The following is a 216,009-nucleotide window of genomic DNA, read 5'->3' on the forward strand; positions in this document are numbered from 1 at the left end:
CTACGCCACGGCTGCGTTTGATGACCGCGGGGAAATCGGGTGTACCGGAGGCGTCAAAGCCGAAGTCTTTGGCGTGCTTGATATATTCATATACCTGGGCGCTCTTCAGGAGGGCCTTGGTGGGGATGCAACCCCAGTTGAGGCAGACGCCTCCCAGGCTTTCCTTTTCAACGATCGCTGTCTTAAAGCCTAGCTGAGAAGCACGGATTGCGGCTACATAACCGCCGGGACCACTTGCCGAGAACGACTACATCGTATGCCATTTTCTAACCTTTTTTTATTATAAAATTATAAAAATGCGACCGGCGAAGGTACTTTACCCGGGGCAAATTGCCAAAAATGGGGGGGAGGCATTACCTTTGCGCCCATGAATCAAGTCCTGAAATTAGACCTACTGGCTATCGCCGTACATCCTGACGATGTGGAGCTGGGATGTGCCGGTACTTTGCTGATGGAAAAGCGCAACGGGAAGAAGACGGGTGTCGTCGACCTGACCCGCGGGGAGCTGGGCACGAGGGGGACGCCCTGAGCTGCGGGCGGAGGAGGCGGCGCGTGCCGCGGCGATCCTTCAGCTGGATGTCCGGGAGAATCTGGGGATGGCGGACGGGTTTTTCCGAAATGACGAGGAGCATCAGCGGCGGCTGATAAGGGCCATCCGGAAATACCGGCCGGAGATCGTGCTTTCCAATTCTCTGGAGGACCGGCACCCGGATCACGGCCGGGCGGGGCACCTGATCTCGGATTCCTGCTTTCTCAGCGGGTTGCGGAAGGTGGAGACGGAGGACGAAGAGGGCCGCCCGCAGGAGCACTGGAGGCCGAAATACGTATTCCATTATATTCAGGACCGGTATGCCAATCCGAATTTCGTATACGATATTTCGCCGGTTTTCGAGACTAAACTGGAATCTATCAAAGCGTATACTTCACAGTTCTTTTCCACCGTTTATAGTGCGGAGGAGCCTCAAACCTATATTTCGACGCCGGAATTTCTGAATGCCGTCATAGGGAGGCACCAAATGTTCGGCAAGATGATCGGAGTGCCTTATGCTGAGGGGTTTATCACGGAAAAGATGATCGGAATAAGGGATTTTGACTCGTTGGTACAGAGGGATACGTAATTATGTTGATTTTAACACGGATTGGTCCGTAAAAGGGCTAATTTTACACCCGCATCTATTTTTAACTTTTTATAAAGGCTCATCATGTCACTTCCAAAGTTTTCGGCCAGTACCCAATCTTTTCATATCGAACTGAAAAAGAGGATCAGCAATTATTTTGAGGAGGTGGGTCAGTCCCAGACGGGAAATTACAATCTCTTCATCAAGGCAGTGATCCTGATGGTGAGCTTTGCTTTTATCTATATCCACCTGGTCTTCTTCACTCCGTCTGCTTTCTGGGCAATTCTCGAGAGTGTGCTGCTTGGTGGTGTTGTAGCCGCGATCGGATTCAACGTGATGCATGACGGTGCGCACGGCAGTTTTTCCAAATACAAATGGGTGAACAGCCTGGCTGCTTTTTCGCTGAATATACTGGGCGGCAACAGCTTCATGTGGAATATGAAGCACAACGTAGTCCACCATGCCTATACGAATGTGGACGGTATCGATGACGATATCGATATCCAGCCCTGGATGCGGATGAGCGAGACGCAGAAGAAATACAAACTCCACCGGTATCAGCACCTGTACTTCTGGGTACTGTACAGCGTCCTTTATATCTTCTGGATCTTCCTGCTGGACTACCAGAAATATTTCAAGAGCAAGGTCGGCACCGTGCCGCTAAAGAAAATGAGCTTATCCGATCATTTCGTATTCTGGGGTTTCAAGGTTTTTCATGCGTTCCTGTTCGTAGGTCTTCCGATCTACCGCCTGGGCTGGTTCGACTGGATGATCAGCTTTACCATCTTCACGCTGGTAGCAGGGTTTGTGCTGAGCATGGTCTTTCAGCTGGCGCACACGGTGGAGCATACGGCTTTCCCGGTTGCAGATGAGAAGACGGGCAGGCTGGAAGACGAGTGGGCTGTTCATCAGATAAAAACGACAGCGAATTTTGCGACCAACAACCCCGTTGTTTCCTGGCTGGTTGGCGGGTTGAATTTCCAGATCGAGCATCATCTTTTCCCTAAAATATCTCACGTACACTATCCGGCGATCAGCAAAATCATCCGGCAGGCCTGTCAGGATTATGGTCTGGTCTATATCGAGTATCCCCGGGTGCGCTATGCCGTGGCCTCGCATGTTGCGTTCCTGAAGCAGATGGGAAGGAAGTAGGGACGCAGGCTGGGGCCCGCTCTGTAGTTGGGCTTTTTGGTCCCGAAATTACCTTCGAATTATTGTACCTTTGCGCCCATGAGCAAAGTAAAAATAGGTCTGGTGCAGATGAGTTGTACGGCTGACAAGGCTGCCAATCTGCGCAAGGCGATGGACAAGATCAGAGAGGCTGCCGCTGAAGGGGCGCAGATCGTCTGTCTCCAGGAGCTGTTTACATCCCTGTATTTCTGTGACGTAGAAGACTATGAGAATTTCAAGCTGGCCGAGGCGATCCCCGGTCCTTCTACCGAGGCGCTTGGTAAATTAGCGGCGGAGCTGAACGTCGTGGTCATCGCCAGTCTTTTCGAAAAGCGGGCGCAGGGGCTTTATCACAATACAACGGCGGTGCTGGATGCGGACGGCTCCTATCTGGGCAAGTACCGGAAGATGCATATCCCCGACGATCCGGCCTACTACGAGAAATTCTATTTTACTCCAGGCGACCTGGGGTATAAGATATTCAGGACGAAATACGCCAATATCGGGGTGCTGATCTGCTGGGATCAGTGGTATCCCGAAGCGGCGAGGATCACGGCGCTGATGGGAGCGGAGATCCTTTTTTATCCGACGGCTATCGGCTGGGCCACCAGCCAGGACGAGGCCACCAATACCGAACAGTACAATGCCTGGCAGACCATTCAGCGCAGCCATGCCGTAGCCAACGGGGTTCATGTGGTCAGCGTGAACAGGGTGGGTCTCGAGCAGGATGGGGCGATGAAATTCTGGGGCGGCAGTTTTGTGGCAAACCCGTTTGGGTCGCTGCTATACAAGGCTACTCACGATGCCGAAGAGACGAAGGTAGTGGAGATCGATACGACGGCGACGGACCGGTATCGTACGCACTGGCCTTTTATGAGGGACAGGCGGATCGATTCTTATCAACCAATTACGAAACGTTATATCGACGAAGGATGATTGATCTTATGAGACCGCCCAAAGAGTCCGGCTATTATTTTCCCGCAGAATTCGGCAGACACGACGCCACCTGGCTTAGCTGGCCTCACAAGGAGGCTTCATGGCCGGGGAAGATAGAGAGCATTTATCCCGCTTATGCGCGGTTCGTAAAGGAGCTGGCAAAGGGGGAGGAGGTCCGCATCAATGTCGTGGATGAAGCGATGAAGGCATTTGCCGTTGCCCGGCTGGAAGCGGCGGGTGTGGACATGGATATGGTGCGGTTCTTTTTGCATCCGACCAATGACGCGTGGTGTCGGGACCATGGTCCGGCTTTTCTGATCAACCCCGCGGCCGCTCAGAAGAAGGTGATCGTGGACTGGAGCTATAATGCGTGGGGGGACAAGTATCCTCCCTATGATCAGGACGATGTGATCCCTACACTGGTCGGGAAGGCGCTGAATCTGCCGGTATATCATCCGGGTATCATCATGGAAGGCGGTTCCGTGGAGTTCAACGGGAAGGGCACCGTGCTTACGTCCACCTGCTGTCTGCTGAATCCCAACCGCAACCCCGGGCTGAATCAGGAGCAGATAGAGGGTTATCTCCGCGACTTTTACGGCGTGGAGCAGATACTGTGGGTAAAGGAAGGGATCGTCGGGGATGATACGGACGGACATATCGACGACACGGTCCGGTTTGTAGACGAGGACACGGTGGTAACGGTGGTCGAGACTGACAAGGGGGATGAAAATTATGAGCTGTTGCAGGACAATCTTACAGCGCTGAAGAAGATGCGGCTGCTGAATGGTAAACAGTTGAATATTGTAGAGCTGCCGATGCCGGGCGCGGTTATCCATGAGGATATGCGTCTGCCGGCGTCATATGCCAATTTTTATATCGCCAATGAATCTGTGATCGTGCCGACCTACCGGAGCGAGCATGATGAGAAGGCGCTGCAGCTGATACAGGAGTGTTTTCCAGCCCGGAGGGTAGTGGGTATCGACTCAACCGATATTATTTGGGGGCTGGGGAGTTTTCACTGTTTGAGCCAGCAGGAACCTTTTGTTTAGCGAAGGGTCGTCGGGGGTGACTGCAGTGGAGGCGAGTGGGTGGCATGTCGGGTGCAGGCCGCGGGTGTTTCAAGGCTTCTTCGCGATCAGGAAGAGTTCGGTTCCGGCGCGGGGTTTTATCGAATTGTAGCAGGGCGCCAGGGTTTTTATTTCAAATTTTTTTCAAGAAGGGTTTGGTATTCGTCTTTGTGGCCGCCGAAGGGTGGGCCGCCGACGAAGTTCCTGTCGAAGAGTAAGCCTATGAGCTTGCCGCCGGGGCGCAGGAGTGTGTGGGTATGTTCCACGTATTTTTCGCGGAGGGCGGGATCGAGCGAGCAGAAGAAGGTCTGTTCGAGGATGAGGTCGTACTGGCCGGAGTGTTCGAAGAAGTCGCCGGTAATGACCGGAATGCCGGGGAATTTTTCGCGGAGGCGGCCGGTGAGGGTTGGCGAGATATCTATCAGGGTGACGGAGGTGAAGCCGTTATCGAGCAGCCAGCCTGCTTCGTATGCGTTGCCGCAGCCGGGGATGAGAATCGATATGGTCTTGTCGGTGAGTTGGGACAGGTAGGCTTGCAGGGGCGGGGAGACCTGGTGCATGTCCCATGAGGTGTTGTCGTTGAGCCAGCGATCGTCCCAATAATTGGCAGGCATAAAAAAAGGGCGGATGATCGTGTCATCCGCCCGGGAATTTATTTGGTGATGGCTACGATCGGAACGTGGCTGTGGTAGGCCAGTTTCGACGTGCTGGTCGTTTTGAACATATTCGAAAGGAAGGAGTGTTTCCTGGGGAAGGTAAGGATCAGGTCGATGTGGTTGTCGGCGACGAACTGGTTGGTCGCTTCGATGAAGTCGAAGAGCCGGATAAAATAGAATTCGGGGCTGTAGGCCTTCAGCTGGGTTTCGAGTTTGGTCCTTTCCGCCTTGTATTCGTCAGTCACCTGTACATAGTGTTCGTGGTCGACGTTGACGATGTGCAGGCGGGGTTTGAAGAGGTCGAGGACAGACTTGACTGTTTCGAAGGGAATGGTGTCTTCGACTTCCTTGAAGTCAGTGAGCAGCATGACATTTTTTGCGGACTGGGAATGGGCGTCCGGGGGCACGATGATGACAGGGGCGATGGCTCTCTGGACGATGTTCAGGGTATTGCTGCCCATGAAGATCTGGCCCAGGCGCGTTGCGCCGGTAATGCCCATGATGATCAGCTGGATATTATTTTGTACTACGTATTCTTCGAGGGTGTCGAGGAAGCGGTTGGCTTCTTCAGCGATGGTCGAGATCTTGGCGTTTGTGATAGTGGCGAGCTCGGTCTTTACGCTGCCGAGGGCAAGTTCGACGATAGCTTTTCTGCTGGCGTCCTCTTCTTCGTCTGTGCCGAGGGGGCTGCTGTCGGAACCGTATTCGAGGGCGTCAAACACATTATAAAGAATAATATGGGCATCGGGTACGCCATTGGCGATGTGGGCTGCATAGCGGGCAGCGTTCTTGGAAGCATCGGAAAAGTCGATCGGAACAATAAAATTATTCATATATGTGAAGGTTGGAGGTAAATATATCGATTTTTGCCCCTGAAAGGCAAAATAATTCTTATTAACGAGTTTTCAACAAGGGTTTTTATGGGGGCATCATTTTGGGGAAGATTCTCTATTTTGATGTAGGTTTGTCGCCCGGCTAAAGATGGGGCTGGGGTTTGTTCATCATTAAATATTGTACAGTGCGATTAAAGAGCCTTGAAATAAAGGGATTTAAGAGTTTTGCTGATAAAACCCATATCAGCTTTGACGAGGGCATTACGGGCATTATCGGCCCGAATGGCTGCGGGAAGAGCAATATTATTGATAGCATCCGCTGGGTCATCGGCGAACAGAAGATCAGCCATCTGCGTTCGGAGAACCTGGAAAGCCTGGTATTCAACGGTAGCAGGACGCGCAGTGCATCCGGTCTTGCGGAAGTAAGCCTGACCTTCGAGAATACCAAGAATCTGCTGCCGACCGAGTTCAGCACGGTGACGGTCACCCGCAAATTCTACAAGAGCGGGGAAAGCGAATACCGGCTCAATGACGTCAGCTGCCGGCTGAAGGATATTCAGAATCTCTTCATGGATACGGGTGTGAGCACGGACAGCTATGCCATTATCGAGCTGGGGATGGTGGACGATATCATCAAGGACAAGGAGAACAGCCGTCGCCGAATGCTGGAGCAGGCGGCCGGCGTCACCATCTATAAAACGAGAAAGAAAGAGGCCCGTCAGAAACTGGACGCCACCGAGCAGGATCTTGCGCGGATCGAGGACCTGCTGTTCGAGATCAACAACCAGTTGAAGAGTCTGGAGAATCAGGCCAAGAAGGCAGAGAAATACTACGAGATCAAGAAGGAATACCGCGAGCTGAGCATCGAGCTGGCGAAGGCCGCTCTGGAAGGGTTCAACCTGACCTATCGAGATCTGCATGAGCAGTCGGACACCGAGACGGACAAGAAGATCCGGCTGGAGGCGATCATCGCGCAGGAGGAGGCCGACGTCGAGCAGCAGAAGGTAGGGTTTATCGAAAAGGAGAGGGCGTTGCAGTCGATGCAGCACGAGTTCAACGACCTGCTGCAGTCCCTGCGTACAAAAGAGAATGAAAAGAACCCGGCTTCGCAGCGGCTGAATTTTCTGAAGGAGAAGGCGGGGAGTCTTGAGGAGTTCCTGCTGAAAGGAGAAGGTCAGCTGAAGGGACTGGAAGAAAGTATTGTTTTCACCCGTCAGCAGGTGGGTGAAGAGGAAAATAAATTATCGGGGCTGCAGGAGCAGCTGGAATCCCTGAAGGATTCCGTCGATGAGACCCGTCAGGTGTTTGACTCGAGGAGGGTAACGGTAGACGCGCTTCGTAAGGAGAATGCGCAGATACAGCGTGACCAGTTCGAGGCGGAGAAGAAGGTGGCGGTAGCCGACACGTCGATCCAGAACCTGCAGCGCAGCATCCGTCAGCTGGAGGAAGAGAGGACGGTCCGTGACAGCCAGCTCAAGCAGCTGGAGGAGGAGCGTCTGCTGAAGGAACAGGAACTGGAGTCCGGGCAGTCCAGCCTGCGTCAGCTGCAGGATCACCAGGAGCGTATGAAGGAAGCGATCCTTCAGGCGCAGGGGCAGCTGGAAGTGCTTCGTCAGCAACTGGCGGACGAGAGCCGTAAACTGGATGCGCGAAAGAATGAGCACGATCTGCTGAAGAGTCTGATCGATTCCATGGAGGGCTATCCGGAGAGCATCAAATTCCTTCATAAGAACCCGGCGTGGAATTATAATGCGCCGATCCTTTCGGATATCATCTATGTAAAGAGGGGTTCCGCGCCGCGGTGGAAAACGTGCTCGAGCCGTACCTGAACTATTATGTGGTCTCGAATCTGCAGGAAGGCATGCAGGCCGTACATCTGCTGGACGAGAATAAAAAAGGGAAGGCCAATTTCTTTTTGCTGGATAAGGTAGCGGGAAGCGAAGCGATGGTGACTGCGCAGGAAGGGCTGGTGCCCGCGATGAGCGTCATCGAAGTCGACGAGAAATACCGCAAGCTGGCGGAGCATCTGCTGGGAAACGTTTTTATCGCGGAGAACGAGGCTGCGATGGAGAACAGCAACGGGGCGGTCGTACTGGAGAAGACCGGAAAATATGTAAAAGGAAAGTATTCGCTGACCGGCGGCAGTGTCGGCCTGTTCGAGGGCAAGAAGATCGGCCGCGCCAAGAACCTCGAGAAGCTGCAGGAGGAGGTGGGCAGCCTCCAGACGACGGTCAACGACCTGAAGACGGCGATACAGGAGAAACACAACGAAGTAGTTGGGTACAACGAGCAATTGAAAGAGCAGGCTATCCGTCAGACCCAGGACGATATCAACCGGCTGACGAATTTTGTCTTCTCCCTTCAAAATAAGATCGAGAACCTGCATTCGCAGCAGGATTCTTCCCTGGGACGGCTCGAAGAGCTGCAGCTCAATCTGGAAGAGACGATCGCGGGCATCGAGGATACGCGCAATGCCTGGGCCGAACTGGTGAGAGTGGTGAGCGAACTGAAGGAAAAGAGCCAGGTTGCGGAAGAAGAATACCGGTCGGCCGAGCTAGCCTATAACAGCAGCTCAGCGAGCTATAACGAGTTCAATCTGCAGGTGACGCGGCAGCATAGCCGGATCAACGCGCTGAAGCAGGAGATGGATTTCAAGAGCAAACAGCTGACCGATCTGCGCACCCAGATAGAGGCGAATGTGTCGCAGCTGAAGCAGACGCATGAGAGTATTACGGAGAGCGAGGAACTGTTAGGTGGTTCGGAGGGAGCCCTGCTCACCCTGCTGCGGAAGAAGGAAGAGGAGGAGAAGAAGCTGAACGAGGCCGACCAGGCGTACTATAATTTACGGAATGCGCTGGGCGAGCGGGAAAGCGAGCTGCGTCATAAGGTGAAGGAGAAAGAGCAGCTGGAACACCTGCTGGGTGGTATCAAGGACAGGCTGAACGAGCTGAAGCTGCAGCTGGCGGGGATGAAAGAGCGGCTGAACGTGGAGTTCAGGATCAATCTGGACGATATCATCGATCAGCCCCGTACGGGAGAGGTGCCCGTTGAGGAGCTGCAGGAGAAGGCCGATAAAATGAAGAAGAGGCTGGAGAATCTCGGCGAGGTGAACCCTACGGCTATCGAGGCTTTTCAGGAGATGAAGAAGCGGTATGAGTTCATTCTCGAGCAGAAGAACGATCTGGTGAGTGCGAAGGACAGTCTGTTACAGACGATACAGGAGGTAGAGGCCACGGCGAACCAGCAGTTTCTGGATACGTTCAACAAGGTGCGGGAGAATTTCCAGCGCGTCTTCAAGTCTTTGTTCACGGAAGAAGATACGGCGGATATGATCCTGGTGAACCCGGAGAATCTGGCGGAAACGGGGATCGATATCGTGGCGAAGCCCAAGGGCAAACGTCCGTCTTCGATCAGCCAGCTGAGCGGCGGGGAAAAAGACGCTGACGGCGACGGCGCTGCTCTTCTCGATCTATCTGATCAAGCCTGCGCCGTTCTGTATCCTCGATGAGGTGGATGCGCCGCTCGACGACGCCAATGTCGGTAAGTTTACCAATATGATCCGCCAGTTCAGCGAGAATTCGCAGTTCATCATCGTAACGCACAATAAGATGACGATGAGTACCGTGGATGTGATCTATGGGGTGACCATGCAGGAGCCGGGAGTGAGCAAGCTGGTGCCGGTGGATTTCAGGGGATTGAATTAGGACTATATGACGAGTATTTGCTGGCGTTCGGTCTTTTGCTGACGGCGGTGTATGTAGTGGTTAAAAAATGAGTTTTGCGATGCGGCCGTTTGATCCGGCGAGGAAGACGGTTTTCCCTTTTTTGGCGCGGTGGCAGACATGGAAGCCGGCGGAGGAGATGAGGTTCCAGTTCATGCCGTTGTCGGTGGAGATGTCGACGCCGGAGGTGCCGCAGCAGAGGACGGTGGAGTCGTTGATGTATTCGACGCAGCCGCGGTAGCCGTGGGGCGGGGTGGTGGGTCGGATCCAGGTGGCGCCGCCGTCGAGGGTGAGGAAGCAATTTTTATCCTGTACGGTGTCTTTGGCGAAGTCGCCGCCGGTAACGATAAAGGTGTGCGGGTTTTTTACGGCGATGGAATTCGCGCCGGTGCTGGTGGCGCCGTTGAGGAGAGGGAGGTCGATGGCTTTGTCGCGGATGAAGAGGCGGGAGCGCTGCGGGCCTCCGCTGACGAAGCAGGCACTGGCCGGGGAGAGGGCGCGGATATTGGTACCGCTGGTCGCGAAGCAGCCTTCGGTGGAGTCGGCTTTGGGTAGCTCGGCGTAGGGGATATCGTGCCAGCTGTCGCCGCCGTCGAAGGTTCTCGTGACAAAGAACCTGCCGTTGATGGGATCGCCGACGATGATGCCGCTGTCGTGGTTCCAGAATTCCATGGCGTCCATAAACATTCCCACCGTTTTATTCTCATAGACAAGTTTCCAGGTCTTTCCGCCGTCGGTGGTTTTTAGTATGTCGGCGGGTTCGGCGATGGCCATGATGATGGCGGTCTTTTGGTCGAACGCTTCGACGTCGCGGAAATCCCTTTTCTCAAAGCCTGGGACGGTGGTCCAGGTCCATGTGGCGCCGCCGTCGACGGAGCGGCCGACGGTGCCGTTGCTGCCGCTGACCCAGACTATTTTGTCGGAGACGGCGCTGAGTCCGCGGATCGATGTCGGCCTGGCGCCGGGGGCAGATGCCTGAGGGCTCGTGGTGAGGAGCTGGATGGATGCGTGGGGTGTGCCTGCCGGTTGGGTCTCCTGTGCGAGCAAGCCAATTGGGGTGAAAAAGCAACAAAACAGCGCGATCCAAACCAAAAAAAGGATATAGTAAAGGGGATTTTTCATATCTGTAAAATAGCACAATATTGGCATCCGAGGAAGTATGCATGGACGTTTAATTGTGATAACGCTGTTGTTAGCGGGGCCTTTGTCCCTGTTCGGGCAGACGCCCAAGGATATGCTGATCAAGCCGGCCGATTCGTTACAGCGGGGAGATACCACGGGGCAGCGGGACCTGATCGGGATATTTCTCGATGTTACGAAGATCCAAATACACCACCCGCGCAGCGAGGCGGGGAGGCGGGTTTATTTCACCGCGCTTCCGCTGAGTACTTCGGTTCCCGGCGGGGGGAATGCGCTGATCACTTCGACGCAGGCGGGTTTTTATCTCGGCGACCGCAAGCAGACCTATCTGTCGACGGTGACGTTCAGTCCGAGCTTCAATTTCAGGGGACAGTTCAATTTCCCTTTCCGTGCGAATATCTGGTCCGCCGACAACAAATGGGACTATCAGGGGGATATGCGCTTTTCCATCTATCCGCAGTATGTATGGGGACTTGGCGGCGATCATCCGGAGGACCGGAAGGTACTGGTGCGGTATAGCTATTACAGGTTGTACGGCAGCGTGCTCAAGCGGATCACGCCGTATCTGTTGTTTGGTCCCGGTTATGATCTGGACTACAATATCCATATCCGGCCTGCCGACGATTCGGTCGATATACAGAAATTTACGGAATATCCTTACGGAACGGTCAATCATTCCAATTCGTTCTCGCACGGCTTTACGGCGAATTTGCTACTGGACACCCGATACAATCTTTTCAATCCGGTGCCGGGGATGTATTTCAACGCCGTGTATCGCATCAATCCGAGATTTCTGGGCAGCAATACCACCTGGCACTCGCTGTATCTGGACTGGCGGAAATATATTGCGTTCAGCAACAGGGGACAGAATATGCTGGGGGTTTGGAGTTATTACTGGACGACGCTGGGGAGCAATGCGCCCTATTTTATGTTGCCGGCCATTGGGACGGAGCCATATCAGCGAAGCGGAAGGGGGATCTACCCGCTGCGTTATGTGGGGAAGTCATTGTTTTACGTGGAAACGGAATACAGGCGGGATATTACGCGTGACGGGCTTTTTGGGTTTGTCGTGTTTGCGAATATGAATACTGTTTCCGAGCCGACGTCGCATCAGTATGCTTATTTGCATCCCGCCGGCGGAGCGGGGCTGAGGATAAAATTCAATAAGCATTCAGGCTCGAATCTGGGGATCGATTATGGAGTGAGCAAGCATTATAATGCGGTTTATTTTAGTTTGGGAGAAACGTTTTGAGGATTATTTGTGGTGGTGGTGTTGGGTTTGGGTTCGTGGACTTCTTCCAGTTGGACGTCCTGGACGACGAGGGGGGCTGGGGGTTGGCGGGTGGTGTCGGAAGGGTCGTGGTGGGATTTTTTTTGTAGTGTACGTGTAAGGGGTGTGTAAATTTTTATATTGCTTGTCGTGCAGGTCCTGATAATACTTCACGTCATATAGCTCAGGATATGTCCTGAATCAGTCTTTCGCCTGACCTTCGTTGGCGCAATGCTTCACACTTTCATAATTGTCAATAGAAAATGTATTCATATATTCCACGGAAGGAGTCCCTTCGTGAGACTAGCTTTCTTAGTGGATAGCTGTAATAATTGGTATCCCTGCCGGTAATGGCCTCCGGGTAGTCGTAGCCACCCGGAGGTATTTTACCGAAGTATTGCAGGAGAGAAGTATAACGGTTATGCAGACAAGGTATTTGGGCATGTAGGTGGTATCGCGTTTTGAGCAAGGCCTCGCGGTTGGCGGGGCGCAGCTCGCGGTTATGCGATAGTGATGTCTTTGTCGAGGTAGACGTCCTGGATCGTCTTTATCATTTCCACGCCGTCTTTGAAGGGGCGCTGGAAGGCTTTGCGGCCGAGGATGAGGCCCATGCCGCCGGCGCGTTTGTTGACGACGGCGGTGAAGACTGCGTCGTGCATGTCGGATTCGCCTTTGGATTCGCCGCCGCTATTGATGAGGCCTACGCGACCATTGTAGCAGTTGATCAGCTGGTAGCGGGTGAGGTCGATGGGGTGGTTGTCGGGATGGGTCAGTTTGGAATAGACGAGGGGCGAGGTTTTGCCGTGTTTGGTCGCCAGGTAGCCGCCGTTGTTGGTGGGTAGCTTTTGTTTGATGATGTCGGCGCGGAGTGTGACGCCGAGGTGGTTGGCCTGGCCGGTAAGGTCGGCGGAGGTATGATAGTCGACGCCGTCTACTTTAAAGCCGGCATTGCGTGTGTAGCACCAGAGGACGGTAGCCATTCCGAGTTCGTGGGCGACCTCGAAGGCTTCTGCGACTTCTTTCAGCTGACGATCGCTCTCGGGGCTGCCCCAGTATACGGTGGCTCCGATGGCGACGGCGCCCATGTTCCAGGCGGTTTTAACGGTGCCGAACAGGGTCTGGTCGTAGCGGTTGGGGAGGCTGAGGAATTCGTTGCCGTTGATCTTGACGAGGAAGGGAATACGGTGGGCGTACTTGCGGCTCATGATATCGAGGACGCCGAAGGTCGAGGCTACGGAGTTGCAGCCTGCTTCGATGGCGAGCCTGACAATATTTTCGGGGTCAAAGTACATGGGGTTGGCGGCGAAGGATGCGCCGGCGCTGTGTTCCACGCCCTGATCGACGGGAAAAATAGAGAGGTAGCCGGTGTTGGCCAGTCGTCCGTGGCCGATAAGGGTCTGAATGCTCCGCAGCACCTGATTGGAACGGCCGGAGTTGGTCCAGATCTCCTCCACGTGATTGGGAGAGGGGAAGGCGCTGATGGTCGATTTGTCAATGACGGGCTTATGATCTAATAAAAACTGGGCTTTGTCGCCGAGAATGTCGAGAATTTTCTTAGACGCCATGATTGTTGACTTTTTGTTGTAACGCAATTTACCCCGTCCGGGGCAAAAAGAAAAAAATGGTGGGGAAGCTGGAAAGTTGAACCATGAAAAGTACAACAATTGGATGGGATTGATGGTTAAACAATGAATATGGAAATAGGAATAGACAGTTTTGCCGCAAGGTTTAGTAAAAAGGGCGCGGCTGCGCTGAGCGATATCGATGCGATGGAGCAGTTGCTGGAGAGGATGGTACAGGCGGAGCGGGCTGGTCTGGACGTTTTTGGAATCGGGGAGCACCACCGGAAGGGGTTTCTGGATTCGGCGCCATCGATGATACTGGCTGCTGCTGCGGCACGTACGGAGCGGATCCGGTTGACCAGCGCGGTTACGGTGCTGAGCGCTGCCGATCCCGTGCGGATATTTCAGCAGTTTGCGACGCTGGACCTGATCTCCAGGGGTCGGGCTGAGATGGTGGTTGGGCGGGGATCTTTTACCGATGCGTTCCCGCTGTTCGGCTATCAGCTGAGGGACTATGACGAGTTGTTCGGGGAGAAGTTGGGTCTGCTGCTGGAGCTGCGGAAGAATGAGGTCGTGAACTGGTCGGGGAAATTTCGTCCCGCGCTGATCAACCAGCCCGTGTATCCGCGTCCTGTACAGGAGCAAATACCCGTCTGGGTCGGAGTGGGTGGGACGCCGGAGTCGTTTGTTCGTGCGGGAAGTCTGGGGTTGCCGCTGATGGTGGCGATCATCGGGGGTGAGACCCACCGTTTTCGGCCACTGGTCGATCTTTACCGGGAAGCGGGCAGGCGGGCGGGGTTTGCGCCGGAGCAGCTGAAAGTTGGTTTGCATTCGCTGGCTTATGTGGCGGAGACGACGGAAAGGGCGGTGGAGGAGTTCTATCCCGGTTATGCGGCGAGTATGACGGAAGTGGGTCGTGAGCGGGGCTGGCCGCCGATGACGAGGGGCCGGTTCGAGGCTCAGAATGGGCCGACGGGGGCTTTGCTGGTCGGTGGGCCGGAGGAAGTGGCCGGGAAGATACTCCGGCATGCGGAGGCGCTAGGGGGATCTCGCGGGTGACGCTGCAGATGGACAGCGCGGAGCTGACGCATGAAAAATTAATGGAAGCTATAGAATTGATCGGCCAGCGGGTTAAGCCTCTGCTTAAATAAGAAGACCGCCTCGCGGCGGTCTTTTTTCTATGCGTTTCTGTTGATACAGTTGAGGTCCTGGAAGGCGATCTCGAGGCGTTTAGCGAAGGTCTCTTCTCCTTTTCGAAGCCAGACGCGGGGATCGTAGTGTTTTTTGTTGGGCTTGTCCGGACCTTCGGGGTTGCCGAGCTGGCCCCGGAGATAGCCTTCATTCTTCTTATAATAATTGAGGATCCCTTCCCAGAAGGCCCACTGCAGGTCGGTATCGATGTTCATCTTGATGGCGCCGTAGCCGATGGCTTCGCGGATCTGGTGCTGGGGGCTGCCGCTGCCGCCGTGGAAAACAAAGTAGACGGGCTTGGGGCCGGTCTTCAGGGTCTTTTCGATATGGTCCTGGCTGTTCTTCAGGATGACGGGACGGAGTTCGACGTTGCCCGGGCTGTATACGCCGTGTACGTTGCCGAATGCGGCGGCGACGCTGAACAGGCGGCCCACCTTGCTGAGTTCCGTATATGCGTAGGCGACGTCTTCGGGCTGGGTGTAGAGCTTGTGGTTCTCGACACCGCTGTTGTCGACGCCGTCCTCTTCACCGCCGGTGACGCCGAGTTCGATCTCGATGGCCATGCCAAGGGGTTGCATACGTTTGAAGAACTCTACCGAGGTATGGATATTCTCTGCGATCGGTTCCTCGGAAAGGTCCAGCATGTGCGAGCTGAAGAGGGGCTGTTTCTTTTCCTTATAGAATTGTTCGCCGGCGTCGAGCAGTCCGCTGACCCAGGGGAGCCATTTCTTTGCTGCGTGGTCGGTGTGCAATACGACGGGAACGCCGTAGTATTTGGCGACGTTGTGAATATGAAGAGCGCCGGAGACGCCACCGGAGATATTGCCCTGGAGCTGGTCGTTGGGCATGCCCTTACCGGCGATGAACTGAGCGCCACCGTTGGAGAACTGGATGATGACCGGGGAGTTGACCTTAGCGGCTGTTTCGAGTACGGCGTTGATGGTGTTCGTTCCGATGGTGTTGACAGCGGGCAGGGCGAACTGGTTGTCTTTTGCGTCTTTATAGAGGGCTTCCAGTTCTTCACCAAACAGTACTCCGGCTTTGTATTTTTTCATGTTTTATGAACTTTGAAGCCGCGAATATACGGTAAGAGCACCTAATCCTCGAATTTGCTCAAATTTTTCTGCAAAAGCGCTAGATTTTTTGAAGCGTCTGTTTTAGTTGTCTTTTGACGAGCTGGCCCATGGAGCGGCATTTGTGGAAGGCGGGGCTTTTGAAGTAGTCGCCGAGTTCGGATCGAAGCTGAAGTAGTTTGTCGGGCGTAGAAATGGCGTCCCGGGACATGATATTGAGCAGTTCCATCAGCCGAAAACGGGAGGATGCCACGCGGAAGGCCATCATGGTCCTTTCTTCGGTCTGGTATTGTTCGATCGATTCTTTGTTGAGGTGTTTGAGGCTGAGGTCGACGAGGGCTCTGTTCTCCTTGAAGAACTGGGGGATGTAGAGGTTCTTTCTGCCTTCGTAGGACTGCTGGTCGAAGTCGATAGCTCTGATGCGGTATTGGTAGTCTTCGATGTCGGGTGTGATGTCGACGACAAAGTTATAGCTGCGCATGTCTCCGAGCAGCCGGACAAAACAGCGTTCGTTGAACTTTACAAATTCCTTGGAGAGCCGGATCTTGTTGGTCTGGGGATCGTCGAGGAAGTTTTTGATGAACAGGTCGCCAGGGATGCCGGGGATATGTTCTTCCACCAGGGTATTGTGCCAGGTGAAATAGGTGATGCGGTTGGGGGAAAGGAGGTGTTCGAGTTCGAGTCCGTAGATGCGGGAGGCGTCGGCCTGTTTGATATAGTAGTGGTCGTAGTTGTCGTTGAATTTATTGACGATGCGGATGCGGAAGGGGCAGGAATTGGCGAAGCTGCAGAAGTCGATGCGTGCGACGTCGAGGTGTTTGGTAAAGGTGAGGTCGCCTTCTGTCTTGAGGATCGCGTACATTTGGACGAGACCTTCGCGGATATAGTCCCAGTGGCGCATGTCGTAGAGGGCGGTTTCCCAGAGGGTGTCCCGGTCGTGTTTGTCTTTCAGGGGGACGGAGTAGGTGATATGCTGCAGGAGGTCGCGGTAGGAGACGGGGAGTTTTACTTCCCGGCCGTGAGTTTTCAGGTAGTTGCGGAGGGGTTCGGTGACGGGGAAGATGGGTTTTTCCGGGAGGGTTTGTTGGATTCTCCGGAGGGGTCCATGGAAGAAAGCTGATCGCTGAAGTGCATGGATCAAAGGTCGTGAATTTGGGTGAGTTTCCCGAAGAGCTGGCTGAAGTAGGCGGGTGCTTCGAGGAGGCGGCTTCCGTACCAGCTGAAGATCTGGCCGTCGACGAGGGCGATATCGGCAGAGGGAGGCAGGAGTTTTTTAGTTCGTCGATGTGTTTTTCGCGGAAGGGGTAAGGTTCGGAGGAAAGGAGGATGAGGTTGCAGCGGGAGAGGGTTTCGATATCTATGATCGGGTAGCGGTCGACTGCGGCCAGGGCGTTGGTGAGGCCGCAGCGGCGGAGCATGTCGTGGATGAAGGTGTCACCGCCGGCGGCCATATAGGGGTCGCGCCAAATAAGATACGCGGTGGTAGGGGAACCGGAAATCGGGATAAGGGTATCGAAGCGGCGCCGGATCTCGTCGGCGAGGGATTGGGCCTGGGTGTTGCGGTGGGTGAGGCTGCCGACGGTGCGGATCATGTCGAGTGCGTCGGGGAGCGATTTTACGTCGCTGACCCATGTGGTGTAGCGGCTGGCGAGGGCTTCGACCTGCTGTCTGTCGTTCTCTTCCCTGTTGGCGATGATGAGGTCGGGTTTGAGTTCGTCGATCGTTTCGGGATGGAGGTTTTTTGTGCCGCCAACGCGGGTTTTTGTGCGAAACCAGGAAGAAGGATGGATACAAAATTTGGTAATGCCGACGACTTCGTCATCGAGGCCGAGGGAGTGGAGGAGTTCTGTCTGGGAAGGAACCAGAGATACGATTCGCATGTTACGGCAATGAAGACCTCCTGCTAAACTGGTGATGCTCTAATCAGAATAAATTTAGCAGGAGGGTTAGCAAAAGCAGGGTTTGGTTCGATAGGATTGGACTGCTTTTCGTGGTTTGTTCGGACGTTGGATTTTGAGAAGAATACGTTTTAGTCTTTAAGGGCCAAATGTCGTTCTATTGTTAGTACAGATAGTTCGGAAAAAAGAAGTTGACTGATATTGGATTGAATTTCTTAGGTATTGGGTTCTCGGTTTTCTATTGGATATTAGGACTCGGTTTTGGTTTTTCGGATATTGGTGATTGATAACTCAATTACCAATCAACTTCTAGATCAAAAATAAAATGTTAAAGTTGATCCATCAATAGAGATTTTGCTTTATTTATGCGTCGCAGCTTTTACTAACCCTTTCGTAATCATTGCATAATGTACCAGAAAAAACACGCGTCGGAGGACTAGTAAATCTACGATCCCTGTTGCGTATTAACTCCCAAGTGCTTGAATTACATCGTATTTGGTGACAATATGGTAATTGCCGCTCTCGTCTTTGCCGAGTACGGCGCCGTTCTCCCGCGTTATCAGCGTGCTCAGTCGTTCGAGCGGCGTATCGAATGCTACTATGGGATAGGCCTTTTCGAGTACATCCCCGATGGTCTTTCCCTTGATATCCGAGCCGTTGCTCATCATGCGGGAGAAGAGGCCGCTTTCGCTGATGGCTCCGATGACCTCGCCTTTGTCCAGAACGGGGAGGTTTTCGATGTTGTATTTCTGCATGAGGTCGAAGGCTTCTGCGACGGTCTGGCCGGGGGCGGCGGTGATCAGGCGTTTTGTGCCGCGGCCGGCGATGATATCCCTGAAGGTTTTTACGTCGAGGAAGCCGCGTTCGAGCATCCATTGGTCGTTATATATTTTACCCACATAGCGGCTGCCATGGTCGTGCAGGATGACGACGACGAGGTCGTCTTTTTTGAGCAGGTCTTTCAGCTGTAGCAGGCCCTGGATGGCGGTGCCGGCGCTGTAGCCGCAGAAAAGTCCTTCTTCGCGGGCGATGCGGCGGGCCATGATGGCGGCGTCCTTGTCGGTCACCTGCTGGAAGACGTCTACGTATTTCATGTCGTAGTTTTGCGGCACAAAGTCTTCTCCGATGCCTTCGGTGACATAGGGGTGGACTTCCTTCATATCGACCTCGCCGGTGCGGAAGTATTTGGTCAGCAGTGAGCCGTAGGGGTCCATTGCCCAGACCTGGATGTTGGGGTTTTTCTCTTTCAGGAACATGGCTGTGCCGGTGACCGTGCCGCCGGTGCCCGTAGCTACTACGAGGTGGGTTATTTTCCCGTCCGTCTGCTCCCAGATCTCAGGGCCGGTGGTCTCGTAGTGGGCCTGGCGGTTGGCCAGGTTGTCGTATTGATTGGCGTAAAAAGAGTTGGGGATCTCTTTGGCGAGCCGTTTTGAAACGGAATAGTAGCTTTTGGGGTCGTCCGGTTCGACGTTGGTGGGGCAGACGATGACCTCGGCGCCGAGGGCTTTGAGGATATCGACTTTTTCTTTCGACTGTTTGTCGGTGGTCGCGAAGATGCATTTGTATCCTTTTACGACGGCGGCGAGGGCGAGGCCCATGCCGGTATTGCCGGAGGTACCTTCGATTATGGTTCCCCCGGCTTTAGGCGGCCGTCCTTTTCGGCCAGCTTCGACCATTTTCAGTGCCATTCTGTCCTTTGCGGAGTTTCCGGGGTTGAAGTATTCGACTTTCGCAAGGACGGAGCAGGGAAGGTCTTTTGTCAATTTGTTGAGGCGAATCAGCGGCGTATGTCCAATCGTTTCGAGAATATTGTTTTTGATATCCATGGTGGAAATTTTGTGCTGCGTAAAGGTAGGATTTTGTCTACATTTGCCGCCCCTACAAAACGTACCGGGGGCAGAACTATGGAACCTATCTATATTCAAAAGATTGCTGAGAAATTAAGCTTTAGTGTAAAGCAGGTAAACAATATTTTCGGTCTTCAGGCCGAAGGGGCGACGATTCCCTTTATGGCCCGATACCGCAAGGAGGCCACGGGAAATATGGATGAAGTGCAGATCAACGATGTGGTGGAGCAGATAAAGTATTTTACCGAGCTTGACAAGCGGAAGGATACGGTCATCAAGACTATCGACGGCCTGGGCAAACTAACTCCCGAACTAAAGTCCCGTATCGAGGGCTGTTACGATGCGACGGTGCTGGAGGATATTTATCTACCCTATAAGCCCAAACGAAAGACGAGGGCTACTGTTGCCATCGAGAAGGGGCTGGAGCCGCTGGCAAAGCTGCTTTTCGAGCAGGGGAACGGCGACGTGGGCGAGGAAGCCGCAAAGTATATCAATGAGCAGGTAAAGGATCAGAAAGACGCGCTGCAGGGGGCCCGGGATATTATTGCCGAGTGGATATCGGAGAACGAGCAGGCGAGGAATAAGGTGAGGCAGCTTTATACGGAGACCGCGACGGTGAGCGCGAAGGTGATCACCAGCAAGAAAGACGAAGAAGAGGCGCAGAAATACAGGGATTATTTCGAGTTCAGCGGGTCGCTCGCGGACAGTCCTTCGCATCGGATACTGGCGATCCGCAGAGGGGAGAAGGAAGGATATCTTACGATGGACCTTTCGATCGACCGGCAGGGGGCTGTGGATGACCTGGACAGGATATTTGTGAAGGGGGCCGGTGCGGCGTCGGTGGAGGTGAAGAAGGCGGTCGAAGATTCATATGACCGGCTGTTGAAGTCTTCCATAGAGAATGAGTTCCGGCTGATCAGTAAAAATAAGGCGGACGAAGAGGCGATCCGGGTGTTTGCGGAGAATCTCCGGCAGTTGCTGCTGGCGTCGCCGTTGGGTTCGAAGCGGGTGCTGGCGCTGGACCCGGGTTTCAGGACGGGCTGTAAGGTGGTCTGTCTGGATGCGCAGGGGAATTTCCTGCATAACAGCACGATCTATCCGCATCCGCCGCAGCACGACACGCAGGGAAGCATAGCCGAACTGAAACATCTGGTGTCGAAATATGATATCGAGGCGATTGGTGTCGGCAATGGTACGGCCGGCCGGGAGACTGAGCAGCTGGTGCGGGGGATCGATTTTGGCAGGCATTTGGCGGTGTTCATGGTCAATGAGAGCGGGGCTTCGATCTATTCGGCTTCCGAAGTGGCGAGGGAGGAATTCCCGAACGAGGACGTTACGGTACGCGGCTCGATAAGCATCGGACGCAGGTTGCTGGACCCGTTGAGCGAGCTGGTGAAGATCGATCCCAAATCCATCGGGGTAGGGCAATATCAGCACGACGTCAACCAGAACAAGCTGAAAGAAGAGCTGGACCGGGTTGTGGAGAGCTGCGTAAACCACGTCGGGGTGGACTTAAATACGGCCAGCAAGCATTTGCTGACCTATGTTTCGGGCCTGAGCGGAACGTTGGCGAAGAATATAGTGGAATACAGGGCGAAGAACGGTGCGTTCACGAGCCGGGATGAATTGAAGAAGGTGAGTCTGATGGGGCCGAAGACCTTCGAACAGTGTGCGGGATTTTTGCGGATACGGGAGGGGGCCAATCCCCTCGACAATAGCGCGGTGCATCCGGAGAGCTATCATGTGGTGGAGTCGATGGCGGCTGACCTTAGCTGTTCGGTGGCCGATCTGATCAGCCAGGCGGAGTTGAGGAAAAAGGTTGTAAAGAAGAAATATGTTTCAGAGTCAGTTGGTGAGTTCACCATTGAAGATATATTGAAGGAACTGGAGAAACCAGGACGGGACCCCGCAATCAAATCGAAGAGTTTCGGTTTGAAGAGACGATCAAGACGATGGAAGATCTCAAGCAGGGAATGACGGTGCCGGGTATCGTCACGAATATTACGGCGTTCGGGGTGTTCGTGGATATCGGGGTCAAGCAGGACGGGCTGGTGCATATATCCCAGCTTTCGAATACTTATGTATCTGACCCGAACTCGGTGGTCAAGCTGCAGCAGAAGGTGATGGTGACTGTGCTGGAGGTGGATGGGGCGAGAAAGAGGATCTCGCTGTCGATGAAGGGGAATACTCCGGCGAAGGGTCAGGGTGGCGGTGGTCAGAGGCCCGGTAGTCAGGGAGGAGTGCAGAAGGGCAAGCCGGGTGGAGCGCCGGGGAAAGGAAGTCGTCCTGCCGAGACGCCGGATGCATTCCAGTGCCAAGCTGATGGAGCTAAAGAAAAAGTTTAAGGATTAGTGGTGCTGCGTTTTTTTGCTGAAGGTACATATCGAGCAGCATCCAGCTCATGACGACGAGGACCAGCATGAATCCGATGACCCAGGTGCTGTTGAATGTTTTGGAATAGTCGATCCTGTTCAGCTGGTCGAGGCCGAGGTCGTTGGCGGATGGCAGTTTGATGGAATTGGAAGACTGGCTTCCCGAAGACCATTTGAACTGGCTGAAGACGAAGGCCAGCAGGCCGGCGATCATGGTCAGGAAGAAGGCGCCGATGCCGCGGATGACGTTCTTATTGATATACGATTTTGTTGCCGGAGCTATCTGGTAGCGGGCGATCTCTTCCATGACGTTTTTGGTGAAGCGCATGGAAGGGGCTTCCAGTTCGGATGCGTTGAGCAGCTGGTGGATGTTGAGCAGCTCGCGGTATTTCTCCTGCCATTCCCTGTTGGTGGCGATGAGGGTTTCGATAGCCGACTTCTCGGCGGGGCTGCAGCCTCCGTCGATATAGTTCCAGAGGCGATCTTCCATGGGTTGCTGTGTATTCATGGTAGTTGTGTAATGAAAATTAAGATAAATCTTTGAGCTCATGACTGAAATGTTTTTCCAGTTTTTCCCTCAGGCGGTTGCGTGCACGGTGTAGTTTGACTTTTACGGTATTGGGTTCGAGTCCCATGATCTTTCCTATTTCTTCCAGCGACTGTTCTCCTTTATAAAATAGTGTGATCAACTGGCTGTCGTCGGGGCTTAGCAGGCGGATGGCCTCGTTGATCATGGCGTGTCTGGACTTTTGCTCGATCGTGTTGGCGTTGAAACCGGATTCTTTGTTCTCCAGTTGGACCGCGGTCCTTTCGTTGTCGATCGAAATGGTGTCGAGCCGTTTCTTTCTCAGGAACGTGATGCAACTGGTCCGGACTACGGTATAGAGCCAGGTACTGAATTTGGCATCACCGCGGAAGTCTGCGAGTGAGCGGTAGGCTTTTACGAACACGTCCTGGCTGATCTCTTCGGCGTCTTCCCTGCTGTCCGTAAAACGGAGTACGAGGGTGAATACGTATTGCTGATAGCGCTGGACCAGTGTTGCAAATATAGCCTGATCCCCTTGCAGAATCCTTCGAATGATCTCTGTATCAGTGAGTTCAGTGTGCATTACTATGGTATAGGACGCGAGGTGTTTAGGTCAGGTTACAAGATACCGATAAAAAAAGAATATGGGGTTGGTTGTAACCTCCCGTTTCCGGCCGTAGTCTGAGGTAGTGTAGTTCATTTTTTACAATTAAAGGAAATTATATGGGACCAGAACAATTGGTTTTTTTGTGGCTCATTTTGATGAGCTTAGGGATTTGCGCAGTAATATTTGGCTGGAGGTATATGCGCAGCAGGGAGAACTTGTCGATGATCGAAAAGGGGTTGGATCCGAGTATCAAGCCGGAGCGTCCGAGGCCTGCGCCTTTCAGGAGTCTGAAGTGGGGGTTGTTGCTGGTGGGAGTGGGTCTGGGATTGTTCGTGGCCTATTTGCTGGATAATACGTTATTATACAGGATCGGGCATGATCACGACGACACGAACGGCGCGAATGTGAGCATTTATTTTGCGCTGATCGCGATTGGCGGGGGCTGGGGCTGATCACCTCCTATAAGATCGAGAAGAAGGAATTGCTGGATAAGGAGAACTAGGTATATTTTATATTTTTAGTAGAATGTAAAGGCCGGTCTTAGGGACCGGCCTTTGTCGTTATTTGACGGTTTCGAGGGCTTTGGCGACTGCGGGGTCGTAGGCGTTGGATACTTCGTAGTATCCTTCCGTCCGCCATATCTGTCTGGCCATCAATGCTTTGATCCGGTGCTGGAGGACCGTCTTGTCTTTTGTTGGGACGTTGCGGAGGTTGACGGTATCTTTTTCCGCGAAACTCACGAGTGCGTTCCAGAGGCGGTCTTCGTCGTGGTAGCCGCTGATGAAGTCCGCGGGTGATTTGAAGTTCTGGAAAGAGGGAATATGCTGGGTATACCAGGTATATACAAATCTGCTGAGGGTACCGTCGATATAGAGGGTGGTGACCTCTTTTGAGAGGGTGCTGGTATCGAATCCGACGAAGATATCGGGGGTGATGCCGCCGCCTCCGAATACTGTCCTTTTTTGGGGGCCAAGGGTTTTGAAGGCGGGTCCTGCGTGCTGGCTGGAGGTATCCCCGTGGAGGACTTCCCCGTCATGAAACCGTTTCATCACTTCTTCGTTGTAGTCTTCGTGTCCTTTGTCATAGGGTTTCTGGATACTGCGTCCGGTGGGAGTATAGTAGCGGGCGATGGTGAGGCGGAGCGCAGCGCCATTGCTCAACTGGTACTGTTCTTGCACGAGACCCTTTCCAAAAGTCCTTCTGCCGATGATGGATGCGCGGTCCCAGTCCTGGAGGGCGCCGGCGAGGACTTCGCTGGCGGAGGCGGTGCCTTCGTCGGTGAGAAGGGCCAGCTTGCCTTTTTCGAAGAGGCCTTCGCGGCGGCAGCGGTATTCGACTTTGGGGGAGCGGGCTCCGACGGTATAGACGATGAGTTTGTCGCCGTCGAGGAAGTCGTCGGCGATCTCGATGGATTCCTGCAGGATGCCGCCGCCGTTGCCCCGCAGGTCGAGGATGAGGCGCTGGAGGCCTGCGCTCTGGAGTTTCATCAGTGCCTGGGCAAATTCGGCGTGGGTTGTTTCCGAGAATTTACTGATCCGGATATAGCCGATGTCCTTGTTGATCATGTAGGCGACGTCGACGGAGGGCAGGGGGATGGTTCCCCGGATGATGCTGAATGGCCGGGCGGGGCCGGATTCGCCCGCCCGAAGGAGGGTTACCGTTACTTTACTGGCGCCCGGTCCCCGAAGGAGTTTGCGGATGCGGTCGTTGGTGATGCCGTTGCCGGCAACGACGGAGTCGTCGACCTTTACGAATTTGTCGCCCACTTTCAGGCCTGCCTTATCGCTGGGGCCGCCGGCGAGGACGTTCATTACGTTGACGGTATCGTCGAAGATCTGAAATTCGACGCCGATGCCTTCGAAGTTGCCCTGGAGGTCTTCGTTGACTTCCGAGAGGTCGGCGGGCGGGATATAGAGGGAGTGCGGGTCGAGGTGGGCCAGCATGCCGTCGATGGCGTTCTCTCCGAGGGTGTCAGTTGCTATGGGGTCGACGTATTTTGTGGTTACCAGGTCCATGACTTCCTGTACGGGGGTCTGTTTGCGGGTCTTGAAGAACCCTGTTGGGCGAATATTGCCGCGAAGGCGGAAGCCGATGAGCATCCCGACCATCATGACGATTGCGAATAGCAGGGGAAGCCAGACCTGTAATTTTTTCATTCGAACGAGCGTTTTTAAGTAGTTGTGGCGCGAAGGCTGCAAATTAAGGAATCATATTTTAAATTGCAGCCGGAAACTGGCCAGACGGTCCGGTGGCTAAACCCGAGGGTTACGGGATAATTTAACAAAAGACGAGCCAATGAATATATTGATCGCGGATAGTGGATCCACCAAATGCGAGTGGTGTCTGCTATATGACGGAAAGAAAAAGAAAGTGGATACGCAGGGGATCAGCCCTTATTTTCTGGATGCGGCCGGTATCGGGCGGGTCATAAACCAGGAGCTGGTGCCGGCGTTGAAGAAGTGGGAGGTCGATGTGGTTTATTATTATGGTACCGGTTGTAAGGATCCGGATAACCAGAAAATTGTGAAGAAGGCGATACGCGGGATCTTCCGGAGCGCCAAAGTAAACGTGACGCATGACCTGATGGGGGCGGCGGTGGCGTTGTGCGGCCATGAGAAGGGGGTTGCCTGTATTTTGGGGACGGGGAGCAACTCGTGTTATTTCGACGGAAAAAAGATCGTTAAAAACAGTCCAGGACTTGGCTACGTGCTGGGGGATGAGGGGAGTGGAGCTTATCTGGGTAAAAAAGTTTTACAATACTATCTTTACAACACGTTTGACGAGGAACTGCGGTATAAGTTCGATGCTAAATATACTACGAACAGCAAGGAGATCCTGGCCGCTGTGTACAAGCAGCCGTTGCCCAACCGGTATCTGGCTTCGTTCACGCTGTTCCTTGTAGAGAACCGGGGGCACTATATGGTGGAGAACATCATCGAGGACGGATTGAACGATTTTTTCTTTAATCATTTGTGTAAGTACCGGGAAAGCTGGAAATTGCCAATTCATTTTGTAGGAGGGGTGGCGTATGGGTTCAGGGATGTAGTAAAGGATTTATGCAGCACCTATGAATTTGAGCTGGGGTCCATTTTGCAAAAGCCGATGGACGGGTTGATCAGGTTTCACCAAAATCAAAAATAACTAATAGCGCATGGCAATCGAGAAGTTCACTGAGGAAGAAAGTCCGTATCATGGCCTGGACCACATGAGTGTAAAGGATATATTGACCAATATCAACAGGGAGGACAGGACGGTCCCTGAGGCTGTAGAGAAGGTTATTCCTCAAATCGAGGCGCTGGTTGTGGCGGTGACTGACAAGATGCTGGCGGGCGGGAGGCTTTTTATATCGGGGCGGGAACGAGCGGGAGACTTGGGATACTGGATGCGAGTGAGATCCCGCCGACCTACGGTATGCCTTTTGACCTGATCATCGGAATCATAGCCGGGGGCGAGACAGCGATCCGTAAGCCGGTGGAGAATGCGGAGGACGATGCCCGGCAGGGGTGGCTGGACCTGGAGCAGTACGAGGTGTCGGACAAGGATGTGGTGGTAGGAGTGGCGGCCAGCGGGACTACGCCCTATGTGATCGGGGCGCTTTCGGAGTGCCGCAAGCGGGGGATCATCACGGGCTGTATCGTTTGCAATCCGGGTTCGCCGGTGGCTGCCGAGGCCGATTTTCCGATCGAAGTGGTGGTCGGGGCCGAGTTCGTGACCGGCAGTACGAGGATGAAGAGCGGGACGGCGCAGAAACTGGTATTGAATATGCTGTCGACCACCGTAATGATCCGTATCGGAAGGGTGGAGGATAACAAGATGGTAAATATGCAGCTGACGAACAGCAAGCTGATCGACCGGGGTACGAAGATGGTGATGGAGGGGACCGGTTTGACGGACTATGAGCAGGCGAAAGAGTTGTTGTTACGCTCGGGGAGCGTCAAGAAGGCCGTGGATTCTGTAAGTACAAATTGAATTGGCGTATATGCACGAGATAGAACCTTTTTATAACTGGCGGCATATGTATACGAGCGAAGAGGACGAGCGATCGCCTTTTTACGGGAGGGTCTATTCGGAATTTGAATTTTCACAGACTATCTATAACTATTATATCCATCCGCAGTGGGATGATTTCGGGTCGAGGACGCTGTATATGAAGGTGCTGATGGCCGATTATGACGAGCACTATGTGGTGATCGAGTTGTTTGGGGAGTGGAATGACGCGATAGAGAACGATATCATGAATCTCAAGCGGGAGGTGACAGATAAGTTTTTTGAGTTTGGGATCACTAAGTTTATTCTCATTGCGGAGAATGTGCTGAATTTCCATAGCGGGGACAAGGACTACTATGAGGAGTGGTATGAGGAGGTGAGTGATGCCGGTGGATGGGTGGTCATTTTGAATATGCCGGAGCAGACGCAGCATGATTTCAAGAAGGCCAAGCTGAACCGGTATCTGGAATTGATGGAGATCGATAACTGGCGGACGTACAAGCCATTCCATCTGTTTGGACTGATTGATCAGAAAATATCCAGCAGATTGGACTAGAGGAAAAAAATTTGGATTGTTTCGATAAGTCCCTATCTTTGGTATACTAATATGATTACTGCAAAGACATACCGGTTTTTTTACTTTTATTTTTACTTCTACTTTACGAGTAGGCCGGGATTGCTTTTGTTAAATAAATAAAGAAAAATAACAACAAAGAGGTCCCGGTCAAAAGCCGGGACTTTTTGTTTTTGGACCATGAACAAGCCGCAGAAAAATATGAAAGTTTCTATTCAGGGTTATGAGGGCAGTTTCCACCAGGTGGCGGCCCAGCAATTCTTTGGCAAGGACGTGGAAGTCGTGACCTGTGCCACCTTCAGGGAAGTGATACGGGTGGCGTCGAGCAGGAAGGAGAGCGACGGGGGGTAATGGCGATCGAGAATTCCATTGCGGGCAGCATTTTGCCGAACTACAATCTTTTGCAGAAGAGCAATCTCCGGGTGGTGGGGGAGATCTATCTCCAGATACGGCAGCACCTACTGGTGAATCCGGGGGTAACGCTGGAGGATATCCGGGAGGTACATTCGCATCATATGGCTTTGCTGCAGTGTATCGACTATCTGGAAAAGCATCCCAACTGGAAGCTGGTGGAGACGGAGGATACGGCGTTAAGCGCGAAGCATCTGCAGCAGCATCGCAGCAAGCATACTGCCGCGATAGCGAGCAAGTTGGCCGCTGATCTGTTCGGGCTGGAGATCATCGCGCCGAACATTCATACGATGAAGAACAACTACACGCGGTTCCTCATCCTGCAGCGGGAAGACAATGCGATGGAGCCGCAGGAGCCGAACAAGGCGTCTGTCAACTTTCATACGGATCACTCGAGGGGCAGCCTTGCGAGGGTGCTGACCAGGATAGCGGAAGGGGGATCAATCTGAGCAAGCTGCAGTCTTTCCCGATACCGGGCAGCGAGTGGGAATATTCGTTTCATGCGGATATGGAATTTGACGATATCGGACAGTTCCACCGGGTGATCGAGGCGATACACCCGATAACCGCGGAGCTGAAAATATATGGGGTGTACAGAAAGGGAAGAACAGTATAAAATAACATACATGAAAACGGCCAGAAGACTGGATGGTATCGGGGAATATTATTTCTCGCAAAAATTGAGGGAGATCGACGAGTTGAACAAGCAGGGAAAGAACGTGATCAATTTGGGTATCGGCAGCCCCGACCTGCCGCCGCATCCGGACGTGATCCGGGTGTTGCAGGAGGAAAGCGCGAAGCCTAACGTACATGGGTATCAGTCCTACAAGGGATCTCCATTGCTGCGCGGCGCGATCGCCGCCTGGTACCGCCAGTGGTATGGTGTGGAGCTGAACCCCGACACGGAGATATTGCCGCTGATCGGTTCGAAGGAAGGGATCATGCATATCTGTATGACCTATCTGAATGAGGGGGACGGCGCGCTGGTGCCGAATCCCGGTTACCCGACGTACCGGAGTGCCGTGAAGCTGGCCGGGGGGAATGCGTGGAGTATAGCCTGACAGAGGCCGGTGGCTGGTATCCTGATTTTGACGAGCTGGAGAATGTGGTGGCGGCGCACGGCAGTATAAAACTGATGTGGGTGAACTATCCGCATATGCCTACTGGTCAGCTGCCTGACAAGGGGCTTTTTGAAAGGCTGGTGGCTTTTGGTAAGAAGCATAGTATACTGATCTGTCACGATAATCCGTACAGCTTTATTCTGAACGAACATCCGATGAGTCTGCTTTCCGTGCCTGGGGCGAAGGAGGTGGTGATCGAGCTGAATTCGCTGAGCAAGTCGCAGAATATGGCGGGCTGGCGGGTGGGTTCCCTGTCGGGGGCGAAAGAAAGGATCGACGAGGTCTTGCGGTTTAAGAGCAATATGGACAGCGGAATGTTCCTTCCGGTGCAGCTGGCGGCGGCGAAGGCGCTGTCGTTGGGGCAGGACTGGTACGACGGCGTAAATGCGGTCTACCGGGAGCGCAGGACGAAGGTATTCGAGCTGCTGGAACTGCTGAACTGCGAGTTCAGCCGTGAGCAGGTGGGGTTGTTCGTCTGGGCAAAGATCCCGGGCAAATACAAGGATGGGTATGCGCTGAGCGATGCTGCGCTGTACGGCACCGGGGTGTTTATAACGCCGGGGGGATATTCGGGCCTGCGGGAGACGGGTATGTAAGAGTGAGTTTGTGCAGTACTAAGGAGAAATTACAGGAAAGTATTGACAGGATAAAAACAGCGGGAAATGTTTGATTCAATTACGATCGTTGGGGTGGGTCTGATAAGCGGCAGTTTTAGTCTGGCGCTGAAGGACAAGGGGTTGGTAAGGAATGTTATCGGGGTAAGCCGGACAAAGGCGAGCCTTGACAGGGCATTGGAGCTGGGGCTGATCGACGAAGCTCTTCCGCTGGAAGAAGCGGTAAGGAAGAGTGATCTGATCTATGTCGCTATCCCTGTGGATGTCACGGTGCCGATGATGCGGACCATCATGGATCTGGTCACGGACCGGCAGGTGGTCACGGATGCGGGGTCGACGAAGCAGGCGCTTTGCGAGAGCCCGGCGGATCACCCGATGCGAGATCGATTCGTAGCGGCGCACCCGATGTGGGGTACGGAGTACAGCGGGCCTGAAGCTGCGGTACACAATGCGTTCGTTGGTCGCAGCTGCGTGATCTGTGAGAAGGAGAAGAGCGCCGCCGATGCGCTGGATATGGTCGAGGGATTGTACAGGGATATGGGAATGCATATGGTGTATATGGATGCCGGCAGCCATGATATGCACGCGGCATATATTAGTCATATTTCGCATATTACTTCTTTTGCGCTGGCGAATACGGTGTTGGAGAAGGAGAAAGAGGAGAGCGCGATCTTCGAACTGGCAGGCGGTGGTTTTGAGAGTACGGTGAGGCTGGCGAAGAGCAGTCCGGCCATGTGGCTGCCCATTTTTATGCAGAACAGGGAGAATGTGCTGGACGTGCTGAACGAGCATATCAGCCAGCTGCGGAAGTTCAAGGCCTGCCTGGAAAAGGAAAATGCGGATTATTTGAGGGAATTAATGGAAAATGCAAATAGGATCAGACGGATTATCAAATAGTTGTATGTTAACAAAAATGGGTAGCTGAGGCAGAAATAGCGTACCTTTGCGGCAAATTTCAACACTATATGACGACATTTGAAGGGTTAGGACTAGACCCCAGATTAGTACAGGCTACGGATGCGCTGGGGTTTAAGCAACCGACACCCATACAGGAGCAGGCAATTCCTGTATTATTAAGCGGAACGAAGGACCTCGTAGGACTGGCACAGACCGGAACGGGGAAGACTGCGGCTTTTGGCCTGCCGCTGCTGCAACTCGTGGATGCGGCTCAAAAGCATCCCCAGGCGTTGGTGGTATGCCCCACGCGGGAACTGTGTATGCAGATCGTCAACGAGGTAGAGCTGTTCAAGAAATTCATACCCGGGATGCAGGTTCTGGCTGTTTATGGCGGAACGTCCATCGGGTTGCAGATAAGGGATCTGAGGAGGGGGGTACAGATCGTCGTGGCTACGCCGGGTCGGCTGATCGACCTGATCGAGCGAAAGGCGATCAACCTGGACCAGATCAGCTATGTGGTGCTGGACGAGGCGGACGAGATGCTGAACATGGGCTTTCAGGACGATATAGAGTTCATTTTGCAGAATACGCCCAAGCGGGATGCGACCTGGCTGTTCAGCGCGACGATGCCGCCGGAGATACGCCGGGTGAGCAAGAAGTATATGCAGAGTCCGATGGAGATCACGGTCGGAAAGGTGAACACGGCGAACAAGAACATCGATCATCAGTACTATGTGACGTCTGCGCATCAGCGTTACGAAACGCTGAAACGCATCATAGACTTCAATCCGGGTATCTACGGGATCATCTTTACCCGTACCAAGCTGGATGCGCAGAACATCGCCGAGAAGCTGACCCGTGAAGGATACGATATCGACGCGCTGCACGGCGACCTGACGCAGCAGCAGCGGGACAAGGTGATGGGGGAGTTCAGGGAGAAGACCCTGCAGCTGCTGATCGCTACGGATGTGGCGGCCCGCGGTATCGACGTGAAGGAGATAACACACGTAATCAACTACGAGCTTCCTGATGACGTGGAAGTGTATACGCACCGCAGCGGTCGTACGGGAAGGGCGGGCAGCACGGGGATCGCGCTTTCCATCGTGCACAGCCGGGAGATCGGCAAGTTGAGACAGATAGAACGCATCGTGCAGTCCCAGTTCCATAAGATGGAGATCCCGAGCGGGAAGGACGTATGCAGAAAGCAGTTCTTTAGCTTTATGGACAAGCTGCTGCAGACCGATATCAGCCATGGGGATTATGAGACCTATGTTCCGATGCTGGCGGAGAAGTTTGCGGAGGTGACCAAGGAAGAAGTTCTAAAGCGGGTGGCGGCGATGGAATTCGACCGTTTCCTGAAGTACTACGAGAATGCGGAAGACCTGAACGTGCGGGAGCGCAGCAGGGATACCGGACGTGACAAGGGGGCGCCAAGGGAGCGGAATTTCAATCGTGTGGACGAGGGTGGCCGTGGTCGTGGAGCGAGGGAGTTCAACGGCAACGGGGAGATGACCAAGCTGTTTGTGAACCTGGGTACGAAGGATGGATTTTATAAGGCCAGTTTCCTGCAGTTCATACTCGATATGAGCGATCTGCGGAAGGAGGTGCTGGGCCGGATAGATATGAAGGAGATGAACAGCTGGATCGAGATCGACCGGAAGTCGGCGCCTCAGATGATCAGGGCGATCGACGGAAAGAATTACAAGGGGCGGAGGATCCGGATGAACGACGCTAATTCGAGATAATAAAATATATAAATTTTCACTTGTTATGGAAGCAACAGCAGCAAAAAGTGCGAAGGAAGTTGTCCAGGCTGCCTGGAACAAACGCCCCTTAATTATTTCCGGTCCCTGTAGTGCAGAGACTGAGGAACAGACCGTGGAGACTGTGGTCCGTCTGGCAAAGACCGGTAAAGTAGACGTCGTCCGTGCCGGGATCTGGAAGCCTCGTACCCGTCCCGGCAGTTTTGAGGGCATTGGAACGAAGGGGTTGCCCTGGCTGCAGCAGGCAAAGAAGCTGACGGGGCTGCCGGTGGCGATCGAGGTTGCTACTGCCAAACAAGTGGAAGACGCGCTGCATTTTGACGTGGACGTGCTCTGGATCGGGGCCCGTACGACGGTAAACCCATTCAGCGTGCAGGAAGTGGCCGACGCGCTGCGCGGCGCCGATGTGCCGGTGCTGATCAAGAACCCGATCAACCCTGATATCGAGCTGTGGACGGGCGCCGTGGAAAGGGTGGCCAAGGCCGGCATCAGCCAGATAGGCCTGATCCACCGCGGTTTCAGCAGCTATGGCAATACGGAATACCGGAATGCGCCGATGTGGCATCTGGCGATCGAAATGAAGCGCCGCACGCCGGGGCTGATGATGATCAACGACCCTTCGCATATCAGCGGTCGCCGCGATATCCTGCTGGACGTTGCGCAGAAGGCGATCGATCTGGACATGGACGGTCTGATCATCGAGACGCATATCGATCCCGACAAGGCGTGGAGCGACGCAAAACAACAGATAACTCCCGAGCGTCTGGCCGAGCTGCTGGACAGCATCAAGTGGCGTCATGAAACGACGACGGAGAAGGCGTTTATCGATGCGCTCGACAAGCTGCGTGAGCAGATCAACCATATCGATGACGAACTGATCCAGCTGCTTGGACAGCGGATGAAGATCGCCGACCAGATCGGGAAGTACAAGAAAGACAACAATATCACGATTCTTCAGACCAACCGCTGGAATGCGATCCTCGAGAAGGCTTTTGCGAAGGGCGACAAGCTCAACCTTTCCAAAGAATTTATCACCAAGTATTATGACGCGGTGCATATGGAGTCCATCAATCACCAGAACAAGATCATGAATAGCTAGCACGTGGTGTATCTCTTTGTCCATGTGATCTGGTCTGTTCGCCGGCGGGAATCTCTGTTGAGCAAGCCGGTGAGGAGGGTATTGTTTCCACATTTACAGAAGGAGTGGGAGGAGAAGGGGAATCCGTATCGTAGCGATGAATGGGGTGGAAGATCATGTGCACTGTCTCGTGCAGCTGCTGGCATCCCAAAACCTGCTCCAGGTGATGAAAAGCATCCGGGGTTCGGCTGCGGCATGGATCAATGAAAGCAAACTGCTGACGCTGACGGGTGAACTGGAATGGGAGGATGATTTCTGGGCCGCGTCGGTGAGCCCCAGTGGGGTAAAGCAGGTGGTGGAGTATATAGGGAAACAGGAAGAGTACCACAGGACGAAGACGCTGGAGAATGAGTTGGAGATTTTTGAAAAGTTCCTCGGCCCCCAGGGTTCCGGTAAAATTTAACCCCGGGGCCGAGAATATTTAATAACGGGCCTTCGGCCTAACCGAGTGGAACGAAGGTTACGAACGAGGACCTCAACAGTGTTGAGGTACGAAGTTCTATCTGTGGTCCATTTTTGTCAAAGAATCCTTAGTATGAATAAGCTGCAGTACAAATTTTCCGGTAAGACGACTACCTGGTATCTCGATGCCGAATTTTTCTCATCTGGAGAAGCTGGTCGGCAAGTCCAATGCGGTAGTCATAACCGACGAGCATATATTCAGCAGTCATCAAAAAAGGTTTGGGGGATGGAATACGATCGTCATCAGCGCCGGCGAGTCCTTCAAGGTGCAGGCGACGGTGGATTCAATCGTCGAGCAGCTGATCGAGTTCGGGGCCGACCGCAGGACGGCCCTGGTGGGTGTGGAGTGGCGGAGTCGTGACGGATATCACGGGTTATGTGGCGGCGATCTATATGCGCGGTGTTTCTTTCGGGTTTGTCCCGACTTCGATACTCGCGATGGTGGATGCGTCGATCGGCGGAAAGAACGGGATCGACGTTGGCGTGTATAAGAATCTGGTAGGGACGATCCGTCAGCCGGAGTTCCTGCTTTATGACTATAGTTTGCTGAAGACCCTCCCGAAAGAGGAGTGGGTGAATGGGTTTGCGGAGATCATCAAGCATGCGGCGATCAAGGATGCCGCTTTGTTCAGGGAACTGGAGAAAAACAAACTGACGACCTATCAGAAGGACAAGGCTGCGCTGGCGAAGCTGATCCGTCGCAATGTGGCGATCAAGTCGGCGGTGGTCGAGAAGGATGAGTTCGAGCACGGCGAACGGCGGCTGCTGAATTTCGGGCATACGCTGGGGCATGCGATCGAGAACCTCTATGAGCTGTCGCACGGGCAGGCCATTTCCATCGGAATGGTTGCGGCCTGTATGATCTCGGAAGAGTTTACGCCTTTCAGGGAGACAGACCGGGTGATGAGTCTGCTGAAGAAGTATGGGTTGCCGACGCTGGCGGAGTTCGATCCGAAGGAAGTGATGGCAGTGCTGCGGATGGACAAGAAAAAGGTGAAGGACTCGATGAACTATATTTTGCTGAATAAGGTGGGGCAGGGTATCGTGAAGCTGATACCGATAAATGAGCTGGATAAATTGTTGCAATCAATAATAACTGCGCGGTAATATGCGGGTAACTATAGAACCATCGAAATTAAAAGGGGAGATTTTGGCGCCGGCTTCGAAGAGTAGTATGCAGAGGGCATGTGCGGCGGCGCTGCTGCGTGTTGGGGATACGGTGATCCGGCATCCCGGGCATAGTAATGATGATAAGGCGGCGTTGGGGGTGATAAAAGATTTGGGGGCGGAGGTGACCGAGGGGAATGACGGGGAATTGAGGGTTAAGAGTCAGGGAGTGAAGGCAGGGAAAGGATTGGAGGTCAATTGCGGAGAGAGTGGGCTGGGGTTGAGAATGTTTGCGCCAATTATGGGTTTGAGCGGGGAGACGATAAAGGTCAGGGGTGAAGGCAGTCTGGTGACCCGGCCGATGGATTTTTTTGACGAGGTATTTCCGGAGCTGGGGATCAGGGTTGTTTCCAATGGAGGTAAGCTGCCGCTGGAAATTCAGGGACCGCTGAAGCCTGCAACGATTTCGATCGACGGATCGCTCAGTTCTCAATTTTTAACCGGGCTGTTGTTCGGATATGCGGCTGCGGGAGCGAGCGGGGTTGGGATCAAAGTAAATAATCTGAAGAGTAAACCATATATCGATCTTACGCTGAACGTAATGTCTGCGTTCGGTTGGGAAGTGGAGAACAGGAATTATGAAGAGTTCTTTTTTGCCGGAGGCGGCACGGCTCGCGGTGTTGTGGACTATACGGTGGAAGGGGACTGGAGCGGCGGGGCGTTCCTGCTGGTAGCCGGAGCCGTTGCCGGTCCTATACTGGTGAAAGGATTGGATATTAAGAGCACGCAGGCCGATAAGGAGATCATGCGTGCTCTCAGAGATAGTGGTGCGAAGATTGACATGGGCGACGGTATTTTGATCGGTCCCGGGGCGCTGAAGGCTTTTGAATTCGACGCAACGGATTGTCCCGATCTTTTCCCGCCGCTGGTCGCTCTGGCGGCGTATTGCGAGGGGTAACGGTGATCCGGGGTGTGAGCAGGCTGGCGCATAAGGAGAGCAACCGGGGGCTGACCCTGCAGGACGAGTTTGGGAAGATGGGGTTGTCTATCGAACTGGATGGGGACAGGATGCTCGTACACGGAGGGTCTCTGCGCGGGGCGACTGTCCATAGCCGTCATGATCATCGGATCGCGATGGCATGTGCGGTCGGTGCGCTGGGGGCGGAAGGGCCGGTGACGATAGAGGAGGCAGAGGCGATAAATAAGTCGTATCCTGATTTTTATGACGATCTGAAATTATTGGGAGGACAGCTATGAACAGTATGGGTCGATTTTTCCGCGTGAATATTTTCGGGGAATCCCACGGCGAGAGCGTGGGGGTGAATATCGACGGGTGTCCCGCGGGTCTTCCGCTGGTCCTGGAAGATTTTCTGCCTGATCTGGAACGCCGTAAGGGAGGAATGCAGAAGGGTACGACGCCGCGAAAGGAGGACGACCTGCCGATCTTTAAGAGTGGGTTGTTCAACAATTTTTCGACGGGTGCGCCGATCACGATCCTGTTCGAAAACAACAATACCCGGAGCGGGGACTATGAAAAGCAGCGGGCGGTGCCGAGGCCTAGTCACGCGGATTTCGTGGCACACAAAAAATTTGGGGGCTTTGAAGACTTCCGTGGAGGAGGCTCATTTTCTGCCCGGCTGACGGTGGGGCTGGTGGCCGCGGGCGTTATCGCGAAGAAAATATTAGGAGACGTCGTTATAAGCTCGTCTATTCTGGAAATAGGCGGAGAAGCGGATCTGGACAAGGGGCTGCAGAAGGCCATCGAGGCAAAGGATTCAATCGGTGGTATCGTGGAATGCCGTGTCAGCGGGTTGCCGGTGGGACTGGGTGAGCCTTTTGGGACTCCGTAGAGTCGTTGCTCGCTCATGCGGCGTTTGCCATTCCGGCGGTCCGGGGTGTGGAATTCGGGACTGGTTTTGCGGCGGCGAGGATGTTTGGCAGTCAGCATAATGATGCCATCGAGAATATGGAGGGACATACGAGGACCAATCATGCAGGCGGGGTAGTAGGCGGTATCACCAATGGCAACGAGCTGGTGTACCGGATTGCGATAAAGCCTACTTCATCCACGCCGAAAGAGCAGAAGACGCTGAACTGGGAAACGGGGGAGCAGGAGAGCTTTTTCTGTCAAAGGGCGTCATGATCTTTGTGTGGCATTGCGTGCGCCGGTGATCCTGGAGGCGATGACGGCCATTGTGCTGGCCGATCTTTTGCTTTTAGAACAGGGTGTAAGGCGGGTTTGGGCCTGACAATTGGAAATCTAAGGTTGTTATATTATATTGAGACATATATGAATCTCCCTAAGCGTTTCGTCCTGTTATTTTTCCCTGTCGCGTTATCGGTGTTCTTATTTTCCTGTCATGATCATACCCGCAACGAGGTGAAGGATCAGGGAAAAGCTGTGCCTGCGACGGCGGGTGAGCATGTAGGGACCGACCTGAAGAGCATACTCGAATACGCGGCCGGCAATGGGGACAAACTCGTGGATTCGACGACCCTGCTGTACCGTAAGCTGGTCAACAGCGTGTACGACAGCAATGGCTATACAGCCATATGGAGCAGCAAGCGAAGCTGGAAGCCGGTAGCGGATAGTCTTTTTGCTTTTATCGACAGCTGTAAATACTATGGGCTGTTCCCTTCCGACTATCATTTTGCGCCGCTGGCTTTTATACACCGTGTGGTGCGGGAGGATACGCTGGCCAGGAAGAACGAGGCGCTCTGGACGCGGGCTGATCTGATGCTGACGGACGCCCTTTTTATGCTGGTGAAGCATTTGAAACAGGGGCGGCTGGATTACGATAGTGTGACGCTCAGAAAGGACTCGGTGCTTTCCGATTCCGTCTATACGCAGACGCTTGCAAAGGTCCTGGGGACGAGAGAAGTGGCTGGTGCTTTGCAGGAGCTGGAGCCAAAGCATTTCAAGTATGATTCGCTGAAGACTTATCTGAAGGAGTGGCTGCGCACGGTCCATTTCAGGCCACTGACCTGGCTGGAATATCCGTACAAGGATACGGCAGCATTCAACAATTCGCTGGTGATGCGGCTCCGGGAATCGGGCTATGTGGACTCGGCCATGGAGGCGTCGGATACGGCAAAGCTGGCGCAGGCGATAAGGAATTATCAGACGAACAACAAGATCAAGGTTACGGGCAGGGCCAACTCCGAGACGGTGACGATGATGAACAACTCGGATTGGGAGAAGTTCAAGCGGATTGCGATAACGATGGACCGGTTCAAGCTGTTGCCTGATAGTCTGCCCAGGACCTATGTATGGGTGAATCTGCCTTCTTTCAACATGCAGGTGATCGACTCCGATACCGTAGTCCTGGAATCGAAGGTTATCGTAGGTGCACCCAAGACGAGGACGCCGCAGCTGACCAGCGAGATCTCTAATTTTGTGACCTATCCGCAGTGGACGGTGCCGATGAGCATTATCATGAAGGAGATGCTGCCGGCCATCAAGAACAATGTCGATTATATCCGCAAGCAGAATCTGATGGTCGTGGATTCGAGGGATAGTGTCAGAGATCCGCTGACGATCAACTGGAAGCGGCTGAATAAGAACAATTTCCCTTATCAACTAAAGCAGCGCCAGGGGGACGATAATTCCCTCGGGGTGATGAAGTTCAACTTTAGGAATAAATATGATGTATACCTGCATGATACTAATGGCCGATGGATGTTCGACAACAAATTCAGGGCGTTGAGCCATGGCTGTGTGCGGGTGCAGCAGTGGAGGAAGCTGTCGGATTTTCTGGTCCGGAACGATACGCTGAAATATCATCCGGATACGCTGAAGGCCTGGATCAAGCGGCAGGAAAAGCATACGGTCTGGGGTTTTGCCAAAGTGCCGATATATCTGCGCTACTTTACCGTTGATGCGAAAAAGGGACATATTGTTTTTTATGATGATATATATGGCGAGGACAAGCTGCTGAGGAATAGATACTTTGCCAATAAGCCGATAATTTAGTTATTTTGTGATGCGGGCCCTGCCCGCACCACAAATCCAAATCCATGTCCAAAAAAATTAGAACGGGAGTTCTTGCCTATCTGTTACTGCCTGTTGCGGTGTTTGGCCGCGGGCAGAAGCCTTCCCGTAATTCCTCCTCTCATAACAAGGGTCATCACAAGACAGCAGCCACGAAAGTTCAGTATGGGGTTGCGAGTTATTACGCCAACAAGTTCGAGGGCCGAAAGACGTACACCGACGAGATCTTTACTCAGTCGAAGCTAACGGGTGCGAGCAATACGCTGCCGATGCACACCTGGGTGCGGGTGACGAATCTGCATAACGGGAAGTCGGTGATCGTGCGGATCAATGATAAGATGCATCCGAAAAACAAGAGGCTGATCGATCTTAGCCGCGGTGCGGCTGAAAGGCTGGGTTATGCGGGCCGGGGATTGACGAAAGTGAGGATCGATGTGTTGGGGAAGAAGAAGCCGGCTGAGGCGGAGGAAGAAGATGCTTTGACAAAAGATAACCAAACGAAGTGAAAGTTACGAACGTTCCCGGGGGAACCGAAGGTCTGAGCGAGGGAAGTTCTCCGCCGAAGTTAAACCGGCGCGGGGACCCGCGCCGGTTGGGGTACGTTTACTGTTTCATTTTCTTAAACACACTGATTGTGCCGCTTGTAGAAACATGCAGCAGGTAAGTATTTTTAGGACCTCTCACGGTGATATAATAGCATAGCCCGTCTTCTATTCCGTCAAATTCGACTGCTTCGGTCACTACGTATGAGGAGTAGTCTTTTTTAAGATTCATAAGCGCCGGGACGGGGAGGTTTTCGACGCTGATGAAGCGGCTGGTTGCGACGGGATCTCCGGCCGCGTTGTAGAAGGCCTGAAGTCTGAGGCCGTTCCAGACAAAATTCACTTCTGTAAATTGTCCCTTTGTCTTGCAATTCACGTCTGTTGCCTGGGGAAATTTTTCCAGGAAATGTTCCATACCTTTGAAGCGCGGTATCGAGGGGACGTCGGTTGTGATGAAGTGAGGTGCCGAGGGATTGCCGGTCGTGATGAAGCCGGGTTTCGGTGAACCGCCGGTTGCGTTTGCACTGTTGGCCGATAAAGTTAATGCCAATATAGCGGCAAAGATTGTATATCTCATAGTTCCATTTTTTAGAGTTGCCAAAATGTTTTAAAATAGCTAGCTGCATGGTATTAGACCAACGGAATGCCAAACAAGTTACAGGCTGTAATGTGTTGATTTTGAAGAGGAGGCCAGGTATGGGACTTACAGCGGGTGTCCGGAACCGGACGTTTGGTTGTCCGTTAATGGACAGGAACCGGACTGTGTCCGGTTCGCACCGTTAGGTGCAGACATATATTATTTTGAACTTTAAAATTATAACACACATGAAAGCGAGCATTGGTATCAGCCCGGCGAATCTTCAGGCAGTTGCAACGGAAATGAGTAAGTTATTGGCGGACGAGTTTTTGCTTTACACCAAGACGCGGAATGCGCACTGGAACGTCGAAGGTCCGGATTTCCACACGAAGCATGTATTTTTGAAGAGCAGTATGAGAAGCTGGACGAGATCATGGACAGCGTTGCTGAGCGGATCCGTCAGCTGGGCCATTTTGCTCCTGCCACGCTGAAGAGTTTTTTGAATCTGACGCATCTTACGGAGGTGCTGGATCAGCGGAATGACAGTCTTTCGTTTATAAAGGAGTTGCTGACGGACCATGAGAATATCATTATTTTCCTCAGGGGGAATATCAACAAGTTTGCAAATGACTATGGTGACGCGGGGACCAGCGATTTTATCACGGGGTTGATGGAGACGCACGAGCAGATGGCGTGGTTTCTACGCGCGCATCTGGCATAGTTCGCGGCCCGCGGCCATTCGTTGCGGCCGAATAGTATTATGAAAAAGCCGGCTTAGCGCCGGCTTTTTTATTGATCTTTATTTTTCTTTCCGCCGAAGAGGCGTTTGAAGAATCCTTCCTTTTTCTTTGGGGCCTCCTGTGGTTTAGTGTCTGTTACCGTGATCTTTACCGCCCCTTCTTTACTTTCCTTTTGGTGGGTCGCTTCTTTCAGGATCTTCTGTTCTTCGGGAGACAGTTTGGAATCGACGGGTACGGTGGGTGCGCTGGTGTCGAGGTACTGGTTGGCGCGGCCGTTGCCCTGGTTGGCACCTTCGGCGCCGGGAGGCGGTGTCTTTTCGATGAGGTTCATGTAGTCATACATCATTTCGCGGCGCATATTCTCCGGCTGGATGAATTTGGCGTTGCGTTCGATGCCGAGGGTCTTGTCGGCAAGGACTTTGGTGAAGAAGTATTCCCAGATGGGGCGCGCGGCCTGTGCTCCGTAGCCGAGGCCGCCTTCGAGGTGGATGAAGCGGTCGTCGCAGCCTATCCATGCGCCGCCCATCAGCTGGGGGATATAGCCCATGAACCAGGCGTCGGAGTTATCGTTGGTGGTACCTGTTTTTCCGCCCATTTCGGCTACGCCGAGGCGGTTGCGGAGGCCGGCGGCGGTACCGAAGTCGACGGGGCCCTGCATCATGCGGGCCATCGTATAGGCGGTAGCCTGGCTGATGACCTCTTTGCGTTTGGTATCGAAGCGGTCGAGCACGTTACCGTTCTTGTCCTCGATGCGGGAAATATAATAGGGCATCGTGCTGAAACCTCCGGAGGGGAACATGGTATATCCCCACATCACCTCAAAAAGGGAGAGATCGCAGGCGCCAAGGGCCATGGACGGGTAGGGGTCGATCTTTGTGGGGATGCCGATCTGTTTGATATAGTCGGCGAAGCGTTTGGGGCCCACCTGTTTCATGATATAGGCGGCGACGCCGTTGACCGACCATGCGAGGCCGTTAGCCATGGTCATGGAGCCACCCTCGTACTTGTCCATACGGGCGGGGACGTTGCCGAAGCCGGGAAAATACTGCTGGCTGGTCGTACACATCGTCTCCGGGGTCATATTATAGTCTTCGATGCCGAGGCTATAGAGGAAGGGTTTGATGGCGCTGCCGACCTGGCGTTTGGTATTGATGTTGACGTGGTCGTATTTGTAGGTCTTGAAGTCGATCCCGCCTACCCAGGCCTTTACCGCACCCGTCACCGGATCCATCACCATGAATGCGGTCTGGAGCATCGCCTGGCTGTATTTGATGGAGTCCAGGGGGGTCATCACGGTGTCCTTTTCCCTTTTTGTATTCCATGCGAAGACCTTCATGGCCACGGGGTGGCTGAAGGTCTTGCGGATCTCGGCGTCGGTGAGGCCGTCGTCTTCGAGGTTGTGCCAGCGGTCGCTGTTGCGCATGGCGGATTCGAGGACGTTCATATGGTCTTTCCAGATGGTGCCTTTGCGGATGCTGTACTGGGAGACGAGGGCGCGCTGCAGGATGGGAAGCTGTTTGGCGACTGCCTCGTCGGCATACAGCTGCATGCGCGGGTTGATGGTCGTATAGATCTTGAGGCCGTCCTGGTAGAGGTTATAGGGTTCGCCGGTGGCGGGGTTCTTGTGTTCTTTGCACCATGTCTGCAGGTAGTTGCGGAGGACGTCCCGGAAATAGGGGGCGAGACCGTTGTTCTCGTCGACTTTTTTATAGCTGCTAAGGTCGATTGGGCGGACTTTCAGTTTCGCATAGTCGGGCGCGGAGAGGTAGTTGTTCTTGACCATCTGGCCCATGACGGTGTTGCGTCTTTCGATGGCCATCTTGGGGTTTCTGCGTGGGTTGTAGATGGTGTTGCCTTTAAGCATACCGATGAGGACGGCGGCTTCGTCGACGTTGAGGCGGTCGGGTTCCTTTTGAAAGAACGTGCGGGAGGCGTTGCGGATGCCGTAGACGTTATCGCCGAAGGGAACCTCGTTGAGGTAGAGCGCGAGGATCTCCTGTTTGGTGAAGTTGCGTTCTAATTTTATGGCGATGATCCATTCTTTCAGCTTTTCGATGCCGCGCCGGGCGAAGTTTTTCGAGCCCTGGTCGAGCAGGTTTTTGGCGAGCTGCTGGGTGATGGTGCTGCCGCCGCCATCGCGGCCGAGCTTGACGACGGCGCGCATGACGGAGAAGCCGTCGATGCCGGAGTGGTCATAGAACCGTTCGTCTTCGGTAGCCACGAGTGCGTTGATGACGTTGGGAGAGATGTCTTTGAATTCGACGTTGCTTCTGTTGCCCTTGTCTTTATAGAATTTGCCCATTGGCGTGCCGTCTTCGGCGAAGACTTCGGTGGCCAGGGTGATGGAGGGATTTTCGAGCTCTTTGAGGGAGGGTAGCGAGCCGAATACGCCCAGGTTGATGAGGATAAGAAAGAGGACGAAGGCCCCAGGGCATAGAAAAATATTTTCCAGAAAATACGGACGAACCTGTTCGATTTAGTAGCCGACGACATATGTTTTACGATAGTTAATACTTTGTTTATGCGACCCGGGGCAATTCTTGCCCCGTTCGGGGCTAAATGTCTGGCCTTCGGCCTGTGCGGGCCACCGGCCCCATTCCCGGGCGGGTTGTTAGAATTTTCCCGGATAAGCGGCTGACAGGAATTTCCTGTAGGCGGGCATATCCTTGTTGTTCAACAACAGATCAAGGTTGGGAGCGGATATAATCAGGAAACTGTATTTGCCTGCCGGCAGCCAGGGGACGATCTGTCTGGGCGCCAGGGCTTTGGCTTTTTGCAGGTAGTCGAGGGCGTCACCGGCGTTCCCGAAGTTTCCGATGACAACCATTTTGACGCTGTCCGTGAGGTCGGCGTTGTTTGTCGTCAGCTGCTGGCTGTAGTATTCTTCTGCATTATAGCGGCTGAAGGCATTTTTCGTCTCATTCACGTAGACAGGGTCGACCTTGTTCAGCACAATGAGTACCGAATGGGGCTTATCCGGGTTAAGGGAGAAGACCGAATTAAGAGAACGCAAATTTGCGGCCAATCGGTCCGTGGAGTCTTTTATTCTCGCCATGACAGTGTTCAGAGAGTCGGTTTTGCGCCGGATGGCGGCGGCCTGGGCCGAGTCGTTGCTTGCCTTGACGGCGGCCGCCTTCAGGGAGTCCTGGAGCTGGCGCAGCTGGGTCATGCGGCTGGAGTCCATGACGATCTTGTTCATGCCGGCCGAATCGGTCTTCAGCTTGTCTATTCCGGCGCCCGGTTTGGCGGCGTCCGGCTTGTTCTTCACGAGCATGTTGGAGTCGTTGCGAACCAGCCGGGGCCTGTTGTCGGCTGCGGGTGTGGGTTTGGTATTGTCAACCACGATGGAATCGTCGTCTTTGGCGCGGGTCACCTGCAGCCGGGTGAGGTAGTCCTCGATCTCTTTGCGGCGGTTGAGGACGTCGAGGAGATTGGCTGCTTTGGCGGCCATCGGTGTTTTGGGCCATTTCGTCTGGATGGTGGTTAGGATCGATTTGGCCCGGGGGTCCTGCCGGCTGCGGATGAGGTAGACGGATTCGATGTAGAGCAGCTGGGGTGTCCAGTATTTGTCGCCATAGAGACTGTCGGCGACGTGTTTTTGGGCTTCGGCTTCTTCGAACCGGCCTTCGATATAGGAAAGGTAGATCTTCTCGTACTGGTGGGTGGCGTTGACCTCGGGCCTTTTGGCGGCTTCGACGGTAGAATCCGGGTTTGAGGCACGGGAGGTAAGGGAGGCTCCGGGATATTTTTGTTTGAGGCGTTCGAGTATGCGGGCTGCGTTGGCTTCGTCGCCGAGTTTCTTATAGCAGTAGTACATGTTGAAAAGTGCTTCCTGTTCGCGTTTGGTCTCAGGGAATTTCACCAGCAGGCTGTCGTAGGTGTTGACGGCGGAGAGGTAGTCCGGTACGCCATCCTGAAGGGTTTTGGCCATCGTAAACAGGGCGCTTTCGATAGAGTCCATCGAGTGCTGCATTTTCTCCGGTGTCAGCGGGAGGTTGGCCAGCAGCGTTTTGAAGTCGATGGCGTTGGAAGCTCCCGGTGTCAGGGTGTTGGGTACGAGGGGGCCCTGCTGTCCTTGTCTTGCTGCGCCGCCCCCGAGGCGTATGGCGGACGAGATCTGCCAGTTATCGGAGTTGGGGCGGTTGCCCCATTTGGTCTTGAATTCGGTATAGCCTTTGGCTTTGAGCGAGGGGTTGTTAAAGTACCAGTCGGCGGAGCCGCCGGATTTGAACATGTCGGGGGCGGCGGAGTTGTTTGCGGCGAGAATGTTATTATTGAAGGTGCTGTCGGTTTCGTCGCGCAGGCCCTGCTGGCGGCGGAGAGCCCGGACCAATTTTTTTATATAGGCGTCGCGTTGTGGTGGGGGCATGGCGGCGATGCGCTGGAGGCTGTCCTGGCGGTCGATCACCTGCAGTTGGGTGACGATGGTGGCGAGGGCGGCTTTGCGGTCGGGGAGCCAGCTGATGTCGCCGAGGGCGGCGGCGTCGATGGGGCCGATTGTCAGGCTATCATAATAGTTCTTTGCAGCGCGGTATTTTTTCTCTTCGAAGGAGATATTGGCCAGCTGGAGAAAGGATCGGTTGCGCTGCAGGCTGTTGGCGGGCGAGGTATAACGGGTGCTTTGCAGGAGGAAGCTTTCGGCGCCGGCCTTATTATTTCGTTCGAGCTCCATCTGGGCGGCCGTATAATAGATAATATCGCGGTAGGACTCGTAGCGGTCGCGGTGGGCCATGTGTACGAGGGCCTGGATGTTACGGGCGATGAAGTCTTCGCCGCCTTCCTTGTTCTGCCGGATGGCGTTGAGGCGGGCGTAGATCTCGAGGACGGGATTGTAGGTGTGGGTGATGGTCCGTTCGTAAAAGGTTCTGGCGTCGAATGAACGGCCGACGCGTTCGTAGAGCTGGGCGATGAGGTATTCCCAGCGGGCGACCTCTTCGTGGTTCGCTGCCGCGGGTAGGGCTTTTTCGAGGTAGATGGCGGCGCTGTCGTAGATGGATTTCCGGTAGAACCAAAGCGCTCTGACCTCGTTGAGGCTGGGTTTGAGGCGCACGGGGAATTCCGGGTCATTGCCGAGGACCTCGATGAGGGCAGAGGCTTCGCCGTATTTTTCCTGTGCGATATAGTTGCGAACCTTCCAGACCAGGGCGTCGTTGCGGCTGGGCGGGAGGGAGAGAGCCTTTTGAACGAGGTTTCTTTTCTCGACGGTGGAGACGATATTGGCGTTGCCGCCCTCGTCGGCGTTGGCGTTGCTGCCGATGGGTTTGTCATAGCCGTCGCTTTCCTTGGGGGCGAAGGCGTAGTTGAGGAACTGGAGGGTGATATAGGCCGAGTCGAAGTCTTTTTTGAAATAGTAGGTTTGGCCGATCAGCAGGTAGAGGTTGTCGATCCAGTCGTTGCGGGTATCGTGGATCAGGATACCGGCGGTACATTTATAGATGATGGAGTCGAGTTCTCTTTTCTGCGAAAGGGTGGCGTCGAGGGTATAGTTATAGAAGGGGAGGAGGAGGGTATAGTCGTCCCGGAACTGGGATTTGGCCCGTTCGAGGATCATCCGGAGCTTCTCTTTGGAGTTCCACCAGTAGTTGTAGTGGGTGATGGTGTTCTGGATGAACCGGCGGCTTTTTTTGAGTTTTTTGCCGTCATTGGATTTTTCGGAGGCCAGGGTGCGGTTTTCGAATTTTTTGGGTTTTGTCAGGGTATAGTCAACGCCTATCTGGCCCGAGGAGGTCAGGTAAAAAAATGAAAATACCATTAAAAGTACTGTCCTGATGTAGGTCACCGATGTCCCTTTATTCGATTGCCCGCAAACTTAGTTTTCCTTCGGGAATTTGCCCAAAATATATTCCCTCAGGGGAAACTGTCTATTGATTGGCCTTCGGCCGAAGGGGCTGCGCCCCTTTGTTCCCTTCGGGAATTTGCCCAAAATATATTCCCTCAGGGGAAACTGTCCATTGATTGGCCTTCGGCCGAAGGGGCTGCGCCCCTTTGTTCCCTTCGGGAATTTGCCCAAAATATATTCCCTCAGGGGAAACTGTCAATTGATTGGCCGTCCGCAATATAAACTCAAAAATCAGCCAAATATTTTATTATCTTTATGGCAATCAAGTCCAATTCCGATAATATGGCCAAATTCGATGCCAATTCTACCTTGAAACGTCTCCAAAACCGCTACAGACTGGTGGTAATGAATGATGATACATATGAGGAGGTAGTGACTTTCAAGCTTTCCCGCCTTAGCGTTTACACTGTTCTCTGCACGATATTTGTATTGTTGACCGGACTGACGGTGGCGTTGATCGTTTTCACGCCGCTGAAGCTGTATATTCCGGGGTATGGGGATGTGAATAACACGAAGGACCTGCGTGAACTAAAAATACGTACCGATTCGTTAGAGCAGGAGGTGAGGTATAAGGATCAGTATCTGCAGGGGATCCGGAGTGTGCTGCAGGGGAATACGACCGTGAAGCTGGATACGAGTTCGCTGAGTATTCCGAAGCCGGAGAGGATCAATGAGTAGGGGTGATAGAATCTAATACCGGGAAAACTTATTAAAATCCATATTTATGTTTAACGGCAAGACCAAATCTGACAATTTTTCTATAGGCGGAGATGCGCCTGTTAGCGCGAGCGCGAGCCTGATCGGGGCTGGCACGACAATGAAAGGAGATATCACCAGCAACGGTGATCTTCGTATCGACGGCGCCCTGGTAGGTAATATCCACTGTTCTGCCAAGGTCGTCATTGGCGCCAATGGCTCGGTTCAGGGGGATATCAACGGTCAGCAGGCTGATATCATGGGCAAGGTAACGGGGACTATCAAGGTAAAGGACCTGTTGCAGCTGAAGGGTGGAAGTCTGGTAAACGGAAATATCCAGGCGACCAAGCTGCAGATCGAACCTACGGCCAACTTCAACGGGGAGTGCCATATGACCCCTGCGGCTGTAAGCAGCGCTCCTTCGGGCAACGGCAAACCCGCCGACGTAAAGAAGGAAGTTAAACACGCAGAAATTGCCGCGGCGGGATAGCTCAAATGAAAATAAGGATGATGGCGCGGGTGGCGCGCGCGGAGGCGGTGATAAGAATGACCGGCGGCGCGAGCTGATGCGATATGCGGGGCTGTCTTCGCAGGTAGCGGCCTCGATAGGTTTTGCCGTGTTTATTGGGGTAAAGGCCGATAAATGGCTGAAGGTTTCTTTTCCAATCCTTTCCTGGTGCTTACCTTTGCTGGTAATAGTGGTTTTAATTATACAACTGATAAAAGAAGGATCCAGGAAAAACAATGGGAAATAAGGTAACCGGCAAGTCTTTTCTGCCTATTGTGGTTGTTTTTGTATTGACAAGTCTCTTTATCTGGCTGGCGGGTCCGCTGCTGGAAGCATGGAAGGCGGATCGCATGGTACTTGCAGGTGGGAATATTCTCCTTTTTTTGGTGACCGGTATTAGTTTTATTCTGTATTTCAAGGCTTTACACAGCAGTAATGTGCATGCCTTCGTACGGGTCATGTATGGCAGTCTCCTTATCAAAATGCTGGTTTGTCTGATCGCGACGTTTATTTATGCGTCGGTGGCCGGTCGGGCCGTGAACCGAAATGGGGTCATCGGTTGTTTCGTATTTTACATTCTTTATACTTTTTTCGAAGTGAAGATCCTGATGGAACTGACCAGAAAGCAGGGGAAGCCAGACAATGCCTAAGCAAGAAGCTCCACTGGACTATCTCAAGCGCTGGATCCCCGGCGCCGCGGCGCCGTTGGTGCTGGAATATCTCAACCATTACCAGGTACATCTGACTATCACGCGCGAGCGGAAGAGCGTGCTCGGGGACTACCGGCACGCGACGCGGGAGCAGAACCACCGGATCAGTGTGAACGGGAATCTGAACTCCTGGTCTTTTTCTGATCACGCTGATCCATGAGCTGGCTCATCTGGTGACCTTTATGGAATATGGCAACCGGGTCCAGTCGCACGGAAAGGAGTGGAAGTCGGTTTACCGGAAGATGCTGGAGGAATTCCTGCGGCTTTCGATTTTCCCTTCCGATATTCTGGATGCGTTGAAAAAGAACCTGCACGATCTGCCGGCGAGCAGCTGTGCGGACGAGGGGTTGATGCGGGTGCTTCGCCGGTACGACGAGAATACGGGCGAACTGCTGCTGGTGGAGCAGATCCCGGAAGGGGCTGTTTCAGTCTGGAGGATAACCGGGTGTTCCGGAAAGGAAAAAATTGAGAAAAAGATACCAATGTATGGAAGTAGCCACGGGAAAATTGTATCTTTTCAGTCCAATCTACGAAGTGAGACCTGCCTCGTAGGAATTCTCCCCTTAATTAGCCCTCGCTGTCTGACCTGATCTATGGAATGTTCGTTATCTGAAGGATACGCAAACGTGTTGATCACCGCCCGTTTTTAATTCGACCTAAATTTTCTTTAGCATCCACTTTGAGCATCCGTGGTGGCCGGTGTTGCCCATTGGGGCGTCGAGATAGTGGAAACCGAATTTTTCATAGATGGCCATGGCTTTCTGTAGTTCGGGCATTGTCTCGATGTACACCTGTTCATACCCATAGTCGCGGGCAAATGACAGTGATCGCCCGATCAGCTGTTTGCCCAGCCCCATGCCTCTCGCTATCGGCGTGAGGTACATTTTCACCAGTTCGCATGTGCCTTCGGGCAGGCCGTCCGAAGGAAAAATCCCGCCTCCGCCTGCAATTTGCCCGTTGATGAGGCCGACGTAATACCGGCTGCCAGGCAGCTGAAAGGTGGAGTACATTTCGTCGGTGGCTTTGTCGTAGTAGGCGGTGCCGGGCTTGTTGGCGCCGAATTCTGTGAGTGTATCGCGGATGATTGATGCTATGGCTGGATTGTCGGCAGGGAGGATCGTTCTTATCGAGATCATACGGCAAAGATAGGAAGCCCCGGACAAACGATGGCCTGTGGAACTATCTAGCTGAGGATGGCGATGACGGTGTAGAGGATGGCGATGGAGGCAACCATGATGCCGAGGAAGGGTTTGTCTGCGTTTTTCATACTGTCGTTTTTATGTAAGTAGGGATATTACCTGGTTAACGACAGGGGAAGGGCAAATAGTATGTGTGCGCGATGAGTTTTTAGGCGTGTACAGGGGAATGCTGATCCTGTATGGCGTCGATGAGTCCGGCGCGGTGGTAACTGTCGCGGCTGCAGGAAAAGACGGCGTTGCGGTCGGTAGTTGCGGAGAGTTTTCCGAAGCCCGATTTTTCGAGCAGAATGGTCCTTGGGTCGCCGGCGCCGATATGGTTTAGCGTAGTCAGGATGCAGCCGATCGACGGGTCGTTGAACAGGGATGCGATGCAGGTGCGGAATGCCGGGAGGTTGAGTTTCTCCTGGAGAGAATGATAGAAACAATAGATGCCAATGGTCCCGGACGCCGAGAGGTATTCGCCGCGAAGGTCCATCTGGACGGCGGGATGGACCTCCAGCAGGAAGAGGATATGGTTATACTGCGAGACGAGGTAGGCGCCGAATGCGCCGCTGGTATCCATGCGGTCGTAGATCTCCCATAGTCCTTCGTCGGGATATCGTGTTTTGCTGTTTCCGTAGAACTCGCGCCGGAATATTTCGCGGACGACGGACCGGTCTGTGTGTTTGTTAACAGGCCTTACGGAAAGCGTTCCGTTTGCTGGGTGTTTGGCTAAAGAAAACATAGAGGCTTGGTTTGGTTGGCAGAGTGGAACCATTAGTACTAATCCAGCCTTAAGTTGGTAGTGAGTGCTTAACCAGAAATAGTGAGTGCTTAACCTGTGAAAATTGAGAGATGTTGCAAAAATGTGTAAAAAAGAGAAAGGATAGCTAAATCAGGCGGGATTTAAACCAATTCTGTTTACAATTTTGTAATAAAATGTAAGGGTAAGCACCTAGGGAAGGCCACTGGAAGGGCCTCAGAGGTCGGAATAGGCCGCGGGATGGAGGAAAACGATGTCGACGTGGGAGACGTTGTGCTGATATTCCGGGGCCGCGACCAGTTGTTTCCACACGGGATCGCCGGAGAAGGCTTTCCAGTGTGCTTCGCGGGAGGCCATATCGTCGAAGCTGGTCATATACATGAGGTTGGGCATATGGGCGCCATTGAGAACGGAAGCGTAGAAGACAGCGTTGAAGCCGAGGCGGCGGAAGAGGGGGATCTCTCCGCCCTGATTGAACATCCGGACCTTGCTGGCAAAGTATTTTTCGGTGGGTCCTTCGTAGCTGCGCAGTTCATAGATGCGCTGGTCGCGGGGCCCGTGGAGGGAGTCTGGGGCGGCATGGCGGGGCATGTCCGGGAAGGCCTGCAGGAGAATGGACTCCATGCGAAGATAGGGAGGGTTGTCCCAGACGGCGTCGAGGTATTCCTTGCCGTCGGTCTGGTATTGAGCGTCTTTTTCGAGGCTTTGCGGCAGGGTGGCCAGCTGTTCCATTGTTTTTGCGGGTATGAAGACGTAGATCTTACGAATAGCGGCGGTGTCGTTGCCTATGGGTTTGAAGACTCCTATGCCGGAGAATCCGAGGCGGTGCATAGCAGGGACGAATGCCGTCTGGAGGAATTTTTCCACTCTGGTCTCCTGGTCCGAATTTTTCAGCTGATAGATACGAATGGAATAGTATTCCTGTTTTGGCGGACGTGCGAACGTGCCTGTGACTAGGGAGAGGAAGAGGGTAACGGCAAGGAATTTTTTCATGATCGGAACAATTTGGATACGATAAATGTAGGCAGTTAAAGTCTTTTAACAAAAACTTGAAAGATTTTAATACTGAATACCAATCAATAAGCCGATTTTTACAACCTCCTGATCGATCTATGAGATATCTAATTTTTTCCTTAGTGGCATTTTTGCTGCTGTTTTCGTTGCACAGCAACGCACAGCAGTTTCTGACCGGTAAAGTTTTCAAGAAGAACAGTGCGGAGGCGCTGGTTTCCGTCAGTATACACAATATCAGCGCCCAGCGATACGACCTGTCGGAAGAGAATGGCAGCTATCGTATCCAGGTCGTCCCGGGGGACCATGTCTCCTTTTCTTCGGTGGGTTATATGGCTGATACCGTAACGGTGACGGCGGCTATGCTGACCGGGGATTTTCCTGTGTACCTGGATGTAAGGGCGCAGACGCTGAAGGCTGTGCGGGTAGGGGAGTTCTCCAATTATCAGCTGGACTCCATGGACCGGCGTAAGGAGTATGCGTGGGTATACGACCACGGCAATACGCCGCGGATGGAGCATGAGCGGAAAGGGGATGGGGTTGGCGTCACGCTGAATATCTTCCGGAATGCCTCTGCGAAGGAGAAGCAGCGGGAAAGGCTGGAGAAGCGGCTGGCGAAGGAAGAGGAAGAATATTATATCGACTCGCGCTATAATAAGGACCTGGTTACCAAGATCACGCGGCTGAAGGGTGACAGTCTGCAGCAGTTCATGACAAAGTACCGGCCTTCATTCGACTATTGCCGCAGGGCGGCGAACGTAGACATCCTCGTCTACATCAACGACAGTTACAAGCAATATGTGAAGGGGGATTAGTGTATATTTGATACACTATGGGCAAAGAGCTAAGAAGTCGTAACTGGTTTGGCAAGACCGACAAGATGGGTTTTATTTATCGCAGCTGGATGAAGAACCAGGGGTTTCCGGAAGACATGTTCGATGGCCGGCCGGTCATCGGTATTTGCAATACCTGGTCGGAGCTCACTCCCTGTAATGCACACCTTAGAGATATAGCCGAGGCGGTAAAGCGCGGCGTTTATGAAGCCGGGGATTTCCGCTGGAGTTCCCGGTGATGTCCCTTGGCGAGACCCTGCTGAAGCCGACTGCCATGTTGTTCCGCAATCTGGCGAGTATGGATGCCGAGGAATCGATGCGTGGTAATCCGCTGGATGGGGTGGTATTGCTGACGGGCTGTGACAAGACTACGCCTTCCACGGTGATGGGAGCGGCAAGCGTCGATCTGCCTACCATTGTTGTACCGGGTGGGCCGATGCTGAACGGGAAATTCCAGGGGCATGATATCGGATCGGGGACGCATGTCTGGAAATTCGACGAAGACCGTAAGAAGGGGATAATGAGTGATGCGGACTATCTGCTGGCGGAGAGCTGTATGTCGCGCAGTCCCGGGCACTGCATGACGATGGGGACGGCTTCCACCATGGCCTGCATGGTCGAATCGCTTGGGCTGACGCTGCCGGGGGCTGCGGCGATACCGGCGGTGGATTCGCGCAAGAAGGTACTGGCGCAGCTGTCGGGAAGGAGGATCGTAGAGATGGTGAAGGAGGACTTGCGGCTGTCGCGTGTGCTGACGCGCCCCGCCTTTGAAAATGCGATCAAAGTGAATGCGGCGGTCGGAGGCAGCACTAATCTGATCATACACCTCACTGCAATAGCGGGGAGGATCGGGGTGCCGCTGGCGCTGGAAGATTTTGACAGGCTGGGAAGCCAGATCCCGCTGCTGCTGAATCTCATGCCATCCGGAAAATTTTTGATGGAAGACTTTTATTATGCCGGCGGTCTTCCGGTGATCCTAAGCGAACTGCAGAAGCAGCTGGATATGGACGTGGTGACGGTGAACGGGAAGACGCACAGGGAGAATATAAAGGGCAGGGAGACCTGCTATAACCGGGAGGTCATTGCGTCTATCGAAGAGCCGTTGATACCCCATGCTGGAATTGCGGTTGTCAAAGGAAATCTTTCGCTGAATGGCGCCGTTATAAAGCCTTCTGCTGCGACTCCCGCGCTAATGCAGCACCGGGGGAGGGCAGTGGTGTTCGAAAGTATCGAAGACTACCATGCCCGTGTGGACGACCCGGCTCTCGATATCGACGAGACCAGTGTCATGGTATTGAAGTATGTCGGGCCTGTGGGCTATCCCGGCATGCCCGAGGTAGGGAATATGGCCCTGCCGAAGAAATTATTGGAAAAGGGGGTGACCGATATGGTGCGTATCTCCGACGGAAGGATGAGCGGGACGGCGTATGGTACGGTGGTCCTGCACGTATCTCCCGAATCGGCGGTTGGCGGGGCGCTGGCGCTGGTAAAAAATGGCGACTGGATCGAGCTGGACGTCGCCGGGCGCAGGCTTCATCTGGACGTGCCGGAGGCTGAGCTGGAGCGGAGGAGGAAGGAGTGGTCGAGGCCCGCGGTGCCTGGGACCGACAGGGGATATGTGCATTTGTATGTGCAGCATGTACAGCAGGCCGACAAGGGGGCCGATCTGGATTTTCTGGTGGGGGGATCGGGGTCGCAGGTGAGCAGGGATTCGCATTAATATACTTCTTTGTTAACTGACTACTGCTTATGAATCTTTTGATCGTTCTGTTCGGCATTCTTTTGCTTGTGGTGATGATCTCCTGGGGCAAGGTGAATGCGTTTCTTACATTTCTCGTCGTATCTATTCTTGTTGGTCTTTTGCTCGGTATTCCGTTCGGCAGCATTACAAAGAGCGTATATAAGGGCATCGGGGACACGCTGGGGGAGTTGTCCATCGTGATCGTGCTCGGCGCGATGCTGGGGAAAATAGTGGCGGAGAGCGGCGCCGCGCAGCGGATCGCCACGACCATGATGAATGCCTTCGGGACGAAGTATATTCAGTGGGCGCTGATGGTGACGGGGTTTGTCATCGGTATACCGTTGTTCTACAATGTCGGATTCGTCCTGATGGTGCCGCTGATCTTTTCTGTGGTGTACAAGTACAAGTTGCCGGCGGTGTATATCGGGCTGCCGATGCTGGCCTCTCTTTCCGTTACGCATGGTTTTTGCCGCCGCATCCGGCTCCGGCCGCGCTGGTAGGGCAGTTTCACGCGACGATGGGGAAAACGCTGCTGTACGGCATATGCATAGCGATCCCGGCGATCATCCTTGCGGGGCCTGTCTATAGCAGGACGCTGAAGAAGGTCGTCGCCACTCCGCTGGAGGGGCTGGTGGCTGCTGAGCGTCCCGAGTCCGAATTGCCGGGCATCGGGAACAGTCTTTTGTCTTCCCTGCTGCCAGTGATACTGCTGATGCTGACTACGATAATACCCCTGGTGTTCAATCTGCCGCCGAAGGTGAAACAGATCGTCGAGTTTTTTGGGAACCCCTCCATTATTCTGCTGCTGGCTATTGCGACGGCCACCTATAGCCTGGGTATACGCTGCGGCATGAAGATGAAGAAGATCATGAAGACTTACGAAGAGGCGGTAAAGGACGTGGCCATCATTCTGCTGATCGTAGCCGGCGCGGGCGCGCTGAAGGAGGTATTCATCGACAGCGGCGTGAGCCTGGAGATTGCCGGCGTATTGCAGGGATGGCCGATCCACCCGTTGGTGCTGGGCTGGCTGATGGCGGCCATTATCAGGGTTTGTCTGGGTTCGGCGACGGTGGCGGGGCTGACGGCGGCTGGGATCATCCTGCCTCTGATGACGAAGATGCACGTAGACCCGAACCTGATGGTACTTTCCGTAGGGGCAGGCAGTCTGATGTTCTCGCATGTCAATGACAGCGGGTTCTGGCTATTCAAGGAATATTTCAATCTCTCGATAAAGGATACGATCCGGTCCTGGTCGCTGATGGAGACGATCGTATCGCTGGTGGGACTGGCAGGGGTTTTGTTGCTTAACCTCTTGGTGAATTAAGGAATTGGGGTGCCCCCGGGGGAGGTGGTCCGGCGGTTGGGGCCGGGAAGTCCCGCCGGTATTGGGGTGTGGCGGGGAAGGTGTCCGGGGGTCGACCGGCGGCTGTCCCAATAATTTTTTATCTTAGAGGCAGTGAATATAGAGTTGTATATACAAAGCGGAATCGTGGAAAGTTATGCGCTGGGTCTGGCGACTCCCTTTGAAGTTGCTGAATTTGAGCAGCTGTTGCCTCATTTCCCTGAACTGCAGGAGGCGCTGTCTGAATTTGAATACCATCTGGAATTGTTTTCCATCGATAACGAGGTGCCGCCGCCGCCGGAGGTGAAGGAGAGAATAAAGGCCCGTATTCGGGAGGTGCCGGCGGTGCCGGAGAAAGGACAGGGCGGATCGGGTCGGCGGGCCGGAGGAAATGGCGGCAGGGAAAAGAAGGGGGTGGAATATATACCTGTCGAGGTCACCACTCCGTATATCCGGGTACACAAGCGCTGGAGGACCTTTTTATCATAGTGTTCATCCTGTCCAAGATATCTGCTGGCGCTGGCGATCTATTATTTTCTGGAGTACCGGCATACACAAAATCAGGTGTTGCAGCTGGAGGAGCAACTGGGGAAGAGGGAGGCCGGAGTCGGAGGGGAGGGGAAATAGGGCCCGCGGCGGCCGGTGAGCCGGAAGAAAATAAAATTTTGATCGTTTGGGTTTGGGGATTAATTTTGGCGGGCAAAGGACCAAAGGTCCGGTCGAATAACATGACATATAACAGGCAACATCATCACCACCATTTTTTCTTACCCGTCGGGTAGGCCGGTGATGTTTTGTCTAAAAAATAAAACTTATTAGGGGCTTACCGGGTGGTAAGCCCTCTTTTTTACCGTCCTTTTCCGCGCCGGTGGCGTGGGGAACAAAAACAGCATCGTGAACAAATTAAAGATCGCAATTCAGAAGTCCGGGCGCCTGTATGACGACTCGGTCAAACTGCTGAAAGACTGCGGAATCGACCTTAAGAACGGCGTCAACAAGCTAAAAACGGAGTGCGACAATTTTCCCATGGAGATCTATTTTCTTCGGGACGACGATATTCCCCAGTACGTGGAGGATGCGGTTGCTGACATCGGCATCGTAGGGGAGAACGTGCTTTACGAGAAGAACAAGAAGGCCGAGATCGTCGAGCAGCTCGGTTTTGGAAAGTGCCGGTTGTCGGTGGCGGTGGGCAGGAGTGAAGTGTATGAAGGGGTGGAGTTCCTTAACGGAAAGAAAATTGCGACCACCTATCCCACCCTGGTGCGGCAGTTCCTGGAGAAGAACGGTGTCCGCGCCGAGATCCACGAGATCAGCGGTTCGGTGGAGATCGCTCCCGGCATCGGGCTTGCGGACGCCATTGTCGACCTGGTCAGCAGCGGAAGCACGTTGTTCATGAACGGGCTGAAAGAGGTAGAGACCGTGCTGAGGTCGCAGGCCGTACTGATCCGGAATGAGCGGCTTGGGGCGGACCAGCAGGCGCTGCTGGAGAAATTCCTTTTCCGGATAAGGGCGGTTAAGAAGGCACGGAACACGAAGTATATTCTGCTGAATGCGCCGAACGAGCGACTGAAGGAGATCATCGGCCTATTACCGGGGATGAAGTCCCCGACGGTGCTGCCGCTGGCGGAGGAGGGATGGAGCAGCGTACACAGCGTGCTGAATGAAAATGATTTTTGGGATATTATCGAGCGATTGAAGGCTGCCGGGGCGCAGGGGATCCTGGTTGTACCTATTGAAAAGATGGTGATCTAAAACATAGTTATGGAAGTCATTGATATCAGGGATTCATTGGATGTGCCGGCCGGCGGCTGGCTTTCCAGACCGGTGATCGATACGAAATCGCTGGAGCGTACCGTCGCCGAAATCTTACAGAAGGTCAGGCTGGAAGGCGATGCCGCCGTTCGGGAGTATTCGCTGCGGTTCGACAAGGCAGAGCCTGGGGCGCTCGGGCTGAGTGCCGCCGAGATCGGGGCCGGCGCCGCGGCAGTCGGAGAAGAGCTGGGCGCCGCTATTCGTGCGGCGCACGCAAATATCGTGGCTTTTCACAGCCGGCAGCGACAGTCCGAACAGGTGGTGGCCGTACAGCCGGGTATCGACTGCTGGCGAAAGTCTGTGGCCATCGAGAAGTGGGGCTATATATCCCTGGAGGGACGGCGCCTTTGTTCTCGACGCTGCTGATGCTTGCGATACCGGCAACCATCGCGGGATGCAGGGAGATCGTGCTGTGTTCGCCGCCGGATCATCAGGGGCGGCTGCATCCGGCCATTCTCTTTGCGGCGCAGCTGGTAGGTGTGACGCGGATCTTCCGCGTGGGCGGGGTACAGGCGGTTGCGGCGATGGCGTATGGAACGGAGTCCATTCCGAAAGTATATAAGATATTCGGCCCGGGTAATCAGTATGTCACCTGCGCTAAGCAGCTGGTACAGCGCGACGGCGTCGCCATCGATATGCCGGCGGGGCCCAGCGAGGTGGCGGTATATGCCGACGACAGCTGCGATCCGGATTTTGTGGCGGCCGATCTGCTGTCGCAGGCCGAGCATGGGGCGGACAGTCAGGTCGTGCTGGTGAGTCCTTCGGCGACGGTCGTGACGGCGGTGCTGGCGGAAGTGGACCGGCAGCTGGTGCTGCTGCCGAGGTCGGATATGGCGCAAAAAGCGCTGGCTCACAGCCGCGCCTTTGTCGTGAGGGATAGCGATCAGGCGATGCGGCTCCTGAACGACTATGCGCCCGAGCACCTGATCCTGGCCTGTGACGATCCCGGGCGGCTGGCCGGGCAGGTAGTGAACGCGGGGTCGGTCTTTATGGGGCACTATTCCCCCGAAAGCGTCGGCGACTATGCCAGCGGCACCAACCACGTGCTGCCGACCAATGGCTTTGCCCGGGCATACAGCGGGGTGAGTCTCGACAGCTTTGTCAAAAAATAACGTTTCAGCAGCTGACGAAGGAAGGTCTTTCGGCCATCGGGATGACCGTGCGGAGAATGGCGGAGGCGGAGGGTCTGGAGGCGCACGCAAGAGCGGTAACCATAAGAATGGAAAAAATTAAAAATCATGTTCAATTTAGATAGTCTTCTTCGCGATAATATACGCAACCTTGTACCCTATTCCTCGGCGCGGGATGAGTTCAAGGGCGAGGCGCGGATCTTTTTAGACGCCAACGAAAACAGTCTGGGCTCTCCGCTAACGAAGTGGTATAACCGCTACCCGGACCCGCACCAGTGGAAGGTGAAGGAGGCCATCAGCAGGATAAAGGGAATTCCGCCGCAGCATATCTTTCTGGGGAACGGAAGTGACGAGTGTATCGACCTGTTGTACCGTGCATTTTGCGTCCCGGGCAAAGACAATGTCATCATCAACCCTCCGACCTATGGGATGTACGAAGTGAGCGCCAATATCAACGACGTCGGGGTGAGACGGGCGACGCTGCTGGACGATTTTCAGCTGGATCTGGTACATCTGGAGAATCTTGTGGACAGCAATACCAAGATCATCTGGATCTGTTCGCCGAACAATCCTACGGCCAATTCCATGAACAGGCAGGATATCGAGGTGGTCCTGAATAATTTCCCTGGACTGGTGGTCATCGACGAGGCGTATATAAATTTTTCGCGTCACAAGTCTTTTATCCAGGAGCTGAGCGACTATCCGAATCTCGTAGTTCTGCAGACGATGAGCAAGGCCTGGGGCTGGCGGGACTGCGTATGGGTATGGCTTTTGCAAGCGAGGCAATTATCGATGTCTACAATAAGGTCAAGCCTCCCTACAATATCAGCCAGGTCAATCAGGAACTGAGCGCTGAAGGCTCTGGAGGAGGTGGGGCAGGTAAACGATATGATCCGTCGAGCTGGTGGCTATGCGCGGGGAGCTCGCGAAGGACCTGGCTGCGCTGCCGCTGGTGGAGAAGGTCTACCCCAGCGATGCCAATTTCCTGCTGGTAAAGATGGAGAATGCCCGTGGGGTTTATGAGCGGCTGCTGGAAGATGGGATAGTTCTCCGGGACCGCAGCAAGGTGGAACTTTGTCAGGGTTGTCTTCGTATAACGGTGGGTACGGAAAAAGAGAATCAGGAGTTGCTGAAGGCGCTTGCCAAAATGGGATAGTCAATTGCCAAGATAAGATAAAAATTAGTGAGGCTGTACGTGGATGAGCGGTCCGGCAAATAAGATTTTTTCAACTAAATTACATCCTGTTAATTCAGTTAATTCATCATCCATGCAACAATTCATCAAGAAAGAAATTTTCCGGAAAGCCGCTGGTATTACGGCTGGTTTATTCTGACGGGCCTGGTCGGCCTGGCCAATGGTGACGGCGGCGGTGCTAAAAGGCAGCCTGCTAAAACCGCGGATGCCGCCAGCCAGCTGAAGCTGCCAAAGGGTTTTTCGGCTGTAGCTGTGTCAGAGCATTTTGGGCGGACGCGGCATATCGTTGTGGCGCCGAACGGGGTCGTTTTTGTCAAGCTGAGCAAGTTGAAGGACGGAAAGGGCATCTGGCGTCTGGTCGATAAGAATGGCGACGGCAAGGCGGATGACAGCACGGGCTTCGGCGGCTATACGGGTACGGGGATCGCTATCAGCAGGGGATATCTGTACGCGAGCTCCAATGAGGAGATCTACCGCTATAAATTAGACGACAAGTTCAATGTCGTCAATCCCAATCAGCCCGAGAAGATCGTCACCGGTCTGCTGGATCGCGGGGAGCACAATACCAAATCGATCGCGCTGGACGGGAAAGGCAATATCTATGTCAATATCGGCGCTTATTCCAACGCCTGCCAGATGAAGGACAGGACGAAGGGGTCTCCGGGTATGAAGCCCTGCCCGATACTGGACTCTGCGGGAGGGATATGGAAATTCAAAGAAGACAAGGCGAACCAGACCTACGGTGATGGTGAACGTTATGCTACCGGTCTCCGGAATGTGGTAGGCCTGGACTGGAATACGGCAACCAATTCACTGTTCGTCATGCAGCACGGCCGTGACCAGCTGCACGATCTTTTCCCTGATATATGGGATACGAAGCAGAGTGCGGAAGCTGCCGGCGGAGTGTATGTATGAACTGCACCAGGGCTCCAATTGCGGATGGCCGTATATTTTCTACGACGAGTTCCAGCATAAGAAGATACTGGCGCCCGAATTTGGCGGCGACGGGAAGAAGACGGCGGGTGAAGATGCGCAGGACCCCGTAGCGGCTTATCCGGGTCATATGGCTCCCAATGGGCTGCTGTTCTATACCGGCAGTCAGTTTCCCGAGAAATACAAGAACGGCGCGTTTATCGCCTTTCACGGCAGTTGGAACAGGGCTCCGGAGCCGCAGAAAGGTTATTTTGTAGTTTTCCAGCCTTTCAAGGACGGCAAGCCCAGCGGCGACTGGGAGGTGTTTGCGGACAATTTCTCGGGCGGGCCGGAAAAAGCGGCTTCCGGACGGGTGGACTATCGTCCCTGCGGACTGGCGCAAGGCCCCGATGGAGCGCTCTATGTTACGGACGATACCAAAGGCGGGATCTGGAAGATATCGTATAAAAAATAATCTCTTACATGCAAAAGAATCTATTTATCGCATTGACCGGCGGCCTGTTCGTGCTGGCCACGGTATTGATGTCGCAAACGAAGAAGCCGGCGGCAAAGCCGGGCGGTTCGGGTGGTCTTCAGGCCTCCGTTACCCGGGGAAAACAGGTGTATCTCGAGCAGTGTCTGGCCTGTCATCAGGTGGACGGACTGGGGGTGCAGGGGATGAATCCGCCGCTGGCGAAGACAAAATTTGTGATGGGAGATAAGAAGGCGCTGGTGAAGATCGTGCTGACGGGTATGCAGGGCGTGGAAGCTGGAGGGGAGGAATACCATGGCGTGATGGCGCCGCATCCAGATCTTACGGATCAGCAGATCGCGGATGTGCTGACCTATGTGAGGAATAGTTTTGGCAATAAGGCCACGGCTGTGACGCCCGGGGAAGTAAAGGCGGTGAGAGCGGCGAATCCACCTCCGGCGCAATAGTAGGGAAGGCGAAAAATTATCGGGGGTATTGCAGATTTTCTGCGATACCCTTTTTGTTTTGCCGTAGTTTTGGACCCAAATGAAGCGTATTTTATTTATCGACAGGGATGGTACCCTGATCAAAGAGGCTCCGCCGACCTACCAGATCGATTCTTTCGAGAAGCTGGAATTTTACTCCGGATATGTTTGAGTATATGAGCCGGATCGCCAGGGAGTTCGACTATGAGTTGCTGATGGTGACCAATCAGGACGGGCTGGGGACGGCTTCGTTTCCGGAGGACAGTTTTTGGCCGGTGCAGAATTTTGTGCTGAAGACCCTGGAAGGAGAGGGGGTAAAGTTTAGCGGGGTCTTTATCGACAAGAGTTTCCCGGAGGAAGGGAAGGCGACTCGCAAGCCGGGGACGGAGATGCTGACGAAGTATCTCAATAATCCCGACTATGACCTGGCGAATTCCTTTGTGATCGGGGACCGGATCACCGACGTGCAGCTGGCGAAGAATTTGGGGTGCAAGGCGATATGGCTGAAGATCGATGAGACTCTTGGAGGGTCGGAGATCAGCGACTCGCGGAGTGCACTGGAGGGGTCCATCGCGCTGGAGACGCCGCACTGGAGCAAGATATATGAATTCCTCCGGCTGGGGCTTCGCAGGGTGGTACACGAGCGGAATACGAGCGAGACGCAGATAAAGATCGACCTGAATGTCGACGGCGGCGGCAAGTCGACGATCATCACCGGGCTGGGGTTTTTCGATCATATGCTGGAGCAGATCGCGAAGCACGGGAAGATGGACCTCGCAATCCGGGTCAATGGCGACCTGCATATCGACGAGCACCATACCATCGAGGATACGGGTATTGCGCTGGGCGAGGCGTTTGCGAAAGCGCTGGCGGACAAGCGCGGGATGGAGCGGTATGGGTTTGCGCTGCCGATGGATGAGGCGGATGCGAAGGTGCTGATCGATTTCGGAGGCCGCAACTGGATCGTGTGGGATGCGGAGTTCAGGAGGGAGTTGATCGGCGAGGTGCCGACGGAGATGTTCTTTCATTTTTCAAGTCGTTCACGGACGGGGCGAGGTGCAATCTGAATGTTGAGTGCAAGGGGGAGAACGAGCACCACAAGATAGAGGCGATCTTCAAGGCCTTTGCCAAGGCCATACGAATGGCGGTTAAGCGGGATCCGCTGAGTAATTATCTGCCGAGTACGAAGGGCGTATTATAGTCGGAAGAAGATCTTTTTCCGGTAGAGGAAATAGCACAATCCCCACTCGCAGGCGAAGATGGTGAGTGAGGTGATGACGGCACTGAGGACGGAGGGAGTGTTTATTAGTTGGAGGAGGCCGCCTGTGATGGCCGCGGCATAGCCGTTAAACCAGCGGTGTCCTACGATCTCGAAGAAAAGATAGATGAAGATCGAGTTCATGCCGATGATGGTGAAAAATTTCAGGTGGCGGCGGTGGTCTTTTATGTCGATATACCAGTAACAGAATGCCAGAACCAGCAGGCTATAGCCGAGCGAGGCGATAGTGAAGGAAGACGTAGCGATGCGTTTAATGATGGGCGTGACATTGCACCAGTCGAGGATATAGCCGAAGAGCAGGGTGGAGACTCCCCATAGAATGAGGGATCGGGTCTTGTGGGGTTTTTGACCGAGGAGAAGTTTTCCAGCCATGGCGCCGCCGATGGTGTGTACGGAGGTGGGGATGCAGTTGATGGCGACCCAGCCGCCGTGGTTGATCTTGTTCATCAGCAGGAGGTCCATATAGTTGCCGAAGTTGTGCTGGTCGGTGAAGGGTTGGTCGAAACCGGGGACATGGGTCAGGCGATAGAGGGCTTCGGTCAGGAGGAGCAGGGCTATGCAGGCGATGATCTGCGCCGTCATAGTCCAGCGGTAGATGACGAAGGCGATCAATGTTGTGAAGGACAGTTGCGTCAGCACGTCCCAGAGCTCGAAGGACAGGCCCGATTTTCTAACAGCGTAGTCGAGCACTCCCCAGAAGAATAACCAGCCGCATCTTTTCAACGTTTTTTTAAAGGACTGGCCCCAGGTCATTCCATTCTGACCTTGTTTTTCGAGGGAAAAAGCCATGGCTGCGCCTGCCATAAACATGAAGGCGGGCTGTACGAGGTCCCATGCGCGGAGGCCGTGCCAGGGGTGGTGGGAGAGTTGTTGAACGATGGGGAAGAAGGGGGTGTTTTCGGTGGTCTGTGAAAGGGATTCGTAGAGGCCGGCGGCTTCGAGGGCGAGCAGCACCATGATGAGGCCGCGCATGAAATCGAGGGATAGCAGGCGTTGCGGGGTTGTTGGGATTGGCATCATTAAAAATAAAAAAATTTGGCGATTTGGGTTTTGACCATGATATTTGCCTTGCAATGAAAAATAATTTTATTCAACAAGTGGTGGTGGCATACTAGTCTCAAGCGGGGCAAGTAATGCTATTACTATAGGATTACCATATTTCGGGCCCCGAGTTTCGGGGCCTTTTTGTTTTTATCGCCGAACGGGGAAGCCGGACGGTTAAAAATCCGCCGGAGCAATCGGCGGGGCCAAATGACTGAGAATGAAAAAGATAGCCATCAAGACCCAATGTAAGAAGCTGCTCTCGGATATCTATACGCCGGTAGGCATTTACCTGCGGCTGAGGGACCGGTTCCGCGACACCATCCTGCTGGAAAGCACGGACTATCATGCGGCGGAGAACAGCTATTCCTTTATCTGTATCAACGCCATCGCGGGTATGGAGATCACGGACACCAGGAGCATCGAGTTCAAGCTGCCGGGGCAGAAGCCGGAGCGGACGCCATTGCAGCAGCTTTCCGATACGCCCCGGCTGCTGTGGGAGTTCATGCAGCGCTTCGAGGTGGAGGCCGCGGGAGAGAGACCGGTGAGGGTAGCGCAGGGGTTGTTCGGGTATACGACTTTTGACGCGGTGCAGTTCTTCGATACGATAAAATTTAGTGAGAAGAATGGGACTGCCGGGGCTATCCCGCTGATGCGCTACCGGTTGTATCAGTATGTTCTGGCCATCAACCATTTTAAGGACGAAATATACATTTGCGAGAACAAGATCGCCGGCGTCGAGTCGGAGCTTCAGGTGGTGGAGTCGCTGATCAGAAGCAAGGATGTCCCTGTCTATCCTTTCCAGCCGAAAGGAGAGGAGAGCTCGAATATGACGGATGAACAGTACCGGGAGATGGTGAGAAAGGGTATCGCCAGTTGCCTGCGGGGGGATGTGTTCCAGATCGTGCTCAGCCGGAGGTTTCAACAATCGTTCAGCGGCGATGAGTTCAATGTATATCGCGCACTGAGGAATATCAATCCTTCGCCCTATCTCTTCTTTTTCGACTATGGTGACTACAAGCTGATGGGGTCTTCTCCCGAGTCGCAGCTGATCCTGCAGAACGGGGAGGCGGTCGTTCACCCGATCGCGGGGACGTTCAAGCGCAGCGGAGACGATGCCACCGACCGGCTGACGGCGGACAGGCTGCTGACGGACGCCAAGGAGAATGCCGAGCACGTGATGCTGGTGGATCTGGCACGGAATGACCTGAGCCGCAACTGCGACGACGTAAAGGTGGCGCACTACAGACAGGTGCAGTACTACTCTCACGTCATCCATCTGGTAAGCGAGGTGCGGGGGATGCTGAGGCAGGGGTATAATCCTTTTGAGCTGCTGGCTACTACTTTTCCCGCGGGGACGCTGAGCGGGGCTCCTAAGTTCAAGGCGATGGAACTGATCGACTCCTATGAACCGACTGCCCGCAGCTATTATGGCGGTTGTATCGGGTACATCGGGTTCGACGGCAGTTGCAATCATGCGATCATGATCCGCAGTCTGCTAAGCCGGAATAATACGCTGATCTATCAGGCCGGTGCTGGTGTTGTGGCGGCCAGCCAGCCGGAAAGCGAATTACAGGAAGTAAACAATAAGTTGGGTGCGTTAAAGTCTGCCATTCTTTACGCGGCTCAAATCACCGAATATAAATAAACGTGATGCGCATACTCGTGTTCGACAACTACGACTCTTTTACGTATAACCTGGTACATCTGGTGGAGAAGCTGCTGCAGCAGAAGGTCGAAGTCCATCGCAATGATCGGATTCCCCTCGAGAAAGTAAAGGAATACGACAAGATCATCCTCTCTCCGGGGCCCGGCGTCCCTTCCGAAGCGGGATTGCTGCTGCCGCTGATCAGGGAATATGCCGCGTCGAAGTCCATTCTCGGCGTTTGTCTGGGGCATCAGGCGATCGGAGAGGCCTTTGGGGGAAAGCTTGTAAACCTGAGCACCGTCTATCATGGGGTGGCGACGCCGGTGAAGGTGCTGAAGCCGGGGGCGCTGTTCGAAGGGCTGCCGGAAACTTTGGAAGTGGGTCGTTATCACAGCTGGGTGGTAAGTGACGAAGGTTGGCCGGAGGAACTGGAAGTAACGGCGCGGGACGAGAAAGGAATGGTGATGGGCCTGCGTCATAAGCAACTGGACGTGCAGGGTGTTCAGTTCCATCCGGAGAGCGTCCTGACGCCGCTGGGAGAAAAGATATTGGCTAACTGGTTAAAGAATTAAGAGCGATGAAAAAGATACTACAATTTTTATTCGAACATAAGACGCTGGATCGCGGGCAGGCGAAGGATGTGCTGGCGCGCATAGCAAGGGGCGAGTTCAACGAAAGCGAGCTGGCGGCCTTTATTACCGTCTACCTGATGCGGAGCGTTACGATCGAGGAGCTGCAGGGCTTCAGGGATGCGCTGCTCGAACTGTGTGTGCGCGTAGACCTGGACGGACATGAGACCGTCGATATCGTCGGCACGGGTGGCGACGGGAAGAATACGTTCAATATTTCTACGCTGGCCTGTTTTATCGTTGCGGGTGCGGGGCATAAGGTCGCCAAACACGGCAACTACGGGGCGACCTCCATCAGCGGCGCCTCCAATGTGATGGAGCAGCTGGGTTATAAGCATAAGAACGATGCCGGCAGGCTTCGGCGGGAGGTGGAGGAGGCGGGCATCTGCTTCCTGCACGCACCGCTGTTTCATCCGGCGCTGAAGACGGTGGGACCGATCCGCAAGAACCTCGGGATCCGGACTTTTTCAACGTGCTGGGGCCGATGGTCAATCCGGCCTTTCCCGCGACACAGCTGATCGGGGTCTATAACCTGGAAATGGCGAGGATCTATAATTATTTGCTGCAGCAGACGGAGGGAAGGTTTACGATCATCCATTCGCTGGACGGGTATGACGAGATATCGCTGACGGGGGATACGAAGGTTATTACCAACAAGGGAGAAAAGATCATGACGCCGGAAGAATTAGGAAAGAGAATGGTAAATGCTACCGATATTTATGGAGGCAATACGGTGGAAGAGGCGGCGAAGCTGTTTGTGAAGATCCTCAGCGGAGAAGGCAGCTGGGCGCAGAATGCGGTAGTGATCGCTAATGCGGCGATGGCTCTTTTTCGGGTGGAGGGTTCGATAGTTATGCTGCGGCATACGCCGCGGCGGTGGAGAGTCTGGAGAGCAGGAAGGCTTATGGGGCTTTGGAAAAATTAATCGCATTACAATGAACATATTAGAGAAGATAATAGCATTTAAGAAGAGGGAAGTGGAGGAAAGGAGGGCGAGGGTGACGGTGAAAGAACTGGAGGGTATGGATGGATTTTCGCGGGAAGTGCTGTCTTTGAAAAAGTTTCTGACGGACCCGTCGAAGACAGGGATCATTGCGGAGTTCAAGCGGCGCAGCCTTCAAAGGGCGTGATCAATGACCGGGTGAGTGTGGAAGAGGTGACGGGAGGGTATGCGGCGGCGGGGGCCAGTTGTCTTTCGGTGCTGACGGATGAGGAGTTCTTTGGCGGGACGAGCGACGATCTGCGGGCTGCGAGGGTGAATGGTCTGCCTATTCTGCGAAAGGATTTTATGATCGATGAATACCAGATCGTCGAGGCGAGGGCGATAGGGGCGGATGTGATACTGCTGATCGCGGCCTGTCTTTCGCCGGAAGAAGTTAAGAGGCTGGCGCGATTTGCGGCGTCGCTGGGGCTGGAGGTGCTGCTGGAGATACATAACGAGGAGGAGCTGGGGCATATTTGTAACGAGACGCCGCTGGTCGGCGTCAACAACAGAGACCTGAAGACGTTCACGGTGGATATAGAGCGCTCGATACGATTGAGTAAGCAGATCCCGGCGGGGAAGCTGCTGATCGCGGAGAGCGGCATTAACGATACTGCTACGATACTACATATGAAAAAGGCCGGATTTCAAGGCTTCCTGGTGGGTGAGCATTTTATGAAGGAGAAGGATCCGGGGGCCGCATTTGCGGCATTTGTCGGAGAATTAACCAAAAACATATGAGAGTAAAAGTATGCGGAATGACCGAGCTCGATCAGGTCAAACAGCTGGACGCCCTGGGCGTGGATTTTGCCGGGTTCATCTTCTATCCGAAGTCGCCGAGGTATGTTGTCAGGCATCTGGCGGGCGAGCAGCTGAGGAAGGCGAAGCTGCGGATCGGCAAGGTCGGCGTATTTGTCAACGCCAGCTATGACGAGGTCATGAAACAGGTAGACGCATACGGGTTGGACATGGTGCAGCTGCACGGCGATGAGACGCCGCGTTTCTGCGAGCAGCTGGCCAATTATATTACGGTCGTCAAGGTATTCCGGCTGGGAGAGAACGATCCGATAGACTGGCTGGTCCGTCCTTATCAGGACTCCTGCGATATGTTTCTCTTCGACACGGAGGGGGTAGGGTATGGCGGTACGGGGAAGAAGTTCAACTGGGATACGCTGAAGCCGGCGCATATCGACAAGTTGTTCTTTCTGAGCGGGGGCATCGAGGCGGCGGACGTGGAGAAGCTGAAGGAGTTTGCCCGCGAACCTGTAGCACGGAAATTATTCGCGATAGACGTCAACAGTAAGTTCGAAACGAGTCCAGGAGTAAAGGATATGAAAAAGGTGAGGGCCCTGCTGGACAATATTAAAAATCCAAAAGTATAAATAACTTTTTATTATTATGAAGACGTATCAGTCTCCGGATGAACGGGGGTATTATGGAAAATTTGGAGGTGCATTCATTCCTGAAATGTTGTACCCGAATGTGGAAGAAGCTGCGGACCAGGTATCTGGAGATCATGCACGAGCCCGCGTTTCAAAATGAGTTTCAGTCGCTGCTGCGGGACTATGTGGGGAGGCCTTCTCCGCTGTATCTGGCGAAGCGGCTGAGTGCGATGTACAATACCCCAATATATCTGAAGCGGGAAGACCTGAACCATACGGGCGCGCACAAGATCAACAATACTATCGGTCAGATCCTGCTGGCGCAGCGGCTGGGCAAGCACCGGATCATTGCAGAGACGGGTGCCGGTCAGCACGGCGTGGCTACGGCTACGGTTTGTGCGCTGAAAGGGATCGAGTGTATCGTCTATATGGGAGAAAAGGATATCGAGCGGCAGGCGCCCAATGTTGCGCGGATGAAGATGCTGGGGGCAAAGGTGGTGCCGGCGACCAGTGGCAGCAAGACGCTGAAGGACGCTACCAATGAGGCGATCCGCGACTGGATCAACAATCCGGTGGACACCCACTATATCATCGGCAGCGTGGTGGGACCGCATCCCTATCCGGATATGGTGGCGCGTTTTCAGAGCGTGATCAGCGAAGAGATCAGGTGGCAGCTGAAGGAGAAGACGGGCAGCGAGCTGCCGACCCACGTGATCGCCTGTGTCGGCGGCGGCAGCAATGCTGCGGGAACCTTTTATCATTTTCTGGACGAGGGCAGCGTGGAGCTGATCGCCGTCGAGGCGGCCGGTCATGGCGTGAACAGCGGGATGAGCGCCGCGACGACGCAGCTGGGCAAGCCGGGGGTTTTGCATGGCAGCCGCAGCTATGTGATGCAGACGGAAGACGGGCAGGTCGTAGAGCCGCACAGCATTTCGGCGGGGCTCGATTATCCGGGTATCGGACCGCTGCACGCGCATTTGTTCGACAGCGGCAGGGGCACTTTTCTGAGCGCGACGGATGAGGAGGCGGTGAAGGCGGCATTCCTGCTGACGCGGCTGGAGGGTATTATCCCTGCGCTGGAGTCGGCGCATGCGCTGGCGGCCCTGGAGCAGCTGCAGCTGAATGAGAAGGATACGGTTGTGCTTTGTCTCAGCGGAAGAGGAGATAAGGATATGGGAACCTATATGAAAGTAATGGAGGAACAAACTATATGAGCAGGATATCAAAACTTTTTGCTGAAGCGGATCGCCCGGTATTGAATGTGTACTGTACGGCGGGTTTTCCGCATTTGGACAGCACGATGGAAGTGATCAGGGCGCTGGAGGACAACGGGGCCGACCTGATCGAGCTGGGGATGCCCTATAGTGATCCGCTGGCGGACGGTCCGGTGATACAGGCGAGCAGCACACAGGCTTTGGCCAATGGGATGACGATGGCGAAGCTGTTCGATCAGCTGAAAGGATTGAGGCCGGCTGTTGACGTGCCGGTATTGCTGATGGGATATATGAACCCGGTTCTGCAGTATGGCTTCGAGCGTTTTTGTGCCTCCTCGGCGGAGGTGGGTGTAGATGGACTGATCCTGCCTGATCTTCCGATCTACGAATTTGAAACGGAGTATGGGCCGGTGATGAAAAAATATGGTCTGGATTTTATTTTCCTGGTGACGCCCGAGACTTCGCCCGCGCGTATCCGGAAGGTGGACTCTCTGAGTACGGGCTTTCTCTATGCCGTCTCGTCTTCCTCCACTACGGGGAAGAATAAAGATATCAACGACCAGCAGGCCTATTTTCGGCGGCTGCAGGAAATGAATCTGCGGAATCCGGTGCTTGTCGGTTTTGGCATCCGGGATAAGGAAAGCTTTGCCGCGGCGACCCGGCATACCAGTGGCGCGATCATCGGGACGGCCTATATCCGGGCGCTGGAAGCCGGGCTTCCGGTGCAGGATGCGACGCGTAAATTTTTGAATGGCATATTAAAATAAGCTATGAATCTTGCTATCGTAAAGTATAATGCAGGTAATATCCGGTCGGTTCTTTATGCGCTGGAGCGTATCGGGAAAGAGGCCGTGGTGACGGATGACCCCGCGGAGATAAAGGCGGCGGATAAGGTCATATTCCCGGGAGTAGGCGAAGCGAGTACGGCGATGGGCTATCTGAAGGAAAGGGGGCTTGACGAGCTGATCAGGGGACTGCAACAACCGGTGCTGGGTATCTGTCTGGGGATGCAGCTGATGTGCAGCTATAGTGAAGAGAACGACACGGAGTGTCTGGGTATATTCCAGAATCAGGTACGCCGGTTCAACGGGGATGGGCTGAAGGTGCCGCAGATCGGCTGGAACAATATTTTCGGGCTTCGTTCGCCGTTGTTCGAAGGCGTGCCCGAGCAGAGCTTTTGCTATTTCGTGCACGGTTACTATGCCTCCAGCGGCGAGGATACCATTGCGTCTTCCGACTATGGACTGGTGTATAGTTCGGGGCTGCAGAAAGGGAATTTTTACGGAGTGCAGTTCCATCCGGAGAAGTCGGCGCAGGTGGGAGAGACGATACTTACCAATTTTATCGATAAAATTTAATTTTCAGATGGAGATCATTCCGGCAATTGATATAATAGATGGGAAATGCGTTCGTCTCACGCAGGGTGACTATGCGCAGAAAAAGATCTACAACGAGAACCCGCTGGAAGTGGCGATGGAATTCGAGGACGCGGGTTTGAAGCGTCTGCATCTGGTGGATCTGGACGGGGCTAAGGCGGGTGCGGTGAAGAACTGGAAGGTGCTGGAGAGACTGGCGGGGAAGACGGGACTGGTGATCGACTTTGGCGGCGGGATCAAGACGGAGGGGGATGTCAATATTGTGTTTAGCTCCGGGGCCGCGCTGGCCACTATCGGGAGCATTGCCGTGAAGAACGGGCCGCTCTTCGTGAGCTGGCTGGAGGAGTATGGGGCGGAGAAGTTCCTGCTGGGGGCGGATGTCCGCGACGAGAAGATAGCGGTGGGCGGATGGCTGGAGACGACGGACAGATGGGTCTATGATTTTATACAGGAGTTTCTGGAGAAGGGGGTGTCGCAGGTCTTTTGTACGGATGTGAGCAAGGATGGACTTTTGCAGGGGCCGTCGCTGGAGCTGTATAAAAATATAGTCGGGAAATTCCCGTCCCTTCATTTTATTGCGAGCGGGGGTGTGAGCTCCTTTGATGATGTGCTTCAACTGGAGGAGGTCGGGTGCAGCGGTGTAATTATCGGGAAGGCTATTTACGAAGGGCGTATTTCATTGAATCAATTAAAGAGTTATGCTGACTAAACGTATCATACCTTGTCTGGATATCAAAGACGGCCGAACGGTGAAGGGCGTCAATTTCGGAGAATATCCGGGATGCGGGCGATCCGGTGGAACTGGGGGCGTTGTATGCGCAGGAGGGGGCGGATGAGCTTGTCTTTCTGGATATCGCGGCGACGAATGAGCAGCGGAAGACGCTGCGGAAGCTGGTGAACAGGATCGCCCATCATATCAATATACCGTTTACGGTCGGTGGGGGTATCACGAGTGTCGACGACGTGAGCCTGCTGCTGCAGAACGGTGCAGACAAGATCTCGGTGAATACGTCTGCTTTCAAGCGGCCTGAGCTGGTGTCCGAAGCTGGCAAAGGAGTTCGGGAGTCAGTGCGTAGTGCTGGCCATCGATACGAAGCAGGAGGAGGACGGGCAGTGGTATGTCTATCTCAATGGCGGAAGGGTGAAGACGGAAATGCTCTGTACGGACTGGGCGAGGGAGGGAGTGAACAGGGGCGCTGGTGAGATCCTGCTGACTTCCATGAATAATGACGGCACAAAAAAAGGGTTCGCGCTGGATATAACGAGGGAACTGGCAGGTTCTTTGACGGTACCGGTAATAGCCTCGGGCGGCGGCGGGACGAAGGAGCATTTTGTCGACGTGCTGGGCGAGGGAAAGGCTGATGCCGCACTGGCCGCCAGCATTTTTCACTTTAAGGAAATTGGGATTCCGGAATTAAAAGGATATTTGCAGGAGCATAACATAACGGTTCGAATATGAATAGTTTGCAGATCGATTTTAAGAAATCGCCCGACGGGCTGGTACCGGCAGTGGTCCAGGATGTGGACACGGGCAAGGTATTGATGCTGGGGTATATGAATGTGGAAGCGCTCGAGCAGACGCAGAGGGAGGGGAAGGTGACATTCTTCAGCCGCAGCAAGCAGCGGTTGTGGACGAAGGGGGAGGAGAGCGGTAATTATCTGCTGGTTAAGCAAATTGCGGTGGATTGTGATCAGGACAGTTTGCTGATCAAGGCCGAGCCGCTGGGGCCAGTATGTCATACAGGAGCGGACACGTGCTGGGACGAAAAGAACCACCGGGAGGATTTTCTGGCCTGTCTGGAGGAGACTATCGCCGAACGGCGGCTGCACGGGGACCCGGAAAACTCTTATGTGGCACGTCTTTTTGGCAAGGGAATCAATAAGATAGCGCAGAAGGTAGGGGAAGAGGCCGTCGAGCTGGTGATCGAGTCGAAAGATCATGACGACGGTCTTTTTCTGAATGAGGCGGCGGACCTGCTTTTCCACTATTTGATCCTTCTTAACGCAAAAGGGTATAACTTACAGGACGTAACAAATGTGTTGCGGGAGAGACATAAAAATTAGAGTTAATATGAAATTATTTCTTAGTGTGCTGGTGGCGCTGCCGGTGTTGGCGATGGCGCAGGCGGGCGGTTCGGGCGGTAACGGATTTACAATCAGCGGGAGCGTAAAAGGTGCGGCGGAGAACACAAAAGTGTCGTTGACCGATGGCTCCAATCCTACGGATACGGTTGCATCGACGGTGGTAAAGGACGGCAAGTTCACGCTGAAGGGACATGTATCGGAGCCCAACCTTTACGAACTGAATTTTGTTGGGCAGGGGAAGAAGGCCCCGCTGTTCATGGGTAATGATAAGATGTCGGTCTCGGGTTCGACGGAGGATATGAAGGAACTGAAGGTGAGTGGTTCTGCGTCGAATGACGATTTTATGGAATTTCAGAAGATGTTCAATCCTTATTTCGTGCGGCTGAATTCCGTCATGGCACAGGCGAATTCCCCGGCAGGAGTGACGAAGAAAGACTCGCTTTTCAGTGAGTACAAGAAGCTCACCGATAGCATTTTCAAGCAGATCGACGGGTTTGTGGACAGGAAGAAATCGTCCTATGTTACTCCCTTTGTGCTGGTGGTCGTGAATCAGCTGACGGAAGACGCGGCGGCGCAGGACAGGCGTCTGCATTCGCTGTCTCCGGAGATTCAGAAAGGATATTACGCACAATATCTGCAGAAGATGGTAGACGACGCGAAGATCGGTGCGGTTGGGACCGAGGCGCTTGATTTCACGCAGAACGATACGTCCGGTCATGCGGTCACGCTTTCCTCTTTCAGGGGGAAATATGTGCTGGTCGATTTCTGGGCCAGTTGGTGCGGTCCTTGCCGGATGGAGAATCCGAATGTGGTGAATATGTATCAGAAGTTCAAGGGTAAGAATTTTACAGTACTCGGCGTTTCGCTGGATAAGTCGAAGGAACCGTGGGTCAAGGCGATCAAGGATGACGGGTTGGCGTGGACGCAGGTCAGTGACCTGAAATACTGGTATAATGAGGCCGCGGCCAAATATCATATTCAGAGTATCCCGCAGAATCTGCTGGTGGATCCGAATGGAAAGATAGTGGGACGTAATTTGAGGGGGCCGGATTTGCAGGCGAGGTTGTGTGAATTGCTGGGATGTAATTAAAGAGATGGAGGGGCCGGGTGACCGGCCCCTTTTTATTAGTTGATGTGTTTTAGTTAATGTCTTTTCCCTGCTGCAGCATCGGCAGCAATTTTTCAATATTGGTTTTATTGAGACCGTCGGGCGCCTGTGCCTGTGCTTTTTTGAGGTAATCGAGGGCTTTTTTGTAGTCTCCGGTTGCGGAGTAGGCGCGGGCCATGCCCATATTTGTCGTGAATTCGTTGGGGTGTTTGTCGTAGTTGAGCTTGAAGGCGTCGAAGGCTTCCTTTGGCATTTTTCGGGTGATCAGCTGTCGGGCGTATTGGTGGACTTCGATGACTTTGCCGATGGGGAGCGCTTCTTTCATTACGGCGTCAGCTTCTTCTTTCCGGTTGAGGAGGGTCAGCACCTGGGCTTTGGTGGAAAGGCTGGTGAAATTTCTGTCGCCGACGACGTTGGGGTTGGTGGCGGAGTCGGCCCAGGCGAGTCCTTCTTCGAGGTCGGTGTTGTGTTGTACGCAGAAGAGGGCGGCCTGGTTCCATGCGTTCCAGTTGAAGCCTTTGTCTGTGCGCAGTTCGCGGCGGAAGGATTCCAGTTGCGTTTTGACGTAGTCGACCTCGACTTTGAAGGGTATGCTCAACTTTTCCCATTCGAGGGCGACGGTAGCGGAATTTTCTTTCTGGTCCAGGAATTCATAGCGGAGCCATTCCACTTCTTTATCCATTGGTACGGGTTTGACGGTGACGCGGAGGGCGTCTTCTTTCTGATCGTAGAAGAAGCTGCCCCATGAGCTGCTGTTATGGGAGAAGATCAGCGTACATTCCATGGGGCTGTAGGCGATGAAGAAGCCGTATTTGCCGGCGGGCAGGGGTTTGCCTTCGACTGTGACGTCGGTGGAGAACTCGATGGTAGTGTTCTCGTTGGCGCCCGCGCGCCATGGTGCGGCTTTGCTGGTGCCGTAGCCCTGATACGTATATCCTTCGGGGACAAGTTTGCCCCATATTTGTCCTTCGCGGCCTTTGACGCCAGGGCGGTCGTAGTGCAGCGTTATGTCGGTGATGCCTATGCGCTCTGTGACGGCTGCTTTTTTATTTCCTCCGCTGGGGAGGGATGTGAGCTGGGCTTTCGCTACTGTAAGGAATAGCGTCAGCGCGAGGCTGATGGCGAGGTTTTTCTCATAGTGAAGCGATTTTGGTTGGGATAAATGTAGGGTTTACCCGCCCGGGGAGAGGGGAATTTACACCGAAGGCGGAAAAAGCACTATTGTAGCTGTCGTTTGTAGAGTTGAATGGTATTCTCGTAGCCAAGGTAGAGGGCATCGCAGATGAGGGCGTGGCCGATGGAGACTTCGTCGAGGCCTGGATATTGCGGGCGAAGAAGTTGAGGTTGTGGAGGTCGAGGTCGTGGCCGGCGTTGAGGCCGAGGCCTGATTTGACGGCGCATTCGGCGGCGCTGCGGTAGGGGGCGATGGCTTTTTCCCGGTCTTCGTGGTACTGGTGCGCGTAGGCTTCGGTGTAGAGTTCGACGCGGTCGGCGCCGGTGGCGGCGGCGCCTTCGACCATGGCGATCACGGGGTCGACGAAGAGAGAAACGCGGATCCCTGCTTTTTGGAAAGTAGAGACGATGTCGGTGAGGTAGATCCTGTGGCGGATGGTATCCCAGCCGTGGTTGGAGGTTATCTGTCCGAGTGCGTCGGGGACGAGGGTGACCTGGGTGGGGCGGACGTCGAGGACGAGGTCGACGAATTTTTGTTCCTGGGAGTTGCCTTCGATATTGAACTCGGTGGTAATGATCTTTTTGATGGCGTAGACGTCGGCATAGCGGATATGGCGTTCATCGGGCCGGGGGTGGACGGTGACGCCGTCGGCGCCGAATAGCTGCGCGTCCACTGCTGCTTTGACTACGTCGGGGTTGTTGCCGCCGCGGCTGTTGCGGAGGGTGGCAAATTTGTTGATATTGACCGAGAGTTTTGTCATGGGGCAAAGGTAAGGGCGGGGCGTCTTCTCCGGGTTAGAAAAAATAATGTACCGGTATATACCAGTTCGGAAAGAAGGTGATATATTTATACCATGAAAGGGAAATCTGTAACGGACCTGATCCGGATCGATCCGGCGCTGACGACGCCTGTCTACAGACAGATAGTCCAGTCGATCGCGCGGAATATCGATAGCGGCGTGCTGAACAAGGACGATATGCTGCCGTCTGTGAATCAGATAGCCGCCGAGTTCTCGCTGGCCCGGGGTCTGTGTTCACGGCTTACAATGAGTTGAGGAGTTCGGGGATCATCGATAGTATTCCCGGGAAGGGGTATTTTGTTTTGAGTACCGAGACGCGGCAGAAGAAGAAGATATTTTTACTGTTCAGTACGTTTACTCCATACAAAGAGATTCTGTACAATGCCTTGCGCGGCCATTTGCCAGAGGGTTGCGCGCTGGATATCTATTTCCATCACCACAATTTTCAGATGTTTGGGACGCTGATCAGGGAGCAGTCGGCGTACTACAACAGTTTTGTCATCATGCCGGAGGTGCATGACGGTACACTGGGGGTGTTGTCGAAGCTGGATCTTAAATATACGTTTTTGCTGGATGTTGGGTTAAGGGAATATCAGGAACACTATCCCGGCGTCTATCAGAACTTTGAAAAGGATATCTATTCGATCCTGATGGATTCCGTGGAGCTGGTGAGGAAGTACGAACGGTTATTCCCGGTCTTTCCGGAGGGGTTTCGGACGAGGGATATCATTACCGGTTTTCAAAAGTTTGGGAGGAAGAAGGTGGTGCCTTGCGAGGTGAAGGGGGCTGTGACAGCGGGTGATGTCCGGAAGGGGGATGCATTTATCGTGATCGACGACAATAGTCTGGTGGATGTGATGCAGGTGGCGACGCAGAAGGGCTGGCAGTTGGGTAAGGATATCGGCGTTATTTCGTATAACGAGACTCCATTGAAGAGTGTGATCGGCAATGGGATCACGACGATCACGACCGATTTTGCGGCGATGGGGAGGACGATGGCGGAGATGGTTGTGTCGGGGAAGCGGGAGGTAGTGGAGAATCCTTTTGTGATGATCGATAGAAAATCTTTCTGATATGAATGGTATTGAAGGGGCGAGTCTATTTTTTGGTGGTGGGCGGTTGTCTGGCGGCCCGGTTGAGCGGTTGACGAGGCGGATCGGGGACCTGGGGGATATCTTCAGTGACAGCGAAGCCTATGCGCGGCTGCCGGTAGATCGGGTTGTTTATGAGGTAGAGTCGCATTTTCCTGTTGCGGGTGGAACGGAGGGAGGGTTGTTTGTTGGGATCACGTATATCCATCCGGGTAAGGTCGGGCAGGAATATTTTATGACTAAAGGGCATTTTCATGCCGTCAGGAACAGGGCGGAAGTGTATATCTGTATCGAAGGCGAGGGTATGCTGATCCTGATGAATGAGGATCATTCGCGGGTATGGGCGGAGAAGATGGAGCCGGGCAGCATCCATTATATCAACGGGCATGTGGCGCACCGAACGGCGAATACGGGCAGCGGCGTCCTGTCTTTTGGCGCTGTATGGCCTTCTGATGCGGGGCATGACTATCAGACCATCAGTGAAAAGGGGTTTTCGAAAATATTGGTTGAAAAGGATGGGGTGGCTACCCTGGTGAACAGACCATGAACAAACACTATATAGGTATCGATCTTGGGGGCACGCGTGTAAAACTGGGCCTGGTGACGGAGGGAAGGGTCGTGGCGCGAAGGATCATCCCGGCGTCCGACGGGCTGGAGTCGGGTTTACCGGTGATCCAGAGAGAGTGGATGGGCTTTTGCACGCGAATCAGGTGTCCCGGGCTTCGCTTGGAGGGATAGGACTTGCTTTTGCCGGTCTCGTGGATCCGTCTGAGCAGCGAATACTTTCGACCAACAAAAAATATGACGACGCGCTGGGAGCGGATCTACCGGGATGGGTGCGGCAGCACTGGGATGTTCCTTTTTATATGGACAATGACGCCCGGATGGCTGCCGTGGGAGAGTGGAAATACGGGGCCGGAAGGGATACCGACGACCTGGTGGTGATGACCATCGGCACGGGTATCGGGACGTCGGCGATCATCGGGGGACGGCTGCTCCGTGGGCGTCATTTTCAGGCGGGTGTTCTGGGCGGGCATATCTCCGTGCAGTATGAAGGACGGGACTGTACCTGCGGCAATAAAGGCTGCCTGGAAGCCTACGGTTCGACGTGGAGTCTGGCCGGGAGACTGGAAGGGATCGATGATTTCGAGGCGCTGTTTGCAGCGGCGGAAAAGCGGCAGGGCCGACGCGTTGCAGGTGAGGCAGGATTGTTATGATATTTGGTCTGCTGGGATCGTAAATCTGATACATGCCTATGATCCCGAAGTGGTGGTGCTGGGAGGGGGAGTGATGGCGAATGCCGAGCAGATATTGCCCTATCTGACGGAGAAGGTTCACCGGCGTGCCTGGTGTCCGTGGGGTAAGGTGAGCATAAGAATTACCCAATTACATAATGATGCGGGTGTATTGGGAATTACACATTGTTTGAGGGAAATTATATGAAATCAAATTACGATAAGAAGCCTTTTATACAGATGGAGGGTGGCCGATGCTGGCAAGGGTGGGAGGAAGTTGGAAAAGTTATTCGGATGCATGAGGAGAAAGTGATCGTCCCGGAAACCTATCCTGGAGTCCAGGATGAGGAGGTCGTTTCGAGGTTGCAGGAGGAATTGCCGGGGAGGTGGTATTTTACCGGGGATGCATTTTTGCCGGAAGAAGCAGTATCGAAGCTGGTGTATCCGGATGTGACGGATGACGAAGTCTTCGGCTATATAACAAGGCTATCCATGAAGGATTTCTTTGACCCTGTGCGGCTGCGCGCGATGCAGGAGGAGATTGCCCGGGATGCGGGGGCGTCTATGTCTATGGGCCGGGCGCATCGCTGGTTGCGGGGCGATGGGACTTACTGGTATATTTCGACATGCCCCGCTGGGAGGCGCAGCTGAGGTTTCGAAGGAATGAGATCGCGAATCTTGGGCTAACGGATAAGAATGTGAAGGCTTCGCTTCAGTACAAGCAGGCGTTCTTTGTGGACTGGCGGGTAGCGGATAAACATAAGAAGGAGTTGATGTATCGGTGGGACTTTGTGGTCGATACTACTGTTGCTGGTCAGCCTCGTATTGCAGCGGGGAATGCGTTGAACGACGCGTATGCGCTGGCTGTGCGGAGGCCTTTCAGGCTGGTGCCATTTTTTGATCCGGGGCCTTGGGGCGGGCAAGTGGATGAAGGGTGTTTGCGGCCTGGACGAGTCGCAGCCGAATTATGCCTGGTGTTTTGACTGTGTGCCGGAGGAGAACAGTCTGCTGATAAGATTTGGGGATATTTTTTTCGAGACGCCGGCGATCAATCTGGTGTTTGCGCAGGCGAGGGCGTTGCTGGGTGATGCGGTGCAGGCCCGGTTCGGAGACGAGTTTCCTATCCGGTTCGATTTTCTGGATACGATGGGAGGGGGAATCTGAGTCTTCAGGTACATCCGACGACTGAATATATCCGGGAGCATTTTGGAATGGACTACACGCAGGATGAAAGCTATTATATTTTGGATGCGCAGGAGGATGCGGTTGTTTATCTGGGATTGAAGGAGGAAGAGAGGTCCGGTGTGAAGGTGACTTTGCCCGGGGAGATGGTGGAAGCGCTGACGGCTGCGCAGGATGGGGGAAACCATTCGATGCCGAAAAGTTTGTGGGGAAGTGGCCGATAAAGAAGCATGACCATGTGCTGATACCGGCGGGGACCATACACTGTTCGGGGAAGAACAGCATGGTACTGGAGATCAGTGCGACGCCGTATATCTTCACCTTCAAGCTGTGGGACTGGGGCCGGATGGGGCTCGACGGTAAGCCGAGGCCGATCAATATCGGGCATGGGCAGAAGGTGATCAACTGGAGTCTTGGGCCAGAGCGGACGAAGAGGGAGCTGATCAATACGGTCTCGGTGGTAGACGAGGGACCGGGGTGGCGGGAGGAGCGTACGGGGCTGCACGAGCGGGAATTTATCGAGACGCGGAGGCACTGGTTTACCGGGAAGGTTGCGCATCATCCGGGAGGCAGCGTGAACGTGCTGAATCTGGTCGAGGGAAGAGAAGCGATAGTGGAAAGTCCTTCGGGCGCGTTTGAGGCATTTGTCGTTCACTATGCGGAAACCTTTGTCATACCGTCTGCGGTCGGAGAGTATACCATCCGTCCCTATGGGGAGGGCGAGGGGCAGCTATGTGCGACGATGAAGGCGTTTGTACGAAAGAATGCATAAATTATTTCTATGTCTAAATATGCCAGCAAACCTATCCCGCCGGAAAAGCCGGCTGTAGCGGTTGTCGAGAGGCCCTGGGGTTCTTTCAGGCAGTTTGCGAACAATGAGGACTGTACGGTGAGTCTGATGACGGTGCTGCCTGGACAGCGGCTCAGTCTTCAGTCGCATACCGGGCGTGCGGAGCTGTGGATCGTGATCGATGACGGCGCGGTGGTGCAGGTGGGAGACGTCGTTCGGGAGTGCCGGGCCGGGGAAGAGATATGGATACCTGTGAATGAGCGGCACCGCCTGAGCTGCGGCGGTGACAGTCCTGTCCGTGTACTGGAGGTGGCATTTGGCGACTGGCAACAAAACGATATCTGCCGATATGACGACGACTACCAACGCTGATAAGCGTACCAATTTTATCTGTCTGACGGTGGCCCTTGGCGGCCTGCTGTTTGGATTCGACACTGCTGTCATCTCCGGCGCTGTCGGGTTGATCAAGGCGCAGTATGTTCTTGATACGACCCGGGAAGGTTGGTTTGTGAGCAAGTGGTCTCGTAGGTTGTATTGCGGGTGTGCTGGTTACGGGGATGCTGAGCGACCGCATTGGGAGGAAGCGGACGATATTGCTTTCGGCGCTTGCATTTTTTGTTTCCGGTATCGGGTGTGGTGTCGCCGGCGGGTTTGGGGGGCTGGTGGCGGCCCGAATCGTTGGGGGTGTGGGGGTGGGTATGGCGTCGGTCATCTCTCCGATGCTGATCGCGGAGTTTGCGCCGGCGGACCGGAGGGGGAGGATGATCGCCTATTATCAGCTGGCCATTACCGTTGGGATCCTGCTGGCATACTGCTCGGATGCTTATTTTGTGGCGACGGTCGTGAAGGAGGCATGGCGGCCGATGTTCCTCGGCGATGGCGGGGCCGTCGGTGGTGTTTGTGCTGTTATTGCTGAGGGTCCCCGAGAGTCCGCGGTGGCTGGTAGCCAAGGGACAGAAGGAGAAGGCGCGGGAGGTGCTGAATCGTTTGCGTCCGGCGGCGGTTGCGGCGACGGAGTTCTCGCAGATCGTGGGGGCGGCTGCGAGGGACGGGGACAGGCGGGTCTCTTTGGCGATGGTGCGGTTGCCGCTGGTGATCGGGATCCTGCTGGCGGTCTTCCAGCAGTTCTCAGGGATCAACGCGATCATCTATTATGGGCCTAGTATTTTCGCGGCGGCGGGCATCGGGGGAGCAATGCGCTGATCTTTCAGGTGATCATCGGGGTTATCAATATGCTGTTTACGATAGTGGCGATCCGGTGGTGCGACAAATACGGCCGGAAATTTCTGCTGACGACGGGGTTGAGCGGGATCGTTCTTTCGCTGGTTCTGTGCGGTTTTCTGTTCTATACGGGACATACCCAGTGGTATTTTTTGCTCGTGTTGCTGCTCTTGTATATTGCCTGTTTTGCGTTCTCGCTGGGTCCTGTGACCTGGATCATCATCAACGAGATCTTTCCGACTCCGGTGCGGGTGCGGGCGGTTGCCGTCTGTACGATGGCGCTCTGGATCGCGGTTTGGGTGGTGGGGCAGTTCTTTCCGTGGATGCTGGCGAAGGCGGGTGCGGCGGTGACCTTTTGGCTGTTCGCGGGTTTTAGCCTGGCCAATTTTTTCTTCAGTTGGAGAGTGGTGAAGGAGACGAGTGGAAAGACTCTCGAGGAGATGGAGGAAATATTTGTATCGCCCCACTAGGGGGCGATACAATGGTATAGTTAGTTCAGATGAATCGTCGGGTTGCCATCGGACTGTTTGAAAACTTTTGTCTGATAGATCGATTCGCCTTCCGAGGTTTTAATATTGAGCTGATAGGTTCCGGGGATGAGGAGCTGGAGGTCGTTGAGGGGAATTCTGTTGATCCCGTTCCTGAGTCCTGCGCCGAGCATCCGGACTATCCTTCCTTCCGTTATGTCCGCGAGCAGGATGATGCAGTCAATTTCTTCGTCGCAAGTAATTTCAAGAATAATGTAATAGTCGAACGGATTCGGATAAACCGAAATTTCTTTTGCCATAACCATAATCCTGTAGTTTATCTGTGGTGATTGGAAACCCTGGTCACGACCCTTATGGGGATCAGTGCAGGCATTTTTTCTTTTGAAAACGCGGGAGTAAGGAGGATGGTAATTTGGTTGATGAGAGTCTTCATACTGTGCGGTTTACAGATATAAAGTCCAATTTGCTGCCAAAAAATAATGGGTTGGTTATGTGCGGGTTGCGGATCGAAGGAGTGGGAGTGTAGTCCCGTGATGGGAAGATTTGCGGTTTTTTGGGAAAGTCCTCGTAATACTACTAATGGGCATTGTGGAAAATACTAAGTGGAAGGCATTAGAATCGGCCGACGAGTTTGAGGTTGAGGAGTCTGGGGGTGAGGCGGTTGGGGATCGCGTAGGTGGTATTGGAAAAGTCTTTTATGAGCATGTAGGAGATGGTGTTGGCGCGGTCGATGAGGTTGAATACCTCGAGGGTGGCCCAGATGTTCTCGAAGTTGCGGAATGGGCTGTGGCTGCGCCGGTTGCTTTTTTCGCTGTCGAGGAGGAGGGCGCTAAAGCCGACGTCGATACGGATATAGGGGTCGATGGTGAGGGCGTTGCGGTAGCGCAGATTGCCGGGGATATTGAAGGGGAGGTCGCTGCCGTAAAGAAAATTCAGGTAGGCTTTGAGGTTCTTGTTGGTAGCGAGGTAGTCCTGGAGGAAGAGTCCGAGGGTAAAGAGCCGGTCGGTGGGGCGGCGAACCCAGCCGGCCTCGGTCTTAACGCTGTCGGCGGGTCGGCCCTGTGTGTCGAGGGTATAGTTGTAGTAAGACGTGTCGATCTTTTCCCTCGACCGCATAAAGCCGAGGCTCAGCCAGCTCTCCGCGTCTTTTACCAGTTCGCCGAAGAGGCGGAACTCCACGCCTGTCGTATAGGCTCTGGCGTCATTCTGTCCAAAATACTGGATGTGTACGTTGTTGATGTCGTAGGGGTCGACCCTTGTCATTTGTTTGTAGTAGGCTTCGGTGGTGAAGCGGAAAGGGCGGTCGCCCAGTTTGAAATTCCGGTCGAAGCCGGCCACTACCTGCCGCTGCCGCTGTGCTTTGAGGGCGGTGTTGAGCGTTCCGTCGGGGCGGAGCATCTCCCGGAAGAAGGGGGCTGGTCGTAGATGCCTAGCGAGGCCTTGTATACGATATCTCTTTTTGCGTTTCGGGGCCGCCATGAGGCGCCGACCCGGGGAGAGAGAAGGAGCTCTTTGTTGAGCGTATTGTAGTTGTATCGAACCCCGCCCTGAAGGGTAAAGTCGCCGTTCTTTTGAAGGAGGAGGTTGTCCTGTATGAAGCCGGTCAGGCGGGTGATGCCGGGATTATCCGTGGAGTGGATCACGCCTGTAATGCTGGGCACGCCGGGGTTATTGGGAAGCGAATAGCCGGCGGAGTCCTGGTACTGCCACTCGTTGAGATGCGAATTGACGAGCTGCCGTTCAGCGCTGACTCCCCACTGGAGGAAGTGTTGGTTGACGGCGAGATACCCTTTATGGGTGGCGTTATAGACCTGGATATTCAGCTGGTCGCGGGCAAAGTTCTGGTAGGTGCCTGCGCCGAGGGGACTGGTGATCTGCCCGAAGGTGGCGCTGGTTTTGTCGAAGTCGCGGTCGCCGAAGAGGTATGCGCCGGTGATATCGTAGTCCTGCTGTTCCTTGTCTTCGAAGCGGGAGGCCATCCATTTGAGCCGCAGGTTGCGGTTGATCTGCTGGGTGAGGGAGAGGCCGGCCATATTGGTCTGGTACCGGTCTTTCTCCTGGCCGTCGAAGAAGATGTCGAGACCGAGGTTGGCAGTATAATAGGGAGAGAAGATGGAGGAGGTCAGCTGGCTGGATTCGGGGATCAGGTGGAATCTCGTCTGGGAGAAATTGCCGAGAAATTCCAGCTGGTTGGTTTTGTTCAGCTGCCATGTTAGAAGTGCCTGTATGTCGGAGGAGGAGGGGGCGTATGTGCCTTTGGTCTCCTGGCTGCCGAGCAGGGTATTGTTGGTGCGGTTGCGGGCGCCGACGAGCCAGGTAAATCTTTGGGTTGCTCCTTCCAGGTGAATCCCCTGTTCGAGGAGGCCTGCGTAGACGGACCCGCCGAAGCTGGTTGGTTTGCGGTACTGGATGTCCAGGGCGGAGGACATCTTATCTCCGTAGCGGGCCTGGAAGCCTCCTGTATAAAAGTTGACGCTGCGGGTGAGTTCGGGGTTGATGAAGCTCAGTCCTTCCTGTTGTGCGTTGTTGACGAGGTATGGGCGAAATACTTCGAAGTCGTTCACGTAGACGAGGTTTTCGTCGTAGTTACCGCCGCGTACAGAATATTGGGAGGTCAGTTCGTTGTTGGAGCCTACGATTATTTTGAGCAGGCTTTCGATGCCGCCGACGGGAGCGGGTATATTGATCGCATTTTTTGGGTTGATGCGGACGAGTCCGGTCTCGCGGCTTTCGCGCTGATCGGAGACGACTACCTCCTGTAGGGTTTTCTGGCCTTTTTCCATGCGGACGACGACGTGCTCTTCTTCCTGTTCGTTCAGCAGGAAGTTGCGTTGTTCCGTCTTATAACCGGTAAAAGGAGAAGACGAGGGCGAAGGCGTGTTCGGCGGGTACTTTGAGGCGGAAGGTGCCGGAGTCGGTGGTCATGAGACCGGACTGTCTGCCCAGTACGGTGACAGATACGCCGGAGAGGGGTTTTTCATTCTCGTCGAGGACTTTGCCCGATACAACGGCCAGCTTTTTCTGCGCGCTCGCAGGGAGGAAGACGAGGAGGAGTATGGTGACGGCAATGAGGGATCTCAAGCAGTTTACAGTTTAACGATCAATTACAGTTTTTAAGTGTATGGATGGTCGCTTTGGGGTCGCTGGAATGGAAGACGGTGGTTCCTGCCACGAGGACGTCCGCTCCGGCTTTGGAGAGGCTGGTTGAGTTTTCTACGGTGACGCCGCCGTCGATCTCGATCAGGGTGTCGAGGCCGCGATCGTGGATCATGCGACGGAGGTTGCGTATTTTCTGAAATGTGTGTGGAATGAATTGCTGGCCACCGAAGCCAGGGTTGACGCTCATGATCAGTACCAGGTCGATATCCTGCAGGAGATCGGAGAGGAGGTCGACTGGGGTTGCGGGGTTGAGGGCAACGCCGGCTTTCATGCCCAGGGCTTTTATCTGCTGGACGTTTCGGTGGAGGTGGCGGCATGCTTCGTAGTGGACGGTGAGGCGGTCGGCTCCGGCCTTTTTGAAGTCTTCGGCATAGCGTTCGGGTTGTTCGATCATCAGATGCACGTCAAACACCTTCGTTGTCGCTTTGCGGAGCTGCGCGATAACGGGGAGGCCAAAGCTGATATTGGGGACGAACATCCCGTCCATGACGTCCAGGTGGAACCAGTCTGCGTTGCTTTCGTTGAGCATTTTGCATTCGTCTTCCAGGCGGAGGAAATTCGATGCCAGTAAGGAGGGGGCTATAATGGGCATGCGTATTTAGCTTTTGGCCTTAAAGATAGTGATTACTGCAGTCTTTTGATCCTTTCGGCGGCCTCGGTAAAATCCTTGTCGAGGGCGATGGCCTGACGATAATAACGCACGGCCTCGTCTTTTTGTCCTTTTATCTCGTAGCAGCGGCCAGCCCAGTAGTAGCCGTCGGGGTAGGTATTGGATACCTGGATGGTCATGCGGAATGTGCTGAGGGCCGTATCGTAGGCTTTTTGCTGGTAGAGGGCGATGCCCTTTTCGAGGTAGGCGTCGGTGAATTTCCAGTCTCTGCGGATGCAGGAGTCGAACTGTACTATGGCTTTTTTGTACTGCATCATGTTGGCGTAGTAAATGCCTTTTATAAAGAAGGGGTCGAGCAGTTCGTGGGTGCTGTCCTTGCCGAGGATCCTGTCGCAGATGGAAAGGGCGGCGGCGTTGCGATGTTCGGCGTAGAGGTGGGCGAGTTCCAGCGCATAGGTATTGACGGGCTGGAAGCTGGTAGGCCTTTTCGAGCGCCCGAATGGCGGCGGCGGTATCTTTTTTGTTTTTCCAGCAGCAGGCCTTTTTCGTACCAGGCTTCGAAGTCCGACGTGTCTCTTTTCAGGAGGCCGTCGTATATGCCGAGGGCTTCGGATACCCGTCCCGTCTGCTGGTAGATATCGCCGAGCATATCGGGAAAGGAAGGATTGCCGGGAAAGCGTTGCTGGCAGTCGGTGAGGAGGCGGATGGCCTGGCTAGTTTGTCCGAGGATGGCGAGTGTCGAGGCATAGCGGGTGGCGGTGTATTCGTCGGGCGTTATTTCCCATGATCTCTGATAGTCTTTGAGGGCCAGTTCGTGGAGGTTGTTGCGGGACAGTAGTTCGCCTCTTCTGAAATAGATGGCGGCTTTGTCTGCGGCCTTGTCGGCCGAGAGGCTGTCGGTCAGCGCTGAGTAAGGGGAGTGCGAGAGAATTGCCGCCTGTTGATTGTCTTCACCGGTCTTGTTGTTGTGACAACCCGCTATTCCGCATCCGATAAGGCCCAACAGCAGGCAAAGGGTCCGCAATGGTAACTTCATCCTGCAAAGCTAAGAAAAACCGGCTGATGGCCCTTTTGTCGTAGCTTTGGGCCCTAAAATTTTTTGGCATGTATACGGGATTGTTGCATTTACATAGTTTTTTGCGATGGGTTATCATTGTCCTGGCGGTAGTAGCCATTTACAGGAGTTATAATGGAATGAAGTCCGGCAGGGCTTTTGGAGCCGGGGATAAGAAGACGGGGCTTTTTCTGATGGTCTCGGCGCATACGACGCTGCTGATCGGTCTTTATTTGTGGCTGGCGGGTCCGTGGGGGCTGGCTAATATCTCCAATCTGGGTTTTGGGGCGGTGATGAAGGATCCGGTATACCGTTTTTTTGCCGTTGAGCATATTTTCGGGATGCTTGTTGCGATCGTGCTGATCACGATCGGGAGGGGTGCGGCGAAGAAGGCGATACCGGATGCTGCGAAGTTTAAGCGCTCGTTCTGGCTGTTTCTGGTGGCGCTGGTTATTATTTTGGTTACGGTGCCCTGGCCGTGGCGTTTAGTGGGTGCCGGGAGGCACTGGATATAGTTGATGAATTAAGGGTATGAATAAAAGGCCGCCACGGATTCTACTCCGTGGCGGCTAATTTTTTGTCAGGGTCAAACGATCGATTTTCAGGCTCGTCGTGGGTCTTGGATTAGGGGATAACAACCCTGGCACTTCTAAGTTTTTCAGGTTTGGATTTTCGTCTGTTTTCGGGTTCAGATTGAAGTATTGCACTACAGTCAGTCGGATACCAGTCAACAGGTCTTCATTCGGATGTTAGGATCTAAGTGGGTTTTCAGGGAGATTTGGACTACGGTTTCTTAGGTTTTTTGGATTGCGCTACAGTTGGTCTTTTTAGGATTTCGGGACTTAGCCTTTCTTAAGATGTTGGATCGTAATGGTTTTTGGATTTGGATCGTTGCGGGTTTTTCAGGGATTTGGTTTGTTTCGTTTGCTGATACAAAGATGCAAAGGAAATGTTAGAATGGGAAGTTTATTCGACTAAGGTGGGGTTTTGCCCGACGAAAGTACCCGAGCCCCCGGCGAAGGGTACGACACGCGCGTGGCGAAGCAGCGCGGACGAAGGTCTAGTGCACGACGAAAGGATTGGGGGTCGGACCGGAGGTCGATGGTTGAACGGTGATTGCCGGGGGATGGAGGACCGGAGGCTTACAGGATATTGAGGCGGGCGGCTACTTCGTCCTTATGGCCCTTGCCGATAGGGACTTGATTCCCAAGTAAGTAAATGGTGTTGCCCCGAATGTCGTCGATTTTATTGATGTTTACGATATAGGACCGGTGTACTTTGATGAAGATGGGGCCGATGAGTTTTTCTTCCATGTTCTTCAGTGTGCTATAGGTAATATAGCTTTTACCCTGGGTGACGAATTTGACGTAGTCTCGCATGCTTTCGAGGAAGAGGATATCGTCCTTTTTAAGTTTGATGAGCTTGTCTTCCGACTTGATAAAGAGGAAGTCGGTATCGGGGGTGGTGGTGGTTGTCTGTTGCGGGGCCGGGATGGATGTGGGTTCCGGGGACTGAGCCTGGACCTGCTGTTGCTGGGTTAGTTTTTGAATGGCTTCCAGAAAGCGTTTATAGGTGAAGGGTTTTTTTAGATAGTCGTTGACGTGGTACTGGAAGGCGTCGAAGGCGTATTCGGTCTTGGAGGTGGTGAGGATGATCTTGGGGGAGTAGGTGAGGCTATCCAGCAGGTCGAAACCTGTGGCACCCGGCATTTCCACGTCGAGAAAGAGCAGGTCGACTTTTTCCCGGTCGAGGAATTCCAGGGCATCCGCTACGTTGAGGAAATGCCCTTTCACTTCGACCAGGTCGCTCTTCTCACAGAACTTGCGCAAGAAATCCGCAGCGATCTGAATGTCTTCTACTATGATACAAGAGATCTTCATCCAAAAACAATGAGTGAAACGGCTGGTCCGGAACTTCGATCCTCGACACTCTTGAGAATCTCGATCGTGACCTTCGCTACGCTCGGTCATCCGGTGCCGCAACCTATTGGGGTTACGGCAGGTCAGGCTTTCGGCCTGTTGGCAAACGATGTTGGGCTGCCCCGATCCGGGGGCCGTCCCTTATTCTCTCCCTTCGTTGTAAAGCCTTAGTCTATCGTATTCTTTTTCAATTATATGCTGAGCTCTTTCCTTGCGTTGTATGAGGAGAATGTATTCAACCCGCAGTTCTTCCGCACTATTAACGGAACATTTGTTCTCGAATTGTTGGCAGAGTTCCTGAAGATCGGTAAAACCGACGTAGCCGAACAGGGTTTTGCAGGTATGTACTGCGGTTCCCATAGCGGGAAGATTTTTGCTGTCGTAGGCGTGTTCGACGCGTTGCCAGTAGATTGGAAGGTCTTTCAGAAAATCTTCAAAAACGGTTTCCGCGTATATGGTATCGCCTTCGAACAGTTCGGCTAAGAATGTGGCATTCAAGCTTTCATCAAAAACAAAGGTTGTACGGATTTTTTGCATATTAGCTGCAATTTTTTTTCCTTTATACGTTAAGAGTATATATGTATAATGAACATGTAGTCCTTAACGGGATACGGGAACATTATCCAGACGGGAAAAGTTCCTAATTATTGTCCAAAATCCAAATTTATGAAAAAAATTAGACCCTTACTCCTTCTGCTGATCACCGTAGGAATTGTTGCATCAACATCCACTCCCAGTTATTCTCAGTCTCAGTGTAATCTTTTGCAGGTGAACAACGCGGCCGCCGATGCGCATTCTTACAATGCGGGTTATTGGTTTGGCGTCATGGAGCTGCCTTTTCTTTTCATATCGGTATTCTTTGCATTTCTCACCGCCTATTCGCTGAGGGGTGGAAAGTTTGGGAAGGGTATGAAGTTCATGGCCTGGGGCTTTCTGGTGATGGCTGTAGGGCATCTGCATATGCAGATAGAGCACTACTACGGGTTCAACCTTTTCAGAACAGTATTGGGTTCGCTGAGTGGAAGTATCGCCTGGTTTATCGCGCTGATCCTCACGTGGGGGTTATCCGGTCTCGGCTTTTATTCCATCTATAAAGCCAGCAAAGGGGCTTAGGATCTTTCATGCTGAAAAAATTATTGTGGAACAGGGACAGGTCCCGCTCTATGAGGGGGCGTAACGACCAGTCTGCGTTGTACCGCGCTTTATTCGACTTTCTTATCACCTGCATATCGGTGCCCGGGAATGCGGAGCATGCTGATACAGCTGGGTCATAAGGCTGCCGGGAAGGACGCGGAGGAGGTCTTTCATACCTATCTTCTTTTCGAAAAATATCTGACCTCGTTCGAGCTGATCGAACAGCATACGAGAAAGTCGCTGCGTGAAAGGGTCCGCCAGCGATTTCCTGCGTTACTGCACGACGGTTCTATCTTCAATATACTTTTTGTTTCCGAGGCCGAGCAGAAGAACACGCTGGCCATTCAATTCCTCCAGTCATTCCTCACAAATGTCCACGAGAAAGCTGGGCAGGGCGGGGGATGGCTATATCGACAAGAAGTTGAAAGAGCTTTCTGTCCTTGAGGTCGATATACAGGAACCCGAAATATTCAGGAAGCTGCAGTTTCTGAGTTTCGAAGCGTTTAAGTTCGTAAGCAACAACTACGGTGATTCGATGGCGGGGAAGATCTTCGAGAAGAATTATGAAGCGTACTCCGCCAGATATAAAGAGCTGGAAGTTTTTCCCTATATGGTCTCTCTTATTCCGAAAGAGATCGTGGACCGGGAGCATTTGGGCATTTTTACGCAGTCGCAGATAGAGCAGATCTTTTTGGATAAGCTGGCCGAGTCGGAGCAGCTGAATATTGCGCTGGACCAGAAGATCAGGGAGAATGAGCGGACGCAGCGCCTGCTGCGGAAGAACGAGATCATGCTCAGCGGCGTGATCTCTTCGGCGCTGGATGCGATCGTCATTGTCGGCGATGCGGGGCATATCTTGCACTGGAACCAGGCGGCGACTGAGATCTTCGGTTATACGGAGAGTGAGGTGCGGGGACGCACGCTGATGGAGACGATCATTCCTTTTTCCTATCAGTATTCTTCCTGGAACGGTTTCAAGGGTTTCTTGGGGAGACGAACGATACGTTCGTCAACCAGCGGGTCGAGATGACGGCAATCCGGAAGAACAGGGAGGTGTTTCCCATCGAGCTGACCATTACGGGGATCAGGGACGAAAAATGAATTTTATTACAGTGCATTTATCCGCGATATCTCGAGCCGCCGTCAGCGGGAGGAAGAGCTGATGCAGATGAAGGAAAAGGCAGAGCAGGCGGCCAAGGCCAAGTCGCAGTTCCTTAGCGTCATGAGCCACGAGCTTCGTACGCCACTGAACGCGGTCATCGGGATCACGCATCTGCTGCTGCAGAGCGATCCGAGGGAAGATCAGCAGGAAGACCTGCGGACCCTCCAGTTCTCGGGAGAGAGTCTGCTGAATATCATCAATGATATCCTCGACTTTACAAAGCTGGACTCGGGCAAGATCGAGCTTTCGGCTGTCGACTTCAATCTGCGCGATCTGACGCAGAGTCTGTACCAGTCGTTCAGCTTTAAGGCGAAGGAGAAAAATATCGTCTTCGACGTCGAGTACGACGAACGGATGCCTTTCTATGTGAAAGGGGATAGTTTCCGCCTCTCCCAGGTGCTGAACAATCTGATCAGCAATGCTATTAAGTTTACGCAGGAAGGATCGGTGAAACTGAAGGTGGAGATGACCGAAAGTAACGAGAGTTCGTTCGTGACGCATTTTGCGGTTGTCGACTCGGGTATCGGTATTGCAAAGGATAAACAGGAAAAGATATTCGAACAGTTCACCCAGGCTGACAGCGATACGACCCGGCTCTATGGGGGTACGGGTCTGGGGCTTTCCATCTCCGGCCGGCTGGTCGAGCTTATGGGAGGCAGGCTGCTGGTCGAGAGTATTCAGGGCCAGGGGTCTACTTTTATTTCAGGATCGTGCTGCAGCGGGGGAGATGCCATCTATGGCTGCTGCTGCCCCGAAGGTGATAACGAAGAGCAATGACCAGTTCAGGAACAAACAGATCCTGCTGGCGGAAGACAATGCATTCAATGCGAATATCGCCCGCCGATTCATAACGGGGTGGGGCGGCCAGCTGGATATCGTCGTGGATGGGCGGCAGGCGCTGGAGTTCGTAGCCCGCAAGAAATATGACCTGATACTGATGGATGTGCAGATGCCCGTGCTGGACGGGTTTGCCTGTACCCGGAAGATACGCAAGCATTTCAAGGATATTCCGATCATCGCTATTACGGCCTCGCCGAAGAACGAGATCATCAGTGAGATCATCGAGTGCGGGATGGATGATTTCGTCAGTAAGCCTTTTAAGCCGAACGAATTAAGGAGTAAATTGCTGGAATGGTTGTAGGTGGACGGTGATTGTGGCGTCGCGCCGGTAATTTGTTTACTTACAGTTGGGGTGCTGGCGATACGGGCGGCGTTGGCCAATCCGGTGAAGAGTTTGAGGACTGAATAGTTATTTATGAAGCCCGGGGGCCGAGTTCGATGACCTCGCAGTCTTTCATGTTGGTGCCGTCGATAGTGAGGCGGACGAGGGTGCGGATGGTGTGCCAGCCCTGGCGGCCGGCGGCGCCTGGGTTGATATGCAGGCATTTTATCTTGTCGTCGTACATGACCTTCAGAATATGGGAGTGTCCGCAGATGAAGAGCCGGGGCGGGTCAGCGACTAGTTTTGGTTTGACTGCAGGGTTATATTTCGGGGGATAACCGCCGATATGGGTCATGAACACCTTTATTCCTTCGGACTGCCATCGGAGGGTCTCGGGAGTAGATGGAGCGGACGTCCTGTCCGTCGATGTTGCCGTATACGCCTTTCAGGGGACGAAATTCCTTTAATTTATTGGCTATTTCTATGGTGCCGAAGTCGCCGGCGTGCCAGATCTCGTCGCAGGCTTCGAAGTGGCGGAAGACGGCGGGGTCAAGGTAGTGGTGGGTGTCGGATATGAGGCCGATTTTCAGCATGGGGGTGTTGGTGGGTGATTGGTTGATGGTGGGCCATGAGAATGAAAATTACTGTAAATTTACGGGAACGATTAGCCTTATAAATTATGCCGCATTATTATTCCCTGGGAAAGATACCACACAAACGTCACACACAGTTTCGCCGCGAGGACGGAAATCTTTATTCGGAACAGTTGTTCTCGACGGAAGGGTTCTCAAACGACTATAGTTTGCTTTACCATATTCATCCGCCGACGGAGATCATTTCGACGGATGACCCTTACGAAGTACAGCCCCGGATAGCCGAAGAGAAGATGTTAAAACACCGGAGTTTCGAGGGGTTCAGTGTGAAGCCGGAAGCAGACTATCTGAAGAGCCGGAAGCCGGTACTGGTCAATAGCGACTGTCATATCGTGCTTGCTGCGCCGCAGCAAAGCATGAAGGATTATTTTTATAAGAACGCCGACGCCGACGAGATGATCTTTATTCATAGAGGCAGCGGGGTATTGAAGACGCAGTATGGAGAGCTCGCCTTCGGCTATGGGGACTACCTGGTCATTCCGAGGGGCACGATCTATCAGATACAGTTCGAAGACGCAGATAACCGGCTGTTTATCGTCGAATCCTTTAGTCCCATCCGCTATCCCAAAAAATATCTCAGTCCATACGGGCAACTGCTGGAACATTCGCCCTATTGCGAGCGGGATATCAGGGGGCCACAGCGGCTGACGAGTATCGACGAGAAAGGCGATTTCCTGATCCGCATGAAGAAGAAAGGAAGGATGTACGGCATCCATTACGGTCATCACCCGCTGGATGTCGTGGGCTGGGACGGGTGCTGTTATCCGTATGCCTTCAGCATTCATGATTTCGAGCCCATCACGGGCAGGGTGCATCAGCCGCCGCCGGTGCACCAGACGTTCGAGGGACATAATTTCGTCGTCTGTTCGTTCTGCCCCCGTCTGTTCGACTACCATCCGTTAGCGATACCTGCGCCGTATAACCACAGTAATATCGACAGTGATGAGGTGCTGTATTATGTCGACGGGGATTTTATGAGTCGAAAGAACGTGACGAAGGGAATGATCACGCTGCATCCGGGTGGGATCCCGCACGGGCCGCATCCCGGCGCCGTGCAGCGGAGTATAGGGGCGAAGGAGACGAAGGAACTGGCGGTGATGGTGGATACGTTCCATCCGCTGATGCTGACCGTGGATGCGTTGGAGATAGAGAATCCAGGCTATACGATGAGTTGGGCGGAATAGTGTATATTAGATGGCAAATCGCCGTCCATGAGAGTTGTCCAACTACTGCTGACCCTGACCGGGCTTTTGTTTTTTTCCTGCCGCCCGAAGGAGAAGGCGGATCTCCTCATTTATAACGCTAAGGTATATACGGTAGACAGCGCTTTTTCGGTTGTCTCCGCTATTGCCGTCAGGGACGGGAAGGTGCTGGCGACGGGTACGGACGCCGGGATCCGGGCGAAGTATGACGCGCCGGAGGGGGTCGATGTGGGCGGCAAGGCTGTCTATCCCGGGTTTATCGATGCGCATACGCATTTTGTGCGGTATGGTCAGTCGTTGTTCACGGCGCCTTTGTATGGGAGCGAATCTTTTGAGGAGGTGGTAAGGCGGGTCAAGGAGTTTGCGGCCAGTCATCCCGGTCAGGCCTGGATACAGGGGCGGGGATGGGATCAGAATAAATTTCCCGGAAAGAGTTTTCCCGAAAATAGTTTGTTGAACGAGGCTTTTCCATCGACGCCGGTGATATTGGGCCGGGTGGACGGGCATGCGCTGATCGCAAATGCGAAGGCGCTGGAACTGGCGGGAGTGAAACCGGGTCGGACGATCGAAGGCGGGGTTGTGGAGACAAAGAACGGGCGTCTGACCGGGGTGCTGATCGATAATGCGGAGCGGCTTGTCCAGCGCGTGACGCCGGGGCCGACGGCGGCTGAGTGGGCGGAGATGCTGAACGCGGGGCAGAACAACTGTTTTGCGGACGGTCTTACGACGGTGACTGAGTGCGGTCTGGACAGGGGCAATATAGAAATGCTTGACTCGCTGCAAAAGGCCGGGCGGGTGAGGATGCGGGTTTATGTCATGCTAAGCGACAACCCCGCCAATCTGAGCTACTATATTCCCCGCGGACCCTATAAGACGGACCTGCTCTACGTGAAGGGGGTGAAGGCTTATGCCGATGGCGCTTTGGGTAGCAGGGGGGCCTGTCTCCTGAGCCCCTATGACGACAAGCCGGGCTGGCGGGGCTTTTTGCTGAGCAGTCAGGCGCATTTTGATTCGCTGGCCGCCATGCTGGCGCGTACCGATTTTCAGCTGTGTACGCATGCGATCGGGGATTCGGCGAACCGGGTCATTTTGCAGATCTGCAATAAATACCTGAAGGGCGCCAACGACAAGCGCTGGAGGATAGAGCATGCGCAGGTGATCGACTCTGCGGATTTCGACCTGTTTGGAAAGGCGTCGGTCATTCCTTCGGTGCAGCCGACGCATGGGACGAGCGATATGTACTGGGCGGGTGAGCGGCTGGGGGCGCGCCGTCTCCGGGGCGCTTACGCGAATAAGCAGCTGCTTCGTCAGAATGGGTGGCTGCCGCTTGGTACGGATTTTCCGGTGGAAGATATTAGTCCTTTCAGGACATTCCTGGCGGCTGTATTCCGGGTGGATGCCAAAGGGTACCCGTCGGGAGGGTTTCAGATGGAGAATGCACTGAGCAGGGAGGAGGCGATAAGGGGGATGACCATCTGGGCGGCGAAGGCGGATTGTCTGGAGAAGGAGGTGGGGAGTCTGGAGGTTGGGAAGAGTGCGGACTTTATAATTCTGGACAGGGACCTGATGAGTGTGGGGCAGGGGGAGGTGTTGCAGACAAAGGTGGAGGGGACCTGGGTAAGGGGGAAGAAGGTGTTTGGACGGTGAGGGGCGGCCGCGGGCCGGGGGTTGCGTAAGTGATAATCACTCATAATTTAGTTATAAGGCTCCGGCTTCGGCCGGGGCTTTATTTTTGTAGCTAAAGAATTTATTATGGAATACAGAGAACTGGGAGAAACGGGCATCAAGGCGTCGGCGATCACGTTTGGGGCCTGGGCCATTGGCGGATGGATGTGGGGAGGGACCGAGCGGAAGGACGCCGTGGAAGCAATACGCGCGTCTTATGAACAGGGGGTTACTTCGATCGATACTGCGGCGGTTTACGGGCAGGGGTTGAGTGAGGAGATCGTCGGGGAGGCGCTGCAGGGTATTCCGAGGGACAGGGTGCAGGTCATGACGAAGTTTGGAATGCGGTGGGACCTGAAGAAGGGGATTTTGCCTTTAAGAGCCAGGACAATGACGGAAAGCCGCTGGACATTTATAAATATGGGGGGAAAGAAAGCATTATAAAGGAGTGTGAGGACAGTCTCAGGAGGCTGAAGACGGATTATATCGACCTTTACCAGCAGCACTGGCCGGACGTCACCACGCCTATCCCGGAGACTATGGAGGCGCTGGCTCAGCTGATCAAGTCGGGAAAGGTGCGGGCTGCGGGTGTTTCCAACTACGACCGGGCGCAGATGACCGAGGCGGAGAAGACGTTGAAGCTGGCGAGCGACCAGGTGCCGTATAGTATGGTGCGGAGGGATATCGAGCAGGAGCTGGTGCCTTATTGTATAGAGAATAAGAAGTCGATCTTAGCTTATAGTCCTTTGCAGCGGGGAGTATTGACGGGGAAGATCAGGCCGGGGTATACCTTTAATGAAGGGGACAACCGGGGGGACAGCAAGTATTTTACCGGAGGGAATCTCACCCGGATAAATGCCTTTTTGGAGGAGTTGCGGCCTTTGGCGGCGGACAGGGGGCCAGTCTGGCGCAGCTGGTGATCCGGTGGACCCTGGACCGGCCGGGTATAACCATTGCGTTGGTAGGGGCCCGGAATGCTCAGCAGGCGGTACAGAATGCGGGGGCGATCCGGGTAAGGCTCAGTGCGGAGGAGGTAGCGATGATCGATGCGAAGCTGGCGGGGCTGAGGATAGAGTAGGGGATGACATCGTGGATGGTTTGGGGGTTTGGGGATTTGGCCGGAAGCGGGGGAGGGCCCGACGGGAAGTTTGATTATCGGAAGTGGCTGAAATCCCTTAAATTTAAAAATAACAAACTAAAACGATGTCATATGATCCAGTTTCATGAATTAAGAAATGGGGATATTGTGCTGGTTGAGTTTGATGGCCAGCGGAACGAGGGGGAAGTGATCGGCCTGGACGGCGCCGAACGTAAGATAAACGTCCGGGTAGGGGAGCAGGATGAGTTCTGGTATGATCCTAAAGACCTGTTTCCCATACCATTAGACGAGGGGCAGCTCATGAAGCTGGGTTTTGACAAAATGGCGTTGGAGAATGGTCAGGTAAAGTATATGCGGGGTCCTTTCAGGATATTGCTGAGTAAGGACGGGGATTTCTCTCATTTTGAGATGTGGTACAGGGAAGACCGGCGGCATATGACCCAGCCGCTGAGTGTACACCAGCTGCAGAATCATTATCATCAGATGACCAAGATCGACCTGAGCCGGGCGGGGCAGCCGCATTAGGCGGGTGGCCCTGGGGGTGGACCGGTGAGATTTCCCGAGGGTTGAACGGTCGGGGGTGGGCCGGTGGGTTGCCCGAAAAGGGGGACGGCGATGGGTTTTGCCCTGGAAAGGGATAAACCGGGGAAGATTTGACCGGTAAAGTGGTAATTTTGGCCTAATTTTGCCGCAATTCAATCAGTGGCAAAAAATTATATTTTCACTATTTTTTGACGTAAAGGGAATTATTCCTATCTTTGCGCTCCCAAAAACTGTATGGCGAAACAAGCACTCATTAAGCAAGATGGTATCATTTTAGAAGCTCTGTCCAATGCTATGTTCAAGGTCAAACTGGAAAACGGGCATGAAATACTGGCTACTATCTCGGGGAAGATGAGGATGAATTACATCAGGATTTTGCCTGGTGATAAGGTGGGAGTAGAGATGAGTCCATATGATTTGACGAGGGGAAGAATAATATTTAGGTATAAATAAATACGTTTTATGAAAGTTCGTGCATCCATTAAGAAGCGCAGCGCTGATTGTAAGATCGTGCGGAGGAAGGGGAAGCTGTTTGTAATCAACAAAAAGAATCCCCGCTTCAAGCAACGTCAAGGTTAATTAAAAAGCTTAAATTAAAATAAGAATATGGCTCGTATTGCCGGTGTAGACTTACCAAAAAATAAAAGAGGGGAGATCGGACTTACCTATATCTTCGGTATTGGCCGTGCTACCGCTCAGTACATCCTGACTCAGGCAGGTATTGATTTCGATAAGAAGGTGAATCAGTGGAATGACGATGAGCTGAATGCTATTCGTAATATCATTACCAATGAGTTCAAGGTTGAAGGTGCGCTCCGTTCCGAAGTTCAGATGAATATCAAGCGTCTGCTGGATATCGCCTGCTACCGTGGACTGCGTCATCGTAAGGGTCTGCCGGTTCGTGGTCAGCGTACCCGTACCAACAGCCGTACGCGTAAAGGTAAGCGTAAGACGGTTGCCGGTAAGAAGAAGGTAGCCAAGAAATAGTTGGATATCATGAGCTGGTGCCTGCCTCGGCAGGTCACTGGCTTATGTGTTTATATGGAGCCGGCCGATTGGCCGCCCAAAATTTGGAAGTTGCACCATTTTTTCGGATCAATCACGGATACCCGGTGCAGGAGGAGGGTTGGTCCGGTCCCGGATCGTTTGAGATGGGATCAGCAAACAAAAAAATTAAAGACTACCTAAGTTCAGAACATGGCAAAAGCACAAGCAAACAGCGCAAAAGCCGCTGCAAAGAAAAGGATCGTAAAGGTGGATGTATATGGGGATGCTCATATCGTCGCCAGCTTCAACAACATCATTATCAGCCTTACCAACAAGAATGGCCAGGTTATTTCCTGGAGCAGCGCCGGCAAGATGGGTTTTAAGGGCAGCAAGAAGAATACGCCCTATGCAGCCCAGATGGCTTCGCAGGATGCCGCGAAGACTGCTGTTGACGCAGGTCTGAAGAAGGTCGATGTTTACGTGAAGGGTCCTGGTTCGGGTCGTGAGAGTGCGATCCGCGCGCTGGCCAACAACGGCATCGAGGTGGTAATGATCAAGGATGTGACTCCGCTGCCCCACAACGGCTGCCGTCCTCCCAAGAAACGTCGCGTATAGTTTTTTTAAGCGTGTACCTCCTAACCGGGGGTACATGTTCGCATATTGCAAGCTGGATAAGATCGAATTTTAAGATTTTTAATGATCTTATCCGGGAACTCAAAAATCTAACCAATCAATTATGGCACGTTACACAGGTCCAAAGACCAGAATTTCCCGCATTTTTGGAGAGCCTATCTTAGGCAATGGCAAGTATTTAACGAAGAACAGCAACCCTCCCGGACAACACGGCGGCACGAAGAAGCGTAAGGCTCCGGGTGAGTATGCGCTGCAGCTGAAGGAAAAGCAGAAGGCTAAGTACACCTATGGTGTGCTGGAGCGTCAGTTCCGCAAGACCTTCGACGAGGCTAACCGACGCAAGGGTGTAACCGGTGAGAACCTGATCCGCCTGCTGGAATCCCGTCTGGACAACACGGTATACCGTCTCGGTATCGCTCCTTCGCGTCCTGCTGCCCGTCAGCTGGTTGCGCACAAGCACGTTACCGTCAATGGTGAAGCTGGTGAACGTTCCTTCTTTCGAGCTGCGTCCCGGTGACGTGATCAGCCTGAAGGAGTCTACTCAGGGCAACACGGGCCTCACCAGCCAGATCCGCGGCAAGAATGCCAAGATCAACTGGCTTGACTGGTCCGAGGCCGAGTTCAAGGGTACTTTTATCGCTTATCCTGAGCGGGAGAGCGTGCCTGAGAACATTAAGGAGCAGCTGATTGTTGAATTGTATTCCAAGTAATCGCTGAGGATGGCCCTTGCCGGAAGGTGAGGGTATCCGAGGTCAAAAAGTTAAATCGTAAATTTAAATATGGCCATTTTAAATTTCCAGAAACCAGACAAGATCATTCTTCAAAAGGCGACTGATTTTGAAGCTCAGTTCGAATTTCGCCCTTTAGAGCCGGGTTATGGTGTCACCATAGGCAACGCTTTGCGCAGGGTGTTGCTGAGCTCGCTCGAAGGATACGCGATCATTGGGGTCAAGATCGAGGGCGCTGATCATGAGTTCGCTACCCTGAAAGGTGTGACGGAAGACGTGGTGGAAATCATCCTGAATCTGAAGCAGGTGCGTTTCAAGAAGAAGGTGGAGCATGAGGTGACTCAGGAAAAGATCACGCTGAGCCTGAAGAACAGGACTGAATTCACGGCCGGAATGCTTGGCGAGGCAACTCCCAGCTTCGAGGTTATGAATCCCGGTCTGCTTATCTGTACCCTGGATTCTTCTGCGAAGTTCGATATCGAACTGACCATCGGTAAGGGCCGTGGTTATGTTCCCGCAGAAGACAACAAGCCTAAGGATGCACCATTCGGTTATATCCCGACCGACGCTATATTCACGCCGATCAAGAACGTAAAATACGCTATCGAGAACACGCGTGTTGAACAGCGTACGGACTTTGAAAAGCTGATCATGGAAGTGTCTACGGACGGTACCATCCATCCGGAAGAAGCCGTTAAGCAGGCTTCGCGCATCCTGATCCAGCACCTGATGATCATCACAGACGAAAACATTACTTTCGACAATAAAGAGGAGAAGAAAGAAGACCTGGTGGACGAACAGACTTTGCAGCTGCGCAAGATCCTGAAGACCCCGCTGGAAGATCTCGACCTTTCCGTTCGCGCCTTTAACTGCCTGAAGGCTGCGAAGATCAACAGTCTCTCCGAGCTGGTGACCTACGAGCAGGAAGACCTGATGAAGTTCCGCAATTTCGGTCAGAAGTCCCTGGCTGAGATCGAGCAGGTACTCGGCGAAAGGGGTCTCCATTTCGGAATGGACCTCGGCAAGCTGAAAGTAGATGATGAATAAATTTTTTTAACGGACGGACCGCTTTTGGGCGGCCCGTCTTTTTTTAATACAGCCTTACAATTCCTGACACGGTGTAAGGTTTAAAATCAACAGTCATGCGTCACGGAGACAAAATCAACAATTTAGGCCGTACAGCTTCTCATCGCAAAGCGTTGCTTAGCAATCTGGCCATTCAGCTGATCACGCACAAGCGGATCGTTACTACCCTTGCAAAAGCCAAGGCCCTGCGTACTTATATCGAGCCCCTGATCACGAAGGGTAAGGACAATACCACGCACCAGCGTCGTGTAGTGTTCAGCTACCTGCAGGATAAAGAGGCTGTTACGGAGCTGTTTGGGACTATCGCTACCAAGATAGCCGGCCGTCCCGGCGGTTACACCCGTATCATCAAGCTCGGAGCCCGTGTCGGTGACAACGCCGAAACGGCGATGATCGAGCTGGTAGACTTCAACGAAGTATACGGCAAAGGTAAAGGTGAGGCTAAGGAAGCTGCTGCCGGTAAGAGGACGCGTCGCGCTGGCGGTGCCAGGAAGAAGGCTGCCGGTGAATCCGGTGAGGCCCCTGCCGCTCCAGAAGCCAAGTCTGAAGAGAAAGCTGGCGAATAAGATCGCGCCGACTGAAATAATAGGGACCCGACGTTCGCCGGGTCTTCCCCTGAACGCAAAAGCGTTCAGGACATCGAAGAAAAAATTGACCCGGACTTTTATGTGTCGGGTCAATTTTTTTTGGTAATTTCGCAAAATTTTTCGTTGCAAATGTCTAACACTTCTTCCCCCATTCCGGCTATCCTCTTACTGGAAGACGGCACCGTTCACCATGGTCAGGCTTTTGGTAAAAAGGGCACTACATCCGGCGAGATTTGTTTTAATACCGGTATGACCGGCTATCAGGAAGTATTTACGGATCCCAGCTACTACGGTCAGATACTGATCATGAACAGCGTGCATATCGGGAACTACGGAGTGAAGGACAGCGATATCGAGTCGGGCAGTGTCAAGATCCGCGGCCTGATCGCCCGCAATCTGGAGGAACAGTTTTCGAGGATGCAGGCCAAGGGGTCTCTTGATGACTATCTCAAGGCTAACAATATCGTCTGTATCGAAGGGGTAGACACGCGCGCGCTGGTCGCTCACGTGCGGATAAAGGGCGCCATGAACTGCGTCATTTCCTCCGAAACGACGGACGTGGAGAAGCTGAGAACGGTATTGAACAATACGCCTTCCATGGACGGCCTCGAGCTGGCTTCCACGGTCAGCACGGATAAGGAATACGAGCTGGGTGATCCCAACTCTACGGTCAGGGTGGCTGTGCTGGACTATGGCGTAAAAAAGCATATCCTTCAGTGTATGGTCGACCGGGGGGCTTTTGTGAAGGTATTCCCGGCGAAGACGCCGCTGGCCAAGCTGAAGGAGTTTCAGCCGAACGGCTATTTTCTTTCCAACGGTCCCGGCGACCCGGCTCCGATGGAATATGCCATCCCCATGGTAAAGGAGATCCTGAAGGAAAAGAAGCCGCTTTTCGGCATCTGTCTGGGGCACCAGCTGCTGGCGCTGGCCAACGATATACCCACCTTCAAAATGCACCACGGCCACAGGGGGCTGAACCATCCGGTAAAGAACCTGATAACGGGACGGTGCGAGATCACAACGCAGAACCACGGATTTGGCGTCGACCCCGAAGCTGTGAAGAAGGCCAGCAATGTGGAGATTACCCATGTCAACCTAAACGACAACTCCATCGAAGGGATCCGGCTGAAAGACCGTCCGGCCTTTTCTGTCCAGTACCACCCCGAGTCGACTCCCGGCCCTCACGACAGCCGGTATCTTTTTGACGATTTTATCGCGCTGATCAAGAAACATAACTAAGCCATCATGCGTATAGCGATCATCAACGGCCCAAACCTTAACCTGCTGGGTACGCGGGAGCCGGAAGTATACGGAAACCAGACCTTCGAACAGTATTTTACCGGGCTGAAGACGCTGTTTCCCGGTGTCGAGTTCAGCTATTTCCAGAGCAATGTGGAGGGCGAGCTGATCAATGAATTGCAGCGGGTAGGGTTTTCGGTTGACGGGATCATTATGAATCCGGGTGGTTATACGCATACCTCTGTCGCTATCGGAGACGCCGTTGCGGCGATCAGGAGTCCCGTAATCGAGGTTCATATCAGCAATGTGCACGCGCGGGAGGAGTTCCGCCGGTTGTCGCATGTATCGGCGAAGGCGAAGGGGACTATTGCCGGCCTCGGGCTGAAAGGATATGAGCTGGCGGTGAGGTCGTTTTTGCCGGGGTGAGGCCCGTGTTGCGGGAGGTTTTTGGGGCCTGCGGCCCGGGTTAGAGAAAGACCTGCATCATCAGTGCAAAGCCGGTATCATTCTTTGGATCGTCTGTTTTTCGGAGGATGTGGAGGCCGTTGGCGCTCCAGACCTTGAATACTTCTCCTTTTTTGTGCGTGAGTACTTCGTGCTCCATTTGCGGGAGCAATACGCCTCGCGCGATCCATCCGAGGTCGCCCTGGGTCTTTGCTTCTCCTCCCATTGAATAGGTGATGGCCATTTGTTCGAAGGTGGCCGATCCGCTCTTAATTTTTGCTATGATCATATTGCCCAGAGAGTCCGCTACGCGGCGGCTGAAGACCGAGGTGTCTATGAAGATCTGGCCGACGTGGAAGAATTGGTTGGGGGCTTTGGTAAGCAACTGTACGAGGAACTTTCCACCTTTCGGGCCGTAGGGGCCATAGACCTTTTTTCCTTGCCGTGATAAGCCAGGCTGTCCGCCAGGCTGTTGAAGACCCGGGTGCGGGTTACGACGATGGTGTCGATCTTGAAGCGGCGCTTCAGGATCTGCTTGGTGTAGAGGATAGGGTTGGGGGATTGTTCGAGTGCGGTTTTCATGCCGGCGATCGTGGTGGGGACAGTAATGGGTTGCGTTTGGCCGGCAGGGACGGCCTGCCGGGTTTGCGGCTGGGATGAGGGTTTGCCGGCGGCTGCGGGTTGTTGGGCCAGGGTAGGGAGGGCGACGATCAGAAAGATAAGTCCTATGTATAGTTTCATGTATGTCAGTTAGGTATACAAATATAGCGGGGGGCATCATAATCTGGAACGATTTTCGTTAATTTTAGTAATATGAGACCATTGATAATTCTTGTGTGTATGGCGGTGCTGCAGCTGGCGGCTTTGAAGGGGTATTCCCAGTGGAAATCGTTTATGATCGGCGCCAAAGGCGATACGCTGAACTGCGTAGACAAGCAGGACAAGAAGCAGGGGCGGTGGGTTAACCATTTCGACGAGGTGCGGGGCGAACCCGGATTTGAAGAAGAGGGTGTATATAAAGACGACCGCAAGGAGGGAACCTGGCGCCTGTATAATCTCGGCGGGGATCTGACTGGCGTCGAGTTCTATAAATGGGGTAACAAGGACGGAACCTGCCAGTATTTCGGCATGAATGGTACGTTGCTGCGGGAGGAGAGCTGGAGGGCGCTGAATCCGAATAAACAGTTTGACACGCTGACGGTGGAGGACGTGGACCACCTCGATAAATACAAGACGGTGATCGTCAAAAATGAAGGTGTGGCGCTAAAGGACGGAGAATGGAAGTTCTACGATCCCATGACGGGTATGATCGACCGCACGGAAGTGTATACCCTTGGGAAGCTGGAGAAGCGTGGAGGCGTCCAGCGTAAGGCCGGCCCGGCGGATTCTGCAAGAGCCGTGGCCAAGCCCGAGGAGGTCCTTGAATTCGAGAAGAAGACAGGGAAGAAGAAGGTCAAGGTGCAGAATGGGAGCACCTATTGAGTTCAGCCGTTATTTCACTCCAATTACATGATGATTCTGTTCGCCAGGCGACGAAACCGTCGGGGCGGACGAGTAGGGCTCCTTTGATCCCGTCCAGCGGATAGGTTGAAGGGTGATGGGGGAATTGAGGAAATAGTTAGTGGCCCAGCAAAAAGTATTTCCAGAAGAAAAGTACCTGAAAGTCGATGCTGTTTCGCCAGTAGCCGCCGTTGTGGCCGCCGGGGCGTTCGGTATAGTCGTGGTCGATCTTTTTATCCAATAATTTTTGATGGAGGTTGCGGTTGACGGTGATGAAAAAGTCGCTGGTGCCGCAGTCGAAGATGATCTTCAGGTCGCCGTTGCGGAGGTTGTCTGCGAGGGTGTAGACCGTGTTGTTGTCCCAGTTGTCTTTATGGTCGGTGATGGTACCGAGGTCTTTTTTGATGCCCCAATTGTCGGGGAAGGGACGGAAGTCTACGCCGCCGCTGGTGGCGCCGGCCGCGCCGAAGAGTTCGGTATGGCGGAAGGCGAGGTAGAGGGCGCCGTGGCCGCCCATGCTGAGGCCGGTGATGGCGCGGTGCGCGCGGTCGGGGACTGTGGGATAGTGGGTGTCGATATAGGAGATGAGCTCTTTGGTGACAAAGGTCTCATAGCGGACGGAAGGGTCGATAGGGCTGTCGAAGTACCAGCTGTCTACGCCGCCGTCGGGAGCGACGAACAGGATGCCGAGGTCGTCGGCTTCTTTCTTCAGCTGCGGCGCTGTGGCCGGCCATTGGGCGTAGTTGGCGCCGTGTCCGTGGAGGAGATAGATGACGGGGAAATGGGTGGGTTCAGCGGTAGCGCCTTTTATGGTTGGGGCGTGTTCCGGCTGTATGACGACGCATTTGATGTCTTTGTTCATGGCGTCGCTGTGGACGAGGATGGTGTCGACGCGGGCCGCGAAGGTATTTGTGGTCAGGAAGAGGAGAGGGAGAAGGAGGTACTTCATAACAGGTATGTTTGTTTCCAAATATAAAGTAAAAGCCCCGGTACTTCCGGGGCTTTTTGTGCTAAACAACATTAGCAATATAGTTAGAACGCTTTTTTATCCTTACCGGTCAGCTGCATGGGGTTGTTGCTCTGCGGGATTGCGCGGGGCCCGAGCTGTTTGGCTTTGAAGACCTCGAATTTACTTTCGGTCTGAACGACGGGCCAGCTGTTGTTGGTCTCGTCGATGTCGGCCGTTTCGCGGTTGGGGTCGAGTTTGATGCTTTGGACCTCCTTGTCTTTTACGAAGAGTTTGGTGAGGTGGCTTTCGTTCTTGCGCCATACCTGGGCGGGTATGCGTTCGACCTCTTTGGTGCCGTCCTTGTAGGTCCATTCGATTATGATGGGCATTACGAGGCCGCCTTTATTGCTGAACTGAAGCTCATAGTATTGTTTCGACTGGACCCGTTGTTTTGTAGCCTCATCCATGGGTTCGTCGAACTGGGTGACGTGGAGGGCATATTTTGCCGTATCGTAGGGTATCTGGCCGCGGGTATATTTCCAGTAGAAATCGTGGAGGGCGGTGTCGGCATCGGTTGCGAAGACGATGTTCTTGTCGTCGCGGTTGCGGTCCTTCGAGATATCCGTCGGGAACTTGCCGGTAGGGAAGGGTTTGTCGATGTTCTTCATGGCCATGGAATCGACTTTCGCCGGGGCGTGATCGAAGTCTGCGACCAGGTGCTTGACGCTGTCCAGGGAAAGGTCGACGGGCTCGATTCCATAGAACCATCCGCGCCAGTACCAGTCGAGGTTTTCGGCGCTGGCGTCGTTCATCGTGCGGAAGAGGTCGGCGGGTGTGGGGTGTTTGAAGGCCCAGCGGCGTGCATATTCCTTAAAGGCATAGTCGAAGAGTTCGCGGCCCATGACGGTCTCGCGGAGGATGTTGAGGGCCGTAGCAGGCTTGGAGTAGGCGTTGGGGCCGAAGTTGACGATGTTCTCCGAATTTGTCATGATGGGCTCCAGCTGATCTTTGGGCAGCTTCATATAGTCTACGATCGCCCAGCCCGGTCCTTTGCCGCGAACGGGGAATTTGTTGTCCCAGAGTTCTTCGGTCAGGTATTCCACGAAGGAATTGAGGCCTTCGTCCATCCATGTCCACTGGCGCTCGTCGCTGTTGATGATCATGGGGAAGAAGTTGTGACCGACCTCGTGGATGACGACGCCGAGCATGCCGTATTTGGTGGCTTCGCTATAGGTGCCGTCCTTTTCGCAGCGGCCGTAGTTGAAGCAGATCATCGGGTACTCCATCCCATTGGCTGCCTCGACGCTCTGTGCGACGGGGTAGGGGAAGGGAATGGTAAAATGGGAATAGGTCTTTATCGTGTGGGCGACGGCTTTGGTGGAGAACCGGCGGTAGAGGGGATAGGCCTCTTTGCCGTAGTAGCTCATACACATTACCTTCTTTCCTTCCACATAGGCGGGCATGGCGTCCATCACGAATTTGCGGGAAGACCCCCAGGCGAAGTCGCGGACGTTGTCTGCCTTGAAGATCCAGGTCTTTTTGGCCTTGTTCTTTTTTACCTCGGAGGCTTTCGCTTCGGCGAGGTTGACGATCTCGATGGGTTCTTTGACGCTCTGGGCCTGCTGCCAGCGGCCGAACTGGGTGGGAGAGAGCACGGCCTGGTAGTTCTGGCATTCGCCGGTGGCGCCGATGATATGGTCTGCGGGAACCGTCATTGCCACCTTGAAATTTCCGAAGGTGAGTGCAAATTCTCCGCGGCTGGTGAACTGATTGTTCTGCCAGCCCTGAAAATCGCTATAAACGCAAAGACGGGGATACCACTGGGTCATGGTAAAGATGTAGTTGCCGTCTTCGGGGAAATACTCGTAGCCGCCGCGGCCGCCGAGCTTCATACGGTCCGATATATGGTAGTTCCAGTCGATCTTAAAGATGAATTTCTGACCTGGTTTCAGGATCGCGGGCAGCTCAACGCGCATCATCGTCTTGTTGACGGTATAGTGAAGCGATTTGCCGAGGGCGTCGGTGATCTTAGTGATATTGTCGCCGTAGTCGTTGGCTTCGTGGGCGCGACCGACCCTATCCAGCATCTGGTCGCTGACGATCTTTTGCATGGATCCGCCGTCTTGGTAGTTGGCGTTGTTCTTCGAGCTGTGTTCGTTCTCGTCGAGCTGCAGCCAGAGATAGGTGAGCTCGTTGGGAGAGTTATTGGAGTAGGTAATGGTCTCCGAACCGGTGAGCCATTGTTTGTCTTCGTCGAGGCTGCAGGTGATGTCGTAGTCGCATCGCTGCTGCCAGTACTTTGGTCCGGGGGCGCCACTCGCCGTACGGTACTCGTTGGGCGTGGGCAGGATGGTGCCCAGGGCCTCGAACTTATTCCCGTGGTTGGAGGTGGGGTTGTTTTGAATATTCTGAGCCAGCAGGGTTCCCGCGGAACAGAAACTCAATAAAATAAGCAGTTGTCTTTTCATGTGTGTGTTTTATGTTAGTAGTATACCAGAGATCTATTAAGGCCAGCGATCGAATGCCATTTTGAGGGAGGCCAGCAGCACGAGCGCCGAGACGCCCCTGATCCACCAGACCCTCCGGACTTTCATCAGATGGACGAAGATAAAAGAAATCACCAGGATAATGGCTACGACGAGCAGCTGAGCGGCTTCAATACCCAGATTGAAAGCGAGCAGCGGGACTACCAGATTGTCTCCTCCCACCAGGCTGAGCAGGCTGTTCGCGAATGCAAGCCCGTGGATCAGGCCGAAGAAAAGCGCAAAGAAATAGATGACCGGCAGTCTGGAGGGGTGTTCGACCTGCCCCGTCCGCTGCAGAAGGTTGTTGATGGCCGTTGCGACGATTGTCAGGGGAATCAGGAACTCGATCCAGCGGGTGGCAAAATGTACGAGGCCAAGGGCGCTGAGTGCGAGGGTGACGGAGTGCCCGATCGTAAAGGCGGTGACCAGAATCACCACCTTCCGCCAGTCTTTCACGAGGTAGCGCAGGCAGAGAGCAGCCACGAAGAGGATGTGATCCATGGCTTCCCATGTGAGGATATGACCGATGCCGATACCGAAGTAGAGCTTAAAATCGAGCATAAGTTCAAAATTATTCAGACTTTTGTACTACAAAAATTTATCTTTTAAATGGCTGCATCCCTATTTAAACGGACCAAGGGTCCGTTGGCCGAAGGCCAGACATTAGCGTTTTGCGGAAAAGACGCTATTTTTTGGACAGCGGCTTTTCCGCACATATTTAAACGGACCAAGGGTCCGTTGGCCGCAGGAAAGGGGCCGTTGGCCGCCTGGTTTGCCGCGGTGGGTTTGGCTTTGATCCTGGCATCCGCCGCCCCGGCTGCGCACCCCCTGTATATCACCGTGACGGAGATCAAACACAACCCGAAGGACAAGATCCTCGAGATAAGCTGTAAGGTATTTACGAACGACCTCGAGACAGTGCTGGAAAAGCTGGCGAAGGCCAAGGTGGACCTGTCCAGTGAAAAGGACAAGGCGGCGAACGACAGGCTGATCGACGAATATATCGAAAAGCACCTGAGGCTAAAGGTGGACGGGAAGCCCGTAGGACTTCACTATGTCGGGAGCGAAAAGGAAGCTGACGGCACCTGGTGCTATTTTCAGGTGAACGACGTTCCGGCGGTCAAACGGATAGACGCGGTCAATGATCTGCTGTACGAGAGCTTTAGCCAGCAGATCAATATCATGCACGTGACCGTCGGCGGTGAACGGAAGAGTACGCGGCTGGATTGTCCGGAGGCGAATGCGTCGTTTCAGTTCTAGCACGGGATCAGTCTTCCCTGTTCTCCTCTTCTTCGTCCTTGAGTTCTTTCTTCACCTCTTCGGGCGGGATGACCAGCACCTTGTCGATACGCTGGGCGTCCATGTCGATGATCTCGAAGTTAAAGCCTCTCCATTCCAGCTTCTCGCCGCTGTTGGGAATATGTTCCAGGTGGTTGAGGAGGAATCCCGCCAGGGTATCGAATTCGTGGTCCCCTTCGTCGCGCCATTCGGTCTTGTGAAAGTGTGCGAGGAAGTCGTAGAAGGGGATCTGGGCGTCTACGAGCCAGCTGCCGTCTTCGCGGGGTTTGATCTCGTAGTCCGAGATGTCCTGCTCGGCAATCTCACCGATGATCGCTTCGAGAATATCGTTGAGGGTGATGAGGCCCAGGAGGCTGCCGTATTCGTCGACGATGAAGCAGCAGTGGATCTTGGACTGTTTGAATTTTTCCAGCACCATATAGGCTGTATTGTTCTCGGGAACAAACAGCGGCGTGGACATGATGTCTTTGAAGGGGACGTTATCGTCCGTGACGTAGAGGGTCTTTATCGAAACGACGCCCTTGATATTGTCGATCTCGCCGTCGCAGATGGGGTAGACCGAGTGGGGTTCCCTGATTATCTTTTCTTTTATCGTTTCTTCGTTGTCGTCGAGGTCGAACCAGATGATGTCGCTGCGGTGGGTCATCAGCGAAGTAATATTCCGGTCGCCGAGGTGGAAGACGCGTTCGATGATCTCCTGTTCGGCCTCTTCGATGGCGCCCTGTTCGGTGCCTTCGTTGATGATGGCTTTGATCTCGTCTTCCGTGACGGCGCTATCGGCGGAGGGGTTGATGCTGAAGATTCTGAAGAAGAGGTTGCTGGTCTTGTTGAGCAGCCAGACGATGGGGTAGGTGACCAGGGACAGGATCCGAACGGGATTGGCGACGAGACGGGCTATCTGTTCGGCTCTTACCAAGCCGATGCGCTTCGGGATGAGCTCGCCGAAGATGATGGATAGAAGGGTCACCGCCACCAGGATCAGGGCCGTGGAAAGATTGGCGGCGTAGAGGCGCAGAAAAGGTATTTTTTCGAGGTAGGGCTGGAGCTCTGCGCTAAATTTTTCGCCGGAATAGAAACCGGTGAGGATAGCGATCAGGGTAATGCCTATCTGGGCGGTGGAAAGGAATAGTTCGGGACTCTCTGCCAGCCGGAGGGCTTGACGGGCCTTTTCATCACCATTTTCCGATAAGTTCTCGAGACGGCTTTTGCGTGCCGACACGAGGGCGATCTCGGCCATGACGAACAACCCATTAAGAAAGATCAGAAACAGTAAAATTATCACATCAAGCATGGTGTGGTATATGGGGTTGTATATGTAGTGTACCGAACTGGAAACGGAACAGGCGGCTCAGCTGCCAGCCGATGATCGAACCGATGATGCCTCCGCAGGCGACGTCCAGGGGAAGTGCACCCCTACATAGACCTGTGCGTAGGAAATCAGGAAGGCCCAGACGAATACGAGCGACCACCAGCGGCTGGTATGTCGCAGGGTACGGTATATAAAGAATGCAAGGGCAAAATGGTTACAGGCGTGGGATGAGGTAAAGCTCGAGCTCGACGGACAATAGGCCGCAATAAATCTCACCGAATCCGCCAGCAGCGGGTCGCCGCAGGGACGGGTGCGCACGACGAGGGTATCCTTTATGAGTTTGCTGCTGATCAGGTCGCCGATGATGGCGGTCATGATCAGATAGGCGGACCACCACCAGCCTTTTTCTGCCAAAATTGATCGTAATAAATACGAGCAAAAAAGGTAGAAGGGAACCCACAATTCAGACTCCCTCATAAAGAGGAAAAGCCCGTCCAGAAAGGGGGACGTCCAGGCCTGATTGATCCGGGAAAAGAGCCAATAGTCACCCTGTAAGATACCGTGTAAAAGGCCCGGTTGCGCCCCGGAGTCGAGTAAAATCATGGTTTCATTAATAATTGACCTACTTTTACGCCCGTTTTATCAATTTATGGGCATGTCAAACAGATCGGCAACAAATTTACCAAATATACCAAAAACGGTGCGTTTGGTTTTTTCAACGGGGATTATTTTTTTGTTGATCATGAGCTTATTACGCCTTGCTTTGTTTTTGTCGTTCAGCAGGCAGGGGCATAGTTTCGGGGCCATCATTCCGTCCTTTGTGCTGGGTATTAGGTATGATCTGCGTTATGTGGGTATTTTGGACATTCTTTTGTTGCTGCTGGGGATGATCCGTGTATCGGACCCTTTTCGCAGCGGGTGGGGCAGGCGGCTAGCCATGGGACTGACCGGTATCGCGGCATTTCTCGTATTATTCCTGTATTCGGTGGATTTTGCCCACTACAGCTATTTATCGCAGCGGTTGAACGCGAGCGTTTTGAATTATCTGACGGATGCCGGCATATCGGTGAATATGGTCTGGCAGACCTATCCCGTGATCCGGATCGTATTATTACTAATCTTTGGCACCTGGCTTTTTCGCAGGGGTTTCAGGGCTCTTTACGGGCGCATTCATCGCGGGCCGGCGGTCGGGCTATCCCGAAAGGCCGTTGTTGCCTGGTATCTGGTGTCTTTCCTGCTGCTTGCGCTGGCGATATTCGGCCGGATCGGCCAGTATCCGTTGCGGTGGAGCGATGCGTTTACGCTGGGCAGCGACTACGAGGCCGCAATTGCACTGAATCCTTTCCAGTCTTTCTTCAGCAGCCTGAAATTCCGGCATAGCTCATACGACGAAGCAAAAGTAAAGGAGGCGGTGCCGGAACTGGCGCAGTATTTCGGTTGGGACAGCGCCATCGGCAAGCGCCTTTCTGGTAGTTCCGGTCTGCCCGACGGGCTTTGTGAAAGGGTCGTTGCGCCTCGTCCGGGGACGCTAATGTCCCGTCCCAATGTGGTGGTCGTCATCTGCGAATCTTTCAGCGCCTATAAAAGCAGTATGTGGGGAAACCCCTTGAATACTACCCCATTTTTCAGCGGACTATGCCGGCAGGGAATCTTTTTCGACCACTGTTTTACCCCGAGCTATGGAACGGCCCGGGGTGTCTGGGCCACGGTCACGGGTATCCCCGATGTTGCGGCTGCAACGACCACGTCCAGCCGGAATCCCGCTGCTGTCGACGAACATACGATCATCAACGATTTCACCGGCTATGACAAGTTCTATTTTCTTGGCGGAAGTACCAGCTGGGCCAATATTCGCGGCTTGCTGACCAATAATATCAGGGGGCTGCATGTGTACGAGCAGGAGAACTTTTCGGCGCCGAAGGTCGACGTCTGGGGCATCAGCGACAAGAACCTGTTCCTCGAGGCGAATAAGGTATTGAAACAGCAGCATCAGCCCTTTTTTGCTATCATCCAGACGGCGGATAACCACCGCCCCTATACGATCCCGCAGGAAGATCGCGCCGCTTTCCAGCTACGAACGATGCCGCAGGACTCGTTACGCAAGTATGGGTTCGAGAGCAACGAGGAGATGAATGCCTTCCGATATACAGATTTTGGCTATCAGACCTTTGTAGAGGCGGCGTCGAAGGAAAAATATTTCGACAATACCGTTTTTCTTTTTGTCGGAGACCATGGCATTGACGGAGATGCGGGAGATATGTTCCCAAGGGCCTGGACCGACCAGCGTCTGACGTCCGAGCATGTGCCGCTGCTCATCTATGCGCCAGGACTGCTGCAGCCCCGGCGTCTCGGAGGGGACTGTTCGCAGCTGGACGTTCTGCCTACGCTGGCGGGACTTTGTCATATCCCTTACGACAACACGACGCTTGGCCGCGATCTGCTGGATACGGCGACAAACCGGGGGAAAGAACTGGCTTTTATCTATGACCCGGATGCGGCCAATATCGGTGTCGTGAAGGGGGGATATTTTTACCGTCGCGGGCTGAGGACGGGGAAGGAGGAGATGGTGTCTACGGATAATAACGTGCCGGTATCTTCGGATGTACTGAAGGGCCAGGTGGGACAGGAGATGAAACGGTTGTCGCAGGGGATGTATGAGCTGTCGAGGTATATGTTACTGAAGAATAAGAAAAAAGATCGAAAATTGGCTGCGGGGAAAGGTGGGCTTTAGCCGGGTTGCGCCTAAAAGCTTATTTTTGCAGACATTAAAACAACTATCTGTGGCATTGATCAAAAGCATTTCCGGTATCAGGGGAACGATCGGCGGTAAGCCCGGAGATAATCTGACTCCGGTGGATATAGTTAAGTTCGCTGCGGCTTACGGCAGTATGATCCTGCAAAAGAATGGAAAGAAGGTGGTGGTTGGACGGGACGGCCGTATCAGCGGTGAGATGGTGAGTGCGTTGGTCGTGTCGACGCTGAGGGGGCTGGGTCTGGACGTCATCGATCTGGGAATGTCCACGACTCCTACGGTGGAGCTGGCTGTACCGGGGGAAAAGGCGGCTGGCGGCATCATCCTTACGGCCAGTCACAATCCCAAGGAATGGAATGCGCTGAAGCTGCTGAACAGCGAAGGAGAGTTCATCAGCGCCGAAGAGGGGGCTGTTATCCTCGAAAAGGTACAGAAAGAAGATTTCATTTTTGCCCAGGTGGACAAGCTGGGTGAATATAGGATGAGCAACGACTGGCTGCAAAAAAGTATCGATTCGGTCGTGAACTATCCACTGGTCGACGTTCCCGCCATCCGTGAAAGAAAATACAGGATCGTGGTCGACGTGATCAACTCGACGGGAGCGCTCTTTATTCCGCCGTTGCTGAAGGCGCTGGGAGTGGAAGAGGTGATCCTGCTGAATGAAGAGGTCAATGGCCGGTTCGCACACAATCCGGAGCCGCTGCCCGAGAACCTGACAGGTCTGAGCTTAAAGGTTCAGCAGGCGAAGGCCGACCTGGGTATCGCCGTAGACCCGGATGTGGACCGCCTTTGTTTCGTCTGCGAGGACGGGGGCATGTTTGGCGAAGAGTATACGCTGGTGGCTGTAGCGGACTATGTACTGAGCAAGCGGCCGGGGAATACGGTCAGCAATATGAGCAGCACCAAGGCCTTGAAAGAGGTTACGATCCGGCGGGGCGGGGAGTACTATCCTTCCGCGGTCGGAGAGGTCAATGTGGTCAGGACGATGAAGCGGGTGAATGCGGTCATCGGAGGGGAAGGCAACGGGGGCATTATCGTTCCCGACCTGCACTATGGCCGTGACGCGCTCGTAGGCATCGGTCTTTTCCTCAGTGCGCTGTCGCACCATAAGAATGGTATCAAGTCCTTCCGCAGCCAGTATCCCGACTATTTTATCTCCAAGAACAAGATCGAGCTGGCTGCGGGTATCAATGTGCCTGCGATATTCGAAAAGATCAAAACGAAGTATAAGAACCATCCGATCAATACAGACGATGGTCTGAAGATAGAATTCGACAGTGACTGGGTGCATCTGCGTACGTCCAATACGGAACCGATCATCCGTATTTATGCGGAGAGCAATTTCGAGACGACGGCCAATAATATAGCGCTCCGTCTTATGCAGGACATCAAGGAATTTATCGCGCCATAGGCTATGGAGAGAATTTATTTCGATAATGCGGCGACTACCCCTCTGGATCCCCAGGTGCTGGAAGCCATGATGCCCTATCTTACCGATAAATTCGGTAATCCTTCCTCCATCTATTCGTATGGCAGGGAGACGCGGCTGGCTATAGAGAATGCCCGTAAGTCGGTTGCGAAAATCCTCGGCGCCCATCCGGCTGAGATCTTTTTTACTTCGGGAGGGACGGAAAGTTCGAATACCGCTATTACCGCGGCGGTGAGGGATCTGGGCTGCACGCATATCATTTCTTCTCCGCTGGAACACCACGCCACGCTGCATACGATAGAGCATCTGCACAAGCGGGGGAAGTGGCGCTCAGCTGGGTAGAGCTGTTGCCCGACGGGCATATCGATCCGGAGGACCTTGAGCGGAAGCTGGCCGCGAGTAAAGAAAAGACCCTCGTTACGCTGATGCACGCCAATAATGAGGTCGGGAATATGCTCGATATTCATGCGGTTGGGGAGATTTGTAAGCGTTATGGGGCAGTATTTCATTCGGATACGGTGCAGACGGTTGGGCATTTCCCTTTCGATCTGCGCAATACGCCGGTACATTTTATCACGGGCTCCAGTCATAAATTTCATGGTCCGAAGGGTGTTGGAATTCTGTACATCAACGAGAATGTGCGGATCAATCCATTCATACAGGGTGGTTCGCAGGAGAGGAATATGCGGGCGGGTACGGAGAACGTTTATGGCGTCGTCGGTTTTGCCAGGGCGCTGGAACTGGCGACGGCGAATCATGCTGCGGACAGCGCCCATATCAGAGAGATAAAGGTTTATATGATGGAGCAGCTGGAGAAGCAAATGAAGGGTATCTTCTTTAACGGCGATCCGTTGGGCCGCAGTCTTTACACCGTCCTGAGCGTATCTTTTCCCAAGACCGAACGATCCGAGATGTTACTTTTCAACCTGGACATCCACGGGATCTGTTCGTCCGGCGGGAGCGCCTGTACCAGCGGTGTCGAACAAGGATCGCATGTAATTCGGGCCATCAATAATAACCCCAACCAGGTGACGGTACGCTTTTCGTTCAGCAAGAACAATACCCGGGAACAGGTCGATACGGTGGTGGCCAAACTCAAGGAGTTGATATAAGCTCATCCGATGCGCTACATTATTGGAATTGACATTGGTACCACCAACACCAAGGCCGTTGCACTAACGGACGAAGGAGAAGTGCTGGGCAGCGCCAGCGCGTCCTATCCTGTATTCTCAGAGGAAGAAGGCCAGCACGAGCTGGATCCGGAGCAGCTGCTGGAGGCGGTGCTGAAGGCTTTGGCGGCGGTTCGCGTCCGGACGGGCGGAGTGCCGGGCCTCGCGGGCATTTCTTTCAGCTGCGCGATGCATAGCCTGATCGCGGTAGATGCGTCGGGCAAGCCGCTGACGCGCGCTATCACCTGGGCCGATCTCCGGCCCGCACCATATGCGAAGGTCCTGAGGCAGAGCGCTGCCGGCAGGCGGATCTACCAGCAGACGGGCGTACCTGTACACGCGATGTCCCCCTTTGTAAATTAGTCTGGCTGAAGGCGGCGGAGCCTGGGATATTCGACGGGGCGGCCAGATATATTTCCATCAAGGAGTATATCTGGTGGAGGCTTTTCGGAGAATACAAGGTCGATCTGTCGCTGGCCTCTGCGACGGGGCTTTTGGATATCCGGAGTTTTGACTGGTATCCGGAGTCGCTGGAAGTTGGCGGGGATCGGCGCCGGGCAGCTTTCGGAGCTGGTGGCCTGTACGTACAGCGCTACCGGGCTGTTGCCGGAGTATCGTTCGCTGGGTTTGCCGGCCGGGCTCCCTTTTTAATCGGTGGCAGCGACGGCTGTCTGGCCAATTTGGGCAGCAGTGCGATAAAGCCGGGGGAGACCGCGCTGACCATTGGCACGAGCGGGGCGGTGCGTATGACCGTGCCGGCGCCGGAGTATGATGTCCGTCAACGGATATTCAGTTATATTCTGACCGACCGTCACTATGTGTGCGGGGGAGCGACCAATAACGGGGGAAATGTACTGCAGTGGTATAATAAGAGCGTGCTGAAGAAAGAGGGCGATATCGATAATCTGGAGAAGGATGCAGGTACGGTGCCTGCGGGTTGCGAGGGGCTGGTGTTTCTGCCTTATCTGCGGGGGAGCGGGCTCCTGTCTGGGATGCGGATGCAAAGGGCGTGTTCTTTGGGGTAAGGTCGGTGCACGGGCAGCGGCATTTTATACGCGCAATTCTGGAAGGGGTTTGTTATTCGCTGTATCAGATAGGGGCTTCTTTAGAGGAGACGCTGGGTAGGATCGAGCGTATCTATGCCAGCGGGGGATTTACCCGGAGCAAGATGTGGCTGCAGCTGGTGGCGGATGTGTTCATGAAAAGGGTATACGTTACCGGTACGGCGGATGCCTCGGCTACGGGCGCCGCGATGATGGGGTTCTATGCGCTGGGGATCGTGGAGGCCCTGGAGGATACGGCAAAGATGGTGAAGGTAGTGGAGGTGTATGAGCCGGATGCCGCACGGCATGCGGTGTATATGAAGAATGTTGAGATCTTCGGAGAGTTGTACGGAAGGTTGAAGGATATGATGTAAAAATTTTAAGGCTCACTTGTAGTGAGCCTTAATTCTTCCCTTTTCCTGAATGAATGAATGTTAATTGATAGAGGATCTTGGACCAAAAACGGGCTTGCGATAACAGGTATGCAAAGTTATTATATATATCCAGGACATACTACCTCTATACGCCAGGAATGTGCCTCTTCAAGAATAATCAATAAATGCCCTAGCGACCCTTTACCAGGTCTCTGGGTAAAATACCGAATTCCTTTTTGAAGGCTTTGGCGAAGTGGCTGAGATTCGAGAATCCGATCTCGCTGCCGGCCTGCTTGATGCTGCACTGTCCTGTGATGAGCAGGTCCTTGGCGCGCTGCAAACGGCTTTTGTTGTAGTAGTCGTAGAGCGTGTGTCCATACACCTGCTTGAACAGATTCTTGAGCTTACTGGTGCTCATAAAAACTTCGTGAGCCAGCGACTCAAGGGAGGGGAATCCTTCAAGGCGGCTACTCAGGATCTGTTCGACGTGCTGCATGCTTTCCAGGTCGTTCTTTTTCACCGTACGCGGCAGAACGGCCTGCTCCTGACGGAGGAACGAGTGCAGGAGTTTTTCGATCAGGTGTATGATCGCCGAGAGCCTTCTGATCTGGCTGACGGGGTCATTCTCCTTTATTTCAAACAGCTCTTTCAGCATCGTCCGGTGGGAGAGATTGATGAACAGCGGGTTTTCCACTGTGCTGTTCTCTCTTGCGAAGGTTGCCAGCTTTTCGAAGATGTCCTGGGGCAGGTATTGCATAGCCAGCTCGTGCGAGCAGAAAATAAGTAATCTCTTGACGGTGCTGCCTGCGGAGAACTTCAGAAAGGCGGTATCCCGGGCGTCGGTCAGGAAAATATCGTTCCTGAAGGGCCTTTTATCGGAGACGAGCTGTTGCCGGTGGCCGACAAGCATTTCTTTCTGTACTTCTACGAGGTTGAAAGATATAACAAAGCCTTGTTCACCGGATTGGCGGGTCATTTCCAGTGTCGCTATCCAATTTCAGGTTCATCACTGAATAGGAGAACCCGGGATTGATATTCCTGGCTAAGATAGTTCCCGTGCCTAACTGGGCGGGAATCGTGAGCACATTGTCCTTTACAGGGGTGTTCAGCAGAGTTGCAAAATCGGCCAGCCATTTTTCAAAATTTTCCAACTGAAACGAGTACATAACCATAGTCACCTCTTTTTTGAAATGTTTACTTAATATCTAACTCAATGGCATTTAGTCGCGGTTCGTAGGTGGGGGAGAAGTAGCGGCGAAGCAAACAAAAGTGCAAAGGTATATGAAATAACCGTAGCAGTTTGTCTGGAATGAGCCTTTTGATAGCTGTAAAGGCTATTTAACAAAAATTTTAGTAGGACTATTTACTTACTCTTAAGTACTTCCTTAGGAAGAACGCCGAACTCCTTTTTAAAGGCTTTGGCGAAGTTGCTGAGGTTGGAAAAGCCGATGTTTACGCCTACCTGCTTGACGGAAAATTTCCCCGTTGACAACATTTCCTTGGCCTGTTCGAGGCGGTGGCGGTTGTAGAACTCGTACAGTTTCATGCCGTAGATCTGCTTGAACCGGCTCTTGAGCTTTGTGGAGCTCATCATGGCTGTCTTGGAGAGGACTTCGATGCTGGGGAATTTATTTAGTTGATTATCACTGAGAATGCGCACGATCCCTTTTAGGGCCTCGAGGTCTTTTTCGCGTCCTTTTGCCCATGTTTTGCCGTTGATATTGGGGAGGGCGGACCGGAGGAGGAAGGAGGAAAGAAATTTTTCGGCCAGCAGAAGGGCTCTGTTTTGGAGGAGGAGGTGGTAGAGGGGATTGGATGGTTCGGCCGCATAGATATCCTCGAGGACTTGTCTGCATTCGAAGGAGATGGGTTCGGCGTAGGCCGGGAGCCGTCGGCGAGGCGGAAAAGGTCGGAGAGGACGTCTTCGCGCACGCGGTGACGGAGAAAGGAGGGTGGGAAATAGAGATGGACCCCTTTCAGCCGGGAATTCCGGGGCAGGACCGTTTCCTTTCTGCCGGCGGTGGAGGAAAGGAGCAGGTGTCCGCGGTGGTTTCTGTCGGAGCAGGGATGTCCGTTCTCCCGGACCATATAGATGTCGCTGGCTTTTATCTGATTGAAGAACAGGCTGAGTCCCGGGGTGGAGGTGGCTTCGCTGACGAGCTGGAGGTCGTCGCACAGAGAGAAGTTCATCACCACGCAGGAGATGCCTTCCGGCAGGTGGGCTGTCCGGATGGACCCGTCTCCGAGGTCTCGGGGAATGGTCAGGTAGCCGGGGGCTGCCGGCACGTGCAGCAGCCTGCTAAATCCTCTGAGCCACTGTCTGAAATCACTGAGCTGATAGGAATATCTGATCATAGGACAACTATTAAGCAGCGATGGGGGAGTTTTGGGCCGGCAGCACGGGCTGCTTTGCATACGTAAAATAGCGAACGAACCGATTGGGTCAGTCCTTTTTGGACATAAAGGAATCTAGTACGGATAAAGTGTCTTTCGGTCCTGATGGACCAGACGTCCGGATTGGTGTCAGGGCTCGCGGGGATTGGTGTTTGGGCTGGCGGGTTATTTGAGCGAGCTCTTGATCTCCTGGAGTTTGAGGAGCGCTTCCACGGGAGTAAGGCGGTTGATATCGATGTTCTCGAGCAGGAGCCGGATATGCTGGAAGGTCTCGGTGTGGGCGTCGAAAATGGACAGCTGCATTTTGGGCGCTTCCATTTTTTGAGTGAGTTTTCGATGGGAGAATCGACGTGTTTGTCTTCCAGCTGGTGGAGGATCTCTTCTGCCCGTTGCAGCAGGGAGGGGGCATGCCGGCCATTTTCGCGACGTGAATGCCAAAGCTGTGGATACTGCCGCCGGGTGCGAGTTTGCGGAGGAAGATCACTTTGTTTCCTACCTCTTTGTTGGTGATATGGTAGTTGCGGATCCGGGGCAGCTTATTTTCCAGCTCGTTGAGTTCGTGGTAGTGTGTGGCGAAGAGCGTTTTGGGTGTATGGGGGGAGTTGTGCAGATATTCGGCGATACTCCAGGCGATGGAGATGCCGTCGTAGGTGGAGGTTCCCCTGCCGATCTCGTCCAGCAGGATAAGGCTGGCGGGGGTGATATTGTTGATGATGCTGGCGGTCTCGTTCATTTCGACCATGAATGTCGATTCTCCGCCGCTGAGGTTGTCGGATGCTCCGACGCGGGTAAAGATCTTGTCTGTCAGCGGGATCCGGGCGGAGTCGCAGGGGACGAAGCTGCCCATATGGGCCATCAGGGTGATTAGGGCGGTTTGGCGCAGCAGGGCGCTTTTACCGCTCATATTCGGGCCGGTAAGGATGATGATCTGCTGGTTGGTGGCGTCGAGGTGCAGGTCGTTGGGAATATAGGATTCGCCGGGGGGCAGCTGTTTTTCGATGACGGGGTGGCGGCTGCCTTTGAGTTCGAGTTCGCGGTCTTCGTGCAGCTGTGGTTTCTTGTAGTTGCCGGTAAGGGCGTTGTTCGCGAAGCAGAGGAGGCAGTCGAGTGTCGCGAGGACATGGCCGTTGGTCTGGATGGGAGCTATCGAGCTCTGGAGGAAGGACAGCAGTTCTTCGTAGAGGCTTAGTTCGAGGGCCATTATCTTGTCTTCCGCGCCGGTGATCTGCTCTTCGTATTCTTTCAGCTCGGGGGTGATATAGCGTTCGGCGTTGGCGAGAGTTTGCTTGCGCATCCATTCGGCCGGGACCTTGTTCTTGTGGGAGTTGGTGACTTCGAGGTAGTAGCCGAAGACGTTGTTGAAGCCGATCTTGAGGCTGGAGATGCCGGAACGTTCCGCTTCTTTTTGCTGCAGTTCGACCAGGTATTCTTTTCCGCCGCTGGCAATTTTTCTCAGTCTGTCCAGTTCTTCGTTGACGCCTGACCGTATGGTACCGCCTTTGGCGACGGCGGCGGGCGGGTTGTCTCCGATTGTTGCCGGGATCTTTTGCTGCGCGCTTTGGCAGGGATCGAGTTTTTGCGTCAGGTCGGAGAGCCAGCCATTCGGGAAGGTTTCAGCCTTTATTTGTGCGGTATAGTCGAGGCTCCGTGCGAGTTGCTGGAGTTCGCGGGGGCTGATCTTGCGGATGGGGATCTTGCCGACGAGTCTTTCGACGTCTCCGCACTGCTGGATATGCTGTGTGAGGGCTGTGCGCCTGGCCGGGTCTTTTATAAAGTATTCGACGGCGTCGAGGCGCTCGCGGATGCGTTCGGCTTCTTTCAGCGGCATGAGCAGCCAGCGTCTCAGGAGGCGGGCTCCCATGGGTGAGACGGTGTTGTCGAGGACTTTGAGGAGGCTTTGTCCTTCGGCCGATCCGGACGGACCGAGCAGTTCGAGGTTGCGGATCGTGAACTTGTCCATCCAGAGGTAGTCCTCCCTTTCGATGCGCTGGATGGTGGAGATATGCTGGAGGTTGGGATGTTCGGTGTCCTTGAGGTAGTGGAGGATGGCCCCGGCCGCGATGATACCGGATGACATTTCTTCCACGCCAAAGCCTTTGAGGGAGTGGGTCTGGAAGTGTTTGAGCAGGTTTTCCCGGGCGAATGCCTCGTCGAAGAGCCAGCTTTCGAGCGTGTAGGTATAGAACTTGTTGCCGAAGACCTCCTTGAAGTGTTTCTGGAAGCTGCGCTGGAAGATGACTTCGGCGGGGCGCAGGGTTTGGAGGAGGCGGTCGGCGTACTCGGTGTTGCCTTCGGCGAGGAAGAATTCCCCGGTGGAGATATCGAGGAAAGAGAGACCGATGGTTGTGGTTGGCCCGGAGCCCCTTTTGGGGGTTTTGGCCGGGAGGACGCCGTTTTGCGGGTTGCCCGGGTGGCGCCGCCGGCGGTAGCCGGGTTTCCGGTGGCCTGGGTATCGGGCCAGCTTTCGGGGAGTGGATGGCGGCGAGGAAGTTGTTGCTGCTTCCTTCGAGAAGTTTGTCGTTGGTGGCGACGCCGGGGGTGACCATTTCGGTGACTCCTCTTTTTACGATGCCTTTGACGGATTTGGGGTCTTCGAGCTGGTCACAGACCGCCACGCGGTGTCCTGCTTTGACGAGTTTGTGCAGATAGGTGTCCAGGGCGTGGTGCGGGAATCCGGCCAGTTCGGAGGAGGAGGCGGCTCCGTTGTTCCGTTTGGTGAGCGTGATACCGAGTACCCTCGAAGTGACGATGGCGTCTTCGCCGAAGGTTTCATAAAAGTCGCCTACACGAAATAGCAGGATGGCGTCGGGGTACTTTTGTTTGATTGCCCGATGCTGTTGCATGAGGGGGGTATCTGCGCTGCTTTTTGACATGAGGGACAAAAATAAGCAAGGGGTGACAAACAAAAAAGCCGGCTCCCTGCGGGAACCGGCTTTGTCGAAGGATGGTTGATATGTTGTGGACAGTTAGTTGTTTAGAAGGCGCCGCGACCGGCCGGGCGGGGTTCGGGCAGGGGTTTGCGGGGGAGTTTTTCGTCGCGCTGGGCTGTATTGTAGACGAATGCCGCGACGATGGTGGCGATCTGTTTCAGGTCGTCTTCGCGCAGGTGGTTGTACGAGTCCATATTGGTGTGGTGTGTGCGGGTGCTGTATTCGATCTCGTCCTGGATGAACTGGAAGCCGGGAAGGCCTACGGCGTCGAAGGACTGGTGGTCGGTACCGCCGGTGTTGCTGACGTTGACGGTGGTGGCGCCGAGGTCATGGAAGGGTTCCAGCCATTTGGTAAAGATGGGGCGGCAGGCTTCGTTGCCTTGCAGATAGATGCCGCGGACCTTGCCGGTGCCGTTGTCGATGTTGAAGTAGCCTGCGAATTTACCGTGTTCGGGCAGCAGCTGCATATTGGCGGGGTCGGCGAAGGTCTTTTTCACGTAGCCTCTGCTACCGAGGAGCCCTTCTTCTTCACCGCTCCACAGGGCGATGCGGATCGTCCGGCGGGGTTGTATGCCCAGGGTTTTGAGGATGCGGATGGCTTCCATCATGACGGCGCAGCCTGCGGCGTTGTCGGTGGCGCCGGTGGCGCTGTGCCAGGAGTCGAGGTGGCCGCCGAGCATGACTATTTCGTCTTTTAATTTTTTGTCGGCGCCTTTGATCTCCGCGATGACGTTATAGCCTTTGGTATCGTCGGTGAGGAATTTTGTTTTTACGTCGGCATCGATACTAACGGGGATGCCTGCTCTCAGGAGCCGGACGATGGTCATATAGTCTTCGAAAGATGTTACGATGTCGAGGAAGTTTTCGGGAGCAGAGGGCTGGTAGGAGCCGCCTCCCTGGACGAATATGGTCCCGTCGTGACCGCGGGGCGACTCGCTGAGTATAGCGACTGCGCCTTCCTGTTGGGCAAAGGATTTCAGGGCGTTCTGAAAGGCAAGGGCTCCGCGGTTGAACTGTGCGCGGCGACGGCGCATTTCTGCGGTGTCGACGGGGCGCATGGGGAGTTTGGCCATCGAGTCGAGCTGCTGGTCGGTCCAGCGGTAGGCGTCGGGAGTAAAGCTTTGCTGGTAGACTGCGTCGAGGTCGGGGATGAGGATCTTACCCGCCAGTTTGCCCTTGTACTGGTCGAGGGCGGCGGAGTCTTTGGCGGTGATGAGCATGACGGACGCGGATTTGGGTCCGCTGGTTCCCGCGCACCAGGCCTTGGGGCAGGCGATCAGTGGCTTGTAGTAGGGGGCGGTCATGGCTACATAGGACTTTTGCAGGTCCCAGCTCTTGCCGAATTCTCCCCGGGGTCGAGCGTGGAACCTGTCAGGCCCCATTGTGTCAGTTGTTGTTTGGCGTAGTTGGCGGCCCTGAAAAAGCCGGGGGAGGAGGTGAGGCGGTTGCCGCTGGCGTCGGTCAGGTGAAAGGCGATGTCCATTACCTGCGAGTGCTGCAGGCCTTCCAGGCGGATCTTTTCGATCGTGGCCAGATCGACTTTTTCTTCCTGGGCGCTGAGGTGGATGGACAGGACGAGGAGTCCTGTGAAGGTCAATAGTTTTCTCATGAGCGATTTATTGTTTGTGGGTTTAAGGTAAGGGTTTGGGGGACGAAACGGGAAAAAAGGCGGCGGGAATGTACGGACGGTCATATCTTTACACATGCGCAAATTGGGGATGGATGAGTTAAACCGAAAATCGGTGAATGAATTCCGGGAGTCTGAAAAGACTCCGGTGGTCGTGGTACTGGACAATATCCGCAGCATGCACAATGTCGGCAGCGTCTTTCGTACGGCGGATGCTTTTCTGCTCAGGGGAATCTACCTTTGCGGATATACGCCGCAGCCGCCGCACCGGGATATTCACAAGACGGCCCTTGGCGCGACGGAAACGGTCGACTGGCGCTATTTTGCGACGACGGCGGAGGCGGTCAGGTCGCTGAAGGAGGATGGTTATGCTGTATTTGCTATAGAGCAAACGGTAGGAAGTGTACCTTTGCAGGAATTTTCTGCGGGTTTTAGTGGCCCGCTCGCCGTGGTCCTGGGAAATGAGGTGGATGGGGTTGGTGAGGAGGCGCTGGGCCTGTGTGACGGGAGCGTGGAGATCCCGCAGTGGGGGATGAAGCATTCGTTGAATATTTCGATAGCGGCGGGGATTGTGTTGTGGGAGTTGGTGCGGGCGCGCTTTAAATAAAAAAATATGAGTACTGTAAAGAATTATCTGAGTCTGATCAAGTTTTCGCATACGATTTTTGCGATGCCGTTTGCGATGATCGGGTTTTTCCTGGGGGTGAAGTATGTGAACGACGTTGCGCCTCTGACGCTGGAGCAGGTGCTTGTCCGGTTTGCGCTGGTCATTGGATGTATGGTCTTTGCCCGCAGCGCGGCCATGGCTTTCAACCGCTGGCTGGACGTGAAGTTCGACGCGCTGAATCCGCGTACGGCTATCCGTGAGATACCGAAGGGCATCATTTCGAAGAACAGCGCCTTAAGATTTGTGATCTTTAACTGTGCGGCCTTCGTGGTATGTACCTGGTTCATCAATCCGCTGTGTTTTGCGCTGTCTTTTGTCGCGCTGGCGGTGGTGCTCGGGTACAGCTATACGAAGCGGTTCACGCCGCTGTGCCATCTGGTGCTGGGGCTTGGGCTTTCGCTGGCGCCAATTGGTGCGTATCTGGCGGTTACCGGTCATTTTGCGCTGTTACCCATCCTTTTCTCGCTGACTGTCATCTTCTGGGTCAGCGGTTTTGATATTATATATTCCCTGCAGGACGAGGAGTTCGACAAATCCCAGAACCTTTATTCGATGCCTTCGTGGCTGGGTAAGGTTAGGGCGCTGCGGGTGTCCGAGATATTGCACGGTCTGAGTACGGCTGCTGTGCTGGCGGCGGGTATCCATGGCGGGTTTGGCATTTTATACTGGATCGGGGTAGCCATTTTTGTATCGATGCTGGTCTATCAGCACCGGCTGGTGAAGCCGAATGACCTGAGCCGGGTAAACCTGGCCTTCATGACTGCGAATGGAATCGCCAGTGTAGTATTCTCCGTTTTTGTGATCTCCGGGCTTTTTGTGCGATAGATGCGCATGTTTTAAAATAATGCGTATATTTGTTCCCTGAATGAAGGAAAGACTAAATCTTACCATTGACGGCTCGCTGCTGGAGGCGATGAAGGCCTATGCTGCCGGTAAGGGGATGAGTGTCTCCGAGCTGGTGGAGAGTTATTTCCGGCAGGTGACGAGGCCGGTGGAGCGGCAGAATATATTGGACATGGTGGATCGCCTGGAGTGCCCGCCGGAAGGTGAGATAGCAGGAAAGGCTGTTGCAGGCGGGGAGGGGAAATATGGCATTTAGAGTTTTTTAGACGCCGGTATCCTGCTCGACTTTACGCTGAAGCGGTCTGATTTCACCGCGGCCCGTCAGTTGATGGAGTGGGCGGTGAAGGGGCGGGTTCAGGCCTATATTACGCCGGCGGTGGTACAGGTGATCGGCCAGCGGCTGGCGGCGGCCTACGGAGCTGAGCGGGCGAAGGAATTGTTGCTGGCGCTGCTCGCAGAGGTGCAGGTCATCGATACCGGGCATGAGATCGCGGTCAATGCGCTGCATTCGAAGGTGGACAATACAGAGGACGCCTTATCCTACTATACGGCGCTGCACCACAAGCTGGATTATTTTATCACCCGAAACACAGACCTGTCCAGGGCGGCCATCCCGGTGTTGCCGGTATGTACGCCGGAAGAGTTCATAAAACATAACAGTTAGACAGTTTATGGCCAGGATACTCGCGATCGATTATGGATTGAAGCGTACGGGGTTGGCGGTTACCGATCCCCTGCAGATCATAGCAACAGGTCTGACGACCGTGGAGTCGCCGAAGCTGATCCAGTTCTTAAAGGACTATTTCAGGACGGAGACGGTTGAGCTGATGCTGATCGGGGAGCCGAAGAACTGGGATGACACCGATACCCATGCCACGCCGCTGGTCAGGGAGATCATAAAGAAGTTGCAGAAGGAATTCCCGTCGATCCCGCTGAAACCGGTGGACGAACGATATACGTCGAAAATGGCGTCGAGGGCGATGATCGATATGGGCCTGAAGAAGAAGCAGCGGCAGAATAAGGCGCTGATCGATGAGATCGCCGCCACAATTTTACTACAGGAATATTTGAGCAGAGTTAACCAATAATTATAACACCATGATTTTACCAATCGTCGCGTATGGTACCCCTATTCTTCGTGCTGTGAGCAAAGACATTACTCCTGACTATCCGAATCTGGCCAAACTGATCGCGGATATGTGGGAGACGATGTATTCCAGCAAGTGGTGTGGGGCTGGCGGCGCCGCAGATCAATCGGGATATCCGGCTTTTTGTGGTGGATTCGGAGCAGATATTTGCGAACCAGGAGGAAGATGAAAAGGGCAAATACCCCGATGGCCCCGGTATCAGGCAGGTGTTTATCAATGCCCATATTGTAGAGATGCACGGCGACGAGTGGGCTTATAATGAGGGTTGTCTGAGCATTCCGAAGATCAGGGAAGACGTCTATCGCAGCGAGGAAGTGACGCTGGAATGGGTGGACGAGAATTTCGAACCCCATACGCAGACCTTTAATGGCATTTCCGCCCGCATTATACTGCACGAATACGATCATATCGAAGGAAAACTGTTCATCGACTACCTGAAGCCGTTAAAGCGAAAATTGCTGAAAGGGAAACTGGATGATATTTCCAGGGGTAAGATCAGCGTTGATTATAAGATGATGTTTCCGCGTTAATCCGCGAATTGCACGGAGTAGATCATGGGCAGGTAGTTGTTGAGTGTCTGCCAGTTCTCTCCCGGTCGGGAGAGAAGAACAGATTTCCCGTGGTGGTGCCGAAGACCAGTGCATCGCCGGAGACGGCCATTGCGTGGCGATAGACGATGTCGAAGCAGTTCTCCTGCGGCAGTCCTTTCCGGTATTCATTCCATGTTTTTCCTCCGTCGTCTGTACGGCAGATGCATAGCGCGCCTTTGATGGCCGTGCGGACCATATCGCTGTCGGCGGGTGCGACCCAGGCCTGATCGGGGTCGTCGTCTGCTACGGCGATCGCGAAGCCGAATCGGGCGGGGCCTTCGGGCTGGCTTACGTCGAGCCAGGTATTTCCGCTGTCTGTCGAACGGAAGATGCCGCAAGTGGTTTTGTTGCCAGAGGATATCGGGGTTGGTGGGCGCGGCTACCAGGATATGCGGGTCGTGGCCGATATTGGTATCCGGATCGGGCAGGAATTCGGCTTTCAGGCCGTTGTTGCGGACCTGCCAGCTGTTGCCTGCGTCCGTGCTCTCAAATACGCCGGCGCAGCTGATGCCGATATGAATGTGATCGGCATTCCTTGGGTCGACGACAATGGAGTGTATGCCGGGCTGGTCGCGGCCTCCGCCCATCCAATTTGTCTTTCGGGAAGGGTGACGCCAGAGGGATTCAACGAGACGGAAGTTGTCTCCGCCGTCGTCGCTAACGAATAGTCCGCCTGGGTCGGTGCCGAGCCACAGTTTCGAGAGATGTCGCGTCCCGCCGTGTGCCATCGACCAGATATAGCGGGTAGCTGCCGGCACGCCGTCTTTTACTTCTTCTCCTTCGGGATAGGCGGGGAGGGAACTTCTGTCCAGCTGGCGCCTCGGTCGGTGGAGCGGTGTAGTTTCACTCCCCAGTGGCCGTGGTCGAGGCAGGCCCACCAGGTGCCGTCGCGGGGATCGGCGTAGGCGATGGAGACGGGTTGTCCTTCGAAGGAGAGGTTTTCGACCTGCCAGCGACCGTTAAGACTACGGTAGGCGATCAGCCCTTTGCGGGTGCCGAGGAGAATGGTTTGCTTCATATGGTGTATCGTTTAGCTGGTATGCGTCGTTTAACAGTGATGCGTCGCCTAGCCCCCCGATAAGGCCTGCATGATGTAGATCTCGCCGGTCTCGGGGAATGGATCGGTGAGCGATGCCCGGTCCTTTATGATCGTGCCGTCGATAAAAATGTTGACGTGCTGGCGGAGCTTGCCCTGTTCGTCGAGCAGGTAGCTTTTGACGCCGGGGTAGGCCTGGTCCATTTCGTTCAGGACCTCTTTTAGTGTCCTGCCGTTGGCCGGGGTGTCCCGCAGGGTGGGGAAGAACCGACGTAGCGCGTATGTAAATTTTACCGTTGGCATATTACCTGGCGATTACGCGAGTCTGTTGGCGATATAGTTGCGCCATTTGGCGATGACTTCCCGCATATCGGCGGGGAGCTCGCTTTCGAACAGCATGTCTTTCCCGGTCGCGGGGTGGACGAAGCCGATCGTCTTGGCGTGCAGCGCATGCCGGGGGCAGACGGCGAAGCAGTTGTCGACAAATTGCCGGTATTTGCTAAAGACCGTACCCTTCACAATCTTGTCTCCGCCGTAGGTGTCGTCGTTGAACAGGGGATGTCCGATATGCTGCATGTGCACGCGGATCTGGTGGGTACGGCCTGTTTCGAGGACGCACTGTACGAGGGTGACGTATCCGAACCTTTCCAGTACTTTATAGTGGGTGATCGCCTCTTTTCCGTGGTCGCCTTCGGGATAGGCGTCGAAGAGCTTGCGAAAACGCTGGTGGCGTCCCACATGCGCCACGATGGTGCCCGAGTCCTCGACGAGGTCGCCCCATACGAGGGCCATGTACTGGCGCTTGACGGTGTGGTCGAAGAATTGTTTGGCCAGGCTTCGGACCGCCTTTTCCGTCTTGGCGAGCACCATCAGTCCGCTGGTATTCTTGTCAATACGGTGGACGAGGCCCCAGCGGGGAAGGTCCTGTTCGCTGAGCTCTTTGTTTTTTTGCAGGAGGTACCATGCGACGCCGTTGATCAGGGTGCCGGAGTAGTTGCCGCTGGCGGGGTGGACGACGAGTCCGGGGGGCTTGTTGATGATCATCACGTCGTCGTCCTCGTACTCGATATTCAGGGGGAGCTCCTCGGGGATGATCTCTTCGCCGTGTGCTTCCTTGTCGGAGTACATGACGATCTCGTCGAGGGGTCTGATCTTATAGTTGGGCTGGACCTGCTTGTTGTTGACGAGCACCATGCCGGCTTCAAGCGCTTTTTGGATCTTGTTGCGGGAGGCGTTCTCGATGCGCTGGACCAGGAACTTGTCGATGCGCAGGGGTTCCTGACCTTTGTCCACTTTCAGGCTAAGTCTTTCATATAGCTCATCGGACCCGTCCGTCAACGGGCTTTCGTCCAACTCTTTCTCCTGATCGGGTGTGTTGCGCATATTTTTTGGGTTTACAGTAGGCGGGAACGGACCCGGTTTTGCGCAAAGGTACTAAATCGTACCTTTATGGGTCGCTTATGCAAAAAGTCGTTTATAAAGACCTTGGCCGGACCGAGTATCAGGCGGCCTGGGATTATCAGGAAAGCCTTTTACAGGAGAATGTACGCGCCAAGACGGTTGCGCGCCAGCGGGCCGCGGAAATGACGGGGGACGCCCTGGCTCCTGTGGATATTGCCGCTGAAACTACTCATTACCTTTTATTTGTGGAGCATCCACCCGTCTATACGCTGGGTAAGAGCGGGCATATGGAGAATGTGCTGATCGGGGCCGGGCAGATGGAGGAGAGGGGGTGCAATTCTTCCGGACGAATCGTGGCGGGGATATCACCTTTCATGGACCGGGTCAGTTGGTGGGGTATCCTATTCTCGATCTGGAGCGTTTCTACACAGATATTGGACGGTATCTCCGGAACCTGGAAGAAGTAGGGATCCGGGTGCTGGCCGATTATGGTATTGTTGGGGGCCGTTCCGCCGGTGCAACGGGGGTATGGATCGGTCCCGACGGGAAGGGGAAGGCGCGGAAGATATGTGCGATCGGTGTCCGGTGCAGCAGGTGGGTGACGATGCATGGATTTGCTTTTAATGTCAGTACGGATCTGTCCTGGTTTGGGGATATTATTCCGTGCGGCATTGCCGATAAGGAAGCTACTTCGCTGGAAAAGGAGTTGGGTAGAAAGGTGGACTTTGAGGAGGTGAAGGAGAAGTGGAGGAGGTATTTTGCGGAGGTGTTTGAGGTGGAGTTGGTTAGAAGTCTTTCGGAATAAAAAGTTTGTTCTTTTCCTTGAGCTGGTCGCCGTCGTAGAGCTCGAACCGAAACCATCCGGAGTGCTGAAAATTGGTTTTATCGAGTATGAGCGAGGCGTCCCTGATCTCCGTCAGCTCGAAAAGGAGTTTGTTACTATCGTCATAGAATCTTACGGCATAGTGTCTTTGGGCCGCGCCCGGCAGAGAGACGTGAATGTTCCCTTGCTTTCCCGTAAAGACATATTGGGAAACTCTGTATTCTTCCTTTGGAATATAGGGCTTGATCCGGAGTGTATCGCCGTCGACGAACAACAGCGTATCTTTTGTTTTTTTCAGCAATGAATCGCGGAAGGCCTGTATACGGCTGGTGCCGGTGAAGCTGGCCGATGAGGCTGTCGCCCTTTCGGACGAATACCGTATTCGACAGTTCGACCGAGGGCATGGTGTGAATCGCCGTGGGGCTTTTCACGCGGGCTTTTTCTTTGTCTGCCGGGTCGACATAGAGGATGCGGGTGCCGGCCATTTTTGCGAGGGTGAAGTCCTCCTCCTCTGCTTTTTCGTTCTGGGCGGCGGAAGCCTTTCCTTCGGTGGAAACGACGCCTTCGTTAGTTGCGCCGGGCCGGTGAGACGGTGTGAAAAGGTATTTGCCGTTGTCGAGCACGATGAAAAGACGATAGTAAAAATTGGGGTGCGGCGCCTTGTTGTCTGTGATGCCGTTGGCGGGAAGTGTTGGGTCGGGAACGGTCAGCAGCGTCGCAAAATTCTTAAGGCTGTCGGTCGAACGCTGGATGCTGATCTGTGTGACGACGGGATATTTATTATGCCAGCTGATCAGGATCTTGCCGGGGCCTCTGGCTATGGCTGAAAAGTGCGGGAGAGTATCCTGCGCGGGGAGAAGGGTGGTTAGGAGTACGCCGGTTAGCAAAAGGCCGATCATTTTGACCATAGACGGGAGGCTGATAGTTGTGTACCCAAAACTACCAAAATCCGGGCCTAAAAATCCAACTGGCCGGTGGAAAGGGACCGATTGCCCTGTAATCCGCCGCTGTGGACGACTAATATGTGCGAATGTGGCGGGTACAGATCGCGGCTGATGCTGTCATCGAGTGCGTAGAATAGTTTGCCGGTATAGACAATATCGGAGGGTATGCCGGTTTCGTGATAGAACCGATTCATAAAATCCAGTAGTTGCCGCGGATGACGGGCGTATCCGCCGAAATGATAGTCGGACATGAACTGCGTGCGCTGCAGCATCTCGGAAGTGAGATACTTTTCTCCATCGATGTCCTTTGGCGAATGCATTCCTTTTAAAACAGGGATTCCGATGACTTGCTGACCGGGACTAGTTGCGCGGACGAGACCCAAAAAGTTGTGCCTGTACCGACGGCGCAGAGAATATGGGTATACGATTTGCTATCGATGCCCCGGAGAATTTCCGCTGCCGCGGATGCCGGCTTCACCGCCGCCACCTTCCGGAATTATATACGCGCCGGGGTATTGGTCGTTGAGTTGTTGTAAGAAAGCGGGCTGGTCTTTCCGGCTATAGGCTTCGCGGGAGATGTAGGACAGCGACATGCCGTAAGCGGCGGCGTCTGTTAGCGTAGCGGAAAGGGTTGCCGGTTGTTCGCCGCGAATGACGCCGACGGCTGCGAGTCCCAGCTGTTGTGCTGCAAAAGCTGTAGCGACGAGGTGATTTGACCAGGCGCCTCCAAAAGTGAGGATCGGGGTGCCCGGGGTGAGCATGGCATTGTGAAGATGGCCCTTTAGCTTGAACCATTTGTTACCGGACACAACGGGATGAAGCTGGTCCAGGCGAAGCACGTCGACGTGGAGATCGCGGTCTGTATATTGCTTTTTTCTCAATTGTTCGATAACCGATGGATAATTCACCACTAATTTTTATTTTCGTGTCCTAAAAATTCAAATTTAAAATTTAAATAATGCAACCAACCCTTTTGATTTTAGCAGCCGGCATGGCGTCGCGGTATGGCAGTATGAAACAGATTCAGAGTTTTGGACCCAGCGGAGAGACGATCATGGACTATAGTATTTATGATGCCATTCGCGCGGGCTTTACAAAGGTAGTGTTCATTATCCGGAAGGATTTTGCCGAAGACTTCAAAAATATCTTCGAGCCGAAGCTGAAAGGAAAGTGGCGCTCGATTATGTATATCAGGACCTGCATTCTTTTACCGGTGACTATAAGGTGCCTGCCGAACGTACCAAGCTCCTGGGGTACGGCACATGCTGTACTTTGTGCGAAAGATGCGATAAAGGAGCCGTTTGCCGTAATCAACGCGGATGACTATTATGGTCGTGACGCTTTTGAAAAGGCCTATGCTTTTTGACCAAAGATGTGAATCCTTCGACACAGTCGATCATCGGTTATGAGCTGGCCAAGACGCTTTCCGACAATGGAACGGTGAGCAGGGGGTATGTCAGGTCGATGCCAATGGCAATCTGGTCTCGATCGCCGAGCGGACGAAGATCTACCAGGACGGTGATAAGATCACGTACGAAGAGGACGATAAAAAATTCGAGGTGCCTTTGATTCGAAGGTATCGATGAACTTCTGGGGTTTTGACGCCTCTATCTTTCCCTATCTCGAGAAGCTGTTCGGTGATTTTTTGAAGGAGCAGGGCTCCAATCCAAAGGCGGAGTTCTTTATCCCGATAATCGGCGATAAATATATTCAGGAGAAGAAGGGGAATATCAAGGTGATCCCTACGTCGGCCAGCTGGTTTGGAGTAACGTATAAAGAGGACGCGCCGGGCGTACAGGCGAGTCTGAATGCGCTGATCGCGAAAGGGGAGTATCCCTCGAATTTGTGGAAATAGTTGACTGTTCTGCGCTGCCGCGCGGAGTAAATAAAAAGGCCCGTCAGAGACGGGCCTTTTTTAATTGCTTTTTACGATGAAGATGCAGTCTTCTATCCGCCGGATCTGCTGTTTGCGGTCGAGACCTTTTATCGAGGACGTCTGCGGCAGGTGCAGGTGGCTGAGGGTGCTATCCGACTTTAACAGGATGCTGTCGGATTTCATCGAGTCAATGGCGCGGTAGATGTTTTTTGAGCGAATGGCGAAGACCACTCCCTGGGCGCCCTGCTGGCTGGAGTTGACGATGCCGATGACTTCGCCGTCGTTATTCAGAACGGGGGTTCCGCTGTTGCCAGGATTAGCGGAGATGGCTATCTGGCAGGCGAGGGTATCGCCCTGGAAACCTGTCTTGGCGCTCATATAGCCCTTGTTGTAGACGATCTCATCCCTTGGATAGCCGAGGGTGAACAATTCCTCGCCCAGGTCGGACCCGGACTTATTGATGCCATAAGGAAGGGTATTCCAGGTGCGGAAGGAAGTGTCTTCGATCTTGAGCAGGGCCGGGTCGGCCTGACGGTCGAGGTGGATGATCCGGGCATTGAATGTGCCCAGGTTATTCTGGACTTCGACCAGGGTCGAATTCTTTACGACGTGGGCGTTGGTGACCGGGTAGCCTTTCCCGTCAACCAGGAAGCCTGTGCCACCGGAAGTGAACGGGGTAGTGGCCTGCGCGGAAGCTGAGTTGATCTTATTGGTAAGGTTGTTCAGCCGGGCGTCTGTTGTCTGGAGGCGGCGGTCGAGTAGTTCGACGTGCTCTCTGCTGACTTTGGGGGATAGGGCTGTGACCAGGCCGCTGATTCCCAGGGCGGTGATACCGGCGATGGAGGCGGCTACGCCAACTACCCGTTTGTATTTATTCCACAGCGTCACGACTTTGACGGGGCGGGATTTTTCGATCGCGCCTTCGCGGGTCAGCTGTTGGTGGACCTCATTCAGCTGGGATTTGAGTTTGTCGATCTCTCCGTATTGGGTGAATTGGTCCAGAAATAAGGAATGTTCGACCACGAGCTGGTCGACGTCCGGGTTGGTGGCCCGGATATGCTCGAAGAACAGCTTCTCCTCGGGGAGCATTTCTCCGCGGAGGTAGCGTTCGACTGCATCTAACAGGGCGGTGTCTTTCATCTTTCGCACTTATTTTTTGTACTGACTAAATATTTTCTTCAGGCGCATCAGGCATTTGTACTTCTGGTTCTTGGCGTTGTCCGAGTTGGTGTATCCAAAATCGGCTGCTATTTCGATCATATTCTTCTTTTCCAGTGTAATAGGCCTTCAGGAGGCTTCTGCAGGGTTCCCCAAGGTTATTGAGGGACTGCTCCATTACCAGGAAGTCCTGGTTGCGCTGTTCGTGTCTTTCGAGCTCGTCTTCTACAGGCACTATTGCCTCAAGGCTGTCTACTTCGGCAGAGTATCGCTGGAGCTGGCTGAGTCGTTTGAGCCAGAAGCCTGCGGCACACCGAATAAAGGTAGGTCTTTAGCTGACAGTTGAGTTCAAAGGTTCCGGATCTGACCTTTTCGTAGAGTACGATCATGGCCTCCTGAAAGATGTCTCTTGCATCGTCGGGATAGCCGCTGTTATTAAGAATCAAGGATAAAACCATGTTATAATGTTGTTTATAAATGGTTTCGATGGCCTTTCTGTCGTTTTGTGCCAGTCCTTCGAGCAATTTTTGTTCGGATATCTCTGTCCTCACGCGTTAAGCAATATTTAATACCCAAATTAATGATTCGTAACCCAAACGGAGGACAAAAAACAAAAAAAGCTTGCGGGCCGGTTGGTTTTAGCTCTTTATACATTAAATTAATAAATATATAAAAATCATTGATTTTGCCGGGTTACTTTTTTATTCCTCTAAGTATTAATCCTCCGAAACCATTCAATTAACGCAAAAAACAATCTCAAATGAAAAAGTTCCTGTTCGTATTAGCTATCGGTGCATTTGCAGCATGTAATAACAGCGGTGGCGCTGAAGCTCCCAAAGATTCTACTGTTGTTAAGGATTCTGTAACCAAGATGTCTACGGATACCACTAAGATGTCTACTGACACCACTAAGATGGCTGCCGACACCACTAAGAAAGATACTACGACCAAGAAATAAGTTTTTTGCGTCGGTATAGATAAAGGCCCCGTTTCGGGGCCTTTGTTTTTTATGGGGTTTTGGGTTGGTTTTTTGGGATGGTTTTTTGGATTGGCGCGGTTCACGGGGCGTGGCTGTGGTGGATGGTTCACGGGTAGCGGCGCGGTTCCCGGGTGTCGGCGCGGTTCACGGGTGTCGGCGCGGTTCCCGGGTATCGGCGCGGTTCACGGGTGTCGGCGGCTGTAGCGTTTAGGTGAGGGATGGTCAGCTTTTTGTCCGGGGATTGGTATTGGGCAGGAGGCCGGTGAGCAGACCGAGCAGGGGCAGGTATGCGCAGAGGTGGAATACGTGGTTGATGCTGGTCTGGTCGGCGAGTTTGCCGAGGACGGCGGCGCCGATGCCTCCCATACCGAAAGCCAGGCCAAAGAAGAGGCCGGAGATCAGCCCCACTTTTCCAGGGAGCAGTTCCTGCGCGTAGACCAGGATGGCGGAAAAGGCGGAGGCGAGGATGATCCCGATGAATACGGACAGGACGCATGTCCAGAAGAGGTTCGCATAGGGAAGCATGAGGGTAAACGGAGCTACTCCGAGGATCGAGAACCAGATAACGTATTTACGACCGAAGCGGTCGCCGATGGGGCCGCCGATGAGGGTGCCCGCGGCGACGGAGAACAGGAAGACGAACAGCAGCATCTGCGCGTTCTGAACGGAAACATGGAATTTATCGATCAGGTAGAACATATAATAGCTGCTCATGGAAGCCATATAAAAGTATTTGGAGAAGATAAGGACGAGCAGGACGCTCAGTGCGAGGACGATGCGTCGGGTGGGCAGGGCGTCTTCGTGTTGGTCCGGCGCCGACGAGGCGCCTTTTTTGGACCGGGCCGGCAGGTTTTTCTTATACCATGCGCCGGCCTGCAGTAGGACGGCGATAGCCAGCAGGGCGAAGCATCCAAACCACATGATGCGGGATTGACCGTAGGACGCGATGATATGGGCCGCCAGCAGCGGTCCGAGGGAAGCACCTGCGTTGCCGCCCAGTTGGAAAAGAGATTAGGCCAGACTCCTCCGTCCGCCGGAAGCCAGATAGGCCAGTGCGGGAGGCTTCGGGGTGGAAGATCGATGAACCGATGCCGACCAGGGCTACCGCGACCAGCACCAGCGGGAAACTGGCTGCCTGGGAAAGGAGAATGAGACCTGCCAGGGTGAAGCACATACCGGCGGCGAGGGACCAGGGCTGTGGCTTTTTATCGGTGTACAAGCCGACGAATGGCTGGAGCAGGGAGGCCGTGAGCTGGAAGCAGAATGTGATCAGGCCGAGTTGGCCGAAGTCGAGGTGCAGGGAGTTTTTCAGCAGGGGATAGGTGGAGGGGATAAGGGACTGCATCGTATCGTTGAGCAGGTGTGCGAAGCTGATTGCCACCAGGATGGAGAAGACGGTTTTTTGCGTGGTGGTGGTGACGGAGGTTGCTGAGGTCGTGGACGTTGACATGGTTCTAAAAGTTTTGTTTATCTGATCATCTGATGTTTAATAGTTGTATCGATGCGGACCCCGGGATGTTCACGGGTAGGGCGTGTGATGCAGGGTCGGATGGTTCACAGGTAGAACCTGTGATGCAGGTTCGGATGGTTCACGGGTAAGACGTTTGGTCCCTGATCGTTGCTCAGACCGGTCCGGTGATCTTTGCTGCGTAGAGCCAGGCTTTTTTGGGGTCCTGGTCGATGATGCTTTGGAGCAGGGCTTCGTGAAGTGACTGGGTGCGGAGAAAGGTTTCAGGGGTAAGGTGGATTTCGTGAAAATAACGGCTTACCTGTGCGGCGAAGCTGCGGTACAGGTCGGCGAGTATGTCGTTGCCGGAGGCGACGGCGATGGCGATGTGAAAACAGATATCGGCGTCGATGGTAGCTGCAATGTCGCCCGCGCGGGCCCAGGCGGCGCGTTTTTCGAGCAGGGTCGTCATTTTGGAGATGTCTTTCTTTGAACGGTTGACGGCTGCTTTTTCGGCGATCTTTAGTTCGAGGAGCTGTCTTACTTCTTCGAGGTCGGCGGTGTCGGCGCGGCGGAGACGTTGCTGCAAGTGGTTCGGTAATGCCTTTCTGGGACTGGACGATGGTACCGGAGCCCTGGCGGACGCTTAGCAGGCCAGTGTTGGAGAGGATGCGGATCGCTTCGCGGATGGTGGAGCGGCCGACGCCGAATTGGGACATCAGCTCGGGTTCGGACGGGAGTTTGTCGCCGGGCTGGTAGACGCCGAGGGACAGCTGTTGCTGAAGTTTGCTGACGACGGCGTCGGCGAGGGACTGACGCTGGATCGGGATTGATTTTTTCGTCATATAATCATATCATCTGATGACTTCAAAGGTAGGACAAATTGGGAAATTGGGAAATATTTTTGGGGATGAGGTGAATTATTGTGGGAAGGGTGGATAGGACAGTAGGGTGAGGAAGATGGCGGAAATGGGGGTCTCGCCTTTGGAGAGTTGTTCGTAGATGCGGCGGATCTCGTGGACGGGTTCGTATTTGTGGACGTAGGCGTCGATGCCGGTCTCGGTCATCTTTTGGGCGATGAGGGGGTCGTAGATGCTGGTGTAGACCATGATCAGCGGCAGGCCGAAGCGTTTACGGAGGGCGGAGACTGCCATCCGGAGGTTGTTCGTATCGCTCTCCTGCAGCGAGCCGATGATGACGAGGTCGAAGTGGTGTTGTCCCAGGCTCTGGCCGAGAGGGTGGTGTAAATATTTTCGGACCAGGAAACGTGGACGGATGGATTGATCTTTTGGAATACTTCCTGGAAGGCAAGCGGGATCAGGGGGAGGTCGTCGATAACAAGAATCCTGTCCAGCGACCTGGATATTGGTGTGGTTGCAGAGGGCATGGACAAATATATAAAATATATTAGCGCATATATATCACCGTTTGATACTTTTTTCGGTGGATACAGATATCGCGTAGCAGGTGACGAACAGGGTGGGCGGGGGACGAAGGCCCGGTGAAGCAGGGGCGCTCCGGGGGCAAAAATTATCCGATATTTGCCCTTCATCCAATAACTTCTTACATGCGCATAGCAATCAATGGGATGGGACGTATAGGCAGGCTGATGACCCGAAGGCTGTTCGGGATGGACGGGGTTGAGCTGGTAGCGGTCAACGACATCATGGAGCCCGACAACCTGGCTTATCTTTTAAAGTATGATTCGGTGTATGGTACCCTGCCGTTCCCGGTGGTTTATTCGGATGGACAACTGACCGTGCAGGACCATAAGATCCGTGTTTTTCGGGAGGAGAGCCCTTCCCGTCTGCCCTGGAAGGAATTGGGGATCGATATCGTGCTGGAATGCTCGGGACGGTTTTCCAGCAGTCAGGGGGCGGAGTTGCACCGGCAGGCGGGGGCTTCCAAAGTCCTGTTGTCGACGACGGGCAGCCTGGATGTACCGCTGCTGATCTATGGATTTAACCAACAGGTACTGACTGCCGATAGCGCGATCGTCTCTCCGGGCGGGTGCATGACGAATTGTTCGACGCATATCCTCTATCTGCTGAACCAGACAGGGATCGAATCCGCCCAGGTAAATATCCTCCACTCGTATACTTCGAGACAGGAGCTCGTGGATGCGCCGCACAAACAATTCCGCAGGGGAGAGCCGCCGCAGAGTCCATCATTCCTGTCGAGATCGACCTGGGTGGTTCGCTGGAACGACTATTGCCTGCACTGAAGGGCAGGATCGGAGCGGTCTCGACGCGGGTGCCCGTCGCCAATGGGGCAATGGCGGATTTTACGGTGCAGCTGAAAGCGGAGATCACTGCGGCTGATGTCAATGAGCTGTTCCGAAATGCGGCGAAACAGGAGTATAAAGGCATTCTTGACTATACAGAAGAGCCGCTGGTGTCGCTGGACATAAAGGGGGACACGCACAGCTGTGTGATCGACGGTACGCTGACGTCTGTCGTGGGCAGGCAGGTAAAGGTCATCGCCTGGTTCGACAACGAATATGGGTATACCAGCCGGATGATCGACTGGCTTTTTTACTGGAAGAAATTTTTATAATATGAATAGTTCACTTTCGGGCAAGGTTGCCCTGGTCACCGGCGGCAGCAAGGGTATCGGCGCCGCGGCGGCGCTGTCTCTGTCGGAAGCGCGCGCCCTGGTGGCTATCTGTTCGCGTAATGAAGAAGAGCTGCGGCAGATGGCGCTGGAAATAGAGTCGAAGACGAGTCACCGTGTTCTGGCCGTCAGGGCGGATGTGAGCGTGCAGGCCGATGTCGATCGCCTTGTCGACGAGGTGCAGTCCGCCCTCGGCGGGATCGATATCCTGGTCAATAATGCCGGGGTTGTCGGCGAGGTCGGGCCATTCGAGGAGATCCCGACCAGCATATATTCCGAGACATACGAGGTGAACGTGGTTTCGATGGTTCGGATGGTCAAGGCCGTTCTGCCGGTGATGAAGGCAAAGAAATGGGGCAGGATCATAAATATTTCTTCGGAGAATGGGTTACAACCCGACCCCGATATGACACCTTACAATCTGACGAAGGCGGCCATCATCAATCTCAGCAAGAGTCTGTCCAGGACGCTGGGGCAGTATAATATTCTGGTCAATACCGTTAGCCCGGCCTTTATCTATACGCCGCTGGTGGAGGACATGATAAAGGGGATCGCGGCGCGGCAGGGCAGCACGGTGGAGGAAGCAATGCAGCGATTCCTGGCGGAGAAGAGACCGAATATCGAGCTGAAACGGGTGGGACGCATCGATGAGGTGGGGGCTGCAGTCGCTTTTCTGGCTTCCGAGCAGGCCTCCTTTATCACGGGCACTAATCTGCGCGTTGACGGAGGATCGGTGGCTTCCATCTAAAAAAATAAAAACTGACTATGACCCGTCTATCCCGCCGACTCCCATCCGTAGACGCTTTCAGGGCGATCACCATGTTGCTGATGATCTTTGTCAATGACCTCATACTCGATCTGAAGGTGCCGGCCTGGCTGGAGCATGCGGAGGAGGGCCAGGACAGGCTGGGGTTGGCAGATACAGTTTTTCCGGCGTTTCTTTTTATCGTCGGCCTTTCCATTCCATTGGCTATCCGGCACGGCCATGAAAAGGGTATGACCCGGCTGGATACCCTGAAGCATATCCTGCGTCGTAGTGTGGCCCTGCTGGTGATGGGCATTTATCAGGTCAACTATGAAGAGTATACGACCGGCCCTGCCCTGCTGTCGAGGTGGTGGTGGATCCTGCTGGTCACTATCGCCTTCTTTTTCGTCTGGCTGGTCTATCCGGCTGACTGGTCCCGCGGGCGCAAGTGGTTGTTCAGGGGGATCGGCGTGGCAGGACTGGTGGTGCTTGCAGTAGTTTATAAGGGCGGGTCGGCCGAACATACGGTATGGATGAAGACGCACTGGTATGGGATACTGGGGCTGATCGGCTGGGTCTATCTTGTCTGCGCGCTCCTTTATTTGCTGATCGGCGAGCGGAAGGGGGCACTGTTCCTGTGTTTTTTTCTGTTCCTTGGGATTTCGATCGGGTGGAATGACGGGATGGTCAAATCGTTTTATCACGGACCTACGTACTGGTGGCTTGACAGCGGCGGGCTTTGCGCCTTCGCCATGGCGGGAATCATGGCATCGGTCTATTACAGGAGGGCGGCGGCCACCGGCGGTTCGAAGGCCCTGCAGCAGTTGTTCAGGCTATTGCTCGTGGCGCCGGTATTGCTGGCGGCCGGGTTTCTGCTACGCCCTATCGGGGGCATCGCAAAGCTGGGGGTGACCCCATCGTGGATATTGATCTGTACGGCTATCAGCATTGTCGGCATGGTCCTGCTGGCGGTAATTGTCGACCTCAGGGAGAGTGAAAACTGGTATCGCCTGATCAAACCGGCAGGCACGATCACACTGACCTGTTATCTACTGCCTTATGTTCATTTTGCGCTATTTCATATCGTTGGCTACCAGCTCGCCGGACGCGTTGCGAACGGGCTGGATCGGGGTAGGCAAGTCTTTTCTTTTCGCTTTTGTGATCGTCCTGCTGACGGGCATACTGGAGAAGAAAAGATCCGGCTGTCGGTCTAGCCGTCTAGCGTGCCGTGAAAGACGCGGTCAGCCGCTGGTCTCCCGAGTTAGATCCCAGAACCAGTCGGTATTCCCCTTTATACAATTTCCATTTGCCGGTAGCGAGGTCCCATTTCTGCAGTTCGGTGGCCGGGATCGACAGTGAGACTGTTTTACTGTTTTGCGCAGGGACGGTCACGCGTCGGAACGCTTTCAGCTCTCTGATCGGCATCCTGTCTCCCGTTGGATATTCGATATAGGCCTGGACGACCTCATCGGCGTCGAGACTGCCGGTATTACCGACCGTTAGGGAGAAGCTGACGCTGTCTTTCAGTGTATAGGTCTTTTGGGTTGCTGCTGCCAGGCATAGGTGAAGTCGGCGTAGCTAAGGCCATAGCCAAAGGGATACTGGACGGGGCCGTTGTAGTAGCGGTAAGTCCGGCCTTTCATGCCATAGTCGTTATAGGTGGGAAGGTCGCCGAGGCTGCGGTAGAAGGTCACGGGAAGGTGGCCGGAGGGAGAGACCTTGCCGAACAGGATATCGGCCAGTGCGTTGCCGCCCTGTTCGCCGGGATACCAGGCGAGGATGATCGCGTCGGCGTAGGGTTCGACGGAGGACAGGTCGATGGCGCTGCCCGCGGTAACGACGAGGACCAGCGGCTTTTGGCCGATGCTTTTGCGGAGTGCTTTCAGATACGCGATATGCGCCTGGGGCAGGCTGAGGTCGGTGCGGTCTCCGCCGTGGGCGGCGAGAAATGCGTCGCCTTCTTCTCCTTCCATGACGGGTGTGAGGCCGAGGACGGCTACGGTCACCTCACAGTTGGAGGCTGCCCGGGTACCGCCGAAGTGAACGGTGTCCTTGTAGTCGCAGCCCTGGTCGTATTCGATATGTACGCCGGGGCCTGCCGCGGCGGTGATGCCTTCCACGAAGGTGACCATATGGGAAGACACGCCGTGGTAGTTGCCGGACAGCGCGTCGAAGGAGAAGGAGTTGGGTCCCACGATCATCATCGAATTGGGTGTCTTCAGGGGCAGGACCTTGTTGTTATTCTTGAGCAGCACCATGCTCCGGGTCGCCATTGCCCGGGCCAGGGCGATGTGTCCGGCGTTGTGAACGCTGTCGGCGCCGTAGCTGCTGAAGGGGACTTTTGATTTGTCGTCAAAGAAGCCCAGCTTCATTTGTGTGCGCAGGAGGGCTGCGAGCGCGCTGTCTACTTCCTGTTTGGTTAGGAGTCCTTTTTGCACGGCTTCGAGCACGTCTTTTCTGGAGGATGCTGGAGCAGTCGAGGTCGACACCCGCCTTTATGGCAGCCGCGGCGGTCTCAACGGGACCAGGCAGTGCTTTGTGGCGGAGGAAGATGTCGTCGAGGGCGCCGCAGTCGGTCACCACGTGTCCATTGAAATGCCATTCTTCCTTTAAGATGCGGTGCAGCAGGGTGGGGCCCGAGCAGCAGGGCTCGCCGTTGACGCGGTTGTAGGCACACATGATGGATTCTACTCCGGAATCGACCAGTCTTTTGAAAGCGTAGAGATAGGTCTCGCGGAGGTCTTTTTGGTCGACGATGGCGTCGAACGTGTGCCGGTTGGATTCGGGGCCGCTGTGTACGGCAAAGTGTTTGGCGCAGGCCGAGGCCTTGAGGTAGTTGGGGTCGTCGCCCTGCAGTCCCTTGATAAATGCGGAGCCCATCGTTGCGGTGAGGTAGGGGTCTTCGCCGTAAGTTTCTCGCCGCGGCCCCAGCGGGGGTCGCGAAAGATGTTGATATTAGGGGACCAGAAAGTGAGGCCCATGTATTGTTCTCTGCGCCCGGCGTTGGTGGAGAGATTGTATTTTGCCCGGGCTTCGGTGGATATGGCGTTGGAGACCTGGCGGAGGAGGTTGTTGTCGAATGTGGCTGCCATGCCGATGGCCTGGGGGAAGATGGTGGCTTCTCCGGCGCGGGCTACTCCGTGGAGGGCTTCATTCCACCAGTTGTAGGCGGGGATGGAGAGGCGGTCGACGGCCTCGGCTGCGGAAGCCGAGAAGCTGGACTTTCTCTTCGGGGGTGAGGCGGGAGAGGAGGTCGTTTACGCGTGCCTGTTGGGGCAGGCTGGCGTCCCGGAAGGGTTGGGCTGAGCCGGCGAGGGTAGAGATGAGGAGGATGAGCAGTAAGTTGAAACGTATGGACATGGCGCTTGAATTTGGGGCCGTAAGATCGGTGAAATTTGGGAGATTTCAATCGGTTGCACGATTTCCCTGGTGGTAGTGGCGGACTGGACGGCCAGGATAATGTCCTGGACGATGGTGGCGCCGGGGGTGATCGTGACGGAGACGGTTTGGGGGGTGTGGCCGGGGGATGAGTAGGTGATCTCGTAGTTGCCGGCGGCGAGGGAGAGGGTGTAGAGACCGTTGTCGTCGGTAGAGGTGCCTTTGCCGCTGTTGGCGGCCTGTACGGAGACGCGGCTCAGGGGGGTGCCGGAAGGGGATTTTACCGTGCCTTTGAGGGTTCCGGACTGGGGTTGGGCCTGGGAGACGGTGGGGATAAGGAGGGTGGCCACCATGATCGGGAAGACGGTGACCAGCAGGAGGAGGAGGCGCGAAGTATTGACCTGTATATTTCTCATCGAAATTATTTAGAGGGCCACTTGTTGTTGGAGGGGTCGGTGTCTACAAAGATACCGCCGTTCAGTTCGAGGGACTGGACTGTTTTGCCGGCGGCGGGGGTAAAGGTCACGACGGTGTTTTTGGGGTTGTCCTTCCAGACGGCGGGTGTCTGGTGGCGGGTCTCCGTGGTGCCGTCGGAGTAGTGGATGACCAGATCGAAGGGCATGGCGAAGCCGCCGATGTTGGCGACGGAGACCTTGTTGCCGTCTGCACCGGTGATGGCGAGATCGAGGTAGCCGTTGCTAAAGTACCAGTTGTTCCAGAACCAGTTGAGGTCCTGACCGGAGACATCATTGAAGGTATAGAAGAAATCCCAGGGGATAGGGTGTTTGCCGTGCCACCTGTCCATGTAGGCGTGCAGGCACTTTTGAACTGGGCGTCACCCAGAAGGTCTTTCATGGCGAGGTAGCCGATGGACGCCTTGCCGTAGGCGTTGTTGCCATATCCGACTCCTTTCATGGCGTCCGCGGGAGTTATGATGGGCAGGTCTTCTTCCTGGGCGGGATCATAGGTGTAGGGATTGATGCGGAATTCCTTATAGGCGTTGTCGGCCCTGTCGACGCCGAGGTCGGCGCGGCCGATCAGCAGCTCGAGGGTGGTGGCCCAGCCCTCGTCCATAAAGGGGTAGCGGGATTCGTTGATGCCCATATAGAAGGGGAACCAGCTGTGCGCAATTTCGTGCTCCACGACGAAGCGGGAGAAGGTGGGGTCGTCGGTGGTGTTGTCGTTGACCATCATCGGGTATTCCATATCGGCATAGCCCTGGACGACGGTAGTCTTGGAGAACGGATAGGGTACGCCGGGCCAGTTAGCGGAGAGCCATTCAAGTGCGTGCCGTCCGAACTCTACCATCTGGTGGAAATCTTTTGCCGTATCGTTATAGGCGGACTGAACGCTGGCTCTTCTGCGGGTAGACGGGTCGACGACAACGCTGGATGCGTCCCATGCGAAGCTGGTTGCTGAGGGCGCAGGTGACGTCGCTGATGTGACCCGAGGTCCAGGTCCAGGTGTTGGTTGGTTTTTGGGCAGTCACTTTTCCCTGGAGGATATCGTCGGGACTGGCTACGCGCACGATGGCGTCGTTGCGCAGTGTCGAGGCAAATTTGCGGGAATAGGAGGAGGTCAGGACGTCGTCGGGATTCTTAAGATCGCCCGTTGCCCATACGATATAGTTCTTAGGAACGCTGACGTTGAGGATATAGTCGTTGAAGTCGTTGTAGAATTCCTGTGAATCCGTGAAGTCCATTCTGTCCCAGCCGCTATAGTCGTCGAACACAGCAACGCGGGGATAGAAATAGGCCAGAAAGTAAGTGGTGGAATCGATCATGCCTTCCCGGTTGCTTTTGAGGGAAACGGTATAGTGCCAGTCAAATTCGAGCTGGAGCGAATCGTGGGGCGCCAGTGGAGTGTTCAGTCGAACGTTCTTCCAGGTGCCGTCGCGCTCGGAGGCGCGCCATGTCTTTGCGGTACCATTCTCGGCATAGCGGTCGATGGTAACCCCTTGCGTCAGGTAGTCGGGCGTTTCGCCGACGATGCGGGCAATGCCGGGTTTGTGAATATTGGGGGTGAGGCGGACGACGATGACCCTGAGAGTGTCGGGGCTGTTGTTTGTATAGACGATCTTTTCCGTCCCGCGGATGGTTCTTTCCGGCGGAGCGGCGTTGATATTGATGACATACTTTCCGCTGTTCTGCCAGTAGTGGCTGCCGGGGCGACCATCGGGAGAGCGGGTTCCTTTTTATAGGCCTCCTTTATATTTCTGGGGGTGTAAAGCGGCTGGGCTTTTGCGGTCGAGAGGGAGATAACTGAGACCAGGAGGATGCAAAAATATCTTGCCATACAAACAGAAGTGTTTTATGGCGGGAAGGTATAGATAAATCTCAACAAAAACCCCGTTGCCGGGATAAGCAATCGTTTTGAATGGATCAGCGGAAATCGGACGCAAGGTGTTCTGTTTATAAATATAAGGAAAAGAATTTAATCCGGAACGATGATTCCGGAGGATGAAAGGAAAAGTATTAGTCCCGGATGGGTGATTCGGGGGACCGAGATAAGAATTTTTGAGGCCGCCCGCGTCGATGACGAGTTTTTGGAGGACGGAGGCGGGGTCGGCGAACCAGAATTTTAGTGTGTGGCGCCCGCGGCGGGTGACGTGATGAACAGATGTGGCGATCCGGATATTGTCGGCCACCATCCTGTCCCAGTTGCCGCGCGCTTCGTTGTCCCTGCTCATGTCTACCAGTTGAGGCTGTTCGTCGTCGATGGAGACGCCATAATGGATGGCCTTCCGGTTGAATTGAAGGATGGGGGAGAACCAAGCCTGTACTGTCACCGATCCGGTATCGGACAAAAAGACGTCGTATTCGAGCCGGGGGCTGTTGCCGCCGGGGGTAATTGAGGGAGCCGTGACAGGAGTGGCTTCCACGCCGGAGAGTGTCCGGCCGAGGTCCGGAATAGTCAGCCAGTGAATGCCGGAGGATTCGATACGACGCGAAAAGTGTTCCGCCTCCATGGAGACGCATCCCCCGGTTTCGATAAATATGTGCGGGGGAAATGTATGCCGGTTGGCTGTTACGGATATACTCAGTTCCTTTTTGTCCGGACCCGTGATGTAAATGGTTGCCCGGCTGCTGTTGGCGGAGGGAGTTTTTGACCAGTCGATGCCGATGCTGACGCGTTCCGCGGGTCTGTCCTCTTTGATCTTTACCCATGGCGCGTCGCAGCGGATGGTGTAACCGACAGGCGACGATGTGCGGCTGAATATATCGATGCAGCGCTCTTTTCTATCGATGGATTCGAAAGTAAGAGCGGGACCGGCGGGATCCCCGGCCACCAGGAAGGCGAGTCGTCGAGGGCCAGACCCCAGGCGGTGTCGGCGACAGGCGGCAGATCGATTGTCTTTACTTCGGGCATGCTGTTGTGTCTGGGCTCCTGCCAGTAGGTATAACCGATATGCGTCTGGTCCATCATATGGGGCCATTTACCGTTGGCAAGGGAGGTATTGTAATAGTGGGAAAGCGTAGAGTCTTTTTCGTACAGCAGGCGCGCTTTTTTGGCGAGCGCGTTGGTGGAGGCCCGGCCCTGGGTCGCGTAATATCTGTTGGTCGCGACGGTAAAATACAGTTCGTTGAGGTTGGCGCTTGCGAGTACCGGGTATCCGACGAGTTCGTACCATGCGTCCTGGGAGCCGGTAGGCAGCAGGCGGCCGATGGAGTCCGTGCGCCGCGCGAGACGGTTGTAGTCGCTGACTATTGCCGGGGCTTCGTTGTAGTTGAAGAGGCTGTAGGTGTCGGGCGAGAGCAGCTCGGGTTTTCGGCGGCCGTTGTATTTTGTATACAGGCGGATGATGTCGGCGACAGCGGATGCGTGCTGCGGGCCGAACTGTTGTGCTGCCCAGCGGCGCGTGTATTCATTCAGCTTTTGGGCAGGCCATTGGTCGGGGGACCAGGCGTAGTCGAGAAAGAACTGGGTGGGAAATTCCAGCGGCTTGATATCGCCGACGTTGACGATCCATATGTTGTCGGCGCCGTACTGTTTTGTCAGGTGCAGTTGTTCCCAGGCGCGGGCGATGGGGTTGGTGTTTATCCATTTGTAGTTGCGGGGACCGCCGACGTAGTCGAAGTGATAGTACAGGCCGTAACCGCCGGCCCGCGGCTTTTCGCCGGGCGGCGGGAGTTTGCGAACGTTGCCCCAATTATCGTCACACAGTAAAAGGGTGATATCGTCGGGTACGCGCATGCCTTTGTCGTAGTAGTCCTGTACTTCTTTGTACAGCGCCCAGGACTGGGGCGTGGCCGAAGGAGCTTTGCCTGTAACGTCCGCTATGATGGCGCGTTGGTTTGCGACGATCTTTTCGAGCAGGGCGATATTGCTGCCTTCCTCCATGGGTTTATCGCCGTCGCCGCGCATGCCCACGGTCACGATACTTTCGTGGTGGTCCATGTGTTCGATGCCCTTCCGCCAAAAGCTGTCGAGGACTGTGGCGTTGGCGGAATAGTCCCATGGACCTTTGCCGTATCTTTTCCACTCCTGCTGGGCGCGGAGCATGGGTTCGTGGTGGGAGGTGCCCATGACGATGCCGTATTTATCCGCGAGCACGGGGTTGAGAGTGTCGTCGTCGTTGAAGGCGTTGCCCCACATGGCGGGCCAGAGGTAGTTGGCTTTCAGGCGCAGCAGCAGTTCGAACACTTTCTCATAAAAGTCGTGGTTGAAATTTCCGAATTTGGCGTGCACCCAGCCGCTGAGGGCGGGTGCTTCGTCGTTGATAAAAAAGCCGCGGTATTTGACTGCGGGAGGGTCGACGACGGTGTCGAGGTGGTCGAGTGAGAGGTGGTCGCTATGTGCAACGGGGACGTCGGCCCACCAGTACCAGGGGCGATACGCCGATGGACTGTGAGAGGTGAAAGACGCCGTAGGCCGTGGCCCTTCGGTCGCTACCGGTGATGACCAGTGCCTGGCCGATATTCGGCCGGAGGTGAGGAATTGATTTAAGAAGAAAGGATTCCCATTTGCTTTTTATCCGTTCTGCGGAAATGCGACGGTCCTTTGCAAGCTGTTGTATCAGTGGACTGCCGTCGAGGCTGCCGATGATAATGAGCTGAGGGGTGGCGGTTTTGGGGAGACTGGTCAGGAGAGCGGGGCGTTTGCCGGTGACGCGTTCGATATCGTCCTGCAGCAGCGCGGCGGCCCTGTTCACCAGCCAGTGGTCGGCGGTGTCGGCGTAGATGGCAGGGACGTCCTGGCCGTAGCCGCGGAGGGCGAACAGCATTACAAATAATAAGGTCAACTTTTTCATGTTCTGAATCAATTAGAAGCCGATGGAATTCCCTCCGTCGACGGGCAGGACGACGCCCGTCAGGTATTTGGCCTGTTCGGAGGCGAGGAACAGGGCGGCGTCGCCGATGTCCGCGGGCTCTCCGAGGCGACCGAGTGGGGTGCGGCCCAGCGCCTTTTGCTTCCTTTCGGCGTCGCTGTTGAGTGCTTTTGCCGACATGTCCGTTGCTATGAATCCGGGTGCGATGCAATTGACGAGGATGCCTTTCGGGGACAGTTCGACGGCCATGGCTTTTGTCATCCCTTCGATAGCAGATTTTGAGGCTGTATAGGCGATCACTTTGGGGATGCCGTACTGGGAGGCCATCGAGCTGATGTTTATTATGTTGCCGCTGCCGTGGGGAAGCATGGTCTTCACGACTTCGCGGGAGAGGCTGAATACGGCTTTTACGTTGGTGAGGAGGATGCGGTCGAACTCTTCGTCGGTGACCTCGGTGAATTCCTTTTCATGTTGATGCCGGCGTTGTTGACCAGGATGTCGATGCGGCCGTAGCGGCCGGTCACCTGTTGCACGAGGGCGGGTATGGCTGCGAGGTCGCTGAGGTCAGCGGAAAGGGGGTGGCAGTTTGCGCCGAGTCGTTCTGCTGCCGCCATGAGTCTTTCCTTGTCGCGTCCGACGATGACGGTCAGGATTCCGGCGGCTGTGAATTTTTCCGCGATGGCCAGGCCGATGCCGGAGCCTCCGCCTGTAACGAGCGCTATTCGTTGAGTTTTATTCATAGTATTACCTTGATGTTCCGGGTGCGTAACTGTTAAAGTTGAGTTTTTCATAGTAGTCGAGGGTATGGGCGGGTTGTTCCGCGCCGGCCGGAAGGGGCTGGCGGGAGAAGGTCTGGAAATAGAGCAGACAGGCGTCGCGCCACCAGACCGCTTCGTTCTCCTGTATGGATAGCAGCATGGTTATCTGCCGGGCGCGTTGTTCGTCGATCCTGCTTTTTACTGACGTCCAGGCTTTCTCCATCCATCGGACGGAGTCGACGCCGGTGTAGTATTTATGACAGAGTTCCTGCCAGAGGGTGCGTCCGGTCTGCATGCGGTGGTCCCATGCAACGTGGTGCCACCAGAGCAGCCATATGTCGGGGCATTTGCCGGGGTCCTCCCACTGGGTGCGTGCTTCGGGAGCGTATTGCTGAAGCGCGTTGCTGCCCGTGGCGGTGCGGTCGAAGCCGATGCCGGCGGAGTCGGCCCTGTGAAAATAGACGGGGTTCCAGTCGGCGCGGGGGCCTTGTCGTACCAGGGCGCGGGACCGTAGTGGTGGCCGTAGCCCATGATGTGGTGAAGCCCTAACGGCGTCATGTAGTCGACGGTGATTTCCCGGGAAGCAAGCATCATTTTTTTGACCGTATCGACGAAGGCGGGGTCGTTGGTGAAGGTCTGGCGGATCCACTCGTCGGCGATCGCCGCGGACGATAGCCGGTGGTCCCATGCGAGGCGGCCGAAGGCATACCAGTTGGCCTGACCGAAGGGGTGGCCGCACCAGTCGATGTCGTTGCCGATGTTCGCGACGCCGGCCATTCCGGTTATGGTGGGGTAGACGGGGGGACCTGCGTCGAGGCATTCTTTGAACAGGGGGGCGAGGTATACCAGGTGCGTGGAGAAGCCGAGGTATTCCTCGGGTCAGCTGGAACTCGAGCATGAGGGGAGTCCGGGGCATGGCTCCGAACAGGGGGTGAAAGGGCTCGCGCGGCTGAAAGTCGATCGGGCCGTTCTTGACCTGCACCCATACGTTCTTATGGAACTGGCCGTCGAGCGGCCTGAATTCATTGCAAGCTTGTTTGGCCCGGTCTTCGGACGATTCGCTGTAGACGAAGGCGCGCCAGATGACGATGCCTTTGTGCGGCGCCAGTGCGTCGGCGAGCATGTTGGCGCCGTCGGCGTGTGTGCGACCGTAGTTCTGCGGGCCCGGTTGTCCTTCTGAATTGGCTTTTACGAGGAAGCCTCCGAAGTCGGGAATATATTTATATACTTCGTCCACTTCTTCTTCCACCAGTCCTGTACGGCGGGGTCCAGCGGGTCGGCGGTTTTGAGTCCGCCGATGGTAATGGGGCTCGCGAAGTTGACGGAGAGATAGACTTTGATGCCGTAGGGGCGGAATACGCCCGCCAGGGCGGCCGCTTTTTCCAGAAACTCCGGGGTAAGGATCAGCGGGCTGGCGTTGACGTTATTAAGAACCGTGCCGTTGATGCCGACGGAGGCGTTGGCGCGGGCGTAGTCGGTATAGCGCTGGTCGAGGTATTTGGGCAGGGTAAACCAGTTCCAGATGGAGAAACCGGCATAGCCTCTTTCTACGGTGCGGTTGAGGTTGTCCCAGTGATCGAGGATCCGGTAGGGCAGGGATGGGGCGCTGCTAATATTGAGGTTGACGATCGGTTGTTGTGTCTGAATCAGACGGATGAAATGAAAAATGCCGTAGAGAAGGCCGTTGTCTGTGTTGGCGGTGATGAGAGTCACGTGCTTGCCGGCTATCGTTACCGACCTGATGAGGAAGCCTTCTTCGCCGAGCGGGGCGAGGTCTTTTTCGAGGTGGAGGCTGGCGACGGTCGTCAGCCGGGCGGGCGTGCCGACTATCAGCGCTCCTTCGGTGAGGATGTTGTGGAGGACGGGGAGGGGTTTGCCCACGAGGCCTTCGAGGGCCTGCGTCAATTCTTTTTGGGCTGTGGGGGCGGCTTCGATACGGAGGGCGGTCAGGTGCGGATCGCTGACCTTGTCGTAGCGGAGCCAGAGGCGGTATCCGTCTTCGGCGTGGAGGCCGATGTGAAAAAGAAGGGCGGTCAGCAGGAAGAAAAAGGTTCTCATGGGCGGGTGGGTTGCCTGCTTACCGAGGAGTCCCGCAGGATCAACTCGGAGCGCAATATAATGGTATTGGTGGAGTGGATGTTGGATGTGCCGCTGAGGTGGTCGATCAGGTTGCGGGCGGCGACCTGCCCCATCTCATAGCCGGGGTAGTTGATGGTAGTCAGATTGGGTTCGACTACCGTGGCCACCGGGTCGTTGTTGAAACCGACAAAGGCGATATCTTCAGGCACGCGTATGCCCATTTGTTTGAGGGCTATTATGCAGCCGACGGCGCAGTTGTCGTTGGCCACGAAGACGGCGTCCGGAAGGGGATCCATTTCCCGGATGCGGGCGGCAGCTTCCGCGCCAGCCTCCTGGCTGAGGTTGCCTACAATAATATAGTCTTCCAGGAAGGGGAGGCGCTGGTCGGCAAGAGCCTGTCTGTACCCCTGGAGACGATCAATATATACGTTGCGTTTTTGTGTGGCGGTGATGTGGACGATCCTGCGGCGTCCCTGACTGATGAGGTGGGTGGTAGCTTCGTAGGCCGCTTTCCAGTTGTTGATGAGGATGCAGGTGCAGTCCTTCTGGTCGGCGGTACGGTCGAAGAAGATGAGGGGGACCTTTTTTTGATGAAGGACTCGAAGTGAGCCAGGGAGTCCGTATCGTAGGTCAGTGAGACCAGCAGGCCGTCGACCCGGTTGTTAAACATCGTGACCGCATTGGCTATTTCCTTTTCGACCGACTCGGAGGACTGGCTTATAATAAGATTGTAGCCCTCACTGGTGGCGATGTTTTCCATGCCGGCGATGACGGAGGACATGAAATGGCTGTTGATGCGTGGGATAATTACGCCTATGGTATTGGTACGCTGCGTCCTAAGGTTGCGCGCAAAATGGTTGGACCGGTATCCCATCTCATGGGCGAGGTCGGAGATCTTCTTTTTAGTCTTCTTGCTTACTACAGGGTCGTCTTTCAGGGCTCTGCTGACCGTGGCAACCGATATATTCAGCTTGCGGGCGAGGTCATAGATGGTTATTTCCTTCTCGTTGCTCATACAATCGTTTACATATCGAAAATAAGGCTAAAATTCGGATATTTTTTCTAAAAAAGTGTAATCGGTTACATTTTTTCGCAAGTGCCGCAGGCATGCGGATTCAGCGCTCAGTTGGTCGGGACGGAGGCGAACGGGAGTAGACTAAATCGTAGCCGGGATGGGGTGTCCGGGAAGCGCATCCGGACGGAGGCGATCTTTCAGGTGACCAATATCGTTAGTGCGGACGCCCGAAGGCGATCGGATAGCGCTGGAATTGGCATACTCCCAAATGATGCCGATATTGCGTTTCAAATTAATCATATGCGCAATATAATTGGGAAGGGTTGGTTGCTGTCGGGAATGATCCTGTCGGGTTTGGGGGCTGCCGCGCAGGTCAAGGTTCCGAGGCTGGTGAGCGACGGGATGGTGCTGCAGCGGGAGATGCCGATCCATATCTGGGGCTGGGCGTCACCGGGAGAGAAGGTCACGGTGAAGTTCGGCGGTGAGACGGTCAACGGGGAGACTAACGACCGCGGGAAATGGGAGGTGACGCTGTCGCCCAAAAAGGCGGGCGGCCCTTATGTAATGGATATCAACGGGATCAATCATATCTGGCTGAAGAATATCATGGTTGGCGAAGTGTGGGTATGTGGCGGGCAGTCCAATATGGAGCTGCCGATGGAGAGGGTTAAAGAGAAGTATCCGGACGTGATCGCCCACAGTGAAAATGCGGCTATCCGGCAGTTCAGGGTTCCGCTACGTTATGATTTCAACGGTCCGCGGGAGAATCTTTCCGGCGGAAGGTGGGAGTCGGCGAACCCGGAGACTGTGCTTTCCTTTTCCGCGACGGCTTATTTCTTTGCGCGGTCGATCAACGAACGCTATCATGTGCCGGTTGGGCTGATCAATACGGCTGTGGGGGGCACGCCGGCCGAGGCGTGGCTGAGTGCGGACGCACTGCGCTTCTTTCCCGAATATGCTGCCGAGGCAGCCCGGTACGCGGATACAAACAATATCAACAAAGTTATAGAGGGCGACAGGAAGGCCGGCGAGGACTGGTATGCCCGTGTGTGGAATGAGGACAAGGGATTGCATGAGGGCAAACCCCGGTATGATCCGTCAAGTCCTGCGAGTGACTGGAAGCCGATTGAAGTGCCAGGGTACTGGGCGGATCAGGGGGCGGGTAGTATCAACGGCGTGGTCTGGTACCGGAAAGATGTCGATGTGCCGGCTTCGATGGCGGGGCAGTCCGCGAGACTGCTGCTGGGCCGGATCGTGGACAGGGATTCGGTATATGTCAATGGGAAATTTATTGGAACTATCGGGTATCAGTATCCGCCAAGGCGCTATGAGGTGCCGGCGGGGGTATTGCAGGCCGGAAAAAATACCATCGTCGTGCGGGTGATCAACAGTTCGGGCAGGGGCGGTTTTGTTCCCGACAAGCCTTACAGGCTGATGGGGGCGAAGGATACCGTCGACCTGAAGGGACAATGGGCGTATAAGGTAGGGATGGTCTCGGGGCCTTTGCAGCCGCAGACCTTTATCCAGTATAAACCCATGGGCGTTTTCAATGGGATGATCGCTCCGCTGACGGACTATACCATCCGGGGCGTGATCTGGTATCAGGGTGAGTCCGATGTGGAGAAGGCTGCGGAGTATCAGGCCTCGTTTTCGGCGGTGATAGCAGACTGGCGGCGGCACTGGAACGAGGGTCTTTTCCCTTTTATTTTTGTGCAGCTGGCGGGTTACGGACCTGTAAAGGACCGTCCGGAGGAGAGTCATGAGGCGGAGTTAAGGGAAGCGCAGCGGATGACGCTGTCTGTGCCGAGGACGGGGATGGCTGTGGCGATGGATCTGGGGGAATGGAATGATCTTCATCCGCTGAACAAGGAAGACGTGGGTAAGAGGCTGGCTTTGTCGGCGGGGCATGTCGCCTATGGCGATAACGATATGATCTGGACGGGGCCGCAGTACCGCTCGATGAAGGTGAAGGGCGAAAAAGTGCATGTGGTCTTCAACGAAGCGGAGAGCGGGCTGATCGTCAAAGGCGGCGGAGAGCTGCGTGGTTTTGCGGTTGCTGGCGCGGACGGCAGGTGGGAGCCTGCGAAGGCTGTCATCGAGGGGAAGAATGTGGTGATCGCCTGGAGTGAGGCCGTGCCCAATCCGGTGGCTGTGCGGTATGCCTGGGCCGACAATCCACAGGGTGCTAATTTATACAACAGGGATATTCTATTCCACGACGGCTTGCCGGCGCCCTCCTTCGCCGCGAGGGTAAAGGAAGGCAAGGCAAAATAAGCGTTGGTTCTAGCGCTCCGACAAGTAATGCTTGTCCGCCGTTGCACGGGGCTGGATGATGGTCAGCGTGAGGCTGCTGTCTTTGGACAGTGCGGGCAGCCAGCGTGCGTTGCAGAACATAAATATGCTTTTTCCGGATGTCTTCCCGGAGACTATGGCGCCGACGTATTCGCTCTGAAAGCGGGGTTCCGAAAAAATGTTCTTCATGGCTCTGTTCTCGAAGTTGGTGGGGTCGAGGAGGCCGTTGTACGCGTTGGCGGCCTCGTGCCGGTTGGCGACGATCGTGGGCATCAGGATGTCGGGTTGTTCCTGGTAAAAAACGTCTTTGTTGAATGCGGCGTGGTCTCTTATTCCTTTCCGGTCGCCGGGGCTATGTCCCATTTTTTTGTCGTTGAGGCCCATGAGGTCGAATGTGGGGCCGTCGTAGTCAAGCGCAAAGCCACCGACCGCGATGACTGCCGCCGAAGGTTTGGTAGTCTGAGGAAAGAGGGTGTTGAGTTCTTCTGCGATGGCTTTTCCTTGTTTCGCCAGGACGAATTCATTTTCGATATCGTTGTGGGGTGAGCTTTTCAGTCCGAACAGGCTGTTGATGGCGTAGAAGGCGCAGAACAGCAGGACTACGCCTCCGAGATAGAGGCGGGATTCGTTCGTGTAGAATTGCAGGAGGACGGGAATGCCCCAGATGGCGGGAAGGAGGAGGTACTGGTAGAAACGGAAGCCGCCGAAGTGGTCGTCGCCGGTGACACAGGGCAGTAGTACGGCCATCCAGGTGAGGAGTGACAGGACGAAGAGGCGGGCAGACGCGCGCCATTTGTAAGAGAACAGCAGGTACAGCAACAGTGCGAGTACGAGGAGGGTGACTAGCGGGTTGTAGCGGGCGAGAAAGTTCTGTGCGTAGCGCAGGCCGTTGGTGAGGTTATACCATCTGTCGGGTGAGACCTTCGCGTAGTAGGTATTGGGCAGGGGGTATCCGAAATAGCGGGTGCGGAACAGCACGAGTACCACGGTGGTAAGAATGGACAGGCCCAGGAAGGCTGTGGGGAACAGGATGCCGAGGCCTTTTTTGCGATAGATCCAGACTAGGGCGCCGGTGAAGAAAATGATCCAGGCCATGGCTTCGGGCCGGCAAAGGATCAGGAGGGGGCGAGCACCAGCAGCAGTATTTTATCGGATATAGGCGGATTTCCGCCCGAATAACTTTTCAGCAGAAGAATGAGGATCGAGGTGTACAAGAAATTCCACAATGCGTTCTCCATGAGGCTCAGGATCGACCAGGTGACAAAGCCCGGGCCAATGCAGATGAGGTAGCCGCAGAAGATGTAAATGAAGTAGCGCCGGAGGGGTAGGGGAGCAAAAGTATCGACGTCCTTAACTACTTCCTGATAGACCATAGTAACGGTAAGGCTTGTCAGGATCAGCTGGAAGACGACGATCAGCGTCTCAGGGTGTGCGGTCAGGTGGTAGAAGCCGCTGCAAACAAGGACCCAGAGCAGAGAGGTAAAGCCTTCCACTCTTTCCCCGCCTTTATTGAAGACAAAACCTTCGCCGTGTGCCAGCCGTCGGGCATAGTTCAGGAATATATCGGCGTCGTCGATACCGGGCGCGGGGCGGCCCAGATAATAGTAGGAAACCAGCGTCAGAACGGATAAAAGCAGGAAAAAAAGAACAAGGTGTTTGACAAGGCGCATGCGATTTTTAATTTACTTTGTAAGCTTACATAATATAATTTTTCTTTATGAAAGGACCCTATTTAATGGAAGAAACGATGCGCTGGTATGGCCCCAACGATCCGGTCAGTCTTTGGGATATCCGGCAAGCAGGGTGTACGGGTGTGGTGACCGCATTGCATCATATACCAGTTGGAGAGGTATGGACTTTAGACGAGATTATCAAACGAAAAAAGGAAGTAGAGGCAGCAGGGATGCGCTGGACAGTGATCGAGAGCCTCCCGGTACATGAGGATATCAAGAAACATACCGGAAATTATGAGAAATATATCAATAACTATAAGGAGAGTCTGCGCAATGTGGCGAAGGCCGGGCTGGAAGTGGTGACGTATAATTTTATGCCCATCCTGGACTGGATGCGGACGGATATCGCCTACGAGATGCCCGACCGGAGCAAGGCGCTTCGATTCGAAAAGGCGGCTTTTATTGCATTCGATCTGTTCCTGCTGAAGAGGCCGGGGGCGGAGAAAGACTATTCGGCTGCCGAGATCGAAAAGGCGAAAGCGCGTCTGAGCACGATGAGCGAAACGGAGAAGGAAACGCTTTACCGCAATACGCTGCTTGGCCTGCCGGGCAGCGAAGAGCGATTTACGGAAGAGCAGATCCTGAAGGCGTTGCAGACCTATTCCGGTATCGATGCCGCCCAACTGAAGCAGCACCTGTTCTATTTCCTGCAGCAGGTGGTCCCCGTGGCTGAAGAGCTGGGGCTGAAGATGGCGATCCATCCGGATGACCCTCCCTATCCCATTCTTGGGCTGCCGCGCATCGTTAGTACCGAGCAGGACGCGCGTGAATTGCTGGACTGCGCCCCATCGCCCGCCAACGGGCTTTGTTTCTGTACCGGTTCCTATGGGGTCAGGGCCGATAACGATCTGGCCGGAATGGTCCGTCGTATGGGCGACCAGATCCATTTTATTCATCTGCGCAGTACGCTGCGGGACGCGGAGGGAAATTTTTTCGAGGCCGATCACCTGGACGGAGACGTGGACATGGTGGCGGTGATAAAGGAGTTGCTGGCTGTACAGAAGAAGAGGGGTATATCGCTGCCGATGCGTCCGGATCATGGGCATCAGATGCTGGATGATCTCACTAAAAAGACGTATCCCGGATACAGCGCGATAGGAAGGCTTCGCGGTCTGGCGGAATTGCGGGGAGTACAGCGTGCGCTGGCGACCGGGTTATAAGCATGAAATTCCCCGATATGAGAAAATATCTGCTTTTTATTTTGCTGGTTTCGGCGGCGGCGGGCCTGCGGGCCCAGGCCCCTGCGTATGGCGGTAAGCTAAAGCCGGAGCAGGTGAATATGGATATCCGGCATTATACGATCGACCTTGCGCTGAATATTCCCGATCGAAGCCTGTCTGGATATGCTATAGCGGACGTGCGGCTAAAGGAGCCGGCTTCGGTGCTGCTGCTGGACCTGATGGATTCATTCGCTGTAGCTGCGGTGACCGTCAACGGCAGGGTCGCCGGCTTTACCCATGACCATCACGAGTTGCGTATTACGGGCAGCTGGCAGGCGGGGCAGGCCGCGGTAAAGGTCGTCTACTCCGGGCGGCCGATGATCGCGAAGAGACCGCCGTGGGATGACGGGTTTACGTTCACGAAGGATTCTACCGGGCATCCCTGGGTGGCGGTGACGGCCGAGGGGACGGGCGGGAAGCTCTATTTCCCCTGTAAGGATCACCCCTCCGACGAGCCGGATGAGGGCGTCGATCTTACTATCAGGGTCCCTGCCGGGCTGGTCGTAGCCGGTCCGGGGCTGCTCGTGGATAATAAGAAGGGCGTGTATCACTGGCGGACGACGTATCCCATCAACAACTACAGTATCGTTTTTAACGTTGGGGACTATGCGGTGGTGAGCCGGGATTATGTGACGGTCTCGGGGCATAAAGTACCGATGCAGTTCTATGTACTAAAAGAGCATCAGGACAGGGCGGCGCACCAGCTGGACATGCTGGCGCATATGGCGCAGATAAAAGAAAAATACTTTGGCGAGTATCCCTGGGTGAAAGAGAAGATCGGACTTGTGGAGACCCCGCACCTGGGCATGGAGCACCAGACGATGAATGCCTACGGCAATAAATTCAGGTATACAGCTATCGGCGGTCAGGATTTCGACGGGTTGATGAACCACGAGTTCGGTCACGAGTGGTGGGGAAATAAGGTGACGGCAGGGGACTGGGCCGACTACTGGATACACGAAGGGATCGGTACGTTCGGGGATGCCTTGTATACGCTGGATATGGAAGGGGAAGCGGCCTATGAGAAGATATTTCAGCGTGATGTTCCGAGGATCAGGAATAACAAGCCCATCGTGCTGGGTAAGGATATCGCCGAAGAGGATGCCTATCACCCCGATATCTACCCGAAGGGTGCATTTTTCATGCATACGCTGCGGTATATTCTCGGCGACAGTATTTTCTTTCCTACTCTAAAACATTTGTCGACAGACAGCAATACGACCTATGCGAATACCACGAGTACGGAAGACGTGCAGCGGCTGTTCAGCGGGGCGGCTGGCCGCGATCTGTCCCCATTGTTCCATCTCTTTCTGTATACGACGGACAAACTGGAGGTCGGCGTCAGGCTGCAGGACTCCACGCACTGGCAGGTGAAGCTGCTGAATATCGATATGTCTCTGCCGATGGAGGTCATGACGAGCGGTGGGACCAGCACTAAAGTGCTCGACAAAAAGGAGTGGTTGTGGTCAGCGAAACGATGCCGCTGATCGATACAAAAAGTTATTACCTGAAAAAAGTTATTTATGAATAATCCGATGTTTGGCGCAGCTACCTATACGGGCCGTCGTCAGCGACTGAAAAAGCAGGTGGGCAAGGGGCTGATCCTGTTGCTTGGAAATGAAGAAAGCAGTATGAACTACCGGGACAATCTTTATCCTTTCCGGCAGGACAGCAGCTTCCTGTATTTTTTGGGTTTGGACAAGGCCGGACTTGCGGCGCTGATCGATGCCGACAGTGACAGGGATGTCGTGTTCGGGGATGACCTGACTATGGATCAGATCGTCTGGACCGGGCCGCAGCCTTCGCTTGCGGAGCAGGCAGCGCCGGCGGGGATCACCGACACGAAGCCGTATGCGGAGCTCGGCAGGCAGCTGGCGTCGGCGGTTGCCGCGGGAAGGACGATCCATTTTTTGCCTCCTTACCGTCCGGAAAATCTGCTGAAGATCAGCGAATGGCTGGGTATTGCGCCGCCGGCTGTCAAGGGCAGGGCTTCGGTCGAACTGATCAGGGCGGTCGTTGCACAGCGCAGCATCAAGTCCGCGGAAGAGGTCGTACAGATCGACGAAGCGGTCGATACGACGGCGGCCATGCATCTGGCGGCTATCACCGGCGCAAGACCGGGGATGACGGAGGCGCAGCTTGGCCGGTGGCCTGCAGGCCATCGCCATCAGGGGCGGCGGGAACCTGGCGTTCCCCACGATACTTACGGTCAACGGACAGGTGCTCCACAACCACTATGGTCCGACTGTAATGAAAGAGGGCAGGCTGGCCATCTGCGACAGCGGGGCGGAGAACGGGATGCATTATGCCGGAGATATGACCCGGACCTTTCCGGTGGGGAAAAAGTTTACGCGTCTGCAGCGTGAGATGTACGATATCGTGCTGGGCTCACAGCAGGCGGCAGTTGATGCGTTGAGGCCGGGCATCATGTTCAGGGATGTGCATACATTGGCCGCGGAGAAGCTGGTGGAGGGACTGAAGGCGGCCGGAGTGATGAAGGGCGATCCCGGGGAGGCCGTAGCCGCCGGGGCTCATACGGCGGTCTTTCAGTGCGGGCTTGGGCACATGATGGGGCTGGACGTACACGATATGGAAGATCTTGGTGAGGAGTATGTGGGTTATACCGATGAGCTGAAGAAGAGTAAGGAGTTCGGGTGGAAGTCGCTGAGGCTGGCCCGCGCGCTTGAGCCGGGATTTGTGGTGACGATCGAGCCGGGGCTTTATTTTATCCCGGAGCTGATGGATCAGTACAGGGCGGAGAAGAAGTTTATGGATTTTATCAATTATGATAAGCTGGATGGTCTGAGGGATTTTGGAGGGATAAGGATCGAAGAGGACCTGCTGATCACGGAGTCCGGAAGCCGGTTGTTAGGCAAGCCGCTGGCCAAGACGGCTGATGAGATCGAGGCATTACGCAGTTAAGGGGTCGTCTTCGGACGACCCTGGGGAAAGCGCCTAAATCGATATACGAGACTTAGTAAAAGTATTCTGCCCGGCAGGTTGGTCTGCCGTGTTTCTACATAATTGAGGCCGACGGTTTGCGTGAAATTGTTGACCGTATTGAGGATGCCAAAAGCGGAGAAGCGGACCTGCAGGCTGCGGTCGTGCAGGAAGTCCCCTGGAGATGCTGGCGTTCCATAGCGCAACAGACCTGGAAGGCAGGGCGCCCTGGCTGCCGGTAATCTGGAGGCTGTAGTTGGATGCGAGGGTCACGGCGCCGGGGAGTTCCCATGATGCGTCCAGAGAATAGTTCTGCAGCCACGTTTTGGTGTTCTGGTTGGCATAGATCGAATACAGTGCTCCCGTATAGTCAACGCTGCCGAGCGCTTCGATGAAGAGCCTTTCTACGGGGTGGAAGTTCAGTTTCAGATTGGAGCCCCAGCCGAGTCCAGTCGTAATATTTTCCTGACCATTTACAAAGCTGGCGTCTCTGCCATAGCGGACGTGTACGCCGATGCTACTGTTGCCTTTCCGCTGGTCGCCGATTGGGAAGCCGTAGGCGAGGTTCGAGCTGACATGCCAGACGCCGTCCACGTTGACATATTGTATCTGCTGGACGCCGCCGGAGAGGACGGTGGTAGCGGGTGTGATCTGGTGCTGGGAAATGTCGCCCTGCAGCGCGACCTGGAGGTTACGGAAGTTACGGCTGTTAAAGCCGGTATAGTTGGCGCTGAAGCTGTGGGTCAGCTGCTGCAGCAGGTCGGGGTTGCCGATATGGACCAGGAAGGGATTGGTCAGGTCGGGAAGGGGCTGCAGCTGTTAGAATGGTAGGGCTGGTTGTATTGGCGGAGTACTGCAGATTGATGGACTTTCCTTTTTCGGGCGTATAGATCAGGGAGGCGCGGGGATACCAGTTGATCTGGTGCTGTCTGACCGAAGTATTCATTGTAAGATTGTGGTCGTCGAGGTCGCTTAGCTGGAGGGTCATACCCAGCTGATAGCGGTATTTTCCGTCGGTGGCGTTGTATCCCGTACTTAGCCGTTGTATGGTGTTGTAGTTGATGAAATGGTTGGTCGTCACCGTATCGCGGATGTCGTATTTGCCCGAGGCGCTGTCAAAGTCAAAGGACTGTTTGTCAGACCTGCTGGTGGACCTGTTGTACCGATACGTAAAGTCGAGGACGTGCCCGGGTTTGATGGGTTCGGTATACGAGGCGGAGGCGCCGTAGCCGTCGTTTTTGGATAGTTGTCCCGATGTCTGGTCGATGAGCGCGCGCAGCTGCTCTTTGCCCGTGCTGTCGAAATAGTTGACGAGGGAGTAGGTCGCGGCGGGCTGGTCCTGGACGGTCGTGCGCCTGGGAGAGGGTGACGAAGAGGGTTCGTCCCGGCAGGCGCCAGCGGCGGCGGAAATTGAGCGTGTTGTTGAGCGAGTAGCCGTCTGAGTGGTTTTCGTTGTCTCGTATGTCCCCTGGTTGCTGGTCCAGGGGGCGGCGGATTTTTGTGTAGAAATGAGAACGCTGTCCTGCGAGCTGCTGCGGGATGTTTGCGGCGTATAGACCGACCGGAGGTTGACCACCGTAAAGCTGTCGATATTGTATTCGAGGAAGGAGTTGGCGTGGTAGCTCTGGTTCTTGGAGACCGAGCTGCTGTAGCGGTTCTCGAGAAGAGAAGAGTCGGTGAGCAGGGTTTTTCGATGGGTGGAGGTAGCCAGTGCGGTGTGGGTGCCGTTGCTGCCTGCGTTGAGGGTGACGGTGAGTTTTTTGCTTTTGTCGGTGCGGAAGTTCAGCTGGGCATCGTTGAAGGTCTGGAGGCCGCCGCTGCCGGGGCCGTTCTTGTTGTCTTTCCCGGTGAACTGGTTGTTCATGTTATTGAGGTTGCCGGTGGCGAAGATCCAGTTGGAGCCCAGGCTGGTAGCCGTGCCGCCCGCGGAATAGCTGCTGGTGACGCCGCCTTTCCCGTTGCCGCCGCCGGAGCCGGTGCCGGCGTATGCCCTGCCGAAATAGCCTCTTTTTCTATTCTTTTTCAATTTGATGTTCAGTGTCTTCGTACCGGTCGTTTCCCTGACACCGGTGAGGCGGGCTCGTTCGGTCTGTGAATCGAATGCTTCGATCTGGTCGACGATATCGGCGGGCAGGTTTTGTGTGGCGGTGCGGGGGTCGTTGAGGAAGAACTCTTTCCCGTCCAGATAGATCTTGTCGACTTTTTGGCCCTGCATGGTCACGTTGCCATTCTTGTCGATATCGATGCCTGGCAGTTTGCGGAGCAGGTCTTCCACTGTTGAGTTGGGGCGGGTGGGGTAGGCGCCTGCGTTGAAGGCGATCGTGTCGTTCTTTACGATGGCCGGCGGGATGGCTGCGTGAACGACGACTTCCATCAGCGCGGCTGCGGAGTGGTGAAGGCTGATGCGGACGTGCCGGGTGGTGTCTGTCCTGTCGAGCGTCACGGTCAGCGTATCGGGGGAGTAGCCCAGATAGGTGGTGACGATTCGGTAGGTGCCGGCAGTCAGGCTGCCGAATGCAAAATCCTTTTTGCTGCTGCGGGTGCGGCGCAGGATATTGCCGGATGGCATCTGCGCGAGGGTGATGGTTGCGTCTTCGAGGGGCTGGTGTGTGGTGCTGTCTGTTACCGTCCCGTGGATGGACGGGGCGGAACTTTGGGAATAGGTATACTGAGATGCGATCAACAGAGATATAAAGAAGAATAGATAGCGCATAGTGGGTAGGGGGTAAAGGTAGGCGTTACGGATGCAGCCCTTCGGGAAATATGTCGAACGGGGATTATGGAAGGATGAGCTTGCTGAGGAGTGTATAGTCTTCGGGCCGGTCGATGTCCCGGAGGATATGGTCGTGCGGCATGGGGATGAGCAGGTGGTGGGCCTGGTAGTGGCGAACCAGCTGGCGGCAGCCTTCTTTTTCGGGGTGGCTGAGGATCTGTTTGCGGAGGGTGGCGGGGAGGATGACAGGGTTGCCTTTTTCACCCTGGTATTCGGGGATGCCGATGCAGTGAGAGTCGAGGGCGTGGGCTTTTTCCCAGGCTGCCGCCAGCTGCGCGTATTCTGCTGGACTGATCAGGACCATATCGGCGAGGCAGATCATGAATCCGTCGCCATTGGCGTCGCATACGCCTGCCCGGATGGAACTGGTCATCCCTTCACTGTATGCCGGATTGTGTATGAAGCGGAGGGGGAGGTCTTCGAGTGCGCCGGTGATCTTCGGGGCTTCGTAACCGGTGACGACGATAATCTCGCCGATGCCGGCTGCGAGGAGGTTGGCTGCAGTGGCGGCGACGATGGTCCTGTCTTTCCAGGGTAGCAGCAGTTTGTTGTCGTCTCCCATCCGTCGCGATGTGCCGGCTGCGAGGAGGATAGCGGTGAGCATAGGCCTAAGTTACAATATTTTGTTTAGCTTTGGGACCAACCAGAAAGACCGCATATGAAACCTAACGCTGCTATTTTCAGAAATAGCGTTCTCTTACTTCTGACCTTTGTATTTGTCACGCACCACAGTTCACTTGCACAGCAGCAGCAACAGCAGCCCCCATTTTGGAACGAGATCGCGGAATTTAAAAAGAAGGACAGTGTTCAGCATCCTCCGTCGGGGGCGATACTTTTTGTCGGCAGTTCGTCTTTTCGTAAGTGGACGAGCGTGCATACCGATTTCCCGGGCTATACGATCATCAACCGTGGGTTTGGCGGGTCTACGCTGCCCGATGTGATACGCTATGCGGGCGATATCATTTATCCGTATCATCCCAAACAGATCGTGATCTATTGCGGTGACAATGATCTGGCGGATTCGAAAGTTTCGGCGAAGAAGGTATACAAGCGGTTCGTCAAACTCTATGATCTGATCCGTAAACACTTACAGAATGTGGACGTCGTCTATGTATCGATAAAGCCGAGTCCGAGCCGGGAGAAGCTGATGCCTGTGATGGAGGAGACCAACGACCTGATCAGGGATTTTACGGCCACGCACAGCCATGTCGTGTTTGTGGATGTCTACCACCTGATGCTGACGCCGCAGGGTCGTCCGATGGACGATCTGTTCGTTGGGGACAAGCTGCACATGAATGAGAAGGGCTATAAGATATGGCAGAGGGCTTTAACGCCTTATCTGGATAAATGATCGGGTTATGTGAATAAACGGGGCTGAATATTAAGGAATTGTGATTTTCGGCATTAACACTTGGATGAGCGGGTATACTGAATATTTTTGCGGATTAATTAGGCAAGTTATTACCTTTACTTGCGAAAGGAGAGTGAGGCCAGGAGGGTAAACGTAATATGCTAACCGTATGTTCAAGGATACCATGGCGCTACGAAAGAAGATACTTTTCACGATAGGATCTCCGAACCAGACGAGCCAAATGCACCAGATAGCTGCCCAGCTATCTGACTATGACTGCTACTTCAGTCAGCTATACAGCAAACATCCTATCGTTCGTCTCGTGCAGCGCACGGGGCTGCTGGACACTACCATACTAGCGGGGGAGTTTAAACGAAAAGGCGATGCTTATCTCGAGAGGCATCAGCTGCGCAATGATTATGCCCGCGGCATTTACAACAATTCTTACGATCTCGTGTTGATGTGCTCCGATCTGCTGGTGACGGGCGAGCTAAGGAAGATGAAAACGGTCTGGGTCCGAGGAAGGGATGACCGATCCTATCACCAGCTGGGGGAAGATGACGCGCAATCTGGGACTACCCGGTTATTTTGCCAAGAATACGGCTTACAACGGGAGCAGCAATATCTGCGATGTTTACTGTGCCGCGTCCGAGGGTTATAAGGAACAGTTCACTCAGCTTGGTACGGACGCGTCGAAGATCGTCGTAACAGGGATACCCAACTATGACAATGCGGCTGTTTTTCTCAACAATGATTTTCCGCACAGGGACTATGTGCTGGTGGCGACCTCTGATATACGTGAGGCCTTTAATAAGGATGACCGGCCGGCTTTTATCCGGCGCTGCGTGGAGATTGCGGGCAACAGGAAACTGATCTTCAAGCTTCACCCGAACGAGAAGAAAGAGAGGGCTGTGGCGGAGATCAGGTCAATCGCGCCCTCGGCCCATGTTTATACGGAGGGCAACACCGAGCATATGATCGCCAATTGTGAAGAGCTGATAACGCAGTATTCCACGGTGGTCTATATCGGGATCGCCCTGGGGAAAAAAGTGCATTCCTATTTCGATATCGACCAGTTGAAGCGGCTGGCCCCGCTTCAGAACGGGGGGCGTGTCGGCTTCCCGAATTGCGGATGTATGCAGGCAGTATATAGAGTACAAGGGAGAGCCGGGTGGTTTTTCGCCGAGGTTCAGAACACCCAAACTTCAAATCGCATAAATGAATACAACAGAAAGAAAGATCGTTACGGTCGTCCAGGTGAGAAGAGGTTCTTCGCGTCTGCCGGACAAGGTGTTTCGTCCTTTGTCAGGAAAGTCTCTGTTCGTGAGGCAGGTCGAGCGTATACTGCAGTCGAAGTTGTGCGGGCAGGTAGTAGTTGCGACGACGACGAATGCGGCGGACGATCTGGTATGGGAGGTTTGTCAGCAGGAAGGCCTGGAGTGTTTTCGCGGGCATGATCAGGACCTGCTGGACAGGCACTATCAGGCGGCGTTGAAATACGGGGCGGATACGGTCATCAAGATACCGGGCGACTGTCCGCTGATCGATCCGGCAGTTATCGACCAGGTGATCGCTTTCTATCTGGAGAATGCGGATAAGTATGACTTTGTAAGCAATCTTCATCCGGCGACTTTTCCGGACGGGAACGACGTGGAAATAATGTCTCTGGGCGTGATGGAGGAGGCGTGGAAGTATGCGGGCCGGGCCTTTGAGCGGGAGCATACGACTCCTTATATCTGGGAGCGGCCTGAGCGTTACAGCATCGGCAATGTGGTCATGGACGGCGGCCTGGACTATTCCATGACACACCGGCTGACGATCGACTATGAAGAAGACTATCAGTTCATAAAGGCGGTCTGGGAAGAGCTTTATCCTGTCAACCCTTTATTCGGTGTGAACGATATTCTGGCATTACTGGAAAGAAGACCGGAGATCTACAATATCAACCGGTCGCTCGCCGGCGTCAACTGGTACCGCAATCATCTGGGTGAAGCTGGAAGACGGTGGATGGGGAGCAGACGCGGTTTGCCGCGGGTGATGTCAAAACGGATACGGGTGCGTTGAGCGCGATTGCGCTCAAGGTGAGAGAACACATCATCCGGATGACGGCGGGTGGCGGATGTTTTATCGGCGCTTCGCTGTCCTGTGTCGAGCTGATGGTCTATTTATATTCGAGCCATCTTCGCCGGGGCAGTGGGCCGGCCGATCCTCAGCGGGATTATCTTTTCCTGTCGAAGGGGCATGACGTACCGGCGCTGTACGGGACTTTTGCAGAGATGGGTATGCTCGATGCAGGGCGGCTATCCAACCATCTTTCGACGTCCGACAGCATTTACTGGCATCCCAACAGAAATATTCCGGGTGTGGAGTTTCACTCCGGTTCGCTGGGTCATTTACCTGCTGTTGCGGCCGGTGTGGCGCTGGACTGCAAATTGCGCGGAGCCGACAACCGGATAGTTGTGATCACCGGTGATGGTGAGCTGAACGAGGGCAGCGTATGGGAGACCCTGCTGGTGGCCAGCGCCTACCAGCTGGACAATCTGACGATCGTGGTCGACCGCAATCAATTCCAGGCGAATATCCGGACGGAAGACCTTATTCCGCTGGAGCCGCTGGAGGATAAATTCAGGGCATTCGGGTGCAGCGTGCAGCGGGTAGACGGACACAGTTTTGCCCGTCTGCAGGAGGCGTTCGCTGCCGGACAGTCCGGAAAGGTAAATGTTATCATTGCCGATACGGTGAGGGGCAAGGGATTGCCCAGTATCGAGGCCAGTGGCGGACAGGTGGTTCTGCGCTTTCTCCGAGGGGAGATCCGCGCAGCTGCTGGAAGAGCTGCATGGTAACGCGGAGGCATCCATTGAATCAGAAACATTGGTAGTACGTTAAAACCCCAATATGACTTACGAAGAATTACTGACAGAGACGGCGTTGAAAGACGAACGGTTTATAGTAATGACGGCGGAGAACCGTGCGCTGGTGCGCAATATGCCCAAGGTTTTGGGACATCGATTCGTGGATACGGGGATTACAGAGCAGACGATGGTCGGCATGGCTGCCGGACTTGCACTTCGCGGACGGATTCCGGTTATTCATGCTCTGGCCCCCTTTCTTACCATGCGGGCATTTGAGTTCATCCGTACGGACGTCGGTATTGCGCGTCTTCCGGTGAAGCTCAGCGGTTTTATTCCCGGTTTTTTGTCGGATGGCAACGGACCTACGCATCAGGCTATCGAGGACGTATCCATTTTGCGGGGTATCCCCGGTATGGAAGTCTACTGTCCGGCGGACGAAGACGATCTGGTAAAGATGCTGCCCGAGGTATGGTCGTCTCCGGCGCCTGCCTATGTGCGGATCAATCATAAGAAGGGCAGCTACGAGCACGAAGCCTATACGCCGGGAAAGGCCGAGGTGATCGGTGAGGGCTCTGATATTACGCTGCTCGTCTATGGGTTCCTGTTCGAGAATGCACTGAAGACGAAGGAACTGCTGGAAAAGCAGGGGCTTTCGGTAGGTCTGGTGAATATGCGGAGTCTCAAGCCTGTGGATGAGGACGCGATCGTTCGCGCTGCCGGGAATTCGAAGCGCATTGTGACGATAGAGGATCATTTCAGGACCGGCGGCCTTTATTCCATCGTGGCCGAAGTGCTGCTGGGGCGTCGCATGACGGCGGACGTGCAGGCGCTGTCGCTTGGCGAGCGCTGGTTCAAAGCCGGTACGCTGAATCAGGTGCTGGAGACGGAAGGATTTACTCCCGAAAAAATGGCTGATAAAATAATCACATATGCCCAATAAGGTAACATTCAACGAGAACTATCCTGACATAACGGAATCGAATAAATTATATGAAAGAGCCCGGCCTATCATGACGCCGGTGACGCAGACTATGGCGAAGGGGCCGGGACAGTATATTAATGGCGTGGCGCCGAAGTACCTGAAGAAGGGAAAGGGGGCCAGTGGTGTGGGATGTGGACGGCAACGAATATCTCGACTATAATGCGGCGATAGGGCCGCTGTCCCCTGGGTTATGCGTATCCCCGGGTCGATGCCGCTATTGTCGAACAGCTGAAAGATGGTATCACTTTCTCGCAGATGCACGAGCTGGAACTGGAACTGGCAGAGCTGGTACATAAAGTCATTCCGAATGCGGAGTCCATCCGAATCAGCAAGACCGGCGCCGATGTGACGAGTGCCGCGGTTCGTGTAGCCCGGGCTTTTACGGGTCGCAATAAGGTGTTGTGCTGCGGCTATCATGGATGGCATGACTGGTATATTGGTGTTACGAGCCGCGCTCAGGGGATACCGGAGGCGGTGAAAGAACTGAGTGGAACGTTTGAATACAACGATATCAATTCCGTACAGGACGCGCTGGATGAGGATGTGGCCTGTGTGATCCTGGAGCCGTTCGTGTTCGAGGCGCCGAAGAATAATTTTCTTCAGGAGCTGAAAGATCTGTGCGCGGCCAATGGGACGCTGCTGATCTTCGACGAGATGTGGACCGGTTTCCGGATCGCGATAGGGGGAGCCCAGTGAATATTTTGGCGTGGTGCCCGACCTGGCCTGTTATTCGAAGGCCTGCGCCAACGGGATGCCGATCGCGCTGCTGACGGGGCGTCGGGATGTGATGTCCCTGTTCGAAGGAGACGTGTTCTTCTATACGACATTTGGCGGAGAGGCATTGTCTCTGGCTGCTGCTATAGCGACGATACAGGAGCTGATCGAGAAGGATGTCCCGGCTTATCTGGCCGAGAAGGGGAAGAAGCTGAAGGAAGGTTATAATGCGCTGGCGGCCGAGCTGGGTATCAGCGGATATACAAAATGTACGGGATATGACTGCCGGTCGATGGTGAGTTTCGACGCCAGCGCGGGCAATCCGCTGGAGCTGAAATCTTATGTGCAGCAGGAAATGATCAAGCGCGGTATTCTGTGGAGTGGATTTCACAACATGATGTATAGTCATACGGATGAAGACGTGGAATATACGCTGAAGGCTTACCGCGAGGTGCTGGGGCTTTTGAAGGCTGCGGTGGAGGCTAAGGATGTGACCGGGCGGTTGAAGGGTAAGCCCGTGGAAGCGGTATTCCGTAAGGTGAGCAATTTTAATATGAAACCCGCTAAGGCCCGGTAGGACCTTGTCGGAAGGACAATCATTAGCGTACGAAAGCGTAAAAGTATGGATCTATTTAGCCTGGACGGAAAGGTTGCGATTGTGACCGGCGCCTGCGGATTGATAGGGACGCATCACTGTGAGGCGTTGGCGGAAGCGGGTGCGAGGGTTGTTGTAGCTGATCTGAATGAAGATGCCTGTAGCGCGGTAGCGGCGCGTCTGGAGGAAGGGCATCTGGGAGTCGGTATGGACGTGACGAGCAGGGAATCGCTGGAGGCGGCAAAGCGCAGGATACTCGGGGCCTTCGGGCGGATCGATATACTGGTGAACAATGCGGCGATCAATGACATGTTTGAGAACCCGCTGCTTGCGGGGCAGCAGTCGATGTTCGAGCACTACCCACTGGAGATGTGGGACAGGTCCTGGAAGGTGAATGTAAGCGGCGTCTTTCTTTGTTCGCAGGTGCTGGGCGGTGTGATGGCTGATCAGGGTGGGGGGAGCATTATCAATATCGCTTCCACGTATGGGATCGTGGCGCCGGACCAGAGCATCTATAGGAATGCGGCGGGGGAGCAAACCTTTTACAAGTCTCCGTCTTATCCTGTAACCAAGTCGGCGGTGATCGGTTTTACGAAGTTCCTGGCTTCCTACTGGGGGCCAAAGAAAGTAAGGGTAAATACGCTTTCGCCGGGAGGGGTGGAGAATAGCCAGGACGTATTTTTTAAGAACAACTATTCGAAAAAAACTTTGTTGGGCAGGATGGCCACGGCCTCCGACTATAAGGGGGCAATTGTTTTCTTGGCCAGTGAAGCTTCGGCGTATATGACGGGAGCCAATCTGGTGGTGGATGGGGGTGGACCGCTATTTAAATCGGAGGCCCCGGCCTCGTCCGAAGGACAATAATTAGACAACATGAAAGAAAAGGCTGGAAAAATAAAATTGCTTTTGACCGATGTGGATGGGGTATTGACGGATAATGGTGTCTTTTATGGCGAGAGCGGGAGGTGCTGAAACGGTTTTCCATCCGGGATGGGATGGGCGTCGAGCGGCTGAGGAAGCTGGCGGGTATCGAGACGGGTATAATCACCGGCGAGCTGTCGCCTTCGGTGGCCCGGCGTGCGGAGAAGCTGCATATCAGCGAACTGCATCTCGGTGTAAAGGATAAAGCTGGGCAGACTTACGGCAATCATGGAGCGGCTGGGGATCGGCTGGGAGGAGATCGCGTATATCGGGGACGACGTGAATGATCTGGAGGTCATGGAAAGGGCGGGGCTTAGCGCCTGTCCGGCGGACGCGATGTCCCAGGTCAGCGGTATCGTACATTACCACTGTGCGGAGAAGGGCGGGTACGGCGCTTTTCGCGAATTTGCAGAGTGGCTGATAACACAAAAAAACAATACTGTATGAATACGAGTAAGTCGTTCCAGGTTAGTTCAAAAAGGACTATCGGGGCCGGACACCCCGTCTATATTATTGCCGAGATTGGCATTAATCACAACGGTTCGATGGACATCGCCAAAAAGCTGATCGATGAGGCCGTACTGGCTGGCTGCGATGCCGTCAAATTTCAAAAGAGGACGCCGGAATTGTGTACTCCGAAGGACCAGTGGCATCTGGAAAGGGATACCCTGGGGGCGGATGACTTATATCAACTACCGTAAGATGATCGAGCTGGGTTATGACGAATATTCCCGGATCGACGCCTATTGTAATGAAAAGGCATCGACTGGTTCGTCTCCTGCTGGGACGAGGCTTCAGTCGATTTTATGGAGCAGTTCAACCCGGGCGTATATAAGTTCGCGTCCGCGTCGCTGACGGACCATGCGCTGATCGAGAAGGTGAAGCAGACGGGCAGGCCCTATATCCTTTCGACGGGGATGTCCACGATGGGGCAGATCAGGGAGGCGGTCGACAAATTTGGTACCGATAGTCTTATGATCGCGCACAGTACTTCGGCTTATCCCTGTCCTCCGCAGGAGCTGAATCTGAAGATGATCGATACTTTGTCCAAACTTTATCCCGGGACGCCGATCGGCTATTCCGGTCACGAGACGGGGCTGGCTACTACGGTAGCGGCGGTAGCCATGGGCGCCTGTTTTGTCGAAAGGCATTTCACGCTGGACCGCGCGATGTGGGGTTCAGATCATGCGGCGTCGGTCGAGCCCCAGGGCATGCAGAAACTGGTGCGGGATATCCGGGACGTGGAGCTTGCGCTGGGTGACGGGATCAAGAGAGTATATGACAGCGAAGCTGGGCGCGATGAAAAGGCTGCGGAGGACGCAGAATACCGCGACGGCCGAAAACTAATTCAATGGGAACGATCGTCTATTATACGACCAGTATCCTGGTATTGAGCGTATTTGTGTTTATTTACCTGGAGCGGAAGTATCCGTATACTGCGGGCATACCCATCCTCCGCGATGGATTTTGGGTGGACCTGATCTGGTATACTTTTATTCAGAGTTATTTCCTGAAAATCCTGATCTTCGACTATATCATCGAACCGATGAGAAGGGGCTGGCACCTGCAGTCGATGCACTGGCTGGATCACTGGCCGATCGCACTGCAGGTGCTGCTATTTCTGGTCATACACGATTTTTATATTTACTGGTTTCACCGGGCGCAGCACCATTCCAAATTGTTGTGGAAGACGCATGAGGCGCACCATTCGAACAAGGAAGCTGGACTGGCTGGCGGGGACGCGCTCGCACTCGCTGGAGATCCTGATCAATCAAACGATCGAATTTGCGCCGATCATACTGCTGCTGGGCCCAAATTCTCCTGTAGTCGCCATCAAGGCGCTGATCGACGCCGTTTGGGGGATGTGGATCCATTCCAATATCGACGTGAAGTCGGGGAAGCTGCAGTACGTCATCAACGGTCCGGAGATGCACCAGCGGCATCATGCGAATGACCGGGCGGTGTTCTATGCCAATTATTCGACGAAATTCGCCATCTGGGACTGGCTGTTCGGTACGGCCTATCTGCCGGGGAGGAAGAAGCCGGCGGAGTTCGGGCTTTATTATGACTATCCGAAAGATTATTTCCTGCAACATCTTTTTGCCGTTAAAAAGCTGGATGAGCAGCAGCTGATGCGAAAGTATTCGTGGTTCAGGGTCTATTATTTCTCGCGGCTGCGGGTGACGAACTGGATCTCGGCGCGTCTGGGGCTCAGAAAGATCGATGGACTGGTGCCGAAGGAGGGGCAGCCCGGGACGCCGGTGAAGGAGAGACCCGTGGTCGAATCCGTCGAGAACTAAAAATTCTTAATTTTAAGCATGGCATGGCTCTATCTGGTGATTGCGTCTCTGTTCGAGATCGCCTGGACTTTCTCTCTCAAGTTTATGAGTGTTAAGAAACTGAGGGCGATCCAGTGGAAGGGTTATTTTACGCATTCGGCGAACTGGCTGGTGCTGGCGCCTTTTGCGGGGTATATCGTTTTCGGGGTTTGCAATATCATTTTCTTTTCGATGGCGATGAAGGAGATCCCTGCATCGACCGCGCTGGCGGTGTGGATGGGGACGGCGCTGGTTGGCGTGAAGCTGGTGGAGTTGTTCTTTTTTAAGGGGAATTTCGATATGATGCAGTTTGTGTATATGGCTCTTATATTAATAGGCATAGTGGGGTTGAAGAGAAACCCCTAAAACGCCTCGCGGAGCTGCACAGTGAAAGCGTTGGAATGCTTCCCAACGCCGTAGTCCACACGTAAATTTAGTTTTTCTTCCTTGCCGAGGGCAATCGGGCTCCGCCGCCGTCGGCGCCGCCGGGCTCTTCGAGTTTGCGGAAGGGTGTATTTCCGTCGGTGAAGCCAGCGAGCCCTGGAAGGCGAGGACGGAGGTGGGATGGGGCCGATGCCCGATGTACTGCCGCCCCCAGAAATTGTCGGGATAGTAGCTATAGGAAGCCTGGAATCGGGCGATATGGTCTTCGTGGGGGAAGAAGATGGTTGAGCTGAGTACGAGGATCAGCTGTTTGCGCAGGGTATAGAGGCCCAGCAGATTGACGTCCGACGTGCGGATGGAGCTGTCCTTTTTTTGTGCTTTGAAGAAATGGGCTACGATGCCGCCGAAGCCCCAGTCTGTTCGTCCGGAAAGCAGATCCGGAGCAAAAATAGGACCCCCTGATGGACAAAAATCATTTTTTGGAAAACCAGTCCCAATATGGGACGTCCGGCACGCCTTTATGCCAAAATTAATAGTTGATAATCAAAGAGTTGGTAGTTGGTATGCCAATTGTCTTATACCTAACGTCCGCAGCGATAGAGAAACACACGGCGACGGACAAACAAATTCAATCTTTACCCAAACGTTATAACTATGACAACTTCAACTGCACAGAAATTAGAGCAAGCGACCTTGAAGAGTAAGATCATGGAGTTACAGAGCGCGCTGTTTTTCACCGAGAGCCTGTCGATCATTAAGCTTCCGACGCATGTGATCTCTGATGTAGTTGTTGATGAAGCGGGTGATATCTGGTTTGTGATCCCGAAGCCGGCGATGCATATCGACGCCTATGAAATGGAGATGCCTGCAAAGCTGGACTTCTTCAAGAAGGGGATGGATTTCTTTGTAAAGGCGAGGGGTACGGCTTACCTGCTGACGAATACAGAGGTAGACGGTATTCCTGAGGAGATGAAGGAAAGGATGCAGGATGAGCAGGTGATTGGGGTGAAGGTAGTTGTTGCAAATTCCGATCTGGTGGATAATACACCGAAGCCTTCTCAGAATTGGCTGCAGGCCAGCAGGTCGCAGCTTGTCGAGCTGGTTCTTCTAAGACTTTGATGTTGGAACCGAAAATCTAGCATACTGCGCGTGTTACATATAGGAAGCTGAGTCCGCGACTTGTTCGCGGATTTCAGTTTTTATAGGGGTCTGTTTACGCGGGTTGCCCGCAGAGCTAAAGGTTTTATCCCGTGGCGGCGATCCTAAAAAGAAAAAAGGCCCACTGTAGAAACAGTCGACCTCTAACGATTGCTTGCCATATGAAAACTCTTTATCTGGAGTGCCCTTTTTGGAGGGCTTTAGATTGTCTCGCTTTTGATGATACAAATATAAGCTGGTTTTTGGGCAGGAGGTAGACAAGTTAGCGCCGATTTTATTATGTCAAAGCGTGGAAATAAAATGTGAAAACCGCTATGGGAGAGAGTTTGGGAAGATTCTTAACATGAAGCCCAACCTGAATTATGGGATTTTTTCTACCCGGAAACATGTGTGTTTTCTTGTCTGTTTTACTGTTTTGTTGCACCGTCCTGAACTGTCCTGTATGTTTTGCTCGTCTTATTTGTATCTTTTAGTGTCCTGGTGGAGTGGGATGAGAACTTTGCGGTGGGTAAAAAAATGGTCAACTACTTTTGGGCAGCTGACCATTTGATAGGATAGGGCCTAATGACAATGGCCTTGATTAGTGCAACCCCTCTCGTCGCGGGTCGCTAAATTTGGGATAACAAAGATAGGGAATTTGCTAAATAATTTGGGAATAGCAGAAGGTTTTTTTGGTGTTGCGGGGGTGAATTTTATTTTGTCTTTTTATTGGACATATTTCCCCGATATTTACCGGGTACAATTTTATAATAAGGAACCTTTGAATATGGCTAATAAGGGATTGAAAAGTGATATCGGACGGATCGTTCAGCAGACTATGCCGGATATAGTGGAGACGAGGCTGCGGGAATATCTCAAGGAGCAGTCGTTCAAGCCGGGGGATCCCCTGCCGAAGGAGATCGATCTGGCCGAATCGCTGGGGGTGAGCAGGAATGTTGTGCGGGAGGCGCTGAGCCGGCTGAGAATGCTCGGAATGGTGGAGACGAAGAAAAAGAGGGGGATGGTGCTGGCCAGCCCGGATATTCTGAGTTCGTTCGAGCGCGTGCTCGATCCGTCGATCATTGGCGAGAATACCCTGAAAGATATTTTCGAGCTGCGGCTGGTGCTGGAGATGGGGCTGGCTGAGCTGATCTACACCCGCAAGACGGCGGGGGATGTGGCGGAACTGAAGGAGATCGCCCTGCGGCAGATGGACGGAAAAAAGGACAATTTCAGGATCAAGAATGAGATCGAATTCCATGGAAAGCTCTACGAGATGAGCGGCAATGATACGCTGAAACGCTTCCAGAACATGCTTCTTCCCATCTTCGACTACGTGGTCAAGACGGAGCCTCGATTCATCTCGGGGAAGGTCTCCCACCTGGACCTGGCGACCATTCTGGAAAAAGGAAGCAAGGAAGAGTTCAGGGAAGGGATGTACGAGCACCTCAAACCTCATTTTGACAGATTGAAAAGACTGGGATAGGCGGCCCAAATATTGGCAGTTCTCCATTTTAATTTGGAGGAGAGGGATTTTTCCCTACATTTGTTATGTAGTACATAAGTACTATTGAACGTAATACTTGCCAATATGAGATCTTTTCTAAACCAAAACGGCTTCGCGGGCTATGCCGCCGGAGCCAGCTGCATTCTGGCAATGACCTTATCCATGGGCTCCTGTCAGAAGAAAACTGCTGCTGCCGCTGCCGCGGACAGCCTGAAATCAACCAGGCAAACCACCGTGGCTCCGGCGCTGTCGGCGCCCATCCACAACAGTCTGCTCCTGTTCAACGGGGGAGACGAGGGGGCGGGCGGGGTAGCCACCTATCATTCCTTCCGGATCCCGTCTATTGTCCGGACGAGCAACGGGACGCTGGTGGCCTTTGCTGAGGGAAGGAGGTGGAGTCCCAGTGACTACGGGGATATCAACCTCGTCTGCAAACGGTCGACTGACAACGGTTCGACATGGTCGGCCTTGCGCGAAGTATCCGCGAACGGTGCCGGCACCTGGGGCAATCCTACGGCGGTATATGACAAGGACAGCGGCCGGATCTGGCTTTTTATGAGCTGGAATGACCAGTACAAGACGCAAATCTCCGATTTTACGCAGTGGGGTGACCGTCGCGTATTTACAACCTATAGCGACGACGACGGCCTCAGCTGGTCGGCGCCGGTAGACAGAACGAGCGCGCTGACGCCTTCCGATTACAAATGGGACGCCATGGGGCCCGGCATCGGGATACAGACGGCGATGAGCCATCCGGGAAGGCTGGTCGTCCCTGCCTATGGACGCAATATTTACAGCGATGACCACGGTAAGACATGGGCCTACCAGCCGATAGCCGGCGGCAAGCACGAGAGCACGATCGTGGAGCTGATGAACGGCAATCTTTTGAGAAATGACAGGCCGAGCGACAGCGAGTGGGCCACTGCGAACTATCGCAGAAAGGCGGTGGGGACGATCGATGCCGGCTTTGGCGCCTTTGTGTCCGACAACGGCCTGCCGGACCCGAAATGCGAGGGTTCCATACTTCGCTATAATACCGACAATCCACAACGAATCATATTCCTAAATCCTAATAGTACCAGCAAGCGCTGTAATATGACGGCGCGGATCAGCTATGACGATGGCGCTACCTGGCCGATAAGCAGGGCCATCTATGATTGGAACACCTGTGACTACACCGCTATCGAGGCCGGGAATAATATCGCGAAGGGCGGGTATTCGAGCATGATCAAGACGTCAGACTACGCGGTGGCCGCGCTGATCGAGATCAACGAAGGCCTCAGTGATAACAGCACCAGCCACAAATCCATTGAATTCCACAAGTTCAACCTTGGGTGGATCGTCAACGGCGCCACCGAACCTTAGTCTATTATTAGGCCCATGAAGAAGGGCCCGGTAATACAATTTTTTAATGTCTCCAAAAACGATGAAACTGCGTATGAAAACGAGAAATTTTTTCTCCCTTTACGATTGCTTATGCTGACGGCGGTGTTCTTTTTTACGATCGCCGCCTCCTACGGTCAGACCCCTTCTGCTGTCACAGGAAAAGTGACGGACAGCACCGGCAAGGGGATCGAGAATGTGACCGTCAGGATCAAGGGTAGCAAGGGCGCGACGGTAACGAATGCCGGGGGGTATTCCTCATTTCTGTCCCGCGTCCCGGTGCGACTCTGGTATTTTCGGCTGTGGGCTTTGCTCCACAGGAGGCGCGGGCGTCATCGGGTGCGATCAATGTCTCTCTTCAGCGTGTTGTCGACAATATGCAGGACGTGATCATCGTCGGGTATACGCAGCAGAGCAGGGCGAAGACGACGGCGGCGGTGAGCAAGCTGGGGCCGGACGAACTGAAGGACGTGACGGGCGCCAACCCGGTGCTGGCTCTGGAGGGCAAGATGGCGGGGGTGAATGTCCCTGTTAGTTCGGGTCAGCCGGGCGCATCGCCGGCCAATATCATCATCCGTGGCGGCACCAAGCTGAATCCATATGGTACGGCCATCGGCAACAGCGGGGGCGACGCTATCGGCAGTTCGGACGCCACCAGCCCACTGGTGATCATCGACGGGATCTACCGTCCGATGGCTGACGTCAACCCTGAAAATATCGAGACTATCCAGGTGATGAAAGACGCCGCGGCGACCGCGGCCTATGGTTTCCGGGGCGCCAACGGGGTTATCGTGGTGAAGACAAAGACCGGCAGGTATAATACCAAACCGCGCCTTAGCCTGAATCACCGGACTACCTGGGAGACGGCCTCGCGTAGTCTGGACTATATGAATGCGACGCAGTATCTGAAGCTCGCGCGTACGACGGTATTCAATACGCACGACGCGCTGGACAAGAACAGCCTGCTGAACAACGGCGGTTTCTCCGCGGGTACGAGGGTTTATACGGCACCAGGCCAGTATGGCATCAATATCAATCTCACGGCGCTGTACGACAATATCGTGGCGGTAGAAGGTCAGAGCTATGTGGACAATCTGATAAAGAACAAAGGTTTCATGACGATGGACGATCCCATCAATCCCGGTACGAAACTACTATATGCCGACAACCACTACCAGGACATGCTGTGGGTCACGGGTCTGACCAATAACGACAATCTCTCCATCGACGGCGGAAGCGACAAGGCCAATTATTTCCTGTCGGCGGGCTATACGGACCAGGCTGGGACTTTTGTGGGCACCAACTACAAGCGGTATGACGCACTTGGCAATTTAGGTTTCAAACCCGTGGATAATTTCAAGGTCGACCTGATGTTCAACTATCAGAATATCGAGCCCAACTATGTGGCGGGTTTTGTGAACGAGCTGGCGAGGGGCACGCGTATCACGCCGCTGATCCGGATCTTCAAGGACAACGGAGATCCGACCCCGGGCGAGCTATACACCGTTCCAAATAGATTTCACACGCTGAAGTACGACCGGACGCAGGTGTCTACGGAGCAGTTCATCAGCCGGCTGGCCGGCGACTGGACCATTATGCACGGTCTGCATTTCAAGCCGTCTGTCTCCTGGTTCGCGAAGGACTACCGATATTTGTATATGCGCAAGGGGACTCCTGCCAATGAGATACAGCCATCCACGCAGCGGCAGAAGAACGAGTCGACGACCAACACGAGACAGCTGATGATCGACCAGATCCTGCAGTATGATTTCAACTTGAAGGATGATAATCATTTTACTGTCCTCGGAGGTTTCGAATACACCCGGAATACGGGCAATACCATCAATATCGGTTCGCAGCGCGCGACCAACGACTATATCTTTACCATCAGCGAACCGCCGAACAGTACGATCAACGGGGTTACGACGACCAATGTGACCGATTTCTCGACGTCGCTGTCGGAGACCCGCAGCGCCAGCTTTTTCGGGCAGATGAACTATGATTTTGACGGCAAATACCTGCTGAGCGGAGCGCTTCGTTATGACGGCTATTCGAACTTCGCGCCTGAGAATAAATATGCGTTCTTCCCGTCCGTCTCGGCCGGCTGGAATATCGCCCGGGAAAAGTTCTGGCATATCGAGCCTGTCAGTACGTTCAAGCTGAGGGCCAGCTGGGGTCAGGCCGGTAACAACGACCTGAGTATAACCGATACCTATGGTAACTACACGACAACGACCTATGCGCAGTCGTCGGGCGTCGTCCGGGGCAATCTTTCCAACCCCAATCTGAAATGGGAGGCTACTACGACGACGGATCTGGCGGCGGAGTTTGGTTTGTTCAGGGACAAGCTGAGCCTTGTCGTGGACTATTATAACAAGGTCACGAGCGACCGGCTGGCGTCCAAACCGCTGCCTTCCGAAGCACCTTTTGCCTCGATCCCCTATAACAACGGGAGTCTGAGGAACAGGGGTATCGAGGTCGAGCTGGGCTATACCACGCTGAAGTCGCATTCGTTCAGCTGGACGACCAATTTCTCATTTGCCATCAACAAGACGGTCGTTACGAAGCTGCCTGCGAATGGCCGTGCTAAGAATCGCCAGGGCGGAGACCTCATCTGGGACGCCAATAAGAAACAGCTGGTCGAAGCCGGCGGGTATGCCGAAGGCGAGCGGGTAGGCGGCCTCTGGGGTTATAAGGTGCTGGGCGTGTTCGCTACCGACGCTGAAGCGGCTGCCTGGAGCGCCAGTCACAAGGACAATCTCGCATCTCCCTCGGGTATAACGGTGGGCAAGCATGCCGGTGACTTTATCTGGCAGGACACCAATGGCGATGGGATCATCGACGCCAAGGACCAGGTGTTCATGGGATGGAGGACGCCGGCGATCATGGGTGGTATGCAGAATACCTTCTCCTATAAAGGCTTTTCGCTGCGTGTGGCCGTCGATTTCGCGATGGGACATATTATCAGCAATGGCGCGCTGGCCCGATCGCTGGGTCAGGGCAGGGCATATAACGAAGGGGCTCCCAGGGCCGCACTGGGATCAGAGATCTGGCAGAAGGAAGGCGATGTGGGCAAGAAATATGCGCGGTTCTCCTTTGCCGACTACGATTTCGGGCAGCGCAACTATCTGAGGAACGCCTCACTCGGCACCAATTACACCTATTCGTCGGACGCTTCGCCGATGCTGGAAAAGGGAGATTTTCTCGCGGTCAGGGAGATCAGGCTTTCCTATAATCTCGCGCCGTCGCTTGCCCGGAAGATGCGCGCATCGGGTGTGAATGTTTATGCGAGCGTAAATAACGTCGGATACATAACGAAATACACCGGGTTTAACCCCGAGACCTATACGGGTGTAGACGGCGGCGGCTATCCCCGTCCGAGACAGTATTCCTTGGGAGCAACCCTGAAGTTCTAAAAACGAATCAATCATGCAAAAGATAATAAATATACTGATAGCGCCGGCCTGTTTGCTTACACTTCTGGTGGGATCTGGTTGTAAGAAGATGATCGAAGTGACTCCTCAGTCCAGTATTACGGAACAGACCTATTTCAAGAGCGAGGGGGATTTCGATCCTTATCTGACGGGCATTTATCCGTCGATGCGGTCGCTTGCCAACAATGTAACCTATGGTACCGAGCGGAGCGAAGAGCTGATACCGGCCCTCAATTCCAGGTTCTCCACCGCCTGGTCGCAGATACTCTCGCCGTCCACGGGGGCGCTGAATTACAACGACTGGTACAAGGCCATCGGCAACTGCAATCTGCTTTTCGATAAGATAAAAGGATTCTCCTTCTCTTCCTCTCCCGATACGAAGGCGCGGATACTGGCGGAGACCTATGCGCTGCGCGGTTATTTCTATTTCCATCTCACGAGGATCATCGGTGATGCGCCCATCATGCTGCAGGCGGTTGTAGACGAAAATGTGCCGCTGCTGGCGCGCTCTCCCGCGAAGGATGTCATGAAGCAGGTGTTCAGCGATCTGGATTCGGCTATTTTCTATTTCAGGTCGGTGAGCGGATTTTCGGTGAAGACCTATCCGTCGAAATATAGATTCGCCTACGGTTCGGTTCAGGCGCTAAAGGCAGACGCCAAACTGTGGGACGCAAAAGTTTTGGGTGGCGGAAGCGCGGACTTTAATGATGTAGTTGCAGCCGCGTCGGAAGTGGAGGCCTCGGGGCTGACGCTGAATGCCGACTACGGCAAGGTGACGTCGACGCGTGCGTCGGCCAACACGGAGGTAGCGCTTGCGGCCTACTATCTGCGGGATGAAACGGGCGCCAACTATGCGCTCAATGCACTGCCTTATCTGGTGGGTGGCGCACAGGGAGCGGTCAATATCGACAGCCTGCCCTATGTACAGACCACGACGAACGGTCAGGGAGCCTATCAGATCAGCGCGAAATCGAAGGCGCTGTTCACTAATCCGAAGGACAAGCGGATCCCGTATACCTGGGTTACACAGCGGAATATCGATTCCAGGACGAAGGACACCGTGAATGGCATCTCCTGGATCACCAAATATGTCGGTACGAAGTATGCGGATGACCGCGTTTCGGACAATGACGTGATCATGTATCGTCTTGCCGATGTGTTCCTGATGAAGGCGGAGGCTTATGCCGGACTGGGCAATACGACCGATGCCATCACCTATCTGAACAAGGTGCGAAGCCGCGCGGGTACCGGCAACTATGCGGGGGCAACGGATGAGCCTTCGGTCGAGCTGGAGCTGCTGAATGAGAGGGGAGAGAGCTGTTCTTCGAGAACAAGCGCTGGTACGATCTGGTGCGATTTCATATTGCGGGCACCATTAACGTATATACCTATGTACCCAACCTGGTTGGTAAGACTACTCCGTTATACTGGCCGCTAAATACGACTGTGTTGGCAAATAACAGCAAGCTGACCCAGACGCAAGGATATAATTAACCTGGTTTACAATACAAGAACTATGAATAAAATTGAAGGATTGATCGCGGCGGCGTTTACCCCGTTCTATGAAGATGGCTCTATTAACAGAGATATGATCCCTTTACTCGTGAACAAGCTGGTCAAAGATGGCCTGAAAGGGATCTTTGTTTGCGGCAGCAACGGCGAGGGACCGAACATGACCATCGACGAGAGAAAATTTGTTGCCGAAGAATTTGTAAAGGCCGCGGCGGGCAGACTGAAGATCATTGTACATGTCGGGCACAGCAGTATTACCGAGGCCCGGGCGCTTGCGGTGCATGCTGCTCAGATAAAGGCCGATGCCTTTGCGTCGGTGGCTGCTTTCTATTTCAAGCCCACCAGCGTCCAGAACCTGGTCAACTGTATGGGTGATATAGCCCGCGCTGCCCCGGATCTTCCTTTTTATTATTATCATATCCCGCATCTGACGGGAGTGGGTATGGATATGGTCAAATTCCTCGAGCTGGCGGAGGGGACTATCCCCAATCTGGCCGGTATAAAGTATACGGCGTCTACCCTGCAGGAGTATCAGTCCTGTCTGAACTACAAGAAGGGTAGGTTCGATATTTTATTCGGTATAGACGAGATGCTGCTGCCGGCTCTGGCTGTCGGGCCCGCGGCGCTATCGGGAGCACCTATACTTTTGCTGCACCGCTGTATTTGGCCGTGATGGAGGCGTTTAGAAAGGGAGATATGAAGGGGGCGAGGGAGGCTCATGCGTATTTGGTGGAGGTGATACGGGTATTGCTGAAGTATCCGCCCATTCCCGGGCAGAAGGCGATCATGAAGATGCTGGGGTGGGATCTCGGGCCGAGCCGGCTGCCGCTGACCACGCTGAGCCAGGAAAATTTCGATCAATTTTATAATGAGCTGGCGGAGTTGTCTTTTTTGAGAAATTGCCCAAACTGGATGGAGTCCAGTTCGCGCACGTTCCCGAGTGAAGCGAAGGGAACGGACAAGGGGAGCTCTGCGAAGCAGCTCCGCCGAAGTCCTGCGCAAGTAGTTGTGATTTTGGGACAAAAATTTATTTTTGAGCCCAAATTTTTGTCCCAAATAAAATCTGCGGAGCTATGGCGGCATTGAAAGGCTGGTTCGTATGCATTTTGTGTATTTTAACTTTGAACAGCATGGGTCAGGATACTGCCGGTCAGGTATTTTTTAACTGGAGCCGGCCCGGCAGGTACCGGATGCCGACGGCTTTGCGGGTAGCTATGCGGGTGTCAGCAATGGTGCTCTTCTTGTGGCCGGGGGAGCGAATTTCCCCGGTGGTGGGCGTCCCTCGACGGGGGGCGTGAAGACCTGGTATGACAAGATCTTTGTACTGGAGCGGCCCAACGGAGAATGGAAGGAGGCTGGTCGGCTGCCCCACCCGATGGGATATGGCGTTTCGTTAAGTTATGGAGATGGGGTAGTGTGTCTGGGCGGGGGCAACGGTAGTGGAAATTTTTCCGATGCGTTTGTTTTGAGGTATACTGACGGGAAGGTGGTTGTGAGTTCTTTGCCGTCGATGCCCGAGCCTTTGATCAATGGATGTGGGGTGATCGTGGGTCATAGTGTGTACGTTGTGTCGGAGAATAATTTCTGGTGTTTGGATCTTTCGGCTGCCGGCCGGAAATGGCAGGTGCTGAGGCCGCTGCCGGGGGTATCGAGGATACTGGCCGCGGCGGGTGTATATGAAGGCAAGGTATATGTTTTTGGCGGAGTGCACATGACGTCAGATCCTGTGCCTTTGCGAAAGTATCTTAAAGACTGCTGGGAGTATACTCCGGGCAGGGGGTGGAAGCGGATAGCCGACCTCCCTCATGCTCTGGCTGCAGCGCCTTCGCCGGCGTATAATGCAGGGCAAAATCATCTGATATTGTTTGGCGGGGATGACGGGGCCCTGGCTTCCCAGGTGGCGGTATTGAAGGATTCGCATCCTGGATTTACGAAGGACGTTCTCGCTTACAATATCCTGACGGATTCCTGGTCGGTAATGGGGGCTACTCCTTCCCCTGCGCCGGTCACGACGCCGCTGGTCGTGTGGGACGGAAATATCGTTATAGCCGGTGGTGAGGCCCGGCCGGCGGTGCGAACCAATCAGGTGTTGGTCGCGTCTCCCCGTCAGCCTTCCGGAAAGTTCGGCGGGCTGGACTGGACGGTCATTGCGCTATACTTTGCCGTTGTCATCGGGATAAGCGTATTCGTATCGAAGCATATGGGTTCCACTACGGGCGATTTTTTCTCGGCGGGCAGAAGATACCCTGGTGGGCTGCCGGTCTGAGCATTTTTGGGTCGAAGCTCAGCGCGCTGACTTTTATCGCCATACCCGCGAAAGCCTATGCGACGGACTGGGTATATGTGATGAACAACGTCATGGTGCTGGCCATTGCGCCCGTGGTAACTTATTTCTATTTGCCTTATTTCCGAAAACTCAAACTGACCAGCGTCTATGAATATCTGCAGATCCGGTTCGACAGGCGGGTCAAGCTGCTGGGGAGTTTTACGTTTATCGTTTTTCAGCTGAGCCGGCTCGGCGTCGTCGTATATCTGCCTGCACTTGTGCTGAGCACCGTGACTGGGATCAATATCTTTGCGTGTATACTGGTGACGACGATCATTACGACGGCGTATAGCGTGGCCGGAGGTATCGAGGCCGTCGTCTGGACGGAGGTCATGCAGGTGTTCGTTCTGCTGGGAGGGGCCCTGGTGAGCTTCTTTTTTATTACTTCCCATACTTCCGGCGGGTTTGGAGGTTTTATCCGGGAGGCTTACGCCAATGACAAGTTCAGGGTGGCGAATCTGGGCTGGAGTATATCAGAGCCGGTACTATGGGTGGTTGTCATCGGGACGCTGCTGACCAATCTGGTAACCTATACTTCCGACCAGGTGGTGGTGCAGCGCTATCTGACAACGCCTACGGAGAGGGAGGCAAGGCGGTCTGTCTATACCAATGCGCTGATGGTGATACCGGCCACCGTAATCTTTTTGGGGTAGGTACGGCGCTGTGGTTTTTTACCGGCATCACCCCGGCAGGCTGAACCCGAATGGCCGGGTGGACGATGTCTTTCCGTGGTTCATTTCCCAGCAATTGCCGGCGGGTCTGTCCGGTCTTGTGATCGCGGGCCTGTTTGCGGCTACCATGTCCACCATCGGGTCGAGCATGAATTCAATCGCTACGGTGCTAACGACTGATTTTTACAAGACCTTTCGAAAGGGGGCTACGGACAGGCAGTGTCTTCGGTTTGCGAAAGGCTCCACGGTGGTCCTCGGCGCGCTGGGCAGTCTGATAGCGATGTATCTCGTCTATCTTCAGAATGCTTCTATCTGGGACCAATACCTGAAGATCATCGGTCTGTTTGGCGGGTGTCTGGCGGGGATGTTCGCCGCGGGCATCTTCTTTCCGCGGATCAACAGTACGGGTATCCTTGTTGGATTTTTTGTCAGCTGTATCGGGTTGTATTTTTTACAGCGCACGGATGCGGTCAATTTCTTTTTATACCCTGTGTTTGCCGTGGCGGGTTGTTTGCTGATAGGTGGGCTTTTTAGTTTTCGGAGTTCTGCTAAGGTGGCGACGGCGGTTGTGGTGCTTTGTTTGGGTGGGTTTGCTGTTTCGGCGCAGACATTCAATTATGTCTATAAGAACGGTGATGACGGATATAAGTGTTTTCGGATACCTGCGATCGTGACCACGACGAAGGGCACGGTACTCGCCTTTGCCGAGGCGCGGAAGAATAATTGCGGCGACGCGGGTGATATCGATCTGGTCGTCAAACGGTCGGAGGATGGCGGCAGGACCTGGAGCGCGCTGCAGGTGGTCTGGAACGATTCTACCAATACCTGCGGTAATCCCGCTCCGGTAGTGGATGAGGCAACGGGGGCCATCGTGCTGTTGTCGACATGGAATGCGGGGACGGACAGGGAGAAGATGATCAAGGACCGCACAGGGAAGGATACGCGCCGTGTGTTTGTGCTGTCGTCGACGGATGACGGGCATAGCTGGTCGTCTGCCCGCGAGATCACGGGGGAGGTAAAACGGGATGACTGGACCTGGTATGCCACGGGGCCGGGAAGAGGCTTGCAGGTCAGCAAGGGCAGGCATAAAGGGAGGTTAGTCATTCCGTGTAATCACGAAGAGTCGGCGACGAGGAATAATGCTTCGCATGTCATCTATTCCGATGACCATGGGCGCAGCTGGAAGCTGGGTGGCTCTGCACAGGACAGCACCAATGAGGCGACGGTAGCGGAGCTGTCGAATGGCCGTCTTTTGCTGAATATGCGTAACACGGGGCATGTTCGCTACCGTCAGATAGCTGTCAGCCGCAACGGAGGTAAGAAGTGGTCGGCGCTTCCGCCCGATACGGCGCTGGTCGAGCCTCGTCTGTGAAGGCAATCTTATCCGGTATCATTTTGCCGGGAAGAAGGATTGCCTTGTCTTTTCCAACCCTGCGAGCAGGACGGCGAGGGTAGGCATGACGGTGAGGGTCAGCTATAACGACGGCTTAAGCTGGCCTTATCAGAAATTATTGTATGAAGGGCCTTCGGCCTATTCCTGTCTGACGGTGCTGCCGGATGGAAACCTGGCCTGTCTTTATGAGGCGGGATACCAGCGGCCTTACGAGGGAATTATACTGGAAGAGATCGCTATCGATAATATAAAATGATGCTTACACCTAAGACCCTAAAGGGGAACTGGGGCACTTTATTGCTGCCTGTCAACAGTGATGACAGGATTGACTATGGCCGGCTTTCGGAGGAGATCGGTCAACTGGCCGGCGCCGGGCTGGATGGTATTTATTCGAATGGAACCGCCGGCGAATTCCACAACCAGACGGAAACGGAATTCGACATGGTGCAGGAGATCATGGCCGAGCGGTGCCGGGTTGCCGGCATGCCTTTTCAAATAGGCGCCGGTCATCCGAGCCCGGTCATTTCGCTGAATAGGGTGAGGCGTTGTGTTGCCTTGTCGCCGGACGCCTTTCAGGTGATCCTTCCGGACTGGGTGGTTGCCTCTTCGGAAGAGCAGGTCGACTTTCTTGCGCGGATCGCTGAGGCGGCGGGCGGCATTCCGCTGGTGCTGTACAATCCGCCGCACGCCAAACAGGTGCTGGGGCCGGCGGACTTGCTGAGGCTTCGGACCGCTATTCCATCGCTGATCGGTGTAAAGCTGGCTTCCGGCGATGCGAGGTGGTTTGCGGAGATGCGTTCGCTGAATCTGGATATGTCGGTGTTTGTTCCAGGGCATTTGCTGGCGACCGGTGTTCGTGAGCGGGTGGCTTCCGGCGCTTATTCCAATGTCGCCTGTCTTAGTCCGAAGGGGTCGCAGGCGTGGTGGAGGCAGATGGGTGCCGATCCGGATGGGGCGCTGCGGGTGCAGGAGCGGATATTGCAGTTCTTTGCTACCTGTATCGTGCCGTTGAAGAATGCGGGCTATTCGAATCCGGCGTTGGATAAATTTCTGGCAGCAGTGGGAGGGTGGGGGAATGTGGGGAACGAGGCTGCGCTGGCCGTATAGCTGGATCGATGAAAAGGAAGTCGTGGGGGCCCGGGTTGTCGCGAGGAAATTCTTACCGGAATTCTTTTAAAAATTGTCTATATGAAAATCAGGGTTCTGTTGTTCTTTTTATTGCTGGGTTCGGTGGGTGTTCGGGCGGAGGTTGAGCTGCCGTCCGTGATATCGGATAGTATGGTGTTGCAGCAGAAGTCGGAAGTCGCGTTATGGGGATGGGCGAAGAAGGGTGTAAAGGTGACGGTCGTTACTTCATGGAATAACAGATCGTATAGCGCGGTTGCCGGATTGAACGGTGGCTGGCGGGTGATGGTTGGTACGCCAGCGGCCGGAGGGCCTTATAGCGTTGCTTTCGATGATGGTAAAAAGAAGGTGCTTCACGATGTTTTGATCGGAGAAGTATGGATATGTTCGGGGCAATCCAATATGGAGATGCCGGTAAAAGGTTTTGGCAATCAGCCTGTGCTTCATTCCGCCGAGCTGCTGATGGATTCGCGTAATCCGCAGATCCGTCTTTTTCGTCTCGAAAGGGCGATGACGAGAAAGCCGGAGGTCAACTGCAAGGCTACTTCATGGGAAGAAGCCGGGCCAATGAGCGTCAGGGATTTCAGCGCGGTAGGCTATCAGTATGCGAAGATCCTGCAGGAGCGACTGAAGGTGCCGGTGGGAATGATCATGAGCACCTGGGGAGGCACGGTCGTCGAGGCCTGGATGGACAGGCATAGTCTGGAAGCCTTTCCGGACATCAGGGTTCTGACGGATGGGGATACGACGAAGATCAACAAGAATGAGCCGGCGGTCCTTTTTAATGCGATGGTCAACCCGTTGGTAGGATATGGGATAAAAGGGGTGATCTGGTATCAGGGGGAGCAGAACAGGCCGAATCCGCAGGTCTATGACCGTCTGTTGGCGGGTATGGTAAAGGAGTGGCGGGATTTGTGGAAGAGGGGTGACTGGCCGTTTTATTATGTACAGATCGCGCCCTTTATTTACAACGACAAGCTGGGACCGGCGGCGCCACTGCGGGAAGCGCAGCAGCGGGCTTTGGCGCTGATACCCCGGTCGGGTATGGTGGTCAGTATGGATGCGGGGGAGGAGAGGACGATACATCCGGCCAATAAGACGGTGATCAGTCAGCGGCTGGCGGCCTGGGCGCTGGCGGATGCGTATGGATGGGAGGGGTGCCGTATATGAGTCCGGTCTATAAGGGGATGAAGGTCGCGGGGGATACGGTCACGGTTAGTTTTGATAATTCTGTCAATGGCCTGACGTCGTGGGGAAGCCGATGGAGGATTTTGAGGTGGCGGGTGAAGACAGACGGTTTTATCGGGCTACGGCGCGTATCGTTGCGAAGGGGGTGCAGTTGGTGTCGGACAGTGTGCCGGTGCCGGTGGCTGTGAGGTATGGGTATAAGAACTGGGTTGTTGGCGATCTATATAATACTGAAGGGCTGCCCGCTGCCCCTTTCAGGACGGATAATTGGTGAGTTGACAAAAGCTGGGCAGCCCTGCCGGACTTAGTGACTATAGCGGTCGTTTCGCCAGGGGTAGGCGGTACTGGAGTATCCTCTTTCTTCCCAGAAGCCCAACTTATTTTTTGAGAGAAATTCTATCCGGCTGATCCATTTTGATCCCTTCCAGGCATATAGCTGTGGTGTGATCATGCGGACGGGGCCACCGTGTTCTTTTGGCAGGGGTTTGCCTTCGAAGGTATGTACGAGGAGCACGTCTGGTTTGAGTGCTTCTTCCATCGAGACATTGGTGGTGTAGTCGTCGTAGCCGTGACACAGCAGGTGAGTGGCCGTGTCTTTTGGCTGGACGAGGGCTGCGAGGTCGAGCAGACGGACGCCTTTCCAGTTCATATCCAATTTGGACCAGGTCGTGACGCAGTGGAAGTCGGAGGTGTCGTCGGTTTGTGGGAGGGCCAGAAAGTCTTCCCAGTCGAGGGTAATGGGGTGTTCGACTTCGCCGTCGATGGTAAGACGCCAGTCTTTTAGTGCGATATCGGGTTGTATTCCCAGGTCGAGCACGGGCCACTTGGTTGTGACGATCTGTCCGATGGGGACGAGCGGCATGCCGTGGCGGTTGGGGCGGCCTGAGCCCATGGGACGGTCGTCCGCTACGGAAGGGGTTTGTTTTATTTTTCTTCGAAGCGGGCCTTTAGCTTCATGCGGGCTTCGACAACGCGGTTGAGTTTTTCTGATCCGTCCATAAGCTGGAATTGTCCACGAATTTAGCCAAAAATTTCGATGAGCAGGACGGCCGTAAGGGCTCCGGCGAGGGTATTGAGGAAGTTGACGGAATTGTTGGTTATGAGGCCTTTTCGTTCAAAGAGGGCGCCGAGGAGGGAGTCGGCGAGGTTGCCGATGGTGCCGGCGAGGATGATGATCCAGTAGTGATGGTGTGCTATGAGCGCGATGGTGGCCGAGCCGGCGACGCCGATCGATGTCCCTTCTATACTGATGACTCCGTCCTGTCCTTTTTGGTCGGGTTTCCAGGTTAAGATATTGAAACATCTTTTGCCGTAGACCATTCCGAGTTCGGAGGAGAGGGTGTCGGCCATGGCGGAGGATATGCTACCGGAGAGGGCTAGTTGAAAAAGAGGTTTGTGGGAGGGGAAGAGGATGGCCCCCAGGCCGGCGAGGGCTGCCACGCCTGCGTTGGCGAAGACCTGACCGGTGGTTCGACGGGACTGGTGGTCTGCGTTGGCGTGTACGGATTGTTTATGGCGTTTGCCCCAGGTGGTAGCGGCGGTGCCGAGAATGAAAAAGGCGGCCAGCATACCGATGCCTTGCAGGTCGCCTCCTTTGTAGATGATCCAGCCGAGGATGGCGCCGGCGATGGCGGCCTGGGGTGTCAGCTTTTTTAGGGCGGCGCTCGCGATGGCGCCTGTCAGTATGATGGTGAGGGTGATCCAGTCGCCGGGACTATTTGGGAACATAGGGCCCTCCTGTTTCGCCCCAGCCCCAGCGGGGCATCGGCTCTGTCTCGCCGACGGGGTTCTCCGTCTGTTGTGAATTGATGACGGCGATGCGGCTACCCCATTCCAGGTAGCCCAGCAGGGAAGAGCGGAATTCGGGGTCGTCGGGAATGCCGATCTCGTCGGCGGTTGTCAGGAGTAATTGTATCCAGCGCTGGCGCTGATGCTCGTCGAGCATTTTGCCGATATGGTGCGCGATCATGATGGCATGGCTCCCTTTGTCCTCGGCAGTATATTGCGCCGGGCCGCCGAATACTTCGCCCACGAAATGGGCTACGTGCCGGGGATGGTCCTGGGACATGGTCCGGAATACCGGGCCAAGGATTTCGTCCTGAAGGACCTTGTCATAGAAGAGGCGGAAAAGGCGCTGGAGAGTCTCGTCGCCGCCCGTCCATTCGTACAGAGTCGGAATATTTTTTTCCATAGTGTATATTTTTAGAATAGTGCTTTTTGCATTTGTCCGTCGTCGTTGCCAAGTGCGGGGAGGTCGGCGTAGGTGAAGGGGGCGCATTTCGGTTGACCGTCGGGGCGTGGCGTCCGTCCGCGGATGCTGTACACGGCATCGGCGACCAGCTGCCCGGAGGGCATCTCATATGCGAGGATACGGGCGATGGCTTCGTCGCTGAGGTCGGGCTGGAGCCATTCCAGCTCTGTCTCCTTTGGGAGGAAGAGGGGCATGCGGAACGCGTTGTCACCGCTGTTGTGTATCTGGCGCATGACGGGATTGGCCGCACGCGTGATCAGGGTAAACATTCCCCGCATTTCTCCCGTCTCGGGGTCGGACGGGGTTTTTGTATTATAGTGATAGAGACCGGGAATGCAGAACATCGGCCGGTCTTTCAGCGCGATATGGTAGGGAACTTTGTTCTTCCATCCTTTGATCTCGCGGTGCTCGTAGATGCCGGTGACGGGGATGAGACAGCGGGTCCTGCGGATACGGTGCCAGAACGAGCGTGTGTCTTCGAGGATCTTTTCGCTGCGGGCGTTGACCATCGACCTGCGCATGGCCTTGACCTTTTCGGGGGTATCCATGTATTCGGCGATGATCCCCCATTCGAAATATTTTCTGTGGTAGCGGCCATTTTCGAAGATGATCACGGGGTAGCGGCTATGGCCCGGGGCCATGAAGTGGATGCCCATGTCCAGGTCGAAAGGGATATCACCGTCGTGGATAAGGTCGGGGAAGTAGTCATCGATCAGTTGTAAGGCCGAGTAGTAAGAGATGTCGAGGCACATATTAGTATTTTTCTATCAGGTCAAATGGTATGGTATCGTCCTGTCCGTCGTAGGTGAATTTAAGAAAAAATTGTCCGAACTCTTCGAAGAGGCCGATCTCAATCTTTTCCCCGGCTTTCTGCGGTATCCATGCGGAGTGCTGCGTACGGATATAGTTTCTCATCTTCTGCTGGTAGTCGCCGGGAGGCGTCCATTCCACGCCTTTTCTTGCGGCGTAGAAAACTCTGTATCCGGTGGGTTGACGGGCGGCGATCGACAGTCTTTCCAGGTGTGCGCTAATGCTGGCGTCGTAGAGGAAGGCGTTCCTGTCCTTTTCGATGGCCTTGAGATGCTGGAGGGCGGTAGACTCTTCGTCGGCGGGGTAAGAACGGATCATGAAGGCTGCGCTGATGCCTGCCGTCATTCCCCGGGCATAGGTTTGCCGGACGAACCAGCGTTTGCCTTTCCTGAGCTCGTCCTCCAGAAGGCCGGTGGACAATAAAGGCAGCGGGTTGTACATAGGGCGTAAGGTACGGAAAAAGCCGTCTCGTACGAGACGGCTTTTGGTTCAGGCTGTGGTCATGGTTGAGCGGCTCCGGATGCCGACTTTTTCGACGATTGCCCGCAGGAGTATTGTTGTTGGTCAGGGCGTGGGTGGTCGGTCCCTCTTCTACTGCAGTGTTGACGAGTTCGCTGGCGGGAAATATGCCGTACTTGAAACTAAACCGGGTTTTGCCGGGGTACATGGTGAAATCTTGTGGAAACAAAAGTAGGTAATACTAAATATTTTAGTTTGCAGAGTGCTAATATTTTTAGTAATTTTGAGGGTTGGAATGTTTTTGTGAACCGCGACAGATTATTGCCAGGCAAGGTTCGGAGACGGAACGAGGTGATAAAAAAGTCAAAACAGCTGTAACCAGGTCGGCAAGTGGAATTTTCATTTTCTTTTGCTCTATGATAAAGCGAGACGAGCGATATACTATTGTCAGGACCATGTATGAGGCTGGTCATGTCGCTTCGTTCAACGACATCTTCAAATACATACCGAAGACCGTCGTTGCAAACGATCTGGGGAAGAAGTGGACCGGTTCAACAAATTAATGGAGAAGGTCGAAAGGTTTACGCTCGAGGAGATTTATATGCTTGGTAATTTTTTGGGACTTACGGAGGAGCAGATCTATGACCTTGTGCGGGCCGAGTATGTGAATAGCAAAGGGAAGATCAAAAAAACGAAAAAGTCCTGACAGCGTGATCCAGGAGAGATTTAATCAGACCATTGACCTTGTCCGGAACACGGGGCAGGGGTTTTCTTTTCTTAAGAGCCTGCCGGCTGTCTGCCGGTCGGGGGTAGTTGTTTTTTCATTTTTTAGTAGGCCGTCGAGGGGGAATAGTCAGCGGAATGTCCTGGCGGGGTATGAGTTGAGGGCTGAGTTGGCGGGGCGTGGGGGCGGTCCGGCGGTGGGGTTTGCGGCATTGCTGGAGGGGTTGAGGAAAACGGTTTGTAGTCATATCTGTGTTTCGGTATTCATAACGGAGGCGGGGACCTTTAGCATTTTCTCGGATTTTGACAGGGAAGAGCTGATCGGGGCGCTGTATGAGCCTGGCGCGCCGGCGGAGGCTCCTGTATTCGGTCATCTCTTTAGGAACGGGGAGTTGTCGCCGGGGAAGAGACCGAGATGACGAGTTTGCCTTTTGCGGTTCTGTTCTCCATGGCGGTATAAGCGCCGTCAATTGTCTTCATCGTATATTCTGTTGGGTCCAGTAATGGTGTCAGTAGTCCGGCTTCGGCGAGTGTGGCTGCCGCCATTAGTATTTCGCCGTGGTGTGCGCGGCCGCGGCCTGTGATCAGGGGGAGCAGGGTAAACACGCCCGAGTAGGATGCGCCGCGGAAGGAGAGGGGGGCGAGGTTGTGAGTGCCCCAGCCGAGGATGCTGACGACGTGGCCCTCGTATACTTTGACTGCTTTGAAAGAATCGTCGAGCGTGGTTCCGCCGAGGGTGTCGTAGACGATATCGAATCCTTCGCCGCCGGTGCAGGCGCTTACGTAATCTTCCACCGGGAATTGGGTATAGTCGATAGGGGTGGCTCCGAGTTTTTCGGCCAGCGCGTGCTGGGACGGTTTTACCGTGGTGAAGACTTCCGCTCCTTTCGCCCTGGCCAGCTGTATGGCGATATGGCCGACGCCGCCTGCGCCACCGTGCACCAGTACTTTTTGCCTGGCCCTACACCGGCTCTGTCCACCAGTCCTTCCCAGGCGGTAATGAAGATGAGGGGTAGCGCGGCGGCTTGCCGCATGGTCAGGCTGGCGGGTTTTTGGCGAGCAGGGCGGCGTCTACCGCGGCGTATTCGGCCAGAGAGCCCTGTATGCCTGCTATGCCGCCGGTCATGCCAAAGACTTCGTCGCCGGGGGCGAATGTCGCTACCCCTTCCCCGTTGCTACTACTACGCCGGCCATGTCGATACCAGGTATGGCTGGTAGTGTGACTCTTGCGTGGGCAGCCTGGCCGGCTGCTATCTTCAGGTCCAGCGGATTGACTCCGCTGGCCATTATTTTGACCAGTACTTCTCCTTTCCCGGGCTGGGGCTGAGGGATGTCTGTTAGTTCGTATGGTGCGTTGAATGTTTTTAGGACGAGTGCTTTCATGTTCTTATGTTTCATTGCAAAGGTCTGCTATGCCGGGGTGCCGGGTGTTGTACTTTTTCGGCATTTTGGTGTAAGATTTTACCTGTAAAATTTTTGGTTGAATGTTTGGAAGGATGGATTTTGGTTATTTACTTTGTAATTCAAAGTGCTTTTTTATGGCAAGTAAAGAGTTGAAAACGATCCGGAGATGGATTATGTTTTTCATCCTGGCGCTCGTATTGAGTGGGGTGACGGCTTTTGGGCTGGAGACGGAGTTGGGGTGGTTGCTGGGTCATTGGCCGGGAGGAGGCATTGGGTTACGTGGCTGGGTGAAGGAAGTATATGCCGCATTGAGAGAGACCAATGTCCGGTGGCCCTATCTGGCTTATGGCTATGACTGGCTGGCATTTGCGCATCTGGTCATTGCGGTGGCGTTTATTGGTCCTCTGGTGGACCCGGTAAGGAACAAATGGGTCATTCTATTTGGGATGATCGCCTGCGTTATGGTATTTCCGCTGGCATTTATAGCGGGAGCGGCCAGGGGTATTCCTATCTATTGGAGGCTGATCGATTGTTCGTTCGGGGTTATCGGGTTAGTGCCGCTGGGTATCTGTTATCGCAGGATCGGGATGCTGGAAAAAATGATGACGGTTTAAACAAAGTAAGATTGACGTTTTAAACAAAGCTGTTTGTGTTAGTCCATTTTAGTTTTGTGCTATCAAACAATTCAAAATGGAATATATGAACAACAATGGAACGACACAAAAGCCGCTTGGATCGGGCTTTTCGGCGGCATCGTCCGCGGCAGATGTGATCAAAGGGATAGACCTCAATGGGAAAGTCGCGGTTGTGACCGGAGGATACGCGGGTATTGGACTGGAGACTGTAAAAACGCTGGTGGGGGCAGGCGCGGAAGTCTGGGTGCCGGCGAGGGATGTGGCGAAGGCGCAAAAAGTCTGGAGCATGTAGCGGGTGTGTCGGTCAGACCGATGGACCTGATGGCGCCGGATTCGATCGATGCATTTGCGGGCGAATTCCTGGCTACGGGAAAGCCGCTGCACCTGCTCATCAATAACGCAGGGATCATGTGGGTACCGTTGAGACGGGATAGCCGGGGTAATGAGTCGCAGCTTTCGACCAATCATCTGGGGCATTTTCAGCTGACGGCGCGGTTGTGGCCGGCGCTTAAACTGGCCGGAGGAGCGAGAGTGGTAACGGTGTCTTCCTACGGGCACCATATTACGCCATTCGACTATGAAGACCCGAATTTTGAGCGAAGGGCGTATGAGACGCTGCAGGGTTATGGCCATTCGAAGACCGCCAATAATTTATTCGCGGTGGAGTTGGATCGGCGCGCTGCCGTCTATGGCGTGAGGGCCTATTCGCTGCACCCGGGTTCGGTGAACGGAACGGATCTTGGCCGGGAGGCGTCTTTGGAGCTATTTATACAAATGGGGATGTGCGATGGTGATGGAAAGCTTTTACCCGATCTTGAAAGTAAGCTGAAGACTGTTGCGCAGGGCGCCGCTACGTCCGTCTGGTGTGCGACGAGTCCAATGCTGAACAATATTGGGGGTGTATACTGTGAGAATTGCGATGTTGCGGAGCTGGACCTGGGGGATATCGAACATCGGTATGACGAGCCCTCGACGCTTCGCGGCGTGAAACCGTATTCGATCGAACCCGCCAATGCGAGGCGGCTTTGGGAGTTGACCGAAGAAATGACTAATATTGAGTTTCCGGTTAACTAGGATGGATTTTCAGACCAACTATATTACCCCCGATATCAAGCTCTCGGAGTACAGAGGCGAGCTATACAAGGCGGAAGCAGCTTTTGACGACCATATTTTGGTGTGGCTGATAGCTGGGGAGACCAGGATCATTCAGGGGAGGCGAGTTACAAGCTGGGGGCCGGCAGTATATTTCTGATACCGAGGAATCATGTTGCCAGTTTTCTCAATTATTCCGGTGAGGGCCGATTGCATAAATCCGTGACGATGCATCTGACGGTGCCGATGCTGGAGCGATTCTATGCTTCGCATCCTCCGGTGGCGGCGGTGCCGGTGCCGGTAAGGGTAATGGATCTCGGGAAGCATCCGCTGCTGGAAAGCTGTCTGTCTTCGCTGATACCTTATTTTGATGTACAAGGAGCTTTCCCGGCGAATATTGCGGAGTTAAAACTGGTCGAGGCGGTGAGTATACTGAGGCTTGTCGAGCCTGCCGTTGACGGCATCCTGGCGAATTTTGAAGAACCGGGTAAGATAGACCTGGCCGCGTTTATGGAAAAGAACTATATGTCCAATCTGCCGATGGAGCGTTTTGGATATCTCACGGGGCGTAGTCTGTCAACGTTTCAGCGGGACTTTAAACGGATCTTCCATACGACACCGCAGCGGTGGCTGACGAGAAAGAGGCTGGAGCTGGCGCACTACAAGCTGGAGGAGAAAAAGGAGCGGCCGGTCGATGTGTTCCTGGACGTTGGATTTGAAGACTTGTCGCATTTTTCATATGCGTTCAAGAAATGTTTTGGGTATTCTCCGGCGGAGTTGGCGGAGAGGGCGAGGACTTAAAGAAAAAGATAACCTTTACGCGCAATATTAGCTGGAGCGGCTGAGATAATTTCGGCCCCTCACTCCCCGAATCATATACCATCGCCAACAACAAGCTGGTTGCGGGTGACCCTAATGAAAAGAACTGGCCCACCAGCTATGGCAGCAGGGGCAAGGGGGCGGTTGGCAATACGAGCAGGAACAAGATCTATATCTGGGACCAGACCAGTCAGAATAACGTTAGTTTCCGTACTTGACCGCTTCACGAGTTTTCCGTCCAATATCGACCTCAACGAGGTCAACCCCGGCAGGACAAGGCTTGCTGCCATGGCCCGGGGGTTGAATCTCTCGGAAATCGATCGGGCTCCTGACGAGCTTATGAATGCCATGCTCTGGAAGGCAGTCAAAGGCGAGGGAGTCAGAGTGCCGGCGCCGGTGCGGGCTGCGTTCGTGAATGCGGGGAAGAAAGACGAAGATGACTAATCTTCTTCCAGTAGTAATAGGAAAGTATTCCTGGTACGATCCATAAGATCAGGGTAAGCATCAGTGGATCGAATTTGGGGGCCGATGCGAAGCAGGAATAGACTGCGCCTGAGAGATCGAAGAACAATCCGGCATAGGCCCATTCTTTCACTCCTTTTCTGAGGTTCGGGATCAGGATGGCGATTACGCCGAGGACTTTGGCAATGCTGATGAACTGAATGAAATAGACCGGAAAGCCCATTCCGTCGTGCATGACCTTGATGGTATCAGGGGTAGGCTGCAGGCCACCGACAGAGGCGAACAGCATGAGCAGTGAAAAAAGGACGGTGAAGGTCCAGTAGAGAATGTTGATTGTTTTTGGTTTCATGTTTTATTATTTTTTGTTGTAAAGCTGATCATCCAGTTGATACCGTATTTGTCAGAGAACTCGCCGAAATAGGCGCCGAAGAACATATCCTGTAGTGGCATGGTGATATTGCCGCCGTCGGACAGTTCGTTGAAGATGCGGGTCGCCTCGTCTCTCGTCGGAGGCTCGACGCAGATGTGCATATTATTACCCTGTACCAGCGTAAAGCCCATTTCTTTTGGCGCGTCCGTCCCCATCAGAATATGGTTGCCGGTGATCGGCAGCTCGACGTGCAATACCATTTTCTTGATGACGTCGTCGATCGGAGGGTGGTTGGCGTCGGCCGGCAGGTCGCCAAAATGCTGAATACCCTTGCCCGAAAACTCTGTCTTAAAAACGGACCGGTAAAACATGAACGCTTCCTTTGTGTTGCCTGGGAAGTTGAGGTAAGAGCAGACGCGGGCGGTATTGTCGGGTCTGAGCTCACTTTTGATCTGGAAGCGGGCTGCGAAGTACTGGTCGAGATTTGCGAGCGCCATCGTAAATCCTTCTTTAAACCCGAGTTCGATGATCTTTTCGAGGTCGGCGAGGCTATTGTATTTTATTGTGATGTTTACCGTGGTGGTCTCCCCGCTGGCCGGCGCGAACGCGACGTTCCATAGTGATCTCGGGAAAGCGGTATTGACGGCTCCCTGCTCGTCGCAAAAGGCGTCCAGTCCTGAAAAGTTGCTTTTGGATTCGATCTTTTTGTAGTCGGCCCTGCACCAGTGGACGATACCCTCGGGGAGATCATCGCGTAGAGCCAGAATCCGCCTTCGCGAAAGTCCATGGATTTTGTTCTGGTCTGATAGGGTTTTGGCGCCCACCACAGATCCAGCAGTTCGGGTTTGGTCCAGGCGTCCCAGACCAGGTCGAGGTCGGCCGCGAACTCCCGTTGAACGTCGATAGTGTTCTTTTCCTTGTTGACAGTGAAATCAAATTGCAGGCGAGGATTCATTTTCTGTTGTTTTTTATCGTGGATAATACGTTGTCCAGCTGGCTGAATCGGGTCTCCCAGATCTTTCTGAACTGGTCGAGCCATTTGTCGATGTCTTTCATTTTTTCTATTTGTAGTTGGTAATAGATTTCCCTGCCCTGCTGCGATTTTGTCAGCAGCTCGCATTCGGACAGGATACGGAGGTGTTTTGAAATTGACTGCCGGGTCGAATCAAAATGTTCGGCAATGGCATTAGGGGTCATGGCCTGCAGGGCGATCAGCGCGATGATTGCTCTTCTGGTGGGGTCTGCGATGGCCTGAAATACGTCTCGTCTCATGAGTTCAAGTTTAAAATAAGAAGCCGTTCGGTTGCAAATATACGCGCAGCCAATCGGTTTCGCAAATTTTTTTATTTGGGGTTATCTGGCCTTATAAAATTGGAGGGTGTCGTCGATGAATGAGGGTCAGCGGGCCGTTCATTCGCGGGAAGAGTGAATAAATTTCACGATTTCTTCGATATCAGGCAGGTAGTTATCCGTGGTATTGATCGTCAGAGTCGGAACAGGAATATCAGGAGCTGAGTATGCCTCTATCAGGGATTCGCCGGGCTTTTTGGTGAGCTCAGACTGGTCGCCATGGAATCGCGCCCGGTCGTTGTCCGAGCTGATCCTGTGGGTAAATCTGCTCATTGCGAGTTGGGGCGGTATTTCGCATATAAGGATTCGTACGTCGGCAATGGTCTTGTATTGGACGAGTTTTGGATGCCAGAGTTTGTGCTGGAAAGCGGCCTCTGCGATTACCGAGATATTTTTCGAAAGCAGCAATTCTATGGTTTGGAAGAAAGTTTCGTAGACGTGGATTGCGGCGCCGGGGTCTAGTTCGTTGTGGTGCGAGCGTAGCGTATTGAGATATCCCTCCTTGAAATCGTCCCTGGAAATTAGCGGGCATCTGATCTTTTTTGAAAGGAGATGGGCCAGGGTTGTCTTTTCCCGAAGCGGGTCTGCCGGTCACTATGGTCAATAATGGTAATGTCAAGGTACCGTTTGGTTCAAAAATAGAACTTAATTTCGCATAAATATTCTTTTATGAAGGGGGTAAAACATCCTGGATCAGAGTTGCCCGTTCTGTCCAAGGCCACACGGGAGCAGGAGAGAAGGATATTGCTCGACCTCGGGAACGATATAACGGTGTCCGGGAGAAGAAGGATCTGCTGGTACTTTTTACGAAGCGGATCAAGGGCTTGTTTTACTTTACCCATACGATAGTCACGCTGATCGACCATAACGGCAGTTCCTTCCCTTTATATAGTGACGGATTTCACTATTTCACTGAATATCGTGATAGTTTGGCAGCGTTTTTTCCTTATTCTATTGATTTTTAGCTATTTGAGTTTTTGGCATTTCCCTGGACAGCATGAATATGAAAACAAAAACTTCAAGTATGAAAAATCGTAGTCATTGGAGGCACCGGCCTCATCGGAACAAAAGTAGTAGCCAAACTTCGTCAGTTGGGGCATCAGGTCATTGCCGCGTCTCCGAACACGGGTATCAACACGCTTACGGGCGAGGGATTGGCCGAGGCGCTGACCGATGCGGACGTCGTGGTTGACCTTGCCAATTCTCCGTCCTTCGAAGATCAGGCTGTCATGCAGTTCTTTCAGACGGCGGGTCACAATCTGCTGACAGCGGAGATCAATGCCGGTGTAAAGCATCACGTTGCGCTTTCGATCGTCGGTGTCGATCTTATGCAGGACAGCGGCTATATGCGAGCCAAGCTGGTCCAGGAAGACCTGATCCGGAAATCGGGTGTGCCTTATACCATCGTCCGTAGTACACAGTTCCTCGAATTTATCAAGGGGATCGCGGATCAGGCCACGGAGGGAAATATCGTACATATATCGAATGTGGAGTTTCAGCCCATTGCCGCCGAGAATGTAGCCACATTTGTGACTGAAGCGGCGGTAAAGTCTCCCGTCAATGGAATAGTGGAGATCGCCGGTCCGGACCGTATGCCCCTGCCTGAATTTGTCGACCGGTTTTTGAAGGCTACGAATGACCCGCGGAAGATCGTGCCTAACGAACACGGTCAATATTATGGCGCCCAGATCGGAAATACTTCACTGGTGCCGGCTGGTCAGGCGAAACTGGGAGCTATTGGATTCGAGGCGTGGCTGAGTGGCCAGCTGCAGCATGCCTAGGGGCCGGGTTTGACTTTCACCATTAAATCGAAGACCATGCATTTTTCCTTCTTATATCCCAGAAAAAATGAGCAGCAGGAAGAACATCCGCTGGTTACGCTTCACGAGACCGCCGACAGAAACACCAATGAGGGGGGCGAATTTCTTGACGACGCTCTCCGTATGGAAGACATGGTGCTGACGCCGACCGAGCTAAGCATTGCGGCCGGGAGCCCTGAGAAATTGTTGTAGTGTCGCCACTTTAAAACTTCATTATTATGAGAACTTGTGCGTCGCTTGCCGAGGCCATGGCTGACCTGAGGGACAAAGGTTATGAAGAAGACTTCGACGTCGAAGCGTTTGGGCTCTATTCCGGCGATGATCAGGACATGGAGGAAGACCCGCAGGACTTCCGTATCGATGAGGTCATCCTGATCGGAGAGTGCTCGGGGCCGGATGACAACACGGTCGTATATGCCGTCACGTATTGTACGGGAGTGAAAGGTATCGCGATAGGTAAACACGAAGCAGATTCGTCGTTGCCCCGATAGTCTGTTTTTGTATGACCGTCGTAATGGATATTACGCCCCCGTCATTATTGGCGGGGGTTATTTTTGTTTGTGGAGCCAGTAGGTGACGGCCGCGTCGTGAATGACCAGTTGCTGTCCTTCGTCGTTAAATTCAAAGAAGAAGCCGAACCTCGTATTTCGAAATTCGTGGTCAGACAGGGCTTCGAGGGTAAACTGCTGTCCTTTGGTCTCAAGGGCCAGATTATTATTGGTGCAGGTGGTGGTAACCTGCAGACCGTTGTCGCCCGCATAGGTGCCGGTCAATGGCTGCAGCTGGTCCCGTTGTAGTGTTACGGGAATGAACCGGGGTATTGTCGCCTGTTCGCTGAAGCATATTTTGAAGACCAGGTTCAGGATCTTGTCCTTGGGGTATACTTCTCCATTGGTACAATAGGCGATCGCCAGATCGTTTTCGGGATAGTACTGAAGGGAGGACGCAAACCCCTCTGTTTTGCCATTGTGGCCGTATCCGGAGTGCGCGCTGTCACCGAATGGGAACATCCCCCAGCCATAGCCGTCCTTTTCTATCCGGGTCATGCGGGCGAGGCTGGCCTTGCCAATGAGTTTGCCGGTGAAAATGGCCTTGATGAATTTACACATATCCTGCGTCGTGGAGATCATGGCGCCAGCCCCGCCGAAATTGTCGAGGTACACTGCTTTTTCCTCCTGCCAGTGGTTGTCGAAATATTTAAAGGAGGGTGTTTCTTTGTTCTGAAAACCGGCGTGGTCACCGTAGTATGTATTTGGGAGGTCCAGCTCATGGATGATCCTTTCGTATACGAGGTCTTTGTATGGCTCGTGGTAAATCTTTTCGAGGATATAGCCGAGGAGCAGGAAATTGGAATTGTTATAGTCCGCTTTTGCGCCTGGCAGGAAGTCTGGCGGCTGGTTTTTGATAAAGGTCAGCAGTTGTTCGTGGGTATGCGGTTGTTCTTTCCATGCGTCGAAGTTGGTGGCGGTGGCAGTGAAATTAGCGAGTCCGCTGCGGTGGCCGAGCATATCGGCGATAGTGATCCTGCCGGCGTTCGGGAGATCGGGGAAGAATTTGCTCAGGGTATCGTCGAGGGATAATTTCTTTTCATCGACCAACTGGTAGGTCATCACGGCTGTAAATAGTTTGGTAATCGATCCGAGGCGATAAGCCGGGGGCTGCTCTTTGCCGAAGGATCTCTGGTAGACGGCATGTCCCTTTTGGGAGATCGTGATGCTGCCGATGGCGAGGTTTTGGGCGGTCAGATTGTCGAACAGGCTATCGAGTTTTATCTTGTCAATGTTCTGCGGGAAGCTGTTAATTGAGAGTAGGGTGAGAACGAAAGCCAGTGAGAATTTCATGTAATAAGGGGGTTTTAAGAAGAATACATCGTGGAAAGAAATGGTACGGCATCCGGGAAGACCTGAAGATAATCGCCGACAAGATCGAGGTTGAACTTGGAGGGACCGACCGTCGGGCTTGAATTCCGGAGGCCGGTTGGTTAGGTATGACGGTCTAGCTGGAGTGGTCGTGGAGGATCTTCCAACCCTCTTTTGTGCTGATCATGACGAGGGAGTAGCGGCCGGAGCGTTCCGGCAGGTTGTTGCCGGACAGGGTGAATTTACCGGTCAGCAGGGCGTAGTTCTCTCCCAGAAGGGTTACTTTCAATTCATCGTACTGCAGGTGCTGTTTTGGCATTTTTCCGTTGAAATAGTGGTTTTGGTAGAGGTCCCGGATCGAGCCGAGTCCGACTGGTCCGGTGGGCATCATCATGGTGGATGTGGTGGTATACATCTTCATGAAGTTGTCCAGGTCGCCATTGTTCCAGTCATTTTCCGAATTTTTCATGGCGGTAATGATCGCGGTCTCCTTTGGGCCGGCGGGTGCTTGTGCACTGAGGTTAGTGTTTAGGAGAGAAAACAGGGCGATAAAAAGGGTGGTTATTTTGGCGGCCATATGGTGTGGATGTTTTTGGTCCTTCTAATTTAGGGGATTCACTTGAAATCGAACATATTCAGTATCAAATGCGGACAATTTGAATAATAGTACATTGTGTAAGTGATTGTTTGATATTGGGTTGTACTCTGGCATTTCTTTGGGGGTATGGTTGGGGCTTAATCAAACCAGTCAGACATGTTTAGAAACTATTTAAAGGTCGCTTTCAGGAATATTGTCCGGCACAGGGCTTTTTCGGCCATCAATATTTCGGGGCTGGCGATTGGCATGGCCTGCAGCATATTCATTTTGCTGTGGGTGCAGAATGAGTTGAGTTATGACAAATTTCACAAGAATGCCGGTTCGATCTACCGGGTTTCTGCAGGCGGCGAGAGAAATTCGGGGCCCATGCTTCCTGAACTGAAGGCAAAGATTCCGGCGGTAAAGAACTATGTCCGGTTGAGTCAGCCAACCACGACCGTTTTTGCGACTGGCGCAAAGCGGTTTGAAGAAAAGGCTGTCTTTTATGCCGATTCTACTTTGCTACAGGTGTTCTCGTTTCCCCTGGTAAACGGGAATGCGGAGTCTGCGTTGGCGCGACCCGATGCTGTATTGATCACGGAGGATATGGCAAAGAAATATTTTGGCAGTGAGGACGTGGTGGGGAGAGGTCTTAAAAAGGGATAACAAGGACAACCTGGTCGTTACCGGTGTACTCAGGAATATTCCGGCAAACTCTCATTTACAGTTTGATTTCATCATGCCGATGTCCGCCATCGAGCAGACGGACTGGCGTTTGAAGGACAAGATCTGGGCCAGTTATGATTTCTATGATTATATACAACTCGATGAACATATCAGAGCCACGCCGACAGCCTTAGCCGGGATCGCGAAGCAGATCGATAATATATTTGGCGAGCATGTCAAAGAGAATCCACCCACGATGGGGCTGGAGCCTTTGGCTGATATCCACCTGCGTCTGCATTACCGGTCTAATTTGCCGGGGCAGGGGAATATCGGGTATGTAAATATATTTTTCATCGTTGCGTTGTTCATTCTGGCGGTTGCCTGTATCAATTTTATGAATCTGGCCACGGCGAGGTCCGCGCGCCGGGCGAAAGAGGTGGGGTTGCGGAAGGTAGTGGGGGCGGGTCGCATGCAATTGATCGGTCAGTTCCTCGGCGAGTCCTTGTTCATTTCGTTTATTGCGCTGCTGATCGCGGTCGTTATTGTATGGTTGTTGCTCCCCGTCTTTAATGACCTGGCGGGCAAGCAACTTTCACTACAGTTACTGGATGGAAAATTAATAGCGTTGTTGCTGGGCATAGCCTTGTTTACAGGGATTTTCTCCGGTAGTTATCCGGCGTTATTCCTGTCCGGATTCAGGCCGGTGAAAGTGCTGAAGGGAAATATGAAAATGATGGGGGTAGTCTTTATTTCCGGAATGGACTGGTCGTACTGCAGTTTGTCGTTTCGATCGTATTACTCGCGGGCACGGCCGTCGTGTACAGGCAGTTGAATTATATCAGGAACCGGGATCTGGGGTTTAACAAGTCGAATCTGCTGTATATGCCGATGGCCGGTGAGTTGGGAGACCGGCAGCGGGCACTGAAAGCGGAACTCGAAAGTAACCCCCTTACCGCAAACTTTACTACTATCACAGACCCGATATCCAATTTATCCAGCAACACCTCCAGTGTAGAATGGGAAGGGAAGACCGAGGCAGACAAGAAACTTTGGTTTTCAAAGGCCTGGGTGACCGATCGTTTTTTCGATGTCCTGCAGATGAAGATGGCGAGCGGAAGAGCCTTGTCAACGACCGGGTTTGCCGACTCCGGCAACTATGTGATCAATGAAAAGGCGGCGAAGGTCATGGGGATGACCCCGGTAAGCGCGGTCGGCAAACCACTGACATTTAATGGCGAAAAAGGGATCATAGTAGGAGTGGTAAAAGATTTTAACTATCAGCCGGCGCAGCAGGCCATCGAGCCAATGGTACTTGCATTCAATCATTGGAACGGAGGAATTGTCTTGCTGAGGACGCAGCGCGGAAAGACGGAAGCCACTATTCATGCACTGGAGAAAATAAACAAAGAGCTCAATCCCGCCTATCCTTTTTCCTACGGTTTTGTCGACCAGGACATCAATAGTTTGTACAGCGGCGAGCGGCAAATGGGCAGTCTTTTTAATGTTTTTGCGATCATAGCCATTTTTATTTCCTGTATGGGTTTGTACGGCCTGTCAGCATTTATGGCTGAGCAGCGAACCAGGGAAATAGGCGTAAGAAAGGTGCTGGGGGCATCGGTATTCAATTTGGTGTATTTGTTGTCTACGGGGTTTACAAAGCTGATATTGATCGCCGTTGTCATTGCGATCCCCATCGCCTGGTTTGTTATGAATAAGTGGCTCAGCAGTTTCGCTTATCGGGTGGATATCGGCTGGGTTGTTTTTTTGCTCGCTTCGCTGGGGGCGTTGGCGATAGCCTGGATAACGGTGAGTTATGAGTCTTTTAAAGCGGCAATCCTCAATCCAGTAAAGAGTCTGAAATCCGAGTAGGTTTTTTATTTCAAGGCGACGAAGAGGTCGGTTTCCAGCAGGTTTTCGTCTTCCGACATATGTCCATAGATCTCGATGTAGGGCATGCCTGGTTCGTAGCCCATCTTTACTAATTCCTGCCGCATGCTTTGGCCGGCTCGTTTTATCAGGCTATAGGGGCCGATATGCTTGTAGCTGGCGTATTTTGTAAGGTTGATGATCTTCTGTTCGAGGCCAAGTGCCTGGGCGGGGGTGTCGATAAGCTCAACGCCGGAAAACACCCTATCGCCGGATTCAAATACCCAGACGTTGAGACCCTGGTTTTTTAGTCCGTTCGATTTGACGATCTTCCACATCCTGTCCATCAGCTGAAAGGCTGTTGGGACGTATTCTCCGTTGCGGGCAATGCCGGAAAAACCGTGGAGGCTAAGCGTGAAATTTCTATTGAAAATTTCGACTGTCATTGTTACAAAAATAGAAAAGTTGGTTGGTATATGGAGTTTTTCCACTATGTTTATGGCGATTGCAAGTTTTTATGCCAATGGAAAAACTGATTAGAACGAGCATATATTCGTATCAACTTGATTAAATCTAATAAAGTTGCTTAGCACTAAGGAATTAAAGGCTGGTGATGAATTTTACTTCAAACAAGTATTTGACCAATACCATCAAAAGCTGTATTTCTTCATTCTTTACAAAACGAAATCCGAATATATAGCGGAAGAAGTGGCACAGATGGCGTTTACCAAACTTTGGCAATGCCGGCAGACCCTTCACGAAGAATATACTGTTTCCACCCAACTATTCAGGATCGCGACAACGGTACTTATCGATTTTTTGCGAAAGTACAATAACAAGAATGCGGTGACGGCCCCTCTCGATGCGGTGGATATTGACGAAGGGGTTGACAGTACCAATGAAAAGATGCAGGGTGTTGAATTACAAAAGAAGATCTCGGAGGCCGTCAATGAACTGCCTCCGGTGCGTAAACAGGTGTTTGAAATGAGCCGCGAACAAGGCATGTCACATAGAGAAATTGCTGCGTCCCTGTCAGTTTCATCGAGAACGGTAGAGACGCATATTTACAAGGCGCTGAAGCAGATAAGAAAGCATATCAGCGTTGAAACCGACTAAATTGAGCATGATTTGGTAACTGAAGAGGTCATAATAAGATTTTTTGAAGGCAGGTGCAGCGCTCAGGAAGCTGCTATGGTGGAGCTGTGGTTCAGGGAAAACCCGGCTCAACTGAAAGAGTATATTGGAATGGAAGAATGGGAGGGCTTTCAGCCAGCCCACCCGCTGCCAACCGATGTATCGGGCAGACTGTGGCATAACATAAATAAAGATGCTGCATCGCCCGCGACTCATCGCTTGTGGTTCAGGTGGGCCGCAGTCGCGGCAGCGGTAATATTGGTTGTGGGTTTGTCGTGGCAATTCCTTTCGATCGGACAAAAGAAAAATGTAAATACCTCCTTAACGGCTGGAAAGACCAGGAATGTCGTCAACAATACGCCTCAAAAAATGGCGATTGAATTAAGCGATGGATCTACGGTGGACTTATCGCCAAATAGTTCGCTTTCTTATGCCGAAGGCTTTGGCTCCTCGAAAAGGGAAGTGATAGTAAATGGTGAGGCGGAGTTCAACATCACTAAAGACGCCGCCAGGCCTTTTTTGTTTATAGCCAGTCAGTTTCGATCGCTGTACTGGGCACCCGTTTCACGGTTGATTCATATGAAGCGAATAAGGCCGCCAAAGTAATTTTGCATGAGGGGAAGGTAATGGTAAAGCTCTCCGATTCTTCTTCCCATGGCGATAAAAATGAATTTTACCTTTGCCCCGGAGATGTTTTTGTATCCAGGAGAGTAAATAAGGCATCCCATATTCTGCATCTGGAAAAAGATAAAGATGGTTGCTATGTATTCAACAACTACCCATTGGATGTAGTATTTGACCAGTTGCAGATCATCTACAATACGAAGATCGTATATGACAAGGCGGAACTAGGTAACCGAACCTTTATTGGAAAAATAGATAAAAAGGATTCGTTTGACCATATACTTCAGAGCATCGCGCTGCTCAACAATTTCCGGCTGCACAAACAAGGGAATAATTACATTATAAGTAATTGATATGTATGCGGCCCGGCCTCAATCCATATTAAGTTAATATTAACGGTACGTGGACGACGGGGGTAATGCGTATAATATTGTATGATCACACCAATTGCCAAAATCAAACTGCTACCACTTCTTCTCTTAGTGGCGCTCTGCTGCCACGCCCAGTTGGCTGTCAACGCGCAGAGTTTCAATGAAATAAAAGGACAGGTAAATGACGAAAGGGGACAGCCTGTTACCTACGCTTCTGTTATTGCCAAAGGCCAGGGCAGCAGCGCGGCCGCTACGACACAAACGGATTCTCTGGGTATTTTCACGTTTCACAATTTGCCTGCGGGAGGTCCATACTCTTTTGTTGTTTCACATGTAGGTTATCAAACGCAAACGATCAGTGGATATGATATAAAGGCGGATGCCAATATATCCCTGCTCATCAAGTTAAGGGCGGTGGAAAATGGATTAAACGAAGTGGTGGTTACTGGACGTGCAGGTGCTTTAAATCGCACAAAGCTGCAGACGAGCTATTCGGTTACCAGTATCGGTTATAATGCGCTGAGCCTGCAAGGGCCTACCAGTGTCACCGAAACTTTAAAGTCGGTGCCTGGATTTTGGGTCGAGGCGACCGGAGGTGAGGCGAGCGGTAATGTCAGAGCCAGGGGTGTTCCGGTGGACGGTTATGGATCGATCCAGTTGCTGGAAGACGGGGTTCCTGTACAGCATGACCCGGCTCTAGGTTATCTGAATGCCGACCAGGCGTTTCGTTTTGATGAGACCATTCAGTCTATCGAAGTTGTTCGTGGTGGTCCTTCTTCTGTGTTTTACTCGAATGCTCCGGCGGGAGCGGTAAACTTTATCCCGCGTGCCGTTGGTGACAAAACGGAGGGCATCTTTAAGGTGACCGTGGGAGATGGCAGGCTTAACAGGGAGGATTTTTGGATAGGTGCTCCGGTTGGTGACGGTTGGAAACTGTCTGCCGGAGGATTTTACCGTACAGGGACTGGGGTTCGTAATCCCGGTTATACCGGTAATCATGGCGGGCAGATCAGGGCTTCTCTCGGCAAGAGCTGGGAGAAATCGTCCTTTAATATCGACTTTAAGCAGCTGAACGACGATGTGGTGTTTTATACCGATTATCCGATGACTTATGACAGCAAGGGGAAAATAGTAGCGGTACCGGGTTTTAACGGCAACTATGGGGCGATCGCCGGCGCCGAAACGCAAAGAATGAATATGGTCCAGGGGGACAGCAGTCTTTACCACTATGATAATACGGTCGGGACGGCTGTCAACAGAAGCAGGTGTCTGTCAAATTCCAGACTGAATTTGCCGAAGGATGGATCCTGAAGAATGCGTTTCGCTACAGCAGTACACAAACGCAGCGGAACGGTCTGTTTGCGCTGAATGTACTGACGGCGGATTCGTTTTACAGGGCCCAGGCGGGCCTTTTGTCGCAGGCTCCGGGCGCGTCGCAGCTGGGATTTCAATATGTAACCACCGGCACACCATATGCTGCTAATCAGAATGGCAACGGTCTTGTCATTCAGGGTGGGTTAAGGGGTATTACGATGCCAATGACGGAAGTTGCCAACGACCTTCACCTTTCGCATGTTTTTTATACGGGTTCTTCCAAACACGATTTTAACTTTGGCTACTATTATGCACATTTCAATCAAAATTTCAGCAGGTATTCTTCAAAGGCGTATCTGGACGTTCAAAATAATTCTAGGCTGCTGAATATTGTTGCCCTGGATGGAAGCGGCAAGGTAGTGAAGAACTTTTCCGATAATGGCGTATCCCAGTATGGATACGAGTGGGCGGATGCCAATGGAGAACAGACGACCAATGCGCTGTACGTCAGTGATGAATGGCAGCTGACGCCTAAGTTTCGCATCGATGGAGGCGTACGCTGGGAAAATACGCAGACGGATGGCGTTGTGGAACAATCGAAAGTCGTCAATCTGGGTACTTACGCGACTTCTCAGATAACAACCGGCAACGGCGTATGGCAGGGTTACAACCACCATTTCGACTACACTACCTGGACACTGGGGGCGGACTATCAGCTTTCTGACAATATGGGTCTTTTCGCCAGATATACGTCCGCAGCGCGTATTCCCGGATTTGCCACTTACTATACCAATGTCAATTCGACGGCTGTTACCCAAACGATGCAGCTGGGTGAACTCGGGTTCAAATACGCCCGCAGAGAATTCGCTTTTTATGGTACGGGATTTTATACGAGGTACAACAACGTCGGTTTTACCAACACGGTGAGTACCCTAAATGGCTTCACTCAGGTGAATGCATTCGCCAACACGAATACTTATGGTCTTGAACTGGAGGGCAGTGTGTTTCCGGTAAAATGGTTCGATGTTTCGGCAACGGCGACCTTGCAGCATGGAGAATACCAGGGTCTTGTAGCGGAGGCGGCCAGCGGCGGTACGCTTACTCAAAAATACAATTACAACGGGAATAAGCTGATCAGGGTACCGCAGGCTTCTTTAAGGGTCGTTCCGGGAATCAATCTTTTTAACAGCCGGATTCGCGTGCAGGCCCCGATAGAATACGAGGGAAAGCGTTATACGGATGTCGCCAACTCTCAGATACTTCCTGCCTATACGCTGGTTAGTCTGGATGCACAGATAAATGTCACTAAGGAGATCTCGGTTTTTGGGGTTGTCGATAATCTTACTAATTCCCTGGGACTTACGGAAGGCAATCCTCGTCAGGGCGAGATCCAGAGCGCGGCGGCGGGTCAGTATATATTCCTGGCGCGGCCGTTGTTCGGCAGAAGTTTTAAAGTGTCTTTGAGATATAAGTTCTAATTATGAAAAAGCCGGGCAGTATTTGGTTGTTGTTATTGTGTTTGTTTTTGCTGGATAGCGCCCGCGGTCAGGTGATCATCTTAAAAGGTAAAGTTGAAAGAAAAGACCTCCATACTTATATTGAGAGGTCTTTTTCTTTGCCCGATAGCGTTAAGCGGATCAGCGTAGTTTTCTCCTATAACGGAAAGGACCAGCGCACAACGATCGATATCGGGCTTATGGATCCTGTGCGTTTCCGGGGGTGGAGCGGCGGGGCCAGGAACTCCTTTACGATCAGCGCCGAAGATGCAACTCCGGGGTATTTGCCAGGAGCGCTTCCGGCCGGGAAATGGACGCTGTTGCTGGGCGTCCCGAATATTCGTGAAGGAGTGGTTTCGGAATATGAAGCGCGGATCACTATAGAGACCAGGCCCGTGATCACGGAATTTTCCTCCATGCCGATCCGTGCTGCGGAGGGATGGTACAGGGGAGATCTTCATATGCATACCGGAAACAGCGACGGCAAATGCGCCTCGCAGCTGGGAAATCAGGTCGGCTGTCCGGTATTCAGGATCGTGGAAACCGCGACTGCCGGGGGGCTTGATTTTATTTCGGTGACGGATCACAATACGGTGGTGCAGGCAGAAGCTCTGCGCGAGTTACAACCGGCATTCGATAAAATACTACTTGTACCGGGACGGGAGATCACCACATTTTACGGACATGCCAACGTTTTCGGCCCGGCGGATTTTATTGATTTCAGGATGGATGCTCCGACCCATGCGGCGGCAAAGGGCTGGATGAATGCCGTAAACAATAGCGGGGGCCTCCTGTCCATTAACCATCCGGGTCTCCCATCGGGGGAAGAATGTATGGGCTGCGGCTGGCAAATAGAGAATATTCCGGATGGGGTTGTGGCTGCAGTTGAAGTAGTGAATGGCAGCACTATGAAGTACAGTATCGAGGGGCCGGTCCAGGGCTGGGTTTTTTGGCATAAGATGTTGAACAGCGGGCAGCATGTAACCGCGATAGGAGGCAGTGATGACCATCGTTCCGAAGCTATTGGAAAGCCTACTACAGTAGTTTATATGAAGGAGTTGTCGGTGCAGGGGCTGATCGATGGTATCAGGAGCGGAAGAGTTTTTATAGATCTTGAAGGAAATAGGGATCGCTTTCTGGATTTGTCCGTCACCGGTAAAGAGGTGTATATGGGAGGGACGGTGAAGATTGGGCGCACGGATACTGTTGGTTTGACGCCGTATGTGAAGGGGCTTTCCGGGGGGAGAATAGAATTTATCATTGATGGGAGGCCGGATGCGGCGCTGACCAGAGAATTGCGGTCGGACGACGAGAAAATTCCGGTAAAATGGGTGCCGGGGGGTGGCAGGCATTCGGTGTATGTCAAGGCCCGGGATAAGGATGGGAAATTGGTTCTGGTTGGTAACCCTGTATATCTTGAATAGCTATTGCCCGGATTGTCCGGATAGCCTGTGGATCGCCGGATTTTTACCTATATTCGGGAAGCCTTTTAACCATGAAATTATATCCTGCTGCCTTTGTTGGCCTATTGATGATAGTTTCCCTGCAGACATACTGCCGGGACTACAGGCAGTTGCGTGCCGGTGGGGGAGTGATTCGCGTGCTGATCGTGGATGGCTTTAGCAATCATGACTGGAAACAGACTACCCTGATGGTTCGAAGTATCCTGGAGGAGACGGGGCGTTTTGAAGTGACGGTTTCCACGGCACCGAATACTGTGGACTCGCTATCCCGGACGTCCTGGGACCCGGCATTCGAGCGATATGACGTCGTCATCCAGAACACCAACAATATCCAGGACACAGCATTGCGCTGGCCGCGTAGGGTAGAGCAGCGGCTGGAGGCTTATGTCAGAGGAGGGGGCGGTCTGTACGTTCTTCATTCCGCCAACAATGCCTTTGCTTCCTGGCCGGAATACGATTCGATCATCGGATTGGGATGGCGGCCCAAAGATTTCGGATATGCGCTGCAGCTGGACGCTGCCGATCATATCACGCGGATACCGCCGGGACAGGGCGAAGGGACCAACCATGGAGCCAGATTTGACGCGGTGATCCATATCGTGACCAGGCACCCGATCAACCAGGGGTATCCCCAGCGGTGGCGAACGGCTTCGATGGAACTTTACCGTTATGCCCGCGGTCCGGCGGAAAATATTACGGTCTTGTCCGCGGCGACCGATAGCGTCACGGGAAAGATCTTTCCGGTTGACTGGGTGGTCCGATATGGAAAGGGCAGGGTGTATGCTTCCAGTATGGGGCATTTATGGAAGGGGGATGTCTACCCCGTGAGCTATAGGTCCATTGACTTTCAGACGACGCTGATCCGGGCAACGGAATGGCTGGCGAGGGGAGAAGTGAGTTATCCGGTGCCCGGGAATTTTCCGACGGCGGAGGGGACTAGTTTGCGGGTGGAGGCGCCCTGGAATGCCATGAGAAATACATCCCGACAGCTAAGGCTGATCCTTGTTCCTTTTGTAATTATCGCCATTTGCGTAGTCGGTGCTTATACGTTCTTAAATTGGGTCTTATTCATTAAGACGAGGGCGTTTTCGCTAAACGAAGAGGTTATCAATATTTGGATACCGCTTGCGCTTCCATGGATCCCTATACTGATATGGTTGTGGCCCCGAATAAAATTATTGAACCTGAAGAGGAAGAAAACCGATCTTCCCGGGTTGTATTTGGTGATTGCCGGCTTTGCGATTGTTGTACCAACCTGTATCGCCCAGTCGTATCTTCAAACGGCGTCCGGCGAACTCACCCGACTTACCACTATCGAACAAATAGGAAAATACGAAGAGACAAAATATTATACGTTGGGCAAATTTTATATCGACAAGGCTCATGTTGGCGTACAGACCTCCTTTGAGGTAACCGGCAAACACAGCGAAAATCTCAATATGAATTTGTACGTGGTCTTGCCGATCCTTTCCTCGGAGGAAGATACGTTGCAATATCGTTGCCTGGCATGGTATGGGATCAAGTATCATGAGCAAATCAGTAACAGACTCGACAAGGACGAGAAGGAAGCGCGTTATCAGACGTTTGCGAATACTAGCCAGGCGGACTTTGACAGGAAGGACGTCAATCAGTTTGTCTATCTTGACCGGATCGGAAATACGGACGACCATAAGGAGTATATTAGCGCGGTTAAAAATAACAAAACCTTCTCTACTGACGGGACTGCTATTTTGATTCCGGTAAATGAGCCATTCGAAGCACGCAATGGAAACAAGCTGGCCTGGATATTCGGCGCTCTGGCGATCGGAATGACCATTTGGTCAATTATGGTAGCTATTCCGAAATTTGATGATTCCGCACTGGAGAAATTCGAAAATGGGATTGAAGAAAGGTCGGATAGTGCAAGGGAACTTTGGTCGTTTTTTCTTCCCAGGGAAGGTTTTTTCATTACGCCGATCATAATCGATATCAATATTTTGGTCTTTATTATTATGGTATTTGCGGGGCTGGGTTTTGTATCGTTCAAGGGCGATGATTTACTGGCCTGGGGGCGAACTTCAGACCTGCTACGGGCAATGGACAGTGGTGGAGGCTGGTCACGAGTGTGTTTTTGCATGGGGGGATCATGCATTTGCTTGCGAATATGTATGGACTCTTATTTGTTGGGATCTTTCTGGAACCAAGACTGGGGAAAATCCGGTTTGCCATGGTCTACCTGATCACGGGGATCCTTGCGAGTATCGCGAGTCTGTGGTGGCACGCCGCGACGGTCAGCGTCGGCGCTTCGGGAGCGAT

253 protein-coding genes and 27 pseudogenes (2 of these 280 running past the window's edge) are annotated in these 216,009 nt (G+C 53.9%); 182 read left to right on the forward strand and 98 right to left on the reverse strand.

The window, feature by feature from the left end; all coding sequences use genetic code 11:
• Window positions 1–208: pseudogene (gene lpdA / locus ACQ86N_RS09020) on the reverse strand (dihydrolipoyl dehydrogenase); it reaches 1,140 nt to the left of the window's first position.
• 159 nt (window positions 209–367) lie between these two features.
• Here lpdA and ACQ86N_RS09025 point away from each other — a divergent pair.
• From ACQ86N_RS09025 to ACQ86N_RS09045, 5 genes are all read left to right on the forward strand, one after another.
• Window positions 368–529: a PIG-L family deacetylase gene (locus ACQ86N_RS09025; protein ID WP_431214869.1), complete on the forward strand. Its 162-nt coding sequence runs from the start codon at window positions 368–370 to the stop codon at window positions 527–529.
• 34 nt (window positions 530–563) lie between these two features.
• Window positions 564–1,118, forward strand: a complete 555-nt coding sequence (gene bshB1, locus ACQ86N_RS09030) for a bacillithiol biosynthesis deacetylase BshB1 (RefSeq protein WP_431217331.1) — start codon at window positions 564–566, stop codon at window positions 1,116–1,118.
• Window positions 1,119–1,202: 84 nt separating this feature from the next.
• Window positions 1,203–2,270, forward strand: a complete 1,068-nt coding sequence (locus ACQ86N_RS09035; RefSeq protein ID WP_431214870.1) for a fatty acid desaturase family protein — start codon at window positions 1,203–1,205, stop codon at window positions 2,268–2,270.
• A gap of 78 nt (window positions 2,271–2,348) precedes the next feature.
• The gene (locus ACQ86N_RS09040) at window positions 2,349–3,224 is read left to right on the forward strand and encodes a carbon-nitrogen hydrolase (RefSeq protein ID WP_431214871.1); all 876 of its coding nucleotides are present in this window, start codon (window positions 2,349–2,351) and stop codon (window positions 3,222–3,224) included.
• Window positions 3,225–3,232: 8 nt separating this feature from the next.
• Window positions 3,233–4,273, forward strand: coding sequence for an agmatine deiminase family protein (locus ACQ86N_RS09045; protein ID WP_431214872.1), 1,041 nt, complete (start codon window positions 3,233–3,235; stop codon window positions 4,271–4,273).
• 146 nt (window positions 4,274–4,419) lie between these two features.
• Here the strand turns inward: ACQ86N_RS09045 and ACQ86N_RS09050 are convergent, their stop codons facing one another.
• Together ACQ86N_RS09050 and ACQ86N_RS09055 are read right to left on the reverse strand one after the other, a co-directional pair.
• Complete coding sequence (locus tag ACQ86N_RS09050; RefSeq protein WP_431214873.1) at window positions 4,420–4,905, reverse strand: methyltransferase domain-containing protein; 486 nt, start codon at window positions 4,903–4,905, stop codon at window positions 4,420–4,422.
• A 38-nt stretch (window positions 4,906–4,943) separates the two neighbouring features.
• A complete protein-coding gene (locus ACQ86N_RS09055; protein ID WP_431214874.1) occupies window positions 4,944–5,780 on the reverse strand; it encodes a universal stress protein in 837 nt (278 codons plus the stop codon).
• A 185-nt stretch (window positions 5,781–5,965) separates the two neighbouring features.
• Between ACQ86N_RS09055 and ACQ86N_RS09060 the strand changes: the two genes are divergently transcribed.
• Genes ACQ86N_RS09060 through ACQ86N_RS09070 form a run of 3 tightly spaced genes read left to right on the forward strand, consistent with a single transcriptional unit; the run spans window position 5,966 to window position 9,484 of the window.
• The gene (locus ACQ86N_RS09060) at window positions 5,966–7,609 is read left to right on the forward strand and encodes a chromosome segregation SMC family protein (protein ID WP_431214875.1); all 1,644 of its coding nucleotides are present in this window, start codon (window positions 5,966–5,968) and stop codon (window positions 7,607–7,609) included.
• A complete protein-coding gene (locus tag ACQ86N_RS09065; RefSeq protein WP_431214876.1) occupies window positions 7,591–9,288 on the forward strand; it encodes a hypothetical protein in 1,698 nt (565 codons plus the stop codon). Before ACQ86N_RS09060 ends, ACQ86N_RS09065 begins: the two co-directional genes overlap by 19 nt.
• On the forward strand, window positions 9,257–9,484 hold the full coding sequence (locus ACQ86N_RS09070; RefSeq protein WP_431217332.1) for a hypothetical protein: 228 nt from the start codon (window positions 9,257–9,259) through the stop codon (window positions 9,482–9,484). The genes ACQ86N_RS09065 and ACQ86N_RS09070 overlap by 32 nt, the downstream gene beginning before the upstream one ends.
• Before the next feature lie 60 nt (window positions 9,485–9,544).
• On the opposite strand, the gene ACQ86N_RS09075 is transcribed toward ACQ86N_RS09070, so the two are convergent.
• The gene (locus tag ACQ86N_RS09075) at window positions 9,545–10,624 is read right to left on the reverse strand and encodes a WD40/YVTN/BNR-like repeat-containing protein (protein ID WP_431214877.1); all 1,080 of its coding nucleotides are present in this window, start codon (window positions 10,622–10,624) and stop codon (window positions 9,545–9,547) included.
• A gap of 37 nt (window positions 10,625–10,661) precedes the next feature.
• Here ACQ86N_RS09075 and ACQ86N_RS09080 point away from each other — a divergent pair, with 37 nt between their 5' ends.
• Window positions 10,662–11,894, forward strand: coding sequence for a hypothetical protein (locus ACQ86N_RS09080; RefSeq protein WP_431214878.1), 1,233 nt, complete (start codon window positions 10,662–10,664; stop codon window positions 11,892–11,894).
• A 518-nt stretch (window positions 11,895–12,412) separates the two neighbouring features.
• Here ACQ86N_RS09080 and ACQ86N_RS09085 read toward each other — a convergent pair.
• Complete coding sequence (locus ACQ86N_RS09085) at window positions 12,413–13,477, reverse strand: class I fructose-bisphosphate aldolase (protein ID WP_431214879.1); 1,065 nt, start codon at window positions 13,475–13,477, stop codon at window positions 12,413–12,415.
• A gap of 129 nt (window positions 13,478–13,606) precedes the next feature.
• Between ACQ86N_RS09085 and ACQ86N_RS09090 the strand changes: the two genes are divergently transcribed.
• Complete coding sequence (locus ACQ86N_RS09090; protein WP_431214880.1) at window positions 13,607–14,533, forward strand: LLM class flavin-dependent oxidoreductase; 927 nt, start codon at window positions 13,607–13,609, stop codon at window positions 14,531–14,533.
• A gap of 119 nt (window positions 14,534–14,652) precedes the next feature.
• Here ACQ86N_RS09090 and fbaA read toward each other — a convergent pair whose 3' ends face one another.
• Both fbaA and ACQ86N_RS09100 read right to left on the reverse strand, forming a co-directional pair.
• A complete protein-coding gene (fbaA, locus tag ACQ86N_RS09095; RefSeq protein WP_431214881.1) occupies window positions 14,653–15,720 on the reverse strand; it encodes a class II fructose-bisphosphate aldolase in 1,068 nt (355 codons plus the stop codon).
• Window positions 15,721–15,799: 79 nt separating this feature from the next.
• Entirely contained in the window at window positions 15,800–16,879 is a 1,080-nt protein-coding gene (locus ACQ86N_RS09100; protein ID WP_431214882.1) for a hypothetical protein, read from the reverse strand.
• Between ACQ86N_RS09100 and ACQ86N_RS09105 the strand changes: the two genes are divergently transcribed.
• A complete protein-coding gene (locus ACQ86N_RS09105) occupies window positions 16,867–17,046 on the forward strand; it encodes a hypothetical protein (protein WP_431214883.1) in 180 nt (59 codons plus the stop codon). The two genes, ACQ86N_RS09100 and ACQ86N_RS09105, sit on opposite strands and share 13 nt — an antisense overlap.
• Window positions 17,047–17,081: 35 nt before the next feature.
• Here ACQ86N_RS09105 and ACQ86N_RS09110 read toward each other — a convergent pair.
• Together ACQ86N_RS09110 and ACQ86N_RS09115 are read right to left on the reverse strand one after the other, a co-directional pair.
• Window positions 17,082–17,618, reverse strand: a pseudogene (locus ACQ86N_RS09110) (ABC transporter substrate-binding protein); the annotation flags it as partial.
• A gap of 482 nt (window positions 17,619–18,100) precedes the next feature.
• Window positions 18,101–19,462: a pyridoxal-phosphate dependent enzyme gene (locus ACQ86N_RS09115; RefSeq protein ID WP_431214884.1), complete on the reverse strand. Its 1,362-nt coding sequence runs from the start codon at window positions 19,460–19,462 to the stop codon at window positions 18,101–18,103.
• Window positions 19,463–19,540: 78 nt separating this feature from the next.
• On the opposite strand from ACQ86N_RS09115, the gene ACQ86N_RS09120 reads away from it, so the two are divergent.
• Both ACQ86N_RS09120 and ACQ86N_RS09125 read left to right on the forward strand, forming a co-directional pair.
• Window positions 19,541–21,460, forward strand: coding sequence for a Tex family protein (locus ACQ86N_RS09120; RefSeq protein WP_431214885.1), 1,920 nt, complete (start codon window positions 19,541–19,543; stop codon window positions 21,458–21,460).
• Window positions 21,436–21,828, forward strand: a complete 393-nt coding sequence (locus tag ACQ86N_RS09125; protein WP_431214886.1) for a S1 RNA-binding domain-containing protein — start codon at window positions 21,436–21,438, stop codon at window positions 21,826–21,828. Before ACQ86N_RS09120 ends, ACQ86N_RS09125 begins: the two co-directional genes overlap by 25 nt.
• Here the strand turns inward: ACQ86N_RS09125 and ACQ86N_RS09130 are convergent.
• Both ACQ86N_RS09130 and ACQ86N_RS09135 read right to left on the reverse strand, forming a co-directional pair.
• Window positions 21,812–22,405: an anti-sigma factor family protein gene (locus ACQ86N_RS09130; RefSeq protein WP_431214887.1), complete on the reverse strand. Its 594-nt coding sequence runs from the start codon at window positions 22,403–22,405 to the stop codon at window positions 21,812–21,814. The two genes, ACQ86N_RS09125 and ACQ86N_RS09130, sit on opposite strands and share 17 nt — an antisense overlap.
• The gene (locus ACQ86N_RS09135) at window positions 22,383–22,964 is read right to left on the reverse strand and encodes an RNA polymerase sigma factor (RefSeq protein ID WP_431214888.1); all 582 of its coding nucleotides are present in this window, start codon (window positions 22,962–22,964) and stop codon (window positions 22,383–22,385) included. Before ACQ86N_RS09135 ends, ACQ86N_RS09130 begins: the two co-directional genes overlap by 23 nt.
• Before the next feature lie 140 nt (window positions 22,965–23,104).
• On the opposite strand from ACQ86N_RS09135, the gene ACQ86N_RS09140 reads away from it, so the two are divergent.
• Window positions 23,105–23,440, forward strand: a complete 336-nt coding sequence (locus ACQ86N_RS09140; protein WP_431214889.1) for a DUF6249 domain-containing protein — start codon at window positions 23,105–23,107, stop codon at window positions 23,438–23,440.
• A gap of 108 nt (window positions 23,441–23,548) precedes the next feature.
• Here the strand turns inward: ACQ86N_RS09140 and ACQ86N_RS09145 are convergent, their stop codons facing one another.
• Window positions 23,549–25,144, reverse strand: coding sequence for a S41 family peptidase (locus ACQ86N_RS09145; protein WP_431214890.1), 1,596 nt, complete (start codon window positions 25,142–25,144; stop codon window positions 23,549–23,551).
• 139 nt (window positions 25,145–25,283) lie between these two features.
• On the opposite strand from ACQ86N_RS09145, the gene ACQ86N_RS09150 reads away from it, so the two are divergent.
• The 19 genes and pseudogenes from ACQ86N_RS09150 (at window position 25,284) to ACQ86N_RS09240 (ending at window position 39,559) form a co-directional block, all read left to right on the forward strand.
• Window positions 25,284–26,129 (forward strand): BadF/BadG/BcrA/BcrD ATPase family protein, encoded by an 846-nt coding sequence (locus ACQ86N_RS09150; protein ID WP_431214891.1) that lies wholly within the window; start codon window positions 25,284–25,286, stop codon window positions 26,127–26,129.
• A 10-nt stretch (window positions 26,130–26,139) separates the two neighbouring features.
• A complete protein-coding gene (locus ACQ86N_RS09155) occupies window positions 26,140–26,415 on the forward strand; it encodes a hypothetical protein (RefSeq protein WP_431214892.1) in 276 nt (91 codons plus the stop codon).
• Entirely contained in the window at window positions 26,367–26,957 is a 591-nt protein-coding gene (locus ACQ86N_RS09160) for an N-acetylmuramic acid 6-phosphate etherase (protein WP_431217333.1), read from the forward strand. Before ACQ86N_RS09155 ends, ACQ86N_RS09160 begins: the two co-directional genes overlap by 49 nt.
• A gap of 10 nt (window positions 26,958–26,967) precedes the next feature.
• A complete protein-coding gene (locus ACQ86N_RS09165) occupies window positions 26,968–27,531 on the forward strand; it encodes a hypothetical protein (RefSeq protein ID WP_431214893.1) in 564 nt (187 codons plus the stop codon).
• Between the two features lie 219 nt (window positions 27,532–27,750).
• Window positions 27,751–27,900, forward strand: coding sequence for a prephenate dehydratase domain-containing protein (locus tag ACQ86N_RS09170; RefSeq protein WP_431214894.1), 150 nt, complete (start codon window positions 27,751–27,753; stop codon window positions 27,898–27,900).
• A complete protein-coding gene (locus tag ACQ86N_RS09175; protein ID WP_431214895.1) occupies window positions 27,900–28,409 on the forward strand; it encodes a prephenate dehydratase in 510 nt (169 codons plus the stop codon). The genes ACQ86N_RS09170 and ACQ86N_RS09175 overlap by 1 nt, the downstream gene beginning before the upstream one ends.
• A 177-nt stretch (window positions 28,410–28,586) precedes the next feature.
• Window positions 28,587–29,677, forward strand: a pseudogene (locus ACQ86N_RS09180) (pyridoxal phosphate-dependent aminotransferase).
• A 66-nt stretch (window positions 29,678–29,743) separates the two neighbouring features.
• Window positions 29,744–30,592: a prephenate dehydrogenase gene (locus ACQ86N_RS09185; protein WP_431214896.1), complete on the forward strand. Its 849-nt coding sequence runs from the start codon at window positions 29,744–29,746 to the stop codon at window positions 30,590–30,592.
• 68 nt (window positions 30,593–30,660) lie between these two features.
• Window positions 30,661–32,337 (forward strand): DEAD/DEAH box helicase, encoded by a 1,677-nt coding sequence (locus ACQ86N_RS09190; protein ID WP_431214897.1) that lies wholly within the window; start codon window positions 30,661–30,663, stop codon window positions 32,335–32,337.
• 25 nt (window positions 32,338–32,362) lie between these two features.
• A complete protein-coding gene (locus ACQ86N_RS09195) occupies window positions 32,363–33,454 on the forward strand; it encodes a chorismate mutase (protein ID WP_431214898.1) in 1,092 nt (363 codons plus the stop codon).
• Window positions 33,455–33,545: 91 nt separating this feature from the next.
• The gene (locus tag ACQ86N_RS09200; protein ID WP_431217334.1) at window positions 33,546–33,896 is read left to right on the forward strand and encodes a transposase; all 351 of its coding nucleotides are present in this window, start codon (window positions 33,546–33,548) and stop codon (window positions 33,894–33,896) included.
• 184 nt (window positions 33,897–34,080) lie between these two features.
• On the forward strand, window positions 34,081–34,446 hold the full coding sequence (locus tag ACQ86N_RS09205; RefSeq protein WP_431214899.1) for a hypothetical protein: 366 nt from the start codon (window positions 34,081–34,083) through the stop codon (window positions 34,444–34,446).
• A complete protein-coding gene (locus ACQ86N_RS09210; protein WP_431217335.1) occupies window positions 34,349–35,062 on the forward strand; it encodes a 3-dehydroquinate synthase in 714 nt (237 codons plus the stop codon). The genes ACQ86N_RS09205 and ACQ86N_RS09210 overlap by 98 nt, the downstream gene beginning before the upstream one ends.
• A 67-nt stretch (window positions 35,063–35,129) precedes the next feature.
• Window positions 35,130–36,319, forward strand: a pseudogene (gene aroA, locus ACQ86N_RS09215) (3-phosphoshikimate 1-carboxyvinyltransferase).
• A gap of 5 nt (window positions 36,320–36,324) precedes the next feature.
• Entirely contained in the window at window positions 36,325–36,912 is a 588-nt protein-coding gene (locus ACQ86N_RS09220; RefSeq protein ID WP_431214900.1) for a chorismate synthase, read from the forward strand.
• A gap of 47 nt (window positions 36,913–36,959) precedes the next feature.
• Entirely contained in the window at window positions 36,960–37,205 is a 246-nt protein-coding gene (locus ACQ86N_RS09225) for a chorismate synthase (protein ID WP_431214901.1), read from the forward strand.
• A gap of 7 nt (window positions 37,206–37,212) precedes the next feature.
• A complete protein-coding gene (locus ACQ86N_RS09230) occupies window positions 37,213–37,311 on the forward strand; it encodes a hypothetical protein (RefSeq protein WP_431214902.1) in 99 nt (32 codons plus the stop codon).
• 41 nt (window positions 37,312–37,352) lie between these two features.
• The gene (locus ACQ86N_RS09235) at window positions 37,353–39,035 is read left to right on the forward strand and encodes a L,D-transpeptidase family protein (protein WP_431214903.1); all 1,683 of its coding nucleotides are present in this window, start codon (window positions 37,353–37,355) and stop codon (window positions 39,033–39,035) included.
• A 44-nt stretch (window positions 39,036–39,079) separates the two neighbouring features.
• Window positions 39,080–39,559, forward strand: a complete 480-nt coding sequence (locus ACQ86N_RS09240; RefSeq protein WP_431214904.1) for a septal ring lytic transglycosylase RlpA family protein — start codon at window positions 39,080–39,082, stop codon at window positions 39,557–39,559.
• A 97-nt stretch (window positions 39,560–39,656) separates the two neighbouring features.
• Here the strand turns inward: ACQ86N_RS09240 and ACQ86N_RS09245 are convergent, their stop codons facing one another.
• On the reverse strand, window positions 39,657–40,172 hold the full coding sequence (locus ACQ86N_RS09245) for a hypothetical protein (protein WP_431214905.1): 516 nt from the start codon (window positions 40,170–40,172) through the stop codon (window positions 39,657–39,659).
• A 248-nt stretch (window positions 40,173–40,420) separates the two neighbouring features.
• Here ACQ86N_RS09245 and ACQ86N_RS09250 point away from each other — a divergent pair, with 248 nt between their 5' ends.
• Both ACQ86N_RS09250 and ACQ86N_RS09255 read left to right on the forward strand, forming a co-directional pair.
• The gene (locus ACQ86N_RS09250) at window positions 40,421–40,663 is read left to right on the forward strand and encodes a hypothetical protein (protein WP_431214906.1); all 243 of its coding nucleotides are present in this window, start codon (window positions 40,421–40,423) and stop codon (window positions 40,661–40,663) included.
• Window positions 40,606–40,893: a Dps family protein gene (locus tag ACQ86N_RS09255; RefSeq protein ID WP_431214907.1), complete on the forward strand. Its 288-nt coding sequence runs from the start codon at window positions 40,606–40,608 to the stop codon at window positions 40,891–40,893. Before ACQ86N_RS09250 ends, ACQ86N_RS09255 begins: the two co-directional genes overlap by 58 nt.
• A 68-nt stretch (window positions 40,894–40,961) precedes the next feature.
• On the opposite strand, the gene ACQ86N_RS09260 is transcribed toward ACQ86N_RS09255, so the two are convergent.
• Both ACQ86N_RS09260 and ACQ86N_RS09265 read right to left on the reverse strand, forming a co-directional pair.
• On the reverse strand, window positions 40,962–43,214 hold the full coding sequence (locus tag ACQ86N_RS09260) for a transglycosylase domain-containing protein (RefSeq protein ID WP_431214908.1): 2,253 nt from the start codon (window positions 43,212–43,214) through the stop codon (window positions 40,962–40,964).
• Window positions 43,215–43,523: 309 nt separating this feature from the next.
• Window positions 43,524–46,664 carry a tetratricopeptide repeat protein gene (locus tag ACQ86N_RS09265; protein ID WP_431214909.1) on the reverse strand — a complete coding sequence of 1,047 codons (3,141 nt, stop codon included), beginning with the start codon at window positions 46,662–46,664 and terminating at the stop codon, window positions 43,524–43,526.
• A gap of 342 nt (window positions 46,665–47,006) precedes the next feature.
• Here ACQ86N_RS09265 and ACQ86N_RS09270 point away from each other — a divergent pair, with 342 nt between their 5' ends.
• The 5 genes from ACQ86N_RS09270 to ACQ86N_RS09290 all read left to right on the forward strand — a co-directional run bounded on the left by ACQ86N_RS09270 (window position 47,007) and on the right by ACQ86N_RS09290 (window position 49,255).
• Complete coding sequence (locus tag ACQ86N_RS09270; protein WP_431214910.1) at window positions 47,007–47,429, forward strand: hypothetical protein; 423 nt, start codon at window positions 47,007–47,009, stop codon at window positions 47,427–47,429.
• 46 nt (window positions 47,430–47,475) lie between these two features.
• Window positions 47,476–47,937, forward strand: a complete 462-nt coding sequence (locus ACQ86N_RS09275) for a bactofilin family protein (protein ID WP_431214911.1) — start codon at window positions 47,476–47,478, stop codon at window positions 47,935–47,937.
• A gap of 254 nt (window positions 47,938–48,191) precedes the next feature.
• On the forward strand, window positions 48,192–48,605 hold the full coding sequence (locus tag ACQ86N_RS09280) for a hypothetical protein (protein ID WP_431214912.1): 414 nt from the start codon (window positions 48,192–48,194) through the stop codon (window positions 48,603–48,605).
• Complete coding sequence (locus ACQ86N_RS09285) at window positions 48,598–48,825, forward strand: hypothetical protein (protein WP_431214913.1); 228 nt, start codon at window positions 48,598–48,600, stop codon at window positions 48,823–48,825. Before ACQ86N_RS09280 ends, ACQ86N_RS09285 begins: the two co-directional genes overlap by 8 nt.
• A gap of 22 nt (window positions 48,826–48,847) precedes the next feature.
• Window positions 48,848–49,255 (forward strand): hypothetical protein, encoded by a 408-nt coding sequence (locus tag ACQ86N_RS09290; protein ID WP_431214914.1) that lies wholly within the window; start codon window positions 48,848–48,850, stop codon window positions 49,253–49,255.
• Window positions 49,256–49,321: 66 nt separating this feature from the next.
• On the opposite strand, the gene ACQ86N_RS09295 is transcribed toward ACQ86N_RS09290, so the two are convergent.
• The 3 genes from ACQ86N_RS09295 to ACQ86N_RS09305 all read right to left on the reverse strand — a co-directional run bounded on the left by ACQ86N_RS09295 (window position 49,322) and on the right by ACQ86N_RS09305 (window position 51,599).
• Window positions 49,322–49,801: a GNAT family N-acetyltransferase gene (locus ACQ86N_RS09295; protein WP_431214915.1), complete on the reverse strand. Its 480-nt coding sequence runs from the start codon at window positions 49,799–49,801 to the stop codon at window positions 49,322–49,324.
• A gap of 211 nt (window positions 49,802–50,012) precedes the next feature.
• Window positions 50,013–50,588 carry a hypothetical protein gene (locus ACQ86N_RS09300; protein ID WP_431214916.1) on the reverse strand — a complete coding sequence of 192 codons (576 nt, stop codon included), beginning with the start codon at window positions 50,586–50,588 and terminating at the stop codon, window positions 50,013–50,015.
• 234 nt (window positions 50,589–50,822) lie between these two features.
• A complete protein-coding gene (locus ACQ86N_RS09305) occupies window positions 50,823–51,599 on the reverse strand; it encodes an NIPSNAP family protein (protein WP_431214917.1) in 777 nt (258 codons plus the stop codon).
• A 143-nt stretch (window positions 51,600–51,742) separates the two neighbouring features.
• Between ACQ86N_RS09305 and ACQ86N_RS09310 the strand changes: the two genes are divergently transcribed.
• The 12 genes and pseudogenes from ACQ86N_RS09310 to hisB all read left to right on the forward strand — a co-directional run bounded on the left by ACQ86N_RS09310 (window position 51,743) and on the right by hisB (window position 62,740).
• Window positions 51,743–52,432 (forward strand): hypothetical protein, encoded by a 690-nt coding sequence (locus ACQ86N_RS09310; RefSeq protein ID WP_431214918.1) that lies wholly within the window; start codon window positions 51,743–51,745, stop codon window positions 52,430–52,432.
• A gap of 116 nt (window positions 52,433–52,548) precedes the next feature.
• Window positions 52,549–54,170 (forward strand): annotated as a pseudogene (locus ACQ86N_RS09315) (IlvD/Edd family dehydratase).
• Window positions 54,171–54,244: 74 nt separating this feature from the next.
• Window positions 54,245–55,515, forward strand: a pseudogene (locus ACQ86N_RS09320) (gluconate:H+ symporter).
• Between the two features lie 165 nt (window positions 55,516–55,680).
• Window positions 55,681–56,022: a hypothetical protein gene (locus ACQ86N_RS09325; RefSeq protein WP_431214919.1), complete on the forward strand. Its 342-nt coding sequence runs from the start codon at window positions 55,681–55,683 to the stop codon at window positions 56,020–56,022.
• A gap of 405 nt (window positions 56,023–56,427) precedes the next feature.
• Window positions 56,428–57,285: an ATP phosphoribosyltransferase gene (gene hisG, locus ACQ86N_RS09330; protein WP_431214920.1), complete on the forward strand. Its 858-nt coding sequence runs from the start codon at window positions 56,428–56,430 to the stop codon at window positions 57,283–57,285.
• A 9-nt stretch (window positions 57,286–57,294) separates the two neighbouring features.
• Window positions 57,295–58,600: pseudogene (hisD, locus tag ACQ86N_RS09335) on the forward strand (histidinol dehydrogenase).
• Complete coding sequence (locus ACQ86N_RS09340; protein ID WP_431214921.1) at window positions 58,584–59,324, forward strand: aminotransferase class I/II-fold pyridoxal phosphate-dependent enzyme; 741 nt, start codon at window positions 58,584–58,586, stop codon at window positions 59,322–59,324. The pseudogene hisD and the gene ACQ86N_RS09340 overlap by 17 nt, the downstream one beginning before the upstream one ends.
• Before the next feature lie 61 nt (window positions 59,325–59,385).
• Window positions 59,386–59,631 carry an aminotransferase class I/II-fold pyridoxal phosphate-dependent enzyme gene (locus ACQ86N_RS09345; RefSeq protein WP_431214922.1) on the forward strand — a complete coding sequence of 82 codons (246 nt, stop codon included), beginning with the start codon at window positions 59,386–59,388 and terminating at the stop codon, window positions 59,629–59,631.
• A gap of 291 nt (window positions 59,632–59,922) precedes the next feature.
• A complete protein-coding gene (locus ACQ86N_RS09350) occupies window positions 59,923–60,585 on the forward strand; it encodes a PQQ-dependent sugar dehydrogenase (protein WP_431214923.1) in 663 nt (220 codons plus the stop codon).
• Entirely contained in the window at window positions 60,578–61,057 is a 480-nt protein-coding gene (locus ACQ86N_RS09355; RefSeq protein ID WP_431214924.1) for a PQQ-dependent sugar dehydrogenase, read from the forward strand. Before ACQ86N_RS09350 ends, ACQ86N_RS09355 begins: the two co-directional genes overlap by 8 nt.
• Window positions 61,058–61,065: 8 nt before the next feature.
• Window positions 61,066–61,521: a c-type cytochrome gene (locus ACQ86N_RS09360; protein ID WP_431214925.1), complete on the forward strand. Its 456-nt coding sequence runs from the start codon at window positions 61,066–61,068 to the stop codon at window positions 61,519–61,521.
• A gap of 233 nt (window positions 61,522–61,754) precedes the next feature.
• Window positions 61,755–62,740 (forward strand): annotated as a pseudogene (hisB, locus tag ACQ86N_RS09365) (imidazoleglycerol-phosphate dehydratase HisB).
• Here the strand turns inward: hisB and ACQ86N_RS09370 are convergent.
• Window positions 62,735–63,838 (reverse strand): acyltransferase family protein, encoded by a 1,104-nt coding sequence (locus tag ACQ86N_RS09370; RefSeq protein ID WP_431214926.1) that lies wholly within the window; start codon window positions 63,836–63,838, stop codon window positions 62,735–62,737. The pseudogene hisB and the gene ACQ86N_RS09370 sit on opposite strands and share 6 nt — an antisense overlap.
• 241 nt (window positions 63,839–64,079) lie before the next feature.
• On the opposite strand from ACQ86N_RS09370, the gene ACQ86N_RS09375 reads away from it, so the two are divergent.
• The 13 genes and pseudogenes from ACQ86N_RS09375 (at window position 64,080) to ACQ86N_RS09435 (ending at window position 74,265) form a co-directional block, all read left to right on the forward strand.
• Window positions 64,080–65,507 (forward strand): anthranilate synthase component I family protein, encoded by a 1,428-nt coding sequence (locus ACQ86N_RS09375; RefSeq protein ID WP_431214927.1) that lies wholly within the window; start codon window positions 64,080–64,082, stop codon window positions 65,505–65,507.
• Between the two features lie 5 nt (window positions 65,508–65,512).
• Window positions 65,513–66,079, forward strand: a complete 567-nt coding sequence (locus ACQ86N_RS09380; RefSeq protein ID WP_431214928.1) for an anthranilate synthase component II — start codon at window positions 65,513–65,515, stop codon at window positions 66,077–66,079.
• Window positions 66,080–66,084: 5 nt separating this feature from the next.
• Window positions 66,085–67,061: pseudogene (trpD, locus tag ACQ86N_RS09385) on the forward strand (anthranilate phosphoribosyltransferase).
• Between the two features lie 10 nt (window positions 67,062–67,071).
• Window positions 67,072–67,266 (forward strand): hypothetical protein, encoded by a 195-nt coding sequence (locus tag ACQ86N_RS09390; RefSeq protein ID WP_431214929.1) that lies wholly within the window; start codon window positions 67,072–67,074, stop codon window positions 67,264–67,266.
• Window positions 67,263–67,859, forward strand: a complete 597-nt coding sequence (locus tag ACQ86N_RS09395) for an indole-3-glycerol phosphate synthase TrpC (protein ID WP_431214930.1) — start codon at window positions 67,263–67,265, stop codon at window positions 67,857–67,859. Before ACQ86N_RS09390 ends, ACQ86N_RS09395 begins: the two co-directional genes overlap by 4 nt.
• On the forward strand, window positions 67,856–68,500 hold the full coding sequence (locus ACQ86N_RS09400) for a phosphoribosylanthranilate isomerase (protein ID WP_431214931.1): 645 nt from the start codon (window positions 67,856–67,858) through the stop codon (window positions 68,498–68,500). Before ACQ86N_RS09395 ends, ACQ86N_RS09400 begins: the two co-directional genes overlap by 4 nt.
• A gap of 53 nt (window positions 68,501–68,553) precedes the next feature.
• Complete coding sequence (trpB, locus tag ACQ86N_RS09405) at window positions 68,554–69,714, forward strand: tryptophan synthase subunit beta (RefSeq protein WP_431214932.1); 1,161 nt, start codon at window positions 68,554–68,556, stop codon at window positions 69,712–69,714.
• Window positions 69,711–70,481 carry a tryptophan synthase subunit alpha gene (gene trpA, locus ACQ86N_RS09410; protein WP_431214933.1) on the forward strand — a complete coding sequence of 257 codons (771 nt, stop codon included), beginning with the start codon at window positions 69,711–69,713 and terminating at the stop codon, window positions 70,479–70,481. Before trpB ends, trpA begins: the two co-directional genes overlap by 4 nt.
• Before the next feature lie 3 nt (window positions 70,482–70,484).
• Complete coding sequence (hisH, locus tag ACQ86N_RS09415) at window positions 70,485–71,072, forward strand: imidazole glycerol phosphate synthase subunit HisH (protein ID WP_431214934.1); 588 nt, start codon at window positions 70,485–70,487, stop codon at window positions 71,070–71,072.
• Window positions 71,073–71,079: 7 nt separating this feature from the next.
• Window positions 71,080–71,799, forward strand: coding sequence for a 1-(5-phosphoribosyl)-5-[(5-phosphoribosylamino)methylideneamino]imidazole-4-carboxamide isomerase (hisA, locus tag ACQ86N_RS09420; RefSeq protein WP_431214935.1), 720 nt, complete (start codon window positions 71,080–71,082; stop codon window positions 71,797–71,799).
• 86 nt (window positions 71,800–71,885) lie between these two features.
• Window positions 71,886–72,549: pseudogene (gene hisF, locus ACQ86N_RS09425) on the forward strand (imidazole glycerol phosphate synthase subunit HisF).
• Window positions 72,546–73,154 carry a bifunctional phosphoribosyl-AMP cyclohydrolase/phosphoribosyl-ATP diphosphatase HisIE gene (gene hisIE / locus ACQ86N_RS09430; RefSeq protein ID WP_431214936.1) on the forward strand — a complete coding sequence of 203 codons (609 nt, stop codon included), beginning with the start codon at window positions 72,546–72,548 and terminating at the stop codon, window positions 73,152–73,154. The pseudogene hisF and the gene hisIE overlap by 4 nt, the downstream one beginning before the upstream one ends.
• 7 nt (window positions 73,155–73,161) lie before the next feature.
• A complete protein-coding gene (locus ACQ86N_RS09435) occupies window positions 73,162–74,265 on the forward strand; it encodes a redoxin domain-containing protein (RefSeq protein ID WP_431214937.1) in 1,104 nt (367 codons plus the stop codon).
• A gap of 49 nt (window positions 74,266–74,314) precedes the next feature.
• Here the strand turns inward: ACQ86N_RS09435 and ACQ86N_RS09440 are convergent, their stop codons facing one another.
• The 3 genes and pseudogenes from ACQ86N_RS09440 to ACQ86N_RS09450 all read right to left on the reverse strand — a co-directional run.
• Complete coding sequence (locus ACQ86N_RS09440; RefSeq protein ID WP_431217336.1) at window positions 74,315–75,403, reverse strand: DUF2911 domain-containing protein; 1,089 nt, start codon at window positions 75,401–75,403, stop codon at window positions 74,315–74,317.
• A gap of 98 nt (window positions 75,404–75,501) precedes the next feature.
• Window positions 75,502–75,684, reverse strand: a complete 183-nt coding sequence (locus ACQ86N_RS09445; protein WP_431217337.1) for a pyridoxine 5'-phosphate synthase — start codon at window positions 75,682–75,684, stop codon at window positions 75,502–75,504.
• A pseudogene (locus ACQ86N_RS09450) lies at window positions 75,660–76,217 on the reverse strand (pyridoxine 5'-phosphate synthase); the annotation flags it as partial. The pseudogene ACQ86N_RS09450 and the gene ACQ86N_RS09445, both read right to left, overlap by 25 nt.
• Before the next feature lie 93 nt (window positions 76,218–76,310).
• On the opposite strand from ACQ86N_RS09450, the gene ACQ86N_RS09455 reads away from it, so the two are divergent.
• From ACQ86N_RS09455 to ACQ86N_RS09515, 13 genes and pseudogenes are all read left to right on the forward strand, one after another.
• Window positions 76,311–76,511, forward strand: a complete 201-nt coding sequence (locus ACQ86N_RS09455; RefSeq protein WP_431214938.1) for a GntR family transcriptional regulator — start codon at window positions 76,311–76,313, stop codon at window positions 76,509–76,511.
• A complete protein-coding gene (locus tag ACQ86N_RS09460; protein WP_431214939.1) occupies window positions 76,487–77,329 on the forward strand; it encodes a substrate-binding domain-containing protein in 843 nt (280 codons plus the stop codon). Before ACQ86N_RS09455 ends, ACQ86N_RS09460 begins: the two co-directional genes overlap by 25 nt.
• A 1-nt stretch (window position 77,330) precedes the next feature.
• Window positions 77,331–77,894 (forward strand): glucose-6-phosphate isomerase family protein, encoded by a 564-nt coding sequence (locus ACQ86N_RS09465; protein ID WP_431214940.1) that lies wholly within the window; start codon window positions 77,331–77,333, stop codon window positions 77,892–77,894.
• 136 nt (window positions 77,895–78,030) lie between these two features.
• A complete protein-coding gene (locus tag ACQ86N_RS09470) occupies window positions 78,031–78,564 on the forward strand; it encodes an ROK family protein (protein ID WP_431214941.1) in 534 nt (177 codons plus the stop codon).
• Window positions 78,488–78,790 (forward strand): ROK family protein, encoded by a 303-nt coding sequence (locus ACQ86N_RS09475; RefSeq protein ID WP_431214942.1) that lies wholly within the window; start codon window positions 78,488–78,490, stop codon window positions 78,788–78,790. Before ACQ86N_RS09470 ends, ACQ86N_RS09475 begins: the two co-directional genes overlap by 77 nt.
• The gene (locus tag ACQ86N_RS09480) at window positions 78,787–79,233 is read left to right on the forward strand and encodes a hypothetical protein (protein ID WP_431214943.1); all 447 of its coding nucleotides are present in this window, start codon (window positions 78,787–78,789) and stop codon (window positions 79,231–79,233) included. Before ACQ86N_RS09475 ends, ACQ86N_RS09480 begins: the two co-directional genes overlap by 4 nt.
• A 204-nt stretch (window positions 79,234–79,437) precedes the next feature.
• Window positions 79,438–79,746, forward strand: a complete 309-nt coding sequence (locus ACQ86N_RS09485) for a hypothetical protein (RefSeq protein ID WP_431214944.1) — start codon at window positions 79,438–79,440, stop codon at window positions 79,744–79,746.
• Window positions 79,747–79,793: 47 nt separating this feature from the next.
• On the forward strand, window positions 79,794–79,988 hold the full coding sequence (locus ACQ86N_RS09490) for a hypothetical protein (RefSeq protein ID WP_431214945.1): 195 nt from the start codon (window positions 79,794–79,796) through the stop codon (window positions 79,986–79,988).
• Window positions 79,970–80,536, forward strand: coding sequence for a class I mannose-6-phosphate isomerase (locus ACQ86N_RS09495; protein ID WP_431214946.1), 567 nt, complete (start codon window positions 79,970–79,972; stop codon window positions 80,534–80,536). The genes ACQ86N_RS09490 and ACQ86N_RS09495 overlap by 19 nt, the downstream gene beginning before the upstream one ends.
• A gap of 9 nt (window positions 80,537–80,545) precedes the next feature.
• On the forward strand, window positions 80,546–80,926 hold the full coding sequence (locus ACQ86N_RS09500) for a phosphomannose isomerase type II C-terminal cupin domain (protein WP_431214947.1): 381 nt from the start codon (window positions 80,546–80,548) through the stop codon (window positions 80,924–80,926).
• A gap of 161 nt (window positions 80,927–81,087) precedes the next feature.
• Window positions 81,088–81,447 (forward strand): annotated as a pseudogene (locus tag ACQ86N_RS09505) (MFS transporter); the annotation flags it as partial.
• Window positions 81,431–81,757 (forward strand): MFS transporter, encoded by a 327-nt coding sequence (locus ACQ86N_RS09510; protein WP_431214948.1) that lies wholly within the window; start codon window positions 81,431–81,433, stop codon window positions 81,755–81,757. The pseudogene ACQ86N_RS09505 and the gene ACQ86N_RS09510, both read left to right, overlap by 17 nt.
• Window positions 81,757–82,245: an MFS transporter gene (locus tag ACQ86N_RS09515; protein WP_431217338.1), complete on the forward strand. Its 489-nt coding sequence runs from the start codon at window positions 81,757–81,759 to the stop codon at window positions 82,243–82,245. Before ACQ86N_RS09510 ends, ACQ86N_RS09515 begins: the two co-directional genes overlap by 1 nt.
• Before the next feature lie 20 nt (window positions 82,246–82,265).
• Here ACQ86N_RS09515 and ACQ86N_RS09520 read toward each other — a convergent pair whose 3' ends face one another.
• The 7 genes from ACQ86N_RS09520 to ACQ86N_RS09550 form a co-directional block, all read right to left on the reverse strand.
• Window positions 82,266–82,562 carry a T9SS type A sorting domain-containing protein gene (locus ACQ86N_RS09520; RefSeq protein ID WP_431214949.1) on the reverse strand — a complete coding sequence of 99 codons (297 nt, stop codon included), beginning with the start codon at window positions 82,560–82,562 and terminating at the stop codon, window positions 82,266–82,268.
• A gap of 313 nt (window positions 82,563–82,875) precedes the next feature.
• Window positions 82,876–83,661, reverse strand: coding sequence for a hypothetical protein (locus ACQ86N_RS09525; RefSeq protein ID WP_431214950.1), 786 nt, complete (start codon window positions 83,659–83,661; stop codon window positions 82,876–82,878).
• Window positions 83,601–85,046 carry a TonB-dependent receptor plug domain-containing protein gene (locus ACQ86N_RS09530; protein WP_431214951.1) on the reverse strand — a complete coding sequence of 482 codons (1,446 nt, stop codon included), beginning with the start codon at window positions 85,044–85,046 and terminating at the stop codon, window positions 83,601–83,603. Before ACQ86N_RS09530 ends, ACQ86N_RS09525 begins: the two co-directional genes overlap by 61 nt.
• Before the next feature lie 58 nt (window positions 85,047–85,104).
• Window positions 85,105–85,344 carry a carboxypeptidase-like regulatory domain-containing protein gene (locus tag ACQ86N_RS09535; RefSeq protein WP_431214952.1) on the reverse strand — a complete coding sequence of 80 codons (240 nt, stop codon included), beginning with the start codon at window positions 85,342–85,344 and terminating at the stop codon, window positions 85,105–85,107.
• A 19-nt stretch (window positions 85,345–85,363) separates the two neighbouring features.
• Entirely contained in the window at window positions 85,364–86,014 is a 651-nt protein-coding gene (gene rpe / locus ACQ86N_RS09540) for a ribulose-phosphate 3-epimerase (RefSeq protein WP_431214953.1), read from the reverse strand.
• Window positions 86,015–86,046: 32 nt separating this feature from the next.
• On the reverse strand, window positions 86,047–86,349 hold the full coding sequence (locus ACQ86N_RS09545; protein WP_431214954.1) for a tetratricopeptide repeat protein: 303 nt from the start codon (window positions 86,347–86,349) through the stop codon (window positions 86,047–86,049).
• A 20-nt stretch (window positions 86,350–86,369) separates the two neighbouring features.
• On the reverse strand, window positions 86,370–87,068 hold the full coding sequence (locus tag ACQ86N_RS09550) for a tetratricopeptide repeat protein (protein WP_431214955.1): 699 nt from the start codon (window positions 87,066–87,068) through the stop codon (window positions 86,370–86,372).
• A 68-nt stretch (window positions 87,069–87,136) separates the two neighbouring features.
• Between ACQ86N_RS09550 and ACQ86N_RS09555 the strand changes: the two genes are divergently transcribed.
• The gene (locus ACQ86N_RS09555; protein WP_431214956.1) at window positions 87,137–87,601 is read left to right on the forward strand and encodes a hypothetical protein; all 465 of its coding nucleotides are present in this window, start codon (window positions 87,137–87,139) and stop codon (window positions 87,599–87,601) included.
• 627 nt (window positions 87,602–88,228) lie between these two features.
• Here the strand turns inward: ACQ86N_RS09555 and ACQ86N_RS09560 are convergent.
• Window positions 88,229–88,966 carry a LytR/AlgR family response regulator transcription factor gene (locus ACQ86N_RS09560; protein WP_431214957.1) on the reverse strand — a complete coding sequence of 246 codons (738 nt, stop codon included), beginning with the start codon at window positions 88,964–88,966 and terminating at the stop codon, window positions 88,229–88,231.
• 180 nt (window positions 88,967–89,146) lie between these two features.
• Window positions 89,147–89,542, reverse strand: coding sequence for an Hpt domain-containing protein (locus ACQ86N_RS09565; protein ID WP_431214958.1), 396 nt, complete (start codon window positions 89,540–89,542; stop codon window positions 89,147–89,149).
• 129 nt (window positions 89,543–89,671) lie between these two features.
• On the opposite strand from ACQ86N_RS09565, the gene ACQ86N_RS09570 reads away from it, so the two are divergent.
• From ACQ86N_RS09570 to ACQ86N_RS09590, 5 genes are all read left to right on the forward strand, one after another.
• Window positions 89,672–90,118, forward strand: a complete 447-nt coding sequence (locus tag ACQ86N_RS09570; protein WP_431214959.1) for a hypothetical protein — start codon at window positions 89,672–89,674, stop codon at window positions 90,116–90,118.
• Between the two features lie 138 nt (window positions 90,119–90,256).
• Window positions 90,257–90,583 (forward strand): hypothetical protein, encoded by a 327-nt coding sequence (locus ACQ86N_RS09575; protein WP_431214960.1) that lies wholly within the window; start codon window positions 90,257–90,259, stop codon window positions 90,581–90,583.
• Window positions 90,510–91,169: a PAS domain S-box protein gene (locus ACQ86N_RS09580; protein WP_431214961.1), complete on the forward strand. Its 660-nt coding sequence runs from the start codon at window positions 90,510–90,512 to the stop codon at window positions 91,167–91,169. Before ACQ86N_RS09575 ends, ACQ86N_RS09580 begins: the two co-directional genes overlap by 74 nt.
• Before the next feature lie 132 nt (window positions 91,170–91,301).
• Window positions 91,302–92,078 carry a sensor histidine kinase gene (locus ACQ86N_RS09585; RefSeq protein ID WP_431214962.1) on the forward strand — a complete coding sequence of 259 codons (777 nt, stop codon included), beginning with the start codon at window positions 91,302–91,304 and terminating at the stop codon, window positions 92,076–92,078.
• A complete protein-coding gene (locus ACQ86N_RS09590; protein WP_431214963.1) occupies window positions 92,038–92,442 on the forward strand; it encodes a response regulator in 405 nt (134 codons plus the stop codon). Before ACQ86N_RS09585 ends, ACQ86N_RS09590 begins: the two co-directional genes overlap by 41 nt.
• Window positions 92,443–92,554: 112 nt before the next feature.
• Here the strand turns inward: ACQ86N_RS09590 and ACQ86N_RS09595 are convergent, their stop codons facing one another.
• Complete coding sequence (locus ACQ86N_RS09595; protein ID WP_431214964.1) at window positions 92,555–92,818, reverse strand: metallophosphoesterase family protein; 264 nt, start codon at window positions 92,816–92,818, stop codon at window positions 92,555–92,557.
• Window positions 92,784–93,056 (reverse strand): metallophosphoesterase family protein, encoded by a 273-nt coding sequence (locus tag ACQ86N_RS09600; RefSeq protein ID WP_431214965.1) that lies wholly within the window; start codon window positions 93,054–93,056, stop codon window positions 92,784–92,786. The genes ACQ86N_RS09595 and ACQ86N_RS09600 overlap by 35 nt, the downstream gene beginning before the upstream one ends.
• A gap of 86 nt (window positions 93,057–93,142) precedes the next feature.
• Between ACQ86N_RS09600 and ACQ86N_RS09605 the strand changes: the two genes are divergently transcribed.
• From ACQ86N_RS09605 to aroQ, 16 genes are all read left to right on the forward strand, one after another.
• Entirely contained in the window at window positions 93,143–94,300 is a 1,158-nt protein-coding gene (locus ACQ86N_RS09605) for a homogentisate 1,2-dioxygenase (protein ID WP_431214966.1), read from the forward strand.
• A 27-nt stretch (window positions 94,301–94,327) separates the two neighbouring features.
• The gene (locus tag ACQ86N_RS09610) at window positions 94,328–95,965 is read left to right on the forward strand and encodes an amidohydrolase (RefSeq protein ID WP_431214967.1); all 1,638 of its coding nucleotides are present in this window, start codon (window positions 94,328–94,330) and stop codon (window positions 95,963–95,965) included.
• A gap of 105 nt (window positions 95,966–96,070) precedes the next feature.
• Window positions 96,071–96,427, forward strand: a complete 357-nt coding sequence (locus ACQ86N_RS09615) for an aldo/keto reductase (protein WP_431214968.1) — start codon at window positions 96,071–96,073, stop codon at window positions 96,425–96,427.
• Entirely contained in the window at window positions 96,331–96,903 is a 573-nt protein-coding gene (locus ACQ86N_RS09620; RefSeq protein ID WP_431214969.1) for an aldo/keto reductase, read from the forward strand. The genes ACQ86N_RS09615 and ACQ86N_RS09620 overlap by 97 nt, the downstream gene beginning before the upstream one ends.
• The gene (locus ACQ86N_RS09625; protein WP_431214970.1) at window positions 96,900–97,061 is read left to right on the forward strand and encodes an aldo/keto reductase; all 162 of its coding nucleotides are present in this window, start codon (window positions 96,900–96,902) and stop codon (window positions 97,059–97,061) included. Before ACQ86N_RS09620 ends, ACQ86N_RS09625 begins: the two co-directional genes overlap by 4 nt.
• Window positions 97,062–97,193: 132 nt before the next feature.
• Window positions 97,194–97,607: a hypothetical protein gene (locus ACQ86N_RS09630; protein WP_431214971.1), complete on the forward strand. Its 414-nt coding sequence runs from the start codon at window positions 97,194–97,196 to the stop codon at window positions 97,605–97,607.
• Between the two features lie 252 nt (window positions 97,608–97,859).
• Window positions 97,860–98,078, forward strand: a complete 219-nt coding sequence (gene infA / locus ACQ86N_RS09635) for a translation initiation factor IF-1 (RefSeq protein ID WP_188929708.1) — start codon at window positions 97,860–97,862, stop codon at window positions 98,076–98,078.
• Between the two features lie 9 nt (window positions 98,079–98,087).
• Window positions 98,088–98,204, forward strand: coding sequence for a type B 50S ribosomal protein L36 (gene ykgO, locus ACQ86N_RS09640; RefSeq protein WP_345254168.1), 117 nt, complete (start codon window positions 98,088–98,090; stop codon window positions 98,202–98,204).
• A 27-nt stretch (window positions 98,205–98,231) separates the two neighbouring features.
• Window positions 98,232–98,612, forward strand: a complete 381-nt coding sequence (gene rpsM, locus ACQ86N_RS09645) for a 30S ribosomal protein S13 (RefSeq protein ID WP_431214972.1) — start codon at window positions 98,232–98,234, stop codon at window positions 98,610–98,612.
• Window positions 98,613–98,822: 210 nt separating this feature from the next.
• Window positions 98,823–99,227, forward strand: a complete 405-nt coding sequence (rpsK, locus tag ACQ86N_RS09650; protein ID WP_431214973.1) for a 30S ribosomal protein S11 — start codon at window positions 98,823–98,825, stop codon at window positions 99,225–99,227.
• A gap of 121 nt (window positions 99,228–99,348) precedes the next feature.
• Window positions 99,349–99,762, forward strand: coding sequence for a 30S ribosomal protein S4 (gene rpsD, locus ACQ86N_RS09655; RefSeq protein ID WP_431214974.1), 414 nt, complete (start codon window positions 99,349–99,351; stop codon window positions 99,760–99,762).
• Window positions 99,728–99,955 (forward strand): hypothetical protein, encoded by a 228-nt coding sequence (locus ACQ86N_RS09660; RefSeq protein ID WP_431214975.1) that lies wholly within the window; start codon window positions 99,728–99,730, stop codon window positions 99,953–99,955. Before rpsD ends, ACQ86N_RS09660 begins: the two co-directional genes overlap by 35 nt.
• 69 nt (window positions 99,956–100,024) lie before the next feature.
• Window positions 100,025–101,020, forward strand: coding sequence for a DNA-directed RNA polymerase subunit alpha (locus ACQ86N_RS09665; RefSeq protein ID WP_431214976.1), 996 nt, complete (start codon window positions 100,025–100,027; stop codon window positions 101,018–101,020).
• A 95-nt stretch (window positions 101,021–101,115) separates the two neighbouring features.
• Window positions 101,116–101,625 (forward strand): 50S ribosomal protein L17, encoded by a 510-nt coding sequence (rplQ, locus tag ACQ86N_RS09670; RefSeq protein WP_431214977.1) that lies wholly within the window; start codon window positions 101,116–101,118, stop codon window positions 101,623–101,625.
• A gap of 150 nt (window positions 101,626–101,775) precedes the next feature.
• Complete coding sequence (carA, locus tag ACQ86N_RS09675; RefSeq protein WP_431214978.1) at window positions 101,776–102,885, forward strand: glutamine-hydrolyzing carbamoyl-phosphate synthase small subunit; 1,110 nt, start codon at window positions 101,776–101,778, stop codon at window positions 102,883–102,885.
• 6 nt (window positions 102,886–102,891) lie between these two features.
• The gene (aroQ, locus tag ACQ86N_RS09680; RefSeq protein ID WP_431214979.1) at window positions 102,892–103,311 is read left to right on the forward strand and encodes a type II 3-dehydroquinate dehydratase; all 420 of its coding nucleotides are present in this window, start codon (window positions 102,892–102,894) and stop codon (window positions 103,309–103,311) included.
• A gap of 40 nt (window positions 103,312–103,351) precedes the next feature.
• On the opposite strand, the gene ACQ86N_RS09685 is transcribed toward aroQ, so the two are convergent.
• Window positions 103,352–103,714 carry a peptidylprolyl isomerase gene (locus ACQ86N_RS09685; protein WP_431214980.1) on the reverse strand — a complete coding sequence of 121 codons (363 nt, stop codon included), beginning with the start codon at window positions 103,712–103,714 and terminating at the stop codon, window positions 103,352–103,354.
• Entirely contained in the window at window positions 103,663–104,070 is a 408-nt protein-coding gene (locus tag ACQ86N_RS09690; protein ID WP_431214981.1) for a hypothetical protein, read from the reverse strand. The genes ACQ86N_RS09685 and ACQ86N_RS09690 overlap by 52 nt, the downstream gene beginning before the upstream one ends.
• A 72-nt stretch (window positions 104,071–104,142) precedes the next feature.
• Here ACQ86N_RS09690 and ACQ86N_RS09695 point away from each other — a divergent pair, with 72 nt between their 5' ends.
• A complete protein-coding gene (locus ACQ86N_RS09695) occupies window positions 104,143–104,811 on the forward strand; it encodes a toxin-antitoxin system YwqK family antitoxin (RefSeq protein WP_431214982.1) in 669 nt (222 codons plus the stop codon).
• On the opposite strand, the gene ACQ86N_RS09700 is transcribed toward ACQ86N_RS09695, so the two are convergent.
• The 4 genes from ACQ86N_RS09700 to ACQ86N_RS09715 all read right to left on the reverse strand — a co-directional run bounded on the left by ACQ86N_RS09700 (window position 104,783) and on the right by ACQ86N_RS09715 (window position 108,864).
• Window positions 104,783–104,908: a hypothetical protein gene (locus ACQ86N_RS09700; protein ID WP_431217339.1), complete on the reverse strand. Its 126-nt coding sequence runs from the start codon at window positions 104,906–104,908 to the stop codon at window positions 104,783–104,785. The genes ACQ86N_RS09695 and ACQ86N_RS09700 overlap by 29 nt on opposite strands.
• 39 nt (window positions 104,909–104,947) lie before the next feature.
• Window positions 104,948–105,778 (reverse strand): alpha/beta hydrolase, encoded by an 831-nt coding sequence (locus tag ACQ86N_RS09705; protein WP_431214983.1) that lies wholly within the window; start codon window positions 105,776–105,778, stop codon window positions 104,948–104,950.
• Window positions 105,779–105,861: 83 nt separating this feature from the next.
• On the reverse strand, window positions 105,862–108,246 hold the full coding sequence (locus tag ACQ86N_RS09710; RefSeq protein WP_431214984.1) for a M1 family metallopeptidase: 2,385 nt from the start codon (window positions 108,244–108,246) through the stop codon (window positions 105,862–105,864).
• A 36-nt stretch (window positions 108,247–108,282) separates the two neighbouring features.
• The gene (locus tag ACQ86N_RS09715) at window positions 108,283–108,864 is read right to left on the reverse strand and encodes a HupE/UreJ family protein (RefSeq protein ID WP_431214985.1); all 582 of its coding nucleotides are present in this window, start codon (window positions 108,862–108,864) and stop codon (window positions 108,283–108,285) included.
• Between the two features lie 198 nt (window positions 108,865–109,062).
• On the opposite strand from ACQ86N_RS09715, the gene ACQ86N_RS09720 reads away from it, so the two are divergent.
• Window positions 109,063–109,563, forward strand: coding sequence for a DUF6702 family protein (locus tag ACQ86N_RS09720; protein ID WP_431214986.1), 501 nt, complete (start codon window positions 109,063–109,065; stop codon window positions 109,561–109,563).
• 7 nt (window positions 109,564–109,570) lie between these two features.
• Here ACQ86N_RS09720 and ACQ86N_RS09725 read toward each other — a convergent pair whose 3' ends face one another.
• Together ACQ86N_RS09725 and ACQ86N_RS09730 are read right to left on the reverse strand one after the other, a co-directional pair.
• A complete protein-coding gene (locus tag ACQ86N_RS09725) occupies window positions 109,571–110,893 on the reverse strand; it encodes a hemolysin family protein (protein ID WP_431214987.1) in 1,323 nt (440 codons plus the stop codon).
• 57 nt (window positions 110,894–110,950) lie between these two features.
• The gene (locus ACQ86N_RS09730; protein WP_431214988.1) at window positions 110,951–111,325 is read right to left on the reverse strand and encodes a phosphatase PAP2 family protein; all 375 of its coding nucleotides are present in this window, start codon (window positions 111,323–111,325) and stop codon (window positions 110,951–110,953) included.
• 328 nt (window positions 111,326–111,653) lie between these two features.
• On the opposite strand from ACQ86N_RS09730, the gene ACQ86N_RS09735 reads away from it, so the two are divergent.
• From ACQ86N_RS09735 to ACQ86N_RS09755, 5 genes and pseudogenes are all read left to right on the forward strand, one after another.
• On the forward strand, window positions 111,654–113,642 hold the full coding sequence (locus tag ACQ86N_RS09735; protein ID WP_431214989.1) for an LTA synthase family protein: 1,989 nt from the start codon (window positions 111,654–111,656) through the stop codon (window positions 113,640–113,642).
• Window positions 113,643–113,691: 49 nt separating this feature from the next.
• On the forward strand, window positions 113,692–115,074 hold the full coding sequence (gene glmM, locus ACQ86N_RS09740; protein WP_431214990.1) for a phosphoglucosamine mutase: 1,383 nt from the start codon (window positions 113,692–113,694) through the stop codon (window positions 115,072–115,074).
• A 69-nt stretch (window positions 115,075–115,143) separates the two neighbouring features.
• Window positions 115,144–116,204: pseudogene (locus ACQ86N_RS09745) on the forward strand (cysteine desulfurase family protein).
• Between the two features lie 9 nt (window positions 116,205–116,213).
• Window positions 116,214–117,286: pseudogene (locus ACQ86N_RS09750) on the forward strand (FGGY family carbohydrate kinase).
• Window positions 117,271–117,678 (forward strand): FGGY-family carbohydrate kinase, encoded by a 408-nt coding sequence (locus ACQ86N_RS09755; protein ID WP_431214991.1) that lies wholly within the window; start codon window positions 117,271–117,273, stop codon window positions 117,676–117,678. Before ACQ86N_RS09750 ends, ACQ86N_RS09755 begins: the two are co-directional and overlap by 16 nt.
• Before the next feature lie 190 nt (window positions 117,679–117,868).
• Here ACQ86N_RS09755 and ACQ86N_RS09760 read toward each other — a convergent pair whose 3' ends face one another.
• From ACQ86N_RS09760 to ACQ86N_RS09790, 7 genes and pseudogenes are all read right to left on the reverse strand, one after another.
• A complete protein-coding gene (locus ACQ86N_RS09760; RefSeq protein ID WP_431214992.1) occupies window positions 117,869–118,654 on the reverse strand; it encodes a helix-turn-helix transcriptional regulator in 786 nt (261 codons plus the stop codon).
• A gap of 387 nt (window positions 118,655–119,041) precedes the next feature.
• Window positions 119,042–119,338, reverse strand: a complete 297-nt coding sequence (locus ACQ86N_RS09765; protein ID WP_431214993.1) for a helix-turn-helix domain-containing protein — start codon at window positions 119,336–119,338, stop codon at window positions 119,042–119,044.
• Between the two features lie 8 nt (window positions 119,339–119,346).
• Window positions 119,347–120,033, reverse strand: coding sequence for a hypothetical protein (locus ACQ86N_RS09770; protein WP_431214994.1), 687 nt, complete (start codon window positions 120,031–120,033; stop codon window positions 119,347–119,349).
• Window positions 120,034–120,121: 88 nt separating this feature from the next.
• Window positions 120,122–122,533 (reverse strand): DNA mismatch repair protein MutS, encoded by a 2,412-nt coding sequence (mutS, locus tag ACQ86N_RS09775; RefSeq protein ID WP_431217340.1) that lies wholly within the window; start codon window positions 122,531–122,533, stop codon window positions 120,122–120,124.
• Between the two features lie 115 nt (window positions 122,534–122,648).
• A pseudogene (locus tag ACQ86N_RS09780) lies at window positions 122,649–122,945 on the reverse strand (DNA mismatch repair protein MutS); the annotation flags it as partial.
• A 101-nt stretch (window positions 122,946–123,046) separates the two neighbouring features.
• Window positions 123,047–124,384 (reverse strand): M28 family metallopeptidase, encoded by a 1,338-nt coding sequence (locus tag ACQ86N_RS09785; RefSeq protein WP_431214995.1) that lies wholly within the window; start codon window positions 124,382–124,384, stop codon window positions 123,047–123,049.
• On the reverse strand, window positions 124,309–124,611 hold the full coding sequence (locus tag ACQ86N_RS09790) for a hypothetical protein (protein ID WP_431214996.1): 303 nt from the start codon (window positions 124,609–124,611) through the stop codon (window positions 124,309–124,311). The genes ACQ86N_RS09785 and ACQ86N_RS09790 overlap by 76 nt, the downstream gene beginning before the upstream one ends.
• A 109-nt stretch (window positions 124,612–124,720) precedes the next feature.
• On the opposite strand from ACQ86N_RS09790, the gene ACQ86N_RS09795 reads away from it, so the two are divergent.
• From ACQ86N_RS09795 to def, 6 genes and pseudogenes are all read left to right on the forward strand, one after another.
• Window positions 124,721–125,236, forward strand: a complete 516-nt coding sequence (locus ACQ86N_RS09795; RefSeq protein ID WP_431214997.1) for an RNA methyltransferase — start codon at window positions 124,721–124,723, stop codon at window positions 125,234–125,236.
• Between the two features lie 6 nt (window positions 125,237–125,242).
• Window positions 125,243–126,121: a UbiA-like polyprenyltransferase gene (locus ACQ86N_RS09800; RefSeq protein WP_431214998.1), complete on the forward strand. Its 879-nt coding sequence runs from the start codon at window positions 125,243–125,245 to the stop codon at window positions 126,119–126,121.
• 40 nt (window positions 126,122–126,161) lie between these two features.
• Complete coding sequence (locus ACQ86N_RS09805; protein WP_431214999.1) at window positions 126,162–126,395, forward strand: DUF6364 family protein; 234 nt, start codon at window positions 126,162–126,164, stop codon at window positions 126,393–126,395.
• A 15-nt stretch (window positions 126,396–126,410) separates the two neighbouring features.
• Window positions 126,411–126,803, forward strand: a pseudogene (locus ACQ86N_RS09810) (type II toxin-antitoxin system VapC family toxin); the annotation flags it as partial.
• Between the two features lie 7 nt (window positions 126,804–126,810).
• Window positions 126,811–127,227, forward strand: coding sequence for a Holliday junction resolvase RuvX (gene ruvX, locus ACQ86N_RS09815; protein ID WP_431215000.1), 417 nt, complete (start codon window positions 126,811–126,813; stop codon window positions 127,225–127,227).
• Window positions 127,228–127,237: 10 nt separating this feature from the next.
• A pseudogene (gene def, locus ACQ86N_RS09820) lies at window positions 127,238–127,817 on the forward strand (peptide deformylase).
• A 22-nt stretch (window positions 127,818–127,839) separates the two neighbouring features.
• Here def and ACQ86N_RS09825 read toward each other — a convergent pair.
• Entirely contained in the window at window positions 127,840–128,073 is a 234-nt protein-coding gene (locus tag ACQ86N_RS09825; RefSeq protein ID WP_431215001.1) for a hypothetical protein, read from the reverse strand.
• 133 nt (window positions 128,074–128,206) lie between these two features.
• On the opposite strand from ACQ86N_RS09825, the gene ACQ86N_RS09830 reads away from it, so the two are divergent.
• Entirely contained in the window at window positions 128,207–128,545 is a 339-nt protein-coding gene (locus ACQ86N_RS09830) for a hypothetical protein (protein ID WP_431215002.1), read from the forward strand.
• A 98-nt stretch (window positions 128,546–128,643) separates the two neighbouring features.
• Here ACQ86N_RS09830 and ACQ86N_RS09835 read toward each other — a convergent pair whose 3' ends face one another.
• From ACQ86N_RS09835 to ACQ86N_RS09845, 3 genes are read right to left on the reverse strand one after another with little or no spacing between them, the layout of a single operon-like run.
• Window positions 128,644–128,895: a hypothetical protein gene (locus ACQ86N_RS09835; protein WP_431215003.1), complete on the reverse strand. Its 252-nt coding sequence runs from the start codon at window positions 128,893–128,895 to the stop codon at window positions 128,644–128,646.
• Window positions 128,896–128,943: 48 nt separating this feature from the next.
• A complete protein-coding gene (locus ACQ86N_RS09840; RefSeq protein WP_431215004.1) occupies window positions 128,944–129,216 on the reverse strand; it encodes a MoaD/ThiS family protein in 273 nt (90 codons plus the stop codon).
• Between the two features lie 12 nt (window positions 129,217–129,228).
• Window positions 129,229–130,296, reverse strand: coding sequence for an RluA family pseudouridine synthase (locus ACQ86N_RS09845; protein WP_431215005.1), 1,068 nt, complete (start codon window positions 130,294–130,296; stop codon window positions 129,229–129,231).
• A 77-nt stretch (window positions 130,297–130,373) separates the two neighbouring features.
• Between ACQ86N_RS09845 and ACQ86N_RS09850 the strand changes: the two genes are divergently transcribed.
• Together ACQ86N_RS09850 and lipB are read left to right on the forward strand one after the other, a co-directional pair.
• The gene (locus tag ACQ86N_RS09850) at window positions 130,374–130,781 is read left to right on the forward strand and encodes a hypothetical protein (protein ID WP_431215006.1); all 408 of its coding nucleotides are present in this window, start codon (window positions 130,374–130,376) and stop codon (window positions 130,779–130,781) included.
• Window positions 130,679–131,119: a lipoyl(octanoyl) transferase LipB gene (lipB, locus tag ACQ86N_RS09855; protein ID WP_431217341.1), complete on the forward strand. Its 441-nt coding sequence runs from the start codon at window positions 130,679–130,681 to the stop codon at window positions 131,117–131,119. Before ACQ86N_RS09850 ends, lipB begins: the two co-directional genes overlap by 103 nt.
• Before the next feature lie 140 nt (window positions 131,120–131,259).
• On the opposite strand, the gene ACQ86N_RS09860 is transcribed toward lipB, so the two are convergent.
• The 3 genes from ACQ86N_RS09860 to ACQ86N_RS09870 form a co-directional block, all read right to left on the reverse strand.
• Window positions 131,260–132,045, reverse strand: a complete 786-nt coding sequence (locus ACQ86N_RS09860) for a hypothetical protein (RefSeq protein ID WP_431215007.1) — start codon at window positions 132,043–132,045, stop codon at window positions 131,260–131,262.
• 47 nt (window positions 132,046–132,092) lie between these two features.
• Window positions 132,093–132,401: a hypothetical protein gene (locus ACQ86N_RS09865; RefSeq protein ID WP_431215008.1), complete on the reverse strand. Its 309-nt coding sequence runs from the start codon at window positions 132,399–132,401 to the stop codon at window positions 132,093–132,095.
• Window positions 132,402–132,512: 111 nt separating this feature from the next.
• On the reverse strand, window positions 132,513–132,992 hold the full coding sequence (locus tag ACQ86N_RS09870) for a hypothetical protein (RefSeq protein ID WP_431215009.1): 480 nt from the start codon (window positions 132,990–132,992) through the stop codon (window positions 132,513–132,515).
• 101 nt (window positions 132,993–133,093) lie between these two features.
• Here ACQ86N_RS09870 and ACQ86N_RS09875 point away from each other — a divergent pair, with 101 nt between their 5' ends.
• Both ACQ86N_RS09875 and ACQ86N_RS09880 read left to right on the forward strand, forming a co-directional pair.
• Window positions 133,094–133,447, forward strand: a complete 354-nt coding sequence (locus tag ACQ86N_RS09875; protein ID WP_431215010.1) for a sugar phosphate nucleotidyltransferase — start codon at window positions 133,094–133,096, stop codon at window positions 133,445–133,447.
• Window positions 133,448–133,663: 216 nt separating this feature from the next.
• Window positions 133,664–133,936: a hypothetical protein gene (locus tag ACQ86N_RS09880; protein WP_431215011.1), complete on the forward strand. Its 273-nt coding sequence runs from the start codon at window positions 133,664–133,666 to the stop codon at window positions 133,934–133,936.
• 60 nt (window positions 133,937–133,996) lie between these two features.
• Here the strand turns inward: ACQ86N_RS09880 and ACQ86N_RS09885 are convergent, their stop codons facing one another.
• On the reverse strand, window positions 133,997–135,097 hold the full coding sequence (locus tag ACQ86N_RS09885) for a S1C family serine protease (RefSeq protein WP_431215012.1): 1,101 nt from the start codon (window positions 135,095–135,097) through the stop codon (window positions 133,997–133,999).
• A 55-nt stretch (window positions 135,098–135,152) separates the two neighbouring features.
• Here ACQ86N_RS09885 and ACQ86N_RS09890 point away from each other — a divergent pair, with 55 nt between their 5' ends.
• On the forward strand, window positions 135,153–135,461 hold the full coding sequence (locus ACQ86N_RS09890; protein ID WP_431218068.1) for a hypothetical protein: 309 nt from the start codon (window positions 135,153–135,155) through the stop codon (window positions 135,459–135,461).
• On the opposite strand, the gene ACQ86N_RS09895 is transcribed toward ACQ86N_RS09890, so the two are convergent.
• Complete coding sequence (locus ACQ86N_RS09895; RefSeq protein ID WP_431215013.1) at window positions 135,358–135,573, reverse strand: RNA polymerase sigma factor; 216 nt, start codon at window positions 135,571–135,573, stop codon at window positions 135,358–135,360. The two genes, ACQ86N_RS09890 and ACQ86N_RS09895, sit on opposite strands and share 104 nt — an antisense overlap.
• Window positions 135,574–135,875: 302 nt before the next feature.
• On the opposite strand from ACQ86N_RS09895, the gene ACQ86N_RS09900 reads away from it, so the two are divergent.
• Complete coding sequence (locus ACQ86N_RS09900) at window positions 135,876–136,073, forward strand: hypothetical protein (RefSeq protein ID WP_431215014.1); 198 nt, start codon at window positions 135,876–135,878, stop codon at window positions 136,071–136,073.
• Between the two features lie 243 nt (window positions 136,074–136,316).
• Here ACQ86N_RS09900 and ACQ86N_RS09905 read toward each other — a convergent pair whose 3' ends face one another.
• The 6 genes and pseudogenes from ACQ86N_RS09905 to ACQ86N_RS09930 all read right to left on the reverse strand — a co-directional run bounded on the left by ACQ86N_RS09905 (window position 136,317) and on the right by ACQ86N_RS09930 (window position 138,928).
• Window positions 136,317–137,015 (reverse strand): MFS transporter, encoded by a 699-nt coding sequence (locus ACQ86N_RS09905; protein ID WP_431215015.1) that lies wholly within the window; start codon window positions 137,013–137,015, stop codon window positions 136,317–136,319.
• Entirely contained in the window at window positions 136,951–137,544 is a 594-nt protein-coding gene (locus ACQ86N_RS09910) for an MFS transporter (RefSeq protein WP_431215016.1), read from the reverse strand. The genes ACQ86N_RS09905 and ACQ86N_RS09910 overlap by 65 nt, the downstream gene beginning before the upstream one ends.
• 172 nt (window positions 137,545–137,716) lie before the next feature.
• Window positions 137,717–138,130 carry a FadR/GntR family transcriptional regulator gene (locus ACQ86N_RS09915; protein WP_431215017.1) on the reverse strand — a complete coding sequence of 138 codons (414 nt, stop codon included), beginning with the start codon at window positions 138,128–138,130 and terminating at the stop codon, window positions 137,717–137,719.
• A gap of 88 nt (window positions 138,131–138,218) precedes the next feature.
• Window positions 138,219–138,386, reverse strand: a pseudogene (locus ACQ86N_RS09920) (FadR/GntR family transcriptional regulator); the annotation flags it as partial.
• 75 nt (window positions 138,387–138,461) lie between these two features.
• A complete protein-coding gene (locus ACQ86N_RS09925; RefSeq protein ID WP_431215018.1) occupies window positions 138,462–138,695 on the reverse strand; it encodes a hypothetical protein in 234 nt (77 codons plus the stop codon).
• Window positions 138,653–138,928 (reverse strand): hypothetical protein, encoded by a 276-nt coding sequence (locus ACQ86N_RS09930; protein ID WP_431215019.1) that lies wholly within the window; start codon window positions 138,926–138,928, stop codon window positions 138,653–138,655. Before ACQ86N_RS09930 ends, ACQ86N_RS09925 begins: the two co-directional genes overlap by 43 nt.
• Window positions 138,929–139,108: 180 nt before the next feature.
• Between ACQ86N_RS09930 and ACQ86N_RS09935 the strand changes: the two genes are divergently transcribed.
• The 4 genes from ACQ86N_RS09935 to ACQ86N_RS09950 are packed head-to-tail and all read left to right on the forward strand — an operon-like array spanning window position 139,109 to window position 142,113.
• Complete coding sequence (locus tag ACQ86N_RS09935; protein WP_431215020.1) at window positions 139,109–139,765, forward strand: glyceraldehyde 3-phosphate dehydrogenase NAD-binding domain-containing protein; 657 nt, start codon at window positions 139,109–139,111, stop codon at window positions 139,763–139,765.
• Complete coding sequence (locus ACQ86N_RS09940; protein ID WP_431217342.1) at window positions 139,741–140,097, forward strand: hypothetical protein; 357 nt, start codon at window positions 139,741–139,743, stop codon at window positions 140,095–140,097. The genes ACQ86N_RS09935 and ACQ86N_RS09940 overlap by 25 nt, the downstream gene beginning before the upstream one ends.
• Before the next feature lies 1 nt (window position 140,098).
• Window positions 140,099–140,902 (forward strand): SDR family NAD(P)-dependent oxidoreductase, encoded by an 804-nt coding sequence (locus tag ACQ86N_RS09945; RefSeq protein WP_431215021.1) that lies wholly within the window; start codon window positions 140,099–140,101, stop codon window positions 140,900–140,902.
• Window positions 140,903–140,919: 17 nt separating this feature from the next.
• Window positions 140,920–142,113 (forward strand): DUF5009 domain-containing protein, encoded by a 1,194-nt coding sequence (locus tag ACQ86N_RS09950; protein ID WP_431215022.1) that lies wholly within the window; start codon window positions 140,920–140,922, stop codon window positions 142,111–142,113.
• Window positions 142,114–142,117: 4 nt separating this feature from the next.
• Here the strand turns inward: ACQ86N_RS09950 and ACQ86N_RS09955 are convergent, their stop codons facing one another.
• The 6 genes and pseudogenes from ACQ86N_RS09955 to ACQ86N_RS09980 form a co-directional block, all read right to left on the reverse strand.
• Entirely contained in the window at window positions 142,118–142,456 is a 339-nt protein-coding gene (locus ACQ86N_RS09955; RefSeq protein ID WP_431217343.1) for a fibronectin type III-like domain-contianing protein, read from the reverse strand.
• Entirely contained in the window at window positions 142,423–143,337 is a 915-nt protein-coding gene (locus ACQ86N_RS09960; protein ID WP_431215023.1) for a glycoside hydrolase family 3 C-terminal domain-containing protein, read from the reverse strand. Before ACQ86N_RS09960 ends, ACQ86N_RS09955 begins: the two co-directional genes overlap by 34 nt.
• Window positions 143,252–144,075, reverse strand: a pseudogene (locus ACQ86N_RS09965) (glycoside hydrolase family 3 protein). Before ACQ86N_RS09965 ends, ACQ86N_RS09960 begins: the two are co-directional and overlap by 86 nt.
• A gap of 81 nt (window positions 144,076–144,156) precedes the next feature.
• Window positions 144,157–144,693 (reverse strand): carboxypeptidase-like regulatory domain-containing protein, encoded by a 537-nt coding sequence (locus ACQ86N_RS09970; RefSeq protein ID WP_431215024.1) that lies wholly within the window; start codon window positions 144,691–144,693, stop codon window positions 144,157–144,159.
• A 106-nt stretch (window positions 144,694–144,799) separates the two neighbouring features.
• Window positions 144,800–145,585, reverse strand: coding sequence for a hypothetical protein (locus ACQ86N_RS09975; RefSeq protein WP_431215025.1), 786 nt, complete (start codon window positions 145,583–145,585; stop codon window positions 144,800–144,802).
• Between the two features lie 25 nt (window positions 145,586–145,610).
• Window positions 145,611–146,060, reverse strand: coding sequence for a hypothetical protein (locus tag ACQ86N_RS09980; RefSeq protein WP_431215026.1), 450 nt, complete (start codon window positions 146,058–146,060; stop codon window positions 145,611–145,613).
• Window positions 146,061–146,093: 33 nt separating this feature from the next.
• Between ACQ86N_RS09980 and ACQ86N_RS09985 the strand changes: the two genes are divergently transcribed.
• The gene (locus tag ACQ86N_RS09985; protein WP_431215027.1) at window positions 146,094–146,477 is read left to right on the forward strand and encodes a hypothetical protein; all 384 of its coding nucleotides are present in this window, start codon (window positions 146,094–146,096) and stop codon (window positions 146,475–146,477) included.
• Here ACQ86N_RS09985 and ACQ86N_RS09990 read toward each other — a convergent pair.
• The 9 genes and pseudogenes from ACQ86N_RS09990 to ACQ86N_RS10030 all read right to left on the reverse strand — a co-directional run bounded on the left by ACQ86N_RS09990 (window position 146,472) and on the right by ACQ86N_RS10030 (window position 153,698).
• On the reverse strand, window positions 146,472–147,566 hold the full coding sequence (locus tag ACQ86N_RS09990; protein WP_431215028.1) for a hypothetical protein: 1,095 nt from the start codon (window positions 147,564–147,566) through the stop codon (window positions 146,472–146,474). The two genes, ACQ86N_RS09985 and ACQ86N_RS09990, sit on opposite strands and share 6 nt — an antisense overlap.
• Before the next feature lie 527 nt (window positions 147,567–148,093).
• Window positions 148,094–148,999, reverse strand: a pseudogene (locus tag ACQ86N_RS09995) (glycosyl hydrolase 115 family protein); the annotation flags it as partial.
• Window positions 149,000–149,069: 70 nt separating this feature from the next.
• Window positions 149,070–149,528 carry a hypothetical protein gene (locus ACQ86N_RS10000; protein WP_431215029.1) on the reverse strand — a complete coding sequence of 153 codons (459 nt, stop codon included), beginning with the start codon at window positions 149,526–149,528 and terminating at the stop codon, window positions 149,070–149,072.
• Window positions 149,529–149,540: 12 nt separating this feature from the next.
• Window positions 149,541–150,337 (reverse strand): annotated as a pseudogene (locus ACQ86N_RS10005) (SDR family NAD(P)-dependent oxidoreductase).
• A pseudogene (locus ACQ86N_RS10010) lies at window positions 150,291–151,081 on the reverse strand (hypothetical protein). The pseudogenes ACQ86N_RS10005 and ACQ86N_RS10010 overlap by 47 nt, the downstream one beginning before the upstream one ends.
• Before the next feature lie 157 nt (window positions 151,082–151,238).
• Window positions 151,239–152,362, reverse strand: a pseudogene (locus tag ACQ86N_RS10015) (alpha-glucuronidase family glycosyl hydrolase); the annotation flags it as partial.
• Entirely contained in the window at window positions 152,359–152,955 is a 597-nt protein-coding gene (locus tag ACQ86N_RS10020) for a substrate-binding domain-containing protein (protein WP_431217344.1), read from the reverse strand. The pseudogene ACQ86N_RS10015 and the gene ACQ86N_RS10020, both read right to left, overlap by 4 nt.
• Window positions 152,956–153,299: 344 nt before the next feature.
• A pseudogene (locus ACQ86N_RS10025) lies at window positions 153,300–153,398 on the reverse strand (helix-turn-helix domain-containing protein); the annotation flags it as partial.
• 141 nt (window positions 153,399–153,539) lie between these two features.
• Window positions 153,540–153,698, reverse strand: a complete 159-nt coding sequence (locus ACQ86N_RS10030) for a hypothetical protein (protein WP_431215030.1) — start codon at window positions 153,696–153,698, stop codon at window positions 153,540–153,542.
• Here ACQ86N_RS10030 and ACQ86N_RS10035 point away from each other — a divergent pair, their 5' ends adjacent.
• The gene (locus ACQ86N_RS10035) at window positions 153,699–155,672 is read left to right on the forward strand and encodes a sialate O-acetylesterase (RefSeq protein ID WP_431215031.1); all 1,974 of its coding nucleotides are present in this window, start codon (window positions 153,699–153,701) and stop codon (window positions 155,670–155,672) included. It begins immediately after the preceding gene.
• A gap of 9 nt (window positions 155,673–155,681) precedes the next feature.
• Here the strand turns inward: ACQ86N_RS10035 and ACQ86N_RS10040 are convergent, their stop codons facing one another.
• Window positions 155,682–156,785 carry a hypothetical protein gene (locus tag ACQ86N_RS10040; RefSeq protein ID WP_431215032.1) on the reverse strand — a complete coding sequence of 368 codons (1,104 nt, stop codon included), beginning with the start codon at window positions 156,783–156,785 and terminating at the stop codon, window positions 155,682–155,684.
• Window positions 156,786–156,805: 20 nt separating this feature from the next.
• Window positions 156,806–157,360 (reverse strand): hypothetical protein, encoded by a 555-nt coding sequence (locus ACQ86N_RS10045; RefSeq protein ID WP_431215033.1) that lies wholly within the window; start codon window positions 157,358–157,360, stop codon window positions 156,806–156,808.
• A gap of 47 nt (window positions 157,361–157,407) precedes the next feature.
• Here ACQ86N_RS10045 and uxuA point away from each other — a divergent pair, with 47 nt between their 5' ends.
• From uxuA to ACQ86N_RS10065, 4 genes and pseudogenes are all read left to right on the forward strand, one after another.
• The gene (gene uxuA / locus ACQ86N_RS10050) at window positions 157,408–158,583 is read left to right on the forward strand and encodes a mannonate dehydratase (protein WP_431215034.1); all 1,176 of its coding nucleotides are present in this window, start codon (window positions 157,408–157,410) and stop codon (window positions 158,581–158,583) included.
• 17 nt (window positions 158,584–158,600) lie between these two features.
• Window positions 158,601–160,130, forward strand: coding sequence for a M1 family metallopeptidase (locus tag ACQ86N_RS10055; protein WP_431215035.1), 1,530 nt, complete (start codon window positions 158,601–158,603; stop codon window positions 160,128–160,130).
• A 48-nt stretch (window positions 160,131–160,178) separates the two neighbouring features.
• Window positions 160,179–160,484, forward strand: a pseudogene (locus ACQ86N_RS10060) (aminopeptidase P N-terminal domain-containing protein); the annotation flags it as partial.
• 298 nt (window positions 160,485–160,782) lie between these two features.
• The gene (locus ACQ86N_RS10065; RefSeq protein ID WP_431215036.1) at window positions 160,783–161,565 is read left to right on the forward strand and encodes a M24 family metallopeptidase; all 783 of its coding nucleotides are present in this window, start codon (window positions 160,783–160,785) and stop codon (window positions 161,563–161,565) included.
• Window positions 161,566–161,598: 33 nt separating this feature from the next.
• On the opposite strand, the gene ACQ86N_RS10070 is transcribed toward ACQ86N_RS10065, so the two are convergent.
• From ACQ86N_RS10070 to ACQ86N_RS10080, 3 genes are all read right to left on the reverse strand, one after another.
• Complete coding sequence (locus ACQ86N_RS10070; RefSeq protein ID WP_431217345.1) at window positions 161,599–162,399, reverse strand: outer membrane beta-barrel protein; 801 nt, start codon at window positions 162,397–162,399, stop codon at window positions 161,599–161,601.
• Complete coding sequence (locus tag ACQ86N_RS10075; RefSeq protein ID WP_431215037.1) at window positions 162,293–164,296, reverse strand: outer membrane beta-barrel protein; 2,004 nt, start codon at window positions 164,294–164,296, stop codon at window positions 162,293–162,295. The genes ACQ86N_RS10070 and ACQ86N_RS10075 overlap by 107 nt, the downstream gene beginning before the upstream one ends.
• 64 nt (window positions 164,297–164,360) lie before the next feature.
• Window positions 164,361–164,960, reverse strand: coding sequence for a nucleotidyltransferase family protein (locus ACQ86N_RS10080; protein ID WP_431215038.1), 600 nt, complete (start codon window positions 164,958–164,960; stop codon window positions 164,361–164,363).
• 54 nt (window positions 164,961–165,014) lie between these two features.
• Between ACQ86N_RS10080 and ACQ86N_RS10085 the strand changes: the two genes are divergently transcribed.
• The 30 genes and pseudogenes from ACQ86N_RS10085 to ACQ86N_RS10230 all read left to right on the forward strand — a co-directional run bounded on the left by ACQ86N_RS10085 (window position 165,015) and on the right by ACQ86N_RS10230 (window position 190,423).
• Window positions 165,015–165,707 (forward strand): GDSL-type esterase/lipase family protein, encoded by a 693-nt coding sequence (locus ACQ86N_RS10085; RefSeq protein ID WP_431215039.1) that lies wholly within the window; start codon window positions 165,015–165,017, stop codon window positions 165,705–165,707.
• Between the two features lie 169 nt (window positions 165,708–165,876).
• The gene (locus ACQ86N_RS10090; RefSeq protein WP_431215040.1) at window positions 165,877–166,368 is read left to right on the forward strand and encodes a hypothetical protein; all 492 of its coding nucleotides are present in this window, start codon (window positions 165,877–165,879) and stop codon (window positions 166,366–166,368) included.
• A 557-nt stretch (window positions 166,369–166,925) separates the two neighbouring features.
• The gene (locus ACQ86N_RS10095; RefSeq protein ID WP_431215041.1) at window positions 166,926–167,771 is read left to right on the forward strand and encodes a cytidylyltransferase domain-containing protein; all 846 of its coding nucleotides are present in this window, start codon (window positions 166,926–166,928) and stop codon (window positions 167,769–167,771) included.
• Window positions 167,711–168,550 (forward strand): transketolase, encoded by an 840-nt coding sequence (locus tag ACQ86N_RS10100; protein WP_431215042.1) that lies wholly within the window; start codon window positions 167,711–167,713, stop codon window positions 168,548–168,550. Before ACQ86N_RS10095 ends, ACQ86N_RS10100 begins: the two co-directional genes overlap by 61 nt.
• Window positions 168,551–168,602: 52 nt before the next feature.
• A complete protein-coding gene (locus ACQ86N_RS10105; protein ID WP_431215043.1) occupies window positions 168,603–169,499 on the forward strand; it encodes a transketolase family protein in 897 nt (298 codons plus the stop codon).
• Window positions 169,489–169,701: a hypothetical protein gene (locus ACQ86N_RS10110; RefSeq protein ID WP_431215044.1), complete on the forward strand. Its 213-nt coding sequence runs from the start codon at window positions 169,489–169,491 to the stop codon at window positions 169,699–169,701. Before ACQ86N_RS10105 ends, ACQ86N_RS10110 begins: the two co-directional genes overlap by 11 nt.
• 23 nt (window positions 169,702–169,724) lie before the next feature.
• Window positions 169,725–170,237, forward strand: a complete 513-nt coding sequence (locus tag ACQ86N_RS10115) for an aminotransferase class III-fold pyridoxal phosphate-dependent enzyme (RefSeq protein ID WP_431217346.1) — start codon at window positions 169,725–169,727, stop codon at window positions 170,235–170,237.
• A 10-nt stretch (window positions 170,238–170,247) separates the two neighbouring features.
• Window positions 170,248–170,832: an aminotransferase class III-fold pyridoxal phosphate-dependent enzyme gene (locus tag ACQ86N_RS10120; RefSeq protein WP_431215045.1), complete on the forward strand. Its 585-nt coding sequence runs from the start codon at window positions 170,248–170,250 to the stop codon at window positions 170,830–170,832.
• Between the two features lie 45 nt (window positions 170,833–170,877).
• Window positions 170,878–171,714 carry an SDR family oxidoreductase gene (locus ACQ86N_RS10125; protein WP_431215046.1) on the forward strand — a complete coding sequence of 279 codons (837 nt, stop codon included), beginning with the start codon at window positions 170,878–170,880 and terminating at the stop codon, window positions 171,712–171,714.
• A gap of 101 nt (window positions 171,715–171,815) precedes the next feature.
• The gene (locus ACQ86N_RS10130; protein WP_431215047.1) at window positions 171,816–172,058 is read left to right on the forward strand and encodes a hypothetical protein; all 243 of its coding nucleotides are present in this window, start codon (window positions 171,816–171,818) and stop codon (window positions 172,056–172,058) included.
• Window positions 172,000–172,218: an HAD hydrolase family protein gene (locus ACQ86N_RS10135; RefSeq protein WP_431215048.1), complete on the forward strand. Its 219-nt coding sequence runs from the start codon at window positions 172,000–172,002 to the stop codon at window positions 172,216–172,218. The genes ACQ86N_RS10130 and ACQ86N_RS10135 overlap by 59 nt, the downstream gene beginning before the upstream one ends.
• A complete protein-coding gene (locus tag ACQ86N_RS10140) occupies window positions 172,215–172,472 on the forward strand; it encodes a hypothetical protein (protein WP_431215049.1) in 258 nt (85 codons plus the stop codon). Before ACQ86N_RS10135 ends, ACQ86N_RS10140 begins: the two co-directional genes overlap by 4 nt.
• Before the next feature lie 60 nt (window positions 172,473–172,532).
• Window positions 172,533–173,165 carry an N-acetylneuraminate synthase family protein gene (locus ACQ86N_RS10145; protein ID WP_431217347.1) on the forward strand — a complete coding sequence of 211 codons (633 nt, stop codon included), beginning with the start codon at window positions 172,533–172,535 and terminating at the stop codon, window positions 173,163–173,165.
• Between the two features lie 179 nt (window positions 173,166–173,344).
• Window positions 173,345–173,437, forward strand: a pseudogene (locus ACQ86N_RS10150) (hypothetical protein); the annotation flags it as partial.
• 28 nt (window positions 173,438–173,465) lie between these two features.
• On the forward strand, window positions 173,466–174,071 hold the full coding sequence (locus tag ACQ86N_RS10155; protein ID WP_431215050.1) for a sterol desaturase family protein: 606 nt from the start codon (window positions 173,466–173,468) through the stop codon (window positions 174,069–174,071).
• 18 nt (window positions 174,072–174,089) lie between these two features.
• The gene (locus ACQ86N_RS10160; protein ID WP_431215051.1) at window positions 174,090–174,455 is read left to right on the forward strand and encodes a DMT family transporter; all 366 of its coding nucleotides are present in this window, start codon (window positions 174,090–174,092) and stop codon (window positions 174,453–174,455) included.
• Window positions 174,456–175,181: 726 nt separating this feature from the next.
• A complete protein-coding gene (locus ACQ86N_RS10165; protein WP_431215052.1) occupies window positions 175,182–175,592 on the forward strand; it encodes a hypothetical protein in 411 nt (136 codons plus the stop codon).
• Between the two features lie 805 nt (window positions 175,593–176,397).
• Window positions 176,398–177,096, forward strand: coding sequence for a FadR/GntR family transcriptional regulator (locus ACQ86N_RS10170; RefSeq protein ID WP_431215053.1), 699 nt, complete (start codon window positions 176,398–176,400; stop codon window positions 177,094–177,096).
• 105 nt (window positions 177,097–177,201) lie between these two features.
• The gene (locus ACQ86N_RS10175; protein ID WP_431215054.1) at window positions 177,202–178,482 is read left to right on the forward strand and encodes a sialidase family protein; all 1,281 of its coding nucleotides are present in this window, start codon (window positions 177,202–177,204) and stop codon (window positions 178,480–178,482) included.
• 111 nt (window positions 178,483–178,593) lie between these two features.
• A complete protein-coding gene (locus ACQ86N_RS10180; RefSeq protein ID WP_431215055.1) occupies window positions 178,594–178,890 on the forward strand; it encodes a hypothetical protein in 297 nt (98 codons plus the stop codon).
• Window positions 178,803–181,916 carry a SusC/RagA family TonB-linked outer membrane protein gene (locus ACQ86N_RS10185; RefSeq protein WP_431215056.1) on the forward strand — a complete coding sequence of 1,038 codons (3,114 nt, stop codon included), beginning with the start codon at window positions 178,803–178,805 and terminating at the stop codon, window positions 181,914–181,916. Before ACQ86N_RS10180 ends, ACQ86N_RS10185 begins: the two co-directional genes overlap by 88 nt.
• 13 nt (window positions 181,917–181,929) lie before the next feature.
• Complete coding sequence (locus ACQ86N_RS10190) at window positions 181,930–183,372, forward strand: RagB/SusD family nutrient uptake outer membrane protein (RefSeq protein ID WP_431215057.1); 1,443 nt, start codon at window positions 181,930–181,932, stop codon at window positions 183,370–183,372.
• Window positions 183,373–183,450: 78 nt separating this feature from the next.
• Window positions 183,451–184,532 (forward strand): annotated as a pseudogene (locus tag ACQ86N_RS10195) (dihydrodipicolinate synthase family protein).
• 157 nt (window positions 184,533–184,689) lie between these two features.
• The gene (locus ACQ86N_RS10200; RefSeq protein ID WP_431215058.1) at window positions 184,690–185,712 is read left to right on the forward strand and encodes a galactose oxidase; all 1,023 of its coding nucleotides are present in this window, start codon (window positions 184,690–184,692) and stop codon (window positions 185,710–185,712) included.
• 2 nt (window positions 185,713–185,714) lie between these two features.
• Window positions 185,715–186,425, forward strand: coding sequence for a sodium:solute symporter family transporter (locus tag ACQ86N_RS10205; RefSeq protein ID WP_431217348.1), 711 nt, complete (start codon window positions 185,715–185,717; stop codon window positions 186,423–186,425).
• 10 nt (window positions 186,426–186,435) lie between these two features.
• Complete coding sequence (locus ACQ86N_RS10210; RefSeq protein ID WP_431215059.1) at window positions 186,436–187,815, forward strand: sodium:solute symporter family transporter; 1,380 nt, start codon at window positions 186,436–186,438, stop codon at window positions 187,813–187,815.
• An 85-nt stretch (window positions 187,816–187,900) separates the two neighbouring features.
• A complete protein-coding gene (locus ACQ86N_RS10215; protein WP_431215060.1) occupies window positions 187,901–188,092 on the forward strand; it encodes a hypothetical protein in 192 nt (63 codons plus the stop codon).
• Window positions 188,089–188,943 (forward strand): dihydrodipicolinate synthase family protein, encoded by an 855-nt coding sequence (locus ACQ86N_RS10220; protein WP_431215061.1) that lies wholly within the window; start codon window positions 188,089–188,091, stop codon window positions 188,941–188,943. Before ACQ86N_RS10215 ends, ACQ86N_RS10220 begins: the two co-directional genes overlap by 4 nt.
• A gap of 81 nt (window positions 188,944–189,024) precedes the next feature.
• Window positions 189,025–190,131 (forward strand): sialate O-acetylesterase, encoded by a 1,107-nt coding sequence (locus tag ACQ86N_RS10225; protein ID WP_431215062.1) that lies wholly within the window; start codon window positions 189,025–189,027, stop codon window positions 190,129–190,131.
• 91 nt (window positions 190,132–190,222) lie between these two features.
• Window positions 190,223–190,423, forward strand: a complete 201-nt coding sequence (locus ACQ86N_RS10230; RefSeq protein ID WP_431215063.1) for a hypothetical protein — start codon at window positions 190,223–190,225, stop codon at window positions 190,421–190,423.
• A gap of 30 nt (window positions 190,424–190,453) precedes the next feature.
• Here ACQ86N_RS10230 and ACQ86N_RS10235 read toward each other — a convergent pair whose 3' ends face one another.
• The 5 genes from ACQ86N_RS10235 to ACQ86N_RS10255 all read right to left on the reverse strand — a co-directional run bounded on the left by ACQ86N_RS10235 (window position 190,454) and on the right by ACQ86N_RS10255 (window position 193,651).
• Window positions 190,454–191,041, reverse strand: a complete 588-nt coding sequence (locus tag ACQ86N_RS10235; protein ID WP_431215064.1) for a sulfite oxidase-like oxidoreductase — start codon at window positions 191,039–191,041, stop codon at window positions 190,454–190,456.
• 128 nt (window positions 191,042–191,169) lie between these two features.
• Window positions 191,170–191,877, reverse strand: coding sequence for a DUF92 domain-containing protein (locus ACQ86N_RS10240; protein WP_431215065.1), 708 nt, complete (start codon window positions 191,875–191,877; stop codon window positions 191,170–191,172).
• The gene (locus tag ACQ86N_RS10245; protein WP_431215066.1) at window positions 191,864–192,340 is read right to left on the reverse strand and encodes a group II truncated hemoglobin; all 477 of its coding nucleotides are present in this window, start codon (window positions 192,338–192,340) and stop codon (window positions 191,864–191,866) included. Before ACQ86N_RS10245 ends, ACQ86N_RS10240 begins: the two co-directional genes overlap by 14 nt.
• 11 nt (window positions 192,341–192,351) lie before the next feature.
• Window positions 192,352–193,152, reverse strand: coding sequence for an SOS response-associated peptidase (locus ACQ86N_RS10250; RefSeq protein WP_431215067.1), 801 nt, complete (start codon window positions 193,150–193,152; stop codon window positions 192,352–192,354).
• Window position 193,153: 1 nt separating this feature from the next.
• Entirely contained in the window at window positions 193,154–193,651 is a 498-nt protein-coding gene (locus tag ACQ86N_RS10255) for a hypothetical protein (RefSeq protein ID WP_431215068.1), read from the reverse strand.
• A gap of 434 nt (window positions 193,652–194,085) precedes the next feature.
• Between ACQ86N_RS10255 and ACQ86N_RS10260 the strand changes: the two genes are divergently transcribed.
• Genes ACQ86N_RS10260 through ACQ86N_RS10270 form a run of 3 tightly spaced genes read left to right on the forward strand, consistent with a single transcriptional unit; the run spans window position 194,086 to window position 194,811 of the window.
• On the forward strand, window positions 194,086–194,232 hold the full coding sequence (locus tag ACQ86N_RS10260; RefSeq protein WP_431215069.1) for a hypothetical protein: 147 nt from the start codon (window positions 194,086–194,088) through the stop codon (window positions 194,230–194,232).
• Window positions 194,211–194,375 carry a hypothetical protein gene (locus tag ACQ86N_RS10265; RefSeq protein ID WP_431215070.1) on the forward strand — a complete coding sequence of 55 codons (165 nt, stop codon included), beginning with the start codon at window positions 194,211–194,213 and terminating at the stop codon, window positions 194,373–194,375. The genes ACQ86N_RS10260 and ACQ86N_RS10265 overlap by 22 nt, the downstream gene beginning before the upstream one ends.
• Window positions 194,376–194,379: 4 nt before the next feature.
• Complete coding sequence (locus ACQ86N_RS10270; RefSeq protein ID WP_431215071.1) at window positions 194,380–194,811, forward strand: hypothetical protein; 432 nt, start codon at window positions 194,380–194,382, stop codon at window positions 194,809–194,811.
• Here ACQ86N_RS10270 and ACQ86N_RS10275 read toward each other — a convergent pair.
• Window positions 194,771–195,334: a zinc-binding dehydrogenase gene (locus ACQ86N_RS10275; protein WP_431215072.1), complete on the reverse strand. Its 564-nt coding sequence runs from the start codon at window positions 195,332–195,334 to the stop codon at window positions 194,771–194,773. The two genes, ACQ86N_RS10270 and ACQ86N_RS10275, sit on opposite strands and share 41 nt — an antisense overlap.
• Before the next feature lie 216 nt (window positions 195,335–195,550).
• On the reverse strand, window positions 195,551–195,775 hold the full coding sequence (locus tag ACQ86N_RS10280; RefSeq protein WP_431215073.1) for an alcohol dehydrogenase catalytic domain-containing protein: 225 nt from the start codon (window positions 195,773–195,775) through the stop codon (window positions 195,551–195,553).
• 194 nt (window positions 195,776–195,969) lie between these two features.
• Here ACQ86N_RS10280 and ACQ86N_RS10285 point away from each other — a divergent pair, with 194 nt between their 5' ends.
• The 5 genes from ACQ86N_RS10285 (at window position 195,970) to ACQ86N_RS10305 (ending at window position 198,324) form a co-directional block, all read left to right on the forward strand.
• Window positions 195,970–196,410 carry a hypothetical protein gene (locus ACQ86N_RS10285; protein WP_431215074.1) on the forward strand — a complete coding sequence of 147 codons (441 nt, stop codon included), beginning with the start codon at window positions 195,970–195,972 and terminating at the stop codon, window positions 196,408–196,410.
• A gap of 85 nt (window positions 196,411–196,495) precedes the next feature.
• On the forward strand, window positions 196,496–196,723 hold the full coding sequence (locus ACQ86N_RS10290) for an SDR family NAD(P)-dependent oxidoreductase (protein WP_431215075.1): 228 nt from the start codon (window positions 196,496–196,498) through the stop codon (window positions 196,721–196,723).
• A gap of 5 nt (window positions 196,724–196,728) precedes the next feature.
• Window positions 196,729–197,505: an SDR family NAD(P)-dependent oxidoreductase gene (locus ACQ86N_RS10295; protein WP_431215076.1), complete on the forward strand. Its 777-nt coding sequence runs from the start codon at window positions 196,729–196,731 to the stop codon at window positions 197,503–197,505.
• Window position 197,506: 1 nt separating this feature from the next.
• The gene (locus ACQ86N_RS10300) at window positions 197,507–197,683 is read left to right on the forward strand and encodes a hypothetical protein (RefSeq protein ID WP_431218069.1); all 177 of its coding nucleotides are present in this window, start codon (window positions 197,507–197,509) and stop codon (window positions 197,681–197,683) included.
• Window positions 197,608–198,324, forward strand: coding sequence for a helix-turn-helix domain-containing protein (locus ACQ86N_RS10305; protein WP_431215077.1), 717 nt, complete (start codon window positions 197,608–197,610; stop codon window positions 198,322–198,324). Before ACQ86N_RS10300 ends, ACQ86N_RS10305 begins: the two co-directional genes overlap by 76 nt.
• Window positions 198,325–198,721: 397 nt before the next feature.
• Here ACQ86N_RS10305 and ACQ86N_RS10310 read toward each other — a convergent pair whose 3' ends face one another.
• From ACQ86N_RS10310 to ACQ86N_RS10330, 5 genes are all read right to left on the reverse strand, one after another.
• Window positions 198,722–199,153: a DoxX family protein gene (locus ACQ86N_RS10310; RefSeq protein WP_431215078.1), complete on the reverse strand. Its 432-nt coding sequence runs from the start codon at window positions 199,151–199,153 to the stop codon at window positions 198,722–198,724.
• Window positions 199,150–199,671, reverse strand: coding sequence for a VOC family protein (locus tag ACQ86N_RS10315; protein WP_431215079.1), 522 nt, complete (start codon window positions 199,669–199,671; stop codon window positions 199,150–199,152). The genes ACQ86N_RS10310 and ACQ86N_RS10315 overlap by 4 nt, the downstream gene beginning before the upstream one ends.
• Before the next feature lie 74 nt (window positions 199,672–199,745).
• Window positions 199,746–200,213, reverse strand: coding sequence for an SRPBCC family protein (locus ACQ86N_RS10320; protein ID WP_431215080.1), 468 nt, complete (start codon window positions 200,211–200,213; stop codon window positions 199,746–199,748).
• On the reverse strand, window positions 200,126–200,446 hold the full coding sequence (locus ACQ86N_RS10325) for an ArsR/SmtB family transcription factor (RefSeq protein ID WP_431215081.1): 321 nt from the start codon (window positions 200,444–200,446) through the stop codon (window positions 200,126–200,128). Before ACQ86N_RS10325 ends, ACQ86N_RS10320 begins: the two co-directional genes overlap by 88 nt.
• 138 nt (window positions 200,447–200,584) lie before the next feature.
• Complete coding sequence (locus ACQ86N_RS10330; RefSeq protein ID WP_431215082.1) at window positions 200,585–200,932, reverse strand: hypothetical protein; 348 nt, start codon at window positions 200,930–200,932, stop codon at window positions 200,585–200,587.
• Between the two features lie 632 nt (window positions 200,933–201,564).
• Here ACQ86N_RS10330 and ACQ86N_RS10335 point away from each other — a divergent pair.
• From ACQ86N_RS10335 to ACQ86N_RS10345, 3 genes are read left to right on the forward strand one after another with little or no spacing between them, the layout of a single operon-like run.
• Window positions 201,565–202,305, forward strand: a complete 741-nt coding sequence (locus ACQ86N_RS10335) for an SDR family oxidoreductase (RefSeq protein ID WP_431217349.1) — start codon at window positions 201,565–201,567, stop codon at window positions 202,303–202,305.
• Window positions 202,306–202,341: 36 nt separating this feature from the next.
• A complete protein-coding gene (locus tag ACQ86N_RS10340) occupies window positions 202,342–202,536 on the forward strand; it encodes a hypothetical protein (protein ID WP_431215083.1) in 195 nt (64 codons plus the stop codon).
• A gap of 26 nt (window positions 202,537–202,562) precedes the next feature.
• Window positions 202,563–202,835, forward strand: a complete 273-nt coding sequence (locus ACQ86N_RS10345) for a hypothetical protein (RefSeq protein ID WP_431215084.1) — start codon at window positions 202,563–202,565, stop codon at window positions 202,833–202,835.
• A gap of 57 nt (window positions 202,836–202,892) precedes the next feature.
• On the opposite strand, the gene ACQ86N_RS10350 is transcribed toward ACQ86N_RS10345, so the two are convergent.
• Both ACQ86N_RS10350 and ACQ86N_RS10355 read right to left on the reverse strand, forming a co-directional pair.
• Window positions 202,893–204,185, reverse strand: coding sequence for a serine hydrolase domain-containing protein (locus ACQ86N_RS10350; protein WP_431215085.1), 1,293 nt, complete (start codon window positions 204,183–204,185; stop codon window positions 202,893–202,895).
• Between the two features lie 154 nt (window positions 204,186–204,339).
• Entirely contained in the window at window positions 204,340–204,780 is a 441-nt protein-coding gene (locus ACQ86N_RS10355) for a DUF4440 domain-containing protein (protein WP_431215086.1), read from the reverse strand.
• Window positions 204,781–204,957: 177 nt separating this feature from the next.
• On the opposite strand from ACQ86N_RS10355, the gene ACQ86N_RS10360 reads away from it, so the two are divergent.
• From ACQ86N_RS10360 to ACQ86N_RS10370, 3 genes are read left to right on the forward strand one after another with little or no spacing between them, the layout of a single operon-like run.
• Window positions 204,958–205,446 (forward strand): ABC transporter permease, encoded by a 489-nt coding sequence (locus ACQ86N_RS10360; protein WP_431215087.1) that lies wholly within the window; start codon window positions 204,958–204,960, stop codon window positions 205,444–205,446.
• Window positions 205,409–206,278, forward strand: a complete 870-nt coding sequence (locus tag ACQ86N_RS10365) for an ABC transporter permease (RefSeq protein WP_431215088.1) — start codon at window positions 205,409–205,411, stop codon at window positions 206,276–206,278. The genes ACQ86N_RS10360 and ACQ86N_RS10365 overlap by 38 nt, the downstream gene beginning before the upstream one ends.
• On the forward strand, window positions 206,275–207,315 hold the full coding sequence (locus ACQ86N_RS10370) for an ABC transporter permease (RefSeq protein ID WP_431215089.1): 1,041 nt from the start codon (window positions 206,275–206,277) through the stop codon (window positions 207,313–207,315). Before ACQ86N_RS10365 ends, ACQ86N_RS10370 begins: the two co-directional genes overlap by 4 nt.
• A 5-nt stretch (window positions 207,316–207,320) precedes the next feature.
• Here ACQ86N_RS10370 and ACQ86N_RS10375 read toward each other — a convergent pair whose 3' ends face one another.
• The gene (locus tag ACQ86N_RS10375) at window positions 207,321–207,758 is read right to left on the reverse strand and encodes a hypothetical protein (protein WP_431215090.1); all 438 of its coding nucleotides are present in this window, start codon (window positions 207,756–207,758) and stop codon (window positions 207,321–207,323) included.
• 136 nt (window positions 207,759–207,894) lie between these two features.
• Here ACQ86N_RS10375 and ACQ86N_RS10380 point away from each other — a divergent pair, with 136 nt between their 5' ends.
• The 8 genes from ACQ86N_RS10380 to ACQ86N_RS10415 form a co-directional block, all read left to right on the forward strand.
• Window positions 207,895–208,428 (forward strand): RNA polymerase sigma-70 factor, encoded by a 534-nt coding sequence (locus ACQ86N_RS10380; protein WP_431215091.1) that lies wholly within the window; start codon window positions 207,895–207,897, stop codon window positions 208,426–208,428.
• Between the two features lie 75 nt (window positions 208,429–208,503).
• A complete protein-coding gene (locus ACQ86N_RS10385) occupies window positions 208,504–209,052 on the forward strand; it encodes a FecR domain-containing protein (RefSeq protein WP_431215092.1) in 549 nt (182 codons plus the stop codon).
• Between the two features lie 20 nt (window positions 209,053–209,072).
• The gene (locus ACQ86N_RS10390; protein ID WP_431215093.1) at window positions 209,073–209,423 is read left to right on the forward strand and encodes a DUF4974 domain-containing protein; all 351 of its coding nucleotides are present in this window, start codon (window positions 209,073–209,075) and stop codon (window positions 209,421–209,423) included.
• An 81-nt stretch (window positions 209,424–209,504) separates the two neighbouring features.
• Window positions 209,505–210,752 (forward strand): TonB-dependent receptor, encoded by a 1,248-nt coding sequence (locus ACQ86N_RS10395; RefSeq protein ID WP_431215094.1) that lies wholly within the window; start codon window positions 209,505–209,507, stop codon window positions 210,750–210,752.
• Window positions 210,707–212,233: a TonB-dependent receptor domain-containing protein gene (locus ACQ86N_RS10400; RefSeq protein WP_431215095.1), complete on the forward strand. Its 1,527-nt coding sequence runs from the start codon at window positions 210,707–210,709 to the stop codon at window positions 212,231–212,233. Before ACQ86N_RS10395 ends, ACQ86N_RS10400 begins: the two co-directional genes overlap by 46 nt.
• Window positions 212,234–212,235: 2 nt before the next feature.
• Window positions 212,236–213,675 carry a CehA/McbA family metallohydrolase gene (locus tag ACQ86N_RS10405; protein ID WP_431215096.1) on the forward strand — a complete coding sequence of 480 codons (1,440 nt, stop codon included), beginning with the start codon at window positions 212,236–212,238 and terminating at the stop codon, window positions 213,673–213,675.
• Window positions 213,676–213,746: 71 nt separating this feature from the next.
• Window positions 213,747–215,933 (forward strand): ThuA domain-containing protein, encoded by a 2,187-nt coding sequence (locus ACQ86N_RS10410; protein WP_431215097.1) that lies wholly within the window; start codon window positions 213,747–213,749, stop codon window positions 215,931–215,933.
• A protein-coding gene (locus tag ACQ86N_RS10415; protein WP_431215098.1) for a rhomboid family intramembrane serine protease crosses the window boundary here: on the forward strand, window positions 215,840–216,009 show its beginning. It continues 238 nt past the right edge of the window; the window shows 170 of its 408 coding nt (coding positions 1–170); the start codon lies at window positions 215,840–215,842; the stop codon falls past the right edge of the window. The genes ACQ86N_RS10410 and ACQ86N_RS10415 overlap by 94 nt, the downstream gene beginning before the upstream one ends.

It is taken from the genome of Puia sp. P3 (assembly GCF_050632245.1).
Lineage (GTDB): Bacteria > Bacteroidota > Bacteroidia > Chitinophagales > Chitinophagaceae > Puia.

Excerpts from the sequence above, each read along its gene's own strand:
- ACQ86N_RS09025 (WP_431214869.1), top strand. The coding sequence starts at position 368 with ATGAATCAAGTCCTGAAATTAGACCTACTGGCTATCGCCGTACATCCT.
- ACQ86N_RS09035 (WP_431214870.1), top strand. The coding sequence starts at position 1,203 with ATGTCACTTCCAAAGTTTTCGGCCAGTACCCAATCTTTTCATATCGAA.
- ACQ86N_RS09040 (WP_431214871.1), top strand. The coding sequence starts at position 2,349 with ATGAGCAAAGTAAAAATAGGTCTGGTGCAGATGAGTTGTACGGCTGAC.
- ACQ86N_RS09045 (WP_431214872.1), top strand. The coding sequence starts at position 3,233 with ATGAGACCGCCCAAAGAGTCCGGCTATTATTTTCCCGCAGAATTCGGC.
- ACQ86N_RS09050 (WP_431214873.1), bottom strand. The coding sequence starts at position 4,905 with ATGCCTGCCAATTATTGGGACGATCGCTGGCTCAACGACAACACCTCA.
- ACQ86N_RS09055 (WP_431214874.1), bottom strand. The coding sequence starts at position 5,780 with ATGAATAATTTTATTGTTCCGATCGACTTTTCCGATGCTTCCAAGAAC.
- ACQ86N_RS09075 (WP_431214877.1), bottom strand. The coding sequence starts at position 10,624 with ATGAAAAATCCCCTTTACTATATCCTTTTTTTGGTTTGGATCGCGCTG.
- ACQ86N_RS09080 (WP_431214878.1), top strand. The coding sequence starts at position 10,662 with ATGCATGGACGTTTAATTGTGATAACGCTGTTGTTAGCGGGGCCTTTG.
- ACQ86N_RS09085 (WP_431214879.1), bottom strand. The coding sequence starts at position 13,477 with ATGGCGTCTAAGAAAATTCTCGACATTCTCGGCGACAAAGCCCAGTTT.
- ACQ86N_RS09090 (WP_431214880.1), top strand. The coding sequence starts at position 13,607 with ATGGAAATAGGAATAGACAGTTTTGCCGCAAGGTTTAGTAAAAAGGGC.
- fbaA (WP_431214881.1), bottom strand. The coding sequence starts at position 15,720 with ATGAAAAAATACAAAGCCGGAGTACTGTTTGGTGAAGAACTGGAAGCC.
- ACQ86N_RS09115 (WP_431214884.1), bottom strand. The coding sequence starts at position 19,462 with ATGGATATCAAAAACAATATTCTCGAAACGATTGGACATACGCCGCTG.
- ACQ86N_RS09120 (WP_431214885.1), top strand. The coding sequence starts at position 19,541 with ATGGAACCTATCTATATTCAAAAGATTGCTGAGAAATTAAGCTTTAGT.
- ACQ86N_RS09125 (WP_431214886.1), top strand. The coding sequence starts at position 21,436 with ATGGAAGATCTCAAGCAGGGAATGACGGTGCCGGGTATCGTCACGAAT.
- ACQ86N_RS09130 (WP_431214887.1), bottom strand. The coding sequence starts at position 22,405 with ATGAGCTCAAAGATTTATCTTAATTTTCATTACACAACTACCATGAAT.
- ACQ86N_RS09135 (WP_431214888.1), bottom strand. The coding sequence starts at position 22,964 with ATGCACACTGAACTCACTGATACAGAGATCATTCGAAGGATTCTGCAA.
- ACQ86N_RS09140 (WP_431214889.1), top strand. The coding sequence starts at position 23,105 with ATGGGACCAGAACAATTGGTTTTTTTGTGGCTCATTTTGATGAGCTTA.
- ACQ86N_RS09145 (WP_431214890.1), bottom strand. The coding sequence starts at position 25,144 with ATGAAAAAATTACAGGTCTGGCTTCCCCTGCTATTCGCAATCGTCATG.
- ACQ86N_RS09150 (WP_431214891.1), top strand. The coding sequence starts at position 25,284 with ATGAATATATTGATCGCGGATAGTGGATCCACCAAATGCGAGTGGTGT.
- ACQ86N_RS09155 (WP_431214892.1), top strand. The coding sequence starts at position 26,140 with ATGGCAATCGAGAAGTTCACTGAGGAAGAAAGTCCGTATCATGGCCTG.
- ACQ86N_RS09165 (WP_431214893.1), top strand. The coding sequence starts at position 26,968 with ATGCACGAGATAGAACCTTTTTATAACTGGCGGCATATGTATACGAGC.
- ACQ86N_RS09170 (WP_431214894.1), top strand. The coding sequence starts at position 27,751 with ATGAAAGTTTCTATTCAGGGTTATGAGGGCAGTTTCCACCAGGTGGCG.
- ACQ86N_RS09175 (WP_431214895.1), top strand. The coding sequence starts at position 27,900 with ATGGCGATCGAGAATTCCATTGCGGGCAGCATTTTGCCGAACTACAAT.
- ACQ86N_RS09185 (WP_431214896.1), top strand. The coding sequence starts at position 29,744 with ATGTTTGATTCAATTACGATCGTTGGGGTGGGTCTGATAAGCGGCAGT.
- ACQ86N_RS09190 (WP_431214897.1), top strand. The coding sequence starts at position 30,661 with ATGACGACATTTGAAGGGTTAGGACTAGACCCCAGATTAGTACAGGCT.
- ACQ86N_RS09195 (WP_431214898.1), top strand. The coding sequence starts at position 32,363 with ATGGAAGCAACAGCAGCAAAAAGTGCGAAGGAAGTTGTCCAGGCTGCC.
- ACQ86N_RS09205 (WP_431214899.1), top strand. The coding sequence starts at position 34,081 with ATGCCGAATTTTTCTCATCTGGAGAAGCTGGTCGGCAAGTCCAATGCG.
- ACQ86N_RS09210 (WP_431217335.1), top strand. The coding sequence starts at position 34,349 with ATGCGCGGTGTTTCTTTCGGGTTTGTCCCGACTTCGATACTCGCGATG.
- ACQ86N_RS09220 (WP_431214900.1), top strand. The coding sequence starts at position 36,325 with ATGGGTCGATTTTTCCGCGTGAATATTTTCGGGGAATCCCACGGCGAG.
- ACQ86N_RS09235 (WP_431214903.1), top strand. The coding sequence starts at position 37,353 with ATGAATCTCCCTAAGCGTTTCGTCCTGTTATTTTTCCCTGTCGCGTTA.
- ACQ86N_RS09240 (WP_431214904.1), top strand. The coding sequence starts at position 39,080 with ATGTCCAAAAAAATTAGAACGGGAGTTCTTGCCTATCTGTTACTGCCT.
- ACQ86N_RS09245 (WP_431214905.1), bottom strand. The coding sequence starts at position 40,172 with ATGAGATATACAATCTTTGCCGCTATATTGGCATTAACTTTATCGGCC.
- ACQ86N_RS09250 (WP_431214906.1), top strand. The coding sequence starts at position 40,421 with ATGAAAGCGAGCATTGGTATCAGCCCGGCGAATCTTCAGGCAGTTGCA.
- ACQ86N_RS09255 (WP_431214907.1), top strand. The coding sequence starts at position 40,606 with ATGGACAGCGTTGCTGAGCGGATCCGTCAGCTGGGCCATTTTGCTCCT.
- ACQ86N_RS09260 (WP_431214908.1), bottom strand. The coding sequence starts at position 43,214 with ATGGGCAAATTCTATAAAGACAAGGGCAACAGAAGCAACGTCGAATTC.
- ACQ86N_RS09265 (WP_431214909.1), bottom strand. The coding sequence starts at position 46,664 with ATGGTATTTTCATTTTTTTACCTGACCTCCTCGGGCCAGATAGGCGTT.
- ACQ86N_RS09270 (WP_431214910.1), top strand. The coding sequence starts at position 47,007 with ATGGCAATCAAGTCCAATTCCGATAATATGGCCAAATTCGATGCCAAT.
- ACQ86N_RS09275 (WP_431214911.1), top strand. The coding sequence starts at position 47,476 with ATGTTTAACGGCAAGACCAAATCTGACAATTTTTCTATAGGCGGAGAT.
- ACQ86N_RS09280 (WP_431214912.1), top strand. The coding sequence starts at position 48,192 with ATGGGAAATAAGGTAACCGGCAAGTCTTTTCTGCCTATTGTGGTTGTT.
- ACQ86N_RS09285 (WP_431214913.1), top strand. The coding sequence starts at position 48,598 with ATGCCTAAGCAAGAAGCTCCACTGGACTATCTCAAGCGCTGGATCCCC.
- ACQ86N_RS09290 (WP_431214914.1), top strand. The coding sequence starts at position 48,848 with ATGGAATATGGCAACCGGGTCCAGTCGCACGGAAAGGAGTGGAAGTCG.
- ACQ86N_RS09295 (WP_431214915.1), bottom strand. The coding sequence starts at position 49,801 with ATGATCTCGATAAGAACGATCCTCCCTGCCGACAATCCAGCCATAGCA.
- ACQ86N_RS09300 (WP_431214916.1), bottom strand. The coding sequence starts at position 50,588 with ATGTTTTCTTTAGCCAAACACCCAGCAAACGGAACGCTTTCCGTAAGG.
- ACQ86N_RS09305 (WP_431214917.1), bottom strand. The coding sequence starts at position 51,599 with ATGAAAAAATTCCTTGCCGTTACCCTCTTCCTCTCCCTAGTCACAGGC.
- ACQ86N_RS09340 (WP_431214921.1), top strand. The coding sequence starts at position 58,584 with ATGTTCAATTTAGATAGTCTTCTTCGCGATAATATACGCAACCTTGTA.
- ACQ86N_RS09345 (WP_431214922.1), top strand. The coding sequence starts at position 59,386 with ATGCGCGGGGAGCTCGCGAAGGACCTGGCTGCGCTGCCGCTGGTGGAG.
- ACQ86N_RS09355 (WP_431214924.1), top strand. The coding sequence starts at position 60,578 with ATGTATGAACTGCACCAGGGCTCCAATTGCGGATGGCCGTATATTTTC.
- ACQ86N_RS09360 (WP_431214925.1), top strand. The coding sequence starts at position 61,066 with ATGCAAAAGAATCTATTTATCGCATTGACCGGCGGCCTGTTCGTGCTG.
- ACQ86N_RS09370 (WP_431214926.1), bottom strand. The coding sequence starts at position 63,838 with ATGATGCCAATCCCAACAACCCCGCAACGCCTGCTATCCCTCGATTTC.
- ACQ86N_RS09375 (WP_431214927.1), top strand. The coding sequence starts at position 64,080 with ATGAAAAAGATAGCCATCAAGACCCAATGTAAGAAGCTGCTCTCGGAT.
- ACQ86N_RS09380 (WP_431214928.1), top strand. The coding sequence starts at position 65,513 with ATGCGCATACTCGTGTTCGACAACTACGACTCTTTTACGTATAACCTG.
- ACQ86N_RS09390 (WP_431214929.1), top strand. The coding sequence starts at position 67,072 with ATGAACATATTAGAGAAGATAATAGCATTTAAGAAGAGGGAAGTGGAG.
- ACQ86N_RS09400 (WP_431214931.1), top strand. The coding sequence starts at position 67,856 with ATGAGAGTAAAAGTATGCGGAATGACCGAGCTCGATCAGGTCAAACAG.
- trpB (WP_431214932.1), top strand. The coding sequence starts at position 68,554 with ATGGAAAATTTGGAGGTGCATTCATTCCTGAAATGTTGTACCCGAATG.
- trpA (WP_431214933.1), top strand. The coding sequence starts at position 69,711 with ATGAGCAGGATATCAAAACTTTTTGCTGAAGCGGATCGCCCGGTATTG.
- hisH (WP_431214934.1), top strand. The coding sequence starts at position 70,485 with ATGAATCTTGCTATCGTAAAGTATAATGCAGGTAATATCCGGTCGGTT.
- hisA (WP_431214935.1), top strand. The coding sequence starts at position 71,080 with ATGGAGATCATTCCGGCAATTGATATAATAGATGGGAAATGCGTTCGT.
- hisIE (WP_431214936.1), top strand. The coding sequence starts at position 72,546 with ATGAATAGTTTGCAGATCGATTTTAAGAAATCGCCCGACGGGCTGGTA.
- ACQ86N_RS09435 (WP_431214937.1), top strand. The coding sequence starts at position 73,162 with ATGAAATTATTTCTTAGTGTGCTGGTGGCGCTGCCGGTGTTGGCGATG.
- ACQ86N_RS09445 (WP_431217337.1), bottom strand. The coding sequence starts at position 75,684 with ATGCGCCGTCAAATCAGGCCTCGGCCTCAACGCCGGCCACGACCTCGA.
- ACQ86N_RS09455 (WP_431214938.1), top strand. The coding sequence starts at position 76,311 with ATGAAAGGGAAATCTGTAACGGACCTGATCCGGATCGATCCGGCGCTG.
- ACQ86N_RS09465 (WP_431214940.1), top strand. The coding sequence starts at position 77,331 with ATGAATGGTATTGAAGGGGCGAGTCTATTTTTTGGTGGTGGGCGGTTG.
- ACQ86N_RS09475 (WP_431214942.1), top strand. The coding sequence starts at position 78,488 with ATGATTTCGAGGCGCTGTTTGCAGCGGCGGAAAAGCGGCAGGGCCGAC.
- ACQ86N_RS09480 (WP_431214943.1), top strand. The coding sequence starts at position 78,787 with ATGAAATCAAATTACGATAAGAAGCCTTTTATACAGATGGAGGGTGGC.
- ACQ86N_RS09485 (WP_431214944.1), top strand. The coding sequence starts at position 79,438 with ATGCGCTGGCTGTGCGGAGGCCTTTCAGGCTGGTGCCATTTTTTGATC.
- ACQ86N_RS09490 (WP_431214945.1), top strand. The coding sequence starts at position 79,794 with ATGGACTACACGCAGGATGAAAGCTATTATATTTTGGATGCGCAGGAG.
- ACQ86N_RS09500 (WP_431214947.1), top strand. The coding sequence starts at position 80,546 with ATGTCTAAATATGCCAGCAAACCTATCCCGCCGGAAAAGCCGGCTGTA.
- ACQ86N_RS09510 (WP_431214948.1), top strand. The coding sequence starts at position 81,431 with ATGGCGGGGCCGTCGGTGGTGTTTGTGCTGTTATTGCTGAGGGTCCCC.
- ACQ86N_RS09520 (WP_431214949.1), bottom strand. The coding sequence starts at position 82,562 with ATGGCAAAAGAAATTTCGGTTTATCCGAATCCGTTCGACTATTACATT.
- ACQ86N_RS09525 (WP_431214950.1), bottom strand. The coding sequence starts at position 83,661 with ATGCTCCGCCCCGACGGAACGCTCAACACCGCCCTCAAAGCACAGCGG.
- ACQ86N_RS09530 (WP_431214951.1), bottom strand. The coding sequence starts at position 85,046 with ATGGAAAAAGGCCAGAAAACCCTACAGGAGGTAGTCGTCTCCGATCAG.
- rpe (WP_431214953.1), bottom strand. The coding sequence starts at position 86,014 with ATGCCCATTATAGCCCCCTCCTTACTGGCATCGAATTTCCTCCGCCTG.
- ACQ86N_RS09545 (WP_431214954.1), bottom strand. The coding sequence starts at position 86,349 with ATGATGCAGTACAAAAAAGCCATAGTACAGTTCGACTCCTGCATCCGC.
- ACQ86N_RS09550 (WP_431214955.1), bottom strand. The coding sequence starts at position 87,068 with ATGAAGTTACCATTGCGGACCCTTTGCCTGCTGTTGGGCCTTATCGGA.
- ACQ86N_RS09555 (WP_431214956.1), top strand. The coding sequence starts at position 87,137 with ATGTATACGGGATTGTTGCATTTACATAGTTTTTTGCGATGGGTTATC.
- ACQ86N_RS09560 (WP_431214957.1), bottom strand. The coding sequence starts at position 88,966 with ATGAAGATCTCTTGTATCATAGTAGAAGACATTCAGATCGCTGCGGAT.
- ACQ86N_RS09565 (WP_431214958.1), bottom strand. The coding sequence starts at position 89,542 with ATGCAAAAAATCCGTACAACCTTTGTTTTTGATGAAAGCTTGAATGCC.
- ACQ86N_RS09570 (WP_431214959.1), top strand. The coding sequence starts at position 89,672 with ATGAAAAAAATTAGACCCTTACTCCTTCTGCTGATCACCGTAGGAATT.
- ACQ86N_RS09575 (WP_431214960.1), top strand. The coding sequence starts at position 90,257 with ATGCTGATACAGCTGGGTCATAAGGCTGCCGGGAAGGACGCGGAGGAG.
- ACQ86N_RS09580 (WP_431214961.1), top strand. The coding sequence starts at position 90,510 with ATGTCCACGAGAAAGCTGGGCAGGGCGGGGGATGGCTATATCGACAAG.
- ACQ86N_RS09585 (WP_431214962.1), top strand. The coding sequence starts at position 91,302 with ATGCAGATGAAGGAAAAGGCAGAGCAGGCGGCCAAGGCCAAGTCGCAG.
- ACQ86N_RS09590 (WP_431214963.1), top strand. The coding sequence starts at position 92,038 with ATGGCTGCTGCTGCCCCGAAGGTGATAACGAAGAGCAATGACCAGTTC.
- ACQ86N_RS09595 (WP_431214964.1), bottom strand. The coding sequence starts at position 92,818 with ATGACCCATATCGGCGGTTATCCCCCGAAATATAACCCTGCAGTCAAA.
- ACQ86N_RS09600 (WP_431214965.1), bottom strand. The coding sequence starts at position 93,056 with ATGCTGAAAATCGGCCTCATATCCGACACCCACCACTACCTTGACCCC.
- ACQ86N_RS09605 (WP_431214966.1), top strand. The coding sequence starts at position 93,143 with ATGCCGCATTATTATTCCCTGGGAAAGATACCACACAAACGTCACACA.
- ACQ86N_RS09610 (WP_431214967.1), top strand. The coding sequence starts at position 94,328 with ATGAGAGTTGTCCAACTACTGCTGACCCTGACCGGGCTTTTGTTTTTT.
- ACQ86N_RS09615 (WP_431214968.1), top strand. The coding sequence starts at position 96,071 with ATGGAATACAGAGAACTGGGAGAAACGGGCATCAAGGCGTCGGCGATC.
- ACQ86N_RS09630 (WP_431214971.1), top strand. The coding sequence starts at position 97,194 with ATGATCCAGTTTCATGAATTAAGAAATGGGGATATTGTGCTGGTTGAG.
- infA (WP_188929708.1), top strand. The coding sequence starts at position 97,860 with ATGGCGAAACAAGCACTCATTAAGCAAGATGGTATCATTTTAGAAGCT.
- ykgO (WP_345254168.1), top strand. The coding sequence starts at position 98,088 with ATGAAAGTTCGTGCATCCATTAAGAAGCGCAGCGCTGATTGTAAGATC.
- rpsM (WP_431214972.1), top strand. The coding sequence starts at position 98,232 with ATGGCTCGTATTGCCGGTGTAGACTTACCAAAAAATAAAAGAGGGGAG.
- rpsK (WP_431214973.1), top strand. The coding sequence starts at position 98,823 with ATGGCAAAAGCACAAGCAAACAGCGCAAAAGCCGCTGCAAAGAAAAGG.
- rpsD (WP_431214974.1), top strand. The coding sequence starts at position 99,349 with ATGGCACGTTACACAGGTCCAAAGACCAGAATTTCCCGCATTTTTGGA.
- ACQ86N_RS09665 (WP_431214976.1), top strand. The coding sequence starts at position 100,025 with ATGGCCATTTTAAATTTCCAGAAACCAGACAAGATCATTCTTCAAAAG.
- rplQ (WP_431214977.1), top strand. The coding sequence starts at position 101,116 with ATGCGTCACGGAGACAAAATCAACAATTTAGGCCGTACAGCTTCTCAT.
- carA (WP_431214978.1), top strand. The coding sequence starts at position 101,776 with ATGTCTAACACTTCTTCCCCCATTCCGGCTATCCTCTTACTGGAAGAC.
- aroQ (WP_431214979.1), top strand. The coding sequence starts at position 102,892 with ATGCGTATAGCGATCATCAACGGCCCAAACCTTAACCTGCTGGGTACG.
- ACQ86N_RS09690 (WP_431214981.1), bottom strand. The coding sequence starts at position 104,070 with ATGAAACTATACATAGGACTTATCTTTCTGATCGTCGCCCTCCCTACC.
- ACQ86N_RS09695 (WP_431214982.1), top strand. The coding sequence starts at position 104,143 with ATGAGACCATTGATAATTCTTGTGTGTATGGCGGTGCTGCAGCTGGCG.
- ACQ86N_RS09705 (WP_431214983.1), bottom strand. The coding sequence starts at position 105,778 with ATGAAGTACCTCCTTCTCCCTCTCCTCTTCCTGACCACAAATACCTTC.
- ACQ86N_RS09710 (WP_431214984.1), bottom strand. The coding sequence starts at position 108,246 with ATGAAAAGACAACTGCTTATTTTATTGAGTTTCTGTTCCGCGGGAACC.
- ACQ86N_RS09715 (WP_431214985.1), bottom strand. The coding sequence starts at position 108,864 with ATGCTCGATTTTAAGCTCTACTTCGGTATCGGCATCGGTCATATCCTC.
- ACQ86N_RS09725 (WP_431214987.1), bottom strand. The coding sequence starts at position 110,893 with ATGCTTGATGTGATAATTTTACTGTTTCTGATCTTTCTTAATGGGTTG.
- ACQ86N_RS09735 (WP_431214989.1), top strand. The coding sequence starts at position 111,654 with ATGAGCTTATTACGCCTTGCTTTGTTTTTGTCGTTCAGCAGGCAGGGG.
- ACQ86N_RS09760 (WP_431214992.1), bottom strand. The coding sequence starts at position 118,654 with ATGACCCGCCAATCCGGTGAACAAGGCTTTGTTATATCTTTCAACCTC.
- ACQ86N_RS09770 (WP_431214994.1), bottom strand. The coding sequence starts at position 120,033 with ATGATCAGATATTCCTATCAGCTCAGTGATTTCAGACAGTGGCTCAGA.
- ACQ86N_RS09785 (WP_431214995.1), bottom strand. The coding sequence starts at position 124,384 with ATGGGGCCTGACAGGTTCCACGCTCGACCCCGGGGAGAATTCGGCAAG.
- ACQ86N_RS09790 (WP_431214996.1), bottom strand. The coding sequence starts at position 124,611 with ATGAGAAAACTATTGACCTTCACAGGACTCCTCGTCCTGTCCATCCAC.
- ACQ86N_RS09795 (WP_431214997.1), top strand. The coding sequence starts at position 124,721 with ATGGATGAGTTAAACCGAAAATCGGTGAATGAATTCCGGGAGTCTGAA.
- ACQ86N_RS09800 (WP_431214998.1), top strand. The coding sequence starts at position 125,243 with ATGAGTACTGTAAAGAATTATCTGAGTCTGATCAAGTTTTCGCATACG.
- ACQ86N_RS09805 (WP_431214999.1), top strand. The coding sequence starts at position 126,162 with ATGAAGGAAAGACTAAATCTTACCATTGACGGCTCGCTGCTGGAGGCG.
- ruvX (WP_431215000.1), top strand. The coding sequence starts at position 126,811 with ATGGCCAGGATACTCGCGATCGATTATGGATTGAAGCGTACGGGGTTG.
- ACQ86N_RS09825 (WP_431215001.1), bottom strand. The coding sequence starts at position 128,073 with ATGGTCCGCACGGCCATCAAAGGCGCGCTATGCATCTGCCGTACAGAC.
- ACQ86N_RS09830 (WP_431215002.1), top strand. The coding sequence starts at position 128,207 with ATGCCGCAAGTGGTTTTGTTGCCAGAGGATATCGGGGTTGGTGGGCGC.
- ACQ86N_RS09835 (WP_431215003.1), bottom strand. The coding sequence starts at position 128,895 with ATGAAGCAAACCATTCTCCTCGGCACCCGCAAAGGGCTGATCGCCTAC.
- ACQ86N_RS09840 (WP_431215004.1), bottom strand. The coding sequence starts at position 129,216 with ATGCCAACGGTAAAATTTACATACGCGCTACGTCGGTTCTTCCCCACC.
- ACQ86N_RS09845 (WP_431215005.1), bottom strand. The coding sequence starts at position 130,296 with ATGCGCAACACACCCGATCAGGAGAAAGAGTTGGACGAAAGCCCGTTG.
- ACQ86N_RS09850 (WP_431215006.1), top strand. The coding sequence starts at position 130,374 with ATGCAAAAAGTCGTTTATAAAGACCTTGGCCGGACCGAGTATCAGGCG.
- ACQ86N_RS09860 (WP_431215007.1), bottom strand. The coding sequence starts at position 132,045 with ATGGTCAAAATGATCGGCCTTTTGCTAACCGGCGTACTCCTAACCACC.
- ACQ86N_RS09865 (WP_431215008.1), bottom strand. The coding sequence starts at position 132,401 with ATGCATTCGCCAAAGGACATCGATGGAGAAAAGTATCTCACTTCCGAG.
- ACQ86N_RS09875 (WP_431215010.1), top strand. The coding sequence starts at position 133,094 with ATGAAACAGATTCAGAGTTTTGGACCCAGCGGAGAGACGATCATGGAC.
- ACQ86N_RS09880 (WP_431215011.1), top strand. The coding sequence starts at position 133,664 with ATGAACTTCTGGGGTTTTGACGCCTCTATCTTTCCCTATCTCGAGAAG.
- ACQ86N_RS09885 (WP_431215012.1), bottom strand. The coding sequence starts at position 135,097 with ATGAAAGACACCGCCCTGTTAGATGCAGTCGAACGCTACCTCCGCGGA.
- ACQ86N_RS09895 (WP_431215013.1), bottom strand. The coding sequence starts at position 135,573 with ATGGTTTTATCCTTGATTCTTAATAACAGCGGCTATCCCGACGATGCA.
- ACQ86N_RS09900 (WP_431215014.1), top strand. The coding sequence starts at position 135,876 with ATGAAAAAGTTCCTGTTCGTATTAGCTATCGGTGCATTTGCAGCATGT.
- ACQ86N_RS09905 (WP_431215015.1), bottom strand. The coding sequence starts at position 137,015 with ATGTGGTTTGGATGCTTCGCCCTGCTGGCTATCGCCGTCCTACTGCAG.
- ACQ86N_RS09910 (WP_431215016.1), bottom strand. The coding sequence starts at position 137,544 with ATGTCAACGTCCACGACCTCAGCAACCTCCGTCACCACCACCACGCAA.
- ACQ86N_RS09925 (WP_431215018.1), bottom strand. The coding sequence starts at position 138,695 with ATGGCAGTCTCCGCCCTCCGTAAACGCTTCGGCCTGCCGCTGATCATG.
- ACQ86N_RS09930 (WP_431215019.1), bottom strand. The coding sequence starts at position 138,928 with ATGCCCTCTGCAACCACACCAATATCCAGGTCGCTGGACAGGATTCTT.
- ACQ86N_RS09935 (WP_431215020.1), top strand. The coding sequence starts at position 139,109 with ATGCGCATAGCAATCAATGGGATGGGACGTATAGGCAGGCTGATGACC.
- ACQ86N_RS09945 (WP_431215021.1), top strand. The coding sequence starts at position 140,099 with ATGAATAGTTCACTTTCGGGCAAGGTTGCCCTGGTCACCGGCGGCAGC.
- ACQ86N_RS09950 (WP_431215022.1), top strand. The coding sequence starts at position 140,920 with ATGACCCGTCTATCCCGCCGACTCCCATCCGTAGACGCTTTCAGGGCG.
- ACQ86N_RS09970 (WP_431215024.1), bottom strand. The coding sequence starts at position 144,693 with ATGAGAAATATACAGGTCAATACTTCGCGCCTCCTCCTCCTGCTGGTC.
- ACQ86N_RS09975 (WP_431215025.1), bottom strand. The coding sequence starts at position 145,585 with ATGGTAGAGTTCGGACGGCACGCACTTGAATGGCTCTCCGCTAACTGG.
- ACQ86N_RS09980 (WP_431215026.1), bottom strand. The coding sequence starts at position 146,060 with ATGATCGATTCCACCACTTACTTTCTGGCCTATTTCTATCCCCGCGTT.
- ACQ86N_RS10000 (WP_431215029.1), bottom strand. The coding sequence starts at position 149,528 with ATGAAAAAGTTGACCTTATTATTTGTAATGCTGTTCGCCCTCCGCGGC.
- ACQ86N_RS10030 (WP_431215030.1), bottom strand. The coding sequence starts at position 153,698 with ATGATTAATTTGAAACGCAATATCGGCATCATTTGGGAGTATGCCAAT.
- ACQ86N_RS10035 (WP_431215031.1), top strand. The coding sequence starts at position 153,699 with ATGCGCAATATAATTGGGAAGGGTTGGTTGCTGTCGGGAATGATCCTG.
- ACQ86N_RS10040 (WP_431215032.1), bottom strand. The coding sequence starts at position 156,785 with ATGGCCTGGATCATTTTCTTCACCGGCGCCCTAGTCTGGATCTATCGC.
- ACQ86N_RS10045 (WP_431215033.1), bottom strand. The coding sequence starts at position 157,360 with ATGCGCCTTGTCAAACACCTTGTTCTTTTTTTCCTGCTTTTATCCGTT.
- uxuA (WP_431215034.1), top strand. The coding sequence starts at position 157,408 with ATGAAAGGACCCTATTTAATGGAAGAAACGATGCGCTGGTATGGCCCC.
- ACQ86N_RS10055 (WP_431215035.1), top strand. The coding sequence starts at position 158,601 with ATGAGAAAATATCTGCTTTTTATTTTGCTGGTTTCGGCGGCGGCGGGC.
- ACQ86N_RS10075 (WP_431215037.1), bottom strand. The coding sequence starts at position 164,296 with ATGCGCTATCTATTCTTCTTTATATCTCTGTTGATCGCATCTCAGTAT.
- ACQ86N_RS10080 (WP_431215038.1), bottom strand. The coding sequence starts at position 164,960 with ATGCTCACCGCTATCCTCCTCGCAGCCGGCACATCGCGACGGATGGGA.
- ACQ86N_RS10085 (WP_431215039.1), top strand. The coding sequence starts at position 165,015 with ATGAAACCTAACGCTGCTATTTTCAGAAATAGCGTTCTCTTACTTCTG.
- ACQ86N_RS10090 (WP_431215040.1), top strand. The coding sequence starts at position 165,877 with ATGTTCAAGGATACCATGGCGCTACGAAAGAAGATACTTTTCACGATA.
- ACQ86N_RS10095 (WP_431215041.1), top strand. The coding sequence starts at position 166,926 with ATGAATACAACAGAAAGAAAGATCGTTACGGTCGTCCAGGTGAGAAGA.
- ACQ86N_RS10105 (WP_431215043.1), top strand. The coding sequence starts at position 168,603 with ATGACTTACGAAGAATTACTGACAGAGACGGCGTTGAAAGACGAACGG.
- ACQ86N_RS10110 (WP_431215044.1), top strand. The coding sequence starts at position 169,489 with ATGCCCAATAAGGTAACATTCAACGAGAACTATCCTGACATAACGGAA.
- ACQ86N_RS10125 (WP_431215046.1), top strand. The coding sequence starts at position 170,878 with ATGGATCTATTTAGCCTGGACGGAAAGGTTGCGATTGTGACCGGCGCC.
- ACQ86N_RS10135 (WP_431215048.1), top strand. The coding sequence starts at position 172,000 with ATGGAGCGGCTGGGGATCGGCTGGGAGGAGATCGCGTATATCGGGGAC.
- ACQ86N_RS10140 (WP_431215049.1), top strand. The coding sequence starts at position 172,215 with ATGAATACGAGTAAGTCGTTCCAGGTTAGTTCAAAAAGGACTATCGGG.
- ACQ86N_RS10155 (WP_431215050.1), top strand. The coding sequence starts at position 173,466 with ATGAGGCGCACCATTCGAACAAGGAAGCTGGACTGGCTGGCGGGGACG.
- ACQ86N_RS10160 (WP_431215051.1), top strand. The coding sequence starts at position 174,090 with ATGGCATGGCTCTATCTGGTGATTGCGTCTCTGTTCGAGATCGCCTGG.
- ACQ86N_RS10165 (WP_431215052.1), top strand. The coding sequence starts at position 175,182 with ATGGAGTTACAGAGCGCGCTGTTTTTCACCGAGAGCCTGTCGATCATT.
- ACQ86N_RS10170 (WP_431215053.1), top strand. The coding sequence starts at position 176,398 with ATGGCTAATAAGGGATTGAAAAGTGATATCGGACGGATCGTTCAGCAG.
- ACQ86N_RS10175 (WP_431215054.1), top strand. The coding sequence starts at position 177,202 with ATGAGATCTTTTCTAAACCAAAACGGCTTCGCGGGCTATGCCGCCGGA.
- ACQ86N_RS10180 (WP_431215055.1), top strand. The coding sequence starts at position 178,594 with ATGCTGACGGCGGTGTTCTTTTTTACGATCGCCGCCTCCTACGGTCAG.
- ACQ86N_RS10190 (WP_431215057.1), top strand. The coding sequence starts at position 181,930 with ATGCAAAAGATAATAAATATACTGATAGCGCCGGCCTGTTTGCTTACA.
- ACQ86N_RS10215 (WP_431215060.1), top strand. The coding sequence starts at position 187,901 with ATGACGGTGAGGGTCAGCTATAACGACGGCTTAAGCTGGCCTTATCAG.
- ACQ86N_RS10220 (WP_431215061.1), top strand. The coding sequence starts at position 188,089 with ATGATGCTTACACCTAAGACCCTAAAGGGGAACTGGGGCACTTTATTG.
- ACQ86N_RS10225 (WP_431215062.1), top strand. The coding sequence starts at position 189,025 with ATGAAAATCAGGGTTCTGTTGTTCTTTTTATTGCTGGGTTCGGTGGGT.
- ACQ86N_RS10230 (WP_431215063.1), top strand. The coding sequence starts at position 190,223 with ATGGAGGATTTTGAGGTGGCGGGTGAAGACAGACGGTTTTATCGGGCT.
- ACQ86N_RS10235 (WP_431215064.1), bottom strand. The coding sequence starts at position 191,041 with ATGGGCTCAGGCCGCCCCAACCGCCACGGCATGCCGCTCGTCCCCATC.
- ACQ86N_RS10240 (WP_431215065.1), bottom strand. The coding sequence starts at position 191,877 with ATGTTCCCAAATAGTCCCGGCGACTGGATCACCCTCACCATCATACTG.
- ACQ86N_RS10245 (WP_431215066.1), bottom strand. The coding sequence starts at position 192,340 with ATGGAAAAAAATATTCCGACTCTGTACGAATGGACGGGCGGCGACGAG.
- ACQ86N_RS10250 (WP_431215067.1), bottom strand. The coding sequence starts at position 193,152 with ATGTGCCTCGACATCTCTTACTACTCGGCCTTACAACTGATCGATGAC.
- ACQ86N_RS10255 (WP_431215068.1), bottom strand. The coding sequence starts at position 193,651 with ATGTACAACCCGCTGCCTTTATTGTCCACCGGCCTTCTGGAGGACGAG.
- ACQ86N_RS10260 (WP_431215069.1), top strand. The coding sequence starts at position 194,086 with ATGATAAAGCGAGACGAGCGATATACTATTGTCAGGACCATGTATGAG.
- ACQ86N_RS10280 (WP_431215073.1), bottom strand. The coding sequence starts at position 195,775 with ATGAAAGCACTCGTCCTAAAAACATTCAACGCACCATACGAACTAACA.
- ACQ86N_RS10285 (WP_431215074.1), top strand. The coding sequence starts at position 195,970 with ATGTTTTTCATCCTGGCGCTCGTATTGAGTGGGGTGACGGCTTTTGGG.
- ACQ86N_RS10290 (WP_431215075.1), top strand. The coding sequence starts at position 196,496 with ATGAACAACAATGGAACGACACAAAAGCCGCTTGGATCGGGCTTTTCG.
- ACQ86N_RS10300 (WP_431218069.1), top strand. The coding sequence starts at position 197,507 with ATGGATTTTCAGACCAACTATATTACCCCCGATATCAAGCTCTCGGAG.
- ACQ86N_RS10310 (WP_431215078.1), bottom strand. The coding sequence starts at position 199,153 with ATGAAACCAAAAACAATCAACATTCTCTACTGGACCTTCACCGTCCTT.
- ACQ86N_RS10315 (WP_431215079.1), bottom strand. The coding sequence starts at position 199,671 with ATGGCGCTCGCAAATCTCGACCAGTACTTCGCAGCCCGCTTCCAGATC.
- ACQ86N_RS10320 (WP_431215080.1), bottom strand. The coding sequence starts at position 200,213 with ATGGCTCGACCAGTTCAGAAAGATCTGGGAGACCCGATTCAGCCAGCT.
- ACQ86N_RS10325 (WP_431215081.1), bottom strand. The coding sequence starts at position 200,446 with ATGAGACGAGACGTATTTCAGGCCATCGCAGACCCCACCAGAAGAGCA.
- ACQ86N_RS10340 (WP_431215083.1), top strand. The coding sequence starts at position 202,342 with ATGCATTTTTCCTTCTTATATCCCAGAAAAAATGAGCAGCAGGAAGAA.
- ACQ86N_RS10345 (WP_431215084.1), top strand. The coding sequence starts at position 202,563 with ATGAGAACTTGTGCGTCGCTTGCCGAGGCCATGGCTGACCTGAGGGAC.
- ACQ86N_RS10350 (WP_431215085.1), bottom strand. The coding sequence starts at position 204,185 with ATGAAATTCTCACTGGCTTTCGTTCTCACCCTACTCTCAATTAACAGC.
- ACQ86N_RS10355 (WP_431215086.1), bottom strand. The coding sequence starts at position 204,780 with ATGGCCGCCAAAATAACCACCCTTTTTATCGCCCTGTTTTCTCTCCTA.
- ACQ86N_RS10360 (WP_431215087.1), top strand. The coding sequence starts at position 204,958 with ATGTTTAGAAACTATTTAAAGGTCGCTTTCAGGAATATTGTCCGGCAC.
- ACQ86N_RS10375 (WP_431215090.1), bottom strand. The coding sequence starts at position 207,758 with ATGACAGTCGAAATTTTCAATAGAAATTTCACGCTTAGCCTCCACGGT.
- ACQ86N_RS10385 (WP_431215092.1), top strand. The coding sequence starts at position 208,504 with ATGGTGGAGCTGTGGTTCAGGGAAAACCCGGCTCAACTGAAAGAGTAT.
- ACQ86N_RS10390 (WP_431215093.1), top strand. The coding sequence starts at position 209,073 with ATGGTAAAGCTCTCCGATTCTTCTTCCCATGGCGATAAAAATGAATTT.
- ACQ86N_RS10395 (WP_431215094.1), top strand. The coding sequence starts at position 209,505 with ATGATCACACCAATTGCCAAAATCAAACTGCTACCACTTCTTCTCTTA.
- ACQ86N_RS10405 (WP_431215096.1), top strand. The coding sequence starts at position 212,236 with ATGAAAAAGCCGGGCAGTATTTGGTTGTTGTTATTGTGTTTGTTTTTG.
- ACQ86N_RS10410 (WP_431215097.1), top strand. The coding sequence starts at position 213,747 with ATGAAATTATATCCTGCTGCCTTTGTTGGCCTATTGATGATAGTTTCC.